This window comes from Pseudomonas sp. TE3-3-F2023 (genome assembly GCF_036784815.1).
GTDB classification, from domain to species: domain Bacteria; phylum Pseudomonadota; class Gammaproteobacteria; order Pseudomonadales; family Pseudomonadaceae; genus Aquipseudomonas; species Aquipseudomonas pudica.
The window spans coordinates 4,214,004-4,429,506 of the sequence record NZ_CP145113.1; the positions used below are offsets into that span (position 1 = coordinate 4,214,004).

Annotated in this window: 251 protein-coding genes, 2 tRNA genes and 9 pseudogenes (1 of these 262 running past the window's edge); 140 read left to right on the forward strand and 122 right to left on the reverse strand. The window is 58.6% G+C overall.

What is annotated here, in order from left to right:
- The 9 genes from V3314_RS19175 to V3314_RS19215 all read right to left on the reverse strand — a co-directional run.
- A protein-coding gene (locus V3314_RS19175; RefSeq protein WP_338459528.1) for a recombination protein NinG crosses the window boundary here: on the reverse strand, window positions 1–54 show its 5' end (the start). Its footprint begins 549 nt before the window's first position; 54 of the gene's 603 nt are visible here — the first part of the coding sequence; the start codon lies at window positions 52–54; its stop codon lies beyond the left edge, outside the window.
- Window positions 45–368, reverse strand: coding sequence for a hypothetical protein (locus tag V3314_RS19180; protein WP_338459529.1), 324 nt, complete (start codon window positions 366–368; stop codon window positions 45–47). Before V3314_RS19180 ends, V3314_RS19175 begins: the two co-directional genes overlap by 10 nt.
- Complete coding sequence (locus V3314_RS19185) at window positions 365–835, reverse strand: hypothetical protein (protein WP_338459530.1); 471 nt, start codon at window positions 833–835, stop codon at window positions 365–367. Before V3314_RS19185 ends, V3314_RS19180 begins: the two co-directional genes overlap by 4 nt.
- Before the next feature lie 204 nt (window positions 836–1,039).
- Window positions 1,040–1,846, reverse strand: a complete 807-nt coding sequence (locus V3314_RS19190) for a hypothetical protein (protein WP_338459531.1) — start codon at window positions 1,844–1,846, stop codon at window positions 1,040–1,042.
- Window positions 1,833–2,738, reverse strand: coding sequence for a helix-turn-helix domain-containing protein (locus tag V3314_RS19195; protein ID WP_338459532.1), 906 nt, complete (start codon window positions 2,736–2,738; stop codon window positions 1,833–1,835). The genes V3314_RS19190 and V3314_RS19195 overlap by 14 nt, the downstream gene beginning before the upstream one ends.
- Window positions 2,735–2,971 carry a hypothetical protein gene (locus V3314_RS19200; protein WP_236166639.1) on the reverse strand — a complete coding sequence of 79 codons (237 nt, stop codon included), beginning with the start codon at window positions 2,969–2,971 and terminating at the stop codon, window positions 2,735–2,737. The genes V3314_RS19195 and V3314_RS19200 overlap by 4 nt, the downstream gene beginning before the upstream one ends.
- Window positions 2,968–3,822: a Rha family transcriptional regulator gene (locus V3314_RS19205; RefSeq protein ID WP_338460324.1), complete on the reverse strand. Its 855-nt coding sequence runs from the start codon at window positions 3,820–3,822 to the stop codon at window positions 2,968–2,970. The genes V3314_RS19200 and V3314_RS19205 overlap by 4 nt, the downstream gene beginning before the upstream one ends.
- 372 nt (window positions 3,823–4,194) lie before the next feature.
- Window positions 4,195–4,389, reverse strand: a complete 195-nt coding sequence (locus tag V3314_RS19210; RefSeq protein ID WP_085598710.1) for a hypothetical protein — start codon at window positions 4,387–4,389, stop codon at window positions 4,195–4,197.
- 30 nt (window positions 4,390–4,419) lie between these two features.
- Window positions 4,420–4,668, reverse strand: a complete 249-nt coding sequence (locus V3314_RS19215; protein ID WP_085598708.1) for a Cro/CI family transcriptional regulator — start codon at window positions 4,666–4,668, stop codon at window positions 4,420–4,422.
- Between the two features lie 96 nt (window positions 4,669–4,764).
- On the opposite strand from V3314_RS19215, the gene V3314_RS19220 reads away from it, so the two are divergent.
- The 4 genes from V3314_RS19220 (at window position 4,765) to V3314_RS19235 (ending at window position 7,837) form a co-directional block, all read left to right on the forward strand.
- Window positions 4,765–5,607, forward strand: a complete 843-nt coding sequence (locus V3314_RS19220) for a S24 family peptidase (protein ID WP_338459533.1) — start codon at window positions 4,765–4,767, stop codon at window positions 5,605–5,607.
- Window positions 5,608–5,687: 80 nt separating this feature from the next.
- Window positions 5,688–6,020, forward strand: a complete 333-nt coding sequence (locus V3314_RS19225; protein ID WP_338459534.1) for a hypothetical protein — start codon at window positions 5,688–5,690, stop codon at window positions 6,018–6,020.
- A 283-nt stretch (window positions 6,021–6,303) separates the two neighbouring features.
- Entirely contained in the window at window positions 6,304–6,936 is a 633-nt protein-coding gene (locus V3314_RS19230) for a hypothetical protein (RefSeq protein ID WP_338459535.1), read from the forward strand.
- Between the two features lie 178 nt (window positions 6,937–7,114).
- On the forward strand, window positions 7,115–7,837 hold the full coding sequence (locus V3314_RS19235) for a hypothetical protein (RefSeq protein ID WP_338459536.1): 723 nt from the start codon (window positions 7,115–7,117) through the stop codon (window positions 7,835–7,837).
- 200 nt (window positions 7,838–8,037) lie between these two features.
- Here V3314_RS19235 and V3314_RS19240 read toward each other — a convergent pair whose 3' ends face one another.
- Together V3314_RS19240 and V3314_RS19245 are read right to left on the reverse strand one after the other, a co-directional pair.
- Window positions 8,038–8,295, reverse strand: coding sequence for a hypothetical protein (locus V3314_RS19240; RefSeq protein ID WP_338459537.1), 258 nt, complete (start codon window positions 8,293–8,295; stop codon window positions 8,038–8,040).
- Between the two features lie 152 nt (window positions 8,296–8,447).
- Entirely contained in the window at window positions 8,448–8,774 is a 327-nt protein-coding gene (locus tag V3314_RS19245) for a DUF1654 domain-containing protein (RefSeq protein WP_338459538.1), read from the reverse strand.
- A gap of 496 nt (window positions 8,775–9,270) precedes the next feature.
- Here V3314_RS19245 and V3314_RS19250 point away from each other — a divergent pair, with 496 nt between their 5' ends.
- From V3314_RS19250 to V3314_RS19310, 13 genes are all read left to right on the forward strand, one after another.
- The gene (locus V3314_RS19250; protein WP_338459539.1) at window positions 9,271–9,513 is read left to right on the forward strand and encodes a hypothetical protein; all 243 of its coding nucleotides are present in this window, start codon (window positions 9,271–9,273) and stop codon (window positions 9,511–9,513) included.
- Between the two features lie 491 nt (window positions 9,514–10,004).
- Window positions 10,005–10,325, forward strand: a complete 321-nt coding sequence (locus V3314_RS19255; protein WP_338459540.1) for a hypothetical protein — start codon at window positions 10,005–10,007, stop codon at window positions 10,323–10,325.
- Window positions 10,322–10,534, forward strand: coding sequence for a DUF551 domain-containing protein (locus V3314_RS19260; RefSeq protein ID WP_232889348.1), 213 nt, complete (start codon window positions 10,322–10,324; stop codon window positions 10,532–10,534). Before V3314_RS19255 ends, V3314_RS19260 begins: the two co-directional genes overlap by 4 nt.
- A gap of 20 nt (window positions 10,535–10,554) precedes the next feature.
- Window positions 10,555–10,974, forward strand: coding sequence for a hypothetical protein (locus tag V3314_RS19265; protein WP_338459541.1), 420 nt, complete (start codon window positions 10,555–10,557; stop codon window positions 10,972–10,974).
- Window positions 10,971–11,174, forward strand: coding sequence for a hypothetical protein (locus V3314_RS19270; RefSeq protein ID WP_135002539.1), 204 nt, complete (start codon window positions 10,971–10,973; stop codon window positions 11,172–11,174). Before V3314_RS19265 ends, V3314_RS19270 begins: the two co-directional genes overlap by 4 nt.
- On the forward strand, window positions 11,171–11,752 hold the full coding sequence (locus V3314_RS19275; RefSeq protein WP_135002540.1) for a hypothetical protein: 582 nt from the start codon (window positions 11,171–11,173) through the stop codon (window positions 11,750–11,752). The genes V3314_RS19270 and V3314_RS19275 overlap by 4 nt, the downstream gene beginning before the upstream one ends.
- Entirely contained in the window at window positions 11,749–11,964 is a 216-nt protein-coding gene (locus V3314_RS19280; RefSeq protein WP_016711314.1) for a hypothetical protein, read from the forward strand. The genes V3314_RS19275 and V3314_RS19280 overlap by 4 nt, the downstream gene beginning before the upstream one ends.
- A 281-nt stretch (window positions 11,965–12,245) precedes the next feature.
- Complete coding sequence (locus V3314_RS19285; RefSeq protein ID WP_338459542.1) at window positions 12,246–13,370, forward strand: hypothetical protein; 1,125 nt, start codon at window positions 12,246–12,248, stop codon at window positions 13,368–13,370.
- Between the two features lie 10 nt (window positions 13,371–13,380).
- On the forward strand, window positions 13,381–14,142 hold the full coding sequence (locus tag V3314_RS19290; RefSeq protein ID WP_061302624.1) for an ERF family protein: 762 nt from the start codon (window positions 13,381–13,383) through the stop codon (window positions 14,140–14,142).
- Window positions 14,126–14,743 carry a lambda exonuclease family protein gene (locus tag V3314_RS19295; protein WP_338459543.1) on the forward strand — a complete coding sequence of 206 codons (618 nt, stop codon included), beginning with the start codon at window positions 14,126–14,128 and terminating at the stop codon, window positions 14,741–14,743. Before V3314_RS19290 ends, V3314_RS19295 begins: the two co-directional genes overlap by 17 nt.
- 7 nt (window positions 14,744–14,750) lie before the next feature.
- Window positions 14,751–15,263 (forward strand): hypothetical protein, encoded by a 513-nt coding sequence (locus V3314_RS19300; RefSeq protein WP_338459544.1) that lies wholly within the window; start codon window positions 14,751–14,753, stop codon window positions 15,261–15,263.
- 3 nt (window positions 15,264–15,266) lie between these two features.
- Window positions 15,267–15,461 carry a hypothetical protein gene (locus tag V3314_RS19305; protein ID WP_338459545.1) on the forward strand — a complete coding sequence of 65 codons (195 nt, stop codon included), beginning with the start codon at window positions 15,267–15,269 and terminating at the stop codon, window positions 15,459–15,461.
- Between the two features lie 41 nt (window positions 15,462–15,502).
- Window positions 15,503–15,865 carry a hypothetical protein gene (locus V3314_RS19310; protein WP_338459546.1) on the forward strand — a complete coding sequence of 121 codons (363 nt, stop codon included), beginning with the start codon at window positions 15,503–15,505 and terminating at the stop codon, window positions 15,863–15,865.
- Window positions 15,866–15,890: 25 nt separating this feature from the next.
- Here the strand turns inward: V3314_RS19310 and V3314_RS19315 are convergent, their stop codons facing one another.
- Window positions 15,891–16,097, reverse strand: coding sequence for a hypothetical protein (locus tag V3314_RS19315; RefSeq protein WP_143516047.1), 207 nt, complete (start codon window positions 16,095–16,097; stop codon window positions 15,891–15,893).
- Between the two features lie 116 nt (window positions 16,098–16,213).
- On the opposite strand from V3314_RS19315, the gene V3314_RS19320 reads away from it, so the two are divergent.
- The gene (locus tag V3314_RS19320) at window positions 16,214–17,308 is read left to right on the forward strand and encodes a UvrB/UvrC motif-containing protein (protein ID WP_338459547.1); all 1,095 of its coding nucleotides are present in this window, start codon (window positions 16,214–16,216) and stop codon (window positions 17,306–17,308) included.
- Between the two features lie 87 nt (window positions 17,309–17,395).
- Here the strand turns inward: V3314_RS19320 and V3314_RS19325 are convergent, their stop codons facing one another.
- Entirely contained in the window at window positions 17,396–17,653 is a 258-nt protein-coding gene (locus V3314_RS19325) for a hypothetical protein (RefSeq protein WP_253168223.1), read from the reverse strand.
- A 57-nt stretch (window positions 17,654–17,710) separates the two neighbouring features.
- Between V3314_RS19325 and V3314_RS19330 the strand changes: the two genes are divergently transcribed.
- Window positions 17,711–18,634, forward strand: coding sequence for a DNA cytosine methyltransferase (locus tag V3314_RS19330; RefSeq protein WP_338459548.1), 924 nt, complete (start codon window positions 17,711–17,713; stop codon window positions 18,632–18,634).
- Window positions 18,635–18,644: 10 nt separating this feature from the next.
- Here the strand turns inward: V3314_RS19330 and V3314_RS19335 are convergent, their stop codons facing one another.
- Entirely contained in the window at window positions 18,645–19,259 is a 615-nt protein-coding gene (locus tag V3314_RS19335) for a hypothetical protein (protein ID WP_338459549.1), read from the reverse strand.
- Window positions 19,260–19,497: 238 nt separating this feature from the next.
- On the opposite strand from V3314_RS19335, the gene V3314_RS19340 reads away from it, so the two are divergent.
- Window positions 19,498–19,905: a hypothetical protein gene (locus tag V3314_RS19340; RefSeq protein ID WP_338459550.1), complete on the forward strand. Its 408-nt coding sequence runs from the start codon at window positions 19,498–19,500 to the stop codon at window positions 19,903–19,905.
- Between the two features lie 54 nt (window positions 19,906–19,959).
- Here V3314_RS19340 and V3314_RS19345 read toward each other — a convergent pair whose 3' ends face one another.
- Window positions 19,960–20,259: a hypothetical protein gene (locus V3314_RS19345; RefSeq protein ID WP_046615156.1), complete on the reverse strand. Its 300-nt coding sequence runs from the start codon at window positions 20,257–20,259 to the stop codon at window positions 19,960–19,962.
- Window positions 20,260–20,441: 182 nt separating this feature from the next.
- Between V3314_RS19345 and V3314_RS19350 the strand changes: the two genes are divergently transcribed.
- The 12 genes from V3314_RS19350 to pbpG all read left to right on the forward strand — a co-directional run bounded on the left by V3314_RS19350 (window position 20,442) and on the right by pbpG (window position 26,112).
- Window positions 20,442–20,768: a hypothetical protein gene (locus V3314_RS19350; RefSeq protein WP_196173770.1), complete on the forward strand. Its 327-nt coding sequence runs from the start codon at window positions 20,442–20,444 to the stop codon at window positions 20,766–20,768.
- Window positions 20,765–21,061 (forward strand): hypothetical protein, encoded by a 297-nt coding sequence (locus tag V3314_RS19355; RefSeq protein ID WP_338459551.1) that lies wholly within the window; start codon window positions 20,765–20,767, stop codon window positions 21,059–21,061. The genes V3314_RS19350 and V3314_RS19355 overlap by 4 nt, the downstream gene beginning before the upstream one ends.
- A complete protein-coding gene (locus V3314_RS19360; RefSeq protein WP_322493117.1) occupies window positions 21,058–21,414 on the forward strand; it encodes a hypothetical protein in 357 nt (118 codons plus the stop codon). Before V3314_RS19355 ends, V3314_RS19360 begins: the two co-directional genes overlap by 4 nt.
- A complete protein-coding gene (locus V3314_RS19365; protein ID WP_338459552.1) occupies window positions 21,411–21,719 on the forward strand; it encodes a hypothetical protein in 309 nt (102 codons plus the stop codon). The genes V3314_RS19360 and V3314_RS19365 overlap by 4 nt, the downstream gene beginning before the upstream one ends.
- Window positions 21,716–22,015, forward strand: a complete 300-nt coding sequence (locus V3314_RS19370; protein ID WP_338459553.1) for a hypothetical protein — start codon at window positions 21,716–21,718, stop codon at window positions 22,013–22,015. The genes V3314_RS19365 and V3314_RS19370 overlap by 4 nt, the downstream gene beginning before the upstream one ends.
- A complete protein-coding gene (locus tag V3314_RS19375; RefSeq protein ID WP_338459554.1) occupies window positions 22,012–22,407 on the forward strand; it encodes a phage protein NinX family protein in 396 nt (131 codons plus the stop codon). Before V3314_RS19370 ends, V3314_RS19375 begins: the two co-directional genes overlap by 4 nt.
- A complete protein-coding gene (locus tag V3314_RS19380) occupies window positions 22,397–22,714 on the forward strand; it encodes a hypothetical protein (protein WP_338459555.1) in 318 nt (105 codons plus the stop codon). Before V3314_RS19375 ends, V3314_RS19380 begins: the two co-directional genes overlap by 11 nt.
- A gap of 43 nt (window positions 22,715–22,757) precedes the next feature.
- Window positions 22,758–23,021: a hypothetical protein gene (locus V3314_RS19385; RefSeq protein ID WP_338459556.1), complete on the forward strand. Its 264-nt coding sequence runs from the start codon at window positions 22,758–22,760 to the stop codon at window positions 23,019–23,021.
- 66 nt (window positions 23,022–23,087) lie between these two features.
- Window positions 23,088–23,639 carry a hypothetical protein gene (locus tag V3314_RS19390; protein ID WP_338459557.1) on the forward strand — a complete coding sequence of 184 codons (552 nt, stop codon included), beginning with the start codon at window positions 23,088–23,090 and terminating at the stop codon, window positions 23,637–23,639.
- A gap of 36 nt (window positions 23,640–23,675) precedes the next feature.
- Entirely contained in the window at window positions 23,676–24,020 is a 345-nt protein-coding gene (locus V3314_RS19395) for a hypothetical protein (RefSeq protein ID WP_338459558.1), read from the forward strand.
- Entirely contained in the window at window positions 23,921–25,054 is a 1,134-nt protein-coding gene (locus tag V3314_RS19400) for a tyrosine-type recombinase/integrase (RefSeq protein ID WP_338460325.1), read from the forward strand. The genes V3314_RS19395 and V3314_RS19400 overlap by 100 nt, the downstream gene beginning before the upstream one ends.
- Window positions 25,055–25,185: 131 nt before the next feature.
- Window positions 25,186–26,112 carry a D-alanyl-D-alanine endopeptidase gene (gene pbpG, locus V3314_RS19405; protein WP_023662495.1) on the forward strand — a complete coding sequence of 309 codons (927 nt, stop codon included), beginning with the start codon at window positions 25,186–25,188 and terminating at the stop codon, window positions 26,110–26,112.
- A gap of 157 nt (window positions 26,113–26,269) precedes the next feature.
- On the opposite strand, the gene V3314_RS19410 is transcribed toward pbpG, so the two are convergent.
- A complete protein-coding gene (locus tag V3314_RS19410; protein ID WP_046615147.1) occupies window positions 26,270–26,704 on the reverse strand; it encodes a hypothetical protein in 435 nt (144 codons plus the stop codon).
- 202 nt (window positions 26,705–26,906) lie between these two features.
- On the opposite strand from V3314_RS19410, the gene V3314_RS19415 reads away from it, so the two are divergent.
- The 9 genes from V3314_RS19415 (at window position 26,907) to V3314_RS19455 (ending at window position 34,565) form a co-directional block, all read left to right on the forward strand.
- A complete protein-coding gene (locus tag V3314_RS19415; protein WP_046615146.1) occupies window positions 26,907–28,241 on the forward strand; it encodes a SidA/IucD/PvdA family monooxygenase in 1,335 nt (444 codons plus the stop codon).
- 290 nt (window positions 28,242–28,531) lie between these two features.
- On the forward strand, window positions 28,532–29,725 hold the full coding sequence (locus V3314_RS19420; protein WP_338459559.1) for a PepSY domain-containing protein: 1,194 nt from the start codon (window positions 28,532–28,534) through the stop codon (window positions 29,723–29,725).
- Window positions 29,722–30,261, forward strand: a complete 540-nt coding sequence (locus V3314_RS19425) for a hypothetical protein (protein WP_046615144.1) — start codon at window positions 29,722–29,724, stop codon at window positions 30,259–30,261. Before V3314_RS19420 ends, V3314_RS19425 begins: the two co-directional genes overlap by 4 nt.
- A complete protein-coding gene (locus V3314_RS19430; protein ID WP_046615143.1) occupies window positions 30,258–30,578 on the forward strand; it encodes a hypothetical protein in 321 nt (106 codons plus the stop codon). The genes V3314_RS19425 and V3314_RS19430 overlap by 4 nt, the downstream gene beginning before the upstream one ends.
- A complete protein-coding gene (locus V3314_RS19435) occupies window positions 30,575–31,144 on the forward strand; it encodes a DUF6162 family protein (protein WP_046615142.1) in 570 nt (189 codons plus the stop codon). The genes V3314_RS19430 and V3314_RS19435 overlap by 4 nt, the downstream gene beginning before the upstream one ends.
- A 16-nt stretch (window positions 31,145–31,160) precedes the next feature.
- On the forward strand, window positions 31,161–32,063 hold the full coding sequence (locus V3314_RS19440; protein WP_046615141.1) for a metal ABC transporter substrate-binding protein: 903 nt from the start codon (window positions 31,161–31,163) through the stop codon (window positions 32,061–32,063).
- Window positions 32,060–32,806, forward strand: a complete 747-nt coding sequence (locus tag V3314_RS19445; protein WP_046615140.1) for a metal ABC transporter ATP-binding protein — start codon at window positions 32,060–32,062, stop codon at window positions 32,804–32,806. The genes V3314_RS19440 and V3314_RS19445 overlap by 4 nt, the downstream gene beginning before the upstream one ends.
- Entirely contained in the window at window positions 32,806–33,705 is a 900-nt protein-coding gene (locus V3314_RS19450; protein WP_046615139.1) for a metal ABC transporter permease, read from the forward strand. The genes V3314_RS19445 and V3314_RS19450 overlap by 1 nt, the downstream gene beginning before the upstream one ends.
- Complete coding sequence (locus V3314_RS19455) at window positions 33,702–34,565, forward strand: zinc ABC transporter substrate-binding protein (RefSeq protein WP_046615138.1); 864 nt, start codon at window positions 33,702–33,704, stop codon at window positions 34,563–34,565. Before V3314_RS19450 ends, V3314_RS19455 begins: the two co-directional genes overlap by 4 nt.
- 161 nt (window positions 34,566–34,726) lie before the next feature.
- Here V3314_RS19455 and V3314_RS19460 read toward each other — a convergent pair whose 3' ends face one another.
- From V3314_RS19460 to V3314_RS19480, 5 genes are all read right to left on the reverse strand, one after another.
- Window positions 34,727–35,779, reverse strand: a complete 1,053-nt coding sequence (locus V3314_RS19460; protein ID WP_025338670.1) for a DUF1615 domain-containing protein — start codon at window positions 35,777–35,779, stop codon at window positions 34,727–34,729.
- A 26-nt stretch (window positions 35,780–35,805) separates the two neighbouring features.
- The gene (locus V3314_RS19465; protein WP_135002629.1) at window positions 35,806–36,357 is read right to left on the reverse strand and encodes a hydrolase; all 552 of its coding nucleotides are present in this window, start codon (window positions 36,355–36,357) and stop codon (window positions 35,806–35,808) included.
- Window positions 36,358–36,414: 57 nt separating this feature from the next.
- The gene (locus V3314_RS19470) at window positions 36,415–37,134 is read right to left on the reverse strand and encodes an alpha/beta fold hydrolase (RefSeq protein ID WP_322492650.1); all 720 of its coding nucleotides are present in this window, start codon (window positions 37,132–37,134) and stop codon (window positions 36,415–36,417) included.
- Window positions 37,131–37,352 (reverse strand): MbtH family protein, encoded by a 222-nt coding sequence (locus V3314_RS19475; protein WP_003256222.1) that lies wholly within the window; start codon window positions 37,350–37,352, stop codon window positions 37,131–37,133. The genes V3314_RS19470 and V3314_RS19475 overlap by 4 nt, the downstream gene beginning before the upstream one ends.
- Window positions 37,353–37,456: 104 nt before the next feature.
- Window positions 37,457–37,858 carry a hypothetical protein gene (locus V3314_RS19480; protein ID WP_046615134.1) on the reverse strand — a complete coding sequence of 134 codons (402 nt, stop codon included), beginning with the start codon at window positions 37,856–37,858 and terminating at the stop codon, window positions 37,457–37,459.
- Window positions 37,859–38,118: 260 nt separating this feature from the next.
- On the opposite strand from V3314_RS19480, the gene purU reads away from it, so the two are divergent.
- Genes purU through V3314_RS19510 form a run of 6 tightly spaced genes read left to right on the forward strand, consistent with a single transcriptional unit; the run spans window position 38,119 to window position 44,943 of the window.
- Window positions 38,119–38,985, forward strand: coding sequence for a formyltetrahydrofolate deformylase (purU, locus tag V3314_RS19485; protein WP_046615133.1), 867 nt, complete (start codon window positions 38,119–38,121; stop codon window positions 38,983–38,985).
- On the forward strand, window positions 38,982–39,893 hold the full coding sequence (gene folD / locus V3314_RS19490; RefSeq protein ID WP_046615132.1) for a bifunctional methylenetetrahydrofolate dehydrogenase/methenyltetrahydrofolate cyclohydrolase FolD: 912 nt from the start codon (window positions 38,982–38,984) through the stop codon (window positions 39,891–39,893). The genes purU and folD overlap by 4 nt, the downstream gene beginning before the upstream one ends.
- Window positions 39,875–41,116: an FAD-dependent oxidoreductase gene (locus V3314_RS19495; protein WP_046615131.1), complete on the forward strand. Its 1,242-nt coding sequence runs from the start codon at window positions 39,875–39,877 to the stop codon at window positions 41,114–41,116. The genes folD and V3314_RS19495 overlap by 19 nt, the downstream gene beginning before the upstream one ends.
- A 12-nt stretch (window positions 41,117–41,128) precedes the next feature.
- Window positions 41,129–41,434: a sarcosine oxidase subunit delta gene (locus tag V3314_RS19500; RefSeq protein ID WP_338459560.1), complete on the forward strand. Its 306-nt coding sequence runs from the start codon at window positions 41,129–41,131 to the stop codon at window positions 41,432–41,434.
- Window positions 41,431–44,334 carry a 2Fe-2S iron-sulfur cluster-binding protein gene (locus V3314_RS19505; RefSeq protein WP_338459561.1) on the forward strand — a complete coding sequence of 968 codons (2,904 nt, stop codon included), beginning with the start codon at window positions 41,431–41,433 and terminating at the stop codon, window positions 44,332–44,334. Before V3314_RS19500 ends, V3314_RS19505 begins: the two co-directional genes overlap by 4 nt.
- Before the next feature lie 3 nt (window positions 44,335–44,337).
- The gene (locus V3314_RS19510) at window positions 44,338–44,943 is read left to right on the forward strand and encodes a sarcosine oxidase (protein ID WP_046615128.1); all 606 of its coding nucleotides are present in this window, start codon (window positions 44,338–44,340) and stop codon (window positions 44,941–44,943) included.
- 117 nt (window positions 44,944–45,060) lie between these two features.
- Here V3314_RS19510 and V3314_RS19515 read toward each other — a convergent pair whose 3' ends face one another.
- Window positions 45,061–45,945 (reverse strand): LysR family transcriptional regulator, encoded by an 885-nt coding sequence (locus V3314_RS19515; protein ID WP_135003104.1) that lies wholly within the window; start codon window positions 45,943–45,945, stop codon window positions 45,061–45,063.
- A 145-nt stretch (window positions 45,946–46,090) separates the two neighbouring features.
- On the opposite strand from V3314_RS19515, the gene V3314_RS19520 reads away from it, so the two are divergent.
- Together V3314_RS19520 and V3314_RS19525 are read left to right on the forward strand one after the other, a co-directional pair.
- Window positions 46,091–47,110 (forward strand): alpha/beta hydrolase, encoded by a 1,020-nt coding sequence (locus tag V3314_RS19520; RefSeq protein WP_085599262.1) that lies wholly within the window; start codon window positions 46,091–46,093, stop codon window positions 47,108–47,110.
- Between the two features lie 54 nt (window positions 47,111–47,164).
- Entirely contained in the window at window positions 47,165–47,887 is a 723-nt protein-coding gene (locus V3314_RS19525) for a pirin family protein (protein WP_135003103.1), read from the forward strand.
- 114 nt (window positions 47,888–48,001) lie between these two features.
- Here V3314_RS19525 and V3314_RS19530 read toward each other — a convergent pair whose 3' ends face one another.
- Window positions 48,002–48,295 (reverse strand): DUF1330 domain-containing protein, encoded by a 294-nt coding sequence (locus tag V3314_RS19530; protein WP_085599266.1) that lies wholly within the window; start codon window positions 48,293–48,295, stop codon window positions 48,002–48,004.
- Window positions 48,296–48,373: 78 nt separating this feature from the next.
- Here V3314_RS19530 and ribBA point away from each other — a divergent pair, with 78 nt between their 5' ends.
- The 7 genes from ribBA to V3314_RS19565 all read left to right on the forward strand — a co-directional run bounded on the left by ribBA (window position 48,374) and on the right by V3314_RS19565 (window position 56,432).
- Window positions 48,374–49,492: a bifunctional 3,4-dihydroxy-2-butanone-4-phosphate synthase/GTP cyclohydrolase II gene (ribBA, locus tag V3314_RS19535; protein WP_085599268.1), complete on the forward strand. Its 1,119-nt coding sequence runs from the start codon at window positions 48,374–48,376 to the stop codon at window positions 49,490–49,492.
- Between the two features lie 222 nt (window positions 49,493–49,714).
- Window positions 49,715–50,740, forward strand: a complete 1,026-nt coding sequence (locus V3314_RS19540; protein ID WP_013973153.1) for an ABC transporter substrate-binding protein — start codon at window positions 49,715–49,717, stop codon at window positions 50,738–50,740.
- A complete protein-coding gene (locus V3314_RS19545) occupies window positions 50,737–51,654 on the forward strand; it encodes an ABC transporter permease (protein ID WP_046614999.1) in 918 nt (305 codons plus the stop codon). Before V3314_RS19540 ends, V3314_RS19545 begins: the two co-directional genes overlap by 4 nt.
- Before the next feature lie 6 nt (window positions 51,655–51,660).
- The gene (locus V3314_RS19550; protein WP_015270845.1) at window positions 51,661–52,470 is read left to right on the forward strand and encodes an ABC transporter permease; all 810 of its coding nucleotides are present in this window, start codon (window positions 51,661–51,663) and stop codon (window positions 52,468–52,470) included.
- Window positions 52,471–52,489: 19 nt separating this feature from the next.
- The gene (locus tag V3314_RS19555; protein WP_108481007.1) at window positions 52,490–53,638 is read left to right on the forward strand and encodes an ABC transporter ATP-binding protein; all 1,149 of its coding nucleotides are present in this window, start codon (window positions 52,490–52,492) and stop codon (window positions 53,636–53,638) included.
- Between the two features lie 238 nt (window positions 53,639–53,876).
- Window positions 53,877–55,184 (forward strand): phosphate ABC transporter substrate-binding/OmpA family protein, encoded by a 1,308-nt coding sequence (locus V3314_RS19560; protein ID WP_085599274.1) that lies wholly within the window; start codon window positions 53,877–53,879, stop codon window positions 55,182–55,184.
- Window positions 55,185–55,367: 183 nt separating this feature from the next.
- A complete protein-coding gene (locus V3314_RS19565) occupies window positions 55,368–56,432 on the forward strand; it encodes a TerC family protein (RefSeq protein WP_196182769.1) in 1,065 nt (354 codons plus the stop codon).
- Between the two features lie 133 nt (window positions 56,433–56,565).
- On the opposite strand, the gene V3314_RS19570 is transcribed toward V3314_RS19565, so the two are convergent.
- The gene (locus tag V3314_RS19570; RefSeq protein ID WP_338459562.1) at window positions 56,566–57,795 is read right to left on the reverse strand and encodes an acyl-CoA dehydrogenase; all 1,230 of its coding nucleotides are present in this window, start codon (window positions 57,793–57,795) and stop codon (window positions 56,566–56,568) included.
- Window positions 57,796–57,935: 140 nt separating this feature from the next.
- On the opposite strand from V3314_RS19570, the gene V3314_RS19575 reads away from it, so the two are divergent.
- Both V3314_RS19575 and V3314_RS19580 read left to right on the forward strand, forming a co-directional pair.
- Complete coding sequence (locus tag V3314_RS19575) at window positions 57,936–58,862, forward strand: LysR family transcriptional regulator (protein ID WP_025339647.1); 927 nt, start codon at window positions 57,936–57,938, stop codon at window positions 58,860–58,862.
- A 193-nt stretch (window positions 58,863–59,055) separates the two neighbouring features.
- Window positions 59,056–60,210 (forward strand): aminotransferase class V-fold PLP-dependent enzyme, encoded by a 1,155-nt coding sequence (locus tag V3314_RS19580; protein WP_196172517.1) that lies wholly within the window; start codon window positions 59,056–59,058, stop codon window positions 60,208–60,210.
- A 7-nt stretch (window positions 60,211–60,217) separates the two neighbouring features.
- On the opposite strand, the gene V3314_RS19585 is transcribed toward V3314_RS19580, so the two are convergent.
- The 3 genes from V3314_RS19585 to nfsB form a co-directional block, all read right to left on the reverse strand.
- Entirely contained in the window at window positions 60,218–60,655 is a 438-nt protein-coding gene (locus tag V3314_RS19585) for an RES family NAD+ phosphorylase (RefSeq protein ID WP_015270851.1), read from the reverse strand.
- Window positions 60,652–61,101 carry an antitoxin Xre/MbcA/ParS toxin-binding domain-containing protein gene (locus V3314_RS19590; protein ID WP_013973163.1) on the reverse strand — a complete coding sequence of 150 codons (450 nt, stop codon included), beginning with the start codon at window positions 61,099–61,101 and terminating at the stop codon, window positions 60,652–60,654. Before V3314_RS19590 ends, V3314_RS19585 begins: the two co-directional genes overlap by 4 nt.
- Before the next feature lie 150 nt (window positions 61,102–61,251).
- Entirely contained in the window at window positions 61,252–61,905 is a 654-nt protein-coding gene (gene nfsB, locus V3314_RS19595; protein WP_085599282.1) for an oxygen-insensitive NAD(P)H nitroreductase, read from the reverse strand.
- Window positions 61,906–62,008: 103 nt separating this feature from the next.
- Here nfsB and V3314_RS19600 point away from each other — a divergent pair, with 103 nt between their 5' ends.
- Genes V3314_RS19600 through V3314_RS19610 form a run of 3 tightly spaced genes read left to right on the forward strand, consistent with a single transcriptional unit; the run spans window position 62,009 to window position 64,445 of the window.
- A complete protein-coding gene (locus V3314_RS19600; RefSeq protein ID WP_085599284.1) occupies window positions 62,009–62,932 on the forward strand; it encodes a LysR family transcriptional regulator in 924 nt (307 codons plus the stop codon).
- A gap of 47 nt (window positions 62,933–62,979) precedes the next feature.
- Entirely contained in the window at window positions 62,980–63,810 is an 831-nt protein-coding gene (locus V3314_RS19605) for an AraC family transcriptional regulator (protein ID WP_108481623.1), read from the forward strand.
- A gap of 50 nt (window positions 63,811–63,860) precedes the next feature.
- Window positions 63,861–64,445, forward strand: a complete 585-nt coding sequence (locus V3314_RS19610; protein ID WP_135003017.1) for a LysE family translocator — start codon at window positions 63,861–63,863, stop codon at window positions 64,443–64,445.
- Between the two features lie 124 nt (window positions 64,446–64,569).
- Here V3314_RS19610 and V3314_RS19615 read toward each other — a convergent pair whose 3' ends face one another.
- Window positions 64,570–65,784 (reverse strand): sugar transporter, encoded by a 1,215-nt coding sequence (locus tag V3314_RS19615; RefSeq protein ID WP_135002906.1) that lies wholly within the window; start codon window positions 65,782–65,784, stop codon window positions 64,570–64,572.
- 204 nt (window positions 65,785–65,988) lie between these two features.
- On the opposite strand from V3314_RS19615, the gene V3314_RS19620 reads away from it, so the two are divergent.
- On the forward strand, window positions 65,989–67,305 hold the full coding sequence (locus tag V3314_RS19620) for a hypothetical protein (protein ID WP_046614989.1): 1,317 nt from the start codon (window positions 65,989–65,991) through the stop codon (window positions 67,303–67,305).
- A 137-nt stretch (window positions 67,306–67,442) separates the two neighbouring features.
- Here V3314_RS19620 and calA read toward each other — a convergent pair whose 3' ends face one another.
- On the reverse strand, window positions 67,443–68,495 hold the full coding sequence (calA, locus tag V3314_RS19625; RefSeq protein ID WP_135002907.1) for a vanillin reductase: 1,053 nt from the start codon (window positions 68,493–68,495) through the stop codon (window positions 67,443–67,445).
- Between the two features lie 180 nt (window positions 68,496–68,675).
- Between calA and V3314_RS19630 the strand changes: the two genes are divergently transcribed.
- On the forward strand, window positions 68,676–69,581 hold the full coding sequence (locus V3314_RS19630) for an AraC family transcriptional regulator (RefSeq protein WP_085599292.1): 906 nt from the start codon (window positions 68,676–68,678) through the stop codon (window positions 69,579–69,581).
- 27 nt (window positions 69,582–69,608) lie between these two features.
- Here the strand turns inward: V3314_RS19630 and thpR are convergent, their stop codons facing one another.
- A complete protein-coding gene (gene thpR / locus V3314_RS19635; protein ID WP_108481627.1) occupies window positions 69,609–70,154 on the reverse strand; it encodes an RNA 2',3'-cyclic phosphodiesterase in 546 nt (181 codons plus the stop codon).
- 158 nt (window positions 70,155–70,312) lie between these two features.
- Between thpR and lpxO the strand changes: the two genes are divergently transcribed.
- The 5 genes from lpxO to V3314_RS19660 all read left to right on the forward strand — a co-directional run bounded on the left by lpxO (window position 70,313) and on the right by V3314_RS19660 (window position 74,438).
- On the forward strand, window positions 70,313–71,212 hold the full coding sequence (gene lpxO, locus V3314_RS19640) for a lipid A hydroxylase LpxO (RefSeq protein WP_046614984.1): 900 nt from the start codon (window positions 70,313–70,315) through the stop codon (window positions 71,210–71,212).
- A 119-nt stretch (window positions 71,213–71,331) separates the two neighbouring features.
- Window positions 71,332–71,676: a carboxymuconolactone decarboxylase family protein gene (locus V3314_RS19645; protein WP_013973174.1), complete on the forward strand. Its 345-nt coding sequence runs from the start codon at window positions 71,332–71,334 to the stop codon at window positions 71,674–71,676.
- 78 nt (window positions 71,677–71,754) lie between these two features.
- A complete protein-coding gene (locus tag V3314_RS19650; protein WP_046614983.1) occupies window positions 71,755–72,324 on the forward strand; it encodes a GNAT family N-acetyltransferase in 570 nt (189 codons plus the stop codon).
- Between the two features lie 78 nt (window positions 72,325–72,402).
- A complete protein-coding gene (gene sstT, locus V3314_RS19655) occupies window positions 72,403–73,611 on the forward strand; it encodes a serine/threonine transporter SstT (protein ID WP_046614982.1) in 1,209 nt (402 codons plus the stop codon).
- Window positions 73,612–73,790: 179 nt separating this feature from the next.
- Window positions 73,791–74,438: a DUF480 domain-containing protein gene (locus tag V3314_RS19660; protein WP_046614981.1), complete on the forward strand. Its 648-nt coding sequence runs from the start codon at window positions 73,791–73,793 to the stop codon at window positions 74,436–74,438.
- Window positions 74,439–74,442: 4 nt separating this feature from the next.
- On the opposite strand, the gene V3314_RS19665 is transcribed toward V3314_RS19660, so the two are convergent.
- The 8 genes from V3314_RS19665 to V3314_RS19700 all read right to left on the reverse strand — a co-directional run bounded on the left by V3314_RS19665 (window position 74,443) and on the right by V3314_RS19700 (window position 82,045).
- Window positions 74,443–74,631, reverse strand: coding sequence for a hypothetical protein (locus tag V3314_RS19665; protein ID WP_013973178.1), 189 nt, complete (start codon window positions 74,629–74,631; stop codon window positions 74,443–74,445).
- A 171-nt stretch (window positions 74,632–74,802) separates the two neighbouring features.
- Window positions 74,803–76,365, reverse strand: coding sequence for an alkyl hydroperoxide reductase subunit F (ahpF, locus tag V3314_RS19670; RefSeq protein ID WP_338459563.1), 1,563 nt, complete (start codon window positions 76,363–76,365; stop codon window positions 74,803–74,805).
- Between the two features lie 267 nt (window positions 76,366–76,632).
- The gene (gene ahpC / locus V3314_RS19675; protein ID WP_004375926.1) at window positions 76,633–77,196 is read right to left on the reverse strand and encodes an alkyl hydroperoxide reductase subunit C; all 564 of its coding nucleotides are present in this window, start codon (window positions 77,194–77,196) and stop codon (window positions 76,633–76,635) included.
- Between the two features lie 269 nt (window positions 77,197–77,465).
- The gene (gene gorA / locus V3314_RS19680; protein WP_322492626.1) at window positions 77,466–78,821 is read right to left on the reverse strand and encodes a glutathione-disulfide reductase; all 1,356 of its coding nucleotides are present in this window, start codon (window positions 78,819–78,821) and stop codon (window positions 77,466–77,468) included.
- Between the two features lie 180 nt (window positions 78,822–79,001).
- Entirely contained in the window at window positions 79,002–79,841 is an 840-nt protein-coding gene (gene galU / locus V3314_RS19685; protein ID WP_013973181.1) for a UTP--glucose-1-phosphate uridylyltransferase GalU, read from the reverse strand.
- 205 nt (window positions 79,842–80,046) lie between these two features.
- Window positions 80,047–80,961, reverse strand: coding sequence for a c-type cytochrome (locus V3314_RS19690; RefSeq protein ID WP_046614978.1), 915 nt, complete (start codon window positions 80,959–80,961; stop codon window positions 80,047–80,049).
- Window positions 80,958–81,608, reverse strand: coding sequence for a c-type cytochrome (locus V3314_RS19695; protein WP_046614977.1), 651 nt, complete (start codon window positions 81,606–81,608; stop codon window positions 80,958–80,960). The genes V3314_RS19690 and V3314_RS19695 overlap by 4 nt, the downstream gene beginning before the upstream one ends.
- 77 nt (window positions 81,609–81,685) lie before the next feature.
- Window positions 81,686–82,045 (reverse strand): hypothetical protein, encoded by a 360-nt coding sequence (locus tag V3314_RS19700; protein WP_025339668.1) that lies wholly within the window; start codon window positions 82,043–82,045, stop codon window positions 81,686–81,688.
- A 160-nt stretch (window positions 82,046–82,205) separates the two neighbouring features.
- Here V3314_RS19700 and V3314_RS19705 point away from each other — a divergent pair, with 160 nt between their 5' ends.
- From V3314_RS19705 to csrA, 8 genes are all read left to right on the forward strand, one after another.
- The gene (locus tag V3314_RS19705; RefSeq protein WP_004375922.1) at window positions 82,206–82,508 is read left to right on the forward strand and encodes a DUF1883 domain-containing protein; all 303 of its coding nucleotides are present in this window, start codon (window positions 82,206–82,208) and stop codon (window positions 82,506–82,508) included.
- A 7-nt stretch (window positions 82,509–82,515) separates the two neighbouring features.
- Complete coding sequence (locus tag V3314_RS19710) at window positions 82,516–82,686, forward strand: hypothetical protein (protein WP_013973186.1); 171 nt, start codon at window positions 82,516–82,518, stop codon at window positions 82,684–82,686.
- Window positions 82,687–82,729: 43 nt separating this feature from the next.
- The gene (locus V3314_RS19715; RefSeq protein WP_046614976.1) at window positions 82,730–83,818 is read left to right on the forward strand and encodes a nitronate monooxygenase family protein; all 1,089 of its coding nucleotides are present in this window, start codon (window positions 82,730–82,732) and stop codon (window positions 83,816–83,818) included.
- Window positions 83,819–84,016: 198 nt separating this feature from the next.
- Window positions 84,017–84,775 (forward strand): molybdate ABC transporter substrate-binding protein, encoded by a 759-nt coding sequence (gene modA / locus V3314_RS19720; protein WP_046614975.1) that lies wholly within the window; start codon window positions 84,017–84,019, stop codon window positions 84,773–84,775.
- Complete coding sequence (modB, locus tag V3314_RS19725) at window positions 84,775–85,455, forward strand: molybdate ABC transporter permease subunit (protein ID WP_025339672.1); 681 nt, start codon at window positions 84,775–84,777, stop codon at window positions 85,453–85,455. The genes modA and modB overlap by 1 nt, the downstream gene beginning before the upstream one ends.
- 1 nt (window position 85,456) lies before the next feature.
- On the forward strand, window positions 85,457–86,548 hold the full coding sequence (gene modC / locus V3314_RS19730; RefSeq protein ID WP_338459564.1) for a molybdenum ABC transporter ATP-binding protein: 1,092 nt from the start codon (window positions 85,457–85,459) through the stop codon (window positions 86,546–86,548).
- A gap of 57 nt (window positions 86,549–86,605) precedes the next feature.
- On the forward strand, window positions 86,606–87,628 hold the full coding sequence (locus tag V3314_RS19735; RefSeq protein ID WP_046614973.1) for a DNA topoisomerase IB: 1,023 nt from the start codon (window positions 86,606–86,608) through the stop codon (window positions 87,626–87,628).
- A gap of 253 nt (window positions 87,629–87,881) precedes the next feature.
- Window positions 87,882–88,079, forward strand: a complete 198-nt coding sequence (gene csrA, locus V3314_RS19740; protein WP_004375914.1) for a carbon storage regulator CsrA — start codon at window positions 87,882–87,884, stop codon at window positions 88,077–88,079.
- Between the two features lie 45 nt (window positions 88,080–88,124).
- On the opposite strand, the gene V3314_RS19745 is transcribed toward csrA, so the two are convergent.
- From V3314_RS19745 to V3314_RS19765, 5 genes are all read right to left on the reverse strand, one after another.
- Window positions 88,125–88,478, reverse strand: a complete 354-nt coding sequence (locus V3314_RS19745; RefSeq protein WP_046614972.1) for a response regulator — start codon at window positions 88,476–88,478, stop codon at window positions 88,125–88,127.
- 11 nt (window positions 88,479–88,489) lie between these two features.
- Window positions 88,490–89,935 carry an ATPase domain-containing protein gene (locus tag V3314_RS19750; RefSeq protein ID WP_046614971.1) on the reverse strand — a complete coding sequence of 482 codons (1,446 nt, stop codon included), beginning with the start codon at window positions 89,933–89,935 and terminating at the stop codon, window positions 88,490–88,492.
- A gap of 6 nt (window positions 89,936–89,941) precedes the next feature.
- Complete coding sequence (locus tag V3314_RS19755) at window positions 89,942–91,099, reverse strand: ATP-binding protein (protein WP_046614970.1); 1,158 nt, start codon at window positions 91,097–91,099, stop codon at window positions 89,942–89,944.
- A 42-nt stretch (window positions 91,100–91,141) separates the two neighbouring features.
- Window positions 91,142–91,417: a hypothetical protein gene (locus tag V3314_RS19760; protein WP_046614969.1), complete on the reverse strand. Its 276-nt coding sequence runs from the start codon at window positions 91,415–91,417 to the stop codon at window positions 91,142–91,144.
- 616 nt (window positions 91,418–92,033) lie between these two features.
- Window positions 92,034–92,249, reverse strand: coding sequence for a helix-turn-helix domain-containing protein (locus V3314_RS19765; protein ID WP_088512355.1), 216 nt, complete (start codon window positions 92,247–92,249; stop codon window positions 92,034–92,036).
- A 1,175-nt stretch (window positions 92,250–93,424) separates the two neighbouring features.
- On the opposite strand from V3314_RS19765, the gene V3314_RS19770 reads away from it, so the two are divergent.
- Window positions 93,425–93,676 carry a hypothetical protein gene (locus tag V3314_RS19770; RefSeq protein ID WP_021784261.1) on the forward strand — a complete coding sequence of 84 codons (252 nt, stop codon included), beginning with the start codon at window positions 93,425–93,427 and terminating at the stop codon, window positions 93,674–93,676.
- Between the two features lie 1,514 nt (window positions 93,677–95,190).
- On the forward strand, window positions 95,191–95,949 hold the full coding sequence (locus V3314_RS19775) for an NAD-dependent deacylase (protein WP_088512543.1): 759 nt from the start codon (window positions 95,191–95,193) through the stop codon (window positions 95,947–95,949).
- Window positions 95,950–96,065: 116 nt separating this feature from the next.
- On the opposite strand, the gene V3314_RS19780 is transcribed toward V3314_RS19775, so the two are convergent.
- Window positions 96,066–96,392 (reverse strand): hypothetical protein, encoded by a 327-nt coding sequence (locus V3314_RS19780; RefSeq protein WP_088512544.1) that lies wholly within the window; start codon window positions 96,390–96,392, stop codon window positions 96,066–96,068.
- Window positions 96,393–96,519: 127 nt separating this feature from the next.
- Between V3314_RS19780 and V3314_RS19785 the strand changes: the two genes are divergently transcribed.
- The 4 genes from V3314_RS19785 (at window position 96,520) to V3314_RS19800 (ending at window position 99,062) form a co-directional block, all read left to right on the forward strand.
- Complete coding sequence (locus V3314_RS19785) at window positions 96,520–96,720, forward strand: hypothetical protein (RefSeq protein WP_158249198.1); 201 nt, start codon at window positions 96,520–96,522, stop codon at window positions 96,718–96,720.
- 134 nt (window positions 96,721–96,854) lie between these two features.
- Window positions 96,855–97,124, forward strand: coding sequence for a hypothetical protein (locus V3314_RS19790; protein WP_306299043.1), 270 nt, complete (start codon window positions 96,855–96,857; stop codon window positions 97,122–97,124).
- A 255-nt stretch (window positions 97,125–97,379) separates the two neighbouring features.
- Window positions 97,380–98,387, forward strand: a complete 1,008-nt coding sequence (locus V3314_RS19795; protein ID WP_088512358.1) for a metallophosphoesterase — start codon at window positions 97,380–97,382, stop codon at window positions 98,385–98,387.
- A gap of 30 nt (window positions 98,388–98,417) precedes the next feature.
- Window positions 98,418–99,062, forward strand: coding sequence for a 3'-5' exonuclease (locus tag V3314_RS19800; protein ID WP_088512359.1), 645 nt, complete (start codon window positions 98,418–98,420; stop codon window positions 99,060–99,062).
- 18 nt (window positions 99,063–99,080) lie between these two features.
- Here V3314_RS19800 and V3314_RS19805 read toward each other — a convergent pair whose 3' ends face one another.
- Complete coding sequence (locus V3314_RS19805; protein WP_088512547.1) at window positions 99,081–99,293, reverse strand: hypothetical protein; 213 nt, start codon at window positions 99,291–99,293, stop codon at window positions 99,081–99,083.
- A gap of 2 nt (window positions 99,294–99,295) precedes the next feature.
- Entirely contained in the window at window positions 99,296–99,544 is a 249-nt protein-coding gene (locus V3314_RS19810) for a hypothetical protein (protein ID WP_143516705.1), read from the reverse strand.
- A gap of 147 nt (window positions 99,545–99,691) precedes the next feature.
- Here V3314_RS19810 and V3314_RS19815 point away from each other — a divergent pair, with 147 nt between their 5' ends.
- The gene (locus V3314_RS19815) at window positions 99,692–100,108 is read left to right on the forward strand and encodes a helix-turn-helix transcriptional regulator (protein WP_088512361.1); all 417 of its coding nucleotides are present in this window, start codon (window positions 99,692–99,694) and stop codon (window positions 100,106–100,108) included.
- A gap of 683 nt (window positions 100,109–100,791) precedes the next feature.
- Window positions 100,792–102,441, forward strand: coding sequence for a hypothetical protein (locus V3314_RS19820; protein WP_088512362.1), 1,650 nt, complete (start codon window positions 100,792–100,794; stop codon window positions 102,439–102,441).
- A gap of 150 nt (window positions 102,442–102,591) precedes the next feature.
- Here the strand turns inward: V3314_RS19820 and V3314_RS19825 are convergent, their stop codons facing one another.
- From V3314_RS19825 to V3314_RS19840, 4 genes are all read right to left on the reverse strand, one after another.
- On the reverse strand, window positions 102,592–103,185 hold the full coding sequence (locus V3314_RS19825; protein WP_088512363.1) for a DUF4326 domain-containing protein: 594 nt from the start codon (window positions 103,183–103,185) through the stop codon (window positions 102,592–102,594).
- Entirely contained in the window at window positions 103,182–103,625 is a 444-nt protein-coding gene (locus V3314_RS19830) for a DUF488 domain-containing protein (protein WP_088512364.1), read from the reverse strand. Before V3314_RS19830 ends, V3314_RS19825 begins: the two co-directional genes overlap by 4 nt.
- A 10-nt stretch (window positions 103,626–103,635) precedes the next feature.
- Window positions 103,636–104,337, reverse strand: coding sequence for a hypothetical protein (locus tag V3314_RS19835; protein ID WP_143516706.1), 702 nt, complete (start codon window positions 104,335–104,337; stop codon window positions 103,636–103,638).
- A 73-nt stretch (window positions 104,338–104,410) separates the two neighbouring features.
- Window positions 104,411–104,776 (reverse strand): hypothetical protein, encoded by a 366-nt coding sequence (locus tag V3314_RS19840; RefSeq protein WP_088512366.1) that lies wholly within the window; start codon window positions 104,774–104,776, stop codon window positions 104,411–104,413.
- A gap of 18 nt (window positions 104,777–104,794) precedes the next feature.
- Here V3314_RS19840 and V3314_RS19845 point away from each other — a divergent pair.
- Window positions 104,795–105,237: pseudogene (locus tag V3314_RS19845) on the forward strand (hypothetical protein).
- A 407-nt stretch (window positions 105,238–105,644) separates the two neighbouring features.
- Here V3314_RS19845 and V3314_RS19850 read toward each other — a convergent pair.
- On the reverse strand, window positions 105,645–106,013 hold the full coding sequence (locus tag V3314_RS19850) for a DUF1413 domain-containing protein (protein ID WP_088512368.1): 369 nt from the start codon (window positions 106,011–106,013) through the stop codon (window positions 105,645–105,647).
- A 461-nt stretch (window positions 106,014–106,474) separates the two neighbouring features.
- Between V3314_RS19850 and V3314_RS19855 the strand changes: the two genes are divergently transcribed.
- The 3 genes from V3314_RS19855 to V3314_RS19865 are packed head-to-tail and all read left to right on the forward strand — an operon-like array spanning window position 106,475 to window position 109,865.
- Window positions 106,475–107,629 (forward strand): dsDNA nuclease domain-containing protein, encoded by a 1,155-nt coding sequence (locus V3314_RS19855; RefSeq protein WP_088512369.1) that lies wholly within the window; start codon window positions 106,475–106,477, stop codon window positions 107,627–107,629.
- On the forward strand, window positions 107,626–108,102 hold the full coding sequence (locus tag V3314_RS19860; RefSeq protein WP_088512370.1) for a hypothetical protein: 477 nt from the start codon (window positions 107,626–107,628) through the stop codon (window positions 108,100–108,102). Before V3314_RS19855 ends, V3314_RS19860 begins: the two co-directional genes overlap by 4 nt.
- On the forward strand, window positions 108,099–109,865 hold the full coding sequence (locus V3314_RS19865; RefSeq protein WP_256596041.1) for a hypothetical protein: 1,767 nt from the start codon (window positions 108,099–108,101) through the stop codon (window positions 109,863–109,865). The genes V3314_RS19860 and V3314_RS19865 overlap by 4 nt, the downstream gene beginning before the upstream one ends.
- Window positions 109,866–109,947: 82 nt before the next feature.
- Here V3314_RS19865 and V3314_RS19870 read toward each other — a convergent pair whose 3' ends face one another.
- The 3 genes and pseudogenes from V3314_RS19870 to V3314_RS19880 all read right to left on the reverse strand — a co-directional run bounded on the left by V3314_RS19870 (window position 109,948) and on the right by V3314_RS19880 (window position 113,738).
- The gene (locus V3314_RS19870) at window positions 109,948–110,313 is read right to left on the reverse strand and encodes a histone-like nucleoid-structuring protein, MvaT/MvaU family (protein WP_088512371.1); all 366 of its coding nucleotides are present in this window, start codon (window positions 110,311–110,313) and stop codon (window positions 109,948–109,950) included.
- Window positions 110,314–111,131: 818 nt separating this feature from the next.
- Window positions 111,132–111,833, reverse strand: a pseudogene (locus V3314_RS19875) (DUF4113 domain-containing protein); the annotation flags it as partial.
- Between the two features lie 243 nt (window positions 111,834–112,076).
- On the reverse strand, window positions 112,077–113,738 hold the full coding sequence (locus V3314_RS19880; protein ID WP_088512373.1) for a choline dehydrogenase: 1,662 nt from the start codon (window positions 113,736–113,738) through the stop codon (window positions 112,077–112,079).
- 708 nt (window positions 113,739–114,446) lie between these two features.
- Here V3314_RS19880 and V3314_RS19885 point away from each other — a divergent pair.
- The 5 genes from V3314_RS19885 (at window position 114,447) to V3314_RS19905 (ending at window position 119,969) form a co-directional block, all read left to right on the forward strand.
- Window positions 114,447–115,910 carry an APC family permease gene (locus tag V3314_RS19885; protein WP_233687878.1) on the forward strand — a complete coding sequence of 488 codons (1,464 nt, stop codon included), beginning with the start codon at window positions 114,447–114,449 and terminating at the stop codon, window positions 115,908–115,910.
- Window positions 115,911–115,977: 67 nt separating this feature from the next.
- Window positions 115,978–117,411 (forward strand): aldehyde dehydrogenase family protein, encoded by a 1,434-nt coding sequence (locus V3314_RS19890; protein WP_088512375.1) that lies wholly within the window; start codon window positions 115,978–115,980, stop codon window positions 117,409–117,411.
- A 122-nt stretch (window positions 117,412–117,533) separates the two neighbouring features.
- Window positions 117,534–118,322 carry a GntR family transcriptional regulator gene (locus tag V3314_RS19895; protein ID WP_088512376.1) on the forward strand — a complete coding sequence of 263 codons (789 nt, stop codon included), beginning with the start codon at window positions 117,534–117,536 and terminating at the stop codon, window positions 118,320–118,322.
- The gene (locus V3314_RS19900; RefSeq protein WP_178085885.1) at window positions 118,322–118,996 is read left to right on the forward strand and encodes a cache domain-containing protein; all 675 of its coding nucleotides are present in this window, start codon (window positions 118,322–118,324) and stop codon (window positions 118,994–118,996) included. Before V3314_RS19895 ends, V3314_RS19900 begins: the two co-directional genes overlap by 1 nt.
- A gap of 241 nt (window positions 118,997–119,237) precedes the next feature.
- Window positions 119,238–119,969, forward strand: coding sequence for a TorF family putative porin (locus V3314_RS19905; RefSeq protein ID WP_088512378.1), 732 nt, complete (start codon window positions 119,238–119,240; stop codon window positions 119,967–119,969).
- 64 nt (window positions 119,970–120,033) lie between these two features.
- Here the strand turns inward: V3314_RS19905 and V3314_RS19910 are convergent, their stop codons facing one another.
- Window positions 120,034–120,633 (reverse strand): dimethylsulfonioproprionate lyase family protein, encoded by a 600-nt coding sequence (locus V3314_RS19910; protein WP_088512379.1) that lies wholly within the window; start codon window positions 120,631–120,633, stop codon window positions 120,034–120,036.
- A 198-nt stretch (window positions 120,634–120,831) separates the two neighbouring features.
- Between V3314_RS19910 and V3314_RS19915 the strand changes: the two genes are divergently transcribed.
- Window positions 120,832–122,754, forward strand: a complete 1,923-nt coding sequence (locus V3314_RS19915; protein WP_088512380.1) for an ATP-binding cassette domain-containing protein — start codon at window positions 120,832–120,834, stop codon at window positions 122,752–122,754.
- 76 nt (window positions 122,755–122,830) lie between these two features.
- Window positions 122,831–124,999: a methyl-accepting chemotaxis protein gene (locus tag V3314_RS19920; RefSeq protein WP_088512381.1), complete on the forward strand. Its 2,169-nt coding sequence runs from the start codon at window positions 122,831–122,833 to the stop codon at window positions 124,997–124,999.
- Window positions 125,000–125,026: 27 nt separating this feature from the next.
- Here the strand turns inward: V3314_RS19920 and V3314_RS19925 are convergent, their stop codons facing one another.
- The 12 genes from V3314_RS19925 to V3314_RS19980 form a co-directional block, all read right to left on the reverse strand.
- Window positions 125,027–126,364: an MFS transporter gene (locus V3314_RS19925; RefSeq protein WP_088512382.1), complete on the reverse strand. Its 1,338-nt coding sequence runs from the start codon at window positions 126,362–126,364 to the stop codon at window positions 125,027–125,029.
- Window positions 126,365–126,376: 12 nt separating this feature from the next.
- Window positions 126,377–127,003 (reverse strand): TetR/AcrR family transcriptional regulator, encoded by a 627-nt coding sequence (locus V3314_RS19930; RefSeq protein ID WP_088512383.1) that lies wholly within the window; start codon window positions 127,001–127,003, stop codon window positions 126,377–126,379.
- A 222-nt stretch (window positions 127,004–127,225) separates the two neighbouring features.
- Entirely contained in the window at window positions 127,226–127,885 is a 660-nt protein-coding gene (locus V3314_RS19935) for an amino acid ABC transporter permease (protein ID WP_088512384.1), read from the reverse strand.
- Window positions 127,885–128,532: an amino acid ABC transporter permease gene (locus tag V3314_RS19940; RefSeq protein WP_088512385.1), complete on the reverse strand. Its 648-nt coding sequence runs from the start codon at window positions 128,530–128,532 to the stop codon at window positions 127,885–127,887. Before V3314_RS19940 ends, V3314_RS19935 begins: the two co-directional genes overlap by 1 nt.
- On the reverse strand, window positions 128,532–129,326 hold the full coding sequence (locus tag V3314_RS19945) for an amino acid ABC transporter ATP-binding protein (RefSeq protein WP_088512386.1): 795 nt from the start codon (window positions 129,324–129,326) through the stop codon (window positions 128,532–128,534). Before V3314_RS19945 ends, V3314_RS19940 begins: the two co-directional genes overlap by 1 nt.
- A 155-nt stretch (window positions 129,327–129,481) precedes the next feature.
- Window positions 129,482–130,378 (reverse strand): nitrilase-related carbon-nitrogen hydrolase, encoded by an 897-nt coding sequence (locus V3314_RS19950; protein ID WP_088512387.1) that lies wholly within the window; start codon window positions 130,376–130,378, stop codon window positions 129,482–129,484.
- A complete protein-coding gene (locus tag V3314_RS19955; RefSeq protein WP_088512388.1) occupies window positions 130,371–131,870 on the reverse strand; it encodes a class I adenylate-forming enzyme family protein in 1,500 nt (499 codons plus the stop codon). The genes V3314_RS19950 and V3314_RS19955 overlap by 8 nt, the downstream gene beginning before the upstream one ends.
- Window positions 131,871–131,915: 45 nt before the next feature.
- Window positions 131,916–132,398, reverse strand: coding sequence for a MaoC/PaaZ C-terminal domain-containing protein (locus tag V3314_RS19960; protein WP_042571930.1), 483 nt, complete (start codon window positions 132,396–132,398; stop codon window positions 131,916–131,918).
- A 15-nt stretch (window positions 132,399–132,413) separates the two neighbouring features.
- Window positions 132,414–133,226, reverse strand: a complete 813-nt coding sequence (locus V3314_RS19965; RefSeq protein WP_088512389.1) for a polysaccharide deacetylase — start codon at window positions 133,224–133,226, stop codon at window positions 132,414–132,416.
- Window positions 133,223–134,407, reverse strand: coding sequence for an acyl-CoA dehydrogenase family protein (locus V3314_RS19970; RefSeq protein ID WP_088512390.1), 1,185 nt, complete (start codon window positions 134,405–134,407; stop codon window positions 133,223–133,225). The genes V3314_RS19965 and V3314_RS19970 overlap by 4 nt, the downstream gene beginning before the upstream one ends.
- Complete coding sequence (locus V3314_RS19975; RefSeq protein WP_088512391.1) at window positions 134,404–135,192, reverse strand: SDR family NAD(P)-dependent oxidoreductase; 789 nt, start codon at window positions 135,190–135,192, stop codon at window positions 134,404–134,406. The genes V3314_RS19970 and V3314_RS19975 overlap by 4 nt, the downstream gene beginning before the upstream one ends.
- Before the next feature lie 53 nt (window positions 135,193–135,245).
- The gene (locus V3314_RS19980; RefSeq protein ID WP_088512392.1) at window positions 135,246–136,034 is read right to left on the reverse strand and encodes an aspartate/glutamate racemase family protein; all 789 of its coding nucleotides are present in this window, start codon (window positions 136,032–136,034) and stop codon (window positions 135,246–135,248) included.
- A 351-nt stretch (window positions 136,035–136,385) separates the two neighbouring features.
- On the opposite strand from V3314_RS19980, the gene V3314_RS19985 reads away from it, so the two are divergent.
- From V3314_RS19985 to V3314_RS20000, 4 genes are all read left to right on the forward strand, one after another.
- Window positions 136,386–136,784, forward strand: coding sequence for a RidA family protein (locus V3314_RS19985; protein ID WP_088512393.1), 399 nt, complete (start codon window positions 136,386–136,388; stop codon window positions 136,782–136,784).
- Window positions 136,785–136,801: 17 nt separating this feature from the next.
- Window positions 136,802–138,382, forward strand: a complete 1,581-nt coding sequence (locus V3314_RS19990; RefSeq protein ID WP_088512394.1) for an NAD(P)/FAD-dependent oxidoreductase — start codon at window positions 136,802–136,804, stop codon at window positions 138,380–138,382.
- 286 nt (window positions 138,383–138,668) lie between these two features.
- A complete protein-coding gene (locus V3314_RS19995; protein WP_088512395.1) occupies window positions 138,669–139,088 on the forward strand; it encodes an acyl-CoA thioesterase in 420 nt (139 codons plus the stop codon).
- 11 nt (window positions 139,089–139,099) lie between these two features.
- Window positions 139,100–139,717, forward strand: a complete 618-nt coding sequence (locus tag V3314_RS20000) for a TetR/AcrR family transcriptional regulator (RefSeq protein ID WP_233687872.1) — start codon at window positions 139,100–139,102, stop codon at window positions 139,715–139,717.
- A 40-nt stretch (window positions 139,718–139,757) separates the two neighbouring features.
- Here V3314_RS20000 and V3314_RS20005 read toward each other — a convergent pair whose 3' ends face one another.
- The 3 genes from V3314_RS20005 to V3314_RS20015 form a co-directional block, all read right to left on the reverse strand.
- Complete coding sequence (locus tag V3314_RS20005) at window positions 139,758–140,603, reverse strand: transporter substrate-binding domain-containing protein (RefSeq protein ID WP_088512397.1); 846 nt, start codon at window positions 140,601–140,603, stop codon at window positions 139,758–139,760.
- Between the two features lie 73 nt (window positions 140,604–140,676).
- Entirely contained in the window at window positions 140,677–141,333 is a 657-nt protein-coding gene (locus tag V3314_RS20010; protein WP_088512398.1) for a TetR/AcrR family transcriptional regulator, read from the reverse strand.
- Window positions 141,334–141,388: 55 nt separating this feature from the next.
- Window positions 141,389–142,189, reverse strand: a complete 801-nt coding sequence (locus V3314_RS20015) for a citryl-CoA lyase (protein WP_088512399.1) — start codon at window positions 142,187–142,189, stop codon at window positions 141,389–141,391.
- 544 nt (window positions 142,190–142,733) lie between these two features.
- On the opposite strand from V3314_RS20015, the gene V3314_RS20020 reads away from it, so the two are divergent.
- Complete coding sequence (locus tag V3314_RS20020; RefSeq protein WP_178085884.1) at window positions 142,734–144,047, forward strand: MFS transporter; 1,314 nt, start codon at window positions 142,734–142,736, stop codon at window positions 144,045–144,047.
- 35 nt (window positions 144,048–144,082) lie between these two features.
- Here V3314_RS20020 and V3314_RS20025 read toward each other — a convergent pair whose 3' ends face one another.
- The 3 genes from V3314_RS20025 to V3314_RS20035 all read right to left on the reverse strand — a co-directional run bounded on the left by V3314_RS20025 (window position 144,083) and on the right by V3314_RS20035 (window position 146,166).
- A complete protein-coding gene (locus V3314_RS20025; RefSeq protein WP_207238214.1) occupies window positions 144,083–144,874 on the reverse strand; it encodes an FAD-dependent oxidoreductase in 792 nt (263 codons plus the stop codon).
- Window positions 144,875–145,451: 577 nt separating this feature from the next.
- Window positions 145,452–145,673 (reverse strand): hypothetical protein, encoded by a 222-nt coding sequence (locus V3314_RS20030; RefSeq protein WP_143516707.1) that lies wholly within the window; start codon window positions 145,671–145,673, stop codon window positions 145,452–145,454.
- A gap of 43 nt (window positions 145,674–145,716) precedes the next feature.
- Window positions 145,717–146,166, reverse strand: a complete 450-nt coding sequence (locus V3314_RS20035; RefSeq protein WP_143516708.1) for a hypothetical protein — start codon at window positions 146,164–146,166, stop codon at window positions 145,717–145,719.
- Between the two features lie 295 nt (window positions 146,167–146,461).
- Here V3314_RS20035 and V3314_RS20040 point away from each other — a divergent pair, with 295 nt between their 5' ends.
- Window positions 146,462–147,064 carry a hypothetical protein gene (locus tag V3314_RS20040; RefSeq protein WP_088512401.1) on the forward strand — a complete coding sequence of 201 codons (603 nt, stop codon included), beginning with the start codon at window positions 146,462–146,464 and terminating at the stop codon, window positions 147,062–147,064.
- 148 nt (window positions 147,065–147,212) lie between these two features.
- Here V3314_RS20040 and V3314_RS20045 read toward each other — a convergent pair whose 3' ends face one another.
- The 6 genes from V3314_RS20045 to V3314_RS20070 form a co-directional block, all read right to left on the reverse strand.
- Window positions 147,213–147,398 (reverse strand): hypothetical protein, encoded by a 186-nt coding sequence (locus V3314_RS20045; protein WP_146224437.1) that lies wholly within the window; start codon window positions 147,396–147,398, stop codon window positions 147,213–147,215.
- Window positions 147,399–147,479: 81 nt separating this feature from the next.
- The gene (locus V3314_RS20050) at window positions 147,480–147,731 is read right to left on the reverse strand and encodes a hypothetical protein (RefSeq protein WP_110606646.1); all 252 of its coding nucleotides are present in this window, start codon (window positions 147,729–147,731) and stop codon (window positions 147,480–147,482) included.
- An 823-nt stretch (window positions 147,732–148,554) separates the two neighbouring features.
- The gene (locus V3314_RS20055; RefSeq protein ID WP_143516709.1) at window positions 148,555–149,178 is read right to left on the reverse strand and encodes a DUF5677 domain-containing protein; all 624 of its coding nucleotides are present in this window, start codon (window positions 149,176–149,178) and stop codon (window positions 148,555–148,557) included.
- Between the two features lie 43 nt (window positions 149,179–149,221).
- A complete protein-coding gene (locus V3314_RS20060; protein ID WP_088512405.1) occupies window positions 149,222–149,404 on the reverse strand; it encodes a hypothetical protein in 183 nt (60 codons plus the stop codon).
- Between the two features lie 49 nt (window positions 149,405–149,453).
- Complete coding sequence (locus V3314_RS20065) at window positions 149,454–150,491, reverse strand: hypothetical protein (RefSeq protein ID WP_088512406.1); 1,038 nt, start codon at window positions 150,489–150,491, stop codon at window positions 149,454–149,456.
- Window positions 150,492–150,539: 48 nt separating this feature from the next.
- The gene (locus V3314_RS20070) at window positions 150,540–151,670 is read right to left on the reverse strand and encodes a hypothetical protein (RefSeq protein ID WP_088512407.1); all 1,131 of its coding nucleotides are present in this window, start codon (window positions 151,668–151,670) and stop codon (window positions 150,540–150,542) included.
- A gap of 208 nt (window positions 151,671–151,878) precedes the next feature.
- Here V3314_RS20070 and V3314_RS20075 point away from each other — a divergent pair, with 208 nt between their 5' ends.
- Entirely contained in the window at window positions 151,879–152,070 is a 192-nt protein-coding gene (locus V3314_RS20075) for a hypothetical protein (protein WP_088512408.1), read from the forward strand.
- Window positions 152,071–152,223: 153 nt separating this feature from the next.
- Here V3314_RS20075 and V3314_RS20080 read toward each other — a convergent pair whose 3' ends face one another.
- The 4 genes from V3314_RS20080 to V3314_RS20095 form a co-directional block, all read right to left on the reverse strand.
- Window positions 152,224–152,778 (reverse strand): hypothetical protein, encoded by a 555-nt coding sequence (locus tag V3314_RS20080; protein WP_088512409.1) that lies wholly within the window; start codon window positions 152,776–152,778, stop codon window positions 152,224–152,226.
- Between the two features lie 95 nt (window positions 152,779–152,873).
- Window positions 152,874–153,263, reverse strand: a complete 390-nt coding sequence (locus V3314_RS20085; protein ID WP_088512410.1) for a hypothetical protein — start codon at window positions 153,261–153,263, stop codon at window positions 152,874–152,876.
- A 52-nt stretch (window positions 153,264–153,315) separates the two neighbouring features.
- Complete coding sequence (locus V3314_RS20090) at window positions 153,316–153,750, reverse strand: hypothetical protein (protein WP_088512411.1); 435 nt, start codon at window positions 153,748–153,750, stop codon at window positions 153,316–153,318.
- A 48-nt stretch (window positions 153,751–153,798) separates the two neighbouring features.
- Window positions 153,799–154,194, reverse strand: a complete 396-nt coding sequence (locus V3314_RS20095) for a hypothetical protein (protein ID WP_088512412.1) — start codon at window positions 154,192–154,194, stop codon at window positions 153,799–153,801.
- Between the two features lie 264 nt (window positions 154,195–154,458).
- On the opposite strand from V3314_RS20095, the gene V3314_RS20100 reads away from it, so the two are divergent.
- The 3 genes and pseudogenes from V3314_RS20100 (at window position 154,459) to V3314_RS20110 (ending at window position 155,867) form a co-directional block, all read left to right on the forward strand.
- The gene (locus V3314_RS20100) at window positions 154,459–154,785 is read left to right on the forward strand and encodes a helix-turn-helix domain-containing protein (RefSeq protein ID WP_256596040.1); all 327 of its coding nucleotides are present in this window, start codon (window positions 154,459–154,461) and stop codon (window positions 154,783–154,785) included.
- Between the two features lie 195 nt (window positions 154,786–154,980).
- Window positions 154,981–155,368: pseudogene (locus V3314_RS20105) on the forward strand (DUF1264 domain-containing protein); the annotation flags it as partial.
- 310 nt (window positions 155,369–155,678) lie between these two features.
- Window positions 155,679–155,867, forward strand: a pseudogene (locus V3314_RS20110) (general stress protein).
- Window positions 155,868–155,932: 65 nt separating this feature from the next.
- Here the strand turns inward: V3314_RS20110 and V3314_RS20115 are convergent.
- The 4 genes from V3314_RS20115 to V3314_RS20130 form a co-directional block, all read right to left on the reverse strand.
- On the reverse strand, window positions 155,933–156,952 hold the full coding sequence (locus tag V3314_RS20115) for a hypothetical protein (RefSeq protein WP_143516710.1): 1,020 nt from the start codon (window positions 156,950–156,952) through the stop codon (window positions 155,933–155,935).
- A gap of 13 nt (window positions 156,953–156,965) precedes the next feature.
- On the reverse strand, window positions 156,966–158,126 hold the full coding sequence (locus V3314_RS20120; RefSeq protein ID WP_088512414.1) for a relaxase/mobilization nuclease domain-containing protein: 1,161 nt from the start codon (window positions 158,124–158,126) through the stop codon (window positions 156,966–156,968).
- A complete protein-coding gene (locus tag V3314_RS20125; RefSeq protein WP_088512415.1) occupies window positions 158,123–158,416 on the reverse strand; it encodes a ribbon-helix-helix domain-containing protein in 294 nt (97 codons plus the stop codon). The genes V3314_RS20120 and V3314_RS20125 overlap by 4 nt, the downstream gene beginning before the upstream one ends.
- Window positions 158,417–158,754: 338 nt before the next feature.
- Window positions 158,755–160,137, reverse strand: a complete 1,383-nt coding sequence (locus V3314_RS20130; protein WP_178085883.1) for an integrase family protein — start codon at window positions 160,135–160,137, stop codon at window positions 158,755–158,757.
- Window positions 160,138–160,212: 75 nt separating this feature from the next.
- Here V3314_RS20130 and V3314_RS20135 point away from each other — a divergent pair.
- Window positions 160,213–160,297 (forward strand) — tRNA-Leu (locus V3314_RS20135).
- Between the two features lie 498 nt (window positions 160,298–160,795).
- Window positions 160,796–161,209, forward strand: a complete 414-nt coding sequence (locus V3314_RS20140; protein WP_046614921.1) for a DoxX family protein — start codon at window positions 160,796–160,798, stop codon at window positions 161,207–161,209.
- A gap of 1 nt (window position 161,210) precedes the next feature.
- Here V3314_RS20140 and V3314_RS20145 read toward each other — a convergent pair whose 3' ends face one another.
- Window positions 161,211–161,408, reverse strand: coding sequence for a hypothetical protein (locus tag V3314_RS20145; protein WP_046614920.1), 198 nt, complete (start codon window positions 161,406–161,408; stop codon window positions 161,211–161,213).
- A 261-nt stretch (window positions 161,409–161,669) separates the two neighbouring features.
- Here V3314_RS20145 and V3314_RS20150 point away from each other — a divergent pair, with 261 nt between their 5' ends.
- The 3 genes from V3314_RS20150 (at window position 161,670) to V3314_RS20160 (ending at window position 164,191) form a co-directional block, all read left to right on the forward strand.
- Complete coding sequence (locus tag V3314_RS20150) at window positions 161,670–162,344, forward strand: polysaccharide lyase family 7 protein (protein WP_046614919.1); 675 nt, start codon at window positions 161,670–161,672, stop codon at window positions 162,342–162,344.
- 382 nt (window positions 162,345–162,726) lie between these two features.
- Entirely contained in the window at window positions 162,727–163,737 is a 1,011-nt protein-coding gene (gene adhP, locus V3314_RS20155; protein ID WP_196172675.1) for an alcohol dehydrogenase AdhP, read from the forward strand.
- A gap of 217 nt (window positions 163,738–163,954) precedes the next feature.
- Window positions 163,955–164,191, forward strand: coding sequence for a hypothetical protein (locus V3314_RS20160; RefSeq protein ID WP_046614917.1), 237 nt, complete (start codon window positions 163,955–163,957; stop codon window positions 164,189–164,191).
- A gap of 65 nt (window positions 164,192–164,256) precedes the next feature.
- Here the strand turns inward: V3314_RS20160 and V3314_RS20165 are convergent, their stop codons facing one another.
- The 3 genes from V3314_RS20165 to V3314_RS20175 form a co-directional block, all read right to left on the reverse strand.
- Complete coding sequence (locus V3314_RS20165) at window positions 164,257–164,496, reverse strand: hypothetical protein (RefSeq protein WP_085599316.1); 240 nt, start codon at window positions 164,494–164,496, stop codon at window positions 164,257–164,259.
- 10 nt (window positions 164,497–164,506) lie between these two features.
- Window positions 164,507–165,007 (reverse strand): hypothetical protein, encoded by a 501-nt coding sequence (locus tag V3314_RS20170; RefSeq protein ID WP_046614915.1) that lies wholly within the window; start codon window positions 165,005–165,007, stop codon window positions 164,507–164,509.
- 213 nt (window positions 165,008–165,220) lie between these two features.
- Window positions 165,221–166,435: an aldose 1-epimerase family protein gene (locus tag V3314_RS20175; protein ID WP_196172678.1), complete on the reverse strand. Its 1,215-nt coding sequence runs from the start codon at window positions 166,433–166,435 to the stop codon at window positions 165,221–165,223.
- Window positions 166,436–166,653: 218 nt separating this feature from the next.
- Between V3314_RS20175 and V3314_RS20180 the strand changes: the two genes are divergently transcribed.
- A complete protein-coding gene (locus tag V3314_RS20180; RefSeq protein WP_196172680.1) occupies window positions 166,654–167,547 on the forward strand; it encodes a LysR substrate-binding domain-containing protein in 894 nt (297 codons plus the stop codon).
- 98 nt (window positions 167,548–167,645) lie between these two features.
- The gene (locus tag V3314_RS20185; RefSeq protein ID WP_085599320.1) at window positions 167,646–168,350 is read left to right on the forward strand and encodes an SDR family oxidoreductase; all 705 of its coding nucleotides are present in this window, start codon (window positions 167,646–167,648) and stop codon (window positions 168,348–168,350) included.
- Window positions 168,351–169,360: 1,010 nt separating this feature from the next.
- On the opposite strand, the gene V3314_RS20190 is transcribed toward V3314_RS20185, so the two are convergent.
- The 4 genes from V3314_RS20190 to V3314_RS20205 form a co-directional block, all read right to left on the reverse strand.
- Window positions 169,361–170,275 (reverse strand): AraC family transcriptional regulator, encoded by a 915-nt coding sequence (locus tag V3314_RS20190; protein WP_046614910.1) that lies wholly within the window; start codon window positions 170,273–170,275, stop codon window positions 169,361–169,363.
- 129 nt (window positions 170,276–170,404) lie between these two features.
- A complete protein-coding gene (locus tag V3314_RS20195; RefSeq protein WP_052970518.1) occupies window positions 170,405–170,923 on the reverse strand; it encodes a hypothetical protein in 519 nt (172 codons plus the stop codon).
- A gap of 248 nt (window positions 170,924–171,171) precedes the next feature.
- Window positions 171,172–172,095, reverse strand: a complete 924-nt coding sequence (locus tag V3314_RS20200) for an NADP-dependent oxidoreductase (protein ID WP_338459565.1) — start codon at window positions 172,093–172,095, stop codon at window positions 171,172–171,174.
- Between the two features lie 58 nt (window positions 172,096–172,153).
- Window positions 172,154–172,585 carry a DoxX family protein gene (locus V3314_RS20205; RefSeq protein ID WP_012314978.1) on the reverse strand — a complete coding sequence of 144 codons (432 nt, stop codon included), beginning with the start codon at window positions 172,583–172,585 and terminating at the stop codon, window positions 172,154–172,156.
- Between the two features lie 295 nt (window positions 172,586–172,880).
- Between V3314_RS20205 and V3314_RS20210 the strand changes: the two genes are divergently transcribed.
- The 3 genes from V3314_RS20210 to V3314_RS20220 all read left to right on the forward strand — a co-directional run bounded on the left by V3314_RS20210 (window position 172,881) and on the right by V3314_RS20220 (window position 175,008).
- Window positions 172,881–173,618 carry an SDR family oxidoreductase gene (locus tag V3314_RS20210; RefSeq protein ID WP_046614907.1) on the forward strand — a complete coding sequence of 246 codons (738 nt, stop codon included), beginning with the start codon at window positions 172,881–172,883 and terminating at the stop codon, window positions 173,616–173,618.
- Between the two features lie 27 nt (window positions 173,619–173,645).
- Entirely contained in the window at window positions 173,646–173,900 is a 255-nt protein-coding gene (locus tag V3314_RS20215) for an Atu4866 domain-containing protein (protein WP_046614906.1), read from the forward strand.
- A gap of 208 nt (window positions 173,901–174,108) precedes the next feature.
- The gene (locus V3314_RS20220; protein ID WP_338459566.1) at window positions 174,109–175,008 is read left to right on the forward strand and encodes an AraC family transcriptional regulator; all 900 of its coding nucleotides are present in this window, start codon (window positions 174,109–174,111) and stop codon (window positions 175,006–175,008) included.
- Window positions 175,009–175,025: 17 nt separating this feature from the next.
- Here the strand turns inward: V3314_RS20220 and V3314_RS20225 are convergent, their stop codons facing one another.
- From V3314_RS20225 to V3314_RS20240, 4 genes are all read right to left on the reverse strand, one after another.
- A complete protein-coding gene (locus V3314_RS20225) occupies window positions 175,026–175,583 on the reverse strand; it encodes a flavin reductase family protein (protein WP_135002295.1) in 558 nt (185 codons plus the stop codon).
- Between the two features lie 79 nt (window positions 175,584–175,662).
- On the reverse strand, window positions 175,663–176,424 hold the full coding sequence (locus V3314_RS20230) for an SDR family oxidoreductase (RefSeq protein ID WP_027609281.1): 762 nt from the start codon (window positions 176,422–176,424) through the stop codon (window positions 175,663–175,665).
- A 132-nt stretch (window positions 176,425–176,556) separates the two neighbouring features.
- Window positions 176,557–176,973 (reverse strand): nuclear transport factor 2 family protein, encoded by a 417-nt coding sequence (locus tag V3314_RS20235; protein WP_046614903.1) that lies wholly within the window; start codon window positions 176,971–176,973, stop codon window positions 176,557–176,559.
- 152 nt (window positions 176,974–177,125) lie between these two features.
- Entirely contained in the window at window positions 177,126–178,031 is a 906-nt protein-coding gene (locus V3314_RS20240) for a LysR family transcriptional regulator (RefSeq protein WP_196172683.1), read from the reverse strand.
- Between the two features lie 116 nt (window positions 178,032–178,147).
- Between V3314_RS20240 and V3314_RS20245 the strand changes: the two genes are divergently transcribed.
- The gene (locus tag V3314_RS20245; RefSeq protein ID WP_052970517.1) at window positions 178,148–178,639 is read left to right on the forward strand and encodes a hypothetical protein; all 492 of its coding nucleotides are present in this window, start codon (window positions 178,148–178,150) and stop codon (window positions 178,637–178,639) included.
- Window positions 178,640–178,673: 34 nt separating this feature from the next.
- On the opposite strand, the gene V3314_RS20250 is transcribed toward V3314_RS20245, so the two are convergent.
- The 4 genes and pseudogenes from V3314_RS20250 to V3314_RS20265 all read right to left on the reverse strand — a co-directional run.
- The gene (locus tag V3314_RS20250; protein WP_046614901.1) at window positions 178,674–178,979 is read right to left on the reverse strand and encodes an antibiotic biosynthesis monooxygenase; all 306 of its coding nucleotides are present in this window, start codon (window positions 178,977–178,979) and stop codon (window positions 178,674–178,676) included.
- The gene (locus tag V3314_RS20255) at window positions 178,976–179,947 is read right to left on the reverse strand and encodes a zinc-dependent alcohol dehydrogenase family protein (RefSeq protein ID WP_046614900.1); all 972 of its coding nucleotides are present in this window, start codon (window positions 179,945–179,947) and stop codon (window positions 178,976–178,978) included. The genes V3314_RS20250 and V3314_RS20255 overlap by 4 nt, the downstream gene beginning before the upstream one ends.
- 63 nt (window positions 179,948–180,010) lie before the next feature.
- Window positions 180,011–180,313: a metalloregulator ArsR/SmtB family transcription factor gene (locus tag V3314_RS20260; RefSeq protein WP_003256877.1), complete on the reverse strand. Its 303-nt coding sequence runs from the start codon at window positions 180,311–180,313 to the stop codon at window positions 180,011–180,013.
- Between the two features lie 71 nt (window positions 180,314–180,384).
- Window positions 180,385–180,747: pseudogene (locus V3314_RS20265) on the reverse strand (LysR substrate-binding domain-containing protein); the annotation flags it as partial.
- On the opposite strand from V3314_RS20265, the pseudogene V3314_RS20270 reads away from it, so the two are divergent.
- Window positions 180,743–181,099 (forward strand): annotated as a pseudogene (locus V3314_RS20270) (DMT family transporter); the annotation flags it as partial. The pseudogenes V3314_RS20265 and V3314_RS20270 sit on opposite strands and share 5 nt — an antisense overlap.
- 177 nt (window positions 181,100–181,276) lie before the next feature.
- Window positions 181,277–182,731, forward strand: coding sequence for an MFS transporter (locus V3314_RS20275; protein ID WP_046614899.1), 1,455 nt, complete (start codon window positions 181,277–181,279; stop codon window positions 182,729–182,731).
- A 14-nt stretch (window positions 182,732–182,745) separates the two neighbouring features.
- On the opposite strand, the gene V3314_RS20280 is transcribed toward V3314_RS20275, so the two are convergent.
- Complete coding sequence (locus V3314_RS20280; protein ID WP_046614898.1) at window positions 182,746–183,597, reverse strand: LysR family transcriptional regulator; 852 nt, start codon at window positions 183,595–183,597, stop codon at window positions 182,746–182,748.
- Between the two features lie 113 nt (window positions 183,598–183,710).
- On the opposite strand from V3314_RS20280, the gene V3314_RS20285 reads away from it, so the two are divergent.
- Entirely contained in the window at window positions 183,711–183,893 is a 183-nt protein-coding gene (locus tag V3314_RS20285; RefSeq protein ID WP_338460326.1) for a hypothetical protein, read from the forward strand.
- Between the two features lie 156 nt (window positions 183,894–184,049).
- Entirely contained in the window at window positions 184,050–184,298 is a 249-nt protein-coding gene (locus V3314_RS20290; RefSeq protein ID WP_338459567.1) for a hypothetical protein, read from the forward strand.
- A gap of 100 nt (window positions 184,299–184,398) precedes the next feature.
- On the opposite strand, the gene V3314_RS20295 is transcribed toward V3314_RS20290, so the two are convergent.
- On the reverse strand, window positions 184,399–185,346 hold the full coding sequence (locus tag V3314_RS20295; RefSeq protein WP_196172687.1) for an aromatic alcohol reductase: 948 nt from the start codon (window positions 185,344–185,346) through the stop codon (window positions 184,399–184,401).
- Between the two features lie 207 nt (window positions 185,347–185,553).
- Entirely contained in the window at window positions 185,554–186,468 is a 915-nt protein-coding gene (locus tag V3314_RS20300; RefSeq protein WP_135002301.1) for a LysR family transcriptional regulator, read from the reverse strand.
- A gap of 223 nt (window positions 186,469–186,691) precedes the next feature.
- Between V3314_RS20300 and V3314_RS20305 the strand changes: the two genes are divergently transcribed.
- The 3 genes from V3314_RS20305 to V3314_RS20315 are packed head-to-tail and all read left to right on the forward strand — an operon-like array spanning window position 186,692 to window position 188,299.
- Window positions 186,692–186,907, forward strand: a complete 216-nt coding sequence (locus V3314_RS20305; protein ID WP_196172689.1) for a 4-oxalocrotonate tautomerase family protein — start codon at window positions 186,692–186,694, stop codon at window positions 186,905–186,907.
- The gene (locus tag V3314_RS20310; RefSeq protein ID WP_196172691.1) at window positions 186,904–187,560 is read left to right on the forward strand and encodes a DsbA family oxidoreductase; all 657 of its coding nucleotides are present in this window, start codon (window positions 186,904–186,906) and stop codon (window positions 187,558–187,560) included. The genes V3314_RS20305 and V3314_RS20310 overlap by 4 nt, the downstream gene beginning before the upstream one ends.
- 28 nt (window positions 187,561–187,588) lie before the next feature.
- Window positions 187,589–188,299: an SDR family NAD(P)-dependent oxidoreductase gene (locus V3314_RS20315; protein ID WP_196172693.1), complete on the forward strand. Its 711-nt coding sequence runs from the start codon at window positions 187,589–187,591 to the stop codon at window positions 188,297–188,299.
- Between the two features lie 319 nt (window positions 188,300–188,618).
- Here V3314_RS20315 and V3314_RS20320 read toward each other — a convergent pair whose 3' ends face one another.
- Window positions 188,619–189,602, reverse strand: coding sequence for an MDR family oxidoreductase (locus V3314_RS20320; protein WP_046614891.1), 984 nt, complete (start codon window positions 189,600–189,602; stop codon window positions 188,619–188,621).
- A 45-nt stretch (window positions 189,603–189,647) separates the two neighbouring features.
- On the reverse strand, window positions 189,648–190,268 hold the full coding sequence (locus tag V3314_RS20325; RefSeq protein ID WP_161797626.1) for a TetR/AcrR family transcriptional regulator: 621 nt from the start codon (window positions 190,266–190,268) through the stop codon (window positions 189,648–189,650).
- A 128-nt stretch (window positions 190,269–190,396) separates the two neighbouring features.
- On the opposite strand from V3314_RS20325, the gene V3314_RS20330 reads away from it, so the two are divergent.
- Entirely contained in the window at window positions 190,397–191,320 is a 924-nt protein-coding gene (locus tag V3314_RS20330) for a LysR family transcriptional regulator (RefSeq protein WP_046614889.1), read from the forward strand.
- Window positions 191,321–191,541: 221 nt separating this feature from the next.
- Here V3314_RS20330 and V3314_RS20335 read toward each other — a convergent pair whose 3' ends face one another.
- Both V3314_RS20335 and V3314_RS20340 read right to left on the reverse strand, forming a co-directional pair.
- The gene (locus tag V3314_RS20335) at window positions 191,542–192,750 is read right to left on the reverse strand and encodes an MFS transporter (RefSeq protein WP_046614888.1); all 1,209 of its coding nucleotides are present in this window, start codon (window positions 192,748–192,750) and stop codon (window positions 191,542–191,544) included.
- 15 nt (window positions 192,751–192,765) lie between these two features.
- Window positions 192,766–193,389 (reverse strand): isochorismatase family cysteine hydrolase, encoded by a 624-nt coding sequence (locus tag V3314_RS20340; protein ID WP_046614887.1) that lies wholly within the window; start codon window positions 193,387–193,389, stop codon window positions 192,766–192,768.
- Window positions 193,390–193,596: 207 nt separating this feature from the next.
- Between V3314_RS20340 and V3314_RS20345 the strand changes: the two genes are divergently transcribed.
- Window positions 193,597–194,094, forward strand: coding sequence for a helix-turn-helix domain-containing protein (locus tag V3314_RS20345; RefSeq protein WP_046614886.1), 498 nt, complete (start codon window positions 193,597–193,599; stop codon window positions 194,092–194,094).
- Window positions 194,095–194,191: 97 nt separating this feature from the next.
- Here the strand turns inward: V3314_RS20345 and V3314_RS20350 are convergent, their stop codons facing one another.
- The 3 genes from V3314_RS20350 to V3314_RS20360 form a co-directional block, all read right to left on the reverse strand.
- A complete protein-coding gene (locus V3314_RS20350) occupies window positions 194,192–194,569 on the reverse strand; it encodes a hypothetical protein (RefSeq protein WP_135002305.1) in 378 nt (125 codons plus the stop codon).
- 174 nt (window positions 194,570–194,743) lie between these two features.
- Window positions 194,744–195,376, reverse strand: coding sequence for a glutathione transferase (yfcF, locus tag V3314_RS20355; RefSeq protein ID WP_338459568.1), 633 nt, complete (start codon window positions 195,374–195,376; stop codon window positions 194,744–194,746).
- A gap of 13 nt (window positions 195,377–195,389) precedes the next feature.
- Window positions 195,390–196,445 carry a nitronate monooxygenase gene (locus V3314_RS20360; protein ID WP_322492617.1) on the reverse strand — a complete coding sequence of 352 codons (1,056 nt, stop codon included), beginning with the start codon at window positions 196,443–196,445 and terminating at the stop codon, window positions 195,390–195,392.
- Between the two features lie 108 nt (window positions 196,446–196,553).
- Here V3314_RS20360 and V3314_RS20365 point away from each other — a divergent pair, with 108 nt between their 5' ends.
- On the forward strand, window positions 196,554–197,438 hold the full coding sequence (locus V3314_RS20365) for a LysR family transcriptional regulator (RefSeq protein ID WP_046614883.1): 885 nt from the start codon (window positions 196,554–196,556) through the stop codon (window positions 197,436–197,438).
- Window position 197,439: 1 nt separating this feature from the next.
- Here V3314_RS20365 and V3314_RS20370 read toward each other — a convergent pair whose 3' ends face one another.
- On the reverse strand, window positions 197,440–198,027 hold the full coding sequence (locus V3314_RS20370) for an ABATE domain-containing protein (protein WP_135002307.1): 588 nt from the start codon (window positions 198,025–198,027) through the stop codon (window positions 197,440–197,442).
- A gap of 126 nt (window positions 198,028–198,153) precedes the next feature.
- On the opposite strand from V3314_RS20370, the gene V3314_RS20375 reads away from it, so the two are divergent.
- Both V3314_RS20375 and V3314_RS20380 read left to right on the forward strand, forming a co-directional pair.
- Window positions 198,154–199,035: an alpha/beta hydrolase gene (locus V3314_RS20375; protein WP_003290584.1), complete on the forward strand. Its 882-nt coding sequence runs from the start codon at window positions 198,154–198,156 to the stop codon at window positions 199,033–199,035.
- A 64-nt stretch (window positions 199,036–199,099) separates the two neighbouring features.
- On the forward strand, window positions 199,100–199,720 hold the full coding sequence (locus tag V3314_RS20380; RefSeq protein WP_338459569.1) for a LysE family translocator: 621 nt from the start codon (window positions 199,100–199,102) through the stop codon (window positions 199,718–199,720).
- Between the two features lie 61 nt (window positions 199,721–199,781).
- Here the strand turns inward: V3314_RS20380 and V3314_RS20385 are convergent, their stop codons facing one another.
- Window positions 199,782–200,423: an HD domain-containing protein gene (locus V3314_RS20385; protein ID WP_064303491.1), complete on the reverse strand. Its 642-nt coding sequence runs from the start codon at window positions 200,421–200,423 to the stop codon at window positions 199,782–199,784.
- 175 nt (window positions 200,424–200,598) lie between these two features.
- Here V3314_RS20385 and V3314_RS20390 point away from each other — a divergent pair, with 175 nt between their 5' ends.
- Window positions 200,599–201,534 carry a helix-turn-helix domain-containing protein gene (locus tag V3314_RS20390; RefSeq protein ID WP_230386289.1) on the forward strand — a complete coding sequence of 312 codons (936 nt, stop codon included), beginning with the start codon at window positions 200,599–200,601 and terminating at the stop codon, window positions 201,532–201,534.
- Between the two features lie 376 nt (window positions 201,535–201,910).
- Here V3314_RS20390 and V3314_RS20395 read toward each other — a convergent pair.
- Window positions 201,911–202,118, reverse strand: a pseudogene (locus tag V3314_RS20395) (hypothetical protein).
- Window positions 202,112–202,310 (reverse strand): annotated as a pseudogene (locus V3314_RS20400) (DUF4113 domain-containing protein); the annotation flags it as partial. The pseudogenes V3314_RS20400 and V3314_RS20395, both read right to left, overlap by 7 nt.
- Here V3314_RS20400 and V3314_RS20405 point away from each other — a divergent pair.
- Window positions 202,303–202,413: pseudogene (locus V3314_RS20405) on the forward strand (integrase); the annotation flags it as partial. The pseudogenes V3314_RS20400 and V3314_RS20405 overlap by 8 nt on opposite strands.
- A gap of 103 nt (window positions 202,414–202,516) precedes the next feature.
- On the opposite strand, the gene V3314_RS20410 reads toward V3314_RS20405, so the two are convergent.
- Window positions 202,517–202,590 (reverse strand) — tRNA-Cys (locus V3314_RS20410).
- Between the two features lie 154 nt (window positions 202,591–202,744).
- A complete protein-coding gene (sohB, locus tag V3314_RS20415) occupies window positions 202,745–203,764 on the reverse strand; it encodes a protease SohB (RefSeq protein WP_023662815.1) in 1,020 nt (339 codons plus the stop codon).
- Between the two features lie 197 nt (window positions 203,765–203,961).
- On the opposite strand from sohB, the gene V3314_RS20420 reads away from it, so the two are divergent.
- The 4 genes from V3314_RS20420 (at window position 203,962) to V3314_RS20435 (ending at window position 207,137) form a co-directional block, all read left to right on the forward strand.
- The gene (locus V3314_RS20420; RefSeq protein ID WP_046614880.1) at window positions 203,962–204,672 is read left to right on the forward strand and encodes a histidine phosphatase family protein; all 711 of its coding nucleotides are present in this window, start codon (window positions 203,962–203,964) and stop codon (window positions 204,670–204,672) included.
- A 56-nt stretch (window positions 204,673–204,728) separates the two neighbouring features.
- Window positions 204,729–205,046, forward strand: coding sequence for an SCP2 sterol-binding domain-containing protein (locus V3314_RS20425; protein ID WP_046614879.1), 318 nt, complete (start codon window positions 204,729–204,731; stop codon window positions 205,044–205,046).
- 219 nt (window positions 205,047–205,265) lie between these two features.
- Window positions 205,266–206,333, forward strand: a complete 1,068-nt coding sequence (locus V3314_RS20430; RefSeq protein ID WP_046614878.1) for a phosphotransferase family protein — start codon at window positions 205,266–205,268, stop codon at window positions 206,331–206,333.
- 36 nt (window positions 206,334–206,369) lie between these two features.
- Window positions 206,370–207,137 (forward strand): SDR family oxidoreductase, encoded by a 768-nt coding sequence (locus tag V3314_RS20435; protein ID WP_338459570.1) that lies wholly within the window; start codon window positions 206,370–206,372, stop codon window positions 207,135–207,137.
- On the opposite strand, the gene V3314_RS20440 is transcribed toward V3314_RS20435, so the two are convergent.
- Both V3314_RS20440 and V3314_RS20445 read right to left on the reverse strand, forming a co-directional pair.
- Window positions 207,138–207,959 (reverse strand): class I SAM-dependent methyltransferase, encoded by an 822-nt coding sequence (locus V3314_RS20440; RefSeq protein ID WP_196188008.1) that lies wholly within the window; start codon window positions 207,957–207,959, stop codon window positions 207,138–207,140.
- Window positions 207,960–208,144: 185 nt separating this feature from the next.
- Window positions 208,145–208,495, reverse strand: coding sequence for a hypothetical protein (locus V3314_RS20445; protein WP_085599328.1), 351 nt, complete (start codon window positions 208,493–208,495; stop codon window positions 208,145–208,147).
- A gap of 114 nt (window positions 208,496–208,609) precedes the next feature.
- On the opposite strand from V3314_RS20445, the gene V3314_RS20450 reads away from it, so the two are divergent.
- From V3314_RS20450 to V3314_RS20470, 5 genes are all read left to right on the forward strand, one after another.
- Window positions 208,610–208,900 (forward strand): RcnB family protein, encoded by a 291-nt coding sequence (locus V3314_RS20450; RefSeq protein ID WP_046614874.1) that lies wholly within the window; start codon window positions 208,610–208,612, stop codon window positions 208,898–208,900.
- A 126-nt stretch (window positions 208,901–209,026) separates the two neighbouring features.
- On the forward strand, window positions 209,027–209,218 hold the full coding sequence (locus V3314_RS20455; protein WP_003257401.1) for a hypothetical protein: 192 nt from the start codon (window positions 209,027–209,029) through the stop codon (window positions 209,216–209,218).
- Window positions 209,219–209,292: 74 nt separating this feature from the next.
- Complete coding sequence (locus V3314_RS20460) at window positions 209,293–209,679, forward strand: glycine zipper domain-containing protein (RefSeq protein WP_046614872.1); 387 nt, start codon at window positions 209,293–209,295, stop codon at window positions 209,677–209,679.
- A 126-nt stretch (window positions 209,680–209,805) separates the two neighbouring features.
- Window positions 209,806–211,635, forward strand: coding sequence for an SLC13 family permease (locus tag V3314_RS20465; protein WP_085599332.1), 1,830 nt, complete (start codon window positions 209,806–209,808; stop codon window positions 211,633–211,635).
- Between the two features lie 139 nt (window positions 211,636–211,774).
- Window positions 211,775–213,199, forward strand: coding sequence for a diguanylate cyclase (locus V3314_RS20470; RefSeq protein ID WP_322493462.1), 1,425 nt, complete (start codon window positions 211,775–211,777; stop codon window positions 213,197–213,199).
- A gap of 1 nt (window position 213,200) precedes the next feature.
- On the opposite strand, the gene V3314_RS20475 is transcribed toward V3314_RS20470, so the two are convergent.
- Entirely contained in the window at window positions 213,201–213,962 is a 762-nt protein-coding gene (locus V3314_RS20475) for a TSUP family transporter (RefSeq protein ID WP_338459571.1), read from the reverse strand.
- Window positions 213,963–214,060: 98 nt separating this feature from the next.
- On the opposite strand from V3314_RS20475, the gene V3314_RS20480 reads away from it, so the two are divergent.
- Window positions 214,061–214,966: a LysR substrate-binding domain-containing protein gene (locus V3314_RS20480; protein WP_338459572.1), complete on the forward strand. Its 906-nt coding sequence runs from the start codon at window positions 214,061–214,063 to the stop codon at window positions 214,964–214,966.
- Window positions 214,967–215,503: the final 537 nt, after the last annotated feature.

Here is a 215,503-nt window from a genome sequence, read left to right on the forward strand (position 1 = left end):
CTTGCCGCAACCTGGCGCCTTGCACTTCTTGGGCTTGATCTCGGCTACGCGCATGGCTCGGCCTCCTTGGACTTCTGCTGCTCGGGCTCGAAGTCGCCGCGCAGGGGCATCAGGTAGATCTCCATGCACAACGCGAATCCGCCTATATCCACGATTCCGCCATTGCTGAGCTGTGCGGCGGCCCCGTCTGCGTAGATCACCCAGCACAGCGGTCCGCGGTTAAAAATGGTGCGGCCATCTGGCATGACGAACCCTGCATCCGTTTCGAGCTGTTGAACCAGCTCCACTGCCATGCCGATGTTTGGGGAAGTGCCTTGGCTCGATCCTATAACCAGCGCCAGGTCACCCGGCTTGAATTCATGACTCATGCCGCCTCCTCGCTCAGAAGGTCGCTGAACACCACGCCCTGCGGCGCGAACTCGGCCACGATGCGGTCGGTGTACTGGCAGCCCTGGGCCCGGTCGAACAGCCGGGTGACCGGGAAGCCATCCGGCCCGAACATTGCGCACGGCCCCATCAGGCGCAGCTTCACCTCATACGACAAGTGGATGAACGACTCGGCCCAGCCGGTGCGGAACTCGGCACAGCCGGCACGCATGATCGGCACGCCGAAGTGCAGCTTGCAGTACCGGCGGACATCCTCGATGTCGCCCATCTCAGTGCTCTTGGCGATTCGGTCGTACATCGCAAACCACAATGCGTTCTGGTTCAGGGTGCGGTCTTTGCCAGGGCGCATGGTGACCACGACGAACTTCTTGTCGCGGAACAGGCGGGTGAGCATGGTCACGGCCTCGGAGAGCTTTGCCTGGCTGTTTACGCTGATTTTTTCAGCCATGTACGCGGCCCTCAAAACGATCCATCGACTTGCTCAGCGCGCGGTCATGTTCAACAAGGCCTCTGGCCTTCGAGTAGAGCGCGTGAGCGCGCAGAGCTGGGTACGCACTGCTGGAGTAGAATTCCCAACTCAGGTACCAGCCTCCGAGGACCAAAAGAGCGTTATCCACCTGCCTGCGAATCAGGAGATCTTTTTGGAGTAGGCTCACACCCCCTCCCCAGCCGGCTGCCCGGCGCGCTTGATGTTCAACTGAGCTATGGCGACGCGTGTCTGCCGCTTGCGCAGATAGGTTTCGATGCGGCGCCGTTGGTCTTCCTTGGCGCGCTCGCGGTCTTTCTTGGCCTTGGCGGCCTTGAGGATGCAGCGCACCTCGGCGAGCTTTTCCCGAGTCTTGGCGCTGGCCTGAGGGCGCACCTCCCCGGTGAGCAGGCCGGCAATGGCCTGGCCGTCCTGGGTGATTGGTGCAATACGCAGGTCGGCCAGGTACTTGGTCCCCGTCTCGTGGCTGATGAGCTGGGCGCGGACTGCGGATTCGATCGCCACTACCCGGCGGCCAGCGTCGTAACCCAGCGACACCTCCCACTTAACGGGCTGGTCCTCGGCTCGGGCAAAGCTGACCAGGCGCTCGTAGGCGCTCATGAAGGCCATCCGGGCGCCGACCTTGTCGCCAGCCTCAAGAATCGGCTCGGAGGCGATCATTGCTTGGCGGATTTCAGTGGTGAGCACGACCGTTTCATGCTCGTCACTGGCCGCCAGGGCAATCGACCACGCCTCATCCTTGCCGGGTCGGGTGTCGGCCGCGTGGATGTGCTTGAGGACCATGCCGAGCGAAAGGCGCCCGGCTGGCTCTCTACGGCACGCTCGCAGTGCAACAATAATCACGCCAGGCTCATAGGCCGAAAGGTCCTCAGCGATGAGCTGAGCGCCTCCAGAGCTGATTGCCTGCCCCATCGCCTCAGCGGTGGCGCAGATGGCCACGGCCAATTCGGCTTGCTGGTCAGAGGAAAGCATTGCGCTTACCCCGCTGGCCGTTGCGGATCGCGTCAGCCGCTTCCTGTGCCGCGTTCATGTTCGCCTGGGTCTGCTCCTGCTGGCGAGCAGTGGTGGCGTTCATCTGGCGGTTGGTTACCCACTGGGTGTGGTAGGCCTCAGCCTTAGCCAGCAGGTCGCCCAGGTTGTGGCAGCCGTTGATCAAGCGTGCGTCGTTGATTGTCAGGAAGTACGCAGCCACATGGTGGGCAACGTCGATGCCGAGCCGGCTGATCAGTTGCCCAACCTGCCCGCCTGCCTTGGCGTTCCATACCGGCCATGCGTGGTAGCGCTTGCGGTAGGCCATGGCGTAGTTCGCCCAGGCCTTGAACGTTTTGCAGGACTGGTCCTTGGGCCCTGGCATATCTTCCGGAATCTCGCAGCGCGGTTGCTGAGCCGTAAACGGAACCACGATACCCTCCGCGACCACGGCTTCAGCCTGGGTCGCAACTGGTTCAGTGACTGGTTCCTTTACTGATTCAAAAGAGTGACTGGTTCTGGGTGCAGCTCCTGCACTACCCCCTAGTGAATCTGCTGCACTAGGGGGTGAACCTGCTGCACTACCCTGGTGAATCTCCTGCACTACCCCTAGTGAATCTGCTGCACCACTCAAGGTCAGGTAGTAGACGTTCGAGGAGTTACCCTTAGGGCCACCCTTGCGGATCTCTTTGCGCAACAGGCCGGCATCGCACAGGGTGTTGATGTGGTTCATGACCGAGCGCTTGCTGATCTCGCACTGATCGGCGATGTGCTGGTACGACGGCCAGCACTCGCCCTGGTCGCTCGCGTTGTCGGCCAGCTTGATGAGCACCAGCTTGCGCAGCGGATTGCCGACCTTGGTCTTCATGGCCTTGACCATCAGTTCCATGCTCATGGCGTCACCTTCTGCGGCGCGAGCTGCCAGAGCGTGTTGTTGCTCATCGCCTTATCGGAAACGACCAGGCCCATCTTTTCCATGCGATCGAGCTCCTGCCGGATGCGACGAGTGCCGATGGCGCCATGCTGGATGTGGTGGCGGAACCACCAGGTGCAGTACCAGCCTCGGGAGGACAATTCAGGCTTGCTCATGTACGCGATGATGTCGTCGCGCAGTTCTTGCCTGGTCATGCTGCACCCCGCACGGCCTTGTCGTGGGTGTGCAGGCCGTCCCAGTTCTTCTTCATGGGCAGCTCGCCGGCCAGGTACAGCTCGTACAGGCGCACGGCGCCCTTGCGCAGAAGGATCGGCGTGTAGCTGATGAACGCCTCTTTGCCGTGCGGGGTGATTTCCTGCTGATGCTCGGTCATGTACTTGTCGCGGGCGTAGGCGGCGACGCGGTACCGGGTACCGGACTTGCTCTCGTTGTAGAGCCAGTTGCGGCGCTCGAGGAAGTGGCCCACCTGCATAACATTGACCCCATTGAGGCCCTTGCAGTACTGAACATGGCTCATGCCTTCCTTAAACAGGTTCTCCAGGCGGTCGATCTTCTTGGCCTGGGCCTCGACCTGAACAGTGAGCAGGACGCGGGCTTTCTCCGACTCCAGGGCCATCTGAAGGATCTCCAGCTTGCTCAGGTCGGCGGACTGGGCCGGGGCGGCTTTCGCCAAGTGCCAGAACTCCTTGACCAAGCGCTTCTTGAAGTCGCGGACGATCGAGGTGTTGCGCATGTAGGTGAGCAAGAGGGTCGCTTGCTGCTCGTTAAGCAGCGCGATCTCGCGGGACTGGGCGCCGCCAGCGGTTTCAAAGGGTTCGATTTGAAATCTGATCCCTCCAAACTCTCCGAAATCGGCCTGATACTTGCGAACCAGCGCGATCACGCTGGCGTGCTCGTTGTCAGTTTCGCGGGCGACGGTGACGGTGCTGGTGACAGCTTCGCCATCGAACACCGTGACAATTTCCGTGCGCGCCACGAAATCGTGGTTCGCGTTTTGTGGCGCGGCCCTGGACAGGGCCTGTACATGAGGGAAGGAGGTATGCATAATCGTCCTCGAAGCAGTATTAGAAGAAACCGCCCCGCCAGGCGGTTTTTTTTGTGCCCGGGGTTCGTACTTTGATAGTGCGAAACCCATGGGCACCGATCCGCGCATGCGCGGAAAAATGACGCCATTCCGGTTGCGCTGCCTGTAGCCAGGCCTTCCCTTTTCAGGGCCTTTTAAGGCCGAGGCATATGCCGGAGCTTCCCGGCGCCTTTAGGCCTCGTTTTCTCGAGGAGGCTTTCCCGTACTAACTGGACGGCGTATTGCTCGGGGGTCATCCCGGCTTTCATCGCCATCTCTTCAAGCTTTCGGTAGAAGCGCTCCTCGAGGCCGTGACAAATCAACGTTTCGGCCATGAGTCCCCCTTGCGGGCCTTCAGGCCGTGTGCGCAGTCTCGTTATCATCCTGAGCAATTAGCAGAGCGAGCTTCTCCTCTACACACATGCGCACGAACACCGCTGGTTGAAGGCGGTGAAGCTTTGCAACCGCCCTCACAGCCTCATAGGTGTCCTCGTCGTAACGGGACTTAATCTCCCGGTCTTTCAGATGGCGGCTATCGTCGTAGCTCATTGAGTGGTGGCTCCTTGCTTGGGAAAGTGGTTAAGCGGCGGAAAGCGCGTGGCTCGGATTGCTGTCGATCTGGTTCCACGGGAACGACGGACACAGGTCGGCACGATTCACGGCGCCATTCGTAAGCACCTCAATCTGCAGCGCGCGCTTGGCTGGGACTGCGCGCTCCCCGGAACACCATTGGTTGACGGTCGGCGCCGCCACATTCAGCCGGCGCGCCATTTCCGCCTGGCTGCCCAGCAAGCGGGATGCTTCTTTGGCTGCTTCTGCTGATTTCATGAGTTCTCTCCTGGAGATTTACCGATGAATATAAGGCATTACCTTATTCTGTACAAGCCATTGCCTAATCGGCGCCACGATAGGCCTAATTAGGCAATGCTTACCGGACCGGAATTAGGCGCAGCCATTGAGGCAGCGCGGATCGCCAAGGGCGTATCGAAGAAACAACTCGCAGACGACTTCCAGGTGAAGCCTCCGTCGGTACAGGGCTGGGTGAAAAACGGCCGGATCGACAAGTCGAAGCTGATGGACGTCATCGCCTACTTCGCTGACGTTGTAGGCCCTGAGCATTGGGGGCTGCGCCCAGGCTTTACCTACGAGAGCCTGCCGGACGTCGCCTCAGCAACGGTTGAAGAACCGGTGCCCACCTCGGCTGCGGATATGGTTCGCAACATGCTCGCCAAGCAGGGGAAGAACCTGCCGGAAAGTGCTCGCGCGCAGCTAATGGCAGCTGCCGAAGCTTCGGACCAGGGTAACGTTATCACCGTCGACTTTTCCCGCCCGGGGCTCGTCGGGGATGAGGTTCGGATTGCTCACTACGATGTGCGCGCGGCCATGGGCAACGGCCAGGCCACGCATGACTACCCGGAAATGCTCAAGGACATTCGCGTCAGCCCGAGCCATCTACGTGAGCTGGGCGTTGAATTCGAAGAGCACTTTCACCTAAAGGTGGTCACCGGCTGGGGCCAGTCGATGGAGCCCACCATCAAGCACCGCGACCCGCTGATCGTGAACATCAACGTCCGCGAGTTCGTGGGCGACGGGATCTACCTCTTCGTCTGGGATGACCTGCTCTACATCAAGCGCCTGCAGGTGGCTGATGAAGAGCACTACGAGATGATTTCCGATAACCCTCGACACAAGGATCGGCTGATCCGTAGGGATATGACCTACATTCAGGCACGGGTTCTACTGGTGTGGAATGCGCACCTAGTGTGAACCGTCCGTGAGCCGCGACCATCGGTAAAGAGTTAGCGAGCAGGCAGCTTTATTACAAGCGCCATTAGAAAGGAAATTATATGTCGCGGATGATTTTGGCGGTATTTGGCTTTGCTTTGATTCCTGCGGTTTCGGCTGCGGCATCACTGTACGTGCCATCCGACTCCAAGGCCACCTACACGGTCTTGGACCGCGATACTACGGGCAATGAGCGTACGATCACCACGAAGCGCGTTGGATCAAGCGGAACCTCCTATTCTCGCCGTCTCTACAACTGCGCAGATCGCACAGTGAAGTACCTCGGTAGCGGCGAAACCCTAGAGCAGATGAAGGCCTCCCAGCCTGATCTGCGAATGGGCCCCATTGTGACCGGATCGATCGCCGATTACGTCGGCGCAGAAGCTTGCCGGTAACCTGTATTTTTTCATGCTTTTCTCCAAACCCAACCAGAGGCTGCGCCGTGGTCTCTGCCAGGTGATGCTGGCTGGTAAGGATCGTTTGGTGGGGTATGGGGATGAGGTGAAAGATGGGTTGGTTGTGCGAGTCAAAGCCAGAAGCGGCAGCAGGGAAGAATAAATGAGCGCAGGGGTTTCCAAGGTTCGAGTGGGTCGACTGCTTCCTGGTGGGGCAGAGGTCGGCGAAGGCGCAAACAGACCGATTAGAGGCATTGCGGCAACTCAAGCCGGAGAGGTCGCAGTGATTGCCAAGCAGGTATCTAGCAGGGAGATCGCTGTTGAAGTGATCTGCGCTGTGCTGGGTAGGGCTGCCGGCCTTCCCATACCAGAGCCGTTGCTCCTTATTGACTCCAATAACGTATGGCATTACGCGAGTGCTGATATCGGCCACCCCAACCTTGCCCAGTACGTAAGCACCCAGGACTCATCTGTTCTGGATGAACTGGAGAAATGGCCAGGGCTTCTTTCTGCCGCATGCTTTGATGAACTGATCGCCAATCCTGATCGACACGATGGGAACCTGCTTTACGACGGAGCTGGATTCTTCTTGATCGATCACGGCCTGTGCATCCCGCACGGAATGCCAGCCGCTGAGCTTTCTGATGACTACCATTCCAATCAGTTGCTTGATCTCCATATCAACACGTGCCGAGATGAGGTCGCCAAGCAGCGGTCCGTCAATTCTTCTAGAGCCTGGGTAATGGAAAACGGAGAACGGTCGATTGGTGAAGCTGCACAGGCGGCAGCTGAAGGGCTAGATGGTGCCTCACAACAGCAGCTGTTATCCTTCCTGAAAGGAAGGGTCGCCATCTTGGGCGATCTACTGCACGACAGGATCAAGCCCAGCCAGCAAAGGAGACTGAGTTTTGATTAGCTTCGACTCACTACTCAGCTCGCTGCCACCCACCCCGACCTACCCTGGCCAATGGGCTCCGATTTATTTAGAGCCAATGATGGCATCCGGCGAGAGCTTGACCATTGCCGTAGCGGCTCGCGGCCGAAATAGCGAGTGCAGGGTCTGCCCAGCGATAAGGCCGCATGTGCTTGACGCAATGTTTGGTCAAAAGTCAGCTGGAGTTGGGAAAATTATTGCGCTTGCATGCTCAAGCCTTCAAAGGCATCTGCAGGCCAATGGAAGCTTCGAAGGGTGGGTCCCTCCTGTTTCCGGAATGCGCGTCGGCCGTGTTCGCGAGACAGTGTCATCCGACATTTTGGGGCTTTTGAGGCAAGCCGTGGCGTTGACCGCAAGCCTTGCAGCTATGGATCTAGATGTGGATGACGAAGAATCGGATGAGATATCTGAAATCGTCATGGGTGACGCGGGCTCAAAGAAGGATCCTTGGCCTAAGCAATTCGAGTCAGCTGTTCTTGGAAAGAACCCACGCCTTTCCGGATATTTCAACGCGACGTTTCATGTCTCGGAGCGAGCTAGGCCCTCAAAGATTTTCTATCTGAGTGAGCGGGTTGCGCTTAACACAGGAAAGCTGATCCCTGGCTCCAATCTGTCCAGCATGCTTGAAAGAAACAAGGCCAGGCTGCTTGATCTACTTACCGTTCGCGATCGCGATGACCGAATGCTTCCTAGGGCTCACTACGAATTAGTGGTTTTCCGACCTGGATTCGAAGACCCCACCTACAGCGAGAGGCAAGTTGATTCGCTCAAGCGATCTATTGAGGCGCTTGAAGAAGCGGGCGACAAGCACTCTCTTCGGGTACAGACTGTCGAATCCGCTGAGCAGGCAGCTGAACGCTTATTTGCTGCGGAAGCCGCTTAACCTTAGGATCACTACCCCTCGCAGATAGCCCGCCTCGGCGGGCTTTTTCATGCCTTCACGCTTTTTTCACGCCCTACTCTGCACAGTGAAGCCTCATCCGCTTCCCTACGTTAGCCCGCATAGCAGTGCGGGCTTTTCTTTGCCTGTATTTGCAAATGGCCGCAGGAGCTGTCTGCGGCCGTTGCCCGGCTGGCCTATAGTCAGGGGCGGAGTACCTCAAGGCGATCCCGACCAGCCGGTGTGATGGCGTTCTCCCCTTCATCGCTAATGCGATACCGTCCGGACGCCATCTTGGTGATTGTGAACCGGACCAGCCCGCTTTGGGATAAGGCTTCGCCCGCTTCGAAGCTGATTGCCCGCTCCAAGTCGAAGATTTTGATTTCTCCGATTTTGTAGCGAGCGAAGGCTACCAGGGCGTTATCCAATTCTTGTTGGCTGATCTTTCGAGCGACTTCCATTCGACCTCCCAGGTCATGAGAGTCCCGGTCCGTGGGATTGGAGGCAACGAACCGGGCGGTTTGTTGAAGGCGGACCGTACTACGCCACCATAGAAGTCGCTACTGGCTTTCCATCCATGCTGGATGGGTGGGCAGGCTATAGATTCCGGCCGCTAGAAAGGCGCCTCCTCCTCCACCCTCTCCTCCTCCCAATCTCGCTCCACGACCAGGTCGTCTCGATCATCTGCGCTCTGCGGCTCCCACCGAACCGTCACGCTCTCGTCGTCATTGAACGTCAAATCCAGCTCCGGCGTTTCGGCCAGCAGCCCCATTACCTCGTCCCACTCCATGTCTCCATCCGTGTCCAGGCGATGGATCGTCACCCAGCGCTGAGCCTGCGCGATCGGGTGATTAATCATCGACGAAACCCGCAGCCCAAGGCGCTCCAGTCCGGTCATTTCCTGGCGCGCCTGCGGCGCAGACTTCTTCTGCTTGGCCATTCCTTCCTCGCTAACTGTACATCCATCCAGTGTCAGGCAGAGCTTACCTGAGTCATCGAGCGATGCAAGCCCGGCACGAGATTAGGCGCCCACGAAAAAATTAGGCATTACCTATTTACAAGAATTAGGCAATGGCTTATCGTTCATTCCGTCAGCAGTCACTCACCAGGGACTGCAGAGGCCCTCACAGGCCGCCGCTCTTTCACATTGATGGGAACCTCGCGGATCGATCCCGGCAACGGCACAGCGCGAGCAATAAATTCGATCCCCATGCCAGCTCTGGAACTGGCCAGCTCGAAATCAGGCGGAACGTCAGCGCGGCAGGAACACAGGCCGGGCCACGGAAAGCGGATGGAGGGTTGCGCTGCAAACGCTCCCTGCCGGGATGCCCTTAGAACGGGCGTCGGTACCTGGCACAGCGCGAGCAGTGAGGAAACACCACGAGATTCACTGAAGCACCTGGGCGACCGGGTGCTTTGGGAATCCACTGGAGATCATGGAAATGGGACGAGCAATAACCGTAGACCTTCAGCCGCTGCTCAACGCCGGCTGCTTGCTTAGGCTTGAGGGCGCAGGGCAGCCGCGGGCCTGGCTGAAGGTGACCATCCCAGACGGTCGCTTCATCGGCAGTAACTTCGGCGACTGCCTCAACTTCGACTGCCGGAGCATCGAGAATTCAGCAAACGGCTGGATGGAGGAATGGCTGATTGAGAACAGCGTGCCATATGCGCATGGCTGAGCGATTTCACTGGCTGGCCTTGGCGACAGGGCCAGACGGGAAATCGATTGCTCAGCCGGCGTCGCGAAGGCGAGTGAGCCAAAAATATTGAATCAGACACTTGCCTACTGGGTCAGGATTTATGAACGCAGTAAATCTGACGAGGTAACAGCAATGACTATCGAAGCAGAGACACTCGCTCAACTTACCGAAGCGCTCCAGGAGCGCGGTATGTACCTAGTTTCAGACATCGCATTTACCAGAGCGCCTTACCGGCATAACCACCGCTGGATCTGCATCGTGGAGTGACCATTCTCACTGCCGGCGGCTCAGAGTAGGCCTCTACCGCCGGCTCCTCTGCTACTTCACCCCAGATCCAGCCCCCCCGTTTCTTTCCTACCCCAATCCCAACATATCGACCGCATTGGCAGGCGCCAGGCCACCTTTCACGGTGGGTTTGGTCACCCGCGCCTGGCTCCTGGCCAATGCGGTTGGCTACCGAGGTTCACACGATGAGCAAAGATACAGGCGGCCCTGCCTTTCCAGCGCAAATCAACAACGGCGGCAACGCAGCGATCAAAGGGTTCAATGGCGAAGAGATCAAGCCGTACACCTTCAGCGCTTATCCGGGCATGACCCTGCGCGACTACTTCGCGGCTCAGGTCGATGTTTCGGACGAAGTCGGCGTCCGCTACGCAGAAGCAATTGTCGGTCGCGCAATGCCTGACTTCGCATCGGCGCCGCTGGACAACATCGCTTTTTGGGCAGATTACCGTGCGATCAGTCGCTACATCGAAGCGGATGCCATGCTCGCCGCCCGGGTGAAGCCATGAGCGGCTGGATCAAGTGCAGCGATGCTCTGCCTGGTGATCAGTACGACGGTGTCGCAGTGATCGTTGCTGCGCTCAATCACGCAGGACAGCTCATCTCGGAAACAGATGTTTGGCACAAGGGCCGCGGCCAACATCGTCAGGGGCACTTCGAGTTTTGGACGAATACGGCCACCCATTGGCAACCCCTTCCTTCCCCACCCACCGAGTAACCCACCACCTGGAGGCGACCATGGGCGCACTTCGAGCAGCACAGTTTGAGTACGACAACCGGATGCCGCCGGCGGTGAGCGAGAGCGCGGCTAAGGAAGCTGAGGCGCGCTGGATAGACGACGGCATTGCCGAGTTGATGGCGCGCCGCGACGTAGTGTTCCAGCGCAACTTCCGCCAGCGTGGCGTGACCTACGAACGCTTCGCTCAGGCGGTGGATGAGTTCGTTATGGGGCAGCTTGGGCTGTCTGGCATCAGCAATTCGGTGCTGGGCCGTCTGGTCCTGTCCGCGCGCTGCAAGGTCACCAGCGATGCCGCGGCAGCTGCCGACGAAATCATGAGCGTGGCGAGCCCTGAGGCAGCACTACAGGAGATCGCCCGCCAGCTGCTCACGCCCTTCGCCAAGGAAGCAGTCCTGGCCCAGGCCGAGGACGCGGAATGAATCCTCACAGCGTGGCGGTTCGCGCCATCGAGGCCGCAATCGAGACGATGCTTCTGCCGGGCTCTGGCCCGGTGGAGGATGGGAAGGCCGAATCCATGGTCGTCGCCTACTTCTCTCTCCTCGCTATCGACGCCGAGGAGTTCAAACACTACTGCGAGCGCGTTCGGCGGATTGCTGAGCGGCGCAAGGAGGCTGCGTGATCAAGATTGACTGGAGCATGGCCCCGGAATGGGCGGATGGGCACGGACTGATCGCCCATCAAGGCATCACCGAGGTCTGGGTCAGCATGGATCAGTACGCCGTGGTTGGGCGACCTGGCGGTCCTTACCCATGGGGTGGCGGCACTGGCGATACCCGGCACAACCACACTCGCGGGCAGGTCCAATACATCACTCGGCGCCCGGATCGCTGGGATGGTGAAGGCCTGCCGCCAGTTGGAACCCTGGTAGAAGCATCGTTTGCCTGCGAAGACTTCGAAAACTGGCACGACGGGGTTTGCGTTGCCGTAGGCGAAGACCCTGAAGGCCGCGAGGACTTTTGCGTGGTTCAGTGCGGCAAGAAGATCGCCATGTACCGAGACGAGGCAAAGCGTGTTCGCCCTCGGCGCACGCCTGAGCAGATCGCAGCCGATGAGCGCCTGCACAAGATCAGGAATGCTCATTCCCGCATCGCAAGAACGCTCGACCAGTTCAAGCAGGATATCCCCGGCCAATCGGCGGCCAGGACTGTAATCGAAGCCATGATTGACGCCGGATACGAAAAGCGGGAGGCATCATGACCACACCGATCTTCCCGTCGATCATCGACGACCAGGTGGCCGAGGTCGCTCAGGCCGTGCCAGACGATCGAATCCTGCTGGTGTTCAAGGGCCTGACCATGGAGGACGCCATGAATCAGGCGCGCCTCGCTCACATCGAGAACCCGGCGGCCTGGTCGGGCCGGGCCTACCTCTGCGGAATGTGCACCCTGGCCTACGAGGTCCGCACGTGAGCCGCCAGCAGGCCAGACGCTGGGCGTTCTGGCGCGGCTCCTTCTGCATGCTCTTCGCCTGCACCTTCTTCATGCTTGCCAGCGCACTGGCCGGCAGCATCACTTCCTGAATTCACACCCGGCGCACGGCGGGCCTTCGGGATAACCGTACCCCTTCGGGAGCGTAAGCGGCGAGAGCGCGCAACCATCCACCGCAGCCAGGGCCTGGTGGCACCTCCAATCCGGGTGACCTGGCATTTCCCCTTTCAACTAACGGCGCCGGCCTGGCGCGAGGTTTTCTAATGTCCGCAGAACAGAAACTGATCGCGATCGAAGAGATCAGCGAGGAGAACGCCCCGGCCATCTACGTGGCCGGCGGCCTGAAGCAATTTATCGACCTGGTGAAGGCCGAGGTCGAAGGCGAAGTGCCCGACCTGACCACCCGCAAGGGCCGCGAACGCATCGCCAGCCTGGCCGCCAAGGTGAGCAAGTCGAAAACCGCCGTCGAGAAGCCGGGCCGCGACTACCTGCGCCGGCTCAAGGAAATGCCGAAGGTGGTCGAGGCCGAGCTGCGTGAGTTCGTGACCACGATGGACGCGCTGCGAGACGAGACGCGCCGGCCGCTCACCGAGTGGGAGCAGGCAGAAGCCGCCCGTGTCGGCCGGCATGAGCAAGGCATTGCAGCCATCAAAGCGGAAGGCGCCGAACTCGGCCTGCTGACCGCCGAGGACCTTCTGGCCAGGATCGGAAGGGTTGAAGGCGTTGCCCTGGACGACGCCTGGGAGGAATTCACCGCCGAGGCCGGACAGGTGAAAGACCAAGTGCTAGCCGTGCTTCGTGAAGCGCTGGCGGCCCGGCAGAAGTACGACGCAGAGCAGGCCGAGCTGGCCCGGCTGCGCCGCGAAGCCGAAGAGCGCGCCGAGCAGGACCGGATTCGAGCGGCACAAGAGGCCGCTGTCGAGGCCGAGCGCCAGCGCGCGGCCCAGCAGCAGCAAGCAGAACGCGAAGCCGCAGCCCGCCGAGAGCAGGAACTGCTGGACCAGGCCGCTGCGCAAGAGCGCGAAGCCGAGAACCAGCGTCTCCAGCTCAAGTTGCAGGCGGAGCAAGCCGAACGTGCCCGGGTTCAGGCTGAAGCCGACCGCGTTGCCGCCGAGCAGCGGATGGAGCAGGAGCGTCAGGCGGCCGCCCGCCGGCAAGAGGAAGCAGCCGAGCAGGCCCGCCAGGACGAGCGCCGCCGCGCTGATGCCGCTGCCGCGGAGATTCTTCGCCAGCAAGAAGCTCGAGAGGCCCACAAGGCGCACCGGGCGAGCATCAACCGCGCCGCCCTGGAAGCCTTCATGGCCGAGGGCATGCCTGAAGCCTGCGCCAAGCAAGCGGTCACCCTGATCGCGCAGCGCAAGATCCCGAACATCGCCATTTCCTACTGAGGCACCGACCATGAGCAGCACGATCATTGTGCCGGAGCAGCGCCGCCAGGTGGCCGCGCCTCCGCAGGCCGACAGCAGCATCCTGGCCGTCATCAGCCGGGCCGCTACCGACCCAACCTGCGACATCGACAAGCTTGAGCGCCTGATGGCGATGCACGAGCGTATGCAGGCCCGCGACGCTGAGGCCGAGTTCAACGCAGCAATGGCGGCCATGCAGAGCGATATACCGAGCATCGCCGAGCGCGGCGCCATCGTCGTGAATGGCCAAAAGCGCAGCGACTACGCCACCTTTGAAGACATCAACGATGTGATCAAGCCGATCATGCAGACGCACGGCTTCGCGATCACCTTCAAGGTCGAGAACGTGCCGGCTGGCCTAAGCGTCACCGGCATCCTGATGCACCGGGCCGGACACCGCGAGAGCACAACCATGCTGCTCCCGCTCGACACCAGCGGCAGCAAGAACGCTGTGCAGGCGGTCGGCTCGTCCACCAGTTACGGCAAGCGCTACGTCATGAGCGCCCTGCTCAACCTCACCACCCGCGGCGAGGATGACGACGGCCACGCTGCCGTGCCAACGGCGAACGTAACTAGCGTGCAGGCGGCCGGCATCAGCGCCCTGCTCGATCGCTGCACCCAGAAGACCCGCGACTGGTTCACCGGCGAATACGGTTCGGCCGAATGCGTGCCGAAGGGTCGCCACGACATCCTGGTCGCGCAACTGAACAAGGCCATCAGGGCCGCGGAGGCCGCAAATGCAGATCATCAGTGATGTGGAGCAAGGCACTCAGGCCTGGCTGGACCTGCGCCTGGGCATCATCACCTGCAGCGAGCTGGATTGCCTGTTGGTGAACGGCAAGGGCGAGGCAGGTTTCGGCGCCGGCGCCTTCACCTACATGAACACCCTGATCGGTGAGCGCATCACCGGTGAGGCAGCTGATCCCTTCACCGGAAACCGCCACACAGAGCGCGGGCACGAACTGGAAGGTACTGCCCGGGCCCTGTATTGCGACCGCGAGGACGTCCAGACCCACCAGGTGGGGATCATCCTGAATCATGGCATTGGCTACTCACCAGACGCCCTGGTCGGCGACAACGGCCTGACCGAGATCAAGACCAAGCTACCAAAGCTGCAGGTCGACGTGATCCTGGGTGGCGAGATCCCGAAAGAGCATGTCGCTCAGTGCCAGGGTGGCCTTTGGGTGTCCGAGCGCGAATGGATCGACTTCATCTGCTACTGGCCGGGCATGCCGCTGTTCGCGAAGCGTGCCTACCGGGACGAGGCGATGATCCGCAAGCTCTCGGAGCGCGTAAAAACCTTCTACGAAATCCTCGACGAGCGCATGAATCGCGTGCTCGGAATCGCAGCATGAGGTGAGCATGAACCAATCAATCGACCTGGAGGCCGCCAAAGCGGCCTTCTTCGCGTCTGGCGGCCAGCTGATCGTGCTGGAGGGTTTCACCTACCGGCCGCTGCCGCAGCGCAAGCACCCTAAGCCCAAGCCGAAGCGGGCCAAGCCCACCGCGCACAAGTCGGAACACCCACAGCAAAGCCGTGCCAGGACTCGCGCGGCACAGATCGCCGAACTCGCCAAGACCATGACCTGTGGCGAGGTCGCGAAGCTCCTCGGCGAAACCAAGGGAGCGCTTTGGGGTGTAGCCGCTCGCGAAGGATTCAGGTTCTGCAAGCCCCCGCGCCAGGTGCAGCCTGTGAAGGACGCCGCCGCTCAAGAGGCCGCTGATCGGGAATTGGCAGACCGGATCATTGCCTTACGCGATGAGGGTATGTCCCGCTGCCGGGCAACTGCAGTACTCGGAATCGGAAATCGCAAGCTGGAGCGAATCCTGGCTGCCTACGAGATCAACTTCCCGCTTCAGCGGCATAGGGGTTAGGCCATGAACGACCACGGCGAGCACCCCAGCGTCTACTACCTTGGCCGGGAATGCCGCCGCAACGGTGGCGGCAAGATGGCCAACCCATTCGCCTCTCACACGTTCCACGGCTCCTGGTTCTTGGCCGGCTGGAACGACATGGATCTTGAGATTGAACAGAAAAATCCGAAGCGCGCTGCAGAGAACAAGGCGGCGTGAGCAGTTCAACCTACCGCCCAGCGGATTGAAGGAGGTGCCGTATGGCGATGACGCCGCAAGAGCGCGACGAGAAGCGCAAAAAGAAAGAGGCCAAGGCCGGGGTTGAAGAGCTGCGCATGAAAACCCGCGCCGGCACCCGCCAGGCCCTAGCCGAGATCATGCAGTGGGCCGAAGTCGAGGAAAACGGCGAGGCCATGACCCTGCTGATCCACCGCATCCATGAATTAGGCCCTGAAGCGGCCCGCCACTTCCTAAGTGCGCCGCGCCACGAAATCACGATATCGAGTTCTGTGGTGCGCAAGCTGGACCAGTTCAGGCTGAGCCGAGAGCTGCGCGCTCCCGGCCTGGAACTCGGCGACGACCCGGACGATACAGGACTGCTGCTTTGCTGTGAGGCACGCTGATCACTCGAGGTTGTCTTAGCTCCTATCAGTCAAATGGCACAGCTTCGAGGGTGTATTTCTGAAGATCTTTGATCTGATGGAACCAGTAAAACACGGCCTCGGCAGCCTCTTTGGTGTCAAATTTTTCGCCGTATGCTGGCTCATAGGCTGCATACCGTAGCCCTTCGTAATCAGGTGCTGATCCCCACATCACGTTTCCTGATGAATCGGTCATTTTAACAACCCAAGACATATAGAGCTCCCTGTGCCCGGCCCCATGCCGGTCACCCGTAAATACCCCATCCAACACCAAATTGCCACCATGCCGCATCCGGCCACGGAGGGCGGCGCATGCATGGAGAAACACCAATGCCACAGATCGACCGTACCGGCGTTATCTCTTTCGGCGATGCAAGCATCGTAGTTCGTACCGAAGGCTACCCTCATCGCACGGCCTGGGCTGACCAGAAGGCCTGGGAAGGCAAGTTCAAGCGCGAAGTCTTCGCCCGTGTGGTGCAGCAGCTGAACCGTATGGGCTGGAAATGCCAGCTTCCAGCCTTCAATCAGCGCGAGAAGGATCAATACCCGACCATCTACGAGGACTGCCGGCGCAGCGAGCGCGAGTGCCGGCGCGGCGATCTTCAGGGAAATCTGAAGATGGACTTCGGCACGCTGAAATTTGAAATGTGGCAGGACGTTGCCAACGTACAGAACCGAAACGGCGGCCGCTACGACTTCGACAAGGAGAAGCGCATGCCGTACATGTTGCGCTTGCTCATGGAGCACACTCGCCGACGCCTGCGCGAGTACCTCATGAATGTTTTCACCGGTTACACCTTTGATCCTGGCCGTGACCTGAAGGTCGGACCAGGCCGCAACTGCGTCACAGCCATGGAAGCAGTGCTTGAAGACCGAAAGCACACCGGGCATTACGTCAAGGCTTTGGGCCGCGCCCCGTACACCAACGATGCGCAGCAGTCGGGGGATGGGCTGGTTATCGAGGACGGCATGCGTGTGTACGCGCTGGACTGGCACGGGCGCGTCGTGACGGGCATTGCCCTGTACGACCTCGGCGGTAAATGGAAGATCGTCACAGGCAAGTACTCAACGATCAGCAACGTTTGGCACAACAAGGTGTTCGTGAACAACCCTGGCGACCTCCGCCGTAAGCGCAACGACGACAAGGGTCGAAGCAGGCTTGAAAGGGAGTTGTCGACGGCAGTGGCCGCCATGAACTTCGAGCGCGCCGCCAAGCTGCGGGACATCCTGTTCCCGAAGGCCGAGCCTCTATTCATGATCTGGAGCGACAAGCACGGCGGCGGCTACTTCGGCCCGAACTACAGCGGCTACACCAGCGATACCACCCAGGCTGGCAAGTACACCCGGGCAGAGCTGAAGCCATACCTGGGCGATGCCGACGAGAAAGGCCACCTCCGCGCCGTACCGGTCCGCAAAGCCGCCTGACCCTCCGGCGCTGCCCGCCAGCGCCTTCCCCTATTCAACGATAACGCCTCCCCGGCGAGGGCGGCGCCATCGTCCAGTTACGGCTTGCTACCGAACTTGCATCCATGACGGATTGTTTTGAAGTGCCTCGTTGCAATCATCCCAGAATTGAAGCAACGCTGCTTTGGCATCTTCCGCGGTATCGAAAAGAGCAGATGGTATGGCTACTCCTCTCACCACATCGTCAACTTCGATTCCGTACTGCTCAGCATCGTGAAGGCGGACCACTCGAGCACGGGTTCCCCGCCCCACATTGATGAATCCGTCAGCTTTGAACTCCGCGACTACTTCAACTACCTGGACCATCTCTAACCCTCCGTTGGTGAAAGTGATGGCACTTTAGCATGCACTTGAGATTTTCCCATGCCCACAGCAATTGACCTATTCGCCGGCCTCGGCGGATGGAGCACCGGCGCGCGCGCCGCCGGCGTCCAGGTTCTCTGGGCGGCAAACCACTGGCCAGAGGCAGTGAAGTGGCACGCGGCCAACCACAAAGACACCGAACACGTCTGCCAGGACCTTCAGCAAGCGAACTGGGCGAAAGTGCCGCGCTCGGACATCGGCATCGCCTCTCCATGCTGCCAAGGCTTCACCAACGCCCGTGGCAAGAAGAGCGGAAACCCGGAGCATGATGCATCGCGCTCGACAGCCTGGGCCGTTCCCTCTGCTGCCGAAGTATTGGATCAGGATGCTTGGGTGGTCGAGAACGTCCCTGAGTTCGTGAACTGGGTGCTCTACCCCAGTTGGGTGGATGCGATGAGGCGCCTGGGCTACCAGGTGGCGCCGCACATTGTCGATTGCGCCGACCTCGGCGTGCCGCAGCACCGGGTGCGCCTCTTCTTGATCTGCACAAAGAGCAAGGCTCCGATTCAGCTGCAGCTGCAACACTGCGAGCACGTGCCGGCCAGCAGCTTCCTCGACTTCGACGCCGGGCGCTGGTCACAGATCGAGAAACCAGGCCGGGCCCAGGCCACACTCAACCGAGTTCGCAACGGGCGCCAGCGCTTCGGCGACCGCTTTATCATGCCCTATTACGGCAAGGGCTCCGGCACCACTGGCCGCGACATCAACCGGCCGATCGGAACCATCACTACCTTGGACCGCTGGGCCCTGGTCGACGGTGACCGGATGCGGATGCTCAGCGCCAGCGAGGCCCTAGCTGCCATGTCGTTCCCGGATGACACTCTGCGGCCGGACAACCACCGGTTGACCATGCATATGGCAGGCAATGCGGTACCGACACTGGCGGGTCAGCGGGTGATTGAAGCGCTGTTAAGTACGGTGTGAACTCTCAAGCCTATCTAATCATTTTCTGAATCGAGACATACCACTCACCTGGCTCGGAGCTTGCCGTAGGGACCACTTCAAAATACTGGCTGCCATACTGCCCATCAGACTTCATGTACCTGATCATGAACTCCCATTTCTCTTCCTCTCCGATGATATCGACCACATTAAAACTGGATGCACTATTCCTTTCCATAATAGCGAAGTTGAACACAGCCGAGGGCATAGAACTCGCCCCAATCACGTAAACAACGACCTGCTCACAGATCGCTCCAACGTTAGATAGCGTAAAGCTACAGATTTCGCATCGACCACTTTCATCGAACTCCTCGCTGAGCCCTCCGAATTTAAGGTGAAAAACGGGCTCCAGCGACAACTGTTGATACATCAGGGACTTCTTGGTTGCGATCGCAAGTTCAGTTTGCTGCTCGACAGAGGCCTTTAGTTCTTTAGCCTGAAGGATCAGAGCATCTGAACTAATTCGAAGCTCGAACCCCTGCTGCACGAAGCCAAGCACTAGCCAAAGAAAGGCTAATGGACTGAACACGCCCGCCATGAAGTCTCCAACAGCGTTCAATTCCATACCTTTTAAGGTTGCAATTTTATCCCCAACGGACCAGTACATAAAAACTGCGTAGAACACACTTAGAGCAACCCCAAACCAAAATAGCGACCTTCGCATTACAGCCTCATAAATGCCTGTTAAACCAACATATTGGCATAACCCTGATTAGCAGAGGTATCCCCATGCCCCAGAAAACCGATCCAGCAACACAGAGATGGTCAGCGTGCCTCGCGAGCCTACGCGGGAAATGCTGGCAGCAGCTCGAGATGTAAACGGCATATTCCCCACATGGCGTGCAATGGTTGCCGCAGCGCCAGCCCAGCAGCCCCACGCCGAGCCCATAGCCTGGATGGTTGGTACTGCCTTCTGGTGGACCAAAGAAGAGGCAGAGAGGGACGCGGCGGCGACTGGACTGCCTATTGTCCCCGTTGGGCCGTTGGTATCCATCCCCGACGAGTACTGCCTGATGCCCAAGCGGCTCACGGCGGAGAACGGAGCCAAGGCACTGCTGCTCGGCGAGTTCAAGCTGGAGGTCACCCAGGAATGCCCGGAATGCCGCGAACTGGATGAGCCAGTTGAAGGCTGCGAGATATGCGATGGCGAGGATGAGTACGCACAGCGCCACACAATTCCGTGGGATCAGATCAAGTTCATTTACAGCGAGGCCGTGAAGGGTCTCGCTCTTCAGCCGAACACCGCCCGGTAAGCTAAATGCAGTGCAGAGCACATTTGTACTCCGCCCAGCTGCCACCCCTTTCCCCTATCCCGAGCAGGCGACCTGGTCGAATTTTGGGAGAGTGTCTGTAGCAATGCGGCGGGCCCGTCCAACACCCCAGGCTAAAGCCCTGGTCATGGATTCACCGGGACGGGAATCGAACGCCTCTTCGTGAAGGGCCATGCCACTCGCGGCATACACCCCAATGAACATCTGCGTGTTACCCGTTCGCGACAGGCGCACCTGAACATCAATGTGCGTTCCATCGCTGAGGGTTTCGTCGTGAGCACGATGGTGAAGCGTTGGATCAGCCCACCCCCAGAAAACTTCACCGCGAATCCTCATGTCGGCCTCCTACGACTTTAGTTGTATGCCACAGGTGAACCCTCACCATAGCCAAAGCGAGGCGAGACGCAATCTCGGTATCGCAGCTTGAGAACTGAATCGGACCACCGGCCGATTTTCTTGTACCGAACCAAACCCCTTGTACAACTCACTGCCGCGATATGGCGGCCAAGGACGAAGTCATGTCTGAAGAAAAGCAACTGATCCAGCCGCTGCAGGTTGAGCGCGACGAATACGGCTTCTGGACTCACCCGGCCTGGCCGGACGACGGCGACGAATGCGCGCTGCCCAAGACCTGGTTTGCCGAGCACGGGCTGGAGCTGTGCCTGGTTGAAATGGAGAGCGACGGGCCGGAAGAGATGATCGAGGCCTGGATGGATGACGGCGACTACGACTGCAATCAGTGGCAGCCAAGCAAGCCGTCCGGCGACGGCTGGTTCATCTTCTCCATCCACGACACCGAGGACGGCCCACTCTGCGTTTGGGTCCGCCAAAAGGTGGCGGCATGAGGCTGAAACAGTATCCGCTGGACGTGCAAAGCGTTGGCAGCGACACCTACATCGCAATGAGCAAGGGTCACCACGACCTCGATGTATTCATGGCTGAAGCCGTGAAGGAATACCCTGGTTGGTTCCTGGGAGGCCCGCAGCACAAATGGTGCAAGACGGTGCCGGATCGCTCTGGCGAGTTCGCGCACCGATACGTGTTCGTCGAGGAAGGCACGCCAGGCGCATGGCCGGCGACCTACTGCTGGGAGTTCGGCGAGGACTACAAGCGCTACAACGCCGAGGTGCAGCCATGAAGCTCACTGAGCGCCAGCAAGATGTTCTCGAAACACTGCGAGATATCGGCCGGGACAACGCTGTCCGTTACCGCAGCAAGACGTCCCACCTCTACCAGCAGGACTGCGAGAAGCTTCTGAAAGGGGACGAGGCGTGTGTGTTTGGCCTTGGCGGCCTGACTTGGCAGGTAGGCGAGCGGCTGGGGCTTGCCGCGGCGGCGGTGCTCAGCACCTTCAAAGCCCTAGAGAAGAAGGGGCTGATCATTCGCGAGACTTACAACCCGCGATACCAGCGTCCGCTCTACTGGTGGCCCGTAGGCCTGGCCAAGGCGCTGGCAGACGAGCACACGCCTAGTGTGGAGGTGAACCGATGACCCGCCTCGCCCTCTGCCTCCTGCTGCTGGCCACCGGCGCCAGCGCTGCAACTCCCGATGCAGAAATACGCCGGATTGAGCGTGAAGACATGAGCTTTGGCGATGGCGTGACCATCATTCACGACGATCGCCGCGAGGTTACATGCTGGGTAGCAAGTAGCTGGTACGGGAAAGGCATCAGCTGCATCCCCGACAGCCAGCTGCAGGCCGGCAACGAGCGCCAGCTCTCCCCGCACGAAACCCAACCCGAACCTACACCCGCTATGGCGCCTGGGCGCTGGATTGATGAGAGATATCAGCTGTGAGCGAAGAGATGCGTGAGCAGTTCGAGGCGTGGCACCTCGACCGTTACTGCGGCGGCGTCGAGCGCCTGAGGAAGTGCGTGAATGCCGAAGACGTTTACTACTACGCCGAAACCCAAACCCGATGGGTGTCATGGCGCGCCTCCCGCGAGGCCGTGGTCATTCAAATGCCCGACATGAAAAGCGAGCAGTACTGGGAGCAGTTCGAGGATGTGGAAGGTGAGTCGTTCCTCTTCCCGAAGTACCTCGGCCACCTCACTGCTGCGATCAAGGCTCAAGGCCTGAAGGTACTGCCATGACCGACCTGATCGAAGTGAGGGTATCCAACCTGGTCGGCGAGGCCTTGGGCTGGGCAGTAGGAAAGGCGGAAAGCTTGGACCTGCAGTTGGCCCCGCCCGGCTACAACGGCGTGCCGTGGCGTGTGTTCGCGCGGTACCAGGGTCAGGCGATCGAGCACACCAGGCGCTACAACCCGTGGGAAGACTGGGCGCTGGGCGGGCCGCTGATCGATAAGTACGAGGCTGACTTTCAATGGGTGCGCCCTGGAATGCTGAGGGCAGTTGTTTCGGTTGGTCAGTCTGTCGGGGCGGCTCGCGCAGAAACCCACTTGCTTGCCGCCGGACGCGCGATCGTCTCCGCCGCCCTCGGCGATACCGTCCAGGTGCCGACGGAGCTGATCAATGACCACTGAAGCAACCGACGTTCAGGGCCTGATGAAAGCCTGCCAGCGCGGCGTGGCCGGCAAAGGCCAGGCCATCGAAGCTGCCAACAACCTGCTGGCCGAGTGCTACGGCCTGCTGGGCAAGCTCGCCGCCGAGAACGAGGCGCTGCGCAAGGACGCCGAGCGGTACCGCGTCCTCCGCCAAGCAGACCTCGACACAATCCATAACGGCGGCCTATTCGCCGGACTGACGCCCGACAACATCGTGATCAACGGCCACGATCTTGATAGGCGCGCCGACGCCGTGATCGCAGCAAACAAGGAGGTACAGCCATGATCGCCCTCGCCTACATGGCCTACCTGATCTACAGGGGGCCGCGATGAGCGAAATGAGCAAGATCTATCCGCACATGACGGAGAAGGAAGAGCGAGAGCACTTCCGGAAACTGCTCGAAGAGGAAGAGCGTCAGCGCATCGCCCAGTTCTCGATGCTCAAGGCCGAGGACCATCACACCCACTGCCGCGACTGTGGCCGGTTCGTCGACAAGAGCCGCTGGCTGCTAAAGGCCTCGGCATGGGCTCAGCGCGGACAACGCCCGCTATGCACGCCCTGCTTCGCTGAGTACGACTTCGACTACGGCTGATTCCAGCCTAACCCTTCCCCCACTACTCAAGCCCGCCGACATGCGCGGGCATGGAGAGCTATTGCCATGATCATCGACGATGTGATGACCGACAAGATCACGCTCCACGGCCTAGGCTTCGTCCAGGTGCAGCTGCAGGGCGACCAACGCCTGCACGTGTGGCACCCCGAACTGCCGCGGCGCAGCTGCTTCGAGCACTCGGCCATTCACGATCACCGCTTCAGCTTCGTGTCCCGTGTGCTTGTCGGCGAACAGATCAACCATCGATACGAGCCTGTGCGGCACGCCGAGGGCGAGTTCGTGTTGTACCTGCATGAAGGGAAGCGCCAAGCCGGTGGCGGGCGCCCCTGGACGCCGGATGGCCGTGCCGATATGGCCCACCAAGGAACCGACCTGATCTATGCAGGCGGTGAATACCTTACCTACGCCTACGACTACCACAGAACCGAGCCAGGTGGTGACGGCCGAGTAGCGACCATCATGCGTAAGGATGCCGAGTTCCCGGAAGGTGCCCACTCCACCTGCCGCTACGGTGTCCAGCCGGATACGGATTTCGACCGCTACCAATGGCCCGCCGCTCGACTCTGGGAAGTCGTGCGCGAAGTGCTGCTGGCCTGACCACAACCTGCCGCCACCGGCGGCGTGGAGACCATCATGCAAGACGAAGAACGCCAGCCGGTGGCCTATGTGTCCGACAAGGTCCCGGAGGAGAGAATGGCTGAGCTGGTCGGTACGACCAAGCGGGCCCTGGAAGGCAAACGAAGCCGCGGCGTGATACCCGAGGGGGTCTGGAAGAAGATCGACGGCCGAATTTTTTACAGCATCAGGAGATACGAAGCGTGGCTGGAAGGAAGCTGGGGCTACCCACTGGAGTCGAATTCATCGGCAAGTCAATCCGGATCCGTTTTACTTGGAACGGTGAGCGTCGGTCCGAAACTCTCGCGTACCCCCAGACCGCCAAGGGGATCAAAGCGGCAGCCGATCTACGCGCTCAAGTAATCAGCCTGGCCAAGCACGGCGTATTGGATGAAAAACGATACGCCGAGCTCTTCCCTAACTCGAGCTACACGGCGCTAGCCAGCGAACTGATGTTTGGCGAATACGCTCAGAGCTGGCTGGACCGCCTGGAGGTGGTGCACGACACGCGGGTCAACTACAAAGGCTTGATGAACAACTACTGGATGCCCCATCTGGCAACGCTGCCTATCAAAGCGGTCACGCCGATGGTGCTGAGAGAGGTGGTCGCGAAGACCGAGTGGAAGAGTTCGACAGTCAAGCGCGCCGCTATCGCCCGGGTCAAGGCGATGTTCCGCGCGGCTGTGTTTGACGAGGTGGTGGACAGGAACCCGGCGGCATCGATTCAGTTGCCGCAGAAGAACAGGAAGCAGGTCGACCCCTTCACGGTGGAAGAAGCGGAGGCCCTGATCGAATGGATGTACGAAAACTTTTCCCGGTGCAACCAGGTGTTCGCAGCGTTCTACGAGTTCGCCTTTTACACCGGGATGCGTACCGGCGAGATCATGGCGCTGCGCTGGGACGAGATCGATTTCGAGAAAAAGACGGCTCACATCTGCCGGATCGTGGTCGAGAAGCAGGTGGTCGAGCGGACCAAGACCAAGTACACCCGCACCGTGATGCTTAACAGCCGGGCCCTAGGCGCGCTGGCCAGGGCCAAGGACATCGCGCATTACCGCTCCAAGCAAAAACGCCGGGTGTCGACCGAGTCGCCGTTCATCTTCCAGCCAGCAGGCTCGTCGCCACACATCACCGTACCCGAGACCGCCGGTAAGCACTTCAACCAAGCAGTGGAAGCGAAGGGCTTCAGGCATCGCCCCCAGTACAACTGCCGGCACACTTATGCCACGATGTGCCTCATGTCAGGGATGAATCCGGCATTCATTGCAGGGCAGCTTGGACACTCGGTGCAGGTCCTCCTCTCGACCTACGCCAAATGGCTGAATTCCGCCAACGACTGGGCCGAACTGGCGAAGCTGGAAGCGAACGTAATTGGTACAGAATTGGTACAGGATTAAATTTCGTTCACGTTGCGCCCTTTAGTCATAAGGCATTCGACAGCAATTCAGCCATACTCCAGAATGCAGCGGTTTTTTGGGGGAAAACCCTTGCACAGCCAACGACATACCAACTTTTAGTGAGCCTCAACGTGAAAACATCCCTGTCCATCCTCAGCCTGCTGCTGTTGCTCACAGGTACTGCGACCCTTCCGTCGACCGCTGCTGCACAACCCCCGGCCCAGGTTCAACGCGACCCGTCCAAGCTGCACCTTGCCTCGGGCAGCGCCCTGCTGATCGACCTGAACACCAACCAGGAGCTGTATTCAAGCCACGCTGACCGCGTGGTGCCGATTGCCTCGGTGACCAAGCTGATGACGGCGATGGTAGTGCTGGATGCCAAGCAGCCCATGGATGAGATGCTCACCATGACCATTGCCAACAACCCGGAAATGAAAGGCGTGTATTCGCGTGTGCGGCTGGGCAGCCAACTCGACCGCCGCGAAACCTTGCTGATTACCCTGATGTCGTCGGAAAACCGCGCGGCCAACACCCTGGCCAACCATTACCCCGGCGGTTACCCGGCGTTCATCAAGGCGATGAACGCCAAGGCCCGCAGCCTGGGCATGGCGCACACCCGCTACGTCGAGCCGACCGGCCTTTCGACGCAGAACGTGTCCACGGCCCGTGACCTGGCCAAGCTGCTGATGGCTTCGCGCAAGTACCCGATGCTGAGCGAGCTGTCGACCACCCGCGAGAAGACCGTGGCCTTCCGCAAGCCCAACTACACCTTGGGCTTTCGCAACACCGACCACCTGGTGAACAAGAGCAACTGGGACATCAAGCTGACCAAGACCGGCTTTACCAATGAAGCCGGGCACTGCCTGGTGTTGCTGACCCGCATGGACAACCGCCCGGTGGCGATGGTGATCCTCGACGCCTTTGGCAAGTACACCCACTTCGCCGATGCCAGCCGCATGCGTCAGTGGCTGGAAACCGGCGCTGCCAAACCGGCGCCGGCAGTGGCCATGCAGTACAAGGCGGAGCGGCAGAACAAGGGCCGCCTGGCGGCCGAATGACCGCCACCTGATGCTACCCGGCCCCTGCAGGAGCGGCCTTGTGTCGCGATGGGCTGCAACGCAGCCCCGACGATTTGTGCATTGATGCCAACATCCCGGGGCCGCGTCGCAGCCCATCGCGACACAAGGCCGCTCCTACAGGGGACCGTATCCGCTGTCAGGCCGTGGTGCTGACCATCCCGCCCGCGCTGCTGCCACCTGTTTTCTGTAGCGCTTCAAGCAACTGCGCGGTGGCCTGCAGGATTTCACCATTGATGGTGGCGATGCTCGCCTGCTTGGCGGACACAGCTGCCAGCTTGGTGGTTTCGTCCATCTTCTGCGCCATCAACTGGGCCAGTTGCTTCTGTTCCTCGGCCAGTTGCTTTTGCAGCTTCTTGATCATTTCGCGCAATTGCCTGATGTGCGCAGGCTCGGAACTCTCACTGCTGCCCTGGGCACCCTGAGCCTGGGCGCCACCGTTCAATTTCGACGTGTCGGCCTGAGTGCCGGCCCCACTCTCTTCAGTCTTCTGCGCATCCTGGCTGTCGGCAGCCTGGGTTGCAATCACCGCCTGGGGCGTGGTGCTGATGCTGACTGCTGCAATACCTGTCATGTCTTTCTCCCTGCGTTGCAAATGGGTCCTTGGGTTGTTCTGCCTATCGGCCGGCAGGCGCAAGCCTTTAGCCCCCCGTTGCAAGCGGCCAGTCGCCCGCCAGTAAATTCCCCATCGTTTGGCTCGTTCCACCCAATGTACAAGCGCAGGCGCCGGCCTCTCCCGGCGTGCGTCAACATTCGACCATTATGGAACCGCAGCCATGAGCCAGTCTGCAAAACCGGAAACCATCAAGGACCTGATCGGCGTGGGCTTCGGCCCTTCCAACCTGGCCCTGGCCATCGCCCTGGAAGAACTCGCCGAGTCTCAGGGCCATGCCCTCGACGCGCTGTTCATCGACAAACAACAGGACTATCGCTGGCACGGCGAAACCCTGGCCACCCAGAGCGAGTTGCAGATCTCGTTCCTCAAGGACCTGGTGTCGCTGCGCAACCCCACCAGCCCCTACAGCTTCGTCAACTACCTGCACCAGAAACAGCGCCTGGCCGACTTCATCAACCTCGGCACCTTCTACCCCTGCCGCCTCGAGTACAACGACTACCTGCGCTGGGCCGCCGAGCACTTCGCCACCCAGGCGGTATATGGCGAGGAAGTGCTGCGCATCGAACCGGACGTACAGGCGGGTCGGGTCGAGCACCTGCGCCTGGTCTCGCGCGACGCCCAGGGCCGCGAATACAGCCGTCGCACCCGTTCGGTGGTGGTCGCCAGCGGCGGCACGCCGAAAATTCCGGAAAAGTTCGGCGCCTTCAAGGACGACCCGCGAGTATTCCACCACTCCCAGTACCTGAGCAGCCTGAACAAGCTGCCATGCACCGTGGGCAGGCCGATGCGCATTGCCGTGATCGGTTCGGGCCAGAGCGCCGCCGAGGCGTTCATCGACCTCAATGACAGCTACCCGTCGGTCAAGGTCGACATAATCCTGCGCGGTTCGGCCCTCAAGCCTGCCGATGACAGCCCGTTCGTCAACGAGATCTTCTCGCCGGACTACACCGACCTGGTCTACAACGAACCGGCCGACCAACGCAGCAAGCTGCTGGGCGAATACCACAACACCAACTATTCAGTGGTCGATCTAAACCTCATCGAACGCATCTACGGCATCCTTTACCGGCAGAAGGTTGCCCACCAGTACCGCCACAACGTGCTGTGCCGGCGCCAGGTCGAAGCCGTCGTGGCCACCCGCGAAGGCCTGGAGCTGACCCTGCGCGACCTTGCCACCGGCCAGCAGCAGACCCACCGCTACGACGCAGTGATACTCGCCACCGGCTACGAGCGCCGCTCACACCGTGACCTGCTGGCGCCCCTGGCCGGCTACGTGGAAGATTTCAGCGTCGACCGCAACTACCGCATGCTGGCCAGCCCCGACCTGCAGGCCTCGGTGTACCTCCAGGGCTTCTGCGAAAACAGCCACGGCCTGAGTGACACCCTGCTCTCGGTGCTGCCGGCGCGCGCTGCAGAAATTGGCCGCGCGCTGTACCAGGACCTGGCGCATCTGCACGACAAGCCGCAACCGGCATTGGCCCTGACCCACGCCTGATCCCCTGCCCTCAAGGCATGCACAGGTCCTGTAGGAGCGGCCTTGTGTCGCGAAAGGGCTGCAAAGCAGCCCCGGCAATTTGTGCATCTGCGCTGAAACCCTGGGGCTGCTGCGCAGCCCTTTCGCGACACAAGGCCGCTCCTACAGGGTCGCGCCAGCTTTCAGGTTTCTTTGCCTGAAACATTTGCTTGCATTTAAAACGGCAGGTTTTCGATTCTCATTCGTCCTTATCAATACAGCCCCTCTTTGGCTGGGCACACGCTCGACTCCCCATTGCAGAAGACCGTCAGATGGCCAAATCACCGAAAAAATCCAAATCCAGGCTGTGGTTCCTGGTCCACAGCTGGCTCGCCTTGCCGATCTGGTTCTTTGTGCTGATCGTCTGCTTCACCGGCATGCTGGCGGTGGTCAGCCAGGAAATCGTCTGGCTGGCCAACCCGGATGTTCGCGCCAACAAGCCCGACGCCGACGCCGAGCGCCTGAGCTTCCAGCAGGTGCTGGACGCCCTGCACAAGGCCGAGCCGGACATGGTGGTGGAGCGGCTGATCCAGCCCGACGGTTCGCACTTCGCGGTCAAAGCCAATGTCACTCTGCCTGACGGCACCAGCCCGACGTTGTATGTAAACCCCTACACCGGGGCCATCCAGGGCAAGACCCCGGACTTCAACTTCGAAGCCTTCACCCGCGCCCTGCACGGCTGGTGGCTGGTGCCGTTCACCAACGGTTTCAGCTGGGGCTGGTACCTGGTATCGCTGCTCGGCCTGCCCATGCTGGTTTCGCTGGTCACGGGCCTGGTGGTGTACAAGAAGTTCTGGAAGGGCTTCTTCAAGCCGGTGCGCACCGGCCATGGTTCTCGGATTTTCTGGGGCGACCTGCACCGCCTGGCCGGGGTCTGGTCGATCTGGTTCATTGCCGTCATTTCCATCACCGGCACCTGGTTCCTGATCCAGGCGATCCTTGCCGACAACCACATCACCATTTCCAGCCGGCCCATCGTGCCGGTCATCGCCCGTGAGGACGTGCCGCAAACCCCCAATGGCAGCCCGGCAGCGCGTATCGACCTGGATGAAGCGGCACGCATCGCCGGCCTGGCGGTCCCGGGGCTGGAGATCAGCTTTATCTCGCTGCCGGCCACCGCCTACAGCCACGTCACCCTGGCGGGGCCAGGCTGGTACCCGCTGATGTTCCAGAGCGCCTCGGTGAACCCGTACACGCGTAATGTCGACAGCCGGTTCCTGATCAGCGACCGCTCGGCCTTGGAGTTCGTCACCGAGTCCATGCGCCCGCTGCACACCGGCGATTTCGGCGGCCTGCCGATCAAGCTGGTGTGGTTCTTCTTCGGCCTGATCCTCACCCTGATGGTGTTCAGCGGTTTGCTGATCTGGACCAAACGCACCGCCCAGGCCACCGCCGCCGCCCTCAAGCGCAGCGAACGCGCACCGCGCATGGCGCGCCATGAACCCACCGTGGAGATCCGCCCATGAGCCAGGCCCAAGCCGTGCCCGTCAGCCCGCTGAAGCAACTGTGGCTGAAGTGGCGTTTTCACCTGAACATCCTGCTGATCCTCATCCCGCTGGGCTTCATGCCCAAGTACTTCGCCGACGCCAAGCTGTTCCGCGGCGAAGCGGGGCTCGGCGCCAATGTGATCAACGACATCCAGGTCGGCCCCTATACCCTGGACCTGGCCGAGATGCGTGACGAGCCCCCCCGCGCCGACGGCCCGGCGGGCCATTTCAAGGTCTTCAATGCATCGCTGTGCAAGGCCTGCGTCAACGGCGTCAAGGCAGCCTACCTGCGCATCGGCAAACCGCGCAGCCTGCGCGCCGCCGGCACGATTTTCTTCGGTGCGCCGTACAACATGGGCACCTCGCTGCCGATCCCGCCACGCACCAAGCCCGACGCGCAGATCTGGATCACCCTGGAGGGCTGGGACGGCAGCATGCACCAGGCGTCGGTCCCCCTGGCCAAGGCATCGCCAGCCACCGTGGCCTGGCTCGAGAAACAAGGAGGCAATAAATGAAACACCTGATGCGCACCCTCGCCCTGCCCTTGCTGGCGCTGGCCGCCGGCCCGGCACTGGCGCACAACCCGATGTGCGAATGCGAAGAACTGCCTGGCGGCCAGGTCAAGTGTACCGGTGGCTTCTCGGATGGTAGTGGTGCCCCAGGGGTCACCCTGGATGTGATCGGCTACGACGAACAGGTGCTGGTAGGCGGCAAGCTCGGTGACGATTCGACCCTGACCTTCAAGCGCCCGGACGGCGAGTTCTACGTGCTGTTCGATGCCGGCCCCGGGCACGTGGTGGAAGTCGACCACGCCGATATCGGCCAGCCATGAGCCGCGTCCAAGTGATTCGCCCGGCCGGTGCCGGGCACGAAACCCTTTACGTGCTGCTGGTCAGCCTGATGATCGTGGTACTCGCCGCCAGCGTGGTGCTGCTGCGCGGCGAGCGCGAGGACGAACAAGCCATCGCCAGCCACCAGATCGACGCGCGTCGCGACCTCACCGCCGCCGAGCAAGGCCTGTATACCGACCTGCGGGTGGCCTTCGACGAAATCCAGCTGCTGCGTGAAGAAAACGCCGCCGCGCCCAGCGTGCAGGCGCTGGCCGAGGAAGGCCTGCCGCCGTTCGTGGTCGATGCCGGCAGCCAGAGCCGCGGCAGCCACCAATGGTCGTGGCTGCAGCCCGGGGCCTACCTTGGCCGCAGCCAGGCCCCGGAAGTGGCCGGCAGCCTGCTGCTGATCCTGCCGGCCGACAGCACCGGCCAGGCCGATGTCTGGCTGCGCCGCGACAGCGCCGCAGTGGCCCCGGACGACCTTGGCCAGGCCGCCCTGATCGCCGCCGGCTGGCAGCAGGTGGTCAGCCATTACGACGCCGGGGTCACCCGCGAACACCGTCACTGAACCCAAGGACTCCCCCATGCTCCGCTCCGCCCTCGCCCTGCTCCTGGCCCTTGCCCTGCCGGCACAGGCCCTGGCCGATAACGGCAAGCCCCTGCGTATCGGCATTACCCTGCACCCCTACTACAGCTATGTGAGCAACATCGTCGGCGACAAGGCCGAAGTGGTGCCGCTGATTCCGGCAGGGTTCAACCCCCATGCCTACGAGCCACGGGCCGAGGACATCAAGCGTATCGGCACCCTGGACGTGGTGGTGCTCAACGGCGTCGGCCATGACGATTTCGCCGACCGCATGATCGCCGCCAGCGAAAAGCCCGGCATCACCACCATCGAGGCCAACCAGAACGTACCGTTGCTGGCCGCAACCGGCATTGCCGCCCGCGGCGCCGGCAAGGTGGTCAACCCGCACACCTTCCTGTCGATCAGCACCACCATCGCCCAGGTCAACAATATCGCCCGCGAACTGGGCAAGCTCGACCCGGACAACGCCAAGCTGTACACGCAAAACGCCCGCGCCTATGCCAAGCGCCTGCGCACATTGCGTGCCGATGCCCTGGCCAAGGTCACCGAGGCGCCCAGCGCCACCTTCCGGGTCGCCACCATCCATGCCGCCTACGACTACCTGGTACGTGACTTCGGCCTGGAGGTGACTGCGGTGGTCGAGCCAGCCCATGGCATCGAACCCAGCCCGGCCCAGCTGAAGAAGACCATCGACCAGCTCAAGGCGCTGGACGTGCGGGTGATCTTCTCGGAAATGGACTTCCCGTCGGCCTATGTCGAAACCATCCAGCGTGAATCCGGCGTGCGCCTGTACCCGCTGACGCACATTTCCTACGGCGAATACACCAAGGACAAGTACGAAGTGGAGATGAAGCGCAACCTCGACACCGTGGTCCGCGCCATCCAGGAGAACCGCGCATGACCGCCGCCGCCAACCTGGTGACAGCCTGCGGGCCGCGCATCGAGTTCGCTGGCATCGACCTGACCCTGGGCCGCACCCGCATCCTCGAACAGGTCAGCTTCAACGTCGCCGCCGGCAGCGTGCATGCCATCGTCGGCCCCAACGGCGGCGGCAAGAGTTCACTGATCAAGACCCTGCTCGGGCAGATGCCGCACCAGGGCCAGCTGACCCTTGACTGGCCCGGCGAACGCGAAGTGATCGGCTATGTGCCGCAGGCGCTGGAGTTCGACCGTGGCCTGCCGATGACCGTGGACGATTTCATGGCTGCCATGTGTCAGCGTCGCCCCGCCTTCCTGGGCCTGTCGCGCCGCGTGCAGCCAGCCATCGACGCGGCCCTCGTGCGGGTCGGCATGCTCGACAAGCGCAAACGGCGCATGGGCGCGCTTTCCGGTGGCGAACGCCAACGCGTGCTGCTGGCCCAGGGCCTGATCCCCGAGCCGCAACTGCTGGTGCTGGACGAACCGATGTCGGCCCTGGATGAAGCCGGCATCCAGGTGTTCGAGCAACTGCTGCAGGGCTGGCGTCAGGCAGGCACCACCGTGCTGTGGATCGAACACGACCTGGAGGCTGTGATGCGCCTGGCTGATCGGGTTACCGGCCTGAGCCGCCAGGTACTGTTCGACGCCCCACCCGCCCAGGCCCTTACCCCGCAGCGCCTGCTCGGCCTGTTCTCCGTTCACCCGCGTAGCGAGAGCCTTGCCTGATGAGTTTTGAAATCTTTCGGCAAACGGTCCAGGACTGGGCCGCTGCCGGCTACCTGCCCGAGGCGCTGGCCTACGGCTTCGTGGTCAATGCTTTGCTGGCCGGTTTGATGATAGGCCCGGTGCTGGGCGGCCTGGGTACCCTGGTGGTGGTCAAGCGCTTTGCCTTCTTCTCCGAGGCGGTCGGCCATGCCGCGTTGACCGGCGTGGCCATCGGCATCCTGCTGGGCGAACCCTACACTGGCCCCTACGGCAGCCTGTTCGGCTACTGCCTGCTGTTCGGCATCCTGCTCAACTTCCTGCGCAACCGCACCGGGCTGTCGCCGGATACGCTGATCGGCGTGTTTCTGTCGGTGTCGCTGGCGCTGGGCGCCAGCCTGCTGCTGATGCTGGCGGGCAAGATCAACGTGCACATCCTCGAGAACGTGCTGTTCGGCTCGGTGCTGACCGTCAGCGGTCAGGATCTGGTGGTGCTGGGTATCGTCGCGGTGCTGGTGCTGGCATTGGCCGTGCCGCTGTACAACCGCATCATGCTGGCCAGTTTCAACCCGCAGCTGGCGGCCGTGCGCGGGGTGGCGGTGAAAACCCTGGACTACCTGTTCGTGGTGCTGGTGACCCTGGTCACCGTGGCCTCGGTGAAGGTGATCGGGGCGATCCTGGTCGGGGCGCTGCTGGTGATTCCCGCTGCCGCCGCCCGCCTGGTCAGCCAGTCGCTGAAGGGCTTTTTCTTCCTGTCGCTGCTGATCGCCACGTTGAGCACGCTGCTCGGCATCCTGCTGCCGATCGTGTTCGACCTGCCGGTGCCGTCCGGCGCCGCGATCATCCTGGTCGCCGGCATCTGCTTCGCTCTGGCGGCGCTGGCCCGCGCCCTCGTTCCCCGCCTGCAAGGAAACCCGGCATGAACCTGAAACGCCTGACCCTGGCGCTGGCCCTGGCCGGCCTACCGTCGCTGTCCAACGCCACGCAAGTGCTGGCCACCCTGCCCGTCACCCACAGCCTGGCCAGCGCCCTGCTCGACGGCACCACGGTGCAGCTCACGCGTGCAGCCCCCGCCAACCTGCCTGCCAGCCGCCAACCTTCCTATTTCAGCGGGCGCGGTAGCGCCAGCCTGCACAAGGCCGCGCAGCAAGCCGACGCGGTGATCGGCGTGCGCTCGATCTGGCGTGACGACCCGCTGTACCCGATGGCCAGGCGCAGCAATATCCGGATCGTCGAGATCGACGCCGCACGGCCGGTGGATGGTGCGCTGCCGGGTATTGCGGTGAGCGGCGAGGAGGCCTATGGCGCCTACCCCTGGCTCAACCCGACCAACTTCGGGCGCATGGCCGACGTGGTAGCCAATGACCTGGAGCGGTTGGCGCCAGGCGACAAGGCGAAGATCCAGGGCAACCTGGCCGGGCTCAAACGCCAGTTGCTGGAGCTTTCGGCCAGCAGCCAGACACGCTTGGCCAAGGTCGACAACCTGACGGTGGTGAGCCTGTCGGAGCGGCTGGGTTATCTGGCCAGCGGGTTGAACCTGGACGTGGTCGAGCAGCCGCTGCCAGCCGAGTGGGATGCGGCTGCGCTGAAGGCGCTGGGGGACAACCTGAAGGCTCAGGATGTGGCGCTGGTGCTGGACCATCGGCAGCCGGGGGCGGCTGTGGCCGAGGTGATCAAGGCATCCGGGGCCAAGTTGGTGGTGGTGGAAAGTGACCCTGAGGATGCGTTTGCCGGGTTGAAGGCCAGTGTGGATCAGGTGGTTGGAGCACTGGGCGAAAGCTGATCAGGCAGGCTGGCACGGTCAATGTGGGAGCGGCCTTGCGTCGCGAAAGGGCCGCATCGCGGCCCCAGGATTTCAGCACAGATGCACAAATTTCTGGGGCTGCTGCGCAGCCCTTTCGCGACGCAAGGCCGCTCCCACAGTTGACCGCGTTGGATGACAGGCTAGCGCTTCATGCACCGCTGATAACGCTCATCCACCCGCCCGGCAAACCACGCCGTGGTCAGCTTGCGGGTGATCTTCGGGCTTTTCAGCTGGATCCCCGGCAGCACCGCCCGTGGCACCGGCTTGCCGGCTGCGGCATCGGCCAGGGCAAACACCCCGCTGTACAGCTTGCTGTCCTCGAAGGCCAAGCTATCGCCCTCCTCCAGCTGGCTGCGAATCTGCGGGTTGCGCAGGCCCAGTTTCCCTCCCAGTTTGCGTGCGGCCTTTTCCGTGGTCCCGGGCATGATCGAGCCCGGCGCCACCAGGTCGCCATCGAGCGCCAGCGTCACCCCTGTCACCTTGCTCAGTGCTGCCTGGAATGCCGCATTACGGCTGGCGTACCAGCCCGCATTGAAATCGGCGAAGCGGTACAGCTGGCGATCGTAGTTGGCCGAATAGCCCAGCAAGTGGGCGATGCCGAAATACATGCCGCCGCGCCGGGTGAACACTTCCTGGCGAATGCTACCGTCGTGGCTGTAGGGGTAATCCCGCGCATGCTTTTCCGCAAAATCGATGCTGACCTGCATCGGCCCACCTGTATGCACCGGGTTCAGCCCACCCAGCAAGGTCTTGCCCAGTGGCACGCGAGCGATGACTTCGTCATACAGCTCGCTCAACTGCTTCTCGCTGCGCACCGCCTGCAAACGCTGCTGGTAGCTCTTGCCATTACCCGACGGCGTCTTCAGTGCACCATCGACCAGCAGCTTGGGGATATGCAGGCGCGCGGCGCGGCGGTCGATTTCCTCCCGGGCGATACGCCCCAGGTTGGGCACCTGCGGGTCGGCATTGAAGGTCGATTCCTGCTCGGTCACCGCCAGCACCGCACACAGGTTGCTCTTGCTGGGGGCAATTCGCTGGGCCTCGAACGCCACCTGAATGTCCCGGGCCCAGCCCTCGCGGTCCTTGGCCTGGGCGGGCAACAGCCGCAGCAGTTGGGCACGGACCTTGGCCGGGTCCGCCTCGGGCGCTTCCTCACGGCGCCCGGCACAGCCTTGCAGCAGCGCCAGGGCCATCAACCCGGCGGCCAGTAACCGGCCGTTCAGGGCTGTTCACCGATCAGGTAGGTCTTGCTGATGTGCCGGAACAGCGGGTGGCTGGCACTGCCCATGAGCTCGAACAAAACCATTTCGCGGGTCACCACCTGCGCCCCTGCAGCCCGCATGCGGGCCAGCCCTGCGGCCTTGCTCGCCGGGGTACGGCTGTCACAGGCATCCTCGACCACGAACACCTGCTTGCCCAGCGCCAGCAGGCCGAGCACGGTCTGCAGCACACAGACGTGGGTTTCCATGCCACACACAATCACTTGCTCACGCGCCATCAAACTCGCTGGCAGGCACTCGGCGGCCACGCAGGAAAAATGGCTTTTCTCCACCACCTCGGCAGCCGGCGCTGCAGCCAGCAGCTCGGCCAGGGTATGGCCCAGGCCCTTGGGGTACTGCTCGGAAATCACCGTCGGCAGCTCCAGCTCGTTCGTAGCTGCCAGCAACCAGCGGGCCCGCGCGCGGGTGCCTTCAGGGTCACTCATGGCGCCGATGAGTTTTTCCTGGATGTCGACGACCAGCAGCGTGGCCTTGTGAGGATGGATCAGCATTGTCTGCCTCTTGCCTGGGAAAAGACCTAGCCTCCCCCAGGCAAGCGGTGACGTCAATCAGGCGGACAGCCGAAGCGGTTGCAGCGACGCGGTGAGCGCAGCGAGCACCCGGTCCTCATGCTCATGGATGAAGAAGTGGCCGCCAGGGAACATCTGCAGCGAGAACGCCCCGTGGGTTTCCTTGCGCCAGGCCTGCAACTGCTCGTCACTGGCGCGGTCCTGCATGCCGCCCAACACGTGCAGCGGGCACTGCAAGGCTGGCCGCTGGCGGTAGGCGTAGGTACCACACAACAGGAAGTCGGCGCGCAGGGTGGGCAAGGTCAGGCTCATCAGCTCGGCGTTGGCCAGCACTTCCTCGGGCGTGCCCTGAAGCTCGCGCAACTCGCCGATCAACTCGGCGTCGCTCTTGGGCTCACGCCAGTTCTTGCCGTCGTAGTCCTCACGGCGGGTCGGCGCTGCGGTACCGCAGGCGAACAGGGCCAGTGGTGCCGGGCAACCCAGCGCTTGCAGCTCATGGGCCAGCTCGAAGGCCAGCAAGGCGCCCAGGCTATGGCCGAGCAGCGCGTAGGGGGTGCTGGCCGCCAGGCGCTGTTCGGCGGCCAGTTGCCGGGCCAGGGCCTGCATGTCGGTGTGCAGTGGCTCGGCAATGCGCGCACCACGCCCGGGCAGTTCCACCGGGCGTACCTGCAGCCACGTCGGCAGCTTGCGCCGCCAACGGCTGTAGACCATGGCGCTGGCCCCCGAATACGGCAGGCACAGCAGGTTCAACGCAGTCACTGGGCGGCGGCTTCGGCCATTTTCTGGCGCAGGCTCAGCGGGCGCATGTCGGTCCAGACTTCATCGATGTAGGCCAGGCAGTCCTTCTTCAGGCCGCTCTTGCCTACGGCACGCCAACCGTTGGGGATCGCTTTGTAGTCGGGCCAGATCGAGTATTGCTCTTCGTGGTTGACCACTACCTGGAACTGAATATCGTCGCGGTCGAAAACGGAAGTCATTGCCTGTCTCCTTGAGTGATGAATGCCGCTGTGCGCTTGGCGCAGGGGGGGCTTTCAAGTAGACGTAGCGTGCGGCGGAAAAATTAGTAGGCCTGACGCGGTCCTCAGGTATCCCGCAACAGGTCGTGGGTATCGAGCAAGCGGAAGGCGACCTGCGGGTTGCGCTCCAGCCCGCGGCGGATCGCCGCCGGGATCGACTGCCGGGTCTTGCGGCACAGCCCGGGCTGGTCGTCCAGTTCGATGACGATGCCGCGCATGGTGCGCACCTCGTTGAAACCGGGGGCGATATGCACGCGGATGCCGAGGTTTTCGTACATCCGCTGCTGCAGGCGTTGCAGGTCTTCCAGGTCCTTGAGGTTTTCCAGGCGGTCGAGCAGGCGCTTTTCTTCCTGGCGGGTCAGCAGGAGGATGCGCTGGGCTGTCTGCGGGTGGTCGGCCAGGTGTTCGCGACCACAAATGCAGGCGCCAGGGGGGCAAGGTTGGCGCAGGGAAGGAGAATGGGTCATGGGGCAAGCATAGCCAGTTTTCATGCCGCCTGTGGGGGCCCTATCGCCGGCAAGCCGGCTCCTACAGAAGCCGCGATGGCTGATAAGAACTTTCCTGTCAGGATAAAAAATTTCACAAACCTCTAGACCGCCACCCCTCACTTCGCCTATAAATCGCCAAAAGGAAATTTATATTCCTGACAAGAAAACAATTTCGCATCGCGAAGCCTCTTTTGCCCTTGTGCCCGACCTGCCCCACTCCATCACGAGGCGTATCCGACATGCATTCCGCTCCCGATCACTTCATCCTGCGCGTCAGCTGCCCGGCCGTGTCGGGCATCGTCGCCGCGGTGACCACCTACCTGGCCGAGCACGGTTGCTACATCAGCGAGATGGCGCAGTTCGACGACGAGGACAACGGGCGCTTCTTCATGCGCGCGGTGTTCCGCTACAACACCGGTGTCGTGGGCGACACACCGCAGCTGGAAGCCGGCTTTGCCGATGTCGCCCAGCGCTTCGACATGCAATGGAGCCTGCACAGCAGTGCCCGGCCGATGCGCGTGCTGCTGATGGTGAGCAAGTTCGACCACTGCCTGTCCGACCTGCTGTACCGCCATGCCAAGGGCGAGCTGGACATGCAGATCACCGCCGTGGTCTCCAACCACCTGGACCTGCGTCCGATGGCCGAGCGCCAGGGCATCCGTTTCGTCTACCTGCCGGTCAGCAAGGACACCAAGGCCGAACAGGAAGCCGCGCTGCTGCGCATCGTCGAAGACACAGGTACCGAACTGGTGGTGCTGGCGCGCTACATGCAGATCCTCTCTGACGACCTGTGCCGCCAGCTGTCGGGCCGGGCGATCAACATTCACCATTCCTTCCTGCCCGGTTTCAAAGGCGCCAAACCCTATCACCAGGCTTACCAGCGCGGTGTGAAGCTGATCGGCGCCACCGCCCACTACGTCACCAGCGACCTGGACGAAGGCCCGATCATCGAGCAGGAAGTGCAGCGCGTGGACCACGCCTACGCACCGGACGACCTGGTGGCCATCGGCCGCGACACCGAGACCATCGCCCTCTCTCGCGCCGTGAAATACCACCTGGAGCATCGGGTGTTCCTGAACCACGACCGCACGGTGATCTTCAAATGAACGCCATTCCCAGTGTCAAGCTGATCGACGGCAAGGCGACTGCGACGCGGGTGCTGGCCGAGGTACGCGAGCAGGTGCAGAAACTGCGCCAGGGCGGTGTGCAGCCGGGCCTGGCGGTGGTGCTGGTAGGCGCCGACGCAGCCAGCCAGGTGTACGTGCGCAACAAGGTACTGCGTGCTGAAGAAGTGGGCATCCGCTCGCTGGAGCATCGCCTGCCCGCCGACACCAGCCAGGCCGAGCTGCTGGCCCTGATCGGGCGCCTCAACCGCGCCCCGGAGGTCAACGGCATCCTCGTGCAACTGCCGTTGCCGGCCCATATCGACGAGCACCGCATTCTCCAGGCGATCAGCCCACTGAAGGATGTGGACGGTTTCCACAGCGAGAACGTCGGCGGCCTGGCCCAGGGCCGCGATGTGCTCACCCCGTGCACGCCCAGCGGCTGCATGCGCCTGCTGCGCGATGCCTGTGGCGAGCTGCGTGGCAAGCATGCGGTGGTGGTCGGCCGCTCGAACATCGTCGGCAAGCCCATGGCCGCCCTGCTGCTGCAGGCCGACTGCACGGTGACCGTGGTGCACTCGCGCAGCCGCGACCTGCCGGCGTTGTGTCGCCAGGCCGACATCCTGGTGGCCGCAGTGGGCAAGCCACGGCTGATCGGTGCCAACTGGCTCAAGCCCGGCGCGGTGGTGATCGATGTCGGTATCAACCGCATCGACGAAGGCGGCCACAGCCGCCTGGTCGGCGATGTCGACTTCGCCGCAGCCCTGCCCCAGGTGGCCGGCATCACCCCGGTGCCCGGCGGGGTCGGCCCGATGACCATCGCCTACCTGATGAAAAACACCCTGCTCGCCCTCGACCTGCAACAACAGGCCGCCCACCAGGAGCGCACCTCATGCCTTTCGCCCTGCTGAAATACGGCCTGAGCGCCGACTACCCGGTGGAGGTCGACCTGCCACCACCGTGCGAACTCAAGCCACGCTATGACGTGGTGATCATCGGCGGTGGCGGCCACGGCCTGGCCATCGCCTACTACCTGGCCAAGTACCACGGCATCACCAATGTCGCCGTGCTGGAAAAGGCCTACCTCGGCGGCGGCAACACTGCGCGCAACACTGCGGTGATCCGCTCCAACTACCTCACCAGTGAGGGTGTGCGCTTTTACGCAGAATCGGTGCGCATGTTCCAGAACCTGTCGAACGAGTTCGACTTCAACATCATGTATTCCGAGCGCGGCCAACTCACCCTCGCGCACACCGACGCCACCGTGCGCGCTTTCCGCCAGCGCGCCGAGGTCAACAAGCACTTCGGTGGCCGCACGGAAATGATCGACCGCCAGCAGATCCGCGAACTGGTGCCCAGCCTGAACCTGGACCCGGGTCACCTGCCGGTGCTCGCCGGCCTGTGGCATATCGACGGCGCCACCGCGCGCCACGATGCAGTGGCCTGGGGCTACGCCAGGCAGGCGGCCAAGCGCGGCGTCGAGATCCACCAGCTGACCGAAGTGCAGGACCTGCTTATCCGTAACGGGCGCATCGAAGCGGTGAAGACCAACCGTGGCACCGTGCAGTGCGGTTGCGTGGTGCAGGCGGTGGCCGGGGCCAGTTCGCTGCTGATGGCCAAGGCCGGCATCCGTGCGCCGATCCATACCTACCCGCTGCAGGCGATGGTCACCCAGCCGTTCAAGCCGTTCCTCGATCCGCTGGTCAGCTCGTCGGCGCTGCACTGCTACGTGCAGCAGACCAGCCGTGGCGAGATCGTCTTTGGCGGCGGCTCCGACCCCTACCCGCTGTACAACACCCGCTCCACCCTCGACCTCAAGGAAAGCCTGCTGGCCCACGCCATCGAGATGTTCCCGTTCATGGCCAACGCCAAGCTGATGCGCCAGTGGGCCGGGATCACCGACATGACACCGGACTACAGCCCGATCATGGGCCTGTCGCCGGTGCGCAACTATTACCTGGACGCCGGCTGGGGCACCTGGGGTTTCAAGGCCACGCCGATCTGCGGCAAGACCATGGCCGAGCTGGTCGCCAGTGGCGGCAAGGTGCCGGAGCTGATCGCACCCTTTGCCCTGGAGCGCTTCAGCCGCTTCCAGCAAGTCAACGAAATGGGCGCTACTGCGGCCAGCCACTAAGGAGCGACGACGATGAAGATCCTGACCTGCCCCTTGAACGGCCCGCGCAATATCAGCGAGTTCACCTACGGAGGCGAATTCAAGGCGATGCCCGACCCTGCCACATGCAGCGACAGCGAATGGGCCGACTACGTGTTCAACAGCGACAACCTGGCCGGTGTGGTCACTGAATGGTGGCTGCACAACGCCTCCAGCTACTGGTTCCTGGCCGAACGCCACACCGTGAGCGACCAGGTACTGCGCACCTTCGACCCGAAAGAACTGTTCGACCGCCGCGTCGATTTCATCCCTGCCGCCACCCCGGAGATCGCCGGATGAACAGCCACAATCGCCTCCCCGCGCCCATGGGCCTGCTGATCGATCGCGAGCGGCCCCTGCATTTTCAGTTCGACGGCCAGGCCTGCCAGGGCTTTGCTGGTGACAGCATCGCCAGCGCCCTGCTCGGCAGCGGCCGCTGGCTGCTGTCGCGCTCGTTCAAGTACCACCGCCCGCGCGGCCCGCTGAGCATGGCCGGGCAGGATGCCAACACCCTGGTGCAGCTACCGGACGAGCCCAATGTACTCGCCGACCTGGAAGCCGCCCGCGATGGCCAGATCGTCGCGGGGCAGAACTTCAACGGTAGCCTGATGCACGACCGCGATGCCTACCTGGGCAAGTTTTCGCGTTTCATGCCGGTGGGCTTCTATTACCGCTCCTTCTACAAGCCCAAGGGCATGTGGAAGGTGTGGGAGCCGCTGATCCGCAAGAAGGCCGGCCTGGGTGTACTCGACCCAGGCTTCAGGCCGCGGTATCACGACAAGGCCTATCTGTTCGTCGACCTGGCCGTCATCGGCGCTGGCCCGGCGGGCCTGCGTGCGGCACTGGACGCGGCCAATGCCGGGGCCAAGGTGTTGCTTGTCGAGCAACAGCCGGTACTTGGCGGCTCGCTCACCTACGCCCGCTTCGACATCGCCGGCACCCGCGCGACCAGCCTGCGCCAGGAACTGCTGGCTGCCGTCGAGGGCCACTCGAATATCCAGGTGCTGCTGGAAGCCACCTGCAACGGCTGGTTCACCGACAACTACCTGCCGGTGATCCAGCACAACCGCCTTTACAAGGTGCGTGCCAGTCGTTGCCTGGTGGCGGCCGGTTCGTTCGACCAGCCGGTGGTGTTCCGCAACAACGACCTGCCGGGGGTCATGCTGACCAGTGCCGCACAGCGGCTGATGAAGCTGTACGCGGTCAAGCCGGGCCAGCGCGCGGTAATCCTCACCGGCCACGATGACGGCTACCTCGCCGCCCTCGACCTGCAGGAGCAAGGCGTGGCGGTGGCTGCGGTGGTCGACATGCGCGCCGCGCCAGCCGATGCTGCACTGGCCGCCGAACTGAAGCACCGCGATATACCCGTGCACCTGGGCAGCACCGTGTACGAAGCCCTGCACGAAGCGGGCATGCGCCACGTGAGTGGCGTGGATATTCGCCCGATCACCGGTCAGGGCAAGGTCGGCCCGCATGGCCTGCGCCTGGCCTGCGACCTGCTGTGCATGTCGGCAGGCTACATGCCGGTGTACCAGTTGCTGTGCCAGGCTGGCGGCAAGCTGGCGTACGATGTGAACCGCGACGAATTCGTCATCAGCGACCTGCCGGCCGGGCTGGATATCGCCGGCTCGGTGAATGGCCGTCACGCACTGGGCAATGTGCTGGCCGACGCCACTCGCGGGGCTGCCGATGCGCTGGCAGCGCTGGGCCTGGAAGCGCCGGTGCAGCCCGTGTTCAGTGCCGAAGCCAAGGTCAACTTCCCCTGGCCGATCTTCCCCCACCCCAAGGGCAAGGATTTCGTCGACTTCGATGAAGACCTGCAAGTGCGCGACATCGTCAACGCCACCCGCAGCGGCTACCGCGACGTGCAACTGGTCAAGCGCTTTTCCACGGTCGGCATGGGCCCGTCCCAGGGCCGCCACTCGGCGCTGCCGACCGCACGCCTGGTGGCCCACGCCACCGGGCGCAGCATCAGCGAAACCGGGGTGACCACCGCCCGGCCACCGTTCCAGGCGGAAAGACTGGCCCACGTTGCCGGCCGCGCCTTCGACCCGTACCGGCAAACACCGATGCACCGCCGCCACCTGGAAGCCGGGGCGAAGATGATGCCGGCCGGCATCTGGCAGCGCCCGGCCTATTATGGCAAGCCCGAGGAACGCGAGCGCTGCATGCAGGAAGAAGCCCGCCATGTGCGCGAGAAGGTCGGCCTGATCGACGTTTCCACCCTCGGTGGCCTGGATGTACGCGGCCCCGACGCCGCCGAACTGCTGGAGCGCCTTTACACCTTCGGCTTCGCCAAGCTGGCCGTCGGCCGCACCCGTTACGCCCTGATGACCAACGAGCACGGCGTGGTGATCGATGACGGCGTTTGCGCCCGGCTGGGCGAGCAGCATTTCTACGTCACCGCCACCACCAGCGGCGTCGACCGCATCTACCAGCAGATGCTGAAGTGGAACGCGCAATGGCGCCTGGATGTGGACGTCACCAACGTCACCGCCGCCCTGGCCGCTGTGAACCTGGCCGGGCCGCTGGCACGCCAGGTGCTGGCCAAGGTGTGTGACGATGTGGACCTGTCGGCCGAGGCCTTCCCTTATCTCGGCGTACGCCTGGGCACTGTGGCCGGCATTGCCGCGCGCATCCTGCGGGTCGGCTTTGTGGGTGAACTGGGCTACGAAGTGCATGTGCCGGCGCGACACGCCGAGCGCCTGTGGGATGCCTTGATGCAGGCCGGCGCAGGGTTGGGCATTCGCCCGTTCGGTGTCGAGACCCAGCGCCTGCTGCGCCTGGAAAAGGGCCATGTGATCATCAGCCAGGACACTGATGGCATGACCCACCCGGCGGAGATCGACATGCAGTGGGCCATCGGGCGCAAGAAGCCATTTTTCGTCGGCAAGCGCTCGATCGAGATCCTCGAAGCGCAGCCGCTCAAGCGCAAGCTGGTCGGCTTCACACTACCCAAGGGCAGCCCGCAGCCGCTGGAGGGGCACCTGGTGCTGGATGGGCCGGACATCAGCGGCAACGTCACATCCTGCGAATACTCGCAAACCCTGGGGCAGATCATCGGCCTGGCTTACGCCGGTGCCCACCAGGCCACGCCAGGCATGCACATCCCGATCCGCGTGGAGGGCGGCGTGATGGTCAATGCCAAGGTGGTGCCTCTGCCTTTCCACGATCCCGACAACCTGCGCCAGGAGCTCTGAGCCATGACCAGTTTGCAAGCTGAAGCTTTTATTCCACGCAGCCCGCAGGCCGAGCTGTTGCACAACTGCGCGTTGACTGACCTGACCGATCTGGCGAGGGTCGGGTTTCGTGGTGGCGACAGTGCCGCTTGCCTGCAGGCGCGTGGCTACCGCTTGCCGTCGCTACCCAACCAGGCCGTGCGCCAGCAAGACGGTGGCTGGGTAGCGCGCTTGTCGCAGACCGAGTACCTGCTGCTGGGCAGCCTGGCCGACGGCGGTGCACGGGTGGCTGCCGAAGAGGCCGGGTGGGTGCAGGATACCCGCCGCCATTACCTGCTGCCGCGCCAGGACAGCCATGCCTGGCTGCAGCTGTCGGGGGTGCAATGCAGCGCGGTGATGGCCAAGTTGTGCGGGGTGGACTTGCGTGCCCAGGCGTTTCCCGTTGGGGCGGTGGCGCAGACATCGGCGGCGCGGATCAACGTGATCGTGCTGAATGTGGGGAATGATGAGAGGCCGGCGTTGCAGTTGCTGTTTGATCGGGCGTCGCTGGCGTATTTCCGTGAAGCAGTGCTGGATGCCATGGACGAGTTCGATGGTGGGTGGGCCGGGGTGGAGGAATTGATGCAATAACCTGTACCGGCCTCTTCGCGGGTAAACCCGCTCCCACAGGGTCATCACTGGGCTCGGGGCTGTGGAGTAGCTGTGGGAGCGGGTTCACCCGCGAAGAAGTTCACCCGGTGCCGAAGGTCAGAGCTGTACCAACCGCTCGCGCAGGAAGTTCACAAAACCCTGCACCGGCCGCGCCACCTGCCGGTGCTGCGGGTACACCGCAGACAGCTGCAGCGCCGGCGGCCGCCACTCATCCAGCACCGTCACCAGCTGCCCATCCGCCAGTGCCTGGCCCACGATGAAGGTTGGCAGATACGTCACCCCCATCCCGGCAATCGCGGCATCCCTGAGCAGCTCGCCATTGTTCGCCCGCATCCGCCCGGCCACCTGAATCACCTGTGCCTTGCCACCCTGGCTGAACTGCCACTGCACCTGCCGCGAATGCCCATATGGCAGGCAATCATGCCCCGCCAACTGCTCCGGCCTGGCCGGTACACCCCGTGCTTCCAGGTACGCCGGGCTCGCGCAATACACCCGCTCGACACTGGCGATGCGCCGCGCGATCAGGCTGGAGTCCTCCAGCGCGCCAATCCGTAGCGCCAGGTCATAGCCCTCGCCGATCAGGTCAACGGCGCGGTCGCTCAGATCCACTTCCACATCCACCTGCGGGTGCAACTGCAGGAACTCGGTCAGCAGGCAGCCCAGGTGCGCCATGGCGAACGACAGCGGCGCACTCAGGCGCAAGGTGCCACGCAAGGCCTGAGCCTGGCCGCTGATGTCGTGCTCCACCTGCTGCACTTCGCCCAGCAGGCGCAGCGCCGACTGGTAGTAGTGCTGGCCCAGCGGCGTAGCGTCCAGGCGCCGGGTGGAGCGATTGAGCAGGCGAACGCCCAGGCGCTCCTCCAACTGCATCAGGCGCCGGCTGACCGATTGCTTGGACATGCCCAGGCGGTCGGCCGCAGCAGTGAAACTGCCGGCCTCCATTACCTGGGCAAAGATCCGCATGTCTTCGTAAGGGTTCATTGTCTCGCTCTTGGTGACAGTCAAACGCTTTATAGCGGCTTTTTCCCATCAGCGCATCTCCCTAATCTACGCACAAGTCGCAGCGATGGCCCTGAAGGCCAGGCAAGACGCCCACTACCAACATTCAACAGATAAGGATTCGCTCATGAACATTGTCCACAAAACCCTTACCGCTTCCCTTCTGGCCCTGTCCGTCTCCAGCGCCTTCGCTGCTGGCAGCCCGGGTATAGAACAGCACACCCAGGCCTTCCTCGAAGCCCTGGAGCAAGGCGGCGGCAAGCCACTGGAGCAGCTCAGCCCGAAAGACGCCCGCGCAGTGCTGACCGGTGCCCAGGCCTCGGTCAAGGTCGATCTCTCGGGTATCGAGGTGCAGGAGCGCACCATCCAGGCCAACGGCGAGTCGATCAAACTGCAAGTGGTGCGCCCGGCCAACGTGAAGGGCGAGTTGCCGGTGTTCATGTTCTTCCACGGTGGCGGCTGGGTACTCGGCGATTTCCCGACCCACCAGCGGCTGATCCGCGACCTGGTGGTTGGCTCTGGGGCAGTGGCGGTCTACGTCGACTACACCCCATCGCCGGAAGCGCACTACCCGACGGCGATCAACCAGGCCTACGCCGCCACCCGCTGGGTAGCCGAGCATGGCAAGGAAATCGGCGTGGACGGCAAGCGCCTGGCCGTGGCCGGCAACAGCGTCGGCGGCAACATGGCGGCAGTAGTGGCCTTGAAAGCCAAAGAGGCCGGCACCCCGGCCCTGCGCTTCCAGCTGCTGCTGTGGCCGGTGACCGATGCCAGCTTCGAAACTGCGTCGTACAAGCAATTTGCCGAGGGGCATTTCCTTACCACCGGGATGATGAAGTGGTTCTGGGACAACTACACCACCGACGCCAAGGCACGGGCGCAGATCTACGCCTCGCCGTTGCGGGCCAGCAGTGAACAGTTGAAAGGCTTGCCGCCAGCGCTGGTGCAAACGGCGGAGTTCGATGTGCTGCGTGACGAGGGTGAGGCTTATGCCCGCAAGCTGAACGCTGCTGGGGTGACCGTTACCTCGGTACGCTACAACGGCATGATTCATGACTACGGGCTGCTCAACCCCTTACATCAGGTGCCTGCCGTGCAAGCGGCCATGCGCCAGGCCGCTGGCGAGCTGAAAGTGCACCTGCAATAACCTCATCCACCCATGCGGCAGGGCCTGGTGCCCTGCCGGCTCAGGAGACCCGTCATGCTCACCGTCCGCAACGCCAAAGACCGCGGCCTGGCCTTCCATGGCTGGCTGAAATCGTTCCACACCTTCTCCTTCGGCCACTACCGCAACCCGGACGAGCAAGGTTTCTCCGACCTGCTGGTGATCAACGACGACCGCGTCATCCCCGGCAAGGGCTTTGGCCAGCACCCGCACCGCGACATGGAGATTTTCTCCTACGTGCTGGAAGGCGCGCTGGAGCACAAGGACACGCTGGGCACCGGCTCGGTAATCCGCCCGGGCGATGTGCAGCTGATGAGCGCTGGCCACGGCGTGGCCCATAGCGAGTTCAACCACAGCCAGGTGCAGCCGGTGCACTTCCTGCAGATCTGGATCGTGCCGAACGTGCAAGGGGCAACACCGCGTTACCAGCAACAGCATTTCAGTACTGAAGAAAAGCGCGGCAAGCTGCGCCTGATCATCTCGCCGGATGGCGCCGAGGGGTCACTGCAGGTACGGCAGAACGCGCGGGTGTATGCCGGTCTGTTCGATGGTGACGAGCGTGCCACCCTGACCTTGCCGGAAAACCGCCATGCCTACGTGCACGTGGCCCGGGGCAGCATCGAGCTGAATGGGCAAGTGCTGAGCGAAGGGGATGGGGTGCGGGTGAGGCAGGAACAGGTGCTGGAACTGGGCAATGGGGTGGATGCCGAGGTGCTGGTGTTCGACCTGCGGCCGCATGAGTTGCCTGGCATGCCATAAGGCAGGTCCGGCCCTTTCGCGGGTAAACCCGCTCCCACAGGAACGCCACAGACTTCGAAATCTGTGGCGTACCTGTGGGAGCGGGTTTACCCGCGAAGGGGCCGCAAATCCAACTCAGGGCTCGAACCCTTCGACGATGATCACTTCAGCCTTCGCCACCCCCTGACGATGGCTGCAAGCCTCCTGGTACAGCTCGGACCGGTAGCACGCCAGCGCCTGTTCGTACGAATCGAACTCGATCACCACGCTACGCTGAGGGGTAAGCCGCCCTTCCATTGCCTCGCTACGCCCGCCACGGGCCAGGAAACGGCCACCGAATGCCTTGAAGGCAGCCGGGGCGCGTTGGGTGTACTGCTGGTATTGCTCGTGATCGGTCACGTCCACATGGGCGATCCAATAGGCCTTCATGCGCTGCTCTCCTGTTACGGCGATATTTGTGTATGATGGTATACCATAATAATCACCCCACCACAGTGAGCGTGCAACATGGCTTTCAACACCATCGACGAACTTCTCGAGGACTACCGGCAAGGCAAGATGGTCCTGCTGGTGGATGACGAGGACCGGGAAAACGAAGGCGACCTGCTGATCGCCGCCGAGCGTTGCGACGCCCACGCCATCAACTTCATGGCCCGTGAAGCGCGCGGGCTGATCTGCCTGACCCTGACCGACGAACACTGCCAACGCCTGGGCCTGGAGCAGATGGTGCCGGCCAACGGCAGCGTGTTCAGTACCGCCTTCACCGTATCGATCGAGGCGGCCACGGGCGTTACCACCGGTATTTCCGCCGCCGACCGAGCGCGTACCGTGGCGGCGGCCATGGCCCCCAACGCCCGCCCCGAAGACCTGGTGCAACCCGGCCACATCTTCCCCCTGCGCGCCCGCGAAGGCGGTGTGCTGACCCGCGCCGGCCACACCGAAGCCGGCTGCGACCTCGCACGCCTGGCCGGCTTCACCCCGGCGTCGGTAATCGTCGAAGTGCTCAACGACGACGGCACCATGGCCCGGCGCCCGGACCTGGAAGTGTTCGCTGCCCGGCACGGCATCAAGATCGGCACCATCGCCGACCTCATCCACTATCGCTTGAGCACCGAGCAGACCATCAAGCGTATCGGCGAACGCGAACTGCCGACGGTGCATGGCACCTTCCGCCTGGTCACCTACGAAGACCGCATCGAAGGTGGCGTACACATGGCCATGGTCATGGGCGATATCCGCCGCGAGCAGCCGACACTGGTGCGGGTGCACGTGATCGACCCGCTGCGCGACCTGGTCGGCGCCGAATACGCCGGCCCCGCCAACTGGACGCTTTGGGCGGCGCTGCAGAAGGTGGCCGAGGAAGGCGCCGGCGTGGTGGTGATCCTGGCCAACCATGAGTCCTCGCAGGCGCTGCTGGAGCGCGTGCCACAGCTGACCCAGCCGGTGCGGCCTTACCAGCGCGGGCAATCGAAGGTGTACTCGGAGGTGGGTACAGGCGCGCAGATCCTGCAGGACCTGGGCGTCGGCAAGCTGCGCCACCTGGGCCCGCCGCTGAAATACGCGGGGCTGGCGGGGTATGAGCTGGAGGTGGTGCAAAGCATCCCCTTCGAGCCCGGCCCCCTGTAGGAGCGGCAAATTGCAGAGGACGGAGTGATGGCCGGTAGCCTCATGCCTCTTGCCAAAAGTTTGGAATACCATAATATGATATCCCGTAGACCTTGAATCTGCAGGCCGGCACCTACAATCAAAAACGGCCACAAGACACTTTGTTTTAGCTGCTCCCCGAACACTGTTGGCGGGCGCACCACAAGCCCCGCCTCGAATAACAAAAGCAACGAGGGCGTAACCATGCTGTTGAGCAAACGTGTAACCGCAGTGCTGTCCGCCAGCCTGCTGACCCTGGCATGTCAGGCCGCCCAGGCCGCCGACAGCCTGAACTTCGTCAGCTGGGGCGGTACCACCCAGGACGCCCAGAAAGAAGCGTGGGCCGTACCCTTCACCAAAGCCACCGATATCAAGGTCGTCCAGGACGGCCCTACCGACTACGGCAAGCTCAAGGCCATGGTCGAGAGCGGCAACGTGCAGTGGGACGTGGTCGACGTCGAAGCCGACTTCGCCCTGCGTGCCGCCAGCGAAGGCCTGCTCGAACCCCTCGATTTCACCCAGATCAAGCGCGACAAGATCGACCCGCGCTTCGTCTCCGACCATGGCGTCGGCTCGTTCTTCTTCTCCTTCGTGCTCGGCTACAACGAAGGCAAGCTCGGTGCCAACAAACCGGTGGACTGGACCGCACTGTTCGATACCAAGACCTACCCCGGCAAGCGCGCCCTGTACAAATGGCCCAGCCCGGGTGTACTGGAACTGGCCCTGCTGGCCGACGGCGTAGCCCCCGACAAGCTGTACCCTCTGGACCTGGACCGCGCCTTCAAGAAGCTCGACACCATCAAGAAAGACATCGTCTGGTGGGGCGGTGGCGCCCAGTCGCAGCAACTGCTGGCCTCGGGTGAAGCCTCGCTCGGCCAGTTCTGGAACGGCCGCGTCTATGCCCTGCAGCAAGACGGTGCACCGGTGGGTGTGAGCTGGAAGCAGAACCTGGTCATGGCCGACTTCCTGGTCATCCCCAAAGGTGCCAAGAACAAGGACGCGGCCATGAAGTTCCTGGCCAATGCCAGCAGCGCCGAAGGCCAGGCCGAGTTCGCCAACAAGACCGCCTACGCGCCGGTGAACGTCGACAGCGTGGCCAAGCTGGACAAAGACCTCGCGCAGAACCTGCCGACCGCCTACGCCCAGGACCAGGTCACCCTCGACTTCGCCTACTGGGCCAAGAACGGCCAGGCCATCGCAGCCCGCTGGAATGAGTGGTTGGTCAAATGAAAGTCGCCATCAACGCCCTGCATGACGCGCAAGGTGCCCCCACGGGCACCGGCGCTCCGGGAACTGCCCCGCGCCGCGTCAGCCTGAGCCAGCGCTGGAAAGGCAGCCGCAATTTACTGCCGGCCCTGCTGTTCCTTGGCCTGTTCTTCTTCGCCCCGCTGGCCGGCCTGTTGCTGCGCGGGGTGCTGGAGCCGACGCCGGGCCTGGGCAACTACGAGCAGTTGTTCGCCAACTCGGCTTATGCACGGGTGCTGTTCAACACCTTCTCGGTGGCCGGCGTGGTCACCCTGATCAGCGTGCTGCTGGGCTTCCCGCTGGCCTGGGCAATTACCCTGGTGCCCAAGGGCTGGGGCCGCTGGTTGCTGAACATCGTGCTGCTGTCGATGTGGACGAGCCTGCTGGCGCGCACCTACTCGTGGCTGGTGCTGCTGCAGAGTTCGGGGGTGATCAACAAGGCGTTGATGGCCATGGGTATCATCGATGCCCCGCTGGAAATGGTGCACAACCTGACCGGCGTGGTGATCGGCATGAGCTACATCATGATCCCGTTCATCGTGCTGCCGCTGCAGGCGACCATGCACGCCATCGACCCGATGGTGCTGCAGGCCGGCTCGATCTGCGGCGCCAGCCCGTGGACCAATTTCTGGAAGGTGTTCCTGCCGCTGTGCCGCTCGGGGCTGTTCTCCGGGGCGCTGATGGTGTTCGTGATGTCGCTCGGTTACTACGTCACCCCGGCCCTGCTGGGCGGTGCGCAAAACATGATGCTGCCCGAATTCATCATCCAGCAGGTGCAGTCGTTCCTCAACTGGGGCCTGGCCAGCGCCGCCGCCGCACTGCTGGTGGTGATCACCCTGGTGCTCTTCTACCTGTACCTGAAGCTGCAGCCGGAATCCCCGGTCGGCAACGCGAGGTAAACCGCCATGCTCCTGTCTCCCAACGCCATGGGTCGCCCGCTGCGCACGGGCCTGTACCTGACCACCGGGGTCATCGCGGCCTTCCTGCTGCTGCCGGTGGTGTTCATCGTGTTGCTGTCGTTCGGCTCGTCGCAGTGGCTGGTGTTTCCGCCACCGGGCTGGACCTTCAAGTGGTACGGCCAGTTCTTCTCCAACCCGGAGTGGATGGACGCCGCGCTGGCCAGCCTGAAGGTGGCCGTGCTGACCACCATCGCCGCCGTGCTGCTCGGCCTGCCCACCGCGTTTGCCCTGGTGCGTGGCCGCTTCCCCGGCCGCGAGCTGCTGTATGGGCTGTTCACCATGCCGATGATCGTGCCGCTGGTGATCATTGCCGTAGCGGTGTACGCGCTGTTCCTCAAGCTCGGCTACACCGGCACACTGTTCGCCTTCGTGGTCAGCCACGTGATCGTCGCCCTGCCCTTCACCATCATCTCGATCATCAACTCGCTGAAGCTGTTCGACCAGTCGATCGAGGATGCCGCGGTGATCTGCGGCGCCTCGCGCCTGCAGGCAATCTTCAAGGTGACCTTCCCGGCGATTCGCCCGGGGATGATCGCTGGCGGCCTGTTTGCCTTCCTGGTGTCGTGGGATGAAGTGGTGCTGAGCGTGATGATGGCCAGCCCCGACCTGCAGACTCTGCCGGTGAAGATGTGGACCACCCTGCGCCAGGACCTCAGCCCGGTCATCGCCGTGGCCTCGACCCTGCTGATCGGCCTGTCGCTGCTTGTCATGTTCATTGCCGCCGCCTTGCGCCGGCGCACCGAAGCCAACGCCTGAGCGCGCGGAGAAAACAACAATGAGTGCAGTGATCAAAGACAACGCGCACGGCAAGACCCTGGTCAGCCTGCGCGGCCTGAACAAGCACTACGGCGACTTCACCGCCGTGGACAACCTCGACCTGGAAATCCAGGACGGCGAGTTCCTGACCTTCCTCGGTTCCAGCGGGTCGGGCAAGTCCACCACCCTGTCGATGCTGGCTGGCTTCGAAACACCGAGCAGCGGCGAGATCCTGGTCGATGGCCAGTCGCTGGTCAACGTGCCGCCGCACAAGCGTGACATCGGCATGGTGTTCCAGCGCTATTCGCTGTTCCCGCACCTGAACGTGCGCGACAACATCGGCTTCCCGCTGGCCATTCGCAAGCTCGGCGCCAGCGAAACCAGCAAGCGCGTCGACGCCATGCTCAAGCTGGTACAGCTGGAGAAGTTCGCCCACCGCAAGCCATCGCAGATGTCCGGTGGCCAGCAGCAGCGCGTGGCGATTGCCCGGGCCCTGGTGTACGAACCGCGCATCCTGCTGATGGACGAACCGCTCGGCGCGCTGGACAAAAAGCTGCGCGAAGACCTGCAGGATGAACTGCGCCAGTTGCACCGGCGCCTGGGCATCACCATCGTCTACGTCACCCACGACCAGGAAGAAGCCATGCGCCTGTCCCAGCGCATCGCCATCTTCAGCCATGGCAAGATCGTCGGCCTGGGCACCGGTTACGACCTGTACCAGAACCCGCCAAATGCCTTCGTCGCCTCGTTCCTGGGCAACTCCAACTTCCTGCGGATCAAGGCCAGCAGCAATGGCGCGGGCAGCTTCGAGGGCCAGCCGGTGGCTATCCGCCTGACCCCGGGCCTGGCCGCCTCGCAGGATGCGCTGATCATGGTGCGCCCGGAAAAGGCCCTGGCCCTGACCACCGAACAGGCCGCGCGCGAGCCGCTGCCGGCGGGCTGGAACGAGGTCAGCGCCAAGGTTGGCGAAGTGCTGTTCCTGGGCGAGAGCCAGACCTGCCATGTGGTGACTGCGGGCGGTACCGAGCTGACGGTCAAGGCGCTGTCGGCGGCTGGCATGCCGATGCAGCCGGGGGATACCGTGAAGGTGCGCTGGGCAGTGGCGGATGCGTGCATCTATACCGAGTGGGCAGAAAGTGACCTGAGCAAGTCTGCCGGGGCGCATTGATACCGCTGGGGCCGCTTTGCGGCCCGTTCGCCGGCAAGCCAGCTCCCACAGGTACAGCGCAGGTTTCAGGATTGGAAGGCCCCTGTGGGAGCTGGCTTGCCGGCGATGGGCTGCACAGCAGCCCCATTGACGCGAACATACAGGCATCAGGCAAAGCCCACTGCCCTATGGACTGTCACATCATCATCACGCCACTGTCGTAATCTGCCGGCCAACCCTATGCCACAGGCCTCCCGGCATGCACCGCCTGCTTGTCTTGCTGCTCTCCCTGCTACCGCTGGCGTCCCTGGCCGAGCCCGCTCACCTGCGCGTGCAAGGTTCCAACACCATCGGCGCGGCCTTGCTGCCGGCGCTGGTGCAAGGGCAATTGCGCGCACAGCAAGCTACCGCCATCGAACAATACCCGGGCAATCTGGCCAACGAGACTGTCATCACTGCGCGCGATACGCGTGGCCAGCCTTTGCGCATCGAAATCGCCGCACACGGTTCCAGCACCGGTTTCGTCGCCCTCGGCCATGGCGAGGCCGACCTGGCCGCCGCGTCACGGCCGATCAACGACAACGAAGCAAGCCAACTTCAGGCCTTGGGCGACCTGCGCGCCGCTGCCGCCGAACAAGTCATCGGCCTCGATGGCGTCGCCGTCATCGTTCACCCCGACAACCCGCTGCCACAGCTCACCACAGGGCAACTGGCACAAATTTTTGCCGGGCAGATCCAGCGCTGGGAGCAGTTGGGTGTTTCCGGCGGGGCCATCCACCTGTACGCCCGCGACGACCGCTCCGGTACCTTTGAGACTTTCAAGGCCCTGGTGCTGGAACCCCAGCACACCGAGCTTTCCCCCCAGGCCCAACGCTTCGAGTCCAGCGACGAACTGGCCGCGCGGGTAAGCACCGACCGCCAGGCCATCGGTTTCAGCAGCCTGGCGGCGGTGCATGGTGCCAAGGTGCTGGCGGTGGCCGAGGGTGACGCGCCGGCCATGCTGCCGGAGCGTGCACTGGTGGCCAGCGAGGACTACCCGCTATCGCGGCGCCTGTACTTCTACCTTCCGGCCAACCCCAAGCCCCAGGCCAAGGCCCTGGCCGATTTCGCCCAGAGCCCGGCGGGCCAGGTGATCGTCGCTGAGCAGGGTTTCGTTTCGCAGCAGATCAAGGCCCAACCTGTAGCTCCCCAGGCCGACATGCCGCCGCGCTATCGCACCTTGGTCCAGCAGGCACAGCGGTTGAGCGTTAACTTCCGCTTTCAGGAAGGCAGTGCCAGCCTCGACAACAAGGCCCTGCGCGATGTGCAGCGGGTGGCCGACTACCTGCGCCAAGCAGGCAAGTTGCAGCGCAAGGCGGTGCTGGTAGGCTTTGGCGACCCCAAGGAGACACCAGGCCGCGCCGCGCTGCTCTCCCGCCTGCGGGCCCAGGCGGTGCGCCGCGAGCTGGCGCGCGATGGCGTGGAGGTGCTGGAGGTGACGGGGATGGGGGATGACCTGCCAGTGGCAGGGAACGAGTTGGAGCAAGGGCGGCTGCGCAATCGCCGGGTGGAAGTGTGGGTGTATTGATCCGAAAGCGGCCCATATCCCTGCAGGCCTTGCCTGGCAAAGAAATGTAACAGCTCCCCATTCGGCATCACCGGCAAACGGGTCTAGGCTCAAGCCCATGTGATACCGGGCCCCTCTGACGGCTGCCAGGCCGCCATGTCGGATCACTGTTGCCATGCAACGTCGACATTGAAGGAGGGGCTCATGACAGCTCTGCAGACATTCCTCACCACCCCGTTCCTCGGTACCAGCGCCTGGTTGTGGCTGGTGTTCATGGCCATCGTCATCGGTTTGCTGGTACTCGACCTCGGCGTGCTGCACCGCCACGAGCGGGAAATCGAAATGCGCGAGAGCCTGCTGCTGTATTCGGGCTATTTCAGCGTCGGCGTGCTGTTCGGCGTCGGGGTCTGGTACCAGTTGGGCGCGCAGTCTGCGCTTGAGTTCTACACCGGGTTCCTGGTCGAGCAGTCGCTGTCGATGGACAACGTGTTCGTCATGGCGATGATCTTCAGCTATTTCGCCATCCCCCGCCGCTACCAGCACCGCGTGCTGTTCTGGGGCATCCTCGGGGTGGTTTTCCTGCGGGCGATCATGATCGGCGTGGGCGCGGCGCTGGTGCAGAACTTCGCCTGGGTACTGTATATCTTCGGTGCCTTCCTGCTGTTTACCGGGGTCAAGATGGCGCTGTCGAAGGAGGACAGCCGCCCGGACCTGGCGAACAACCCGGTCCTGAAATTCGTGCGTCGGCACATGCGGGTCACCGAGCAGATCCACGGCTCGCACTTTTTCGTGCAGCACACCCCGCCTGGGCAGCACAAGGCGCTACGCCATGCCACCCCGCTGTTCATGGCGCTGGTACTGATCGAACTGGCCGACCTGGTGTTCGCAGTCGACAGCGTCCCGGCAATCTTCGCCATCACCCAGGACCCGTTCATCGTCTACACCTCGAACATCTTCGCCATCCTCGGCTTGCGCTCGCTGTACTTTGCGCTGGCGGCACTGATGCACCGGTTCGTTTACCTCAAGTACGCGCTGGCACTGGTGCTGATCTTCATTGGCTGCAAGATCTTCTACCACGGCATGGTGGGCAAGGTGCCGGCGTTGTTGTCGTTGGGGGTGACGTTCGGGTTGTTGCTGGGTGGGGTGGTTGTTTCGCTGGTCAAGACGCGGGGGGAGAAGCCGGAAATCGAGGGTGCTCAATCCAGACAGCCTTCAAATGCCGATCGCACAGTAAGCGAGAAGGAGGAAGACCCGCAGATGCGGGTCTGACCATCCAGAGTGAGCCTTCAAGGGCCTCTTCGCGGGCTTGCCCGCTCCCACAGGTATTGCGCACAGCTTGGAGGCGGCACAGTTCCTGTGGGAGCGGGCAAGCCCGCGAAGAGGCCGGAACAGGCGGGCAAAATCACCGCCCGCTACGCATCATCTCCGCCGGCACATACTTGCCGATCTCATACTTGCCGATCGCTGCCCGATGCACTTCATCCGGCCCGTCGGCCAGGCGCAAGGTACGCTGCATGGCGTACATGTAAGCCAGCGGGAAATCGCCACTCACCCCTGCCCCGCCATGAATCTGGATAGCCCGGTCGATCACCTTCAGTGCCACGTTCGGCGCCACTACCTTGATCTGTGCAATCTCGCTGCGGGCGACCTTGTTGCCGACCGTGTCCATCATGTATGCCGCTTTCAACGTCAGCAGCCGGGCCATGTCGATCTCCATGCGCGAGTCGGCGATCTTGTCGACGTTGCCGCCCAGACGCGCCAGTGGCCGGCCGAAGGCGGTACGCTCCAACGAGCGCTTGCACATCAGCTCCAGCGCGCGCTCGGCCATGCCGATCGAGCGCATGCAGTGGTGGATGCGGCCGGGGCCAAGGCGCCCCTGGGCAATCTCGAAGCCACGGCCCTCACCCAGGATCACGTTCTCATACGGCACCCGCACGTTCTCGAAGAGCACCTCGGCGTGGCCATGGGGAGCATCGTCATAGCCGAACACCGGCAGTGGGCGCACGATTTTCACACCAGGCGCATCGGTGGGCACCAGCACCATCGAGTGCTGCTGGTGGCGTGGCCCTTCAGGGTTGGACAGGCCCATGAAGATCATTACCTTGCAGCGCGGGTCGCAAGCGCCGGAGGTCCACCACTTGCGGCCGTTGATTACCCATTGGTCACCGTCACGCACTGCAGTGGCGGCCATGTTGGTGGCATCCGAGGACGCCACGTCCGGTTCGGTCATGGCGAATGCCGAACGGATCTCGCCACGCAGCAGCGGCTCCAGCCACTGGCGCTTCTGCGCTTCGCTGCCATAACGCACCAGCACTTCCATGTTGCCGGTGTCCGGCGCCGAGCAGTTGAACGGCTCCGGGCCGAGCAACGAACGGCCCATGATTTCCGCCAGCGGGGCATATTCCAGGTTGCTCAGGCCGGCACCGTATTCCGATTCGGGCAGAAACAGGTTCCACAGCCCTTCGGCGCGCGCCTTGGCCTTGAGTTCTTCCATGATCGCGGTGGGCTGCCAGCGGTCACCCTCGGCGACCTGGCGCTCGAACACCGCCTCGGCGGGGTAGACATAGGCGTCCATGAACGCGCTGACGCGCTCACGCAGTGCCTGGACCTTGGGCGAATAGGCGAAATCCATCGGGGCTACCTTCACGGTTCGGAGTACATGGGCCAGAGCCTAGAGCAGCATGGCCCCATCCACCTAGTCTATTTTCCGCGTGTATAAACATTCATAACCGATATATGATCGGCCAATAATTCCAACAAAGAGCGGCGCCCATGAACCTCAGCAAGGTCGACCTCAACCTGTTCATCGTGTTCGATGCGATCTATACCGAAGCCAACCTGACCCGCGCCGGGCAGATCGTCGGCATCACCCAGCCGGCAGTGTCCAACGCCCTTTCGCGGCTGCGCGAAACCTTCAACGACCCGCTGTTCGTGCGTACCGCGCAAGGCATGGTGCCCACGCCCATGGCGCAGAACATCATCGGCCCGGTGCGCAATGCCCTGGCACTGCTGCGCACCTCGGTGCAGGAAAGCCGCATCTTCAACCCGCAACAGGCCAACAAGACCTTCCGCATCAGCATGACCGACCTTACCGAAGCGGTGATCCTGCCACCGCTGTTCCAGCGCTTGCGCCGCCTGGCGCCGGCGGTGCTGATCGAAAGCTTTTTGTGCAAGCGCCGCGAGACCACCAAGGAACTTGCCGCCGGCCGCCTGGACTTCGCCATCGACGCACCGTTGAACACCGACCCGCAGGTACGCCACGTCAAACTGATGCAAGACCGCTATGTCTGCGCCCTGCGCCAGGGCCACCCGCTGGCCGACAGCAAGCTGACCCTCGACAACTACCTGGGCATGACCCACATCCATATTTCCAGCCGTCGCAACGGCCTGGGCTATGTCGACCTGGCCTTGGGCAAGATGGGCGTACAGCGCAAGGTTGCCTTGCGCTCGCAGCATTACCTGATGGCCTCGCAGGTATTGCAGCAGACCGACATGGCGATGACCGTCCCCGAGCGCTTCGCCCGTCGCCATCAGTTGCGTTACCAGCCACTGCCGGTGGAGGTGCCTGCGCTGGAAACGCACCTGTACTGGCATGAAAGCACCGATCAGGACCCAGCCAACCGCTGGATGCGCGAGCAGATCACCGAGTTGTGCGAACGTGTGGTGGCCGAGGAAGAAAGGGCCTTGGCACCCGCCTGAAGAGGCTGACGAGGGCCTTTTGCTGAGCCCTCGTAACGGGGAGAAAAAATTTCCAAGAAAACCTCAGGAGATAGAAATTTTTCTTGAGCATCTTGAGAATAGAGCCGCTGGAAGCGAAAAATATCTCTCAAGCAGCGGGTACGCTTGCTCCAACGATCGTCGATTTCACGGCGACAGACACGGACCCGCCCCAATGCCCAGCGCCCCGCTCTACTTCGATTACGCCGCCACCACTCCGGTCGACGACCGGGTCATCGAAACCATGCTTGCCTGCCTTGGCAGCCAGGCCAACTTCGGCAACCCGGCATCCAGTGGCCATGCCTTTGGCCAGGCCGCCCGCCACGCCGTGGAGCAGGCCCGCCAGCAAGTGGCCGAACGCGTCGGCGCACAGGCCGCTGCACTGGTCTGGACATCAGGTGCGACCGAGTCCAACAACCTGGCGCTCAAGGGCATTGCCCAGGGCCTCGGCCAGCCCGGGCACCTGATCACCAGCCAACTGGAACACAAGGCCGTGCTCGACACGGTGGCCGAACTGGAGCGCCAGGGCTGGGCCGTTACCCGCCTGGCACCGGATGCCGCCGGCCTGATTCAGCCTGCGGCGGTGCAGGCAGCGTTGCGCGGCGACACACGCCTGGTGTCGCTGATGGCGGTCAACAATGAACTGGGTACGATCACTGACTTTGCCGCGATTGGCGAACAGGTACGTGCCCATGGTGCCCTGCTGCACGTGGATGCGGCGCAGGCGGTGGGCAAACTGGCCATCGACCTGAACGCGATGGCCGTGGACCTGATGTCGTTCTCGGCGCACAAGGTGTATGGGCCCAAGGGCATCGGTGCGCTCTACGTGGGGCCACGCGCCCGCATGCTGATGCGTGCGCAGATGCACGGCGGTGGCCATGAGCAGGGCCTGCGTTCCGGCACCCTGGCGACCCATCAGATTGCCGGCATGGGCAGCGCCTTTGCCTTGGCCGGCCAACCCGGCGACAGCGAAAACCTGCGCCTTGAGCAACTGGCAAGGCGTCTGCGCGAAGGCTTGCTGGCCCTGCCCGGCGTCACCCTCAACGGCTGCGCCAACCAGCGCATTCCCCATACCCTGAACCTGTGTATCGACAGCAAGGGCTTCAACAGCGCGGCGCTGGCCAGCGAGCTGGCGTTGTCGACCACCTCGGCCTGCAACTCTGCGAGCAATGCGGCCTCGCATGTGCTGCTCGCGCTGGGGCTGGATGAGCGCCAGGCACGCAACAGCGTGCGCCTGAGCATCGGGCGTTTCAGCAACGAGGCTGAAGTGGACAAGGCGCTCGAAGTGTTTGGCCGGGTGCTGACAGCGGCGTCAGCGGCACTTTGGTGAGCCTTCCCTAGAACAGCCGGCTGTCCGGGGTGAAGTCCTCGACCTCGAGCCTGGCACTGTTTGCCTGCGGATGGCGCGGGTTGAACAGGTAATTGGTGGTGCTGGGCATGATCGCGCTCGGCACCGGCAGCAGCAATGCCGAGCACTCGTCCAGAAAGCGGTTGCCCAGGCCCCGGGTCAGTTCGGTCTGGCTCGACCAGCCAGGCTGCAAGGCGGGCAACTGCGCTTGCGAAACGGTGTCGGGCAACTCGATACGCAGCAGCCGCATGGTGGTGGGGAAATCCTCAGGGTCGATCTCCAGGTGCACCAGCACCTCCAGCATCGCCCCGGCCGGGCTGGTGGCGGCGTACACCACTGGCCGGCCGGCCTGGTGCCAGCGGCCGCTGACACGCAAGCCGCCCGTTCCGCTCAAGTCTGCATAGGCGCTGATACGCCACAGAATCACAGGCCGAAGCCCTCGGCGATCTGCAGCAACATTTCTTCGACCTGGGTGGTGCCCTGCTGGGTGGTGAGCATCTGCATCGGTGTCAACCCCGAGAAGCGCTCTTTGGGCTTGGACAGCCAGCGCTTGGCCTTGCCCGCCTCACCGAACACGGCTTCGGCCATGGCGGTAATATGAGCCGAACGGAACAGCCGGTCGCTTTCTTCCACGGTCAGTGGCTGGTCACGTTCGATTCGGGTTTTCAGCGTGCGCAGGGGAATGATCTGGTCACGCTCCACGGGGGTGAACACGCCGAGCTCGGTCAGTTTCACCAGCCAGGTGGCGGCGAAGCCATGGGTGATGCGGGTGTGGATTTCGAAGTCACTGGCGAGTTCGGGGATTTCCAGCAGTGCATGCAGGCGCGCCCGGTACTCGTGGTAACCGTTGTCGCGAAGCACTTCGGCAAGCATGGCTCTCTCCTTTCCGGCGTTTGCCGACAAGTATGCGGCATATGCCGGACATATGCCAGTTCATGAGGCCTGTGAAAGCCTTGAAGGCGATGCCATCCTGTGGGAACGGCCCTGCTTCGCGAACGGGGCCGCAGGGCGGCCCCGGCAACCTCACAGGAAGGTGAACACCTGCGAAGCCGGCAAGCGCGACTTGTTCAAGCCAGCGTTGAAGTCCGTCTCGCTGCGATAGCCCAGGCTGAGAATGACCACACTGGTGAACCCACGCTCGCGCAAGCCCAGCTCGGCATCGAGAACCTTGCTGTCGAAGCCTTCGATCGGCGTAGCATCCAGCCCATGTGCCGCAGCCCCCAGCAAGGCAGTACCCAACGCCAGGTAAGTCTGCTTTTCCATCCAGTGCTGCACGTCCTTCTGGTCAAAGCGATGCAGGTCGACGTAGTGCCGGCGGCTCTGGTTCTGGCCGGCACGCGCCTGCTCATCACGGAAGCGGCCATCGGCAGCTTCCTGGTCGAGCACGGCATTGAGGTGCGCTTCAGTCATTTCGGTGCGGGTGCAGAACACGATCACATGCGAGGCATCGAGGATCTTCGACGAATTGTAGGCATAGCGCTCTGCGGTGCTCTTGGCCAGGCGGGCCTTGCCCTCGGCGCTGTCGGCAACGATGAAATGCCAAGGTTGCGAGTTGACAGAAGACGGGCTGTGGCGCAGTTGCTCGAGCAGCGCATCGACAGTGGCCTGGGGAATTCGGCGCGAGACATCGTAGGCTTTGGTGGTGTAACGGCGCTTGGCCAGCGAGACGGTATCCATGCAACAACTCCGGGATGAACAGGGGATTTGCCGAGCATATTATCTTTCCTGCAGAAAAGAAAAACCGGCATAATTCACCAACACTTTCACCCTAGGAGTGAAAATGCTGCGCATCGCAGACCTCGAACTGTTCGTCCGCAGCAGCGTGCTGGGCAGCTTCACCGCCGCCGCCCACGAGGCCGAACTGCTGCCAGGGCAGGTTGCCGCCGCGATCAAGCGCCTGGAGCGCGACCTGGACGTGCGCCTGTTCGCCCGCACCACCCGCAGCCTGCGCCTGACCGCCGAAGGCGAGTTGTACCTGCCGACTGCCCTGAATGTGCTGGAGAGCCTGCGCCAGGGGCGTGAAGACCTGCATGGCAACGCCAACACCCTGCGCGGCAACCTGCAGGTTTCGGCACCGTCCGACCTTGGCCGCAACATGCTGTTGCCGTGGCTGAGCGCCTTCCGCCGCGAGCACCCGGCCCTGCACCTGCGCTTCCTCCTGTCCGACCAGATCGCCGACCTCAACCGCGACCCGGTAGATGTGGCGATCCGCTATGGCCTCAACCTGGACGCCAACTACATTGCCCTGCCGCTGGCCGATTGGAACCGCCGGGTGCTGGTGGCTGCGCCCGAGTACCTGGCCCGCCACGGCCGCCCGCTCACGCCCGACGCCCTGCAGCAGCATGCCTGCCTGCTGTACATGCAGTACAACCGGGTCTACGACAAGTGGCGGGTGGGCAACCGCACCGTGCAGGTGAGTGGGCCGCTGGTCAGCGACGATGCCGACGTGATCCGCCGCCTGGCCTTGCAGGGCGAAGGCATCGTCTACAAGTCGTGGCTGGACGTAAGCGCCAACATCGCGGCCGGCGAGCTGGAAATCATCCTCCCCGAACACCATGGTGAGCCCGCCCCGGTCACTCTGGTGTGCCCGCACCGCAAGCAACTCAGCCCAGCGGTGGCACAACTGCACCTGTGGCTGCGCGAACGCTTCGAGGCCTTGCGTAACCGGGCGCTGACCAACGGCTGCACAATCGTTCCAGACTGAGCCTGGCCATTGCGCTAAGGTAGCGATTTGCGCCACGGCACGCCCCCATGAGCAACTGGATCGACCTCAAGCAAGACGCCGACACCGGCATCGAGTCGGTCCGCGCGCATTTCGTCGGGCATGCCTACGACCCGCACTGGCACGACAGCTTCCTGGTTGGCGTTACCGAGCAGGGTGTGCAGCAGTTCGATTGCCGGCGAGTACGCCATCGCAGCACGCCGGGGCACGTATTCCTGCTGGAACCCGGTGAAATCCATGACGGCCATGCGCCCACCGAGGACGGCTTCACCTATTCGACCCTGTACCTGGAACCCACCTGGGTGGACAGCCAACTGCGGGCACTTTTCGAACACGCGCCGGGCGACAGCCTGCCCAGCTTCGCCGATACCTTGTGCCACGATGAGCGCCTGGCGCGTGCCACTGCCCTCGCCTTCCAGGCCGTGCATACCCAGGACTTGCGCATTGTCCGGCAGACGGCCATGGACGACCTGCTGGCCTGCCTGACCCGCCACCTGCACTGGCGCCGGCGCCTGAACCCGGACCCGCGCCTGCCGCTGACCGCGCAGCGCGCGCGGGATTACCTGCACGCCAACCTGGAGCGCGACATCGGCCTGGAAGACCTGGCCCAGGCCTGTGGCATCGACCGCTTCCGCCTCACCCGCGCATTCAAGGCTGCATTCGGCCTGGCGCCGCATGCCTATCTGATCCAGCTGCGCCTGGCCCGGGCGCGGCGCCTGCTCGCCCAGGGCCAGACTCCCACCGAAGTGGCCATGGCCCTGGGCTTTGCCGACCAGAGCCACCTGGGGCGCTGGTTCCGCCGTGCCTACCAGCTGACCCCGGCCGACTACCGCAGGCGCTGCTCAAACCTTCCAGACTGAAAGGCGGCGGGCAGCGAGCATGGTGCTTCGTTTATCCGGAGCCCTTGATCATGTCGCAGTCGTTGTTGCCCTTCATCCTGTTTGCCCTGGTATCCAGCATCAGCCCGGGGCCGACCAACCTGTTGATTCTTGCGCATGGGGCCCGCTTTGGCCTGTGCGCGAGCCTGGCGCCGGTCGTTGCGGCCTGCGGTGCCGCAGCGGCGATCGTGCTGATGGTGGGCCTGGGGCTGGGTGAACTGCTGCTGCGCCACCCGCTGGCCCAGCAGTTGATGAGCTGGGCCGGGGTTTTGTGGTTGAGTTGGCTGGCGTGGAAGATGTTGCGCAGTGCCACCGCCCCGCTACAGGCAGCCACGGTGCAAGGCCTCAGTGCACTCAGCGCGGCCGCTCTGCAGGTGGTCAATCCGAAGGTTTGGTTGATGGCCGTGGCGGTGGTCGGGGTGTTTGCCGCGCCGTCGGTGCCAGTATGGCAACTGGCGCTGGTGTTCTTGCTGATCGCCCTGCCAAGCATGGCGGCTTGGGCGCTGCTGGGAGTGGGCAGCGCGCGCTGGTTGCAGGCACCGCGGCGGTTGCGGGTGTTCAACCAGGTGTTGGCGGGGATGTTGTTGATTTCTGCGTGGGCTGCCGTACTGGCTTGAGCCCGCTATTGCCAGTACCGGCCTCTTCGCGGGCACGCCCGCTCCCACAGGTACTGCATCGTGCCTGAAGTTGATGCAGTACCTGTGGGAGCGGGCGTGCCCGCGAAAAAAACAGCGCGGTCATTCAGGAATGCCCTGCCCCCCCGCCCATCGCCTCGCGGAATCGCCGGGTGCTGGCCACAGCCAGCAGCAACCCGGCCACCGCCACGCTACCGCCCACCAGGCCGATATCCGCCACATCCAGCTGGCTGCTGACGATACTGCCCAGCAAAGCACCACCGCCGATGCCGATATTGTAGATACCCGAGAACAGCGCCATGGCCACATCGGTGGCATCGGACGCCAGCTTCAGGGTCTTGGACTGCAGCGACAGGCTGAAGCTGAGGATCGCCACACCCCAGAACATGCTCAACGCGGCAAACACGTAGAAGTTGCCCGACAGCGGCAACAGCAGCAACAGGCACGCCGCCAACAGGCCGATCGAGCCCACCAGGAAGCCATGCGGGAAGCGGTCGCTGTAACGGCTGAACAGCAACGAGCCGAATACCCCGGCACCGCCGAACAGCAGCAACACCAGTGTGGTGCGCTCACCGCCTATCTGCGCCACGTGCAGGGCGAACGGTTCGATGTAGCTGTAAGCGGTGAACTGCGCGGTAATCACCAGCGTCACCAGCACATAGGTGATCACCAGCGCCGGGCGCTTGAACAGGATCGGCAGGCTGCGCAGCGAACCCGAGTTCTGGCTGGGCAGCAGCGGCAGCGACTTCATCAGGCACAGCATGGTCGCCAGCGCCACCCCGGCAATGCTCAGGAAGGTGATGCGCCAGCCCAGCGCTTCGCCCACCACGCGGCCCAGCGGGATACCCAGGACCATGGCCAGGGTGGTGCCAGTGGCCAATAGGCCCAGCGCCTTGGCCTGCTGGCCGGGCGGCGCTACACGCACCGCCAGGGAAGCGGTGATGGCCCAGAACACCGCATGCGCCAAAGCAATACCGATGCGGCTGACCAGCAACATGGCAAAGCTCTGCGACAACCACGACAGCAAGTGGCTGACGATGAACACCAGGAACACGAACAGCAACAGGCGCCGTCGCTCGATGTTGCGGGTCAGCAGCATCATCGGCAGCGAGGCCAGCGCCACCACCCAGGCGTAGATGGTCAGCATCAGGCCGACCTGCGCGGTACTCATGTCGAAGCTGCGGCCGATGTCGCTGAGCAGCGCCACCGGGACGAACTCGGTGGTGTTGAAGATGAAGGCCGCCAGGGCCAGCGCAATGACGCTCAGCCAGCTGCCGCTACCCGCCGTGGGTGGCATGTTGGTGGGTATGGGTCCATTCATGGGTGCAAACCGCTTCTCCGCAGGCAAGGCAACAGGACGCACGCCAGTCACCCGCTTGCCGGGGTGTGGACGCACGCTTTGTTATTGGAAGGAATGCCCGGCATGGTACGCGTCAAGCCGGGGGCTCACAACCGCGAAGCGGGCAGAAGGAGTAACATGCGCGCTTTGTACGAACGCGTATGCAACAAGGAGCCCGATCCGCTAATGGACCAGCAGCACACCCAGCAGCAGTGGCAGCAGGCGGTCATCGCCTATGCGCAGGCCGTCAACGACTATGTCGCGCAGGGCCGCGCGCAAGGTTGGGATGACCTGGAAGAGCCCCTGCCGCAAGCCACCGAGCATTTGCTCGATGCCTGGCTGCAAGCCCTGCAAGCAGCCAACCGGCCTGGCGTCGAAGCCTCCGAACAGCAAGCCTTCCGCGAAGCCTGGCCGCCCGCCCACCACCCATTGCTACCGCTGATCAAGGAGCACGGGCAAGGCATCGGCAACGTCCTGCTGCTGGAGGATGGCAGCCTGCTGGCACGCATCGGCATGCCGCATGACAAAGGCCAGGTGGTGCGCATTGACAATCTCGGGGTGACCCCGGTGATCGGCGTCGATCACTTCGGCCGCTGTCCGGCCCGGCGCTATTTCGCCCTGGCCAATGCAGAGGGCATACGCGTGACCGATGGCTGGGGGGGCCCGCAGGTGCTGCGCCTGAGCTGGCCCACGGGGCTGGAGGGGTTGCCGCCGGGTTACCCGTTCGAGCCATTCGAACTGCCGCCCACGCCGTCCGCACTGATCCCCTTCCCGGATGGCCAGCGGGTGCTGCTGGTGAGTGCCGAGGGTATCTTCCTGCTGGCCCGCCACGGCGCGACCCGCTTGCTGCCGCAACAGGCGCGGGTGCTCGACGAACTGGACGAAGGCACCGACCCGGACGACATCAGCCTCGGGCTGAGCATGGAGCATGGTGCGGTGTCGGTGGATGGCCGGTTGATCGTGGTCGGCGAACAAGGCAGCCGTCATCTGGTACTGGACGACCAGCTCAGGCCCGTAGCAGCAATCGGCCCGGCCAGCGAGTATCCGCACTTTGCGCTGTTCAACCACGCGGGTGACCAGTTGATAGTCAATGCCTGCCATTTCTACAGCGGTGCCACACTTGCCGTCAGGGTGGCCGACTTGCCGGGGTTGGACACCGACTACTACAGCCAGGACCCACGTACCCCGCTGGTACAGGATGGTGCACGGGTGTATGCCGGCGTGGCGCGCGACGGTGAGTACATCGTGGGGGATGCCTATGGTTACCTGCGGGCGTTTGGCGAAGATGGCGTGGAGCATTGGCAGCATTACCTGGGGTCGACCATCAGTGCGCTGGATATCAGTGCTGACGGGCGTACGCTGGTGGCAGCGAGCCATGCCGGGTTTGTTTCGGTGGTTGCCCTGGATAGCGGGCGGCCTGCCTGGCAGATCGGTACCGGGGCGCATGGCGAGGTACGGCGGTGGTTGTTCTGGAAAGGCTGGGACAGGGCATTGGCCTGGTAACAGATCCAGCGTCTTCATTGCCTGTGCCGGCCTCTTCGCGGGTAAACCCGCTGCCACAGGCAAATCACAGCTCACGAAGCCTGTGCTGTACCTGAGGGAGCGGACGAGCCTGCGAAGAGGCCGGGACAGGCAACCAATCAGCCCTGCAAAGTGGCCATGTCGATCACGAACCGGTACTTCACGTCCCCGGCAATCATCCGCTCATACGCCTGGTTGATATTGCGGATATCCAGCAACTCGATATCACAACGAATCGCGTGCTCGGCACAGAAATCCAGCACTTCCTGTGTCTCGGCAATTCCGCCGATCAATGACCCCGCCAGCACCCGACGCTTCATCACCAGATTGGCCGCGTGCACCGCCGGGGCGATCGGCTCGATCAGGCCGACCAGGATGTGTACACCATCGAATTTCAGGGTTTCCAGGTACGGGTTGAGGTCGTGCTGCACCGGGATGGTGTCGAGCAGGAAGTCGAAACGGCCCGCCGCGGCGTGCATCTGCTCGGCATCGGTGGACACGATCACATGGTCGGCACCCTGGCGACGGGCTTCCTCGGCCTTGCCCTGGGAACGGGTGAACAGGGTCACTTCGGCGCCAAGGGCTTTGGCCAGCTTGATAGCCATGTGGCCCAGGCCGCCCATGCCGAGGATGCCGATCTTGTGACCAGGGCCGACGCCGTGGTGCTTGAGCGGCGAATAAGTGGTGATGCCGGCGCAGAGAATTGGCGCGGCGCTGGGCAGGTCCATGCCGGCCGGGATGCGCACCACGAAGTGCTCGCTGACCACGATGCTGCTGGAGTAACCGCCCATGGTGTTGCTACCGTCGACCCGGTCCGGGGTGGCGTAGGTCATGGTCGGGCCTTCCAGGCAATATTGCTCCAGGTCCTTGGCACAGGCTTCGCAGTGGCGGCATGAGTCGACCATGCAGCCAACGCCGACCAGGTCGCCGACCTTGTGCGCGGTCACTTTGTCGCCCACCGCAGTGACGCGGCCGATGATCTCGTGGCCAGGCATCAGCGGGTACACGGCGATGCCCCATTCGTTGCGCGCCTGGTGAATGTCGGAGTGGCACACGCCGCAGTACAGGATATCGATGGCGACGTCGTCAGGGCGCGGGCTGCGACGTTCGAAGGTCATGGGAGCCAGAGGGCTGGTGGGGGTCTGGGCGGCGTAACCGATGGCGGTGTACATGCAGGGCCTCGCTATGAAGTGAAACGATTCAGGCTGCGCATTCTGCGCGCCATGCGTGGCTCCGCCCACGGCTGATTCTCCGGTATCGATGCCTGATTCTCCGAAGATGCCATGCAACATCTGGCGCCGAGCGTTCATTCTGCGATGATCAAACTGTCTGATCCTCTGCCCAGGTCCATCATGCAATTGACCCGACACGTCGACGCCAATGCGCCGCTTTGCACACTGATCCGCAGCCTCGCCACGCGCCCGGGCTTCGTGCCTACGCACCTGCCCCAGGTGCAGGTGCTGAGTTGGGATCACTATGTGGCCAGCAGCCCGCAGATCTACGAACCCAGCCTGATGATTCTGGCCCAGGGCAGCAAGCTGGCACGCCTGGGGCCGCGTACCCTGGAGTACGGCGCCGGGCATTACCTGGTGCAGGCATTGTCGGTACCGTTCATGTGCGAAACCTTCGCCACTCCCCAAGCACCGTTGCTGGGCGTGGCGGTGGATATCGACCGCAGCGTGCTGGGTGAACTGGTGCAAAGCATGGCCCTGGCGCCGGATGCCGCAGTGCAGGCGCAAACCCCGCAGTCGATGACCTCGGCGGCACTGGATGCGCCGATGCGCGAATGCGTGGAACGGCTGCTGCGCTGCCTGCAGGACCCAGTGGACGCCAGGGTACTGGGCCCGGCGCGGGTACGCGAGGTGCTGTACACCGCCTTGCGCGGCCCACAGGCGGGCGTGTTGCGGGCGCTGGTGGAGCAACAAGGGCACTTCGCCCGCATCGGCGCCGCCCTTGCCTACCTGCGCGAACACTACACCGAGCCGCTGAGCGTGGAAGCGCTGGCCGCGCGCGCCAACATGAGCGTTTCGACCTTCCACGAGCACTTCAAGCGCTGCACCGACATGGCACCGATGCAGTACCTCAAGCGCCTGCGGCTGCTGAAGGCGCAGCAGATGCTGATCGGCGAAGGCCTGGGGGTGGCACAGACCGCGCACCGGGTGGGGTACCAGAGCACCTCGCAGTTCAGCCGCGAATACAAGCGCCAGTTCGACCGCAGCCCCGGGGATGAATTGCCGTACCAGAGCCTGCCGGTGTAATCGCCTGCCCTGGCGCCATGGCCTGAATCAGCTCGACAGCGGCCATTGCGCCAATGGCCAATAAGCGCCCTTGCGCGACTCGTACAGTGTGAAATGGCGGGCGGCGAGGTAAAAATCCGGCGCGCTGCTGGCTTCTGGCGGCTGGCCGCGGTAATCCCTGGCCAGCGTCAGGTGCGGGCGATACTCACGGTCGGCCGCTTCCACTCCCAACGGCAGCAGCGCCTGCTGCAAGCTGTACACCAGCTGCAACAGGGCCGGCGGCGTCTGCTGTGCCTCCAGCACCAAGGCGCTGGCCCGCTGCCACACCTGCAAGCGGTCCAGTACCAGCCGCGGTGCTGCGGACGACAGCGAAAGCTGGTCGACCGCCGCGCAAATTGCAGGCACCTGGGCGGTATCCACATCGCCCAGAAACAGCAATGTCACGTGGAAGTTGGCGGCCGGCACCGGCTTGCCGCTGCGCAGGTTCAAGCCACGTCGCCACTGAGCCAGGGCGCGACGCTGAGCCTCGCTGACCGGCAAGGCGAAAAACAACCGCTTGAAGGGGGTTCCGCCGGGGCGTACGTCCTGAATCATACGAACTCCTCAACATGAAACGTTTGCGCAAGGCTGTAGGGCATTACACCTAAGTCGCCCCGTCGTTTCGCAACAATAAGTACAAACTACCCCCATGATTGTTTATGCTGGCGGGCTTATGCCATGGCGCATGGCCATTTTTCGACAAGTAAACGTCCATGAAAATTGCACTCGTACTCCTCTTCGCCCTCTCGATCGCCTATGTTCACCTGCGCGGTCGGGTTCGTCACAAGCTGACCCGTCAGCTGGGCGATCACTCCAGCTTCCTGGCTCCGGTCAACAGCTTCCTGTACCTGTTTTCCAGGCACCCGGCCAAGCCTTACCTGCCGGTGGAGGCCTTCCCCGAACTGCAGACGCTGCAGGACCACTGGCAGGAGATCCGCGAGGAAGCCCAACAGCTGCTGCATGTGGGCGAAATCAAGAAGTCCGACAATTATGATGATGTCGGTTTCAACTCATTCTTCAAGACCGGCTGGAAGCGCTTCTACCTGAAGTGGTACGGCGAAAGCCACCCATCGGCGATGACCCTGTGCCCACGCACCACCGAGTTGCTAAAAGGTATCGGCACGGTCAAGGCCGCCATGTTCGCCACCCTGCCGCCGGGCGCCAAGCTGGTGCGCCACCGCGACCCGTATGCCGGTTCGTACCGCTACCACCTGGGCCTGGACACGCCGAACGACGACGGTTGCTACATCGATGTGGATGGTGAGAAGTATTCCTGGCGCGACGGCGAGGGCGTGGTCTTTGACGAGACCTACATCCACTATGCGGCCAATACCACCGAGCACAACCGCATAATCCTGTTCTGCGACGTGGAACGCCCGCTCAAGTACCGCTGGGCAACCGCGTTCAATCGCTGGTTCAGCCGCAACGTCATGGCCGCTGCCGCCGCACCCAACGATGCCGGGGACAAGACCGGTGGCATCAACCGGCTGTTCACCCGTATCTACAAGATCCGCGAACGTGGCAAGGCACTGAAGAAGCGCAACCGCACGCGCTACTATCTGGAGAAGTGGGCGTTCGTCGCGGCGTTGGTGCTGGTGTTCATCTACATCTGATCGCTGTGGTTGCGCGCAGCCCAAGGGCCTGCGCGCAACCAACCAAAGTACAAGTCTCACCCTTCCCACTCTTCGACTAGCCTGAAAGCTCCACTCGCAACCTCTCCAAGGTGAAGACGATGAGCATGATGGACTGGGACGCCTACCGTAAGCAGTTGATGGCCGGCATCGGCGATCTCAAGCAGCTTTCCCCTGACACCGTGGCCGGCTACATGACCGCCAGCGGCGCAGGGGCCAAGACCAACCACCTGGACGCCAAGACCCGCGAGCTGATTTCCCTTGCCGTGGCCGTGACCACCCGCTGCGACGGCTGCATCGCCGTGCACTCGCAACAGGCCGTCAAGCACGGCGCCAGCCGCGAGGAAATCGCCGAAGCCCTCGGCGTGGCCGTGGCGATGAACGCCGGTGCCGCGCTGGTCTACTCGGCACGTGCCATGGATGCGGTAGGCAAGGCCAACGGCTGAACGCAAATGGCGTCGCCGCCCTTGCGCGACGGCGCCGCGCCACCCAGACTGGGCGGCCCAGCCCTTGCAGGAACCCGCATGATCCACATCCGCCCGATGACGCCGGAAGACTTCGAACGCTTCTGGCCCACCTTTCAGGCCGTAGTACAGGCTCGTGAAACCTACGCATTCGACCCCGACCTCGGTTTCGATCAGGCCCGCCAGCTATGGCTGGAGTTACCCGTGCGCACATTCGTGGCCGAGGAAGACGGCGAGCTGCTGGGTTCGTATTACCTCAAGGCCAATACCGCAGGGCCTGGTGGGCACGTGGGCAATTGCGGCTACATGGTCTGTGAACCGGCACGCGGCCGCGGCGTTGCGCGGTTGATGTGCGAGCACTCACAGAAACAGGCGCGCCAGGAGGGTTTTCTGGCCCTGCAATTCAATTCGGTGGTGGCCACCAATGAGGTGGCAGTGGCGCTTTGGCACAAGCTGGGCTTCGAAACCGTTGGCCGTTTGCCCAAGGCCTACCGCCATGCCCGACTTGGGCTGGTGGACTGCCTGGTGATGTACAAGTGGCTGGCAGACGAGCCGGTAGTGGAGAAGCCGCCACTGCTGATCGGGCGCAAGAACATCGAAGCGCGGGTGTCGCGTCGGCGCGGGCGCTGAGTTCTTCAGGCCGCCCTGCTCGACGAAGGTCTATGGTAAAGTCGCGCCCTTTTTGAACATGCTGGGATATCGCTGCACATGACCCCCATCCTCCGCTTCCTCAACCGCACCAGCCTGGTGACGCAGATCGTCATCGGCCTGATTGCCGGCATAGCCCTGGCCATGCTTGCGCCCGCCATCGCCCGCGACATGGCATTCCTCGGGAAAGTGTTCGTCAGCGCCCTCAAGGCGGTGGCACCCGTGCTGGTGTTCATCCTGGTCATGGCCTCGATTGCCAACCACCGCCACGGCCAGGAAACCCACATCCGCCCGATCCTCTGGCTGTACCTGCTGGGCACCTTCGGCGCCGCGGTAGTCGCCGTGGCCGCCAGCATGCTGTTCCCGTCGAACCTGGTGCTGAGCACCAGCGACGCTACGCTGAGCGCGCCGGGCGGCATCACCGAGGTGCTGCAGAACCTGCTGCTGAGTGCGGTCGACAACCCGATCAACGCCCTGCTCAACGCCAACTTCATCGGGATACTGACCTGGGCCATCGGCCTGGGCGTGGCCCTGCGCCATGCCGGCGAAACCACCCGCACCGTGGTCGAGGACCTGTCCAACGGCGTAACCCTGATCGTGCGCGTGGTCATCCGCTTCGCCCCGCTGGGCATCTTCGGCCTGGTCAGCGCCACGCTGGCCCAGTCGGGCCTGGATGCCCTGCTCGGCTATCTGCACCTGCTGGCAGTACTGATCGGCTGCATGCTGTTCGTGGCGCTGGTGATGAACCCGCTGATCGTGTACTGGAAAATCCGCCGCAACCCCTACCCGCTGACCCTGCTCTGTCTGCGCGAAAGCGGTATCACCGCGTTCTTCACCCGCAGTTCGGCGGCCAACATCCCGGTCAACCTGGCCCTGTCGGAGCGCCTTGGCCTGCATGAAGACACCTACTCGGTGTCGATCCCGCTGGGCGCGACCATCAACATGGCCGGTGCCGCCATCACCATTACCGTGCTGACCCTGGCGGCAGTGCATACTCTGGGTATCCCGGTGGACATGCCGACCGCCGTGCTGCTCAGCGTGGTGGCGGCGGTCTGTGCCTGCGGCGCCTCGGGCGTGGCCGGTGGCTCGCTGCTGCTGATTCCGCTGGCGTGCAGCCTGTTCGGCATCCCGAGCGAAATTGCCATGCAGGTGGTGGCGGTTGGCTTCATCATCGGCGTGCTGCAGGATTCGGCGGAAACGGCGCTGAATTCCTCGACCGATGTGCTGTTTACCGCGGCGGCGTGCCAGGCTGAAGAGCGTAAAGCCTGAGTTTGCCGGGGCCGCTTTGCGGCCCTTTCGCCGGCAAGCCAGCTCCCACAGGGATAGTGCCGGCCTTACGGCTTGTGCTGTACCTGTGGGAGCTGGCTTGCCGGCGATGATCCCAGTGATTGCTTAAGCCTGGCGCTTTACCTAGGCTAGTGGCCTTTCCCCAGCAATGAGACAGGGCCATGTCAGAACACGAAACCGTCGGCGAAGGCCGCTTCAACAGCATCGAGATCCGTGTTCTCGGCTCGCTGATCGAGAAGCAGGCCACCAGCCCTGAAAGTTACCCGCTGACCCTCAACGCCCTGGTCCTGGCCTGCAACCAGAAGACCAGCCGCGAACCGGTGATGAACCTCACCCAAGGCCAGGTCGGCCAGGCCCTGCGCGCCCTCGAAGGGCAAGACATGACCCGCCTGCAGATGGGCAGCCGCGCCGACCGCTGGGAACAGAGGGTGGACAAAGCACTGGAGCTGGTACCGGCGCAACTGGTGCTGATGGGCCTGATGTTCCTGCGCGGGCCGCAAACCCTCAACGAACTGCTGACCCGCAGCAACCGCCTGCACGACTTCGACGACACCGAGCAGATCCAGCACCAGCTGGAACGCCTGATCTCGCGCGGCCTGGCCTTGCACCTGCCACGCCAGCCCGGCCAGCGCGAAGACCGCTACACCCATGCCTTGGGCGACCCGGCGGAAATCGAGGCGATCCTGGCTGCACGGCAGCAGGAAGGCGGGGCACGCAGCAGCGGCGGCAATGTGTCGGAAGAACGCATCGAAGCCCTCGAAGCCCGCATCGCGGCGCTGGAGGCACGCCTGGCCGAGCTGGAAGGCTGAGCCGTCACGGCTCGGGGTCTGGGAAGTTGCGGCAACTCTTGCGCTCGGCCAGCTCTCGGTCACTCGGGCGCTGGTCGACGAACACGGTGCGGCCGTCGGCGTAGATTTCCAGGTAGCCCCAGTGCAGGTCCTGCTCTTGCTGCCCGGGTTTCGGGGGGACTAGCCACCAGGGTTCGCGGCTGATCAGGGTCATGGGTGTGATTCCTGAGGGTGTCTGCAGTAATCATAGACATCCTCATGTACTGCTTTGTTTGTACTGGCCTCTTCGCAGCAGAAGGCTGCTCCTACAGATTCCGCACAGTTTTTGAATACTGTGGAATTCCCTGTAGGAGCAGCCTTGCGCTGCGAAGAGGCCGGTACGGGCTTACGCCGGTGCCGAAGTGCGAATCAGGTGGTCAAAGGCCGCCAGCGATGCCTTGGCCCCCTCACCCACCGCGATCACGATCTGCTTGTACGGCACGGTCGTCACGTCACCCGCCGCAAACACACCCGGGATGCTGGTCTGGCCCTTGGCGTTGACGATGATCTCGCCACGCGGCGAGAGCTCGAGGGTGCCTTTCAGCCAGTCGGTATTCGGCAGCAGGCCGATCTGCACGAAGATGCCTTCCAGCGCCACTTCATGCTGCTGGTCGTTGGTGCGGTCCTTGTAACGCAGGCCGGTCACCTTTTCGCCATTGCCCAGCACTTCGGTGGTCAGCGCACTGGTGATCACCTTCACGTTCGGCAGGCTGTGCAACTTGCGCTGCAGCACGGCATCGGCACGCAGCTGGCTGTCGAACTCGATCAGTGTTACCTGGGCAACGATACCCGCCAGGTCGATGGCCGCTTCCACGCCGGAGTTGCCACCACCGATCACCGCCACGCGTTTGCCCTTGAACAGCGGGCCGTCGCAGTGCGGGCAGTAGGCTACGCCACGGGCGCGGTATTCCTGCTCGCCCGGCACGTTCATTTCGCGCCAGCGTGCACCGGTGGCCAGGATTACGGTCTTGGCCTTGAGCGATGCGCCGCCGGCCAGGCGCACTTCGTGCAGGCCGCCATCGGTGGCCGGGATCAAGGCTTCACCGCGCTGCAGGTTCATGATGTCCACGTCGTACTGCTTGACGTGCTCTTCCAGCGCCGTGGCCAGCTTCGGCCCTTCGGTTTCCTGTACCGAGATGAAGTTCTCGATGGCCAGGGTATCGAGCACCTGGCCGCCGAAACGCTCGGCCGCAATACCGGTGCGGATGCCTTTACGGGCGGCATAGATGGCTGCCGAAGCACCGGCTGGGCCACCACCTACCACCAGCACGTCGAAGGCGTCCTTGGCATTGATCTTCTCGGCCTGGCGGCTGCCTGCGTTGGTGTCGATCTTGCCAAGGATTTCTTCCAGGCCCATGCGGCCCTGGCCGAACACTTCGCCGTTCAGGTAGATGCTCGGCACCGCCATGATCTTGCGCGATTCCACTTCCGCCTGGAAAAGCGCGCCGTCGATGGCCACGTGGCGTACGTTGGGGTTGAGCACCGCCATCAGGTTGAGCGCCTGGACCACATCCGGGCAGTTCTGGCACGACAGCGAGAAGTAGGTTTCGAAGGTGAACTCGCCTTCCAGTGCCTGGATCTGCTCGATCACTTCGGCACTGGCCTTCGAGGGGTGGCCGCCGACTTGCAGCAGTGCCAGCACCAGCGAGGTGAATTCGTGGCCCATGGGGATGCCGGCGAAGCGCAGGCTTATGTCGGCCCCCGGGCGGTTCAGCGAGAACGATGGACGACGGGCATCGCTGCCGTCCGCACTGAAGGTAATAAGATTCGACAGGCTGGCAATTTCCGCCAGCAGGTCGTGCAATTCGCGGGATTTCGCGCCGTCGTCGAGGGAGGCAACGATCTCGATCGGCTGGGTGACCCGCTCCAGGTAGGTTTTCAGTTGCGATTTAAGCGTGGCGTCCAACATACGGGCGATTCCTTTTTCAAAACTCGAATACAAAAACGCCCAGGCGAGGTCGCCCGGGCGTTTGACGGGGCGGTAAGTACTTCAGCTTTGGCGGCTGCTCACCGCCCGCGTCAAGCGCATGATCGGATTTTCGTTCGAGAAGTGCCTGCGCGGCGATCAGGCAAGGCGAAAACAGGCGAGGAAGCGGAGTTGACAGGTTGTCAATGAGCATTCCGAGCCTGTTTTCAACGCAGCATGGTCGTCGCGCAGGCGCTTATCGGGCGAAAATTAGATCTTGCCGACCAGGTCCAGCGATGGCGCCAGGGTGGCTTCGCCTTCTTTCCACTTGGCCGGGCAAACTTCGCCTGGGTGAGCGGCAACGTACTGGGCAGCTTTCACTTTGCGCAGCAGTTCGGCAGCATCGCGGCCTACACCACCGTCGTTCAGTTCGACGATCTTGATCTGGCCTTCCGGGTTGATCACGAAGGTACCGCGATCGGCCAGGCCGGCTTCTTCGATCAGCACGTCGAAGTTGCGCGAGATGACGTGGGTCGGGTCACCGATCAGCGGGTACTGGATCTTGCCGATGGTGTCCGAAGTGTCGTGCCAGGCTTTGTGGGTGAAGTGGGTGTCGGTGGACACGCCGTAGATTTCCACGCCCAGCTTCTGGAACTCGGCGTAGTTGTCAGCAAGGTCACCCAGCTCGGTCGGGCAGACGAAGGTGAAGTCGGCCGGGTAGAAGAACACGACAGACCACTTGCCTTTCAGGTCGGCTTCGCTGACCTGGACGAATTCGCCCTTGTGGTAGGCGGTGGCGTTGAACGGTTTGACCTGGCTGTTGATGATTGGCATGAGAGACGCTCCTTCATGGGGTTGGAAACATTTGATGGAGAGAATCCTAACCGCTGATCCCGCGAAAGGCTCATTGGCAAAGCTCATGCTTTTGATTGGTTTTGGCTATAACCGAGGATAATTAATAGAAGGGAATGGGCTGAGCAAAGGATTGCGGGGGGCATTCAAGGGCCCCATTGCCGGCAAGCCAGCTCCCTCAGGTACAGCGCAGGTCTCTGGACTTGTGCGATAGCTGTGGAGCTGGCTTGCCGGCGATGGGGCCAGTGGCGTCAGCGGGTGACCGTGCGCATGGTCACGAACTCTTCGGCCGCGGTCGGGTGCACGCCAATGGTTTCGTCGAACTGTTGCTTGGTCGCACCGGCCTTCAGGGCAATGCCCAGGCCCTGGATGATCTCGCCGGCGTCGGGGCCAACCATGTGGCAACCCAGTACCTTGTCAGTCTCGGCATCGACCACCAGCTTCATCAGGGTCTTTTCCTGGATGTCGGTCAGGGTCAGTTTCATCGCACGGAAGCGGCTCTCGAATACCTGTACCTTGTGCCCGGCCTCCAGCGCCTGCTCCTCGGTCAGGCCCACGGTGCCGATCGGCGGCTGGCTGAATACTGCGGTGGGGATGTTCTGGTAGTCCACAGGGCGGTATTGCTCGGGCTTGAACAGGCGCCGGGCCACGGCCATGCCTTCGGCCAGAGCCACCGGAGTGAGTTGCACGCGGCCAATCACGTCGCCAATGGCCAGGATCGACGGCGCGGTGGTCTGGTACTGCTGGTCAACACGAATGTAACCCCGTGCGTCCAGCTCGACGCCGGTGTTTTCCAGGCCCAGGTTGTCCAGCATCGGGCGCCGGCCGGTGGCATAGAACACGCAATCGGTGACCAGCTCGCGCCCATCCTTGAGGGTGGCCTTGAGGCTGCCGTCCTCGAGCTTGTCGATGCGCTGGATGTCGGCGTTGAACTGCAGGTCGAGCCCGCGCTTTTCCAGTTCTTCCTTCAGGTGCGTGCGTACCGAACCGTCGAAGCCACGCAGGAACAGGTCGCCACGGTACAGCAGCGTGGTAGCCGCCCCCAGGCCCTGGAAGATGCCAGCGAACTCGACCGCGATATAGCCACCGCCCACCACCAGCACTCGGCGTGGCAGCTCCTTGAGGTAGAAGGCTTCGTTGGAGGTGATGGCCAGTTCCTTGCCCGGAATATCCGGCACCTGTGGCCAGCCACCGGTGGCGATTAGGATGTGCTCGGCGGTGTAGCGCTGGCCGTCCACTTCCACTTCGTTGGCACCGGTCAGACGCGCATGCCCCTGCAGCAAGGTGACCCCGCTGTTGACCAGCAGGTTGCGGTAGATGCCGTTGAGGCGCTCGATTTCCCGGTTCTTGTTGGCAATCAGGGTGCCCCAGTCGAAATGCCCTTCTTCCAGGGTCCAGCCGAAGCCTGCGGCCTGCTCCAGTTCGTCGGCGACATGTGCCCCGTACACCAGCAGTTTTTTCGGCACGCAGCCGACGTTGACACAGGTACCGCCCAGGTAGCGGCTCTCGGCCACTGCCACCTTTGCCCCGAAGCCGGCGGCAAACCGCGCCGCGCGTACACCGCCGGACCCGGCACCAATCACGAACAGATCAAAATCGTAGGCCATGTATTCACTCCCCTAGGCAGGCGCCCAGCATAACGCACTGGGGCCGCTTTGCGCCCCTTCGCGGGCCCGCCCGCTCCCACAGTACCGGCGCAACCTTGAAGGTCTGCACAATACCTGTAGGAGCGGGCGAGCTTGCGAAGGGGTGCAAAGCGGCCCCAGTCTCAAGCAACTAGCGGCTTATCAGTAAGCCTTGCCAGTCTTGTAGTAGTTCTCGAAGCAGAAGTTGGTCGCGTCGATGTAGCCTTCGGCACCACCGCAGTCGAAACGCTTGCCTTTGAACTTGTAGGCGATCACGCAGCCGTTCTGCGCCTGTTGCATCAGGGCGTCGGTGATCTGGATCTCGCCGCCTTTGCCCGGCTCGGTGTTGGCGATGATGTCGAAGATGTCCGGGGTCAGGATGTAGCGACCGATGATCGCCAGGTTCGACGGGGCATCTTCCGGCTTTGGCTTCTCGACCATGTTGGTGACGCGGAAAATGTCGTCACGGATCATGTCGCCGGCGATCACGCCGTACTTGTTGGTTTCCTGCGGATCGACTTCCTGGATGGCGACGATCGAGCAACGGAACTGGTTATACAGCTTGACCATCTGGGTCAGTACGCCGTCACCTTCCGGGTTCACGCACAGGTCGTCCGCCAGCACCACGGCGAAAGGCTCGTCACCGATCAGCGGGCGGCCGGTCAGGATGGCGTGGCCCAGGCCTTTCATTTCGGTCTGGCGGGTGTAGGAGAACGAGCACTCGTCGAGCAGGCGACGGATACCAACCAGGTATTTTTCCTTGTCGGTGCCCTTGATCTGGTTTTCCAGCTCATAGCTGATGTCGAAGTGGTCTTCCAGAGCACGCTTGCCGCGCCCGGTGACGATGGAGATCTCGTTCAGACCGGCATCCAGTGCCTCTTCAACGCCATACTGGATCAGTGGCTTGTTGACCACCGGCAGCATTTCCTTGGGCATGGCTTTGGTAGCGGGCAGGAAGCGGGTGCCGTAACCGGCTGCCGGGAACAAGCATTTCTTGATCATATACGTCCTTAAAAAAGGCTAGGCCTGTGGAATTCGGCGCAGTCTAATCAGGCGGCAGTCACCTTACAATGCCCCACCTGTGGCCGATCGATGGGAAGATAGAGATAACCCAGTGTAGATAGTTCCGGGGGATCGTAAATATTGCTGTCATCCACGACAGCTGGATGACAGCAAATGGGGGTGCCTGTATTGGCCTGGCAGGCAATCAGCTACCGGTGCCCTGCCCGATCAGCACCCCATCGACCTTCTGCCCATACAGGTTCACCCCATCGTTGGCATGGAACTTCACCCGCGTTTTCTCGATGGAGCCTTCCACCAGACGCGGATCCTGCGGCCTTTCATGGCGGTTGACCCAGGCCGCCACGTCCCAGGCCTGCTGGTCACTCAGGCTGCCCGGCTTGCCCAGCGGCATGTTGTACTTGATGAACGACGCCGCAGTATTGATGCGGTGCATGCCGGCGCCCCAGTTGTAGGAGTCCTTGCCCCACAGCGGCGGCATCACATACTCGCCCGCCACCTTCTGCCCCTCGCCGTTGTCGCCGTGGCAAATCGCACACTGCTCACGATAAACCTGCTGGCCGCGCTTGAAGTCGTATCCGCCCTTGGGCTGCGGCACCTCCGGGTAGCCACGCCCGGCAATCTCCACGCCGGTCGGCGCCTTGGTCGACAGCCAGTATGAATACACCGCCAACGCCGTCATCTGCGGGCTGTCGGCCGCAGGCGGCTTGCCGTTCATGCTGAACTGGAAGCAGCCCTGGATACGCTCGGCGTAGGTGTTGACCTTGTCGTTTTTCTTGCGGTAGGCGGGGTACATCGGGTACGCCCCCCACATCGGCGCGGAATGCGCCAGCCGCCCCTGGTCAAGGTGGCAGTTGCTGCAGTTCATGCCATTGCCCACGGCCTCGGGCATCAACCTGCGGGTGTCGACGAACAAGGCATGCCCCTCACGCACCATCTTGCCAAAGGCATTGTCAGGCAACTCGCTTTCCGCTGGCGGCACGAACTGCGGCGCGGCCTGCACGCCAGGCACTTTCAACTGCGACTGGTCTTCCATGGCGATCTGGGCGGCCTGGGCGCTGCCCATGGCCAGCAGCAACAGGGCTGGAATCATCGGTTTCATGGCTTGACCTCCTGGCTGGCGGGGCGGGCGAAGAACTCGGCAACAGCCTTGATCTCGTCATCGGTCATGGCCTTTGCCACACCGACCATCAGCTGGTTGGGGTCATTGCTGCGGGTGCCGTCACGCCAGGCATTGAGCTGCGCCACCAGGTAACTGGCGGGCTGGCCGGCCAGGGGCGGAAAGTGTTCGCCAACCCCGCCACCACCCGGGCCATGGCATTGCACGCAACCAGGAATCTGCCGGCTCCAGTCACCGTACAGGGCCATGCGGGTGGTCGGGTCATCGGCAATCTGCTGGCGACGCAGGTCGCTTGCAGGGTCTGCCGGCAGGCTGGCCAGATAGGTGCTGACAGCCTTGATCTCATCCTCGCTCAGGGCCTTGGCAAGCGGCTCCATCACCGGCTGCTTGCGGCTGCCGCTGCGCAAATCATGCAATTGCTTGCTGAGGTAAGCGGCCGGCAGCCCGGCCAGGCGTGGGAAGCCGGCAGCGGCAATGCCCTTGCCGTCCGGGCCATGGCAACCCAGGCAAGCCATGGCGGCGGGGTTGGCCCCGCCCTGGGTGAAGACTTTCTGGCCATCGGCGGCATGCGCCGCGGGCCAGGCCAGGATCAGCAGGCTGCCGATCACGACGCGTCTCAACGGTGTCATCACGAATCTCCTTTTCTATTGTTATATGCTTAGGCCTAAAACATATAAGCAAAAGGAGCGTGATCAGTTGCGCTGGATCAACTCCCGGAGATGCATTGGGTGGCTGCGGTGCGCACGTCGCCCAGGCGCAGCGGGAAGTTGTTCAGCCGCTCGTGCAGCTTGATGCTGCTGCCGCTGCCACGCTTGTCTATATCCACCAGCGCCGCCGGGCCCACGCCCGAGCTGATCTTCTGTGGCACGATCAGCCGCAGGCCATCGCCGCGCTGCTCTTCCACCAGCGGGTCGCGGGTATCGGCCAGCTTCTGCTTGACGCAATCGGCATACGCGCGCGGGGACTTGCCGGAGATCACATCCAGCGTTTCACGCGACTGTTCCAGTTCGGTAACACTCACACAGCCACCCAGCGTCACCGCCAACGCCGCCACCATCCACTTCATTTGCAGCACCTCTGCCTTCAAGAATCCGCTTCGACCACAGCCAGGCCGTTTTGCTCCCTGCTTTGGCAGATTTATCTACGCCTGGCGGAACAGCGCGGCAGTGTAACTCGACATCGTGGTATCTTTCGCGTTTGCAGAACCAATCCTTGCGGAGCATCACATGAAATTCGTACACCAGCGCGAGCATCTGAACGAGGACGACATTGTCGTCATCGAGTGCTCCCAGCGCTGCAATATCCGCCTGATGAACGACGCCAACTTCCGCAGCTTCAAGAACGGCGGCCGTCACACCTACCACGGTGGCCATTTCGACAAGTTCCCGGCGAAGATCACCGTGCCCAGCACCGGTTTCTGGAACATCACCATCGATACCGTGACAACCCGCCCGATCTCGGTCACCCGCAAGCCAACCTTGACCCACAAGATCAAGATCGTCCGTCGTTCATCATCGAAACTCAGATAAGACCACCATGACCCAGACCACCAAGTACGTCATCAAGTACAAACTCGACGGCCAGCGCCGCTGGGACTTCGCGCTGATGCCCGACGCTTCCCTCGAACAAGCCCTGGAAGCCCTGCGCAAGATTCACGGCGAAGACGCCGAGAAGATCAGCGACATCCAGGTCAGCAAAGCCTTGTAAGCCCCCGCTTCGCCTTACCGCTCGCCCGCGCAAGGAGAATCGCATGAGCCACTGGCCCGACCGCCGCATCCTCGACTTTCTTGGCATCGAGTTGCCAATTCTGCAGGCCCCCATGGCCGGTGCGACGGGCTCGGGTATGGCCATTGCCGTCGGCCTGGCGGGCGGTTTGGGCGCCCTGCCCTGCGCCATGCTCACGGGCGACCAGGTGCGCGCCGAGATCGCCGCCTTCCGCGCCGGCTGCCCGGGCCGCCCGTTGAACCTGAACTTCTTCTGCCACCAGCCGCCTGCGCCCGATGCCGAGCGCGATGCACGCTGGAAGCAGGCGCTCGAGCCCTATTACAACGAAGTGGGTGCCGACTTCGCGGCGCCCACGCCGGTGTCCAACCGCGCGCCTTTCGACGAACAGAGCTGCCAGCTGGTCGAGCAACTGCGCCCGGAGGTGGTGAGCTTCCACTTCGGCCTGCCTCAGGCCGACCTGCTGCAACGGGTGAAGGCCAGTGGTGCCAAGGTGCTGTCCAGCGCCACCACCGTAGAAGAAGCAGAGTGGCTGGAGCTCCACGGCTGTGATGCGATCATTGCCATGGGCTATGAAGCGGGCGGCCATCGCGGCATGTTCCTCAGCGACGATATCACCAGCCAGATCGGTACCTTCGCCCTGGTGCCGCAGGTGGCCGATGCGGTCAGCGTGCCGGTGATTGCCGCCGGCGGCATTGCTGACCACCGCGGCCTGTTGGCGGCACTGGCCTTGGGGGCTTCGGCCGTGCAGATCGGCACGGCTTACCTGTTCTGCCCCGAGGCCAAGGTCTCGCCGGCGCATCGCCTGGCCCTGGACAGCGCGTCTGCCAGCGACACGGCGCTGACCAACCTGTTCACCGGCCGACCGGCGCGTGGCATCAACAACCGCATCATGCGTGAGCTGGGGCCAATGAGCGACCTGGCACCGCGCTTCCCGCTGGCCGGTGGGGCATTGATGCCTTTGCGGGCGATTACGGATCCGCAAGGCAACAGCGATTTCAGCAACCTGTGGTCGGGGCAGGCGTTGCGGCTGGGCAGGCATATGCCGGCGGGCGAGTTGACCCGGGAGATTGCCGAAAAGGCGCTGGCCGTGATCGGCCGCCAGGCGTCTGCATAAGCAGGCTCGGCCGCCTCTTCGCGGGCTTGCCCGCTCCCACAGGTTCACCACTGGTTTTGAATGCTGCGCAGTACTGTGGGAGCGGGCAAGCCCGCGAAGGGGCCGGACCTGCCCATGCATCATCCTGCCCCCTTTCCGGCCCATGGCCTATCGCTATATAGTTCAGGCTATAACGATAACTCCCAAGGAACTGTCTTCATGCGTATCCGCCCGTCCCACCTGGCTGCCACCGCCCTGGCCAGCCTGCTCGCCTTCAACAATGCCTGGGCCGATGAAGTCCAGGTCGCGGTCGCAGCGAACTTCACAGCGCCGATCCAGGCCATTGCCAAGAACTTCGAAAAAGACACCGGCCACAAGCTGGTCGCCGCCTATGGCGCCACCGGCCAGTTCTACACGCAAATCAAGAACGGGGCGCCGTTCGAGGTATTCCTGGCTGCCGACGACAGCACCCCGGCCAAGCTCGAGCAGGAAAAGGCCATTGTTCCGGGCTCGCGCTTCACCTACGCCATCGGCACCCTGGCCCTGTGGTCGGCCACGCCCGGCTATGTCGACGCCAACGGCGAAGTGCTGAAGAAGAACCAGTTCAAGCACCTGTCCATCGCCAACCCGAAAACCGCTCCCTACGGCCTGGCCGCCACCCAGGTGCTGGACAAGCTGAAACTGACCGAAACCACCAAGCCCAAGCTGGTCGAAGGGCAGAACATCACCCAGGCGTTCCAGTTCGTCTCCACCGGCAATGCCGAGCTGGGCTTTGTCGCCCTGTCGCAAATCTACAAGGATGGCAAGGTCGAAAGCGGGTCGGCCTGGATCGTGCCCTCGTCCCTGCACGAGCCCATCCGCCAGGACGCGGTAATCCTCGAAAAAGGCAAGGACAACCCCGCCGCCAAGACCCTGGTCGACTACCTGAAGGGCCCGAAAGCCGCGGCAGTGATCAAATCCTACGGTTATGAAATCTGATGCCGCTGGACGCCAGCGACCTGGGTGCCATCTGGCTGACCGTGAAACTGGCCAGCCTGACTACCCTGATCCTGCTGATCGTCGGCACGCCCATCGCCTGGTGGCTGGCGCGCACGCGCTCGTGGCTGCGCGGGCCGGTGGGCGCGGTGGTGGCCTTGCCGCTGGTACTGCCACCCACGGTGATCGGCTTCTACCTGCTGATCGCCCTCGGCCCGCATGGCTGGCTGGGCCAGGCGACCCAGGCGCTGGGCCTGGGCAGCGTGGTTTTCAGTTTCACAGGCCTGGTGATCGGCTCGGTGATCTACTCCATGCCGTTCGTGGTCCAGCCGCTGCAGAATGCCTTTGGCGCAATTGGCCAGCGGCCGCTGGAAGTGGCTGCCACATTGCGCGCCAGCCCCTGGGACACCTTTGTCCACGTGGTGCTGCCGTTGGCCCGCCCGGGCTTCATCACCGCCAGCATCCTCGGTTTCGCCCACACGGTGGGCGAGTTCGGCGTGGTGTTGATGATCGGCGGCAACATCCCCGACAAGACACGCGTGGTCTCGGTGCAGATCTTCGACCATGTCGAAGCCATGGCCTATTCGCAAGCGCACTGGCTGGCCGGTGCCATGCTGGTATTCTCGTTCCTGGTGCTGCTCCTGCTGTACGCTGGACGCCGCGGCAAGGCTGGCTGGAGCTGATATGAGCGCATCGATTGTGGCGCGCCTGAAACTGGCGCGCGACGACTTCACCCTGGACGTCGACCTGCACCTGCCCGGCCGCGGCATCAGTGCGTTGTTCGGCCACTCCGGTTCTGGCAAGACCAGCTGCCTGCGTTGCCTGGCCGGGCTGGAGCGGGCCGCCAGCGCCTACATCGAAGTCAACGGCGAAATCTGGGAAGACAGCGCCCGGGGCTTCTTCCAGGCACCGCACCAGCGCCCGGTGGGCTATGTGTTCCAGGAGGCCAGCCTGTTCCCGCACCTGTCGGTACGCGGCAACCTGGAGTTCGGCTGGCGGCGGGTGGCCGCCGCCGAGCGCAAGGTCAGCCTCGACCAGGCCTGCCAGTTGCTGGGTATCGGCCACTTGCTGGCACGTCGGCCGGCGACCTTGTCCGGTGGCGAGGCGCAGCGGGTGGGCATTGCCCGCGCCCTGCTCAGCAGCCCGCGCCTGCTGTTGATGGACGAGCCGCTGGCTGCCCTCGACGGGCCGCGCAAGCGCGAGATCCTGCCCTACCTGGAACGCCTGCACGACGAACTGGACATCCCGCTGGTGTATGTCAGCCATGCCCAAGAGGAAGTGGTGCGGCTGGCCGACTACCTGGTGTTGCTGGAGCAAGGCCAGGCAGTGGCCAGCGGCCCGATCGGCGAAACCCTGGCCCGTCTCGACCTGTCGCTGGCCGAGGGCGAGGATGCCGGCGTGGTGTTCGAGGGCCTGGTGGTGGGGTATGACCCGCACTACGAACTACTCGACCTGCGCCTGTCCGGCAATAACGGGCCGCTATTGCGCATCGCCCACCCGGCCCAGGTGGTGGGCAGCACCTTGCGCGTCAAGGTACAGGCACGTGACGTCAGCCTGGCCCTGGCAGCCGACAGCACTTCAAGCATCCTCAACCGCCTGCCGGTGCGCGTGCGCGAAAGCCGCCCGGCCGCCAACCGGGCCCATGTACTGGTCAGCCTGGATGCCGGCGGCAACGCCCTGCTAGCGCGCATCACCCGCTTTTCGGCAGACCAGCTCGGCCTGCACCCGGGCCAGGTGCTGTTTGCGCAGATCAAATCGGTGGCGTTGCTAGGCTGAGCATCGGCCCCGTCGCTGGTGTCCATTGATCAGTGACCTGATCGAGGCCTGCCAGCCATGCTTGACTGCCCCCTTCCACGCACCCTGCACTACGTCGACGATAGCCAGCCAGGCCTGACCCGGCGGCGCTGGCGGGGCCGCTTCATCTACCTGGATGCCGACGGCCAGCGGGTGCGCGACAGCGATACTCTCGCCCGCATCGCTGCACTGGTAATCCCACCGGCCTATACCGAAGTGTGGATCTGCGCCGACCCGCAAGGCCACCTGCAGGCGACAGGTCGCGATGCCCGTGGCCGAAAGCAGTACCGCTACCATGCGCAGTGGCGCGAAGTACGCGACCAGCACAAGTACGGGCGCATGCTGGCGTTTGCCCAGGCCCTGCCGAAACTGCGTGCACAGCTGCACGCCCACCTTGCCCGGCCGGGCCTGGACCGGGAAAAGGTGATGGCGCTGGTGGTCAGCCTGCTGGACCACACCCTGATCCGGATCGGTAACCAGCGCTACCTGCGTGACAACCAGTCCTATGGACTGACCACCCTGCGCAACCGTCATGTCGAGGTGAAAGGCAGCAGCATCCGCTTCCAGTTCCGCGGCAAGCGTGGCGTCGAGCACAGCGTCAGCCTCAACGATCGGCGCCTGGCCAACCTGCTCAAGCGCTGCATGGAGCTGCCCGGGCAAGCGCTGTTTCAGTACCTGGACGACGACGGCCAGCGTCACAGTGTCGGCTCCAGCGAGGTCAACCAGTTTCTGCAGCAGCTGACCGGTGCCGACTTCACCGCCAAGGACTACCGCACCTGGGCCGGAAGCAGCCTGGCCCTGGCCCTGCTCAGGCCCTTGGCCTGGGAGCCCGAGAGCGAAGCCAAACGCCAGGTTGCCGCCATCGTCCGCCAGGTCGCATCACGCCTGGGCAATACACCGGCAGTTTGCAGGCGCTGCTACATTCACCCGGCGGTACTTGAACACTATGCCCTTGGGCGCCTGGCCAACTTGCCGAAGAACCGTGTACGCAAAGGTCTGGACCGTGAAGAGGTGGCCTTGCTGTTGTTTCTTCAGGCACTCGAGGAACAGGATGACCATTAACCCGGTCTATTCAGACCATGATGCGAAGAAATTTCCCATTGGCCGCCAAGCACCCTATTCTTGCCACCGAGCACCTTGGCCGACAAACCGCTGGCGGTTTGCTTCGGCACCTGCGACCGAAGACACGCAACAGAATTTGTCTGTCGGGGAATTACTATCCGCCGAAAGCGTCTTTAATGAGAAGGAAGAGGGACAAGCTCCCGCCGCCGTGGCAACTAGCCCGACGGACTTTTACATCACCAAGGAGAACTACATGCTGATACTCACCCGCAAGGTTGGCGAAAGCATCGTCATCAACGATGACATCAAAGTCACCATTCTGGGCGTCAAAGGGATGCAGGTGAGGATCGGGATCGATGCACCGAAAGATGTCCAGGTCCATCGCGAAGAGATCTTCAAGCGTATCCAGGCCGGCAGCCCCGCGCCGGAAAAGCACGACGACTCGCACTGAGCGACCTGCCTCAAGCCGCACGGACGCGCTTGATCGCCCCACGCCTCAGGTGCCCAGCAGTTCGTGCACCTTGGCGATCATACAGTCCATGTCGAACGGTTTGTCGAACACCGCGGCGAACAGTTGCGGGCATCCCTGGTTGGCCTGCGCGCCACTCATGAGGATGACCGGCAACTTGCTCAAGGCAGGGTCTTCACGCATCGAGCGCACCAATTCCTCACCGTTGAGCACCGGCATCATGTAGTCGGTGATGACCAGCTGAACGCGCTTTTCCTTCAGTGCCTCCAGCGCCTTGCGGCCGTTGCTCGCCTTTTCCACCAGAAAACCTTCGTCCTCCAGGGCGTAACCGAGGATGTCGGCAATCAGGTACTCGTCATCGACGATCAGGATGGTGTTCATCGCCCGCCCCGTCACCCGCCCCCCTGCGGCACCGGCGTTCCCGAGAGCACACCGCAGGCGCCTTCGAACGCCTTGCGCAGGGTAATGCCCTGCGGCCCGATCAGCAGCTCGTGCAAGGCAGGGTCATGGTGGCTGTCACGCACCTTCAGGATCGACAGCATGCGCCGCAGCTGCGAATCCAACTCGACGAAGCGCATCAGCATCAGGTTGTCGACGATACTCGACAGGTCCGGGGCCGGAGCGCTGATTTCCGCTCCGAAGATGTCGCGCATTTCCCAGGTCAGCATCACGCTGACATTGCGCGCGCGCAGCTCGCCAACCAGGGCGCGGAAAAACGCATTGAGCCGCGCCGGGTCGGTGGCCAGGCGGCTGAACGCCCCCAGGCTGTCGATCAGCACACGCTTGCTGCCTTGCGCCGCGACCCGCTCGAGCAGACGTGCACCGACCTGGTCCAGCAGGCCCTCGGTGGTCGGCTGCCAGCACAGCTGCAGGCTGCCACCCTGCTCCATGGCTGCAAAATCGTAACCCAGCGACGAAGCCTTGATTCGCAGGCGTTCCGGCGTTTCGTAGAAGCCGAAATGCAGCCCCGGCGCCTGTGGGCTACTGGCGCCGAGAAAGGCAAGGCCCAATGACGTCTTGCCAATACCCGAAGGCCCGATAAGCAAGCTGACCGAGCCCGTGGCCAGCCCGCCACCGAGCATCTCATCCAGGGTCTCCACCCCGCTACCGACGCGCTCCAGTGTGGCGCTGCCCATATGGCTGGGGTGGCTGAACAGCGACTCCAGGCGCGGGTATACGTGCATGCCATCTCCATCGATGAGACATTCATGGCGCCCCGACAACGCCGCACTGCCCCGCGTCTTGCGCAGCTGGATATGGCGCACGGCGCGGCTACCGAACAGTTGCTCGCCCAGTTCGATAACACCGTCGACCATGGTGTGCTCCGGGCTGCCTTCTTCCAGCCGGGCGCTGGTCAGCAGCAGCACGGTACAACCGGCAAAGGCCGCATGGCCCTGTAGTTCGGAGACGAACTTCTTGGTGTCCAGCGCGGTTTCCGCACGCACCCGGGCATTGAGCACGCCATCGACAATCAGCAGGCTGGCCTGCTGACGGGCGATTTCCTGGCGCAGCAGCCGTACCACGGCGTCCAGGCCTTCCTGCTCCAGAGCATCGAAGGCACTGACGAACTGGATCGGGTCGCCGACCAGCGCCGGGTCGAAGAACTCCAGAGTCGCCAGGTACTGGAACAGCCGCTCGTGCGACTCGCTCAGCAAGGTCGCCACCAGCACCCTGCCACCGCCGCGCACATGCCCGCAGGCCAGCTGGTTGGCGAGGATGGTCTTGCCCGCCCCCGGCGGACCCTGGATGATGTAGGACGCGCCAGCCACCAGGCCACCCTGGAGCAACGCATCGAGCCCATCGATCCCCGTCACCAGCCGCCTGAGTGCCTGTGCCATGGTGTTCTACCTGTCGAGTTGGCTTTCCGTCCGCTGATAGATTGGCAAGTAAAGCTGCATGCAAGTTCCCCGGCCGGGCTCACTGTCGACGCAAATGGCACCACCGCTCTGCCTGGCAAAACCATACACCTGGCTAAGGCCCAGGCCAGTCCCCTTGCCAAAGGGCTTTGTAGTGAAAAACGGTTCGAAGATCCGCGGCAGCACCGCTGGCGCGATGCCCTCACCGCTGTCTTCCACCTCGAAACGCACAAACCCGCCGTGCAGGCCTTCCACCTCGCCTGCCAGTTCGACCACATCGACGGTCAACCCGATCCGGCCCTGCCCCGGGATGGCATCGCGAGCATTGAACAACAGATTGAGCAGCACCATCTGCAATTGACCGGCATCTACCTCGATCAGGGGCAGGTCCGGTTGCAACACCACCTCCAGGTCAATCGAACCAGGCAGCGCATGCTCCAGTAGACCACGGGTGGCGGCAATAAGGTTCGCCGGGGCGACGCAAGCCACATCAAGCTTGCGGTGGCGGGCAAAGCTGAGCAACTGCTGGGTCAGTTCGGTGCCCCGCTGCCCTGCATCCAGAATATGCTGCAGCATGCGCTGGGCGCGTACCGGGTCCTGGGTGGTCAGCGCCAGGCGCGCCGAGCTGATGATGATGGTCAGCAGGTTGTTGAAGTCATGTGCCAGGCCACCGGTCAACTGGCCGAGGGCCTCCAGCTTCTGCGCCTGGAACAGCTGAGCGCGCACCGCATCCAGTTGCAGCGCCGACTCGCGCCGGTCGGTGATGTCCCGGGTCACCTTGGCCAGGCCGACGACCTGGCCCTGGTCATCGCGGATCACATCCAGCGCGGCCAGCGCCCAGAACTGCGTGCCATCCTTACGTACACGCCAGCCTTCATCCTGCGCCACGCCCTGCTCCAGCGCCTGGCGCAGCAAGCGCTCCGGGCGGCCTTCGGTGCAATCCTGCGGGGTGAAGAACAACGAGAAATGCTTGCCGATCACTTCATCGGCACGATACCCCTTGATGCGTTGCGCACCTGCGTTCCACGACACCACATGGCCGGACGGGTCGAGCATGTAGATGGCGTAATCCACTACCGACTGAACCAGCTGTTCATAGCGGTGTGCAGGCATGACGGGGTGGTCGAGACAATCAGCTGAAACCATGCGAGCTCCACCGGTACGGCAGGACGGAAGATAGGGCGAGGTTCAACGCTGTGGCTCAACCAGCACCGGGCTGATGCGCCGCGGCATCGCCACTTTCAGCAGCCACAGGCCAACAAGCAGGATAAACCCGCCACCGGCCAGGGCCATCAGCCGCTGCGATTGAGGGTGTTCTGCATCGAGCCCCAGCAGCAGCAGGTAACCGCCAAGACTGATCAGGCTGAGGTAGAGAAACGCCCCCAACACGACTACCAGCACGAACAACAGTCGCCAGAACAGCCGCGGGCGCACGATACGCTCGGAAGCACTGGACTGAATCATCACCACACTCTTGGATCCAATAGAGGGCAACAGTGGCGTAATGACAGCAAGGTGTCAATTGCCCATTCGATCGACCCTTCATTCTGTTGATCATAGGCGCTGTGGTTGACTCAACTATAACAATGGGTTATAAAGCGCGCTTGATTGCGAAGCCCTTCTGCTTAGAAGCGAGCTGGTCGTTACGACCCCTTCATGCGTGCGAGTGTGGTGGAATTGGTATACACAGCAGACTTAAAATCTGCTGACTGTCAACACCTTTTCTGTCATTCCATCACACCTTCATAAGCAGCTGTAGGCCACGTCCCACGAAGCTTCTAGCGTTTGCCCTTATTCCCTAAATCCTTCAGTATCTTTGGTCTTTTTGAGAGCTTGGTAGCGATTTGGTAGCCGGTACTCAAAATTAAGCTCAGCTCTCGCAAGCTTTCCTCAGCTCTCGTAAGCCCAAAGCGCCTCCTCTTTGAAAAACATCATATTTTTTTAAAATATTTTGCATCATCCTATCGGCTACCAAACCCGCTTTGCAGGCACAAAAAAACCCAGATCGATCTGGGCTTCTTGCTAGCCAGGGCATCGTGCCAAGGCCTTTATGAGCATCATGCTCGCAGCTCGGCAGCGGTCAGCAACTGGAAGGACAATACATAGTTTTGGAAAATGCCACGACATCTTGGGTACGATAATAAATACGACGAGACACATGCTTTAACGCAGGAATTTCTGTCGCGTGCTTATTAGTATATCGCCAGAACCTCAAGGTTTCCTTTGACACACCAAGGGCGTCCGCAGTCTCGTGCACGTCGAGAAACTCTTTAGCCAACTTATCAGCCGCAATCATAAAAACCTCTCAAAATATTCGCTTCCATTGGAGCACCCCTCCCTAGGTGTCAATTAAAGCTAAATGTTTGAGCATCTAAACGTCAAGGCACGAGAGACACATTTTCAAAGGGTGTCTCAGCAGCATACTCACTTATAGGCCTGAAACCCCAGCAAACACAGATGGGTATGCCAGACGCATACCTTAATGCAGCTAATAGACAACCTGCCGAAAGGTGGAAGAGACCGGCGCGAGCTGGGTGCTCAAGGATTGATCATCACCGCAATGGAACACCCCGCACCAACTCTACGACTACAAAATTGCAACCGCACACCATCCGCTTCAAGTAAATACAGCGACGCCGCCTTTACCAGCATTAGCTACCACTCGGTTGTTAGCGACCTGTACGGGTATGCGCCAAGCACTGGAAACTCAACAATTTAACGGTATATCTTCCGCGTACTTTTTTTTAAAAAATGAGTACCTTTTTTTGAGGTCAAAATCAAGCCAGCGCCTACGGCGCTGAAAAAAGCGATGCGCCTACGGCGCTCAAAAGCAAGCCACGCTCACGCGCATGCGCGTGAGGTGAAGTAGCGAGCAAAGGGGCGAGGCAAGGGAGGCATTCAGATCTGAGCTATCAGCATCTATCTCAAACAGCAGAATTCACGATCTCAAAATGGCATCAAAAAATTTGCAAAATAAGAGATCCCTGCTTTTTTTTGCTAACAAAATAATAGAGCTCCGTTTTTGAAAAATGATTTCAAGGGGGGGGATGAAAAAAAATTTCATGAGGGCTTCAGAACGAGCGGATCAAAGCAAATCCATTCACCGTCCAAAAATATACTAACGGTTGATGCCAAACTATACTGATGGTTTATTTACGACGCGAAATCCGGCTCATTTGCCAAAAAACCAATATCGACGCGCGTTTTTCCGGATTTACTGTGCTAAAGTCACACCATCGTGAAACCATATCAACGTATCGTTAACTCAACGACAAAGTAACTTCCGTGCAATCTAAAAATTCTTCTCAGCCTCGAGACCCAGAAATCAGATCAGCCTTTCAAATTGGTATGCCGATCAATGTGCTCGCTGTGCACCTGCAACCGCTTCGATACTACCCGGTTCCCTGACTCAAACTGGCTTTAGCCACCCTAGGTCTTATGCCATAAGCCCTCTTCTGGTAAGTGATTGGTATGAGTATGCTGAAAATTCTTGATCGACTCTGGAACTGGGCTTTCCCGGACAACAGATCTGAAACTGAGAAAGCCAAGGAGCGGGAGTTCATTCAAGCTGTCAATCAACTCAAGACGCTCCGCACTACGGCCCGAGGTGGGATGGCTATCGATCCGGAGGAAATTCGCGATCAGGTACTGCAGAGTCGCGAAGCCTATCAAGATTTCGTCTCACCGCTGCATCGCAAAAATTTGCCAAAATCCGACGCCTAGACCAGCCTAATCTGACCTGTCCCCGTAAGGGTATACGGATAATATGGGCCGCCTCCCCTTATTGAATCGGGGTAAGGCGCCCTATCGATCACAGGCTGCTCTGTGGCGTTCAAGGTGAGTCATTTCCTGGTGCCATTCTGAAAGAAATTTCAACCAATCACTCAGATAAGCGCCTTCAGCTACTCGGGTCGAACCTCGGCTCGCGCACTCGAATCGCTCCCGCCACGGCTGGGGGATGTTTTCATCTCGGACTATGGCTATGCCAATAGGATGCGGCTCCGAGGGTACAAGATTTAAAACCTCATCAGCGTCCAGGGCCTGCCGGTAGATGGGCGAGGATTGCTCTTGGTGCTCAATGTCGTCCAGGACTTGGATTACAGCCTCAGCCCGTGGATCGCCAGGTATCAAGTGAGCGAGTGCCCAGAGTGCCTTCCGCCTTGCAACCTCAAGAAGATGGAGGTCGCCATCAGCAGCACTGCTGTGAAGCGTTTCTTGGACATCTCGGCTCATGAATTCTCGGACTCGTTTCCACTCTGCACTCTGAGCGCGCCCCTCTCGTGTACAGCTGTCGTGAACCAAGCCGCTCACCTACGGTGGCGTCATGGCCCGCTGGGCTTCCATCTTCGCGCCTGCGCGCTCCGCTTGCCGAAGGTGTGCAGTTCGAACTGCTGAAGCCTACCTTTACACCTCACAATAGCTCGGTGGCCAGAACATCCGGGCGAGGTACTCGTGGTTGTATGCTCCCACATGCGCCAGATTGCCTAGAAATAGTCGTTGTAACGTACTTTTGGGAATGTAACAGCGACGACGTTACATTCCAAAAAACGCGTTACATACGCTAGGTTCACGAGAGGGATGATCATGACCTTACGTTGTTTCCGGAGGCTCACCTACCAAGCTGTGAGCTGATGCTTTCTCAAAGAACCGGCAGATCATCGCTATTCATAATGATCCCATTTGGGGACATTAACCCATCAAACCGCCATTAATGCTCTATTTTGGGAACATTACGCGAGACGTTGCGTCTTTGCTCAAACGCGGCAGAGCTTTGCAGAAAGCTTGCCGGCAAGCAGACTAGAAATTTGATAGTCGACTGTTCTTTGGGGGATTGAATGGAGCTGGTCATGAGCAAGAGCCAAGCTCGGCGCCGCTGGCGTAGGATCATGAAGCTCGTCCAGCAAGGCGAGTCGTTCGTGATCACCAGGCTCGGCAAGCCAGTATGTAAGGTTTGTCCACCTGATTAAGCATTGGAGTACATTTGCACTCCTTCGGAGAACGGGCCGCCCAGGCCTTTCGGTAGCTACGACCTAGCCGAGGTTGATACGAAGTCGTTTTACCGATAGGGTTGCTGCGTATGTGTCTGGCACCAACGCCTACACCCTGAGGAAAAGAACTCTTCACTGGCACGCCGAAAGCCCGCCAGGAAGAGTCAGAGACCCCGAGCGACACCCCTGAACCGCCGTTTGGCGGTTTTTTTCTGCCTCACGCTACGTTCCCGGAGGGATGTCATGACAATGGACGCTGCTGCACTCCACCTTCGAGGCGCGCAAAGCGTAGTAGTGTTTACCGGGGCGGGCGCGTCAGCTGAGAGCGGGATCCCGACCTTCAGGGATGCTTTGACTGGACTTTGGGAACGATTCGATCCTGCTCAGTTAGCGACCCCTGATGCTTATCGTGCAGACCCTTCACTCTGTTGGGGCTGGTACGAGTGGCGCCGTCGAAAAGTAGCTCTAGCGCAGCCAAATGCTGCACACCATGCGATAGCTGAGCTCGCCAGGCGTGTGCCTAAGCTGACAGTCGTCACGCAAAACGTCGATGATTTACATGAGCGTGGTGGAAGTCTTCAGGTGATCCATTTGCACGGCAGCCTGAACTCTCCCAGGTGTATCGACTGTGGGCTACCGCATACGCTTGCCCTCCCCTTGGATACCCTTCCCGAAGGTGGGGTTCGCCTGGAGCCGCCGCGATGCAGCGGGTGCAATGGGTGTATTCGTCCGGGGGTCGTCTGGTTTGGAGAGATGTTGCCTGAGCAAGCTTGGAGCGAAGCCCTGGAGGCAGTAGAGGATTGCGATTTCTTTCTATCGGTGGGGACTTCAGGGATCGTCTACCCAGCAGCCGAGCTTCCGCTTCGCGCCCTAGGGAATGGCGCAACGGTCGTCCACGTCAACCCGGTGCTTTTCGATGTCAGCAGCCAAGAGCATTTCTTGAAAGGGCCAGCATCACAAATGGTGCCAACCCTGCTCCGCTGCGCGTTCCCTGGCGTGGGGCAATAGCTCCAGTTTTCTTCTCGGATGATGGTCATCAGAAGCTCCCAGGCTGTTCGATATGTCCCCAGACGGTAGCTCAGCTTCGCGCCGTTTTAATACGACGCGGCTCGCTAAGCCTTGCTCTACCCAGAGGTGGTCAGCAAGGCGAACCATTCAGCGTAGGGGGTGTTGGTGACCTTGCGGCGGTTGTAGTCCGGACTGCCATCAGTCCACCAGACCTCACCGCGCTCACCCAAGGCAACCTTAGCGGCATGGACACTTGCCCTGGCCCGTTGCAGTGCTGACGCGTCGTCTTCTGCTTTGGCTTGCTTAACGGCGCGACGAGCTCGCATGAGGTCGCCGACCAGGGCTCGTCTGGTGGCCTCAGAGAGACCTGGGTTAGCGCAGCGCCACAGCGTCTCTTTGACGACGAAATATCGACCGTCCTGGGTCTGGGGATGCTTCGGCATGGTGGCCTCGTCGGGTATACCCATGCAGATACGACCGTGGCCTTCCCTGGCCGGTTCTCTAATGAAGATGTGCTGGCACCTATAGGTCAAACCTGCCCGATGCTCCGTTTGAAAGCGGGTGGGATTCTTGCGTCTGCTCGACCAGAATGAGGAGCTCCTCCCTTCGGGCTTCATCTATAACTCCAGCATGGAGGATGGCGGCGATGTATCCAGTCGCGAGGCCAAATCGATACGTCACTTCATCCGCGCTTCTCGAGGAGCTGATGTCCTTGATGCGTGTGAGCGCCTTTTCTATAAGGCGAGCCTCATTCAACCGGTCGTCAACTGATGCCATGGCGTCTTCCCTGTGCATGGAGGCTGGTATCCTCGGGTGAATGACCGAGGGAGTTGGATCCTCATATGACACTAGACCAAAGCGGTAACGAGCCCCTTGGAGCGCTTACGGCACGCGAGGTTTGCCAGGTGCTCCGTGAAGTCGTCCTTGGGCGTCGGCATATGACAAAGGTGGGCGTACAGGCGTGGGATGAAGTCTATGCGTACCACTTCGTAGTAGACATCGAGGGATGGCGTATCACGATTTACAACGACTGCGATGAGCTCGACTACTGCGAGCAAGTGGTGAGCCCCAATGGCCAGCGCTGGGACTTTGATCCAGGTGCTCGTACAGATCCGATTGCGCTGCTGTCGACCTGGGAGCATCAGAGCCTGGAGCGAATGTTAAAAGCACTCTAGCAGCTCTATGGCGCGCCCCGTTGGGGACGGCTGTCGTAAACCAAGCCACTGTGTGGCTCGGCTCTTCGGGCTTCCATCCTCGCACCTCCGACCCTCCTGGTCTGCGCGCTCCGCTTGCCGCTCGCGGGTCATGGGCATCAGCTCGTTTGAGGTCGCTTCCTCCCCATCTACACCTACATCAATAGCCCATACGCGCATCATCATCAGGTAAAATATTGAGGTCTTCCAGCCCGATTTTTGGAGCGTTCGTAGCTCATGCCCCATCTGCTTAAGCTCCCGCATAATCACGCTGGCCGCGACTTTGTCGTGGGTGACATTCACTTCAAAACCCGAGAGCTTCATAAGGGCCTGCAAGCTCTCGGTTTTGATAAGTCTGTCGACAGGCTGATTGCCGTGGGAGATCTCATCGACCGTGGCCCAGGGATGCTGGATGGGCTGAAGCTGCTGGGCGAACCCTGGTTCTTCACGGTGAAGGGCAACCATGAACAGATGCTAATCGACGCCTATCGAGCTAACCCACACCTGCCCTATTCAGCCCATGGAGCGCGGTGGTGGCTCACGATAGATGACGAGTCCAAGCCCATGGTCATCGACAAGCTGGATAGCTTGCCGCTGGCTATTGAGGTGGAGACGGCTCAGGGCGTGGTCGGGGTATTGCACGCAGATGTGCCCGTGGGATTATCCTGGAATGACTTCACCCAGAACCTCGATAACCCACAGATTCAGGATGTCGCGTTGTGGGGGCGCGAGAGGATCAAGAAGCATCATCGTGGCGGTATTCCAGGTGCCTGGCGTGTCTGTGTCGGGCACACCTGGATCCCGCATTCTCTGCGCCTCGGGAATGTCCTTGCCTTAGATGCCACTGGCGGCGGGGATGGCCCATTGGCGATCTACTCGCTGCATGACGACGTCGTGTACGTGGATGGTAAAGCCTCGGGGCTCGACCAGGCAGAGCGCCTCGGCGAGCAGTTGGAAGAGCTTGAGCAGTCGCTCACCTCGCTCAAAACCTTGGCGCACGCCAACAAGCTCATTGAAACCCAGATCGCGAGCCGTGAGGCAGAGGCTCGTGCTCAGCAGATCACTTCCACTTGGCTGAATCTGGCTGAGGATATAGCTGGCATGCAGCAGTTGATGAATGCCCTTCACGGGTTGAGTCTGCTGTCCGGGGAGCGGCGCTCTGCCAAGCTTGAAGAGCTGCAGGGGCGGTATGCTGGCACTCCTACAGGCGAGTTGCTCATTCGGCTCTTCGACTCCCCTTCGTAACGAACGAGGGCCCTCCGAGAAGGAAGAAGCATGCAGATCAAAAAACCAAAGCACCTCCAGGCGCTCCGCGAGCTACTGGCAGGCTCTCGATATCTCCTTTGCGTAGATCTCGAAGCCACGTGCGACGAGTATCCTGCAGACCTGACAGACGAGCAAAAGCAGGAACACGATCTGGCTGTGCGTCGTGACGACATGGAAACCATCGAAGTCGGAGCAGTGGCTCTGGATCTGCATCAGGATTGCAAGATCGTCAGCGAGTACACCAGCTTCGTGCGACCGGTGCTAAATCCAAGTCTCACCAATTTTTGTAGGGGGCTGACCACCATTGAACAGGTCAACGTCGACGACGCCGGTACATATGACGAGGTACGCCAGAAGCTGGATGACTACCTGGCTGCGTTCAAGGCCGAAGGGCTGATGTGGTGCTCCTGGGGTGATTACGATGCCAAGCAGTTGGCAAGGGATGCAGTGCGGAATCGCTGCGAACCCATGCTGTCCGACCTCAGCCACACCAATGCTAAGAAATGGCACTGGAAAATCCTGAACTGCCCTGCAATGGCTCTCCGGCCCGCCGTTGAGGACTGGGGCCTTGAATGGTCTGGTCGGTACCACAGAGGGATCGACGACGCTCGCAACCTAGGCGCGCTGATGGGTGAGATCCTGCGTGCGGGCTGATCAGGCTGGCCGCTGACGCTAATGCCTACTAGGTGTGAAGCCACCGAGGGCGCCGAGCTGATAATCTGTCACCGCCTGAAACTGACTTTCAGCAATCTTCCGCAAGCGCTCCAATTCCGCACCCTTGATCCCAGCTGCTTCAGCTTCGTGATACCGCCTCAAGGCATTCACGGCCTCGACGTACATCTGGTCATCCGGCATTAAGACATCGCTGAGATTCTTACGCTTCATAGTCATTTCGCTGCCATCGGGAATTGCTGGCTGAAGTCGATAACAATGACTTGAAGCTTTTCAGTGGCAGGGTCATCGGGTTCCCAGGGGAACCAACTGAGCGACTCGTAGCCCATGATCTGGCCTTCCCGCACGACGTCTGGGTAACACGCAACGGCGTCTTCTAAGGCTGAGCAGTCAGATCTCGGCAGGAGAACAGGTAGGTCAGGGTCGTACTTGCGCAGCTCTTCAATTAGCTCGACCACGTTCACATTCTTGTCCTCGAGTAGCGGCCTCATGGGGGCCGATAGTGACGTCCTTCAAGGTATACGCATGGGAGTGCTCTTTTGCCAGTCGTGGTAGGCTGATGGACGAATGGATAGCCTCCTATCGAAACAGCCTATACCCGGGACTGCAGCATGACGCTCAAAGCCTCTTTCGCCAGCGTGCTTCGTGCACTGCGTAGCAAGCGCAATATCACCCAGCGAGATTTCGCCGACACGACGAGCCGTACCTACCTCTCAAAACTTGAATTGGGTAAATCGAGTATCACCCTGGACAAGCTTGAGCAGGTGAGTGAGCGCCTTGGGCTAAGTCCATTGACAATCATGACTCTCACATTGAGTGAAGATACCGGTGAGTCGGCAGTCGACTTGATCTCGAAGCTAAGCGCAGAGCTTGCAGACCTGCAGCGAGATGGAGGTCTAGCAGGCCTGAAACTTACGGTGAATGTTGCACAAGAAGTCCGTGCGCCAGCGGCTCAACGAAGGCCACGAGCCTCCAGGGGAGCCGTATTGCCAACATCGCTGCAAACCGAGTTGGCATTTACAAACTGAGCAGCGGCTTGGCCAGCTTCCACAAGATGGTGCCAGCTCTTCCAGGCTCTCGCCCTCACTGTTCTCGAAAACGCCAGCCTCCCAGAACAGAACTTGGATGTTGGCTTAGGCGAAGAATTCGACTGCCGCAAAATCGGATGCAGTGCTCGCCGGTAGCACCAGGAATAGGCGCATGGTGGGTGAGATCCTGAGTGCTGATCTCTTTATCAACCTCGTTGACGATATCGCGGTCATGCAAATATATTAATTCGTTATGAGTTAGCCTTCCGCCTGGATAGCGATGCGCATACAAGTTCGTTACTCCAGAGGCGCATGCAGCCCCCCCCAACAGGTTATCCGCCCACCCACCTGTTCCGCCCAGCGATTGATTGAGCTTAGAATTGATGCTGCTAGGCCTCTGACGATAAATCCTCACCAGGCGCCTAAGCGCTCGATTCTCGCCCATTATTGAACAGCCAGGGCGCGGAAAATGATGACGATGACCTCCTGGAAGATTTAGACGGTCGGCCAGGGTTATCGAAGTATCCGTAGCGGATGATTTATAATAAAATAGGTCGCATCTCGAGTTGACGCCAAGCACTAACGTATACTTTCGTCAATGGCAAAGGCGATATCGACACACTCTAAAGCGAAGCAAATAATTCTCAGAATTCGATGCAAAGTACCACCTCAAAGGACAGTTAATGAAAATTTTAGAACCACAAGTAGACACTCTATTTGATACAAACCCAATTCTAGAGCTGCCATTTCCTCACATTTATAATCATTTTTGCCAGATCGTGATGCGCGACATGCTGGACAACATGGAATTACCTTACAGCACGCTCATCCCATACACCTTCATTTTTGAGAAAGCAAAGGACTTTAGCAACCAAAGCTTGGAGTCCTGTACCGAATCGGGTTACCACATTAAACAAGAAGATTTCAAAAATCTTTTTGCATGTGCAAACCTTAATATTGTATTCCCTTTTATTCATAACAAAATTTACAGCTTCACACGAAAAAGCGAAAACGAGTCATTTATCGACTACTTCGACCAAGCGGCAGAAGATCACGAACTGACTGATATTATACTCACTAATCTTTCGCTGCCGGCAGTGACTCGACTTGAGAGAAGCCCAAAGACCTTACTTGATAAAATAGTTTACAGGCTGAAGTCCAAAAGATCGATAGACCCAACCGCCTATTATGACTACATTTCAAAAATGTACTCCAGCTCCCAGAGCGCTTTCGTTGAAGCCGACATAATACCCGACTCATTCTACAACCACATTGGCTTCTCTTCCTCGGAAGAGTTTAAAAAAATCCGAACTGCCTATATGTGTCTCGGCCAGACCTACATAGATGTATCTGTTGTTGTCGACAAATACCTGACCGCAAATGCCCTGCACGACACACCTCTTGGCAAAAAGCTTTGGCAAGGCTTAGCCATGGCTAAAATGAAACATTCTGAACTTAAAAAGTTTATTCAGAAGATGACAAGTGCATCGGATGCAGATTTTGATAAATTTTCAGAGTTCTTCTTCTGCTCCCAAGGTGAGCACACAAACATTTCAAATAAATTTCTTCCACCATTTTGGCGAATCGAAGAGTACGTATACTTTTTACCTGCAGCCGTGCCGACCTTGCTCGGCGCAAGAAATCTCCTAATTGCTATTCAGAACGACAAATCCAAAAACAAGAAATACAAATATGACAGCATGATCTCAAACCTTTTCGAGCCTGAGCTATTAAAGCGAGCCGAAAAACATTTTAAAAGCAATGGATTTAGCACATGCCTGGAAAGAAATTTTGAGGGCGGTGAGATTGACCTTTTGGTTTATTGCAAAAATTCTCACACCATCATCACTATTCAAGCTAAGGCCACTCTTTATCCTGAGTCTGCCAGAATGGCCAGAAGGCTTGATGGCCGGATTGAAGAGGCCGTAGACCAAACTCTTCGCTTTGACAATTTGAGCATAGACGCCAAAAGCAAAATTTACAAAAAAGCATTTCCCGAAATTCAAGCCCCGGACAAAGTAAATCACCTACGCGGGATACTCACAAACTCTGGCTTCGGAACAACGCACAGCTGGCAGCTGCTTTCCAAAAACAACATCACACCGATTAACTGCAACATTCTCAAGAACGTACTTCCAGAATGTAGTTCCCTTTTAGAGCTCCCGAAAAAAACTCAAGAACTTATCGACAAACTCAAAAGTGAATGCGAGGTCGTTGAAGCCCCAAAAATCTTTGAGCTCCCTGACCATACCATTCGTCAAAGACACGTCGAAACACGAAACATGAAAAGCCTATATGAAGCCCAATACTGGGGCGAGGCGATTGACCTGTAGCACTTTGCTAATTATGCGGCGCCGAGGTGATCTCTCGGCGAAGCATTTTAACTTCCCAGCACTATAAAACTCCATACCAGAAGCACCGAGAACCGCAGAGAAACTTAAATTAATCTCATAACCCCCTCAAGTTGAGCCAGGTTTATATCTTTATAGTCCATCATCTTGAGCATTTAGATGAGCTGCTAGGACGTCCCCATGACAAGCTGCAGGCTTACAGTGGCACGCAATAACCTTGCCCCTGATGATGCCCAGGTTGTGCTCAAAGTTTTCAGATGCCTTCAGGAAGCCACGACCGAAGTCGTAAGCGAACTTGCGGATGACCTCGTCTCGGTCACCGTCCTGGCCCATCTGGTATGGGTTGCCCCAGATAGTGCCTCGACCGATATAGACGTCGTAAAGGTCTCCTCGATCCTTGTTCACCACCAAGGTGAGCTGCAGCGGGACTACCCGGGTTGGTATGGCAGCTAGGCCCAAAGTGTTTCTCAATCCAGCAAAACACTCGCGATCCTCAAAGAGAATCGCGTGCGTTGCTTTTTCTACGGCGCCGGCCTGGTCTTCTACCAGCTCGAACGGAATGCCCTGCTCTTCCGCGTAAGCGCTCACGTAGCCGTTGGGATCGACCATGGCCACGAGTTGAACCTCGGGTGATTGGCTGGTGTAGAACTGCACCTTCCTCTGCAGCTTCGAGTAGCAGAGGAATTCCTTCGGATAGGCGATGAGGATGGTCTTGGTATCACTCATACAAGATGCTTGACGTCGATGGACTCGTCGCTCCAATGCTCTTTCAGGTACTCGGTCACAAGCCGGCGATGGCACTGATGAGGTTGGTGCTCACTGCACAGGAGGCAGCCACCCTCCATGAGATCCCGGCGCACATGCTTTTCGATATTGCGCTTCGCCATCAGATTCATGAACTTTTCCTCGTACTGCTGCCAGGTAATGTCCTTCTTCTGGTAGGGCGAGAGGATTTCCTTGGTAGGAGCCAGGTCAGGTAGATGGACGTAGTCGACGTCACAGATCTCCGCCAGGAAATATTTCAAATCGTCTCGCTTGGCGAAGCCGGAAAGCTGCGAGATGTTGTTCAGGCGAACGTCCACGACACGCTTGGCACCTGAGAGCTTTATCAGAGAGAAGAACCGCTCGGCCTTCTTCTCGGTGAAGCCAATAGTCAGAATTTTCATGGTCATCCGTTCAGAGAATCCCTGCTACGAGCTTATATGCATATCCGGTATTCGGATCTATATCCCCGAGACTCACCGTGAAATAGGTAATGCCTTGGGGATGATGCGTGCCAGAGCCAAGCCGCAAGAAATGCCCTTCGGCCACGTCATCGGTGACCTTGAAAGCATAGGGCTGTCCGCCGTAGGTGAACGAGGCCCGTACCTTGAGCCTTGGATCGCCCCAATCGGCACTTTCGGCGGATACCGTAACAGATATCCTTTCTGGGCGAATCAGGAAAAGCGTTTGACGCTGAGCATTCAGTAGGTCTGGAGGTACTCGATCATTTACTCCGCAGCGGCTGTGATGAGTGAGATCCCAGAGCTGCTCAGGTCGATCTTCAAACTCAGCTATTTCGTCCAAGAGCAAGCGCCGTGCAGATGACCACTGCGGGGGGTGGCAGATAACGTGATTCTCAATCTGATAGCGGTGATTCTGGGCGCCGGAGAACGTGGAAGTGGTCAAATCTAACAGGCAAGCGTAATTGCCGTTTGCATACCTGCGCTCCAGATCTGAAACTGAGTCGTGGTCGCGGTTGCTGACCGGTCGGATCCAGTTACCATGGTTTTGTCCGCCCCATGTTTTACCTGCGATACACCGACCTCCCGGCTTCTTAGATGTGGCCAAGCAAACGAACTGATGCTGATACGGCGGCATAACGAAAATCCCTTTCATGATGGCGATGAGCCATCCTGACCGTATCTCGCTTGCCCTTCAATGACCGTTCATCGCCGCTCCGCTTGGCCCATTAGACGCCCAGATCATTGGACACGCGAGCCGTCCGCATTTGCCGCGTCAGCATGTTGGCAGGCATCCTTTCCAGCAGGCCATCAACCAGGTGCTGGGCGTGTCGACTGTACAGCGTTACGCGGTTTGATGAGTCCTCTCTGAAAGGCACGACACCGTCCACTTCCACCTGGGCAATTTTCAGCAAATTAATCACGACTGGGCCCACCTCATCTTCGTCGAGGTATTCGACAGTTGGTCTTGCAGGAGGCCCTGCCCCTTGCCACAGTTCGACGACGATCTGGTACAGCTCAGATTCCCCGAAATGATCCAGAGCCGCCCTCCAGAGAAGGGCCTCTTGTGAAATGTCGATGCGGTTGCCACTCATGCGAAAGGAGTCACTATCTTGAAGCTCTACCTTGATTGCGAATTCACCCAGCTGTCGCCGGCAGCCAAACTGATCTCGCTTGCCTTGGTCGCTGAAACGGTAAGGAATTCTACGTGGAATTGTTGGACACGTGGGTCACTCAAGACTGCAGCGATTTCGTGATCGAGATTGTACTCCCACAGCTCTGGCATGGGAGCTATGCGATGCCCGTTTTGGCTGCACGTGACGCGCTCCAGAGCTTCCTCGAAGGCTTCGCGGAGACGCTAGAGATTGTGACCGACGCACCACAGTACGATTGGGAGCTTTTTTGCGAGCTGGCTTATGCCAACGGACGCTGGCCGAGCAACGTGCTGAACAGCCCCACTGACGCTACGACTCTGGAAGCTTGCAACGATGGAGCCCCGTTGCCGCATCATGCTCTCTTGGACGCTCGAATCATCGCAGGCATGTTCACTCGTTAAATGGCAAACCTGTGCCACTAGATGTGCCCACTGACCAGCACCCTGAAAGCATGGAACAGTCGATGATATGTAATCCCTGATCACGTCATCCGCTCCACTCGGCTCTCAGGTGACCCGTGCCCACTACGCTGCAATTCCTCGCTGTTTCATGCGTTCCAGGAGAGCCTCAGGGTGAACACGGTAAACCCCAGGGCTAACGCGGAGTGTCATTTTGCGATAGGTCGGACTATGTGTAGCACTGGAGATTTCCGAGTTCGACAGAAAACACCCGGTGGTAGTCTCGGGATCTTCAGGGAAAAAGCTAATCAGTTCTTGGCGGGTGATAACCAGGCCGCTTCCCAGATGACCATCAATTACCGCATCAAGGAATCGATCAGCAAACGCGAGGTCTGTCATTGTGCACTTCCTTACTTGAGAGAACGACGGTATACGGCTTTATTGCCGCTGTTACGTGAGACCCATTCTGCTAGACCAGCTAGGTCGACCTGCTTTCGAAACGCCTTTCCAAACGACTTCCTGTCACCAGTGGTCATCAAATGCCAAAGGTCATTTGGGATCACATCCTCAACGAGGAAGGTGTCTCCAAAAGGCACCTTCTCCACCGCTTTCAGGGTCACCTGAACGGCGTGCACCAAATCAACAGCCTCTGCCTCAGGTTGATCCAAAGCAACCGCTAGAAGGTTGTTAAGAACCTCATCTGCAGTGCTTCCCGAGCTACTGCTGAGACCCAGGACAGCAGCCATCAGGTCATCGCGAATCTCAACCAAAACCTTCATGAGCCTACTCCTTTTCTCTCCTTTCCTGGCCAAGCATAGCGATGCCTAACGAAAACCTCAAACCTTTTTACAGGAGTGGAAAGGTTTCTCGCTATCAACCATCATTAACACTGAAACCTGAGGCCTAGAGCGTAGGTTTCGACTTCCGCCCTTAGGTTGGAAAAGGTTAAGCTAAGCTGGCTATGTGCCAGCCAGCAGCAGGGACAAAGGAAAAGTTGGGTGATCAGGGACAGATATGAATGGATCTTCGTCTACAACCTTTCAGTTCGACTAGCATGGGTCACGGATCTCAGAAAAGAGATAGTGGGTACTCGCGCCTTTACATACCACTCTCGCAGCTAAAGCATGGCTCATGCCTTATTTATTTGCTGGCGATGTCTCGCTATTCATGCAAAAAACTATCTCTGACTCAGACCAAACTTGGCAGCAAGTATGTGTTTCACCTGGAGCAATGAAACGACATGAAACTAAATGAAGTTGACCTCCGGGAGCAGGCAGGCAGGGATACGATAAACCGATTTCGTGCTCAGTTCCGAGCGGCACTAATCGAAAGCCTAGCGATCCTAGAAGAAAGCGAAATTGAGCGCATATATTGCGATTACCATGAAGACTACGTCGTAAAATATGTTATTGATGGTGAAACTCGATATCGCTTTGTCCAAGTTAAAACCAAGACGAAGCTTAACGACCAGTACACGATACTTGATATCTTCGGGATCAAAAAACGCCGTAACACGGAGCACAATTTACCCGACAGCTTTGCCGGAAAGCTGTTACCCCACATCAAGAATTTTGGAAAATCATGTCACTCGGTAGAAATCCGAACCAACATTAACTTTGAAGACGAAGTGGAGCAAATCCTCGAGGAAGTAAGAGGAAAGCGCCCAGTAGGTGCGCACACAAAGACATTGATAGCAGAAACTCAAAAACTGATACCTAGCCTAGCCTTTGAATCCGAAGATGTGCATCTTCATTTTCTTTCGCACCTCTGCCTGGAACCAAGGCAACAGATTCTGAGTGAGCAAGACGATCTTTTCGTCTCAATGGCGTCCAATCAAATATATAAATTTAGCGAAGTCCACTTAAAGCCTGACGAAGTTCAAAAAATAATAGTCCGACTTCTTTCAACAATTGAATCTAAATCCGCCGAAATCTTAATTAAAGATATTTCCGCAGCCGAGTTAGATCGAAAGGCCAGTATTGGCATGAAAGATGTCTTGGATGTGCTCTCCATCTCTACATCAACTTATGAGATTTTACGAGACGGCGGTGATGAAAAAGCCATCAAGTCGGCATCAATTCTTCAGCGAACCTTGAAACGCTCGGGATTCTCTTCCAACACCATTGACGCGTTTGCGGGCTATAAGTGCCAATGGGAAGCTTGGCACAGAAAGTATCGCCATGACATACCAGACTTCCTGATGACCATAGCCATTGAGCTCGTAGTTGAAAGCGCTAGAAAACTGGCTTTAGGTGCCATTAAGACAGCAGAAATCACTACCGAAGTAACTACACTACAAACCAAGCTTTGCAACCAATTGATGCGAACTGACATAACCCTTGAACTGACCTTTGGCGCAGTCCTCTCGGAACTGGTAAGAGGCGAAGCAACATGAAACTCGTTGAAGCTATAGAAATCGCCTCCACTGAAGCCCCCTTGATCATTACTCGAAGCGCTCCGCGCTCTCGAAGGGATGCACTTCAGAACGAAAGCTTGTTCCATATGCCACTTATTGCACTTTCGATATTGAGCCTAGCCAAAGGTAGATCGAAACCTAAAGCCGATGAAATTGGCAAGCTCATAGGCCAATGCTTTGAACATAGTCTCGCAACATTCAGCGGCTCGAGCCAAGAACTAGGCTGGTCGGCCAACCTTCGAATCCGAACGGTGAAGGCCCTAACCTTTTTAGAGTCGACTAATTTAATCACCATAAATAAAAATACTTCCAGACTTGAGGCAACCTCGACTGGCAAAAAAATCGTCGATGGAGCAATCGAGTCGGAAGGTGAGCTTTGCGTTTTCCTCCTAACCATCCAACGGGAATACAGGAACATTTGCAAGGAACGCGCAGTAGAGGAAAAACTATGAGATTCGAATCCTTAGAGATTGTCGCCAATGGCCCTAATGGCTGGGGATCAGGCCTGCTTGAGTTCGGCAGTGATATAACTCAACTATTTGCAGAGAATGAAAGCGGAAAAACACCGCTCATAATGTCCACCCTATTCTGCTTGGGAATGGATGTAAAATTTCGTGCAGACATCACTAGAAATTGCAAGTCAGCAATATTACAAATCGCGATAAATGATAAAAAGATAACTCTCGAGCGCTCCATCGGAGAAAAGTTTGACCTAACTGTCCACGAAAGCTCGAAAACCATCAATCGCTTTTATAATGACGAGGATTTTTCGCGATTCTTTTTAAACCTCATAAATATCAAAACCAATAAACTAATCACCACTAGCGGCACACCTACCCTCCCATATTTTTCAAGCTTAATACCGCTTTTTTACTTAGATCAAGATCATGGATATTTGGAGTTTTACGCAGCACGTCAGTCTTTCGTCAAAGACCAATACTCCGAAATGGTTAGATTGTTGGTAGGCCTCCCACCTTTCAATTTATATGACAAGAAACGCACTGGTATAGAACTAAAAAAAGAGGCTGACTATCTCGATACATCTATCGTCTCGAGCCGAAAACTTTTGGAACGTCTACAGCAAGACTTGACAGCTCCTATCCGCACAATTGATACGCTAGAGAAAAAACTAGAACGTTCCAAAACACGACTGGAAGAGCTGAAAAACACTAAAAATGTTAAGAGCGAAGCTCTGTCTGGTCTTGACGATTTGATAGCAGAGCAACGAGTACGATACCGCGAACTTAGCAATGAATCCATACAGCTCGAGTCAAAGATATCCAGTGCCAAGCTAATTCGAGACGAAATAGAAAGCGAAATTCAAACACTAAACTTGAATGAGGACGCTCGAAGAGCCTTCATATCTTTCTCCGAGCTATGCACCACGCCGAACTGCGGCATGTTCATGGCCAGCGCCGAGTCATATGGCAAGAGCCTTCTCTATTTGAGAGACCAGATAAAGGATTTAGAGATTTCTACTGCCGCAAACATTCAAGCCGCAGAAAGATTGGAGATCGCGAAATCGCTAACCAATCGCCATATCGAATCCTTTATACACAAGCGTTCAATCGCCGAGCGCGAGGCTGGAATAGATGCATTCATTGAGGCAATTAGCACCACGACATCAGATATCTTCGAGCTTCAACTTGAGCTGGGCAAGCTAAAAAAGGTAGAAGCTCAGAAAACCAACCACGCCAATTTGCTGGCTCGTCGCGACAAGACGCTGTCACTCTTAGAGGCGGCCCAAAAACCAAGCGAACAATCTGCTGAGGTAATTACATTCCGTCTACGGCTGTCGCAGGCCATGACCAAATGGCTGGATACTTTGCATGCGCGCAATGTATCGAATCAAATCAAAATCGACTCCAACCTAAAACCAATGATGGGAGATGAGAAGCTTGAAATATTCAAAGGCAGCTCAAAGACCCGTACAGTTCTTGCATTCCACGCCGCACTATTCGAAATATGTCTAGAAGACAAAAACTCTCCTTTCAGGATATTAATCCTGGACACCCCAAAGCAGCAGGACATTCCCGACATTCATCTGTCTGATTACATAGAAGAACTTAAGTCGCTCGCCTCGAAAAATAATGCCCAAGTTATATTCTCAACCTCGAGCTATAGATATCAAATCGACCCAGCAACTGACAAAGAATGGCTTCCAAAATTTGGCAATGGAGAGGATGCTATGTACCTAGGCATTCCAAACCAATAGTACCTTAGCAATTGCCAGATGTATACTGGCAACCATCATGGCGTGGTCGCAATACCTGCGTACCACGCCGATAGCTTAGCAATTAGGCAAGCCAAGACTCGACTTCATCAGCACCATATTGAGCTTTCCACTCCTTCAGCAGCTTGTGATTGCCGCCTTTGGTTTCGATGATTTCACCGTTATGCGGGTTCTTGTACTGCTTCAATTGACGGGCGCGGCGCGGGGCCTTTTCAGCCGCTGCAGGAGCAGAGGCACGTCGGTTAGCTTGAGGATCCAGAATGCTAATCACATCACGAAGGCTGTAGCCATACGAGGCAAGGAGGTCACGCAGCTTGGTTTCAAACGCAATTTCTTTTTGGAGCTCAGAGCTGCCCTTGAGGGCTTCAAGCTCTGCAAGCTGGGCGGCTAGTTGCTTTTCAAGTTCACGGAATTCGGCAAGACGAGACATAGGCAATCCTTGATACGATTTGTAAGAAACAGGATCACATCGTAAACCATCGAGGCGTACTTTGTTGCCAAACGATAGCCTTGGCTTGGCAAAAGATATGTCAGCTTGGGAAGCGCCCTCAGCTTTCACCTCCCTCCCCGCCCCCATCCTGGCACGAGCTCGAGTGAGTCACGTGTTTGCCACCTACACTTCGGTCTTCCTCCCGAGAACAGGAGCGCAACGATGCTGATCCTCCCGGCTGCAGATGCCAGTGATGATGAATGGTTCGAATTTGCCCAAACAAGAGCGGAGGATCTCCTGCCCCACTTGAGGGAGTTCATCCTCGAGCGATTCACTTACAAGCCTAGATACGTTCAACAGAAGGTCTGGAGATCATTCGCAACAGCTTCGGGCACGGAGCAAGCTACTTTCGCCTTTTCGCAAGGCCAGACCCTAACTGCCCACGGGAATCACCGGTGATCGCTCGGCTGATGTTCGAGCAACAGCGCGTTGGACATGGCCGGGCCTTAGTTGGACGCCTGGTAGAACTGGCACCTACCCTTGGCTACCGGCACCTGCTCATCGAATGTGCTAATGCCAAGGCATCTGCATTTGCGGAGCGCTTGGGCTTCACGACCTACGACAGCCGCCGAAACTGGGTGGCATCAGTGAATACTTTACGAGAGTCCCTTCTGCCGCAGACGGCCTGACCGCCCAGCGAACACATCCTCCTTGTCACCTGGCCACACTTCATGGGTGGCTCAGAGTCGTCACGGTACCGTCCAAGCCATACGCTGCCAGTTAAACTGGTTCGGGTCTGCTCTGGACTTTTGCTGAGATCACTTGCAGTACACCGTCCAAAGTTCGTCCATCCGAGTGGTGTAGCTCTGGCTCATCATCTCCCGGCGCATACCCCAGCTGGGATCGATAGGCACGCTGGCCAGCCGCATGGTACCCCTACCCCATCTACCATTTACGGCATCGAGCACGCCCATCAGCTTTTCACTCGCTATTGGCTGAGCCGCCGCGAGCAGGTCACCGGTGATCTCGTTCGGCTGGCTGAGGTCGAGCAGCAGCACCTCTGCCTTGCTGTACCGGAAGCCCTCCCGGTACACCCGCTCCACGCCCTCCTGCGCCGCTTTTGTCAGCAAACGCGTGTCGTCCGTTGGATAAGGCAATTTGATCAAGACACCGTTGGCGTACTTGGCCTCATCCGGATTGAACATCCCCGTGCGGATACTCACCCGTAGGCGCTTGCAAAGCGACCGCTGGGAGCGGAGCTTTTCAGCGGCACGCGATGTGTAGGTGGCCACGGCCTCTTTGATCGGAGCCAGCTCGGTCAGCCGGGTACCGAACATGCGGCTAGAGCAAATCTCCTGTTTCGGCGGATCGGGCTCGTCGAGTTCGAGGCAGGTGGTACCACCAAGCTCGCGGACTGTCTTTTCCAGCACCACGCTGAACTGCTTTCTGAGCGACCAGGCGTCGGCATGGGCCAGCTCCCAGGCGGTGCGAATATCCATATCCGCCAGATGGGCGGAAATGGCGCGATGCAAAGGAGTGCCCGAGCTCAGCTTCATTGGAGCAAGAAAAAGCCACTCGTGCCTTATGGCTGCCGAGTGGCTTGTAAGTCAGAGCTACAATCCGACCCAAGGACGAGTGGCCTCAATGTTACTCGGCGGCGTAACCGCCATCGATACGAGCTCGCTGCCCATCATGAACTTTGAATCTTCCGATTCCAGGGAGAGAATGGCAAACACGATGTCGTCCGGCTCCCCCCTCTCCAGTTACGCGTACTCCGGTTCCGCCTTGAAGAATTTCGCGCTGGATGGCGGTAGCTGGCGACCGAGAATCATGTCCGCTGCCTTCTCAGCGATCATGATCGTCGGCGCGTTAGTGTTCCCATTGGTCACCTCAGGCATCACAGAGGCGTCGACAACTCGTAAGCCACGCACCCCTTTGACCCGCAGCTGGCCATCGACGACAGCATCAGCACCACTGCCCATTTTGCAGGTTCCGCAGAAGTGGTAGCCACTTTCAGCATGGTCACGAATAAAGTCGTTCAGGCCCTCATCGTGCATGGCGGTTTGCAACGGCTTGAGCATCTTCCCGCGATACGGTTTGAAGGCATCCTGCTCCATAATCTCGATGGTCGAGCGAATGGCATTTCTTGAGTCAATCCAATCCTGCTCCTTTGTGAGCCAGTTGGGCTGAATCAGCGGCGCATCCTCAGGATTAGAGGACGCCAAGTTGATCCACCCACGGCTCAGAGGGCGCTGCGGGCCGAGATGAACCTGATAGCTATGGCCTTCGGCTGCCATTCGCCCGCTGTATTCCGCCGCGACTCCAACGAAGTGGCATTGTACGTCTGGCCAGGGTTTATCAGGAGACGAGCGCAGGAAACCACCAGCTTCAAAGAAATTGGATGCTCCCAACCCGGTGTGGGTCGCATACCACTCCGCACCAATCGCAGCCTGGCGATGCAGCTTCAACTCCTTGTAGTACGAAACCGGCTTGAGACAGTCATAGGCCACGATATATTCGATGTGATCACCGAGGTTCCTGCCCACGCCTGGGGAGTTACATACCACCGGAATCCCATGCTTCTTCAGCTCGTTTTCCGGGCCCACACCAGACAACATCAACAACTGAGGCGACTGGATCGCACCCGCTGACAAGATGACCTCACCATCACAGCGGATGACCTGTTCGCGGTTCTCGCTGCGCAGTGCGATACCGACCGCTTTGTCGCCCTCGAAAACGACACGACGAACCAGAGCCCCGGTGATCACCGTGAGATTCGGGCGCGACATCACAGGGTGAAGGTATGCGCGGGCAGCACTTTCCCTGACCCCTTTGTGAATGGTCATATCCATCCGCCCGAAGCCTTCTTGCCGGTAGCCGTTCTGGTCGGAAACGTGCGCGTGGCCGGCTTCTTGGGCCGCTTCAACGAAGACTTGGTACAGCGGACTCGCACCGAAACCTTTGGTCACATGCAATGGGCCCGCCCCACCGCGATACTCGTTCTCGCCCTGGTCATAGCTTTCCGATTTCTTGAAATACGGTAAGCAGTGTGCGTAAGACCAATGGGCCAGCTCTGGATCCGTCGCCCAGTTGTCGAAATCCATCGGGTTACCACGGATGTAAACCATCCCGTTAATGGTCGACGAGCCACCCAATACCTTTCCTCTGAAGTACGGAACCCTGCGGTTGCGCAACTCCGGAACGGGCTCGGTCAGGAACTGCCAATTGTAGGTTTTTCCGACCAAAGGGTACGTAAGGGCAGCAGGCATCTGGATGCGAAAATCCCATTTCCGATCAGGCCCACCTGCCTCGATGACCAGCACGTTGATGTTGGGATCCTCACTTAGACGGTTAGCCATCACACACCCCGCCGAGCCGGCGCCTACGATGATGTAGTCGTACCCGCCACCCTTCACTGCACTCATTTCGCTCACCTTCTTGTTCGATTTTTCACTGCCAGATCGGCAACTCACGTCAGTCATGCGCTCCTTGGAGCAGTCCCGGCTTCAGCACGATTTCAACTGGAAAAGCCATAGGCCTCTCGGTTGACGACAGCACCTGGCCCTACTGAGCCATGCAAATTTCGCCTCAAAAAGATGCGAAATAGCATGAAATTGCCCAATTTTGGCCAGGATATCGCCAGACCTAGCTGACTTAAGATTCGCCTGACCACCCCTTCAAGCTACCAAGCAAAAAAGCACTTGTCTAAAAATATTTGTGGACGTAGATTTAAAGCCGGCACAGGTTTTCCTGCGCTTCACAAAAATAAGAGGCATGAAAATGACAACGATCAACGTCATCGGACGTGACGCAGTGACGGCATTCCTAACCCCGCCATCAGGGGGCGAATTGGAGCCGGGCCTTAACAGCTGTGGCATGCGCGAAGAGTCGGTCAGGGATGTCCAACAGTGTGTTCGAACAATAAAAACAGGTTCCGCCGGCAGCTTGGCCTGGACGGCAGAGTCCCGCTCCTCTAATGATTTCCTTCCCCTACTGCCAGGGCGGCCCGTGCGGCTGATCTCACCCACGCAGACAAACGCTCGGACGGGCTAATACCAGTCCTGAGACGCCTGCATTCGCATCAAGCACCAACTCACCTTGGCGGCACCTCTGCATAGACGGGGATAGAATCTATGAGTTATTCGGAACCTGCAGGGCTCACAATGACGGCCCGACAACAGCACCAATCATCACAGCGTCTGCGTGGCAATCTCGGCACCTTCGACATCGTTTTCACTGTGCTGGCCTATAACGCTCCACTGACCATCATCATTGGTTTGATTCCAGTGATCATTGGCATGGGAAACGGCCTGGGCGCTCCTCTCACCTATCTGGCGGCAGGCGGATTGATGCTTCTTTTTGCCGTCGGCTTTACCACGATGGCTCGGCACGTTCCCAACGCTGGGGCGTACTACGCGTACATCACTGCCGGCCTGGGCCGCTCTTTGGGGCTGGGCAGTGCATTCATGGCCATCTTGGCCTACACGTTCATGTTGATCGGGGCGTATCTCTACGTGGGGGTGACCTTCTCGACGATTTCGCTGTCATGGCTCGGTCTGGAGAAGCTGCCCTGGTGGCAGTGGTCGCTAGGATTCGCGGCCATTGTCGCAGTGCTCGGCCACTTCCGAATTTCGCTTTCAGCAAAGCTGCTTTCCCTGGCACTCGTGTGCGAAGTCATCATCACCTTCGTCTGGGAAGCCGCTGTGTTTCAAGATGGGGGAGCTAACGGGCTGTCACTGTCGTGGATGACCCCTGAAGTCCTCACCTCCGGCTCGATTGGCCTGGCGGTTCTTTTCGGTGTCACGTGTTTCGCAGGTTTCGAAGCCACCGCTGTCTTCCGTGAGGAGGCGCGCGATCCGGAAATCACTGTCCCCCGGGCAACCTACATCTCGATTATTGCCATGTCGGTGATGTTCGCCTCGGCCACGCTTTGCTTTATCTGGGGATGGGGGCCGGACGTAGCTCTAGATAAGTCGATCAACGACCCTTCGAATGCCGGCATGGCTGTCATTGAGGCCTACCTGGGTAATGTGGGGGTCAGCATCGTCCACACCCTGGTATGCAGCAGCATTTTCGCGTGTGTACTTGCCATCCATAACATCCTGGCTCGGTACATCTACTCACTGAGTGTTGACGGCGTCTTGTTCAAAGCACTGAGCACGGTGCATCCCACTCATGAGTCGCCGTACCGCGCCTCTGGACTGGTCGCCGTCATTACTGTGGCCAGCCTGCTCGCCGCCATTTACTCAGCAGTGGAGCCCTACTCGGGATACGCCTCACTCATCGGCATCGCCGGTTACACGTTGCTGATCCTCCAGATCCTGACCACGGTGGCGGTCATCGTGTTCTTCATCAAAACGCCCAACAGCGTGAGTGCCATGAAGACGAAGCTAGCCCCTGCCCTCGCGCTCATCGGCCTGTCCGTGACCGCGTGGTTGGCAACCGAGAACATCGGGCTGCTTACAGGTAGCGAGAGTGTTGCCATGATCCTGCTCGCATTCCTTTTCGGCTCGCTGTTCTTCGGCTGCGTCTATGCCCTGTGGCTAAAACGCTCATCGCCTCTGGTTTACAGAGCGATCGGACGTCAAGAGATCTGACTCCTTACAACGGGTTGCTATCACTTGCGGCCCAACAACGCCACCTTAGGAATGGAAGTTAAGCGACATGCAGAAGTATTCGAAGTTCTTCATCGATGGACAGTGGGTAGCACCTGCATTGTCCACACCCTCGCTGCTTGCTGTGATTGATCCAGCGACCGAGGAAGCGTTTGCCGAAATCGCGATGGGTACAAAAGAAGACGTTGATCTCGCCGTCAAAGCAGCCTCGAAAGCGTTCGAAACCTTCTCGAAAAGCACGGTCGAAAATCGTATCTTCTTGCTGGACGCCATTCGACGTGGACTGGAGGAGCGACGTGAAGAGATTGCTCAGATCATCAGCCGCGAAATGGGCGCACCGATCACGTTCGCCCGAGAGGCACAAACCTTCACCTGTATCGCTCACGTCGAAGCGATGATCGACATCCTCCGGACTTACAAATTCGAAGAGTCGCTGGGTACCACACAAGTCCTCAAAGAGCCTATCGGGGTGGTGGGCCTGATCACGCCCTGGAACTGGCCACTCAACCAAGTCATCTGCAAAGTCATTCCAGCGATTGCCGCTGGTTGTACAGTCGTGCTCAAGCCGAGTGAGATTGCCCCACTCGACGCCATCATCTTCGCAGAAATTCTTGAGCAGGCTGGCGTACCCGCAGGTGTGTTCAACCTGGTGAACGGTGATGGGCCAACAGTGGGGGACGCGATCTCGCGGCACCCCGACATCCATATGGTTTCCTTCACTGGATCAACGCGAGCAGGCATTCAGGTGGCCAAGTCCGCTGCAGACACGGTCAAACGCGTTACCCAGGAACTGGGCGGCAAGTCTGCCAACATCATTTTGCGAGATGCCGATCTGGAGCAAGCAGTCGCGACTGGCGTAACGGTATGCCTCAGCAACAGCGGGCAGTCCTGTGATGCCCCTACTCACATGCTCGTTCCAGCAGAGCACTACGAGCAAGCACTGGAAATCGCGGCGAAAATCGCAAACGAAGCCGTGGTGGACAAGCCAAGCAACGCCTCAACGGAATATGGCCCACTCGCCAGCCGGATGCAGTTCGACAAGGTGCAAACCCTCATCGAGTCCGGCATTCAGGACGGCGCTCGCTTGGTCGCAGGCGGTCTGGGACGACCTGATCACTTGGCTGTAGGTTTCTACGCCAAGCCGACCATCTTCGCTGATGCACATGAGAACATGGCCATTGTGAAGGAGGAGATCTTCGGCCCTGTGCTTGTGATCTCCCCTTACGATACCGAAGAACAGGCAATCGACTATGCAAACTCCAGCCATTACGGCCTGGCCGCATACGTTCAGTCGGGTGACAAAGCGAAAGCAAACGCGGTTGCCAGGAAGCTCCGCGCCGGATCGGTCTTCGTCAATTACCCGCACTGGGATGTGATGGCCCCATTCGGCGGCTATAAGCATTCTGGAAATGGGCGAGAAGGTGGGCCACACGCCCTCACTGAATACCTGGAGATCAAAGCGATCGTTGGATACGGCGCTTAACCGCCACAACCCTAGCCGGCGCTCACTGCAAGGCCGGCCAGGGTTCCAAGCGCTAGCCTCGACCCGGAGCTTTAGTTAGGTAGAATAGGAAACCGGCTCGAATGCACTCCCATGAGGACTCAATGATCAGTGGTGTAAACCATCCCCAGCGCCTGACCATGTTTGCTTTGCGAGCAGAGCAAACATTTGGCGTTGACTCCGTGATAGCAAGATTGCGCACGGCCATCGATCTTGGGTTTCTTCAGCATGGCGAGATGCTGCCCAAAGAAGCGCTGCTTGCCAAAGAGCTTCACGTGACAGCGTTCACGTTAAGGGAGGCACTAGCTCAACTCCGAGCGGAGGGCATGGTAGATACAAAGCCTGGTCGAGGCGGAGGAACGTTTGTAAACCACGCCTCAAAGCTCGTGAGAGAGAAAGCCATGAGTCGGCTACAGGAGCTCTCGGCAGTAACACTGAGAGATTTGGCGGACTGGAAAGCCATGTTGCTTGGCGAGTCTGCAGAGCTTGCGGCTACTAGAGCTTCACCGGCCAATATTGCTCGGCTGGTTTTGTATAAAATCAGGATTGCTGAGGCCAAGGATGCGTTGACAGCCTGTCGTGCCCATGCGCGCTTTGACGTCGAGCTAGCGTCCGTTGCGCAATCAGTCCGGCTGAGCGCTGCGGCACTGCAGGTATACGAAGATTTTGGTTGGTTATTGGCCCTGGCCCATGAAGAACAAGAATATACCGACCTGTGCGCTGCCACCGTCGGTGAGATTCTTGAGAAAATCACTCTAGGTGAAGGCATCGAAGCCGGGAATGTGGCGCGGTCACGGACTCGTGTGTCTTTTGACAATCTTGTACGCTTAAGATTGAAACTGATTGCTCAGAGCTCAGAGTCTACTTTAGGCGAAAAGTTAGAGACCGCATAATGTTGCAGCCGTTGGTAGAATCAGCCAGTGCTGTTTTCGAGTCGACTTTCGTCGAGTTGGAAAAGCTTGCAAATCGCTTTGAGTTGCTGGTTTCGAATTCAAAGAAAACCAAGAAAGGCATTTCGGAATCTGGTTTGTCAAAAATCCGCCCAGACTTGGTTCGCTCCCTGACAAACCTGGGAAGCTACGCTTATGCCTTGGGCATAGTGCTGGATGAGGGCGTAATTGAAAACTCCCCCTTCTGGCTCAACTGGATCGAGATCGATGCAGACGGAATCATTCAAGATGATTCGAACATAAGATACCCATGGCGCGGCAATTTTTATGAGTACCCAAATGCTGACTGGATGGTAATCCCGAAGACGCAACGGCGCCCGGCAATTGTAGGGCCCTATGTTGACTTCGACAAACACATCATCACGTTAGCAACACCTATCATTGTCCAAGAGCAATTCTTGGGGGTGAGTGCCGCAGATATTCGACTCAGTGACTTTGAGCGAATCGTGGCCACGCCTCTGTCACGTATAACTCGGGAGTGCCTACTCTGCAATCACGAGGGGCGGGTTGTTGTGTCTAACACAGCGAGTGCTCCAGTCGGCTCTCTCAATCACACATATCTTGAATCAGGCCAACCTGTTTCATCCACCGGCTGGAGAGCAATACTTCTTGAGTAACGGGCTGATTCAGCCCTTTCAGATACACATCAATAGCCGGCTTTCAGCCAGAGACTGGGCAACTCAATTTCCATAAGAAACCATTAAAGGTTCTCTGAACGAGCACCACATGTTTGCTCGCCAAAAATACTGACTACCGAGTATGACCTTAACATACCCAGTGGTTTATTTTCAGTTAACAACCTAGCTGCGCAAACAACAATCCACCGAAATCTGCATACACGACAATAGGAAAAAAAACGTGAATAAAAGATTCAGCATCTTGGCAGCTTCGCTTATTGGTGCTTCATCGAGTCTCGCCAGTGCCGCCCAACTTAGCGATGATTTTTCGATTGCACTGACGGCTGGAGTGTTCAGCGACTACTGGTCACGAGGTATGTCGCAAACCAAGGGAGACCCTGCTTTACAAGCGTCAGCCACGCTAATCCACTCAAGCGGCCTGTACGCCGGCGTGTGGTCGTCCAACGTCGACTTCGGAAACGGCAGCAAGACACGCCAGGAAATAGATTACTACGCGGGATATTTCTGGCAGATCTCGGACGATGTCTCTCTTGACCTCGCCTACTACCAATACGAGTACCCAAAGCAATCTTTTTCCAACTACTCTGAATACTATGCCAAGCTGTCCGCATACGGCTTCAACATCGGTGGATATTACTCAGACGATCTCTTTGATGATCAAAGCTATCTCTACAGCTTTGCGGGCTATACAGCCAATCTTCCACACGAGATTAAGCTAGACCTCACTTATGGCAAGGTGGATTACAAAGATCCAGTTTTTGTCAATGGCAGTGGGCAGACCCGAGACAGCTACAATTTATGGCTGGCCAAAGTTAGCAAGCCGCTCTTTGGCTTCGTTTGGTCTGCAGCGTATGGCGATACAAATCTCTCGCGACAAGAGTGCATGAGCTTCAATGGTTACGACGACATTTGTTCAAGCACTGTTATTTTCGGCGTCGAGAAGTCGTTTTGAGGTAAGTGGGAGGGCAATTTTGCCCTCCCCTACACACGCGCCAAGACGCTCCACTCGCACACCTCTACAAATCGTGACCTAACGCCCAGAAAGCCAACAATGGCTTCGGCCCCGAGCGCATGGCATGGACAACCTCGGCCTCGGTGTAAAGCGAACCTCTGTATCCAGGCGCCGCCCAATCGCTTCCATCCTTGCGGAACTCACCTTCAGAGACGACCAAGTACATTTTGGCAGGTGCATGGCTGTGGTCTGGGTGACGAACGTCTGGGGCGAGCAAGCTCATCCCAATTCTCAACCTATCACTGCTCACCAGGCTGCCAGGGCCATAAAGGGTGGCGTTTGCGTGCCCAATCCAGAAGTTCGCTGATGCCGACTTTGGATGGGACGGTGAGTGGGTCTGGTACCAGTCCAGATCGCTCGCGATGAGTTTGCAGGCCTCAGAAATTCCCCAAAGGCCCAGTTCCCGCGATGCCGAGGTCAGGGCGGCACCGAGATGGGAGCATGCAGGCAAGGTTTGCCTGAGCCGCTGAACCTTCGAGGGGCTCGTTTGGTAACCAGTGAACGCCTGGGTCACCACCGCCAGAGCACGGTCATCACCTGCAGCATTTTCAAAAGCGAGATGGAGCGCTCGAATGAGCCTATGTGCATCACTGTCCCTTGTCATGTACCCAGCTCCTTTCAAGGCTTAGAGCTGCACGTGGCAATCACAGCGACGTCCGCCCCACACACGTCAGGCTCAAGTCATGAACCCATCATGCATATTTTAAAACCTAATGGTATCATTTTCTGACCCGTCGGTATTTTCGAGCAAACAACTCGACCGTAGCGCCCGTCGAACCTCACACCGCAGTCAGGCACTCAAATGATTTCTCTGAAGAAAATTGAACTGAGATTAGGCACAAAGGTGCTACTGCAGGACGCAACCACGACGATCAATGCGGGTGAGAAGGCCTCTCTGGTCGGGAGGAACGGAGCGGGCAAATCAACGCTGTTCGCCCTTATCTGCGGCATCCTTCAAGAAGAGGCTGGCGAGCTCGACCTCCCCCGTCAATGGCGTATTGCTCAGGTTGACCAGCACATGCCAGAGACGGCGGACGCCGCGACAGACTTCGTCCTACAGGGAGATGTCGTACTCATGCGCGTCAGGGAGGAGCTTGAGCGTGCGACCGCAAGCGACGATGGAATGGCAATCGCACAGGCCTACAGTGACTTGGCTGATGCCGGCGACCATGATGCAACAGCCCGAGCTCAATCCCTCATCCTCGGTCTTGGCTTCAAACCAAGCGACCTCGAAAAACCAGTGAATAGCTTTTCCGGTGGCTGGCGGATGAGGCTACAGCTGGCCCGGGCTCTCATGAGTCCATCCGATCTGCTGCTCCTGGACGAACCCACCAACCACCTGGATCTTGATGCCCTGGTTTGGCTTGAGGCTTGGTTGAAGAAGTATGAAGGCACGCTGCTGGTCATCAGCCACGATCGTGAATTCCTGGATGCCGTCACCGATGTCACCATTCACCTTGAGCATGCCCAACTCAACCGATATAGCGGTAACTACAGCGCATTCGAACTCCTGCGTGCTCAGAAGCTTGAACAGCAGCAAGCCGCCCACGAAAAGCAGCAGGAGAAGATGCAGCACCTGCAGAAGTACATTGATCGGTTCCGCTACAAGGCAACCAAAGCACGGCAAGCTCAGAGCCGTATCAAAGCGTTGGATCGCATCGAGAAGATCACTGCGGTAGTCGCCGACGCCGAATTTTCCTTCACCTTCAAAGAGCCCGACCATCTCCCAAACACCATGATCGCGATCGACGATGCCGATTTCGGTTATCGGACAGCAAATGGCGGCCCTGGCCATAAAGTCCTCACCCGCGTGCGCAAAGCCGTACTGGCTGGACAGAGGATTGGTGTGTTGGGTGCAAATGGCCAAGGCAAGTCGACTTTCATTAAATCCATCGCGCGTGACCTAGAACCACTTGCTGGATCTATCACCGAGGGAAAAGGGCTGACGGTTGGCTATTTTGCCCAACAGGAATTGGACGTCTTGGATCCTGAGCAGACCGCTCTCCACCATATGCTGGAGCTGGCACGCAAATCAGGACAAGCCGGCTATAGCGTCCGGGAGCAGGAGCTACGGAATTTCCTTGGCACATTCAACATCAACGGAAACATGGTCACTCAGACCGTTGGGACACTGAGTGGTGGCGAGAAAGCACGCCTGGTGCTTTGCATGATCGTCTGGCAGAAGCCAAACCTGTTGTTACTCGATGAGCCTACCAATCACCTGGATCTTGCCACTCGCGAAGCCCTCTCCCTCGCACTCAACCAATTCGAGGGAAGCGTGATGCTTGTAAGCCACGATCGGGCTCTGCTTCGCGCGGTCTGCGATGAATTCTGGCTAGTAGGTCAAGGAGATGTAACTCCCTTCGAGGGTGACCTCGAAGACTATCAACGCTACCTCATTGATGAGTCCAAACGGAACACTGAGGCTAGACGGGCTGAGCACTCCGTTGCCGAGACGCAAGGCCAACCGAAAAGCCAGCCTCACGGCGTAGGCTCGAAGCGCCTAAAAAGCATCGAACGTGAATTGGAAGAAATAGAGCAGATCCTGACACAAGCACAAAAGGATAAAGCTCTGGCTGAAGGTCGGCTGCGCCCCATGTTGCCCTATACAGAAGTCCAGACAATTGCCCTGGAGCTGGAGAGCATTGGCCAGCTCATTAGCAATCTTGAAGAGCAATGGTTAACCCTTCAAGACCAAGCTGAAGAGTTAAGCGCCACAGGTTAGTTCAACGTATACGAACAGGCCGAAGCACATAAATAAATTAGAAGTGCCCCATGCGTGCGAGGTTCGCCTAGCACGCATGATCGTTGCAACCATTAGAAGAATCACACTGCCGTTCCAGAACAACAAACACAGGGGCCAGAATCAGATGCTTCACAACCTTGCAATCAAAACAAAGATCACCCTAGCATCACTAACTATCATATTAGCAATAATCATCTTGATCACATCGATAGGGATATCAAGGAACTTTGAGAACAACGAACAGACTTACCGCAGCAGCAACCAAACAATCTCTCAGAATATTCAGCAAGTCTTAGATTCGAAATCAGCTGAACAGACAGAAAAAATTAGAGGCACTTTCAACAGCCAGATCAATCTCGTTGAGTTTCTGGCTCATCAGACGTCCTCCATGCACGCCCTCATCAGCATCGGAGCTGATGTAAGAAAAATCCGCATGGAACAGAACATTTTATTGAAAAAGCTGTTCGAAGCCCACCCCAGTATTTTGGGGCTTTGGATCATCATGTACCCGAACCAGCTGGGAGACGACAGCAGTTTCATTAATTCCATGGCTGCAGGCTCCAATGAGGCAGGCAGGTTTTCTAGCTATTGGGTGAGGCCTGATGGCCGATCAGTGAACATAGCCACTAAAGAAGAAAGCCTGAAGAACGCAACTGTCGGCGAGTCCGGCTTTCCTGCCAACTACTACATGTCCTGCCCACACAAAAACAAGAGTACCTGTGTCTTGGAGCCGTTCTATGGTTCGGATTCCGGCACCAATATTTTGATGACCAGTATTTCAACGCCGATCATGGCCGACGGAGAGGTCATTGGTGTAGCAGGCATTGATGTTTCGCTTTCGTCGCTGCAGACGATCGCCGAAGACGCGAAACGCCAGCTCTATGATGGAAAAGGTGACCTGCTCATCACTACCGGGCAGGGATTGATTGCTGCCAACAGCGCCGATGCTGCATCTATTGGCAAGAAAACTCAGTTGCTCGATGAGTCGACTTCCAACCTCCCCTCCTCTGCACAGCCCCACTCACTTAAGGTCATCAAAAATCTGGAGTTGAGCAGCTCCGCACCCTGGAAGATCAGTGTGGCGCTTCCCAATGAGGTAGCCAGCGCTGACTCACTAGCCCTGAAGAAAGCCCAGTCAGACCTGCAACAAGACTCCACCGTGTTTTCGACCATCATTGCCGTGATTGCTGCCCTGATCGGGGCCGTGGCCATGTGGTTCATAGCAGCTGGGCTGACTAAGCCCATGAGCGGCGTGGCGGCCATGCTGAAGGACATCGCTGAAGGCGAGGGAGACCTCACCAAGCGGCTGCATTACACCAGTAAAAACGAGCTCGGTGAATTGGTGCGCTGGTTCAACCTCTTCCTGGACAAGTTGCAGCCCACCATTCAGAAGATCCGATCAGCAACAGTCGAAACCCGCTCTACTGCAAGCCGGTCAAACCAGATAGCCAAAGAAACCAGCATCGGTATGCAGTCGCAGCTTCGAGAAATCGAGCAGGTCGCTACAGCCTCACACGAAATGAGTGCCACTGCGCATGAGGTAGCAGCAAGTGCAGCCAGGGCAGCAAACGCAGCCCAAGGTGCCGATGAGTCTGCAAAGAATGGTTTGCAAGCAATCGCACGAAGCACTGAGGACATCACCGCGCTGGTGGAGAACCTGTCTGCCGCGATGTCAGAAGCCCGGTCACTGTCAGACAACAGCGAAGAAATTGGAAGCGTGCTGGAAGTGATTCGGAGCATCGCTCAGCAAACCAACCTTCTCGCTCTCAATGCCGCGATCGAGGCCGCCCGTGCAGGCGAAAGCGGGAGAGGTTTCGCCGTCGTGGCGGATGAGGTGCGGAACCTGGCCATGCGCACACAGGAATCAATTGAACAGATTCGGGAGGTGATAGAGCGCCTGCAATCCGGTACCGAGGGCGTGGTCAACTCAATGCAGAGCAGCTACAGCAAGGCCGAGGTCAGCCATGAGACGATCCAAGCCACAGCCCGTTCGTTCAGAACCATTAGCGATGCTGTCTCTGTCATCAGCGAGATGAACCTCCAGATTGCCGCTGCCGCTGAGGAACAAAGCGCTGTCGCGGAGGATGTGAATCGCAACATCACGAACATCCGGCAGGTCACTGACGATCTGAGTGTCAGCGCCACTGAGACGGCGGCCATCAGCGACCACCTGAGCTCCCAGGCAGATCTTCAGTTCAGCCTGGCCGAGCAATTCAAATCCTGAAACCTCAAGGGCCCTCACGGGCCCTTTTTATGCTGTTTGCTCTCGCCTCAGAGAGTTCACCAAGCATGTCACTCCTACCGCCGTAATCACCAACAGGATCGTGAGCCAAAGCAAGGGGATCAACCCCGCTGAGCCCCCTGCGCCGTGTGCGGTGAAGAAAATCGCGATGCCGAGACAGATGCCGAACTGCCGACACGTATTGAAGATCCCGTTGGCCATCCCGACCACCTTTGAAGTCGCCAGAGTAAGCACGAGCCCCGTGACAATAGGAGTGATCAGCGCCAATCCAAACGACACTAATGCAAGGCCTGCCATGAGGAAGCCAAAGCCACTGCCGAGGTCGAACATCGCGAAGATCATCAGCCCCAAGGTGGTGATCAATCCGCCGGCACTCAGGAAGAGATTGAACCTGTGCGGTGATGCATACCTGCCTGCAATCATGTAGCCCACGACAAGTACGCCCGTGCCCGGCAACAACGCCAGGGCGGTGGAGATTGGGGTTACCCTGACATCACGTGCCAAGCTCAAGCTGAAGTAGAAGAGGACGCCATAGAAGCTGAAGTTGATTACTGCTCCAGCGAAATAGCAGGCCATTAGGGAAGGTTTGAAGACCAGTGGACGATGGAAAACCTTGACTGGGCCTCGGCTTTCTCTGATCACGATTATGAGAAAAGCCATTAAGACTGCGGCCCACAACCAGTATGAATGCGAACCTCGCTCGGTCAGCATTACAACGAAGCCGGCTGAAAAAGCGACACACAAGGAATGCGTTACAGAATCGAAGCAAGCAAAATCCCTACAAAGCTTGGCTGCTGGTAATGGGGCCAGCAGAATCAAGATGACGGCGGATAACACGACGTTCAAGTAGAATAGATTCGCCCAACCCAATTGGCTCAGCAAGAGCCCGGCGCACAATGGAGAGAGCGCCATCGCTATACTGCCGAATCCTCCCCACCATCCGATTGCCTTCATCTTTTCGCGTGGGCTTTCGAAAATGTAACTCAACAGCGCCAGTGATCCAGGAATCAACAAGGACGCCCCTACTCCCTGACCTGCGCGGGCCGCAAGAAGCAGCGTGAGGTCGTCAGATAGGGAAAACATGATGGAGCCAGCAGAATAAACCGCGACGCCCAGGACGAGCGCCCCCCTCGAGCCTATGAAATCGCAGAGTGCCCCCGCCAAGATCAAGCACGAGGCCAGCGCTACGTTGTACATGCTGACCAGGTGCCGGAGATCTGTACCCCTTAGAGCAAGGTCGCGCTCGATAGCGCCCAACGACACACTGATGAGCCCTGGATCCATGAGCACCAGACCATAGGCCAGCGAGCATGCAATGAGTGCTGAAACCTTCTGATCAGAGCGCATCGATCTTCCTTTTTACGCTGCGCCTGCCAGCCTAAGCGCCATGCTTTGCAAATCCTCTATCGAGTCTTGAAGCTTATCGCCGCTGATGGTTGAGTTATTTATCAGCTCATCGAGCATTGCCACGATAGCCTTTGCCGCAAAACGAGCATCTTGGACAGCAAAGATTTGCTTGGCTTGGCCTACCGCCAAGACTTCCCATAAGCGGGTCACTTTCTGATCCCGGAGCTCATTGAGCGTCGAGCGAACATCACCGCTCAAGAGATGACCCTCACGCCTGAACAGCATATGGTGCAGTCTGTACTGCAGCCCACACCGCACATACGACTCTACGTAACTTGAGATGGCCTTTGGCACGGACATATTCCTTGGGTTCGCAGCGCTGACCTCTTCGAGCAAGCTTGTGGCCGCGTCCATGAACAAGCCGACAAAAACCTGCTCTTTTCCCCCGCTAACCTTATGAATCGATCCCTGCCTGATATTGGCAAGATCTGCAATCTGGCGAAGGCTGACCGAGGCATATCCGAATTCCAAGAACAACGACAGTGCTGCTTGCGATACCTCACTCTTGCCGTCCGACTCACGTTCAGGTTCACCGCGATCTACCAAGTAGTGAAGGTATGCCTTCGGAAGATAATGCATCAGAAACCCCGTTCAAAAAAAACGGGCTGCCTACGCTAACAAACATTAGCGAAGGAGCCCAAAAACGAAGATAGAGACTAGCAGCGACAAGCAAAAGCCCAGTCTGTATGCTGGTACATAAGACAGGTGAAAAGCCGCAAACTAATACGCCAGCGCAGTGGTGACGCAAACTAACAATATCAATTAATATTTTTATTAGTCAACCTCGCCAACCACTATTTATCAGGCACTTTCGTACCGAGACAAATGTTTCTCATAACGTCCAACAAAAATAGTTGCCGGTATGCACACCGCCGCATACATCATCCCGGTCAACAGCAACACGGACATATATTCAAAGGTTGCAGAACCAATGTCATTCGCCACACCCACGAGCTCCGGTAGCGCGATGGTGAAGCAAAGCGAGGTGGTTTGCAGGATCACCAGGGAGAAGCCAAGCAAGGGCGGGAGCGCAATCCTCAACCCTTGAGGCAGGATGATGATCCGCAATGCGTCCCAGCTACTGAGCCCCAGCGTCCGAGCCGCCTCTCTTTGCCCCTGAGGCACCGCCCCAAGTCCCCCGCGAATAATTTCACTGGTGTACGAACCGGTACTCCAGGCCAAAGCCAGAATCGAGGCGGTGAATGACGACAAGGTGAGTCCAGTCGTTGGCAGTCCGAAGTAGAAGAACTGCAGCAGGATCAGCACCGGCCCACCTCGCCCCACCTCGATGAAGATGAGAGCGAGGGCACGGTTCACGCGTTTCTTCGACCCAACCCACAACGCAAACAGCAGTCCCAGGGGAATCCCGATCAGCAAGCTGACGGCGGTGACCTGCAGGCTCAGCCAGTAGCCATCCATCAGCTGAGGGAACCACTCAATCCAGCGGTCAATGATCTCCATTACCGTTCAACCTTTGCACGAAGGTGGATATCAAGCTGTCGCGACAACAGAGCCATAACAACACTGACAGCGAAGTACAGTAGGCCAGCGATGGCGTACACACTCAGGCCTCGGAACGTCTCCTGAGAGATATGGTTTGCCACCTGGGCCAGTTCAGAGACGCCAATCGTGGAAGCAATGGCGGTGTCTTTAAGCAAACCGATGCAATAGGTACTAGCCGCTGGAACCGAGATCCTGACTACCTGTGGAACAATCACGTGGACGTATTTCTGCCAGGTGCTCAAACCCAGCACCTTGGTCGCTTCGTACTGCCCTTTCGGCACTGCACTCAACGCTCCGCGATAGATCTCGGCCATGTTTGCAGAGGTGATCAGTGCCAGGCCGATGATTGCCGCCACGAAGGGGCTCAGCTGAATCACATACTGGCTGAACGCGAAGAAGATGAAGAACAGCCAGACAATGGGCGGAATCGAGCGCAAGGTCAGAATGAGCGCGATCGCGATATTCCGCAGGATCTTGTGTTTGGAAATCCTCATGGCACAGATCGGGATCCCGATGATTGCTCCACCGATGAACGACCCGAATGTGAGAGCGATCGTCCAAGGTAAGGCGGCCAGCATCGCCGCCAGAATTTGGCTCGTCTCCATCACCGATCCCTCACAGCGGTCAGGAACTGTTGCACCCGTGGATGCTGAGGATTACGCATGACATCGGCGCTACGCCCCTGCTCGATGATGCCGCCATCAGCCATCACCACCACGCGATCAGAGACGTTCTCGGCAAAACGCATTTCATGCGTCACGACGATCATCGTCATACCCTCGTTAGCCAGCTCACGCATTACCGCAAGCACCTCCAGGCCTACTTCCGGGTCGAGTGCTGAAGTAGGCTCGTCGAAGAGCATGACTTCAGGATCCAGGGCCAAGGCACGCGAGATCGCGATACGCTGCTGTTGGCCACCGGAGCACCGCGATGGATACATATTCGCTTTGGAGGCCAGGCCTACACGAGTTAGCAGCTGCATGGAGCGCTCGTCAGCCTCCTTGGCACTGCGCTTCAGCACTCGGCGCTGGGCCAGACTCACGTTCTCCAGAACGGTGAGGTGAGGAAATAGATTGAAAGACTGGAAGACCATGCCGAGCTTGCGATTCAGGAATGCCAGTTGCTGCTTCGTAGCCCCTTTGCTCGCATCGATCGTCTGCCCACCGATGCAGATGGTGCCTTCGGTTGGAGGCTCAAGCTGATTGATGCATCGCAGGAATGTACTTTTACCGGAACCGCTTGGGCCGATGATGGCAACCACTTCACCCGAAGCCATTGAGAAATCGACATTGTTTAATACACGAACGGAACCAAAGGATTTACCGAGACCTTCAACAGTCAGGATTGGCGAGACGTTTTCTCGACGGCCCACATCTTTTATCTGCGCGACTTTAGTCATTTTGTTCTCTATCTTATTAACTGAATCTAAACGCCTGGCCGCTAGGCCAGCACACATCACGGCAGCACTGTAAAAGTAAAATCCCTATTCGATATTATAGCGCAGCTACTATCGTATCTTTGATGCGGGGCATACCTGCTCCGCGCTACCAAAAGTTATTCAGCAGCCAACTTCTTATAAAATTCAGGCCTGCGGTCTTTCAGGTGTCGAACCTCTCCACGCTCCCGGGATAGCCGCAGGGTGGCGAGATTGAGGTCTGCATGGATCAGCCCCTCCTCACCCTCGCTGAAATCGGAGACCGCGTAGGTGCCATCCACAACATTCATTCGGTTGTCGATCGGACACGCGATGAATGCTTCACCCGTACCGCTAACCGGGTAGTCGTTTGGAATGCCCAGGTTGCCTACGAGTGGCGACACGCAAACGAAAATCTGGTTTTCCAGGGCCCTGGCGTGTGCGCTGTACCAGCTACGCCATGCTCCGCGCTTTTCCGTCAGGGTCGGCACGAACAGGACTTCGATTCCTTCGGCCACCAATGCCTGGGTGAGCTCTGGGTACTGGACGTCGTAGCAGACGAACAGGCCGCACTTGACGCCATCGATCTCGAACGCCGACAGAGTTTCTCCGCCCGAGCTCTTGATGGCCCGCTCACCACGGGTCAAGTGGATTTTGTCCTGACGCAACTGGGAGCCATCCGGGCTGAAAACGAAGGCACTGTTGAGGCCCTTACCGTCTTCTTCATGCCAGAAGGTACCGCCTACCAGATAGATGTCGTGTTTCTTCGCCAGGCCAGCCAACAGGCTTTGGAAGTCCGGAAGCATCGGGCTGAACACTTCGCGGTAGAAATCCGACACCTTCGCATTGTCGATCTCAGCAGCGCTGGAATGAGTCCACAGCAAGCCCATTGCCAGGAACTCAGGCAACACCAGCACGCGGCTGCCTGCCGCCTTGGCGTCCACGACAAAGCGCTCAACGTGCTCAGCGAATTGAGCAAACTGCTGGTAGTGCTGAATGCGGAATACCGAAACAGATACTTTCAAGTTCTCAGACATTTGCTTTCTCCTTCCACATCTTCAGCAGCACTTTCTTGTCAATTTTCCCGGTATTCCCAAGGGGCATTTCTGCAAGCGCGATGAATTCGCTCGGTACTTTGAATTCAGCCAGCATCAGACGGCAGTAGTCAGCCAGGTCTTCTGGCTTGGGTTGAGCACCTTGCGCCGGCACAAAGTAGGCAACCGGCAGCTCACCAAACTTCTGGTCAGGAACGCCGATGACAGAAGCCTGTACGACTTGAGGGTGAGACAGCAGCGCCTCCTCCACCTCAGCCGGGGCGATGTTGGCTCCGCCTTTGATGATGATGTCCTTGATCCGACCAGTCAGGTAATAGAAACCTTGAGCATCGACATGACCAAGGTCGCCGGTGCGGAAGAATCCATCGACAAAGGCTGCAGCGCTAACCTCAGGCGCTTTGTAGTAACCCGAGGTGGTAGCTGGAGCACGCACCAGAATTTCGCCTGTCACGCCTGGCCCAACCTCATGGCCATCACCGTCGACAATCTTGATCACAACGCAAGGGCTTGCTTTGCCAATCGCACCTGCAGGTACTGCAGTGCTATCCCCGGCAAATTTGCCAAAGACCGGACGCACCTCAGTGAGAGCGTAATAATCCTGGATCTCGACGCCGAATTTGCTCTTGAAACGGGTGCGGAGGTCGCTTGCCAGTGGAGCGCCCGCAGAGATGACAGCACGCATGGAGGACAAGTCGAAGTCCAAGCCGTTCTGCTCTGCGTACTCCAGCATCATGGAGAACATGGTAGGCACACCCTGGAATACGGTGACACCATGTTCAACAAAGGCCTCCAGGGCCTCACGCGGGTGGAATCGACGCTGGATGATGGTCTCGCACCCGGCCTGCAGTGCCATGGAGGCAGCGGTCGAGAGCCCGTAGAGGAAGCCCAGCGGCAGCGCGACCAGGAGCTTGTCACTTGGCGTGACATCCCACATATCGATGAGGGAAGCGTTGCCTGCCACCTCAGCCGGCTGGCTGTAGAGCACCGCTTTAGGTACTCCAGTGGAGCCCGAGGTGTAGATGATCAAGAAGTCGTTCTTGATCGCCTCAGCCTGCTCGACCTCTTCAGTGCCGGCCAGGGTATTGCTGAAAAATTCACTGACTTCAACCAGGCTGCATGCTGTATCACCGACCGCCGCAACGGCGTTCTCATGCAGCTTCTTGTCGGTGAACAAGAATTTTACATCTGCGTGGCCCAGGATATAGCTGACTTCAGCTGCACTGAGCACCGCATTGATCGGAACGAATGTCCCGCCCATCTTCGACATGGCGTAGTACAACACCATGATCTCAATATTGTTCTCGCAGTAAACCGCGATGGTGGTATCTGCGCTGACGCCTGCTTTTTTCAACAGGACAACAGCTCGATCAATTTCGCGCGCCAACGCACTATAACTGAGCACTTTGTTATCAAACCGCAAAGCAACACTATCGCTTCGCTCAGTAGCGTGCTCTTCGACAAAACCTACGATCATCTTGCAAAACCTCAAAAATAGTACGTTAGCGGGCGGGCAAATCAATTACTCAGGCTTGCAGTGCATCATGACCTTCCACTCGCCTTCTTGAACCGACTCGCCGCGCTGGTTCACCAGAGCCACCTGGAAGTTGACGATACCCACGCCTGGCTTCTTGGTCTCACGCTTGGAGCCGACCTTCTGGTTGACATGGATAGTGTCGCCGATCTTGATCGGGCCACGCAGATCCCAAGTCATGCCAAGGAATGCAATTGCAGTGCCTTCCTTGATGCCCAGGCGGCTTTCCAGACCGGTTGCGATTGCGAAACCAGCTGGGCCATGGAGGATACGACCGCCGAATACGGTGTTCTTGGCGAACTCCTCGTCAGTGTGCACCGGGTTATGGTCACCGGTGAGTGCTGCAAACATCACGATGTCTGCTTCGGTGATAGTGCGACGTGGGGAGTTCCACTCTTGACCTTCATACAGCTCATCGAAGTAGAGAGCGTTTTGGCCGATACCAGCTTCTTGTTTAACAGCAGCAGTCATGATTATCTCCAGCCTTTATTTATTAATCAGGGGTACAGCGTTGATCATGGTCGAGAACACAACATCATCGAAGCTCTGCATGTACTCGATCAATTCTTCCAACATCTTGATACGTGGGCCGCGTCCAATAATTTCCGGATGGCAAGTCAGAGTGAACACACCGTTTTGAGCGCGTGCGGCATCAAACTCGGCAGCCCAATACTTGTAAACATCCGAAGGCAGGCGATTGCCGGTGTTCATCGGTTTCACCATGAACTGGAAGTACGGATAGTCATCAAGCTCCCAAGCAACAGGGAACTCGACCACCGAACTTTCGGGGCCTTTTGTGAAACCTTCTTCGGTAAGGACATCACCAGTACGCGCATAGAACAGTGCAAAGTCGTTCGACATCATGCTGCTGTCGTAGCGAAGCTCGAACTCTTCCAGCAAAGGGATGGTGTTCGGGCTCAAGTCCCAAGCCGGCGAACGGTAACCCTGGGGCCGCACGCCTGTGACGTCCTGCAGAACCTTGATGCTCTTGGCCAGCAGCTCACGCTCCTCGGCCAGTTCCAGGTTCACAGGAGACTCATGCAAGAATCCGTGGCACGCGACCTCGTGACCGTCCGTTACGACCTGCTTCACCAGGTCTGGATAGGAGGTCGCCGTGTGCGCTGGCACGAAGAAGGTGGCTGGCACCCCACGACGTTTCAGAACATCCAGGAGCCTCGGCATACCCACGTTAGCGCCGTACTCACCCCGCGAAAGCGGAGTGGGCGAAACCTGGTTGAAGGTGCTGAGCCAGATGGCCACACCATCGAAGTCGAAAGTCAAGCAGACGGTCGTGGTCATGCTGGCAGCCCCAGGGCGTCCACTTCGCTACCGTCGATGATGCGACGAGCGATGACGATCTTCTGAATATCGTTGGTGCCTTCACCCACGATGTAGAGAGGCGCTTCGCGGTACAGGCGCTCTACCGGAAACTCGTTGATGTAGCCGTAGCCGCCGTGGATACGCAGCGCGTCTTCACAGATTTCCTTGGCCGATTCGCTAGCGAGGAGCTTGGCCATACCAGACAGCATGTCTGCGCGATGACCCGCTTCCTTCGCACGAGCCGCTTCTGCGGTCATCAGGCGAGCAGCGACCAGCTTGGTGGCCATGTCGGCCATACGCAGCTGAACGGCCTGGTGCTTGTCGATGGTCACGCCGAAGGAGCTACGCTCGCTTGCATAGCGCTTGGCTTCTGCAAGGGCATTCGCGGCCAAGCCAACAGCACTAGCAGCGATAGCGATACGACCGACTTCGAGCGAGTCCAGCAGGTGGCGCATGCCCAGACCAGTTTTGCCACCGACGACAGCAGTCGCAGGCACTTTGACCTTGGAAAGCAGGATCTCGACAGTGTCGACTTGGGTGTAGGCCATCTTGTGGAATTCGCTTTCCACAGTGACGCCTGGGAAAGTTTTTTCGACCAGGAACAGACTCAGACGTGGACGACCAGTTTCGGCATCGACGCTAGTACGAGCCAACGTCAGCAGCAGCGTGGCACGCTCACCATTGGTTACGAAGATCTTGGTGCCGTTGATCACGAAGTCCGATTCGTCAGACGACGCAACGGTGGTGATCGACTGCAGGTCAGAGCCAGCTGCTGGCTCGGTCAGGCAGAGTGCGCCACGGTGCTCACCGGTCGCCATCAAAGGCAGGTATTGACGCTTTTGCTCTTCGGTACCGTGCTTGCTGATCGCATACGCCACGGTGCAGTGGCTGTTGATGAAGGCAGCCAAGGTTGTCCAGCCGGCGGCAATGGTTTCCATCACGGCAGCGAACACCGGCAAACGCAATTGGTATCCGCCGTACTCTTCCGGGATGGCCAGACCGAACAGGCCCATTTCCTTCATCGCAGCGAGCATCTCTGCCGGGAACGTCTTGCTCAGTTCAAGCTGCTGGACGTTGGGCCGCACTTCTTTGGCGATGTACTTACGAACGGTTTCGAGAATCTCTTTCTCGACGTCGTTGAAGTCGTTGAATTGGCTCATGCAGTCCACCCTCCGTCCGCAGCAATAGCTTGGCCAGTGATGTAGCTCGCCTCTTCAGTGGCCAGGAAATAAATGAGGTTCGCGATCTCCTGCGCAGTACCTTTGCGCTGAGCTGGGATGATTCGGGTGATCCATTCAGGATTCGCACCGACACCACGGTTCATGAACTCTGCAGCAGAGCTAACGATCGCAGCCGAGTTGCCGCGAACATCAGTGTCGATCGCACCAGGGCAGACTGCGTTGACGGTGATGTTGTGCTTCGCATGCGTCTTGCTGATTTGACGGGTCAGGCCAACCACACCAAATTTCGAAGCGGTGTAGGAAGCGCCGTCGGCACCACCGATCAGGCCACCAATGGACGAGGTGTTGATGATCCGACCATAGTTCTGCTTGACCATGTGCTTGATCGCGGCCTGGCAGCCGAAGAAGGTGCCTTTGAGGTTGATATCAACCATGTGATCCCACAGGTTCTCGGTGGTCTCCTCGATATCAGCCATACCGTCGAAGACGCCGGCATTGTTGACCAGAATGTCGACGCGGCCATATTGGTCGACAGCGCCCTGCACCAGCGCTTCCACTTCTGCCTGGTTGCGTACATCTACCTTGACGAACCGAACTTCAGCGCCGGTTTCTGCCAGCTCACGAGCAACGGCCTCACCGCGCTCAGCGAGAATCCCGCCAATGACAGTTTTCACGCCTGCAGCTGCGAACGTCTTGGAAAGCGCTAAGCCGATACCGGACTCACCGCCGGTGATGACCGCTACGCGGCCTTTGAGGTCAAACATGGTTATCTCCACATCACGGGGCCGGGTCGAAGGACGCAGCCCCTCAAACAGACTTATTTAGTGAAGCGCTGACGACGTCCGAAACGCTCACGAACCTCAGCAAATTCTTCTGGACGTTTCTGGGTCATTTGCTCGTAGTACCCGATGCGGCTGATGCCGTATGCGCCCATCTGCTTCAGAAGACCCAGCGACTCCGCCATCTTCAGTGCGAAGGTGTTGGGATTGAGGATAGTGGGGTCGCGGTACTGGCCGTTGCTGAGCAGCCATTTCTCTGTTGCTGCAGAAATGATGGTGCAGGACAGAATGACGGCTTCTACGCCGCCGACCTCGCGGGCCTTTTCAGACGCCGAAAGCGCATCACGTGCGACGCCTTCCAGGTCTTTGATCATGTCGGTGATGTGCCAGTCGATGTAACGCACGTCGCGGCACTGCTGCTCAGCCCCATACAGACGTACCAGGTCTTTCATGTACGCGGCAGATTTGCGGTGGTCGGTGACCAGCAGGTAGTCGTAGCCGAAATAGCTGACGTGCTGCATCGCGGCTTCAAGCGGGCCGATGACTGGAATGTCAACCAACTCACGGGCCGCACGAACGCCTGGATCATTGCAGCAACCAATGATCACGGCATCGAAGCCATCTTTCTCAGCCTGGATCACGCACTCGAAAAGCTCCTCTTCGACCAGGTGCTTTGGGTACCACCAGTCGCAGTTTTCAGGAACGTTTTCGGTATTGGTGACCACCAGCTCGTTCCCCTGGTTGAGGTACGGCGTCAGGGTTTCAGAGATCAAACCGTTGTAGGCCGGCGTACCGAAGGGGTTGATGAAATTGACACGAACACCCATGAGAAAAGCTCCGCGATTGTTATGTGCCCCGCTTCGAACGGAGCTTTCGGAAAAACCAACCGGTCGTATTAAAAATTAGACCGTTGAGTCAGTATGATTGAATCTTGCGTCGTGTCAATAGGTCGCAGCGGTGTTGGTACGCCGTCAATCAGACGCTTTGAGGTACGCCCCAGGCCGCACCAGATAGCGGCATAGCGCTCCATGAAGGTGCGACGGAATCTGCTCACGCGCCCCTTGCACGCTGAAGGTCTGTTGTATAGATTATACCCGCTGGTCAGTTTTTTAGTATGGCGAGAACAATCAGAGGTGACTCACACCTCCAACTCCAAGAAACGATGTGAGGAGCAACGGATGATCAAGGCAGTAAACGTGGGCGCGGGCTTCCCTGGCGTATCCACTGCCACCCTTTCGGGGGAAGGCGAGATTCTTTTCTTGAGCGGCCATTGCCCAACGGATAGCAATGGCGACGTGGTCAAGGGTGATTTCGAAGCTCAGGTTCGAGCAGTATTTGAAAATTTGAAGGCCACTCTGGCCGAGGCCGGGGTAGGCTTCGAAGCAGTCGCCAAGCTCACCACCTACGTCGCGCACTTCGAGCCGTCGATGCTCCCTATCTTCAAGAAGGTGCGAAACTCATATGTGAACGAGGCGTGCCCGCCAGCGAGCGCCTTGGTCACCGTACCGATGCTCTACGACCCAGCCGTACTGATCGAAATCGATGGCTTCGCAGTAGTACCACGTCAACCGAAGTAAATAAGCGAGTTGCCAGAATGTCTCAATTCGATGCTGTAATTGTCGGCGCCGGCCACAACGGCCTGGTATGCGCTGCGTACCTGGCCAAGGCTGGGAAAAAGGTCTGCGTGGTCGAAAGGCGTAACATCGTAGGCGGAGCAGCTCTCACCGAGGAGCTTTGGCCCGGTTTCCACCTTTCGGTTGCATCCTATTGGATGTCGTTGATGCAGCCCAAGATCATGCTTGACCTTGACCTGCTCAAATATGGCGTCGAAGTGATTCCGACCCCGCCGGGCATCCATCCATTCCAAGATGGCTCGGTCGTCACTCACTGGTCGGACGTCGACCGCATGTGTGCTGAGATCCGCCGGTACTCCGAGAAAGATGCGGATGCCTACCCGGGCTATGTCGAGCACATGAAGAAACTCGTGGGCCACCTTCGCAAGCTGCTGTTCGAAGTACCGGTCGACATCTCGACCGGTAAGGTGAAAGATCTCACCAAGTCAGCTGCCCTTCTGTGGCGCATGAAATCGGCAGGCCCAATGTTCTACGACATTTGGGATTTGCTGACGCTGAGCTGCCACGACTTCCTGCGCCGCTGGTTCGAGAGCCCTCAGGTGCTCACCATGTTCGGCTGCTACACCTCCGGCAGCGGTGGCAACATTGGCCCTATGGTTCCTGGAACCGCGTATGTGCTCGCGCGCCCATACTTGCGAGACGGCACCACTAAAGCCGGCCCAGGAGGCCTGGTTAAAGGGGGTATGGGCGCCCTGGCGAACGCCATCAAGCAATCGTGCTTGGATCAAGGTGTCACCATCCGCTGCAGCGCTCCCGTGAAAGAGATCGTTGTCAAAGACAAACGGGCAGTTGGGGTGCGCCTGGAAAGTGGTGAGATCATCCACGCCAAGTCTGTCGTCAGCAACGCGAACGCGAAGACCTTGTTCTTGCGACTGCTTAAACCTCAGGATCTGCCGCCGGCAGTCATTGATGCCGTGAAGCGCATTCGCACCAAGGCGAGCACCTTCAAGATCAACATGGCACTGTCCGGTCTGCCCAAATGGCAAGGCCTGAAGGCTTCGGACAATCAGACTCCTGGCTCGATCACGATCGCCGAGAACCTGGAAGAGCTGCAGACCGCGTATGAATCGGCTCAGCACGGTGAGATGGCGAAGCATCCCTATATGTGGATTCTGACCCCAAGCGTGTTCGATCCGACTGCAGCCCCTGAAGGCAAACACACGCTGAGCCTGCTGGGCGGTCACGTGCCTTACGCCCTTCGGGATGGCCGGCCATGGGACGAGACCACGAAGGAGGAGCTCTTCAACATCGTGGTCAATCAGATCGAGCGCTACGCACCTGGTTTCCGTGAGCTGGTACTGCATAAACAGGTGTTGGTACCGTCTGACCTCGAGGCGATGTTCGACCTCCCAGACGGCCATGTTCACCACGGTGAACTGAGCATCGACCAGATCTTCTTCCGTCGCCCTATTGCCCACTACGCCGACTATCGGTCGCCGATCGCCGGTCTGTATCAGTGCGGTGCATCGACTCACCCTGGCGGTGGTGTAACGGGTGTTCCTGGCCACAATGCTGCCCAGGTCATCCTCAGCGAAATCTAGTTCTTGTTGTGTCAGCTTCCCCCTCTGCTCGTCAGAGGGGGCCTTTTTCTTCCCCCGTCCCCCTCCCCGCTCAACCTCTACCTCCTCCCTCTCTCTCGGTTTCTCTGGCCACTTACATACGATCCTGCATGCTCTCATAGGCACCTAAATGCCACTAAACCGAGACAGACTAACAAGATAAAAAAATTGACGTATCGGTCTATAAAACTGACAATGGACATTCAAGGAGCGTGAAGAACCACTTCATTCGCTCTCAATTGCATGCCAGTATCGAGTGGATGACTGAATGGAAATCACGTACCGAGGTGTTGTTTACCCTGCGCAAACGGATGCAATGGGGCACATGACTGTGCAGTATTATGTGGCAGCCTTCGACCAGGCCTTCTGGCATCTGATCCACTCGCTGGGCTATAACGCTGATTGGCGCTTCGAGCGCAAGGAAGGCTGGGCAGATGTTCGCTACGAAATCGACTACAGGGCCGAACTGAAGGTCGGTGACCTGTTCAAAGTGGCGAGCACGGTTAAGAAAGTGGGTAATGCCTCTATTGTCACTCACCATCAGATGTTCAGCGCCAACGATGAGCTCTGCGCAGAAATCCAAATGACCTCTGTCTATTTCGATCTCGAGCAGCGGACTTCCAAGGCCATACCGAACGCCATCAAAGAAGCAGCCATGAGCAGAATTCAACTGCCTAGCGATCTTTAACCTTAATCCAGGTGGTTACCTTGAATACTGTCGATATGCGCGACCAACTCAAACAAAAAAAACAAGCCTACGTCCAGGACGAGATCCTCTCTTCCGCCGCTACCCTTTTCGCTGACAAAGGGTTCCGTGCCATCACCATCAATGATGTTGCGGCCAGCCTGGGCTACACGAAATCGGTCGTTTACTACTACTTCAAGAACAAGAACGAGATCTTGTGGCAAATCTTCAATCGCATGCACCAGTGCTACGAAGACACGATCGTAGGGATCCTGCAGGAAGACCTGCCGACTGATGAGACCCTTAAGAAGATCCTGTGCCAGCACGCCCTCAACGTGATGCAGCGCAAGGACTGGACGGCGATCTACTTCCGGGACGAAAGCGAGCTTGAAGAAGCGCAGCGCCTGCTGATTCGCAAGCGTAAGCGTGAGTACGACAAGATGATCGAAGGCGTTTACCAGCGTGGCGTGGACGAAGGCTTCTTTAAGCCAGTGCCCACACACATCGCGGTAAGCGGCTTCATGGGAATGTGTAACTGGCTCCACACCTGGTTCGACGAGAACGGCAAGATGACAGCAGAGCAGATCGCCGAAACCTACGTGGACATGATGGCCGGCGGTTACCGGAAATAAAAAAAGCGCCTCACAGGAGGCGCTTTTTGTTTCAGCTCAATTACTGGTCAGCGTAACGAGGCTCGCCGACGTCCGCGCCATCAGCACGCAGGCCCTGGTCGGTGAGCAGGCTGCCCAGCTTGCCCGACTCACGCATGCCTTTGATGGTAGCGTTGATGGCCGCGCCCAGCTCGGGGTTGCCCTTGCTGTAAATAAACGCCGTTTGGGCTGGATAGACCGAGGACTTCACCTTCTCGTCCGGCTTGGCGACCTTGATCTGGATGTCGTTGCCGATACCGCCTTTCTTCTGGCTTTCAGCGCCGATTGCATAGGTGTTGACCGCAGCGTCGATACGCCCGCTGTTCAGATCCTGAGAAAGCGCCACAGCGTTCGGATACAGCGACAGCTTGCCACCGTAGAGTTTTTTCAGCTCCGGTACCCAGAGGTAGCCAGTTACGGTACCGACCTTGCGATCTTTAAGCTGATCGAAGGTGTCGGCGCCGTCACGCGAGTAGATGGCGGTCTGCTCCAGGTAGACAGGATCGGAGATGCCCATAACCTTCGAGCGCTCGAAGGTGCGGTACCAGGCGCCCACGGAGATGTCCGAACGGGATGCCACGACGTACTGAATCGAAGCTGCGGAGTCGGTGACGATGTGATTGACCTTCAGGCAGTTGTCCTTGGCAATCTGCTGAATGATTTCCCCGTCCACGCCGCTGAAGCGACGAGCCTGGTCATCATATGCAAACGGTGGCAACACTACAGAAGTAACAGTCAGTTCGCCTGGTTGGATGGTCTTGAAGGTGTGCAGAGGCTTGCAATCCTCCGCCACCGCAGAAGCCGAAATGGCCAGAGCCAAAACCGAAGCGCCCATGCCCAGCAGACCTTTAATGCTATTTTTTTTCATCGTCTCACCTAGCTTTTTGGATTAACCGAGGGAACGCGAGCTTCGGCAAATGAAGCGTAGCTCGCGCCAACTACTACTTACTCGTCACAGCTTGAAGCACGAATTTCTGGATCTGCCTCACCAGAGAGTCGACACAAAGGTCGCTTCCCCACTCCTTGGTGAGCGCGCCATCCAAGGTGGCGCAAATCGTCCCTGCAGTCAGACGGTCATCCTGGATATGAAAGACGCCCTTTTTTCGACCTGAAGCGATAACACCAGACAACACCTCTTCAACTCGAACTCGGATTCTGTTGATATCCGCCTGCTGATCAACCATCAGGTTGCAGGTTTCACGTCGCGACAGGACATAAAGCGAGCGGTTTTCAAGCGCTATGCTCATGTAGGTTTTGACGAAGGCACCGAGCGCATCAATCGCATTACTGCGACCTTTGAGTTCCTTCATGACCGCATGCAATAACAGCGAGTCAAGCTCCTCAATGAAGTCAAACAAAAGCGTTTGTTTGCTCTCAATGTGGTTGTACAAAGAGCCAGCCTGAATTCCCACAGCATCGGCCAATTGCCGAAGGCTGACTGACTGAAACCCCTTGGTAACGAATAATTCCAACGCAGTGCGACGCACAACAAGCGACTTGCATGAGCCGCTTTCAATATTGGCATTGGTGGCAAACGAACTGGCAAGACTTCCCATATTGATACCACCAATCTCGTACAACATGATGCCGTTGTACATAACGAAAGAGTTTCAATGAAAATGCTGCCGCCTCAAGGAGCGGCAGCAGTACCGCTTAAAGGCCGCTTTTCGCCAGATCTTCAGCAAAGTTACGACGGTCGCGAGCGTAGTCGACCTCACTGTCGCTGATTGCGCGGATGCGCACCTTGCTCTGCAGCTCCTCAGAAATGTGTGCGACCACACCTGGCATGGTGGAGATGACAGCCAGGCCAGTCATCTCTGCAGGGGTAAAGCCCATCTGGGCCAGGATCGCCCCCATCATGCCGACCTCGTTGATCACGATCTCGGGCTTGTTGGCCTGGGTGGTGAAGGCCTTATGCACCGCCTCATACCACTCACAGATATCACCCCATACGCCCGTATCGACTGCCAGGGCCTTCAGTTGCTGAGCACGCGGGTCGGTGTAACGGAAGACTGGGTGACCCAGGCCTGGCACGCGTTCCTTGCGAGCACGCATCCCTTCCACCAAGGCGTTGGCAGAAGCTTCGAAGTCGCTTGTGTCTGCCGAGAAGGTGGCGTTCAGGAAGTTGCCAGTCTGATCAGGGGCCAGCGAATACTCACCAGCGGACAGCACAGCAGTGGCCAGGCCAGCGACCATGGATGGGTTGCTGGAAACGCAGAAACGGGCAGCTGCAGTGCCTGGCTTCTTCAACGCGTAATCCAAAACCGAGCACAGGATGCCGTCGATCATCTTGGACTCGCCGGCATTCGGCAGGCGCCCACGGATCACCAAGTAGGTGGCCGAAGCGAAGCTCAGCTTGCCGATCAAGTCGCCCAGGTCGTAACCCCGGATGTAGACAGCGGACTCCTCAACATCGCTTACCGAGGTGCTCCAATACCGCTTTTCTGTAGTCATTGCTGGTTCCTATCGAGAGTGCCTGCATCGCCCACTTGGACGATCGCATGGTTCGACTGTATTCCAGGTATATTTTTTTGTCCAGCGGGTACGTAAAAATGATTCATGGGTCTTGATCGCATCCGGAAGGCCATCCAGGTGGTGCCCAAAAGGTGGTGAATGCAGTAGGAGCGAAGCTGCCGTAGGTGGGTCAGGAAGGGGGGCGTCGAGGATCAGTGGAAGCCAGCAAAATGAACGTACCCGATATTCAGAATGTTTGACCAATGGGTTTTTTCAGGTATCGTGCCTCTCCTCAGGACGAGCTCGAAACCCGCGAGCAACCATCGAAAAAATGGTGGTGCCGTAGCTTGGCTACCTGAGCCTTTGATACATCTGCCCAAATAAATCTAAAGGTACAGCGGATGAATTACGCCCCCTCTCCCAGTCAGAATCGATGCACAGTTGACTCCATCCGTTGCAGGCCAACGGAACGCTCTCTCTTACAAGACTAAAAATTTCTACCGCTGTCGCTGCAGCAGTACATAGAGACAATTCGGATATTTTCATGGCTCGTTCACACTCGCTTGATGACGCGGTGCTCACGCGTACCCACAAACGTATTTTCCTTTCAGCCCTAGGTAGTCCTTTCATTGCCGGCTACGTCCTGAGCTTGATTGGTGTCGTTATTGCTCAGATCACAGGCGAGCTGCAGCTCTCGACAATGTGGGAAGGCCTGATCGCTGCGGCTGCACTTCTGGGAGTGTTCTTTGGCGGCACGCTCGGGGGATGGATTACCGACAATTTCGGCAGAAAGTTTCTGTACCTTCTTAATCCGGTGCTGATTTTCGTCTTCTCGGTAGCGCACATGTTCGCCGAGACAGCGCTGACGCTGTGTCTGCTGCGTTTCATCATCGGGGTAGCAGTAGGCGCGGATTACCCAGTGGCCTCCACAATTCTCTCTGAGTTCATGCCCAAGAAACATCGCGCCCCCATGATCGGCGGGCTCGTGATCATGTGGTTTGCGGGCTCGGCTACTGCCTACATCAGCGGTGAGCTGATCATGAGCACCTGGGGTGATGAGAGCTGGAGGATAGTGCTAGCGGCGGCAGGAATCCCATGCGCCCTGTTCTTCTTCATGCGCCTGGGCAGTCCAGAATCCCCTCGCTGGATGGCAGATCGCGGAAACCTGGCGGCAGCAGATCACATCGTTAAAAGCGTCTACGGCCAGCAATACTCAATCAGCGACATGCCTGAGGAAGAAGAGAAAAAACTGTCACTTCGCTCCCTTTTCAGCGCTGGCCATGGCCGCAACATGCTGTTCGTGACGCTCTTCTGGACTTGCTCGATCATCCCTCTGTACGCGGTCAACATCTTTGCGCCTAAAGTCATGCAGGCCCTGGCACTCTCCGGGCGCTGGGCGAGCCTTGGCTCAATCATGATCATGCTGCTCTTCGTTGTCGGATCGATGCTGGCATCCAAGATGCTCAACATGATGGGCAGGCGCCAATTGCTGACCCAGAGCTTCATAGGCTCGACAATCCCCCTGCTGCTGCTTGGGGCCTTCCCAGAGGCCTCCCCCGTCGCCGTTTTGATTCTGTTCAGCGTGTACGCCATCTGCATTGGTGGCACCCAGGTTCTGCTCTTCGTTTACCCGACGGAATTGTTCCCGACCTCTATCAGGGCCTCTGCCCTGGGCGTCGGAACTTCATTTTCCAAACTGGGTGCCGCTATCGGGATTTACCTGGTGCCAATGTCCGTAGCGTCGTTCGGCATTTCTCCAACGATGTATGCCGCTGCGGCAATATCGCTGATCGGCCTGATAGCTACCGTGCTCATGGCACCTGAGACAAGATCCAACGGACTCATGAAAACGGCATAACAAAAAAGGGCGCTCAGCGCCCTTTTTGTTGGGAATCAAACACCAGCCCAGGGTATTTCCTGTGCTGGCATCTTTTGCCGCAGCTCGTAGCCAACTCCAGCACCAGGCGTGGATACCAGTTCCGCGACGACCTGCCCCACACCTACAGCGCAGATCGCGTTCACGTCATGCCCTACGGCCACGATTGCGCCGAGTACCCCCTCAGGCCGCCCCACGTAGGGTTTACCAAAAGGTGTAACGGGAACATCAACCAGATCATCACCTGCAGCCACACGCTCCTCCTTGAGCCCCAAATCAAGGTTCAAACAGCCCTCGAATCTGCAGCTGAGCGCACCAGCAGCTACGACGGTCTCATCTGCCAGGAACTGCCCAGCGGAGGTCGACACACCGACCACCCTATCGCCAGTCACGAGAAGCTCCGTTACTTCGAGGTCTTCAAAAATCCGCCCGCCTCGATCGTTCACGATACTCCTCAAGTCCATAAGCATCTCATGCATGGATAGCTCATCACCCAAGGTTCCTCGACGCACACTGTTGGCAGTGATCGTGGACTGGGAGGTGAAGCAGAACCGGCTCACCAGGCGCATGTTGTAACCAAGATCCTCGAAGAGGGGGAACAGTAGCTCTTTCCCGCGCTTGGCCAGCTCTGAGCTCTTATCACCGCTGCCGATGCAATCAACGAAGGGGGTACGCGGCCCTTTAGTGCCTACCTTCGATTGCTCAATCAGGGTGACCCTCATTCCGGCCTTTTGCAGGAAGTAGGCGGAGCAAATCCCAACGGCTCCCCCTCCGATGATGATCACATCCAGTCCAACGTACTTATCCACAGCGCGTACCTCGTGGTTGCCAGTGCTGGTATGTCCCGCAATCGGCTTCGCGGAGCTCCAAAACGGAACATACCCGAAAGACTGTTTTGCATACCCCTCGGTCAGTATTTGGATTTGAGCCCGCTCTGTCAACCAATTCAAGCCTGGCGTGAATACCCGAGCAGACCAATGGTGAGCTCCCAATCCATGGCCAGAACGCTTTCACCGCGCATCATTCCTATAGGACATTCGCGGTTTGTAGAACCTGTTCAACGGATGCCGTCTGTGTCAGTTTCCGCCACGCCCACACCTCAAACTTGAGCCTTGCTGTCTCAGCTCCTAACACCTACCTAAGCGAGCGGAGCTCGCAGGCCCTTTAGGGCGGCAGGCGAAAAGGATGGAAGCCCGGAGGGGCGAGACTGGGCGGAGCCAAGGCTCGATTTGCGACAGCCTGGCCAATTTCTGCGGTGAGCCAACGCCACTCCAGTCACCGGCAAAAGGAAAAAAGGGCCATTGTCGTACTGCTGGCAATGGCCCTGATGAGGCAGCCCTTTTCTCCCTTAGGATCAAGACCACGACTGAGAGCGGTGAAGAGTGACTACAGCTTGAAAAATGCGAGCAGCAAGTAGCCGAACTTCACTATGACCTTGGCCCATTCGAGCAACCGATCACCCCAGGCGCGAGAAACATTCGGCGGTTTACCAGGCGATTGATTACGTTCAATCGCCAGCTTGTAGTATGACTCGATAGACGCGACATCCTGACCCGGCTTCATTTCCCTGGAGCAGGTAGCGCAAATGCAACGATGGTTGGTGCTCATGATGGTCATCCCGTTCGAAATTGGAGAAATTTTTCGAAAGGAATCAACGAAGGCGGTGTTTGTACCCGCTGAGCTCAGGGCCGTCCGCGAGAAGGGGGGCGCGGAGGAACGCTCGTTGCGAACGAGCAAGAAGGGAGTTGAGTTTTGCCAAGGCGCTGAGGCAGTAGGCGAGAACAGCTGACCAGTAGCGGGAGTGGCGATTGAACAAGCTGCCAGAAGTAAGCCCCTCTACCTCACTGAGAGCGGTTAGGGCGAGCATTGCTCGATCAATTGCGCCGGTGAGAGTGCAGCGTGCACTGCGGCCCGAAAGATGGGAAACGTCCAGCATATCCAAGGCTGACTTGGCCCGGCGCACGGCCTCGCTATCTTCCTCCTGCGCTGCTAGCTCCAGCCTGGCAAATTCGGCTTTGAGCTCAGCCGTCATCGCATCTAGCGACATAGGCTCATCCATCAAATCGACGGCGTCTTGAGGTACTGATGATTGATCGTCCATAGGGAGTCTCGGTTGTTGTCACCACTTCACCATAGCGATTTCGATGCACCAGTACAATCATCCGCTCGTTGCGGAACGTAAATCAGGTTGTGCCCTCATCTCCCCCGAGCCAGGTCATTCCCAAGACCTATGTCTGGACGAGCTCAGGCATTGAGACTCGATAGCTGAATCACGGGGCAGGCCCACCCTAACCTTCGGAATCTAGCAACGCTCAGTACCTTTTGAGCTACGTTTTAGCATTGTAAGGTCATTCGTTGCGCTCTCTTGCGCCGACGTTTTCTCATGGGAGGGGATAATGCCAAGGCTGACACTAGGTGATGTGGTTGAGGTTGTTTCCAGAGCCGGAGCGCCAAAAGCCAACAAGGTTTCAGAGATCAAGAACAGGCCGCCCTACAGCCCGGTTACTGATTTCTACAAGGCTCTTCGAGAGGGCATTGTTGCTGTCCATGAGAAGGGAGGAGATAAAGGGGAGCTCAAGTCGATCCTCACTCGGATCAGCGACCAGAAGAAGCTAAGCAATTATCCTCGAGCGATTAAAGGGTATGAGAGATGGTGGGGGCGAAAGCAGATCGAATGGCACGCACCTTACGCTGTGACCTACCAGGTAGGTGACATCGACATTTCGGTTAAACCAGAGCTTGGCCTGATGGTCGACGGGGTGCCTCACTTCGTCAAGCTGTACCTTAAAGACGAAAAACTGCAGAAGCTCAGGATTGATGTAGTGCTCGCCCTGATGGAGCACTCTCTGAGACCAGACGCTCCAGATGGCTGCTGCATGGCCATACTGGACGTAAAAAATAGCAAGCTATTCGCGGGCCCGGGCCACGCAGATCCGAAACTGCTTTCAATGGTCAATGCAGAGATGGCATACGTGTCAGCGTACTGGGGCCAGCTGTGAGCAACGTTGGTAAAGCTCAGTAATTACAGGTTCGTGCCGTCTACCTAATGCGTTCCGGAGCGGATCGCCCTTCTCCGGATCGCATGGATAATCCAAATCAGCTGACACCTTCAGCTTGCTTTGCTGCCAAAAACGCCGCAGTCCATAGCTAATCGGCCAGCCACTCAGCTTCAGAGGGATAAAGCATCCACGCAACCCAGCCGAACTTCATTATAACCACTCCGTCTTCGAGCATAATTGCCAAATCGAAGACAGCGTCTTTGGCACCCTCGAATTCGAATAGCGGATCAGGGTCATGGAAGGTTCCATACCCGATAATTTTTTCTCCAGACATGTCCGAATACATTTCATCAACACCTGGTTTGGGCATTGGCAGGTAGAATGCTATAAGACCATTCCAGCATGCGATTCGATGTTAAAGCTTGCGCTCAGCGTCGACAGAATGCCGCTGATCAGCCAGATGAACCAGTGAATAGCTCAAGTCTGTAGCCACCTGTACAGCTTGAGGGAGTGTATACCCCACTCTGAAATCATGTAACCATGTATTGATGAGGCCTGAGGCTTCCAGTTTCACAGCCGCTTCGTATTCTTCAAGCCCGCCAGTGAAAGTGAAAAACTTCTCAGCCTTGAACGAAAAACTGGATTTGCGAGGCTTGCTGGAAGTCATAATACTCTCGAAATTTTCTCACAACTGTATAAACGGATAATTTTCGAGAAACCTTGAGTGCAATTTTGATTTATTTGCTGCTCGTCTCTAACAGCCTTCAATGAATAGCAAATCTTACCGCCAGCTAGCGGCATGCCAATCAGACACTGAGCGGCGACGTATGGATACGACAGATGCCTGATTTATAAGTACGCTCTGGGGAGACTGTTCTAATCGTGCCTTGACGAATCATCCAAATAACCCAAAAATATTCGAAATTTCCGGGTAAGCGTAGGGCACCATGAGATATTTCGTGACATACATCTGCTTCGATACTTCGGTCGATTATAAATTGCTTGGCACTACTGATACCATTGGGTATCCCGAGTACCAAATCGTATCGCCTTTAGAGAATCCTGCGTATGCAGACTGCGCAACCATCAGTGACATCGAAGCACGATTTGAGCGCCTGAGAAATTACCAGACCAACCATAACGAGGTAACGTTCCCATGCGCCACTGTTAAAGTGCTTAGGGTCGAACCCTTAGAGGAGAGTTGGTTCGTGAAAGGCTGGGATCAACCGCAGACCGTCGCACACGCTCAGGGATAGAAGCTTTCGGCTTAGGCGATTAACCGCACCAAGTAGCCCCCAGAAATCGCATCAAGACCTATTCGAAGAGAGCGACTCGGTACGCCTTGAACGGCTTACTTAGGCAAGCGGAGCGCGCAGGCCAGGAGGGGCGAAGGCATGAAGGATGTCAGCCCGAAAGGGCCGAGACGATGCGGAACGCAGAGGCTCGGTTTACGACAGCCTGGCCGCGAAGCGGCATGCCCTCACCTCCTGTCACTCGTCAAAAAGGTGATCCATATCTTCACTCGTGAAGCCCCAGAAATAGGCCACCTTCTGAGCCTCTGCCGGCGCCGATTCCAAGACAGCCCGGCCTCTTGGGAACAGCTCCGCATAGAACGCCACCGTTCTCGCCATGACGTGCACGGAGGTCTGCAAAGCTACCAGGGCCAGCATGCGCTGATCCTCCATCGACTGAGCCTCCCCCATCTGCATAGAGCTGATGTAGGAGCTATGGGCATACCCGCAAAAATGTGAGTAGACGTTCTGGAAATACTTCTTATTGAAGCCCGCCCTCACCGCCTCGTCCGTCCACGACCACCCTACCCTCCACTCCCCCTTGAGCAGCCGCTTTGCTTGTTCAGCGTTGTAGTCTCCAAGGTAAGGTGCCCCCTCGATCTCAGCGACTTGCTGTGCAACCTGTAGTCGTGTGGCATCGATCGTTTTCCTGGCCTGCTCAGTGGACGGGTGCAGCCTGAGCCGATCTCTGAGACCACCCAACCGCCAGACCCCGTGCCTAAATTTTCTCAGGCCAGGATCCTGACTCCGGAAAATCCAATGGAACACGATGAAGGTTTCGAGGCAGGCCCGGGCAAGGATCGTAGCGGAGGAATGATCCACGAAGACGATCTCTTTACCGTCCTGGAAACTCAGTTGAGTCGTGTTAATGAGCACACGCCTGCTTGAACAGCTTCACCGCCAAGATCTGGGCATGGTTGATCCAAGCATCATCTGGCGTCAGGGGTTGGCCGCGCTGTGATTCGATCATCGCTGCGAACAGCTCAGTAAGGGTGGCGAAGTCTTGTTCTGAATCGCGCTGTGAACGTGATTGTGGTGTCGGTGACATCGTGACTCCTCAGAAGAGTCAAGCAAGGTCGCTCAATAGGGAAAGTTGCTCATTGCGGATCTGAGCCGGCTAAGCGCCTGCCTAGCGCTTCCTGAGTATCAGGAAAACGATATTCCCAGTACACCTCCCCTTTCCTCTCAAACCGATTCAACTCTGACTTTTTTACCCACATTTTGCGCTTCTCAAAGTGCAGCATCATCGTCCCCATTTCAAATTTCGTATCTATGGGCTCGTGATAAATTTTTTTCTTTCCAACCCAAGTCCAACCCCTCATTGGTTTGCTGCATGCAGAAATGAAGAGCTGGGAACCAACCAAATCAGGAATGGACACGACTTTCCCACTTACGTCCTCCCAGTCCCGAAACTCGATCATCCCCCCGAGAGAAAAGCTTCCATCACTTAAGTCCTTAATCAGCGCGAGCGGTTTTGGCATGAACGCGTCCGCCCGAAGGTCGCCCAACCCATCACCGTAATGATGCATTGGCTGATACTTAGAAGGATCAATAGGCTCTCTAAAGAACACAAATTTGTAGCAAATAGGGGACAAAAGCCCTATGTCTTTATCATCCTTATGGCTAGGATAGTATTTCCCGTCAGGCCTGATTTGAAGGGCGGTCGGTTTTATTCCCCCTCCACTCATATAGCCTGTAATCGTGGAAATATCTTTATCGATCATTCGCTCCCGCTCGCTCTTCTTGAGATGGGTGAAAACGAGCTTATCTAGACGCTTCTTATAACTATCAAAACGGGGATCTTCTAGAGAAACATTGGCACGATATACAAAAACACTAAATTTACCAAGCGGCTGAAGAGTTCTGTTTAGATCCAACATAATCTGTTGTAGCTTTCGCGTCGACTCCAAACTTTCCGCCTGCGAGGCTGCCTGTGACTGACGTTGAATATACGTCTCCAGGATTTGCGAAATCAGAGCAATACACAAGCCAGCCACACTACCAGCAATAAAGACCTTACCTTTAACCGTAAACTGCCCAGAGGCATCCCTGATTTTCAAAACACTACTCAAGACGCCGAGAACCCCAGACATCAGGATCCCGACAATTTTGAAAACTACCAGCAGCATTTCCACAGTTTATTTCCCGACCCGCGCCAAGCAACTTTACTAAATCTGTATTCTTTAGAACGACTGACCCATCGCTAATGCGGCGTCCGCCTCAATCATCCACTCCCTCGTGCGGTGCTCGAGATCGTAGGCCTCATACTCACGAACAGGGATTTCCTGGAGCACCTTAAGCGCCGCCCAAGCGTCGTAATCATGGAATGGATTGAGCCCCATGACATTGCCCAGATTTTGGTCGACATCGCCTCGGTAACTGGCGATTCGAGCAAAAAGCGAAGCCGCTTTATTCAGATCCCAGTCGCTCAAGAAAAGGAGAAGCGCGGTAAACGCCATTAGCGGCTTACTCGCCTTGACATCGACGTAGCCCCTGCCAAGTGCCTTCTGAACCGGATGATAGTGGTGGGACATAAAGCGAGCGAGCTCAAAGGTGGCGTCGTACTCTACCTTCAGGATGGTTGGGTCGAACACGAGCCTTGAGCTATTGGCATTCAGGAGCTTTTCAATTCGACCCACCAGAGGCCTCAGCATCACTGTCCGGTCGCTCAGGAAAGTCAGCAGCGATTCGTGACGACGGGCTAGCATCACCTCCATCGCCGTCTTCATCTGGAAACCAGGTACTCCCAGAAGCTCCCTGTTGATAGTCAGCCACTGCGGCTGATATCTCACAGGCCAAGCTGCCGCTTGCACGGCTGCTACCCACTGAAAAACTCGGTGATCTAGAGTCACCTGAAATACGGCGCTGACTTTCTTATTGTGGAACCATTCACGCATGCTCCTGATCCTGGCCTGGTCGAGAAGTCCGAGGTGGATACCTTTGCATACCAGATCCCGAACTGCCCGAGACAAACCATCACGAGCAGTTGAGCTGAACTGCACCAAGCCTTCCGGAGCCTCCCCAGGTGGCAGAGCGGCAAAGTCGCAGAAGTCATGATGACCACCTGGAAACCGGAAGTAGGCTTGCTTGATGGCCTCCCCAGTGACCTTGGAACTGGTGGCACGAACCACCTCGGCCCCCTTCGCAAAGCACGCAGGGCACTCGACATCAGCGTGAATGACCTGCTTCCAGATTTCTGGAATGGGCTCAGAGCGCTTCAGCTTAGGTCGCTGGTGTTGGTCAGCAAAAAGCTGGAGCAGTTGATCTACATCCAGCTCCTGCTGGCGGGAAACGGAGAAAGCGGTCAACGGCATTTCAAAGCTCCATTTGAATGCTGAAGCCCTATGCGCCTCGAACCGTATAATGGCAGGACGACACTAGGCTGTGTTTGTCCGCTAAGCTATCGCTTTCGCTCCCCGACTACCAGCTCACTGCGTCAGATGCAAAGCCGGCGTCCTGGTCAAGCAGGTACGTGCCAGGCATGCGATACTTCGATCCGACAACGTTTACCTTGAACAGATCATGACGCTTACAGATGCGATCATTGTCCTCCTGGCCGAAAAAATTCACGGCACAGAAGAGGCCATACGTAGGGCGGCAAAGAATATGGCCAAGCGACTCCCCCGCAGCAAGCGTGGCCTCATGCAAGACATAGCCGAGAGCAAAAACCCGCGAGACTTGATGCGGCATATCGCGCTGGGCCTAGACGACTAACAGTCCGAGAAAGCGTGGCTCTGAACGCGCCTGTACCGCGCTCACAGGCAAGCGGAGCGCGCAGGCGGGAGGATGAAAGCCCGCAGGGCCAAAACCCGCCACAGGGCGGGGTTTGGTTTACGCCAGCCGTCCGCGCAGCGGCCCGCTAATGGTTTACCGGTGGAGCTTACTGAACCGCTCAACCACAACACTCGGAGCAACGCTTGGCCAGGCTTCCAAATCCGCCGACTTGCGCCAGAAATCAATAGCGCGCCAAAGGAAGTACATTCCAGGAATTGCCCCACCCATCATCGAATAGCTGTGCAGAACGGGTATAGCTCCCGACGTAGGGTGGTCTGCGAGGACTGGAAGAAGCGCAAGGAGGAACACAGCCACGTAAGCCACAGCAAACCAAATCGCTCCATGGAACATCATGTATACAGGCGTAGCCAGCCGAAGCTTGGTCAGGCTGCGAATCCGCCCGCCCTCCTCCTTATACGCATATACCGCCCCGTGATTTTTGAGTTTATTTTTCGACCTCTTGTAAACACAATAAAAGTCGTAGTGCTTACCAGCTTCAATCTCTTCATAGAGTTGAGTGGGAATGACAGTGTTTGGAACCAGCACACCATCAATTTTCATGATGACCTGGACACTTCCCTCTCGATGCTCAAAAACACGAATATCTTCAAGCTTGCCAGAGACCTTGATGTAATCAGTGCCTGCCACAGTACAACTCCTGTCAAAAATATCCGATACCTAGCGATAGGCAAAGGGAAACCGCAGGCAGCTCTAAGTAGAGCTACCTAGTTAAAAACCAGGGCTTAGTGGAGCCGGTTCGGGATTGTGAAAAAGGTTTTAGCCCCGCCCTTTAAAAACTCCCGCAGTCCCGCACGCCCACCGTCCTTCCGGAAAGTAGCAATCACGTAACGGGAATGTTGAGTAGTCGCTACCCAGAAGCGCCCCTCCTTACGCAACGACTGGATGTCAGAGCTGCGTAGGTAGTGCCCGTCAGCAAATCGCCCATCCGGGCTAGCATTTACATGGCCGAAAACAACACCAACAGCACTAGCAGCAATGATCTGCGCGTTCACCAGGTATGCGGTGACAGGCTCTCCATAACCTTGGCCTGCGGCGCGCGCAATGCGCAGAAGATCAAAATCCGTGTACCGCCTGCTGTGCAAATCGATGGAGTAGGTATTTGATGCTGCCACGTAAAGCTCCTTGGATGGCTGAGCCCAGCCAAATACTGATCACGAAATGGAATTACACCGGAGCCCGGTACAGCTCTCTCACCTGTCGCAGAGAGTCATGATCAAACCCACCCTCATGGGAGTCGTTGTAGATCTGACCACTCTCGACCTCGAGCAGGCACACCGGGCAGTCGTTCCTGTCAAACCCCATAGACACTGACTTCAGTCGCTCCATACGCCACGTCGCAGTGCCATTCAGCCGCGCAGGCGTAACGACCTGAACATCATCAATCTGCAAATCATCGCCTTGGGCACTGACAAGCTCATGTAACTTGGGCTCGTCATTCAACATTTCTTGACTTGAAACGAAACGGCCATCTATCCGCCGCTTCACACTTACGTGATACCAGTGGGTAGCAAGCGCTCGGGAAACGCCATGCCAATGCATGAGCCCGTCGCCAAACATGCCGGGGATGCCAGCCATGTCGGCTTGGTGGGAACGAAACATATCTTGATCTCTAAAACAGTCGAGTCGTCACGAGCGATGCCGTGAGACCTAGAAAATTGAGAAGATGCCTTGCAGGGTTGAGGACTTACGGTACCCAGGGCCCTTCAACACGTAGACCGTGTTCCTTGTCTCGAAGAGGTACCCATCCTTGAATGCTCGAGCAATGGTTGACCTGACCCAATTGCCTGGCTCGAAGCGCCGCTGCTCGTCGTGAACAACCTTGTGGGCAAACAGGAACATGGGCTGACATCCAGCTGCAGCCACCTTGGCCAGTTCATCCTCCGTGAGAATGGCATCCATGACCACCCACTCTTCTACAACGCAAAGAGGCATCCGCTTGTAGTGCCCCCGCGCGGCGAGAAGCACACCCTCAAGGGTCAGGTCAGAGCCGACCAAGTCAACGCCTCCCTCCCCCAATAACACGTGGCTGAGTGGGCCTTCCATCAAGCATGTCCCCGCATTTCATCAACCATAAATTGCCAGCTTGGCCAGCGAATCGCCAAAAGAACAACTATAGACGTTTGTTTGGCGGCGGGCAATCGGGGCATACCTCTTGGTTTTTGGGGATTCGTAATGTCGCTCCGGTACTCCTTCGCTGCAGTGCTTCAGTTGTTGCGCCTGCGTAAAGGGATAACTCAGCCTGCCATGACCAAGCATGTGAATCAGCAGACAGTGAGTAAGTTGGAGCTGGCTAGGAGTTCCGTTTCCTTGGAAACCAGCTATAAACTCGCTGCCGGGCTCGAGATTGAGACTGTGACCCTTGTCGCCCTGACCATTGCTTCTCACGACCGTCGCACGGTTAGAGATATTCTTCTTGCATCGCTAGCTGAGGTTGAGGGCCTGGATCTAGCTGATGTCGCTGTCCCTGCCGAGCCAGAACGGCTGACTCCCATGAACATCTCAGGAGCAAGGGAAAAGCTGGAAGCAGTCCAAAAGCTAAAAGCAAAAGGACTCACTCAGGTTGAGGCTGCAAGGCAGCTGGGGATGCCAGAGTCGACGTTGCGTCGGTTGTGGCATCATGTATTGGACGACTAACCTTAAACGTCGCGCAGGGCTAGTCACTGTCCTTGTCGCCTGATGCCGCATATTCACGTCCTTTTCACATGCGGTGTGGGAACTTTAGCTATCCCTACGTGTGATAGACCTCGCCCGCCTAGCAGCGGGCTTTCTTTTGCCGGCAATCCTCATCGACTCGACCCACTCGTTCGTTGGGCTGTCAGCTTCATTGGCCATGGCTATGAGGCCTCCTCTGGGTAGTTGATCGCCCTAGGCATTCCTGCACCTGCTGAGCATGCCCTGATGGAACGCCTGGCGCATACCTATGGGAAAACCTGGCATACCTGACACACCGATCAAGACAAAGCGCTACTTTTAGTTCTGCCGAAGTTGATGATCGGCTTTACCGCAGATGGGCAATCTGACCCGGCGATGGTAGAACAGCGCAATCGGCGCCTGGGTGTAGATGCTGCAAAAGGCTGAAATTCAAATCCCTGCAACTGATCAGGCGGATGGCTGGCGGCACCGCAAAGCGATTCATATCACCGTTCCAACCTGCGCGCATCTGCCCGGCCCTGCTACATCGCCTCCGGTGAATTCCAACAGCCGTTTCAGCCAATAGCATTTGGGGCAAAGGCAGGTACCTATGCTCTAGGGACGGCTGTCGTAAACCGCAAGGTTACGGCCCTATCCGGCTTCCATCCTCACGCCTCTGGCCCATCCGTAGGCCGGCGCGCTCCGCTTGCAATGGTGCAGATCCCTGCATCATCGGTATTCATTCAGATTGTCACGACCTTTATCACGCGATAGGTCGCGCGTTACGATCTTTCGCGCACCTGGTTGGCTAGTACGAAGTTAAGAAAGCGCCCGTCCTTATCCGGCATCCGAAGAAAAACACAGGCTCTCTGTGTGAACAGACGAGGTGCGGAATCATGGCAAACGATCAAGACAAGGCTGGCCAGCGAAGCGGCACCGCACAAAACAAACCTGGTAATTTCGTAAACGACCGGGAGAAGGCTTCGGAGGCGGGCCATTAAGGTGGCCAAGTGTCGGGCGGCAATTTTTCCAATGATCCACAGCGGGCATCGGAAGCCGGCCAAAAAAGTAGCGGAGAACCATAAATCGCTCAGCTTGATAAGCTGTAGATTGAGAGCGATAACATAAAGTATCGCCCGCCCACTTAAAATCAGGATACAACATAACCGACGGTTGTTTTTCGCAGTCTACCCTCAGCAACTGCGGCCTTAAAAACAGCCCCAGCTCTAACATTTCCGATCCTGTTATTTTTTGCGAACTCCTTCAACGGAACCGGCGTGCCAGTTTCCATTACGCTCAAATCCTTAAGCAGAGAAACCAAAAAATCATCATTGGTCAACGGTGCAGTTCCTACAGTTTTTTGCGTTTCTCGAAGGTCGTCCGACTGCGGAAAGGCTGGCGTTTCCATAGATTGCTCTGGCTGTGAACTTTGCATAAATTGAGCTGGTGGGAAACTGTCAGAAACTCTGGATTTCGAGAGGTCACGAAGAGAAATCAAAATCAAAGCAGGCACAATTTCCAATGCCAGGGAGAAACCCAAGCATAGCAACGTAGAAAACTCAGGGCTAATAGATGATGCTTTGCCATTAACAGATTGGATTCGCGCAATTTCTGATGAATCCTGATTCATTCTCTCAATAGCGCTATCTCGCTCCTTGGAAATTCGAGCATGGGAAGACTCTTCATAAAACAGCGCTTTGGAGACAACCCCTGTAGACCTAAGTCCAGCGGCTTGCTTGCGGACGCTTTCGGCTTCTGAGTCTAAGCGAGTGATAAGTGCTGTATCACTTGCCACCCTACCCTCCAAAAAACTGGCTCGTTGTATAGACAACGCCTTAACCTGACTCTGACTATCCAGAATCGATGACATCAGACGGTCGTATGTAGCCCACCCACTAACCACGCTCAAGATGACCGCTGAGATCGCGATTCCGCCCTTCGTCAAGATGCTGCGAAGTCTGGGAAGAACTGACCACGCAAGACACTTAAATAAGTCAAGCAACACAGCAGCGAACGCAAACAACAATGCAAACCCTTTATTCTCAACTAACGTATACAACCCAATACTTACCGACACAGCCGTGATACAAGCAAGCAATGACGCAACACAACAAAGCAATACATTCAACCTCATGCAACTGACCACATCAAAACCTAAGTTCATCTTCATATACAGCTCGACCTTATAAGTGAGACGAAAAACTCGACATTAGCCCTTCATAATATTGCTTGCCACGCCCAGGGGAATACTCAACGAAATAGCTAGCAGGCTGTCTCAACCTCGCCTTAAAATCCTCACCGAAGAACAAATTAAGCAGCCGAAGCATATCCTCAATCAGCTTGAAGATTTCGACCTGCTTAGCGGTGTATCTAATGTAGAGCCTTTTACCTCTCCCTCTACTTGAGAACTCGTAGTAGTAGAATCGAGCTGTTTCTTGCTTTTCTCTATCTCTTTTTGCAATTTCAACCTGAAGTTCGCGAATTGTTTTTGGGTCATAATGTATTCCTTCCTGTGTCGTTAGCTTGTGCCATGTAAGTCTTGAGCGCTTGAGCTGCCTGCCACTAATGTGTTTGCCATCAAATTCAAACGAGATGCCTTTGGGCTGTCCTTCATCGTTGAGCGTGAGGTGGATGTAGACTTTTTGCTTTCTCAGGGCTCTCACGAAGTGGAAAATGTCGCCGTCCTGGGCGTTGGTTGCTTCGATTGCTCCGGCGATCTTGGCGATCATCTTGTGCTTCAGCGGTAGATCATCGTCGCGGATTGATGCCTGCAGTTCTGCATGGGTAATCGATACGCCCCATGTGTCCTTTGGCTTTGGCGCTTTCTGCAGGTTGAATCGATCTTCGATCCTAGATACAGAGTCAAGGCTCGTTGAGCGCTCATTGCTGTCCTTTACCATGGAGAACTCATCGTTGAGCCTGATCCTGTTGGCGACGATGTGGACATGCTGGTGATCCTTGTCCTGATGCATTACTGCGACGTACTGACAGCACTCATCAAACCCAAGATCTGACAGGTAGGTCTGGACTGCTGTGCGCCACTGAGCGGTTGTTAGGGACTCACCGGGGCGCAGAGACAGCATCGCGTGAAATACCGGTTTAATGAGCTTGCCCGAGTCTATCGAGAGGCGCCTCAAGGTCTCGACCTGATCGAACTCCCTGATCATCTCTGACAACTCCGACTCGTTGCCTTGGAGGACGCCTGGCAGAGGGTCTTTGCTCATTGTGTTAAAGCTGATCGTTCGGATGCCGCTGATCTCGTGGTCGTGCTTTGTGCATCCGAATATGTACCTTATGCGCCCCTTAAATGAGCCAGCAGACTTGGGAAATATCTTGCCAATCATTGCATACCCCCAAGATTTATCTGGGCTATGTACTTCACCTTCATTAAAAGTTCGCAGCTTGGGCGGTCGGCGTTGATCATGGATGCAAGGTTCATCAGCTCGCGGGCGATCTGCACAACGTCTTGGGTGACTTTTGGCTTAACCTGGCCACTGGCAACGAAGTCTCTTATAAACGCGCTTGCAGACTTGTAGCCAGCTTCAGCCATCTTTGCATTCAGAGTTTCGAGCTCAGACTTATTAAGCCTAAATGTGATTCTGGTCTCTTTGCTCTGCTTCTCAATGCTCTTCATCTTGACTCACCTTTATTATTCTAGTTATCAAGCCTTTTACGCAACACCCGGAGGGATGTGAGTATCCAGTCGCCTATTGTCTGACATAGACACAACTGGCTAAAAAAAGCTCTAGACTTATTGTGCAATTGGAGATTTTGGTGTCTCAACAATTAACTCAAGAAAGCTTCATGTATAACCAAACCTTCGCAAGGTGTGAATGCGAAATCGCAGTGCAAGAGTGCAAAACTGCAAGAGCACAAAGCGGAATCACAGCAACCAAGTGCGAAATCACAAGACAATACTGCGGCGTCGCAAGCAACTATTGCGATTTCGCTTACAGGTAGTGCGAACCGGCGCTAGAGCGATACTGACTTTGCGTCAAGTATTTTAGTGTCGAGTGGTCTCAAGGTTTGCAGAAGGCCACGACAAACGTATTCTTTATTAACTTTGGCGTTGGAATAAATCTCATCCTCGACCCTACTTGTAGCTCGCCGAATCTCTGAGAGATATGCAGTTTTATAGCCGTCGGTAACGTCCACGGACTGTCCCTTACCATCATGATTGCAGAGGACTTTGATGTAAAACGCTCCAACCTCAGCACGCTCAGCAATAGAAATGAAACTGGCACGAAGAATTTTCCGTGGGAGATGCTTCCTATCGATAAGACTTTTAGAAACTTTAGACAAAAAATCCCTGACATTCGACTCACTAATCTTAGGCTGGTCGACTCCAGCAAATACGTAATCACCGCTAGCTTGCCTCATCGCATATAGCAATTGGCAATATGCAGAGTCATTAAGTACCAAGTGGAATTCCTCGGAGTTTTTTAGCGCATCAGATTCATCAGCTTTGTCGCGAGGAGGGAATACAATAGACCTGGTTTTATGACAAACGTAGTCCTTCCTAATCTTCTCGATTTCACCAGGGCGAACACCCGAAAAAAGCATAAAGAGAACAGCTGCTGATGCAGTTTTAAATGAGGTTGGGACTTCGCGCTGTGGCTGAGCATCACCAATCTCGATTGTATTTGAGATAACAGCTCCAAGCTCGTTTGGATTTACCCGAATCTTGTCACGCTTGTTGTCATGCCAATTGCCAAGAGCAGTCATGATATCCACTGGATTGTAAGTGTAAATACGCGCCCCTGCTTCATCCTTATAAAAAACGATTGCATATGAGAAAACTGCGCCCAATAACGAAACCGCCTTATTAGCCGAACGGTTGCGCGGCGGACTCATTTTCCCACTGGCCCTGATAACCGGGGCAGTTGTTTTAGCATGTAATTCAAGGACAACGTCATTCGTCACTGCGATCAACGCTAGATCACCATACATGGGTCTGATGTAGTTATCGTAGGTTTTCGTATAATCGCCAATTGTGCTTTTAGCAAGCTTAGCCTTATTAGCAATCATCGATTCAAACGCCTCATTAACAGTAATGCTTTCCCTCAGACATTTTTTATGTTCCTCAACCAAAATCACATCGAGGTTAGCGTAGGTCTTTTCCGCAACCTCCCTGATAACTGGAAGTTTCGTAGACTTGTAGTCGAAGACGTCAATCTTGCGCCGCTGATCTTTGCCATTAACCTTTCGGATGACATAAAACGTTTTCCCACCGGCTTTAGTGACGCGTACAGCTAGGCCCTTTGTATGAGTGTCATACACATAAATCTCAGACTTACCCTCCGGGCAAGCCAGGTCTCTAAGCGCATCCTTAGTAAAATTGATCTTCAATGCCACGCCCACACTCCTTTCCAGCGTCTAAACCGTTGATTTCCGCATGATTTTCGTGTCTAATCGCCTGCTTCACATCGCGCCCCGATGGTGAAATTGGTAGACACATCGCACTTAAAATGCGCCGCCGAAAGGTGTGCCGGTTCGAGTCCGGCTCGGGGCACCACGAAACACCCCTTCCCTCGCAATACCAAGCCGTCAGCGCCGCTTTCCCACTGATCTGTCTCTCGTGCCTAAGCTATGTGGGCCTTCACATGCCTTGAGGCTGCCTAAATAACGATCAATGCATCCGACTCGATAGCTTGGTAGCTCTTGGTAGCTGGCTTGGTAGCTGCGCCAGCAGCTCAACTCAGCTCTCAACAGCTCTGCTCAGCTCTCACAAGCCCTCGGCAGCGGTGCAATACTCACCTCAAAGCCTTGAATCTCAAAGCTTTTAAGCTCAAGTAAGCCAAGCTCAGCTCTCGTAAGCTCTCAACAGCTCTCCTAAGCGGAATGAGGGGCAGAATGACTTAAAATCTGTCGGCGTGAGCCTTGCGGGTTCGAGTCCCGCCACTCGCACCAAATTCCTTGCGAAGGCGCCCTTGCGGCGCCTTTTTGCTGCCCGCCGGCAATCCTTTGCGCAGCTGCTAGAGTGGTGCTTGTACCCGCCCACTGGAACGCCGCCATGCGCTACTCCCTTTTCGATAGTCAACGCGACATCCTTATCCTGATTGCCCGCGTGCTGCTGGTGATCCTGTTCGTCTTGTCTGGCTGGGGCAAGCTGACCGGGTTCGAAGGCACGGTCGGCTACATGACTTCACTGGGCGCCCCTGCCCCCATGCTGGCAGCGGCAGTTGCCGTGCTCATGGAGTTCGTCGTCGGCATCCTGCTGATCCTCGGTTTCTACACCCGACCGCTGGCCTTCCTGCTTGCGCTTTTCGTACTGGGTACGGCGCTGCTGGGCCACCCGTTCTGGAACATGGTCGACCCTGAGCGCAGCGCCAACATGACGCAGTTCCTGAAAAACCTCAGCATCATGGGTGGCCTGCTGATGCTGGCAGTGAGCGGCCCAGGGCGTTTTTCGGTAGACGGGCGCTGAGTCAGTCGTCTTCGCAGTCGTCGAACCAGGCTGGGTGATCGCGCTCCTCGTCATCGAGGTCATCCAGCGTTTCCTCGTCCTCCTCGACCTCATCCTCGGCGCCCTGGGCATCCGCTTCTGGCTCCGAATCGTCGTAGAGGAATTCGTGGTCAAGCAGGTGATCGTGCTCGGGTTCGTGCAAGTCGTCTTCGTCGTGCATGCTGGCTCCTGGGCTGGTGGCAGGCTTGTATAGGCTGATCGGCTGCGCAGGTCAATGCGTTACCACTTAATGCTCGGTTAACCGGCCGGGTCCACTCTGCTGGCTCTCCCTTCAAACGTTGCTTGCCCGCCTCCCATGGCGGGCTTTTTTATCCCCTTGGGTTTTCCCTTCGTCCAGCCTTGGCAAATCACAGTGAACTGCGCCCATGCTGGCCAGGCTCGCAAATGATGCAGGACCTGTCGTTTTTCAAGGAGAAAGACCATGGCTGTATATATCGACAACCTCATCATCACCACCCCCGTGCCTAAGTCCGCGACCAACCCGGTAGCCCTGGAGTTGACCGGTGCCCAGGCGCTGGCGACCCTGCCTGAAGTCATCGCCCGCCTGAGTGACGGCTCGATCCGCATGACCGCCCCCACCAAGGGCGCATCCAGCAAGAGTACCCACCGTACCCGCTGCGAGTGGAAGGAGCCGGCGTACTGGGCGCTGAACAGCGGCGCCCGGCACCGCAATTACCAGACCATGACACTGAAGAAAGTGAACTTTGCGCAAAAGGTGGTGATTGCCCAGATGCACGTCAAAGACGACGACAACCCGCCCATCAAGGTGTTCTGGAACAAGGGCAAGATCACCGTGGGCTTCCGGACCGACTTCAACCAGACGGCCACGAGCAGCAGCACGGTGCTGGCCGACGTACCGCTCGGCGCCCGTTTCGATGTGAGCATCGACGTGACGAACAACGGCGCCTGCACGGTCAGTGCAAGCTGCAACGGCCGTATTGGCAGCACATCGCCCCTGCAATTGGGTGCGACCTGGGCAACGCGCACGCTCAACTTCCATGGTGGGGTATACAACCAGGTGGACTACACCGCCGACACGCCTGCCGAGGACGGTTCGGTGTGCGTCATCAGCCAACTGGAACTGAGCCATGCATGACAAGCTCATGACCTGACCTTCACGAAATACTGACATCCGGGTGGGCACACTGACCCTGCTCCGTATGTTCTTGCAGCCCGCCGCATTATTGCCGCGGGCTTTTCTTTTTGTGGCGAGCCTTACGCAGAACCCTGTAGGAGCGGCCTTGTGTCGCGAAAGGGCTGCAAAGCAGCCCCAACAACTTATGCGCCACCGCTGAAATCCCGGGGCCGCTCTGCGGCCCTTTCGCGATACAAGGCCGCTGCTGCAAGTGCCCGCGCAGGGCAGGTACCTGCTGCGTCCAAGCCTCCCATCCAAGACCATGACCTGAAGCAGCTTTACCCCACCAGGCGAGGGCTATGCTAACCCCGCCGATATCATTCAGATAGACACGGAGGCTCCTATGAAAGCTGCTGTTGTTGCACCAGGCCGTCGCGTGGATGTGGTGGAGAAAACCCTGCGCCCCCTCGAGCACGGTGAAGCGCTGCTGAAGATGCAATGCTGCGGTGTCTGCCACACCGACCTGCACGTGAAAAATGGCGACTTCGGTGACAAGACCGGTGTGGTGCTAGGCCACGAAGGCATCGGTGTGGTCCAGGAAATTGGACCAGGCGTCACCTCGCTCAAGCCGGGCGACCGCGCCAGCGTGGCCTGGTTCTACCAGGGCTGCGGGCATTGCGAGTATTGCACCAGCGGCAACGAAACCCTGTGCCGCGAGGTGAAGAACTCCGGCTACACCGTGGACGGCGGCATGGCCGAAGCCTGCATCGTCAAGGCCGACTACTCGGTAAAAGTGCCCGACGGTCTCGACTCCGCTGCCGCCAGCAGCATTACCTGCGCTGGCGTGACCACCTACAAGGCGGTGAAGATCTCCAACATCCGCCCCGGCCAATGGATCGCCATCTACGGCCTCGGCGGCCTGGGCAACCTTGCCCTGCAATATGCCAAGAACGTCTTCAACGCCAAAGTGATCGCCATCGACGTCAACGAAGAGCAACTGCGCTTCGCCAGCGAGATGGGCGCTGACCTGGTCATAAACTCACGCACCGAGGATGCCGCCAAGGTCATCCAGGCCAAGACCGGTGGCGCCCATGCCGCCGTGGTTACCGCCGTTGCCAAGGCTGCCTTCAACTCGGCGGTTGATGCCCTGCGTGCGGGGGGCCGCCTGGTTGCGGTCGGCCTGCCGTCGGAAGCGATGAACCTGAACATTCCTCGCCTGGTGCTGGACGGTATCGAAGTGATCGGCTCGCTGGTCGGTACCCGGCAGGACCTGCAGGAAGCTTTCCAGTTTGCGGCGGAAGGGAAAGTGGTGCCGAAGGTGACCCTGCGGCCGATCGAGGATATCAACCAGATCTTCGAAGAAATGCTGGAGGGCAAGATCAAAGGGCGGATGGTGATTCAGTTCGAAGGGTGATGGCTCAAGTGCGCTGGCTGTTGGCGCAGCGCACGCTACCCTGTTGCATTCAAGCGCAGGCGGTCAGAATGGCTTCCGGCCCCTTGTAAAGCGAACCAATGGGCATGTCTTGGGCTCTGGTTTCGGGTAAGCGCTATGCTTCATATACGGTTTTATCCAAGTCGTGGCTTGCAGTTGCTTCGCAAGCAGAAACCGGCTAGCACATCGGGGTCAACATATGAGCATCCGCAGCTTGGCGAAAAACCTCCCGCCCGACCCGGGCAATGACGGCTGGGTACTTGGCTGGGGTGTGCTGAGAGACCGGCATCCTTGGCATTTCGTCGATGTGTTTGCCGACCAGAACACGGCCAGGGCCGAGGCGGAGCGCCGCGGGGTTGGCTATGTTGTGGAGTTCGGCTCGCACCGCCTGGGATCGGATGAATTCGTTTGCGGGATATCCCCGCCTGAAGGCTAGCGTGTACCGGGTTCATTTCCGGTCTGAACACTGGCCAGCCGGCACACTACAGCACCTCCTTGTCTTCACATGTCCGTGAACCGCCGCCGCGTCAGGAACAGTACTACGCCCAACGGCACAGCTAGCAACATCAGCAGCTCCAAGTCAAAACCCAGGAACTGCTGCTGGCCGACGTTGAAGATCCCGATCAAGCCTGCTGCAAGTAGTACCAAACCCAGCCACTTGCGCAGCAGGTATGGTTTTAGAAACTGAACGAGGATCGCGCCCAGAATCATCAAGGCGACCGTTTGCAGGATGTAGGGCATGTGCAATTCCTCAGACCTTGATGACCAGCGTCACGCCGGAGTGCTGTGGGCCAATCCCGCCATGGACCTCTCCCTCGATACTGATCAGCACATCACCTGCATGCAAGCTAGGCAACGCCCCTTTCAAGTACCAGTTCATACCTGCGGTCACGACTGCACCCGAAGCCCAGCCAATGACCGGGCCTCCCAACCCACCCACCTTCCCGGCAACACCACCTGAGGCCGCAGCGACCCCCTTTGCGACGTTGCCTCGCACGGTGTTGATGGCGTCAGCCTGCTGCCGGGTCAGGGGATTGGAAATGCGGACTGTCAGCAGACATGGCAAATTTCGGGCCTGCATCCGGTCGTACATATCGACGACCATGCTGTTGACTTGATAATGGGCGCGTTTCGCTTCACCAAAGTGCAGCTCACGCAGGCGGCCTCGATCGCTTTCCATGAGTGTGATTTTCGAGAGGCTGAAGACGATCCCTTCATCCGTTTTGTACTGCGTGGTCGTCTCCACCTTCATGCGCGTATCCATTCGTGCAAAAGAGGGGGATTTTCTACAAGCGATGGGCGGGATGCAAATGGTCTTTTGGTGGGTTCTTTCTGCTACGGATCGAAAGCAGCCTTCGAGCTAAGCTATGAAGTCAACAACTTGATAGATCTGCGAAATCGATGTGACCAGACATGAACATCTGGCCGATGCTTAGCAACATCGGCCGACATGCCCAAGTCGGCGTTACCCCTCGGTCAGATCAACCAATGGCGTCTGCCGCACCTCGGTTTCGCGCCCTCCTTGTATCTCGCCAACCTGCTTCAAGGCCTTGTCCACTGCAACCTTGTCCGCCAACAAGCTGTAGCTGATGTGGAACTGCCTGTGTTCCTTCGGTCCGATTGTCGGCACCAGCTTCAGTGGCCGCTGGTAACGGCGGTTGTAGGAAAAACTCGTTCCCGGCTCGAGCCCGGTCACATAGCCCTGACCTTGGGTATCGGTATTTTTCCACAGCGAGAATACAGGCAGCGTCCGAGTATTGAAGCCGACCGAAACGCCCAGATTGCCAGCTTTGTCATGTAACACGGCCAATGTATTGCCCTGGTCATCGGCATACGGCACCACGTTATAAACCGTTTCGTCATAGTCCTTGGTGGGCGCTCGGTAGGTTTGCCAATCGGCCAGATCTTCCCTTGCCTTGTCGTTGAACGGCGACACCTGTTTCACTGGCGCGGCAAACCGAGCGCCCTGGTCCAGAAACGGGGTACTGAAGTTACTGTGATACAGCGCCTGGTATTCCTTCGGATAATCGCCGTTGTTGGTCAGGGTGTCGTTGAGGGCGAACATCACGCTGCCCGGTTCGGTGACCAATTCGGTCACGACGGAGAAGTCGACCTTCTTGAACGCCTGCTCTTTCAGTTCGCCACGCAGGCTGATGGCGTACGGTGGTTTCTCATCGATGTGTAGGGTGACTTTGTTCGCAGGTATGTTGGCAGCCCTACCATGCAGGGTCAGCAGTTCCCCATTGTCGACGCCTGGGTGGCCGACCCATTCGTAACCGCAGCGGGCGACCAGTTCGTTGAAGCCCTCCAGCCAGCCAAGGCCATTGCGCCCATTGAGCTCGATGAAGGACGGGTTGACCACTTCCTTGACCGGCGAATCCCAGCCCATGCGCACATTACCGACCGACGCCTGCAAGACGTTCATTCCACGGGTCGGCACTACCGAAAGTTTCATCGTGCCGTTATCGATGTCGACGATGCTGACACCCTCTTGCCGGCCTCCGTGCAAAGTGCGCAAGGTAACGCTGAAGGGCTTGTCGGTTTTTACGCCAAGTTGCTGGCTGCTGATCTGCCAGTTCTGGGCGGCTTTGTCGGTGTCGAGCAGAACGTAATCCCAGGCCATGGTGTGGGAGGTTGCGGACAGGGCGGCGAGAGCAACGAAGAATTTGAGAAGGGGCATGACAGGGGGCCTTTCTTGGAGTTGTTCCCCTTTATAGACACGAAGAAACGTTTCAGCAAGCTAACCAAAGAGATGCTTTCGATTGGCACGGGTTTCTTTAGCTATTTTCAGGGAGTAGCCTCGGCACAGTGAATCCTTCGGGCCCGATCAGGTTATCAACCGTGTGAAGGCATCAGAGAAACAGAAAAATTGCCAAACTCGATAGAATCTTCATTGCCATGCCAGACGGTTTCCCTGACTTGCCCTCGCTGAACGCGTTGCGTGTTTTTGAAGTGGTGGCTCGCCGCTTGAACTTCCGTGTGGCTGCCGAGGAACTGGGCGTGACCCAGGCAGCAGTTGCCCAGCAGATACGCGGATTGGAGGCGAGCCTGGATCTGCGTTTGTTTGAACGCCTGCCCCGTGGCTTGGCGTTGACCGATGCGGGCCTGAGCTATAGCGGAAGCATTCGCAGTGCGCTGGCCATGATCGACGAGGCAACACGCCTGCTTCGGCCACAGACTTCTCACCTGACAGTCAGCGTTACACCTACCTTCGCCTCGAAATGGCTGATTCCCAGGCTCGGCAATTTTGCGCAGAGTCATCCAGACATCGATTTGCGTGTGCTGGCAACCGATCGGCTGTCGCACTTCAGCAACGATGGTGTGGATATCGCTGTCCGCTATGGCAACCCCGAGTTCGGAGCGGGTTTGAATAGCGAGCTGCTGATGGAGCAGCGTATCGTTGCGGTGGCCAGCCCAAGGCTGTTCGAAGGCAACGAAATACCTGCCAGCTTTGCGCAGTTGCAGGACTTCGTCATGTTGCACGATGCCCATAATTTCTGGCCTCAGTTCCTTGCAGAGCTGTTCCCGCATCACCTGCAACCCACAGCCAGAAATCTGCGCTTCAATCAAACCTCATTGGCCATTGAAGCGGCAATCAGTGGCCAGGGCATTGCCTTGGCCAGCCCTGCGTTCGTCGGTGATGACATTGCCGCAGGTCGACTGATGCAGGTTTTTACCCAACAACTCAGGGTCGACAAGTCGTTTTATCTGGTCTGGCCACGCAAGATGAAACAGCCGGACTCATTGAGCGTGGTCCAACACTGGCTCAAGCAGCAAGCTGTCGATAGTTAATCTATCGCAATAGTAAAGTTTAGCTGTCTCCCTCACCAATGGGGCTGCTGCTAAGGTGAATGCACCTGAAAAATCAGCATTGAAAGATTGGAGGCAGCATGTCAGTAGAAAAAGTTGCGATTATAACGGCAGGTGGCAGCGGCATGGGCGCAGCTGCAGCACGACGCCTGGCCGCCGACGGCTTCAAGGTTGGGATTCTCTCCTCTTCGGGCAAGGGCGAGGCGTTGGCTGCCGAACTCGGCGGTATTGGTGTAACGGGTAGCAACCAGTCGGTTGAAGACCTGCAACGCCTGGTCGACGCTGTCGTGGAGAAGTGGGGCCGTATCGATGTGCTGGTCAATAGCGCCGGCCATGGTCCACGCGCGCCAATCCTGGAAATCAGCGACGAGGATTGGCACAAGGGTATGGATACTTACCTGCTCAATGTCATTCGCCCGACTCGCCTGGTGACGCCTTACATGCAGCGTCAGAAGAACGGAGTGATCATCAACATCTCCACCGCCTGGGCGTTCGAACCCAGCGAGCTGTTCCCGACTTCTGCGGTATTCCGCTCGGGCCTTGCCGCGTTCACCAAGATCTTCGCCGACAATTTCGCCGGCGATAACGTGCGCATAAACAACGTCCTACCTGGGTGGATCGACAGCTTGCCGAGCACCGAGCAACGCCGCGACAGCGTGCCGCTCAAGCGCTACGGCACCAGCGAAGAAATCGCTGCGACCATTGCGTTCCTTGCTAGCGAAGGCGCGGCCTACATCACCGGGCAGAACATCAGGGTCGATGGCGGCGTAACACGCAGCATTTGATAGTCCGTGGTCGCAGCGCTGCTGCGGCCTGCACCTGTGGCGAATGGACTGTGGGCAACGAGATCCGGGCGTGCATGGGGCCGGCGCCCCCTGCTTCTGCCCTCTTCGAAAGGGAGGGTTGTCGTCACGGTCTCTTAAAGTACCAGTAAGGCTTTGGTATAGCTCTCCGGGCATTGCGAAGACCTGCGCCCTTGGTGTTCGCAATGGTCCAACCGAGCAGTGCATTTGGACGCGCTATCGCTTGTAGGTGGGCTTGGCCGTGTGAGGACTGGTCCAAACGACCTTCGGCTTGCTCGCTAGCACTCCGCTGACGCCAGAAGGAACGCTTTCAATCTGGCCGCCCAGCTTGATGAACAACTCGGTCTGTTCATTCAAACGCTCATGGGCACGCTGCGTCTCGGGGGATATGGCCTGGTGCATAAAGCTACCTCAAAGTGAGAAGCCGCAGAGCACGGCTACGTGGTCACTATACAAGGATTTGGCTGTATCCGTTTGAATTGCGACAAGGTGCTCGGAAATGCCAGCATAATGAACACTAATTTCCGCATGTTTGGCTTAGAAAGCCACGAACCTAACGATCCGCCGATGGCAACACAAACGAAAGTTCGGCAGTTCCAGTTCCGCGGTAATCGACCGAAGGCAGCGTCGGAGATTAGGACATCAGCCTCGTCAGCTGGCCGCTCGGGCACTCCAAGGAGGAAATCTGTATTTTTACGTAAGGTGCTGACCGCGCTAGTTTTACCGGAACTTGCTTTCTTTGCCTGGTTGTTTGGCCATCCGTAAGAGACGATAACGATGCGGGCCCACCAGCGCTTTGGCGAGCTGCAAAACCTCTCCCCGGCGTTTTGCCAACCTAATCAAAACCCCTCTCAGATTCAGACTCATCAAGCGCCCATAGCCTAGCCGCGTCAGCAATTTCGAGCATGTCGATAGCGGCCGAAAAGGTGCTGCAGCGCCTTATGCTCGGCGTCCGCCATCAGGGTTATTTTAGCCAAGCCTTCAGTAGCACCTTACCCGAGAGAGCGAAGCTTCGCGATATCTCGGCTCGGTGGGGCCCCAAACATCCGGCTGTATTCACGGCTGAACTGTGAGAGACTTTCATAGCCCACCTTGAATCCGGCTGTAGATACATCCAGACCCTCTGAGATCATCAACCTGCGTGCATGCTGCAGGCGAAGTTGTTTTTGATACTGCAAAGGACTCATGGCGGTGACAGCCTTGAATCGATGGTGAAGCGTCGAGTTACTCAGATTGACATAGCTCGCTAGCTCATCAATGTGCAACGGCTGTGCATAATTGTTGTTCAGCCATTCAATGGCCCGAGTGACGCGATGGGTCTGGCTATCGGTTATGGCTATCTCATGTAAACGCTGACCCTGCTGGCCTTTGAGCAGTCGGTAGAAAATTTCTCTTAGTGCTAGCGGCGCCAACGCTGGGATATCCGATGGCACATCCAACAGACGTACCAATCGCAGCATTGCATCGAGCAAGGAGCTATCGATCTTATCCAGATATAGCCCTCGGTGGGGGTGTTGGCTCGGCACGCCGACAGGGCTGACGTCTGCGATCAGCTGAGCGATTTCTGCCGGATCGATATCCAGGCGGATGCAGAAATAGGGCTGTTCTGAGGATGCCTCTGTCACTTGACCCGCTAGAGGCAGGGTTACCGAGACGACCAGATAGTTCAAAGGGTCGTAGACATAGCTTTCTTCCCACAACTGCACCTGTTTACGGCCCTGCACAACGATGCATAGCCCCGGCTTATGGACAGTATGGATCACGTCGGTTGGAGTATCACTGCGTATGAAATGCAGCGGAGCAATTCCCGTCTGAAACACGCCATAGGTGGGAGCATAACGAAGCATGGTTGATGCCAGCTCGGCCCTCAGACGCGTCAGCTCTTCGTCCCTATCATCCACTGCCATTACCTCCCATTAGGCTGGTTCTATTGCAAAGAATAAATTGGCCCGCTGCTTTTTGGGTAGATGCTAATGGTCTCCCTTCAAATGCAAGAGCCCGGCGGGCCGGGCTCTCGATAGGAAGGGCTATATGCGTCAGGCATTGGTGGTACGATCCACATCGACTTTAGCCACTCTACGGGCATTAAGACGTTCCGCACCATCTTCAGCCACACGGCGGTCATTCAGGCGATCAGCACCACCCTCAGCCTGACGGCGGTCATTCAGGCGATCCGAACCATCCTCGGCCATGCGTCGGTCATTCAGGCGATCAGCACCACCCTCAGCCACACGGCGGTCATTCAGGCGATCAGCACCGTCCTCAGCCACACGGCGGTCATTCAGGCGATCGGCACCACCCTCAGCCATGCGGCGGTCATTCAGGCGATCCGAACCATCCTCGGCCGTGCGCCGGTCATTCAGGCGATCAGCACCACCCTCAGCCACACGGCGGTCATTGAGACGATCCGCTCCACCCTCCACCACAAGGGGAGCCATCACTTCTTTGCAGGTCTGATTGGTCCAACGGCCAATTTCTTTGGCCGGCAGTGCCATCGAACTTGCACTGAGAGCAGATAAGGCAATTCCAATCATCATTGAATGTACAGTTTTCATGACAGCGACTCCGTAATTTGCGATGGATTCGTTGCCGGTTTTTCAGTGCAAAGCGTGACGTGGATTCCTGTTTGTTGCAGGCTAGGTCGCTCTGATGGCCGGCGGCAGAAGCGGGCTCGCTTTCTGCTTGGGCTCAGATTACGGCGGCGATAAGCAGGCCGTTATTTGGTTCCTGCGAGGCTTTTGCATATTCCTGCGCAGGGCTGCTTTCTGGCGGATTCACTCGAGCGCAGGGCCTTCGAGGTTAATCACCGATTCACATCGAACACCAGTTTGCCGCGAGTATGTCCTCCCCGGCTTAGCATCAAAGCCTCAGCCGCGTTGGAAAGCGGAACGACCTCAACCTCGACGTGGAGCTTCTTCTCAGCAAACAATTTCGCTATCTCCGCTAACTGGCGCCCGTCCGACCGGGTTGCGAAGTTTTTGCCCACTACGCCGTACTCAAGAGCTTTCTGCACGTTGGGCGTGCTGACAGGCGAGACTAATACCCCACCGCGTTTGATCACCGCCCAGGAGCGATCCTGAGTTTCTCCGCCGATCAGATCAATGACGGTATCGACATCGCTGACGAGGTTCTCGAACTGTTGTGCGGTGTAATCCATGAACTGATGGGCGCCGAGTGATCGGAGGTAGTCTCGGTTTCTGGTCGAGCCCGTTGCCACTACATGAGCGCCGACCAGCCGTGCTAACTGGACCGCGAAACTACCCACCCCGCCTGCGGCACCGTGAATCAAAACAGTCTGGCCTGGCTGGATTTCGGCTTGTTCGTGCAGCGCCTGCCAAGCAGTAAGCGCTGCGGCAGGAATTCCACCGGCGTGAACAAGTGATAGCCCATCGGGTTTGTGCGCAAGCCTGTCGGGCGTTGCAAGAGCCTGAGTGGCGTAACCACCGACTATTCCAATGAATCCGAACACCTCATCACCCACAGCGTATTCATGAATATTCTTTCCAACTGCTGCAATGGTGCCAGCAACCTCGACACCCGGTGTGTAGGGGAAGGACATTGGGATGAACTGCTTCATGGCCCCCGAGAGAATCTTCCAGTCGATCGGATTGATTCCGCTCCCGGCAACGTCAATCAGAACCTGGTCATCGTTGGGCACCAGCTCTTCAAGCTCTATCAGCTCAAGCCGCTCAACCTGACCGTACTCTGCCACTTGTATAGCTTTCATGAACTTCCCCGTCTGTAGGTAATGGTTTATCTAGTCGATAGTTGCCAGCGCGCGTCAGTTACTGGCGACGCGCGTCCAAGCTGAAGCGGCCTGCGCCGTAGGCCACGATCTGCAACAAACCGCCGGCCATCGCGATGTTCTTGAAGAAGTGAATGAATTGATTTTGATCGGCCAGAGCGCTGTGGAAGATCACCGCAGTGAGGACACTGAAAAGCGCCAAAACTGCTGCGACAACACGGGTTTTATAGCCGGCGATCAGAGCAACACCGCCGGCTATTTCCACAAGGATGGCAAGCGTCAGCGCTAAGGAAGGAAACGGCAGACCAACTGAACTGATGTAGCCGATCATCATGGCCGGCGCGCTTACCTTGGATACGCCTGAGAGGATGAAGATCGCGCTCAGAAAAACGCGTCCTACTAGTGCGGCGGCACCAGCTGTTGCAGCCGAAGGATGAGAGACTGAGCTTGAAATGGTGGCGGCGTGAGGCATGGCATACGTTCCTTGATATAAGCATTCCGGAATGGAACGCTGGTATGAGTAAGTTTGGAACAGCCTCACATAGCTGAATAGACGCCTAATTTCGTTGTTTACGTTCGATGAAATCGACAAGCATGTTTGCTTTTTGCCCGCTGTCATTGCATGGCCTCAAACGCCGACCGCTTACGCAGGATCGTGCATGTTGACCGGAGGAATCGGATAACCCAGCCCAGCCAAGGCTTCTTACTCTTGCTTCACCACCTGCCTGCCGGCGGTGGCCCCTTAAGCCAGAAACAGGAGTACGAAAATGCACGGCATCGAACAAAAAGTCATCGTCATCACCGGCGCCAGCAGTGGTATCGGCGAAGCGACAGCCCGCCTGCTTGCCAGCAAAGGCGCTCGCGTGGTCCTGGGCGCCCGCCGCACCGATCGCCTGGAAACTCTGGCCAGGGAGATTCGTTCAGCAGGCGGTGTCGCTGATGTCCTGGCGCTGGATGTCACCAACCTGGATGACATGCAGTCCTTTATCGACTTCGCTATCGAACTGCACGGACGCGTCGACGTGCTGATCAACAATGCCGGCGTCATGCCGCTTTCGAAACTCGAAGCGCTCAAGGTAGATGAGTGGAATCGGATGATCGATGTGAACATTCGCGGCGTCCTGCACGGCATTGCCGCAACTCTGCCGCTCATGCAAGAACAGCGTGCCGGTCAGATCATCAATATTGCCTCGATTGGAGCCTACGCCGTGAGCCCGACCGCTGCGGTGTACTGCGCTACCAAATATGCCGTACGGGCCATTTCCGAAGGTTTGCGCCAGGAGGTGGGGGGGGACATCCGGGTCACCGTCATTGCCCCAGGCGTCACCGAGTCCGAACTGGCCGACAGCATTTCCGATGAGGGCGGGCGAACCGAGATGCGCGAGTTCCGCAAGATCGCGATTCCAGCCTCGGCGATTGCCCGGGCGATCGCCTACGCCGTAGAACAGCCTGCAGATGTCGATGTCAGCGAACTGATCGTGCGTCCAACCGCAAGTCCATTCTGAATGTTTGGTCGACAGCGAGGAAATGCCATGGGTGAACCACTTGGAGAGCAGGATAAATACGTTGGCATGTGGGTGACGGCTGACGGTCGCATTCGCCATGAGCTCCTGCCTGGCGGCCGCTATGACGAAGCCCGCGGAGAGCAACAAAGCGCGTACCAAGGTCGATACTGGCTAGAGGGTGATCACATCGAGTATGTGGATGACAGCGGATTTACTGCCGACGGGGAGTTTCGTAGCAACGTGCTGTATCACGCAGGGATGATTCTATATCCCGAGCGTTGAAGGCCCGGCCGGAATGGAGACATTCCGGCTTTTTTTCGACCTTTACCTTTCAGAACACGCATCCAGAGCGGGTTCTTTACATCCCCAAACGGGTCCGCGATGGGCCTTCACCATTGAAAGCCTAGGCTTGAACTTCAAGTCCACCCTGTGAGACCAATGCCCGAGGTGGCTCGTTTGAGCACGCGTACTGACTGAGGTGACAATTCCCATGGATGTCATAGAGCGGACTTCAGCCCATGGTTTGGAGGCTTACATTCGGGGTGAGCGGCTTGCCGCCTCGGACGTCCTGGCCGATAGGGATATGTTGGTGCAGATCTTCAACCGGGAGCGTAACGAAGAGAGCTTTATCGTGCCCGCCGTAGCTGAGCCCTTGCTCGTGTGGATCATCTCCGGGAATGCTGCCGTTCAGGAGCGTGAGCTTGATGGCGACTGGCAATGTAGCCAGGTGTCCAAAGGTGATTTCTTCCTGACTACCTCGTCACAGCCTTACGAGATGCGCTGGCACGTAGACGGTGTAGAACCATTTGAAGTCATGCATATCTACCTCGGCATCCCGCTTTTGGAAAAAGCCATCCATGAGGTCTTGGGCGGGTCTGTGGAAGCGGTTCGACTACGTGAAGTCTCAGGCGGGCGTGACGATGGGTTGTCCGTTCTATTGGAGCAAGTTCGCCTGGAGCTGACGGGGCACAGGGCCAGTCCACTTTATCTGCAGGGTCTGGCCCAGTGCATCGCCATTCACCTTGCCCGCAGCTACCTAGACAGCTCAGCGGACGATATCGTGCGCCGCAACGCATTGCCTGCTTACAAGCTGCGCCGCGTGCTGTCGGCGATGGAGGCGAATCTGGCTGAGGAATTCAATCTCGGGCACTTGGCCGAAATAGCTGGGATGAGCGAGTACCACTTCAGCCGGCTGTTCAAAAAAGCCGCTGGTTATTCTCCGTCGCAGTTCTTTATCAGACTGAGGATGGCAAGAGCCCGGCAGCTCCTGGTCGAAACGGATCGGAGCGTGATCGATATAGGCTTGGAGATCGGATACAGCAGCCCAAGCCATTTTTCGCAGGTGTTCAAACGTGAGGTTGGCATCACGCCCACTCAATACCGTAAATAGTGAGTGGGCTATGCCAGTCAGAGGTTCTGGGGACGGAATAGCTGGCGAAAGTCCAAGGTTTCTCCAGCCACCATGAATTGACCGCCTCCCCTGTAGTGCAGCGTTCTAGGCTGCTCCACGGAGCGATCTACGTGCGCTTTGACGACTTCCCAGATGAACAAACCGTAATCGCCAATCAGCTTCGAATCGTACAGCTGGCATTCGAAGCTGGCATAACATTCGGCTATCAGCGGCGCTGCAACCCGCGTCGCCGCTGTCGCGGTAAGTCCGAATTTACCAAACTTGTCCACGTCAGTGCCCGTACTGTTTCCCACCGCGACCACCTGGTCCGCCAGCTCCAGAGTGGGTACGTTGATCACGCATTGCTGGCTGTTGCGAATCAGTTCATAGCTATGGTTCCCCGACCAGATGTAGCAGCCAAAAAGGGCTGGATCGAATTGCATCATCATGTGCCAGCCCATGGTCATGATGTTGCTTTCGCCGTTCCAGGCTGAGGTCACGAGCACGATGGGCCCGGTTTCCAGATGCTGGCGAACGTCGATGAGGGGAAAGTCGGATTTTCGAAGTGCGGTCATGACGCCTCCGCTGAAAAGGTCTGCTAGCAAGGAAACGCGTTGTGCTGCCAATTCAGCACAACGCGGACGAGGCGAAGGATTAACCTACCGGGACACTCATGCCGCCATCGGCCATGACCACCGAACCGACAATGAAGCTGGCGCGCTCGGAAGCCAGGAAAGAGACAATCTCGGCAATCTCTTCCGGTGCTGCAGCTCGACCGATCGGCGCGGACTTGCCATGCTCTTGCAGGAACCCACGACCGTCTTCCATGAAATGGTTCAAAAGGTTGGTAACCACATCTCCCACGCCAATGGCATTGACCCGAATGCCATGCTCAATTGCTTCCAGTGCCTGGGTACGAGTCAACTGTGCTAATGCGCCTTTGGACGCGGTATAGGCCGCGATACCGGGAAATGCGAAGTAGGACGCGTACGAGGCGATGTTCACGATCGCGCCGCTCTTGTTCTTCATCATCTCCTTCATCGCCTCTCGGGAATGAAGAAACGCCCCCGTCACGTTGGTTTGCATCTGCCATTCCCAATCTTCACGGGTCATTTCGACGAGGGGCTTGTATAGGATGCGACCGGCGTTATTGACCAGGACGTCCAGCTTGCCAAACTTCTCTACCGCCAACGCCACCGCTTGCTCGGCAGAACCGTCAACGGTGATATCGGCGACGAAAGGAACCAGGCCGGGACGCTCAAGGGCGTTGACTTTCGGGTCGATATCCTCGGCAATGACTTTCGCTCCACGGCTGTGAAGGAGCTCGGCGATGGCCTTCCCGATGCCGCTAGCCGCGCCGGTTACCAGCACCACTTTGCCTGCCACTTCGTTTGGGGTTGGGATGAAGTCAGTCATTTTGATGTCTCCAAGTCAGGAATTGGTTGTCGCTTTCGACGGTGCCAATTTCTCTCTTTTTGACATGCGACTCCTTGGCGACCTTGCTTTGCCTGTCGGAGTTTTGCTTCTTTCGTGCACTCGGCTGCGCCGCTAGCCTGGCATCACCACGGGGGAGTCCAAGGCGTAAGCCGCCTGGACAGGATCGAAGTACTCACGAATATGCGTCAGCTTACCCTCACGAACGCTAACGAAAACGACATATTCTTGCGAGTAGGGTTTACCCGTCTCAGTGATGATCCCCTGTGCCTTGACTTGCGCGACGGCGGTTAGTGGATCAGTGAATTGTTGAATACGTAGATTGTGGAATTGAAACGACTCCACCGCTCCGACAAACCATCCGACATGATTGAGCACTTGCTCGCGGCCGACCAGCTTCTCCGGGTGACCGAGACTCGGGGCAAAAGGCAGCTCCCAGACGATGTCCGGAGCGAGTAGGGATTTCCACTTTTCATGGTCATCAACAAACATTTCGAAATGGTGGTGGAGAAGCTCGGCTGCTGAACACATAAGTTCACCTTTGTAGCACCGGAGTCTTGCGATTATTGAGGCCCAGGCACCGAAGGTGCGCGTGTCTGGTCTATGAGCAACACCCTAACAGGGGCTTAGCTGGCTAAAAACCAGAAGAATATCGAACGGTTAATACGACTTATTCGACAAGTCTAGAGAGCTTCGGCTTGCTGGCCGAAGCGTTTGATGAGCCATAGCCCAGCCGGCCCAGGCGGCGAATCAGTCCGGTAGATAGCGTCAAACGCGTAAGAGCCGCCTTTGCAATCAGGAAGATCGAGATGGATAAGGTGTCCCGCATTGAGGTCCGCTTGGACCATAGGTAAGGGCATGTTGCCCCAGCCAATGCCCTCCTTGAGGAGCATGTGTTTTGCGCCTAAGTCAGCGAGCCGCCATGTACGGGGGCTCACTACGGCAAAATCTCTGTCCCCGGTAAGCGGTGAGCGGTCTGACAAAACCAATTGGATGTGATTTCTTGCCGCACCAGGCTCGTTGCGGCTGGCGAGGGCAAGTGGGTGCGCCGGGGCTGCAACGGGTACTAACTCAACACTCCCTACACCGACACGCTCAAGGCCATCCCTTCCCGGGTCCAGGGGGCCACTGATCCCAATGCCGGCTTTTTTCTCAAGTACTAATTGCGTGACCGCACCGAGCGCTTCCATGTGTAGATGCAAAGCCACGGTGGGAAACACCTGTCTAAAAGTCCTGAGCGCATCGACCACCCGCTCCGCTGGCAGCATTACATCCAAAGCAAGATGCACCTCTGCTTCGAGACCGTGCAGCAGTCCAGACACCTTCGATCGCAGTCCGTTGACTCCGTTGATGATGGTTCGTGCTTCGGCCAACACTGTACGGCCAGCCTCTGTCAGCTGTGGTTTACGTGTCGTCTTGCGGTCAAAAAGTGATACGCCGAGCTGCATCTCCAGATTGGAAATGGCATAGCTCACCACTGACGTTGCACGATGCAATTTCCTTGCAGCGCCAGCGAAGCTTCCCACTTCTACGACCGTCAGGAGAACTTTCAGCTGGTCTAGAGTTGGTGTGCCAGGATCTGAGATCATTTTACCAGCTCGGGCATATTGGATTGAGGCATGCTATTTGGGGCGCGTCACTATGTCGACAGGTGAGTCGATCCTCGGCCGATTATGTTTGAAGCGCCTGTCGTTCTACTGAAGCCATGAGCGACAGCTATGGGGCGAAAGCGGACAGTCGCAAAGGCCAGCAATTCTACGGCTTCGCTATCCATTGCCGGCTAATTGCCGCAGCCTACCTCCAGACGCTGAACAACCTGCCCCAGGAGCTGTGGCAAATGGAAGAAATGGAAACAATCCTCGCCCCAGGCGGCAGATTCGCGGTCAAGGTCGCCGCCTGGGAAGCGCGCAACAGCCAATGGGTGTATGTGCCCTCACTCCTTGATAGGCAAACCCAGGCGGTCATTTTTGCATTCGCCGACCCTCGTTGGTCCATGGATCAGGCCACCTGGCGCAGTCATGCGACGGTTCATTTCGTGCTCCGGAAATTTCCGGGCGATCACCATCCGGCGACACTGGAGCTATTGGTGAATTGCGCCAATCAGACTGCGGTCGTGGTGGCAGGCACCGAACACAAGCTGGCCGAGATCGAGCAAGTACTGGAGGCCGCATTCGAGAAAAAACCAAGTGCGTCCTGACCCGACGGCCTTGCTCGCCCCCCCTGTAAGTCGATCAAACACCCGTGGGAAAGCCGGCACCGTCCACATGATAAACCTGCGGTTCTTCCGACAAGTACGGCGCCAGCCCCAGCATGAACAGGCGATGGTCTTCACTGGCTTCGAAACCAGGCGTGTGGTCTGCAAGTGACGCCCAATGCACGATCAGGTTGAATACGTGTGGCGTCTCTACCCCCTGCGCCAGCATGTGCCCGCCGTAGCCCTTGGCGCGAGTGAGCAAAGGCGCGACCTCGGCAAATGCCTCCCTGAACGCTTCGATGTGTTGCGAATGAACGGGAAGCAGAGCGATTTCATAGATCATGGCAATTCCTCGACAACGGCGATGGCGATCTTTCCCTGGATACCGTTATTGGGGCTCTCCAGACGGGCATGGGCCAGCGCTATGTCGCGAAGGGAGTAGACGGCGCCGATATGCGGCCGCAGTTGCCCACGCGCCACCAACGCACTCAACTCATCGAGCTTGCCGCGGTTCTGGCGGGTGAACACGAAGTGGTAACTGGCGTTCTTGCCCCAGGCCTGGATGAGGTTCTGTGGTTGTGCCGTATCCACGATCGACACGACGCGGCCCAGTTGTGCAAGCACATCAGGGCTACCTGCCAAGGTGTTGCCTCCGATGCTGTCGAACACCACATCGACACCTTGTCCGTTAGTCTCCCGCATCACGGCAGCAACGTAGTCTTCTTTTTCGTAATCGATGACCACGTCGGCGCCCAGCCCACGTACGAATTCAGCGTTGGTCTCGCGCACCGTGGTGAACACCCGTGCGCCCATGGCTTTGGCCAGCTGGATCGCCACATGACCGACGCCCCCTGCACCGCCGTGTATGAGGATGCTTTCCCCCACTCGAAGCGCCGCACGCACGACCAGTGCTTCCCACACCGTGCCACCGACCAGGCTCAGGCTAGCCGCCTGCAGATGGCTCAGTGACGCAGGCTTCCGGGCGATAATGCTTTCGGCTGCCACGTGGTACTCGGCATAACTCCCCGGCCCGCCGAATATCTGCGGCGTGTACCAGACTTCGTCTCCTGGAGCGAAGGCCGTCACGCCCGCACCAACGGCTTCTACAACCCCCGACACATCATGCCCGGTAATTGCGGGCAGCTGCACCAGGTCGTAGTAGTCACCACGGCGGACTTGATAATCCAACGGGTTGATGGATGTTGCGTGTACCCGGACCAGCACCTGTCCCGCCAGCGGTACAGGCTTCGGCACCTCGCAGAGCTCGAAGGCATCTGCCCCGCCGTAGGATTTGAGCAACATCGCCTTCACGGTAAACCTCCATATCTGGAATAAGGGATATCGAGATATTTCGATATGATGAAGCAAAAAAAGTTACAGGTCTTTCCCGATGATCTCGGCAAGCGCGCTGATGGCGGCTTCATTGCGTTTGTAATATGTCCACTGGCCTATGCGCCGGACCTCAACCAAACCCACCCGTTGCAGCGTTGCGAGGTAACTCGACACCGTAGACTGCGAAAGCCCTATGCCTTCCTGGATACTGCTGACGCACACGCCCACCGTCAGAACGTCCCCTTCGTCTTGAGGAGGGAAGTTCTTTGCGGGATCCTTCAACCCCTTCAGTATCTGAAGGCGTATCGGGTTCGACAGGGCTTTGAAGACTTCTAGCAATTCCATGACGCGAGGATATCGAGATTCTTCGATAAGTCAATACCCGCTGGCGGCGCATCGAAGCGTCCGCCCCTTGCTTACAACCGAAACGATTGCCGCATCGCCCGCGCCAGCAAAGTCACGGCGCCGTCCCCGCCCGATGCCGGGCTGCGCACGAACAGGATGTCGTGGTCGGGAATGGCCGGCAGCCCCTCGAGGATCTGCATGCGCTCGGTGACCTTGGCCCGGTCGATCACACTGATGGCCAAGCCGGCTTCCACACAGGCCTTGACGGCCTGGTTGGAGTGGCTTTCAAGGATAATGCGCGATCGGCGTCCCGAGGCCTTGAGTGATTCGACCATGGCCTCACGGTAGGGGCATTGCAAGGCATGGGCAGCCAGCGGCAACGGGTCGCGCAGGACCGCCGCCGCGTTCATCGGCCCGACCCAGACCGGTTTCGTCTCCAGTTTCGCCTTCGCGGCCATCGAAGGCAGCCAACGCAGCCTGGCACCGGTTGCCAGCGCAGGCTTTGCACTGAGCGTGTCGTGGACCGTGGCCCTGTCGACGCTTGGCGGCTATGGGCTGTACTGGGCCTGCCTGCGCAGGTCCTCAGCCACCCGCGTCGCCAGCGTGCTGTACCTCAGCCCACCGATCACCCTGCTCTGGGCCTGGGCGATGTTCGATGAGCCGTTGTCCTGGCAGATGGCAGCGGGAATGGCGCTGTCGGCGGTCGGTATCTGGCTGGTGGTACGCGCCGAGGCCCGGCAAGCCGGCCGCGATGACCGCAAGCCCAACCACCCTACCCCACGCTGAGGTGCCAGCGAGACTGACAGCAATGAACGTTGCCCGTGCAGTTTCGTAAGGCGCGCGCCGGGATGTGATTCCCTAGAGTGTGGCCCATCGGCCAGGCACGAGCGGGTCGACAACCCTGCTCCAGGAAACCTGGCCTGCACGCGTATCGAACCTGAGTTGCCACACAGGATGCCTGTCATGTCTCGAATCGAAAACGAAGCCAGCGAACCCCGGCGCTGGTTGATGTTCGCCATCTTGCTGGTCGGTGCGTTTCTGCCTCCGCTGGATTTCTTCATCGTCAACGTCGCGCTGCCCTCGATACAGGCCGACCTGGGCACAGGTGCCTCTGCCGAGCAGCTGGTGATCGCATCCTACGCGACGCTCTATGCCGTGACGCTGATCACCGGCGGACGACTCGGCGACCTGTACGGTCGCGGGCGGATGTTCTTCATGGGCCTGCTGGGCTTTGCCGCTGCTTCGCTGCTGTGCGGCGTGGCGGCTGCACCATGGGTACTGGTGCTCGGGCGCGCCTTGCAGGGCGTAAGCGCCGCCGTGATGGCGCCGCAGGCACTCGCCTCGGTGCAGGCGATTTTCCCGGCAGCGGAAAGGTCATTGGCCCTGAGCCTGTACGGGGCCGTGTTTGGCCTGGCGTCTGTGCTCGGCCAGGCGCTGGGCGGCGTGCTGATTGCGCTCGACCTGTTCGGCATGGGCTGGCGCGCGATATTCCTGGTCAACCTGCCGATTGCATTGCTAGTGATTGCATTCGGTATCCCCGTGCTCAAGGACACCCGTGCGCTGCAGGCGAGCAAGCTGGACCTGGTGGGCACGGCGTTGTCGATGCTGGCCCTCGGCGCCCTGGTCGTGCCGTTGATCGAGGGCCGCGAAGCGGGATGGCCTTGGTGGGCGGTACTGTCGCTCGCCGCAGCGCCTGTACTGGGGGCGTTGTTCTGGCGCTACGAGGCGCGCCTGCACCGCACCGGCGGAACCCCTTTGCTGGCCCCGGCCGCGCTGCAAGCCCACGGGCTGGGCCGGGCGTTATTGGTAGCGCTGTGCTTCTACGCCATTGGCGTGTTCTTCCTGCTGTTTTCGATCTACCTGCAAGGCGCACTGCATATGACCGCACTGCATGCCGGCCTGGTCTTCCTGCCGTTCGGCGCCGGCTTCCTGATCGGCCCGCTCTCGGTTCCCCTGCTCAGGCGCGTCCTCGGCGGTTACCTGAACCCCGTAGGCATGGGGCTGGAGGTGATCGGGTTGCTATGGCTGGGTTGGCTGATGTCGGTGACTGCGCCTGGCCTTGCCCCGCCCTTCACGTCCGTGACGGCCACTCTGTTCCTGATCGGGCTGGGACAAGGGCTGGCCTTGCCGACCTTGATGCGCCTGGTCACGGGCCGGGTCGCACCGGCATATGCCGGAATGATCGCAGGCATCACCAGTGCGACCTTGCAGATCAGCACCTCGCTGAGCGTAGCCCTCATCGGCGGCGTTTTCTACAGCCTGCTTGGTGAGCAGGCAACGGCCGCCCGCATCACCCACGCCTTCATGATCGCCGTGCTGTGCATGGCCGCCTGCCTGGCCGTGGGAGTTGCGCTGAGCCTGACGTTGGCGCGACAGCCGGCACCACTGGCGGAGGCAGCGGCGATGCGCCCGAGCTGAGCGTCGGCAACCTGCTACCCCGTGCCAATCATGCTGGAGGCAAGGTCGGCCAGGGCGCGCAGCCGGTCCAGCTGGCGCATGTCGCGGTGATAGCCCATCCAGATGTCCCGCCCCGGGGGTGGCTGGTGCTCATCCAGCAGCCGCAGGCCCGGCACCGCGTCGCCGAGCACGCGTGGCAACACGGCGACCCCAAGCCCTTGCGCGCACATCTGCGCCTGGACCGTCCGGCTGCTGCTCGTGAACACGGTGCGGGCCAGCGGGTAGCGCTGCTGTAGCCAGTGCACATCCGGGTAATGGGCCTGGGCAACGTTCATCAGGATCAACCCCAGCCCCTCGCCGCCCGGTTGTGGCGCCGGAGCATGCAACGCGGTGTAGAGCCCGTACGGCAAGGTCGTCAGCTTGCGCTGGACGATGTCGGGTTCGGTGAAGGGCACGATGCGAAAAGCGATGTCGGCATCGCGGCGGGCAAGGTCGAACAGCCGATGCCCGGCGATGACTTCGGGCACGATCAACGGATACCGCCGTGCCAGTTCGGCCAGCACCGGCGACAGCACATGGCAGGCGAACCAGTCGGCCGAGGAGATGCGCAACAGCCCCTCCGGCTGATCGCCATGCCCCGCCAGGCGACGTTCGATGGCCAGGGCACTGTGCTCCATGGCGAGGGCCAGGTCGAGAATCCGCTCGCCATTGTCGGTGAGCACCAGCCCTTGGGCAGTGCGCAGGAAAAACGCTTGCCCACTGGCCTGTTCGAGCACCTGCAAGCGTCGCCCGACCGTCGGGTGACTGACCTCCAGCGCCCTGGCGGCCCCTCCCAACGAGCCACTGCGAGCAATCGCCAGGAAGATCCGCATGTCACTCCAGTCCATGCTGCCCTCCCGTGCCAGAATGAGTGATGAGGGTGCAACAATGACGGCGTGGCTGCAATCCCCTGAGCGGCTGCCATTCCTGTGCGGTACCGGTGGCAAGAAGCACCATGGCTGTGAAACGCACATTAAAGGGAAGGGTCGAAGCAGGCGAGCCGCTGATGCGGCAAGCGCTTCGAGCTATCCGCGATGCTCAAGCAGCGGAGGCCTTCGGGTTGGCAAAGCATGAGGTAGAGCGCCTTCAGCTACTGGCGGACTGGCTTTATGAGGCTCAAGCTTCGGCTCGACCCGGGGGATGAAATCGAGCGGCTACGTCAAATAGCGGAGTCGCAATTTCGAGCTGTAAACGAGTACCAGCTCAGAGCTATGGGTCGTCATTCTTCAGGCTTCATCAACTGAATATTCGAAGATTGTTTCTCGATGACAGAAGTTAGGAACAAAGGAAAGCTGACTCAATGAGCATACTGGGCGACAGGCAGATCACGATTCCATCTCCTTACGTGGATAGCGTTTTAGCGATGATTGAGCAGCATTTAGTCGAGCTGAGTGCCACCATTGAGGATGACAACGAAAGCAATCCAGCGCGACGTGAAATGGCCGCATTTCGACATATGGCACAGCAGCTCGGTTACGATTTTAAATTTGTTACTAATGCGAATGGTTTCTTCTCCGTATCACGGATCGCTCTGCAGTCCAAACGCTAAAGCTAGAAAAAAGCGGGTATAGAATTCGGCGACTGCTACCGCTTTAAGCAAAAAAGCTTTAACTGCTGTATTTGGCAAGCGATAGCAGTCATAAGTTGAGCTATACCGCTGCGTTGGATTTAAGCCAATCTGCTATAGTAGAAACTTTTACATTTTCCATATAGTTATAAGATACCTCTTTTTTCCACGCTACACCAGCGCCGTTGTCGTTGCCTTGCGCGAATACCAGTCGATATCTTTTCAAAACATTGGCGGGATCCTTTTTGAGCTCGTCCTGCAAGAAAGGAATCGTCCAAACATTCCTTGCAACGGAACAATCCAGCGCCTCATCTACGAGATCTGCCAGCTGACGATAGGAAACGGTATCGCCCGCAGTGTAGATTACTTTGCTGGTAATTTCAGGCTCGGAAAGTACTGCTTTCGCTGTCAACTTACCAATGTCTTGAGGCGTGGTGACAGTAACGGACGTATCCCAGTCGCCAAGTGCATTAACTGTTTTGCTTTCGAGATCTACGACACCAAAGGATGGCTCGAAGAGAAAGCTTGTGAACATACCAGTAGAAATAATCGTCCAGTCGATCCTGCTTTGTGAGCGCAATAGATCACGAACATCAAGTTGCTCGTCGAAGAGTGGCTGAGCGCTACCGCGCCCGATCACGTCGTAGTCAACACCAAACTGCCAAGGATAGTATTTTCTGATACCTGACTCGATAGCTGCCAAGGCCAGCTTTAGCTGAGTGCCTGGACCAGCAGCAAAGCCTACGCAACTAACCACTACCTCAAATTTGGCAAAAGTTTCGGCGATGGTTTCCAGGTTGTCACCCACCACATCCCCCGCAATCACGCTAACCCCAAGAGCATCCAGTTCAGTGAGCAGTTGACTCCGTTGGCTTGAAGAACTGCTGGATGATGTCCTCAGCATTACCGAAACATCTGCCTTTCCGATGGCCACCCCTTGTGCAGATAACTCTCTCAGAACCTCTAGCCCCAATTCACCTGCGCCGAGCACGAGTATCTTGCGCTTGTTAAAAGTAGTCTCATTAGTCATAAAGCCACCTCGTTAGAACTGAAAACCCTCAGTATGAGCAGTCGGCGACTCTTGCAGTCGCTAGTCAGTTAAGGATTTTGGCCAAAAGCATTCATTATGTCTGTGCCGAAACTCGATTTCACAATTGCAAAAAGTCGAATTATGACCGTCGACCACTACCCCCATTTGGCTTTCAACGCTTGGTATGCAGTGAGGAGGTGTGATGGGTTAATTGCCTAGCCCTAATTTTGAGTTTTTAAACAGCTCAATGACCCAGTCTACAAACGACCTCAGCGTCGGTGAATGGTAGCTACTGTGGTGATACATCACTGAGATCGGCACGGGCGGCGCGGTATAACCCTCAAGCACCGAAACTAATCTGCCGGAATTCAAATGGGGCCAAGCCATGTAGCTGCCCACCCGTATCAGGCCAAGGCCTTCCAGCCCGCATGTCACATAGCCGTCTGTGTCATTTACGGTTAGCTTTTCAGGAACTCGAACAAAGACAGGAGCGTCGTTGATCACATAGTGCCATTCGATGGATCGCCCAGTCCTACTAGACAGGTAACCCACTGACTGATGCTTCTGCAAATCGTCCAAGGACCTGGGTACGCCATACGCTTCAAGGTACTGTGGAGAGGCGCACGTTACCCAGTCGAAACTGCCAATTTGCCGAGCTACCAGGCTTGCAGAGTCGAGCGGCACTCCGGTTCGGATCACGCAATCAATGCCTTCCTGCACCAGATCTACGGTCCTGTCACTCAGGCCGATAACCAATTCGACCTCAGGAAATCGCTGCTGATACTCGCGCACTGCAGGTAGAACGAAAAGACGACCTAAAGAATTCGAGATATCCACACGCAATCTGCCTCGCGGGGTGGCGTTCCCGCCCGGAAAGGTGGATTCCGCACGATCAATGTCCGCCAGCACCTGCCGACAATGACGGTAGTAATGCTCACCATCCGCTGTCAGGCTCAGCTGCCGTGTCGTCCGATTGAGCAAGCGGACCCCCAGGTAATCCTCAAGATTCTTGATCATGCGGGTGGCCGATGACGGCATGATCCCCAAGGCCTCAGCTGCTCTATTGAAGCTATTGGTCTCCACTACTCGGGCAAAAACCTGCATTGCTTGCAAACGATCCATCCCAACCCCTTCTTCTGTGCGAAGCACGACTGGCAGCTATAGCCTGCCATAGCTGGGCCCAGGCAGGTACCAGGCCAGAAAATCCTACCCAGTGCCCCGTGATTCGATACACGAGGTCACAAATGAAGTACCTCAGGGCATATTTATCAGTTTGCTCTGAATTCTTAAAGTTTCTCCATCAACTGCTCATCACCCAAATGCACACTTGATAGAGGAACTTCCCATGCCATTCATCAGCGTCCGCATCACTCGTGATGGTGTTACCCGAGAGCAAAAGGCTCAGGTAATAAAGGAAATTACTGAAACTATGGAGCGCGTGCTTCATAAAGACCCTAAGTTGACCCACATCGTGATCGAAGAAGTCGACACTGATAACTGGGGCTACTCCGGCATTACGACTACCGAGTACAGAAAGCAATTGTCGGAGTCAAAGTCATGAAGCACACGGTAAAAATCGACTTCGTTTCTGATGTCGTCTGCCCCTGGTGCGCACTGGGCTCGACTGCCTTGGACCAAGCCATCGCCAACGTAGCCGCCGAAATCGACGTCAAGTTGACGTTTAAACCGTTTGAGCTCAATCCCGATATGCCTGCCGAAGGTGAGGACGCCATCCAGCACATGATTCGCAAGTACGGAAGAACTGCGGAGCAGGTGGCGGCGCGTAATCAGATGATTGTTGAAAGAGGACGGGAGCTCGGCTTTGAGTTCAATCTCCAAAGTCGAACTCACTTTTTCAATACCCATGATGCACATCGCCTGCTGTTCTGGGCAGCGAACGAAGGGCTCCAAAGCGAGCTACACCGAGCGCTTATTGAGGCTTACTTCGTGAACGGGCAAAACCCTAGCAGTCATCAGACGTTGGTGGCGTTGGCTCAGAAAGTCGGTTTGAACGCCCAGCAAGCGCAGGTAGTACTTGAAAGCGGGCAATTCACCGATGAAGTCCGAGCGCTCGAAAATTTTTACTTGGACCGCGGCATAAACTCTGTACCCGCAATGGTACTGAACAATCGGCAAGTCGTCGCAGGCTCACAGTCTGTTGAGTATTACGAGCAAGTGTTAAGGCAGGCGGCACAAGCCGCTTCGTCTAACTGAAAACTTAATCCATCGTAGAGGAAATATCATGAGCAATAATCAAAAAGTCATCATCGTAACTGGCGCATCTCAAGGCATTGGTGCAGGTGTAGTGAAAGGGTTCCGAGCCCTCGGCCACAAAGTGGTAGCGACTTCGCGCTCCATTCAACCATCGACCGATACAGATATCCTGACTGTTGCCGGTGATATTGCGGATCCGGCCACAGCGGAACGAGTTGTGCGCGAAGCCGTGGCCCGCTTCGGGCGCATCGATACGCTCGTCAACAACGCCGGGATTTTCGTCGCCAAACCATTCACCAGCTACACCAAAGAAGACTATGCGCAGGTCGTTGCGACCAATATGAGCGGCTTCTTCTACATTTCCCAGCTCGCCATAGCGGAAATGGAAAAGAATGGTAGCGGGCATGTGGTCAGCGTCACCACCAGCCTGGTTGACCACGCAATCGACGGCGTTCCGTCGGTAATGGCATCCCTCACCAAAGGTGGCATCAACGCTGCCACCAAATCGATCGCGATTGAGTATGCCAAGCGAGGCATCCGCGCTAACGCCGTGTCGCCTGGCATCATCAAGACCCCAATGCATGGCGCCGAAACTCACGATGCCCTGGGCAAGCTGCATCCCGTCGGTCACATGGGCGAGATCAACGACATCGTTCAAGCGATTCTCTACTTGGACAGCGCTTCGTTTGTCACTGGCGAGATCCTGCACGTCGACGGCGGTCAGAGCGCAGGCCATTGATTGACAGAATGCTCATCACCGGCACATTCCGGTGATGAGCAGTTTCTCTGTGAACACTGGTTTCTTAGAAATCGAATGCGCTGCGATAGGCATAAACGCCTGGTCCGCCGCCTGTGAACAGGAATAGTAGGTTAGCCCCCTCGACGAAATCTCCCGCAGCGATGTCATGAAGCATGCCGGCAAAGGCTTTTGCAGAGTAAACCGGATTAAGCAAGATACCTTCGGCCTTAGCTAGAGATGCAATTGCCTCAAGAGTGATCCAGCCCCCAACACGGAGGGCTGGCCTCTTTGAAAGCATCGAGCGTGTTTGGGCTATGGATTAAACGCTGGTATCAACAACGAGGCGTCCGCGAATCTTTCCAGCCAAAAGGTCATCTGCAACAGGGATGACTTCTGAAAGCGGTACTTCCCGTGTTAACTGCCCCAGAACCGACAGATCCAGTTCCGCGTTCAATCGAGCCCATGCCTCGACTCGTTCGGCGTATGGACGTGTCACGCTGTTGATCCCCAAGAGGCTCACCCCCCTCAGAATGAAGGGTGCTACTGTCGCCGGGAAATCCATACCCTGTGCCAGGCCACAGGCGGCAACCCAGCCGTCGGCTTTGGTCTGAGCACATACGTTCGCAAGGGTGTGACTTCCAACCGAGTCAATCGCCGCTGTCCAGCGCTCTTTGCCCAAAGGCTTACCAGGTGTAGATAACGTGTTTCGATCAATCACTTCCGTCGCGCCCAGCCGGACCAAGTGGTCTGCCTCATCTAACCGGCCGGTCGAGGCAATGACCTGATACCCTCGGGCGGCCAGCAGCGCTACGGCAATGCTGCCGACGCCACCATTCGCCCCGGTTACCAAAACAGGCCCTGCATCAGGCTTTAGCCCGGCGCGCTCCAGGGCTATCAGGCTAAGCATGGATGTGTAACCCGCGGTGCCTATCGCCATGGCGTTATGGGGTGTCATCCCCTGCGGAAGAGGAATCAGCCAATCTGCGCTCACCCGGGCCTTCTGGGACAGGCCGCCCCAATGACTTTCCCCAACACCCCAGCCGTTGAGTAAAACAGAATCGCCTTCGCGATAGCGGCTGTCTTCGCTGCGCTCCACCACCCCTACAAGATCAATCCCCGGAATCATGGGAAAGTGCCGGGCGATCGGGCTCCGGCTTGTGATGCAAAGGGCATCTTTGTAGTTCAGCGTACTGTGAGAAACCGCAACGGTGACACTGCCGGCTGGCAATTGGTCATCGGATAGCTCTCTGTAATGGGCCTGCTTAGCGCCTTCCTGGTTCTCCACAACGACTGCATTGAACATAGCGACTCCTTTTAGACCGGCTGTCTAGTAATCGACGATAAAAACTCACCGGGCAATGCCGGCGAGAAATCCCCTGACGAAGATCGACAGTGGGTGGCCACTTTCGCAGAGACGTGCGCGCGTGATTGCGCCCTCCCAGCCAATCCAGAAGAAAGCCGCCAGTTGTTCACACTCCACGGACTGGGCTATTGATAGGTTGGCCTGCGCTTCCTGAAGGCATTGGCTGAGCAGTGCCTCCCAGTCTCGAAAAATCTTCTCTATCTGATCGCGAAAATCATCGGGCAGCAAAGTCACTTCCTGGCCGAGATTGCCTACCAGGCAGCCGCGACGCCAGTTGTACTTTTCCATGCCGATGAGCGACTCCTGCAGCAAATCTTGAATGCGCTCCAACGGCTCTCGATGGGGGTTGAGCAGGATTCGGCGCAGGCGGCGCTCAAAGAACTTTCCGTATTCAGCGAGGACCTCACGCCCGAAGGCATCCTTGCTGTCGAAATAGTGGTAGAAGGACCCTTTCGGTACGGAAACCCGTTTGAGTACCTGTTCAATACCCGTAGTGTTGAACCCTTGCTCGGTCAGCAATTCCACGCCACAACGGATCAATGCACGCCGGGTATCGGGATCGCTACGCGAGATTTTTGGGGGGCGCCCGCGCCTGGGGGCTTTCATTGGAATGTCCATCCAAGGATAATTAGACCGAGCAGTCTAAATGTCAAGCAGCGCTCTCAGGTCAGTGTATCTGCCTACTGCAGAGTCCGGCACCCAGACTCCTACCAGCCCCCGTAAGGATAAATCCTATGAAGCGGCATTTTGACGATTTGCAGTTGGGAAGTATTGAGCTGTTTTGCCTGTCCGCAGAAGCGGGCAGCTTTACTGCCGCAGCTCAGCTCGCTGGCGTTACTCCGGCCGCAGTGAGTAGGTCGATCCTTCGCCTGGAAAAAAGGCTTGGCTCTCGGCTGTTTGCAAGGACTACCCGAAGCATCCGATTGACCGATGCGGGAAAGGATTTTTTCGAGCAGTGCAGCCAGGCGCTCACGCAACTGGTGGAGGCCCAGCAGGCAGTTATGGGCGCTCAAGCAACACCTTCAGGCCGCCTTCGTATCAGCCTGCCTACGACCTATGGGCACCACCGCATCCTGCCGTTGCTGCCAAAATTTCGAGAGCTTTATCCTGAGGTAACCGTTGATATCCACCTCGGTAATCGAAATATCGACTTCGTTGCAGAAGGGTACGATCTGGCGATTCGAGTACGAGCTCAGCCTGACTCCACGATGATTGCGAGGTTGCTGGAGGATGCCAAGTTGGTTGTCGTAGCGTCTCCGGCCTACCTGGAGAAAGTCGGGACACCGCATACCTTGCAGGACCTGGACCAGCATGAATGCATTCAATTTGAGCTTCCGAGTAGCGGGCGGCGTATCTCTTGGCTGTTCCAAGAGGACGGTCGAGAGCGTGAGGTATTTACTGCTGGAAGCTATTCCTGTTCCGACGACGTGCTGGGCGGAGTGACACTTGCCAGGAACGGTGCCGGATTATTCCAAACCTACAAATTCATCGTGGAACAAGAGCTCGCTGATGGGCGACTCGTCGAAGTCTTGAAACCGTTTAGTGGGCGATCAAGGCCGTACACGTTGTTGTACCCTCAAGGTCGTCACATCCCGCAGAGGGTGCGCGCTTTTGTGGATTTCCTGGTTCAGTATCGCGAAAAGTGGGCTTCGCTCTAGCACGAAAGTTGGTCCCCGTTCCGTGTTCGAGTTGGGGCGAACGAAACACGACGCAGGATCCCCATCCAGTTTTGAGAGCTTAATGGGGAGCCAAGCGGATTGGATGCCTCGATTCTTGGATGAGTGTTGCCCCAGCCTGGGAGTTGAATGCCAGCTTACGGCATGGCTGGAAGCCTAAGCAAACCAGCAAAAGATGCGCTGTCCAGTCGTCTTTTAATCGCTCAGAGGCGAACCTCGCCCATCGTCGAGCTCAATTCACGGGGTGCAAGCGCATTGATAACTGTGGCCGCTAAAGACAGCAGAATGCCAACCGCGGCAAGGCCGATCCAGCCGGCCTCGTGCACGCCATAATTCCCCAATGCGGCGCCGATCGCTCCCCCCAGAAAATACGACCCCATGAATACGGTATTTAGCCGACTTCTGGCCTCGGTCCCCAGGGTGAATACGCGTGCCTGGTTGGCAACCAGCCCAGCACGATTGCCCAGGTCCAGCAGCACCATGCCGAGGATCAGCCAGCCAAGATGTTGCCCGCCCGCTGCAATGCATGCGAAGCCCAGGACGAGGGTCATCGCGCCGGCTAGAACCATGGTGTGTCTGCCCAGGCGATCGGTCAGCGTGCCAATACAAGGTGACGCAACGATGCCCAACAACGCGACCAGGCCAAAGAGACCAATGGTAGCAGAGTCGAGTCCGTATGGAGGTTGTGCCAATAGCGCGGCAAGCGAAGCCCACAGCGCACTGAATGCAGCGAACATAAATAGGCCGCTCGCCGCGCAGTAACGCAGCACGCTTTCCTGTTTGACCAGGCTGCCTAACGAACCCAAGAGCCGCCCGTAGCTTATCGTCTGCAGACTCGCGGTGGCGGGCAGGCGCTTGGCAACGATGAACAGCAGTAGGACATCGCTGAGCGAGGCCAGCACGAAGACGACTCTCCACCCCACATGTGCACCGGCGAAGCCCCCGAGCATGCGGGCCAGTAACAGGCCTGCCGAGAGGCCGCTGAGCAGGCTCCCTACGATTCGACCTCGCTCAGCCGGAGTGGCCAACCCCGACAGACAGGGAATGATGAGCTGCGCAGTAATCGCCGTCACCCCGACCAGAAGGCTGCTTATGTACAGCATCATGAAAGTCGGTGATACCGCGCAAAGAAGTAAGGCAACGGCATTTCCCGCGATAGCCAGCAGCGCGAGTTGGCGTGGTTGTCGGCAATCGGCGAGTGGCACGATGAACAGCAGGCCTAGCGCATAGCCAAGCTGCGTCAGCGTGGCGACCAGGCCGGCCTGTGTCGGCGCCATGCCAAACGACGCTGCCATCTGCGGCAGAAGCGGCTGATGGTAGTAGATGGTCGAGACCGCCAGCGCGCAGCACAGAGCCATAAGCGTGACAAGGCGGCTGGAAACTCCCATTGGTGATGCGCAAGAGGCAGACATGACGCAGCTCCTTCACTACTGTTGCAAAGTCTGCACGAGCCCGCAGGTGTCGACGATGCTGTGCGCAAACGTCGGCCCGTTCAGTTCGTGCGCCGCGTGCATCATTTCCTTGCTGAAAGCGGCAGTCGCATCGCGGACCAGCGTGACGTGATAACCCAACTCCATGGCGAAGCGTGCGGTCGATTCGATGCAGGTGTTCGCCAGCAGGCCTACGACGATTACATGTGTTATGCCTCGTTGCTTCAGCTGGAAATCGAGGTCGGTATTGGCGAACCCGCTTTGTCCCCAGTGTTCCTGGATGATGATGTCGCCCTCCTGTGGCACGAAGTCGGGATGCCATTCGCCGCCCCAGGACCCCTTGGCAAAGGTGTGACGTTCCTGGATCAGGCGCTGGGTGGGATTGGGGTGATCCCAGCGGGTGTAGTCGCCGGGCTGCCAGCGCCTATGAGGCACGTAGTACACCTGAATTGCTTGTGCTCGCGCGGCGGCAACGGTCATGCGCAGGTTGTCGAGCAGTCGCACTTCATCCGCAACGCCTCTGAGCATGGAATAAAGCTTGCCGCCATCGGACAGGAAGTCGTTGTAGGGGTCGACCAGCAGCAGAGCGGTCCGCTCCGAGGCATACACAGGATGGGTCATAATGGTGCTCCAGGTGAGAGAGGCGTTCTGGGACGTTTGCTTTACCGGCAAATGCCGCGCTGCGACAGCGCATGCCGCAGAGGCTTCATATTAACTATGAAAATCATAGTGTCAACGAGGATGAGGCTTTGAGCGTTAATCCATGCAACATGGTTAATCTCGCTGCGTTACTATGAAAACAATAGTTTCTACGGAGAAAGCAGCGTGATGTCGATGCTGGACGTGACAAGCGATACGGTGTGCCCGGTGGCACGCTCGATGGATTTGGTGGGCGACAAATGGACCATTTTGGTCCTGCGTGAGCTGTACATGGGCGCGACACGCTTCGAGGAAATGCAGATCCAGACCACGGCTACGCCCCAGATGCTGACTTCGCGCCTGAAAGCGCTGGAGGCGAACGGTCTGGTCGAACGCCGGCCCTATAGCGAAAAGCCTCTGCGCTACGAATATCATCTGACCGACAAGGGCTGGGACTTCTATCCCGTGATCTACGCGCTACGCGCTTGGGGCGAGAAGTGGTGCAAGAACCCGGATGAGGGGTTGGCCGTGCATTTCGTGCACCGCGCCTGCGGCCTTGATGTGGGGGTGGCCAGCGTTTGTCCTCACTGCGGCGACGCTGTGGAACGCAAGGACTTGGAAGCGCTGATCAGCGATCGTTTTCTCGACGAACGCGAGTCTCGTCGTGAAGCCTTCAAGCGGAAGTAGCTGAGGCTAAGAGGCTTTCCTGTACTGACATGTTTGAATTGGAAGTGGACGCTATGAAGGGAAGCGAATAGCTGGGGTCTCGCTCAGTGCCTGAAAACTAAGCGTCCTGAGCCTGAATGGTACCGGCAGGCTCCCTCTCTTCTTTCAATAGGATGATCAAAGCTGCTGCCAGGCCGGCAAGCATGATGGAGACGTACCATAAGGTAACGTACTCACCCGTGTGATCGAATATCCACCCTCTGAAAAATGCGCCGGATGCATCGCCGATCGCGTGCCCGGCAGAGAGTAGAACAAGCGATAGCCCTAAATTCCGTAGACCCAACCGGCTACCCATTAGGCTCGCCGTGACCGGAACCGTGGAGTAGTCAAAAATGCCAAACAAGACGGCGAATGCCAGCAACAGTTCATAGCTGTCACCAATAACCAGCAAAAGCCCGAAGCAGCCGTTGCGCTGGGTACGGGTGCGAACCCACACATCGCTGCGTAGGGTAGTAAATGGGTCTCAATGACCCCACTGGTGATGAAACCTAGGCCGACTACCATCCATGCCGTCAGGGAAATGTTCTGTCTGGGCGGTGCATGGGGCGTCTCCGAATGTTGCCTCATGAATGCCTCTGCGGGCACTCATGAAGGCTAGGCCCAGGCGGGCTCAGTCAATATCAGGCCGAGCTTGAGCCGTCCATTGGACTACCGATGGCCGTTTCCACTGATTTTTCGCATAGGCGGCTAGCTTCGGTGGTACATCGTCACTGTTCATGACCATCCGATTCAGAAGAAGAGCCAGGTCAACATCGACGATGCTCCACTCCTCAAAGAGATTGGCCTCTGGATCTTCTATCAGCGGATCGATCGCTTCGAATAGCCGATGCGCGGCCTGTTGGGCGTTTTCGGATAGCGGATTGTTGGTTGGTCGGTAGAAGATCACAGCAGTGGAGCGCTCTTCACGAATGGGCATGAAATCACTGCGTATCCATGCCTGAAGTTGCCGAGCACGTGCTTTAGCACGGGGAGCACGAGGATACAAAGGCCCGTCGGGGTAAACATAATCCAAGTACTCGGTAATGGCTGAAGATTCAGTCAATGCAAAACCGTCATCAATGATCATGGGCACACGGCGCGTGATCGATAGCTTGGCGTATTCAGCGCTGTTCTGCTTACCAGCGTCGATGTCGATGTTTATGATGTCAAAATCCAGACCTTTCTCCACCAAGGCGACAAATACCGACATGGAGTAGGGGCTGGCGAACAAATGATCGACGTACAACTGAATCTTGGATGACATACCCGCTCCTCGTTCAATGCTCACAGTTGATTTCAGCCGCTAGCAACTTGATCAAAGCTGCTGCTGGCATTTCCCTAGCAAGCGGAGCCCCCTGCCCCGCCCATTGCACCGCGAAATCAAAATTACCTTGCGCGTTTGCTGCGGCATTCAGAGCTTTATTAGCATCGTAGGTGACGGGATATGCCGGTATAGAGGCGTGCTCCGAAGGTAGATCCGTGAAGTTCCGATTGACCATGCCCCGGGCAGGTCGCCCAGAAATCACACTGGTAACCTGGGTGTGATACGCGCGATGGCTTTTCATTGCTTCCCGGTAGGCAGCGTTTGCGGATGTCTCAGGGCAGAGGATAAAGGCTGTGCCAAGCTGCGCACCGCAAGCGCCGAGCGCCATTGCAGCTTTGATCCCTGCCCCATCCATAATTCCGCCGGCCGCTATCACTGGTAATTTGCATCGCGATGTCAGCAACCGAACCAATGCCATGACACCGATCGCATCATCGTTCGCCGGCTCGAAGACTCCTCTGTGGCCCCCGGCCTCGATACCTTGGGCTACGAGCACATGCACGCCAGCGCGCTCAGCCAACTGCGCCTCATCGAGGTTTGTGACGGAGCACATCGTCACGATTCCGGCTGCATTGAGTGCATTGATCATCGACTGGGGAGGAAGACCGAAATGGAAGCTGACTACATCAGGCCGCTCTTCCAAGAGCATCTGCAGCATCGGTACATCTTCTACGAAGGAGGTGTAGATTTCTCTCAGCGAGCTTGGCGGATCAGCGTTGTATTCGGCAAAAAGAGGTGCAAGACCGCGAAGCCAGCCTTGTTCCGAATCCTCATCGCGCTCAGCGGGGCGATGACAAAAAACGTTCACGTTGAACGGTTTGTCCGTCAGCCTAAAGGTCTCGCGGATCATTTCCCTAGCTTGCTCTACCGAACTGGCTCCAATGCCGATTGACCCCAGTCCGCCTGCGTTGGAAACCGCTGCGGCCAATTTGGGCGTTGAGACCCCGACCATGGGGGCCTGGATGACAGGGATTTCGATCTCAAGAAGCGACTGCAGCGGGTTTGGCATCGCGTTTACCTCTGTTATCTCGTCAGGCCCTACCATGAGCTTGACTTACTATCTCCCATGGAGAATATTTCTTGCAATACGTTCTCCGCAAGAGATTTGAGGTGATTGATGGATCTGGCGGTATTGGAAATTTTTCGTGCTGTAGCGGAAGCGCAAAGCGTGACGCGAGCGGCCGCGGCCCTTAATCGCGTGCAGTCGAACGTCACGACCAGGATCCGGCAGCTTGAGGACGAACTGGGTGTTGAGCTTTTCCTGCGTGATGGAAAACGCATGAAACTGTCCGAGCGGGGCCAGGAGTTCCTTGTCTACGCTCAGCAGATTCTTGCGCTCACAGAACAAGCGAAGCAGTCCATGCATCCCGATCGCCCGGCTGGCCTACTGCGCCTGGGGACAATGGAAAGTACTGCTGCCAGTCGCCTGCCACAGAAACTGGCTCGCTTTCACCGCGAGCATCCAGAGGTGGAGTTGACCGTTACAACCGGACCGACGGGGCGAATGCTTGATGCTGTGATGGAGCGGCGTGTGGATTGTGCGTTGGTCGCACAACCCTCTTCCCTCAAGGATGGGCGTTGGGAAGCAGAGCCGTTCCCGCCTGAAATTGAGAGCCTCCCAGTCTTCACCGAAGAACTCGTATTGGTGTTGCCTGAAGGTCATCCGGTAGTGAATGGGCCCGATGATGTGTCGTTGACGACACTAGGCGGTTTCGCCTCCAGCTGTTCATACCGCCAAATCGCCGAGCAGTGGTTCAACAGCGGGAATGGGCGGCCTTTTCGAACTTTGAAGGTGCAGGAACTAGGGTCGTATCACGGGATATTGGCATGTGTGACGGCCGGGTCGTGCTTTGGCATCGTGCCGCGTTCTGTACTAGAACTGATTGGCGGCACGACGAACCTGACGCTGCATCCGATTATGCAGATTGATACCCAGTTGGTTTGCCGTGCTGGCTACAACACCCCGGCCTTCAAATCGTTGCGAGACCTGCTGCTGAGCTGATTCATCCCGCTTGGCCTTGGCGGCGTTTTCGGAACTCAGCCACCTTATGACGGTTCCCGCACAAGGCCATGCTGCACCAGCGTCGCTTATGAGATTTGGTTCGGTCATAGAACATGAGTGAACAGTCCGGGCTCTCGCATTTCCTGACAAGACTGAAATCACCTTCTGCCAGCAGCTCTGCTGCTGAGTACGCCAACCTGGCGAGCTGGCGGCTGGATTCATCTTTGTGATGAAAACGGTCCAGCTCTGGTTGGTGAGCACCCCATATCAACTGCGGTACGGCATCACGCAAGAAACTGTTGAGCACCGAAGGGTCGGCGTCGCGTTCTTCGCGCCGTGCATGAACAAGGACTTCAACCGCATCCCGCAGAGTGCGGAGGTTCGATAGGAGCACTCCGCCTTTCGCTGACGGTAAAGATGCAGGACCAAATCCAGCTTGAGCCAGCCATGTAAAGGCTTGCTCATCACTGTTCAAAAGGTCCGTCTTTTGTCCGTCCACCATCATCACAGTATTGAGAAGGTCGAGCGCCGGGTGGTCTGCCAGCACGTAGGGCGCCGGAAGGTTAGCTGCAGGATTAGGGGGGGTCATAAGGCCTCCTTTGGGTGTCTTCAGTGATTGTAACCTATAAAAAAGATTTGACTAGTTACAAAAGCTGTGCAAAATGAAGCCACGTAACCGCTAAAACCAACCAAACCAGTTACAGGAGCTAAAGCAATGACCCAGTCCAAGCACACCAATGTCGCTTTCAAATTCGCCGAAGCTGATGGCGTCCGTGTCTTCTATCGAGAGGCCGGTGCTCCTGACGCTCCTGTCCTCCTTCTTTTGCACGGCTTCCCGAGCTCATCGCACCAGTTCCGTGATCTGATCCCTCTGCTGGCATCCCGTTATCGGATCATTGCTCCCGATCTGCCTGGCTTCGGCTTCACCGAAGTCCCAGCCGAGCGGGAGTACGTATACACCTTCGATGCGATCGGTAAGACGATCGGCGATTTCGTCGAGAAGCTGGGCCTCAAGCGCTACGCGATGTACTTCTTCGACTACGGTGCGCCGACTGGCTTGCGCTTGGCTCTTGCACATCCGGAACGTGTCAGTGCGATCATTTCCCAGAACGGCAATGCTTACCTGGAGGGTCTTGGAGAGGCTTGGGCACCGATCCGTAAGTACTGGGAAGATGGCCTGCCGGAAAGCCGCCAAGTCATCAACGATGCAATTCTGCATCTGGAGGGGACCCGCTGGCAGTATGTGGAGGGGGTAAGTGATCCTAGCCAAATTGCCCCTGAGTCTTACTACCTCGATGCCCTTCTGCTTGAGCGGCCGGGCAACAAAGAGATTCAGCTCGACTTGTTCTATGACTATCAGAACAACCTGAAGCTGTATCCTGAATTCCAGCAGTTCTTCCGAACCACGAAGGTGCCGACCCTGGCGATCTGGGGCAAGGGTGATCCTTTCTTCATCCCACCAGGAGCCGAAGCCTTCAAGCGGGACAACCCGAATGCCGTCGTCGAGCTGTTGGATACCGGGCATTTCGCACTGGAGACGCACGTCCAGTACATCGCTGACCGGATCGTCGAAGTGCTGGGCGACTCGATCAACTGATTGATCCCTAAAACGCCACGAACCTTGTTCGTGGCGTTTTCATTTGTGAATAAAGCTATCGCCCATGGACATCATCAATTTTCCCTTTTTTGCCGCCGCTGTCATCGCACTCCATGCCACCCCAGGGCCCGACACAGCCTATGTTGTCGGACGCACCCTTGCCCATGGTAGGGGGGCTGGCCTCATCTCGGCGTTAGGTATAACGGCGGGTTGTCTGGTTCACACGCTTGCTAGCACTTTAGGATTCAGTGCACTGATCGCGGCGGTTCCAGCCGCATTTGATTCTGTGCGTATTCTCGGTGCCTTGTACCTCGCTTATCAGGGCGTCAGGCTGATACTCAGCAAGCCGTCGGTTTCAGCGGAGGGCGGTGGGTTACACGCTTCGCTTTCATATCGCAGGTTGTTCACACAGGCCTTCCTCACAAACGTCCTGAATCCGAAAGTGATCCTGTTCTACCTCGCATTCTTTCCTCAATTTGTCGATCCTGAGGGTGTTCATAAGCCCGCGGCATATCTAGTGCTTGGAATTTATTTCGCAGTTACTGCAGGTATCTGGGCGAGTGGTGTCGTGTGGTTTGCTGGTGCCTTGGGACGGAAACTGAAGACAAGCCAGACCAAGGCACTGCTGCTTAATCGCGCTATAGGGGCATTGTTCGTTGGGCTAGGAGCTAAGCTACTCGCCTGATCGTTGTTGCCAAGATTTCGCCTTAGTCAAACGAAGGGGCCGCAAATGCGGCCCCTTTCATTTAGCTTGGCCAGCAGGACTGGCGAATGATGCTGCAGAAGTTACCAGGCTGGAAGCCAGGCTCCTTGTCGGCGATCACATCAGCCTTGACGTTGCCGAATGTCGTATGCGGCTTGTGGCGGATGCCGTTGTAGAACGTCTGGATAATCGCTTCTTTGAATTGATCGCCACGAGGATGTGCAAGAACGACGGCGTCCCGGTCGTCAGCGCTGAGTCCTTCATGGTGCAACCCGAGAACATCGGTCTCCACTCCAGCAGTGACCAATGCAATGAGCGGGTGCATATGTTCCGGAATGCCTGGAGTGGTGTGAAGTGCAATTGCAGTCCATACGCGCTCTATGTCGCGCTCGTTGACGCCATGACCTTCCAGGAAATCACGCGCAGCATTCGCTCCATCGACCTCGAAACGGCAGCAATCGCTGCTGTGCTGGTGGGTAAGGCCCATGTCATGGAACATGCAGCCAGCGTAGAGAAGCTCGTCGTCGTACTTCAGGCCCAGTCGCTTACCGGCGAGCGATGCGAAATAAAAGACCCGGCTCGAATGATGGAAAAGGAGGGGCGAAGCGGTGTCCCGAACCAGCTCGGTGATTTCTCGGGCCATCGAACTGTCAGGCACGTGAATGCCAGCAATAGCGTTAGTCATCTTGAGATCCTAGGAGGGTGAGTGAGGACTCCAGTCTGAGTGCCACACTAAATGTCATCAATTGACTTGTTACGTCATATTCTGCCATTGTCAGCCGGTATCGGACCTGGGCGCCCTGCCCACGCTTTTAGGAGCCGTCATGCCTCGCCCCCAAATAACTCTCGCCATCCTGGGCATGCCAGGGGTTCAGCTTCTCGACGCTTGCGGCCCGTTGGACGTCTTCGCGGAAGCCAACCGGCAAGCTGGGTATCAAGCCTATCGATTGCTTCTGCTCGCTTGTGAACCTGGACCGTTGGTGAGCTCTTCGGGGACCCGGTTAATTCCTGATGCTTGGATCGGAGAGGAGATTGATGCAATTGATACCTTGCTGATAGCCGGAACCCCTCAAGCCGCCGATCAGTACCTTCGATCAGGGATTCTGGATTGGCTCCGTCAGCGTGCTCCGATGAGCAGGCGCTTCGGTTCTGTGTGCACTGGCGCATTTGCGCTTGCAGCTGCGGGGTTACTTGATGGCCGCCGGGTCACTACCCACTGGGCTGTGGCGCAGCCTCTCTCTGAGAGATACCCCCAAGTCACCGTGGAGGCGGATGCCATCCAGGTTCATGATGGAAACTTGAGGACAGCTGCGGGTGTAACGGCTGGGCTGGACCTTGCGCTTACGTTGGTACAGGAGGATTTGGGCGATGAGATTGCGAAGGACGTAGCAGGCCACCTGGTCATGTACTTCAAAAGAACCGGTGGGCAGATGCAGTTCAGTCGCCAAGGATCTACCTCACCCACAGGGCGCTCTGCTCTACAGGCGTTGCAGCGGTATGTCGCTGCCAATCCGGCTCTGGATCATGGGGTTGCGAATCTGGCAGAGCGTATGGGCGTAAGCCCTAGGCATTTCGCCCGGATCTTTCGAAATGATGTGGGCATGACGCCGGCAGCGTGGGTGGAACAGACGAGGGTGAATGCTGCTCGCGAACGGCTGGAGGCTGGAAATGACGCGCCTAAGCAGGTAGCTGCCATGTGTGGATTTGCTAACGCAGACACATTGCGCCGAGCTTTCGTCCGTCATATGGGCGTTACCCCTGCGGAATACCGCAAACGCTATACGCGACCTTGTTGAGAACAGGGAACCGTTTGATAAAAGGCTCAAAGTCAGTTGCTGCCAAAGGAATACTGCCAAAGCCTAGCGATGTTGAATGGACGTCTGCCCACTGCTGAGCGGCCGCTATGGGTCGATAGCGGCCTGTCACGTAAGGCAGCTTTCGACCCGGAGCGAACACTGATCCAGAGCTCTTTTGTCAGTGCAGGCCTCATCGCCGGCAAGCCAGCTCCCACAGGAACATCACCAGCCTTCAGGCATGCGCTGTACCTGTGGGAGCCGCGCTTGCCGGCGATGGTCGCGAAGCGGCCCCGGCTACAGATGTTCGCTCTGGGTCGAAATCAGCCATTCACGACCGGCAACTAACGCTCCCTAGCCGCTGGGAGCATCGAGCGGCTCAAGCTGCCCCTTCATCCTCAATCAGCGGCCACAGCCTAGCCGCCTCGGCAAACTCCAGCATGTCGGCCAACTGCCCCGCATCAACGTCCCCGCGTCGGTGCGGAAATCGCGAGCTCGGTAAGCATCCCGGCTCGGCCATCCGGATCGGCTATCAGAGCGGGCTGATCATTGAGTTGGGCCAGACAGGCCGATGGCAGGCTTAACATTTGACGGTCCACGTTGATTGTTCCGCGTTGCATAGGATTGGCTCATCGTTTCCCTCCCCATCCCCCAGTCCGGTGTCGCCGGCACGATGGCGGCTCGCATCGTCCCCCTCCCCAGCGCACATTTATGTCGTCCACCATCTGCATCAGCCGGTCATAGGCAGCCGATTGCTTGAGCGCGAACAAATCCTCTGAAACTCACGATCTGAGCGATGCGAGCGTGCTGCTGGGACACTCGAAAGAGGGAATCACCGAGCGCCTTTACCGCCGCGTCGGCGCTATCGCCAAGCGCTCGAAAGGTTTAAGTTTCGGAACTCCATGCCTTTTATTTCGAAACACTTGGATTTTTTTACCCACAAAGAAAAACCCCGCAGACGTCAATCTGCGGGGCTTTCGAATGGTGGAGGCCGAGGTCGGAATCGAACCGGCGTAGACGGATTTGCAATCCGGAGCATAACCACTTTGCTACTCGGCCTCAAAGGTCGGATCTAGCAGCTTGCGCTTCGCTATCTCCTTGAAACGCTGAACCTTTTTCAAAGTTTGCTGCGTTTCGATGGGCGCCATTATGTCTTCATTCCTTTAACCTTGCAACCCCCTGAACGAAAAAAAATTTCAACGGGTTCAAGGTGTTAGCGCAGGCGGCCGAGTTTACTCCACAAGCCCACCACTGTGTTCTCCACGGTGCCACTGGCAGCCATGCCGATTCGCTCCTGCAGGCTCTTGCGTTCGGCGTAGTGCAAATGGAACAGGTTGGCGTTGCGCGCGCGTTCGCTGAGGTACTCGTCGCTGGTCTGCAGCTCGTCCACCAGCTTGCGGTTGAGTGCCGCAACGCCCAGCCAGACTTCGCCGGTGGCCACTTCGTCGATATGCAGCTGCGGGCGATAGCGGGCAACGAAGTCCTTGAACAGCTGGTGGGTGATGTCCAGGTCTTCCTGGAACTTCTCCCGGCCCTTCTCGGTGTTCTCGCCGAACACCGTCAGGGTGCGCTTGTATTCACCGGCGGTCAGCACTTCGAAATCGATGTCGTGCTTCTTCAGCAGGCGGTTCACGTTGGGCAGTTGCGCCACCACGCCGATGGAACCCAGTACGGCGAACGGTGCGCTGACGATCTTCTCGCCGATGCAGGCCATCATGTAGCCGCCGCTGGCGGCCACCTTGTCGATGCACACGGTCAACGGGATGCCGGCCTGACGAATGCGCGCCAGCTGCGATGCGGCCAGGCCGTAGCTGTGCACCAGGCCGCCACCGCTTTCCAGGCGCAGCACAACTTCGTCACGCGGGGTGGCGAGGGTCAGCAGCGCGGTGATTTCGTTGCGCAGGCTTTCGGTGGCAGAAGCTTTGATGTCGCCATCGAAGTCCAGCACGAAGACCCGGCCCTTTTCCTCGGCCTTGCCCTTCTTCTGCCGCTTTTCCGCCTTGGCCTGCTGCTTGCGCAAGGCCTTGAGCTGGGCCTTGTCGAGCAGGCCGGATTCCAGGCGCTCGCGCAGGTCCTTGTAGAACTCGTTCAGGCGAGTGACCTGCAATTGCCCACCCGATTTGCGCCGCCCCTTGCCGCGCAGCCCGGCGATAGCCGACAGCACTATCAGGATGGCGATGACCAGGGTGGCGGTTTTGGCGAGAAAGCTTGCGTATTCAGCAAGAAACTCCACATTGACTCCTTAAAGACATGCGCCACTACGGCGCGTAACTGTAGCAAGCATACCGTTGCGCCTGAGGTGCTGCCAGCCGTGGCAAACGCTGGCAACACCTTTCAAACAACCTTTTCAAACGCTTGTATGTTTTTTCGTTGACAGCCCGTGTGCCGCATCCTAACCTCGCAGCAACCTCCAACAGGCCGGAACCTTTCGTGGGCAATCTCTACCTGATACGACATGGCCAAGCCTCCTTCGGCGCCGATGACTACGATGTCCTCTCGCCCGTGGGCGTGCGCCAGAGCCAGGCCCTGGGTGAGCACCTGGCCCAGCTCGGTTTGCGGCTGGACCGCTGCGTGGCAGGCGATCTGCGCCGACAGCAGGATACCGCGCGCCTGGCCCTGGAAGCGTTGCGCGCCAATGGCTGCCCGGTGCCGGCTGTTGAGACCGATACAGCATTCAATGAGTTCGATGCCGATGGGGTGATCCGTGCGCTGTTACCAGGGCTGCTGCCGCAGGAGCCCGACGCCCTGCACATCCTGCGCAATGGCGCGCAGCACCGCAGCGAGTTCCAGCGCCTTTTCGCACTGATGGTGCAGCGCTGGCACGATGGCGAACATGCCGACGATGGCCTGGAGACCTGGCAGGCGTTCACCGCTCGGGTGCAAGGCGGCCTGCAGCGTGTACTGGATGCCGCCGGTAGCGGCGACAATATCGCCATCTTCACCTCGGGCGGCACCATTGCCGCCCTGCTCCACCTGGTTACCCGTATTACCCCCGGCCAGGCGTTCGCGCTGAACTGGCAGATCATCAACACGTCGCTCAGCCAGCTGAAGTTCCGCGGCCGCGACGTGGCACTGGCCTCCTTCAACAGCCAGGCCCATGTGCAGCTGTTGAGGGCGCCGGAGCTTGTCACCTATCGATGAGCCCGGCTTGTTGTGTCCCTGCGGGGACGTGTAAATCACTCTATAAGGAATGCGCCATGACCTCCGTAGCTGATGCCGTTAAAAAGATGCAAGAGAAGTTCAACCCATCCGCTGCCGCCGGCCTGGACCTGGTGTTCGGCTTCAACATCACCGACGAAGGCAAGCACTACGCACTGATCGTGAAGGATGGCACCTGCGACCTGCAGGAAGGCGAAAACCCGGATGCCAACTGCACCCTGGTGATGGACAGCGAAACCCTGAAGGGTATCGTCAGCGGCGAAACCGATGGCATGCAGGCATTCATGGGCGGCAAGCTGCGCGTCGAAGGTGACATGATGCTGTCGATGAAGCTCAGCGAGCTGTTCCCGTCCTGAGGGCTGGAAATAGCGGATGATCGAAAAACCGAAGCCTGACCGGCTTCGGTTTTTTTTTGCCCGCCTGTTCGGGCCCTATGCCGGCAAGCCAGTCGCCTTATCAAGGCAGTTGATCAGGCAGCAACACCCTCACCTATATGCCATCTGGCACGCTTGTCCCATCACCGGCCGACCATTAGATTAGCCAATAGTCCTTGCGATCGAGAATAAGGAAAACGCATGACGCTCACCGACCAGTCCACCCAGGTACGCCCCGGCGAAGAACTCGACGCGGCTGTCATCGACCCTTACCTAAAGGCCAATATCCCCGGCCTGGATGGCCTGCCGAGCATCAGCCAGTTCCCTGGCGGCGCCTCCAACCTCACCTACCTGGTCAGCTACCCAGGCCGCGACTTCGTGCTGCGCCGTCCGCCGTTCGGGCAGAAGGCCAAGTCGGCCCATGACATGGGCCGCGAGTTTCGCATCCTGAACCAACTGAACAGCGGCTTCCCCTACTGCCCCAAGGCCTATGTGCATTGCACCGACAGCAGCCTTATCGGCGGCGAGTTCTATGTGATGGAGCGGGTCAAGGGCATCATCCTGCGCTCCGACATCCCAGCCGAACTGGACCTTGACGCCAACCGCACCGAAGCCCTGTGCAAGAGCTTCATCGACCGGCTGGTGGAACTGCACCAGGTGGACTACAACGCCTGCGGCCTGGCCGACCTGGGCAAACCGGAAGGCTATGTGCAGCGCCAGATCGAGGGCTGGACCAGCCGCTATGAAAAGGCCCTGACCCCCGACGCCCCGCGCTGGGAACAGGTGACCGCCTGGCTGCACGAGAAAATGCCCGCCGACCACCCGCGGCCCGGCATCGTGCACAACGACTACCGTTTCGACAATGTGATCCTCGATGCCGGCAACCCCATGCGCATCATCGGTGTGCTGGACTGGGAAATGGCCACCCTCGGCGACCCGCTGATGGACCTGGGCAACAGCCTGGCCTACTGGATCGAGGCCGACGACCCGGCGCCGGTGCAGCTGATGCGTCGCCAGCCGAGCAACGCGCCGGGCATGCTCACCCGCCGCCAGTTCGTCGATTACTACGCCGAGCGCGCCGGCATCCGCCTGGACAACTTCGATTACTACTATTGCTATGGCCTGTTCCGCCTGGCCGGCATCGTCCAGCAGATCTACTACCGCTATTACCACGGCCAGACCCAGGACAAGCGCTTCGCCCAGTTCATCCACATGAACCGCTTGCTGGAACAGATGACCTTGCAGGTCATTGCCAAGTCCAGCCTCTGAGCCCCGACCTCGACGACGGATAACAAGGAAAAAAACATGTCCAAGACCCACCTGTTCGACCTCGACGGCAAGATTGCCTTCGTTTCCGGCGCCAGCCGTGGCATCGGCGAGGCCATCGCCCACCTGTTGGCCCAGCAAGGCGCCCACGTGATCGTGTCCAGCCGCAAGCTCGACGGTTGCCAGCAGGTGGCCGAAGCCATCATCGCCGCCGGCGGCAAGGCAACGGCAGTGGCTTGCCACATTGGTGAACTGGAGCAGATCCAGCATGTGTTTGCCGTCATCCGCGAACAGTTCGGGCGGCTCGACATCCTGGTCAACAATGCAGCTACCAACCCACAGTTCTGCAACGTGCTGGATACCGACCCGGGTGCTTTCCAGAAGACCGTGGACGTGAACATCCGTGGCTACTTCTTCATGTCAGTCGAGGCCGGCAAGCTGATGCGCGAACAAGGCGGCGGCAGCATCATCAACGTGGCGTCGATCAACGGGGTTTCACCCGGCCTGTTCCAGGGCATCTATTCGGTGACCAAGGCGGCGGTCATCAACATGACCAAGGTCTTCGCCAAGGAGTGCGCGCCGTTCGGTATTCGCTGCAACGCCCTGCTGCCGGGCCTGACCGACACCAAGTTCGCTTCGGCACTGGTGAAGAACGACGCCATTCTCAATGCCGCGCTGCAGCATATCCCGCTCAAGCGCGTGGCCGACCCCAAGGAAATGGCCGGTGCCGTGTTGTACCTGGCCAGCGATGCTTCCAGCTACACCACCGGTACCGCGCTCAATGTCGACGGTGGCTACCTGTCCTGATCAGACTTTTACTGCCACCAGGGTGTAGCTCAGGGGCAGGCGTGCGGGCTGCTCGCGCAGGCGATATTCACCGTCATCGCCCTTGACCATCTGCCCCGGCAGCGCCTCCCAGGGGATGCTCTGGTGCTCGACCAGGGCGGTCAGCTGCAGGCCGTGGGCCAGCAAGGCGCTGATCACCTCGCCCAGGCCGTGGTTCCACTCATGGGTTTCGGTGTGGGAAAGGCGTTGCTCGGTTTCGACGTAGGTCTGGTCGTTGTGCCACACCGTCGGTTCTTCGTGCTCGAAATACGGGTATTCGAGTTGCAGGCGGTCCTGGTGGTCTTCGTTGACCGCCATCAGCATCGGGTGCCCATCGCGCAGGAACAACCGCCCGCCGGGCTTCAGCAGGGCTGCGACCGTACGCGCCCACGGCTCGATGCGAGGCAGCCAGCAGAGCGCGCCAATACCGGTGTAGACCAGGTCGAACGTGTCAGCCGGCAGCACCTTGTCGGCGGCGTAGACATCGGACTCGACATACGCGATGGGTGCCGCACAGCGCTGGGCCAACGCACGCGCCTCGGCCAGCGAAGCCGCGGAATAGTCCAGGCCACAGACCTTGGCGCCAAGGCGCGCCAGCGAGAGGGTATCGGTGCCGATATGGCACTGCAGGTGGACGACGTTGAGCCCGTCGATATTGCCGAGCAATGGCAGGTCGAAGCGTACGGTGTCGGAAAGGTGCTCGGGATGCTGGACGAGCCGTTCGACTTCATAGTCGTTGGAAGCAGCGTGCAGCGGGGCACGTTCATCCCAGCTGGCGCGGTTGAGTTGCAATGAGCGGTCCATGGTGTCTTCCTTGATTCGTGGGGGCTCATGCTAGCCCCCACCAATCTCCCTGCGACAGGACTGCATTGCTAAAAATTGTAAAGCTGGTGCGTTCACTGTGGGAGCGGGTTTACCCGCGAATGCGGTGTTGATGTACCGACGCATTTGCGGGTGAACCCGCTCCCACAGGGGAATGTGTTTTGACGTTACAGGCAGGTCGCCGCCGCCGCCCGGCGCTGCAGGGCCACACCGTCGTTCTTCTGCGCGTAGTAATCCACCCGCGCCCCACCCGCCTGCGGGTACACATCCACGAATGCCTCCGCCTCACGGGTATATACCGTGAAGCCCCCCTGCTTGCGTGGTTCCAGATAACCACTGGCGTCGTCTCCGAACACCTTCTCTTCCTGCCAGCTGAACTGGATGCACTGGGCCACCAGTTCCGGCGCCTTGTGCGAGTCGAGCTGCGCGGTCGGCTTGCCGCCGCGGGCCGTTTCCATGGTCGCAGAAGCACAACCGACCAGCATCAGCGCCACGGCCATCGGCAGAATCGCACGCATGTTCCATCCTCAGGGTAAAAAAGAAGGCGACTCTAGCACTGGCAAGCATCGAGAGTGAATTGTCGCGCGCAGGAGGCTGTCGCAGATAAGGCATTCCGTCACAAGGAGATCGTCATGAAATTGCACTACCTGCTGTTCGCCGCCCTTACCTGCCTGCCTCTCGCTGCTACCGCAGCTCCCTCCAGCGAAGAAAGCATCACCGCGCCAGAAACCCACAACCGCGAACTCAAGGTCGGCGACAAGGCACCGGACCAATACAAACGGGATGACCAGGCAATCAAGGACTGGAAAGCCAAGGGCCTGCCCGCACCGGAAAAGGAAAGCCACTGGGTAAACATGGGGGGGCGCTACGTGCTGGTGCAGATCACCAACGGCGTGGTTCTGGCGATTCAGCCAACCCACTGATTCCAAACTCTGCCCGCCGCTCATCGCTGGCACGACAAATTTTTGCCTGCCAGCGAAACCAAATGGATCCTTTCCAGTCTCAGAAGGTGTGCCGTAAACCTTTGCGGATCAAGGACCTATATCGTGATGACCCGTCTTGCAAGCCTTTCGCTGATTGCCGTTGTCCTGCTGACCGCAGGGTGCCATAGCCATCGCTATCATGACGACGACGATGGCTGGCGTGACCGTGATCGTGACCATCGCCACCACCATCGGCATGACCGTGACGACGATGATGATGACTATCGTCGCTATCGTGGTGACCGCTATTACCGCTGAAGCGTCTTTTTCAACCCTGGCCAGCCGCCCGTTGCGCGGCACCTTAACCTGATGATTCCTTTGAGGTTCGTATCATGCGTCTGACTCTGCCTTCCCTTGCCCTCGGCCTGCTGCTGTGCCAGGGCGCTTTCGCCGGTGACGGTACCGCCGCCATTGGCGGTGGCCTGGGTGGTGTTCTGGGTAACGTTGTCGGTCAACAGATCGGCGGCAAGACGGGGGCGGCCATCGGCGCCGGCCTCGGCGGCGCAGCCGGCAGTGCGGTAGGTGCACGCAAGGGCAACCGTACCGAAGCAGCCATCGGCGGTGGCCTGGGTTCGGCCGGCGGTTCGCTGCTGGGCGGCGCGGTAGGCGGCAGGACCGGCTCCACCGTGGGTGCCGGCCTGGGTGGCGCAGCCGGTGGTGCCATCGGCAACCACCTGGGCGACAACAATGGCAAGCACCGTCACCGCCACCGTCACTGATCGGGTGACTCCGGGGCTGCTGTGCAGCCCCTTTTCTTGCAGCACATCAACACCTCCTTCAGCACAATCCGGCACACTGGCTGCTACTGTCTATCGTGCCCCCGTGTGAAGGAACACCCCCTCCCCATGAACCAAGAGCTGCTCTGGGTCCTCGGCCTGCTGGCCATCGTCATCACCCTGTTCGTCATCAACCGTCCACGCATGGACGTGGTCGCGCTGCTGGTGATCCTCGCCCTGCCGCTATCGGGCATCCTCACCGTGGAGCAGGCGCTGGCCGGTTTCAGTGATCCCAATGTGGTATTGATCGCCGCCCTGTTCGTGATCGGTGAAGGCCTGGTGCGCACCGGCATTGCCTACCGTATCGGCGAATGGATGAGCGAGCGGGCCGGCAACAGCGAGGCGCGCCTGCTGGTGCTGCTGATGGTGGCCGTGGCGGGGCTGGGGTCAATGATGAGCTCCACCGGCGTGGTGGCCATTTTCATTCCGGTGGTGCTGAGCATCGCCGCACGCCTGCAGCTTTCGCCCGCCCGCCTGATGATGCCGCTGGCTTTCGCCGGCCTGATCAGCGGCATGCTCAGCCTGGTGGCCACACCGCCCAACGTGGTGGTGCACAGCGAGCTGGTGCGCCATGGCGAAGTGGGCTTCAGCTTCTTCAGTTTCACCCCGTTCGGCCTGGTGGTGCTGGTGCTGGGCATCGGCTACATGCTGTTGACCCGACACTGGCTGAATGGCGAAGTGCGCAAGGACGGCCGCGTGGAAAGCCGCCGCACCCTGTTGGACCTGGTGCTGGACTACAAGCTCAACGGCCGTGAACGGCGCCTGCGCATCCGTCCCCACTCACCGCTGATCGGTCATACCCTGGGTGAGCTGGAGCTGCGCACCCGACATGGCGCCAACGTGATCGGCATCGAGCGCCAGCACAAGTTCACCACGAGGGTGATCGCCGCCGACTCCAGCACCGTGCTGCACCAGGGCGATGTACTGCTGCTCGACCTGTTCGCCAACCGCGACGACCTGCGCAGCCTGTGCCAGACCATGCAACTGGAGCCGCTGCACTTCAAGGCCGCCTACTTCATCGACCAGTCCCAGGAGCTGGGCATGGCCGAGGTCATGCTGCCACCAGGTTCGAAACTGCTCGGCAAGAGTATCCTCGACCTGGCCTTCCGCACTCGCTTCGACCTCAACGTGGTCGGCTTGCGCCGCGAGCAGGTGGCGATCGAAGAACAGCTGGTAGAGGAAAAGCTGCGCCTGGGCGACACCCTGCTGGTAGTTGGCCCGTGGAAAGCCGTGCGCCAGTTGCAAAGCAAGCCCAAGGACTTCCTGGTCCTGAGCCTGCCTGCGGAAATAGACCTGGTCGCGCCGGCCCGCACCCGCGCACCACAGGCGTTGCTGAGCCTGGCGGTGATGGTCGGGCTGATGGTCAGCGGCGCGGTACCCAATGTGATTGCCGCGCTGATCGGCTGCCTGCTGATGGGCGCAGGCCGCTGCATCGACATGAACAGCGCCTACCGGGCCATCCACTGGCAAAGCCTGGTGCTGATCGTCGGTATGCTGCCTTTTGCACAGGCACTGCAGAAGACCGGTGGCATCGACCTGGCAGTGGGCGGCCTGGTCAGCGTGCTGGGCGGTGCCGGCCCCAGCGCCATCCTTGCCTGCCTGTTCGCAGTCACGGCGGTGATCGGCCTGTTCATCTCCAACACGGCCACTGCAGTATTGATGGCACCCGTGGCCGTCAGCACCGCCACGCAGCTGGGCATGTCACCCTACCCGTTTGCCATGACCGTAGCGCTGGCCGCCTCGGCGGCGTTCATGACCCCGGTGTCATCGCCGGTGAACACCCTGGTATTGGGCCCAGGGCAATACCGCTTCGCCGATTTCGTCAAAGTTGGCGTGCCGTTCACCGTACTGGTGATGCTGGTGACCGTGTTGATGGTGCCGTGGTTCTTCGGGCTGTGAGGTGACCCGTCTCGAATGAAGGCAATTTGGCATTATCTCGACCGATCGCGGCAGATTGACATCAAGTCCCTTGACGAAACACACTTATGCGCAGTCGCCCCAGGTGCTTCAAGCCGTTGTCCTGGATTTCGTTTCCGCTTTGCCGGTCGAGCCCATGGTTTTTCCAGCCCATTCGCGCTTGTTGCACTACGTCGTTCTACTTGGCCTGACCTTCGCCCTGACGCTGGGCGGCATCCTGGCCCGCCCGATCGAATCTCTGTCGCTGTTCTGGCCGGTCAATGCGGTACTGGCCGGCGTGCTGCTGCGCTACCCCCGCCAAGCCACGCCGACAGGCTTTACCCTGGTCTGGCTGGCCATGGTCGGCGCCGACTTGTTGTGTGGCAGCACCTGGTTACCGGCCCTGTGGTTCAACCTGTGCAACCTGGGCGTGGTGGTCACCCTCTGGCTACTGCTCTCGCGTTTGCCGCGCTTGCACCGGCGCATGCGTACCCCCCACGGCGTGCTGAGCGTGTTCGGTGCCTGTGCCGCCGCGGCGATAGTGGCGGCCAGCATGGCGGCGGTAATGGCCACGCCGTGGTTCGAACAGTCCCTGCGCGCCACCTGGCTGGCCTGGTTCAGTGAACAATTTTCCACCAGCGTGCTGGTGCTGCCAGTGCTGCTGACGGCTCCCTCGGCACGCGCCCTGGTACGCGGTGGTGCCCAGGCCATCCGACTGGCGCCGTTGTTGGTGCTGCTGGCCTCGCTGGCGTTCAGCATTGCCTTCGGTGGCCCCGGGGCCATTGCCTTCCCGATTGCCGCGCTGCTGTGGTGTGCCTGGACGTACTCGCCGTTCCTGGTCTCGCTGCTGACACTCACCGCCGGCAGCACGCTGATCGTGGCGGTGGCGCAAAACCTCATGCATTTCAGCGTTCCGCAAAGCGAGCCCGGGGTGACCACGCTGCTGTCGGCGCGCCTGGGCATCGCCATGCTGGTGCTCGGGCCGCTGGTGGTGGCCTGCGTCAGCCAGGCCAACCGCAGCCTCATGGCCCGCCTGGCGCATCAGGCCACCATCGACCACCTCACCGGCGTGCTCACCCGCAGTGCTTTCACCCGCCGCGCAAACACGCTGCTGGAAAGCCGCCAGCAACACGCCCAGGCGCTGCCGCTGACCCTGATGATGCTGGATATCGACCACTTCAAGTCGATCAATGATGCCCACGGCCATGCGGTCGGTGACCAGGTGCTGCGCCAGTTCGCCGGCACCCTGCAGGACCAGCTACACGATGGCGAACTGATCGCCCGCCTGGGCGGCGAGGAATTTGTCGTTGTACTCCCGGGCATGGCGCCAGACCGGGCCAGGTTCACTGCCGAACGCCTGCGTCGCGCCGTGCAGGACCTGCATGTGATGCAAGCCGAGCAGCACCTGCGGATTACTGTCAGCATCGGCCTGGCCGGCTGCGCCGCCGACATGCCGGCCCCCACCCTCGACGAACTGCTTGCGCGCGCCGACCAGGCGCTGTACCGGGCAAAGGCCCATGGCCGCAACCGTGTCGAGCAGGCTGAACTGCAACGCCAGGTGATGTGATCTAGGCGGCCAGCAAGTCCCACGTCAACTTGGCGATCAGCACGCACAACAGCACCAGGAACAGCCCGCGCACAAAGCCCGCGCCCTTGCGCACTGCCAGCCAGGTACCAGTCAGCGCACCGAGGATGTTGCACAGCGCCATGGGCAAGGCGATGGCGTACAGCACGTTGCCTGATGGCACGAAGAACACCAGTGCCGCCAGGTTTGTGGCGATGTTCACCACCTTTGCCGACGCCGAGGCGTGCAGGAAATCCAACGCAAAGAAGCGGATGAACAGGAAGATCAGGAAGCTGCCAGTGCCCGGGCCGAACAGGCCATCGTAAAAACCGATCGCGCCACCGATCAGTAGCGCCAGGCACTGCTCCTTGCGGCCGATACTTGCGGGTTTGTGCAGTGTGCCGAAGTCCTTCTTGCAAAATGTGTAGATGGCCATCAGCACGATCAGCACCAGCACCGCCGGGCGCATCACGCTGGGCGGCACCAGCGACACTGTGGCGGCACCAGCGAACGACATGATGAAGGCACTGAGCGCCGCCGGCACGATCACCCCCCAGTCCAGCGTCACCCTGCGGATGAATGAACGCGCAGCGAAGGCCGTGCCACACACCGACGCCAGCTTGTTGCTACCGAGCAATGCCGCAGGTTGCGCGGTGGGCAGTACGTTGAACAAGGCGGGGATCTGGATCAAACCACCGCCACCCACGGCGGCGTCGATCAACCCAGCGGCGAAAGCGAACACGGAAAGCACAGCGATATCCATCATGACGCGGTTCCAGGCAGTGAAGACGCCTGCAAGGCTAATCAAAGCGCCGCGCTTGTGTTGAAATGCCGTATTGCGAAAACTGCAATAAGGAGCAGGCAATGGCTTTGGACATGTTGCGGGAAATTCAGGCGTTCGTCAGCGTGGCGCACAAGCGCAGCTTTGTCGCCGCCGCCCGCGCCCTGGGGCGCTCCCCCAGCGCGGTAACCCGCGCGGTACAAACCCTGGAAGACAACGCCGGGAACAAACTGCTCAACCGCAACGCCAATGCCGTGACCCTGACCGAAGCCGGCGAGCGCCTGCTGCCACACGCTGAACGCTTGCTGGATGTGCAACGTGATGCCGCCGACGAACTGGCCGCGCTCAGTGGCAGCGCACAAGGCTGGATCCGCTTCGCCGTGCCGCAGGTACTGGGTGAACATATTCTGCCGCAGGTACTTGCCGAGTTTTCCCGCTGCCACCCCCAGGTAACCCTGGATGTGCAGTACAGCGACGGGGCCTTGGACCCGTTGCAAGGCAAATTCGATTTCGTTGTGCGCGGTGCATTCCCACAGTCGAGCGAACTGATCGGCTACCCGCTGTGGGATTACCGGCGCCACCTGTATGCGAGCCCTGAATACCTGGCCCTGGCCGGCACACCACAACACCCGCAGGACCTCGAAGGCCACGCGCTGATCCTGCACACTGCCCCGCGCATCCTCAAGGCCTGGCACTTCTGCCGCGACGGCCAGATTACCAGCCTGCGCCCCAGGCCCAGGCTGCGCCTGGACTCTGGCAACGCGGTGTATCACAGTACCCTGGCCGGTGCCGGCATCGCCCGCCTGGCCGCCTGGGTCGGCGAAGCACAAGTCAAGGCCGGGCGACTGGTGCGGGTATGCCCGCAGTACCGCCTGACCTCAAGCAACGGCCAGAACCCGCAAATGCATGCTGTGTACCCAGCCGGCGAACTGCCGGCACGGGTACGCGACCTGCTGGCGGCCCTGCGCCGCGCCGGCCTGGCCTGCTGAAACACCCTCTGAAATCACTGTTCAAATTCTGCTCAATTTAACAGAGCCCGCCACAGGCTTGGCTTGCAGCACTTTATCCACAGACCTACCCACGTTTTTTGTGGACAGTTTTCCTAGTGCAAAGAACGACTTATCGTACAAACGGGTAGGGTGAATCGGCCAACAAGAAAGAGGAAAGGGCCCGCCCGGAGGACAGGCAGGCCGCGAGGGATGGGGGTGGTGAACGTCAGCTTGGCGGAATGGTGCCAAGAATACCGATCAGAATGGTCAGCAGCAAAAAACCACCCAGGAATAGCGCGAGCTTGCCCATTGGAACCTCTACAAGTGTGATACGGGAATGGGCTTATTGTCGGGCCAGCGCTGATACCGTTACAGATTCAGGTTTGTGGAAAAAAAGCGGATCAGATGTAATGACTGGCGCGCTGCGATCCCCACCAACCCGGCCACGGCACCGCCCAGTGCCATGGACTGGCAGGGCGTTGCTGCAATTTTTTTTTACGGTCATCCACGCTACGCTGTGCCAAAGGCAATCGCTCG

Excerpts from the sequence above, each read along its gene's own strand:
- V3314_RS19180 (WP_338459529.1), bottom strand. The coding sequence starts at position 368 with ATGAGTCATGAATTCAAGCCGGGTGACCTGGCGCTGGTTATAGGATCG.
- V3314_RS19185 (WP_338459530.1), bottom strand. The coding sequence starts at position 835 with ATGGCTGAAAAAATCAGCGTAAACAGCCAGGCAAAGCTCTCCGAGGCC.
- V3314_RS19190 (WP_338459531.1), bottom strand. The coding sequence starts at position 1,846 with ATGCTTTCCTCTGACCAGCAAGCCGAATTGGCCGTGGCCATCTGCGCC.
- V3314_RS19195 (WP_338459532.1), bottom strand. The coding sequence starts at position 2,738 with ATGAGCATGGAACTGATGGTCAAGGCCATGAAGACCAAGGTCGGCAAT.
- V3314_RS19200 (WP_236166639.1), bottom strand. The coding sequence starts at position 2,971 with ATGACCAGGCAAGAACTGCGCGACGACATCATCGCGTACATGAGCAAG.
- V3314_RS19205 (WP_338460324.1), bottom strand. The coding sequence starts at position 3,822 with ATGCATACCTCCTTCCCTCATGTACAGGCCCTGTCCAGGGCCGCGCCA.
- V3314_RS19210 (WP_085598710.1), bottom strand. The coding sequence starts at position 4,389 with ATGAGCTACGACGATAGCCGCCATCTGAAAGACCGGGAGATTAAGTCC.
- V3314_RS19215 (WP_085598708.1), bottom strand. The coding sequence starts at position 4,668 with ATGAAATCAGCAGAAGCAGCCAAAGAAGCATCCCGCTTGCTGGGCAGC.
- V3314_RS19220 (WP_338459533.1), top strand. The coding sequence starts at position 4,765 with ATGCTTACCGGACCGGAATTAGGCGCAGCCATTGAGGCAGCGCGGATC.
- V3314_RS19225 (WP_338459534.1), top strand. The coding sequence starts at position 5,688 with ATGTCGCGGATGATTTTGGCGGTATTTGGCTTTGCTTTGATTCCTGCG.
- V3314_RS19235 (WP_338459536.1), top strand. The coding sequence starts at position 7,115 with ATGTTTGGTCAAAAGTCAGCTGGAGTTGGGAAAATTATTGCGCTTGCA.
- V3314_RS19240 (WP_338459537.1), bottom strand. The coding sequence starts at position 8,295 with ATGGAAGTCGCTCGAAAGATCAGCCAACAAGAATTGGATAACGCCCTG.
- V3314_RS19245 (WP_338459538.1), bottom strand. The coding sequence starts at position 8,774 with ATGGCCAAGCAGAAGAAGTCTGCGCCGCAGGCGCGCCAGGAAATGACC.
- V3314_RS19250 (WP_338459539.1), top strand. The coding sequence starts at position 9,271 with ATGGAAATGGGACGAGCAATAACCGTAGACCTTCAGCCGCTGCTCAAC.
- V3314_RS19255 (WP_338459540.1), top strand. The coding sequence starts at position 10,005 with ATGAGCAAAGATACAGGCGGCCCTGCCTTTCCAGCGCAAATCAACAAC.
- V3314_RS19260 (WP_232889348.1), top strand. The coding sequence starts at position 10,322 with ATGAGCGGCTGGATCAAGTGCAGCGATGCTCTGCCTGGTGATCAGTAC.
- V3314_RS19265 (WP_338459541.1), top strand. The coding sequence starts at position 10,555 with ATGGGCGCACTTCGAGCAGCACAGTTTGAGTACGACAACCGGATGCCG.
- V3314_RS19270 (WP_135002539.1), top strand. The coding sequence starts at position 10,971 with ATGAATCCTCACAGCGTGGCGGTTCGCGCCATCGAGGCCGCAATCGAG.
- V3314_RS19280 (WP_016711314.1), top strand. The coding sequence starts at position 11,749 with ATGACCACACCGATCTTCCCGTCGATCATCGACGACCAGGTGGCCGAG.
- V3314_RS19285 (WP_338459542.1), top strand. The coding sequence starts at position 12,246 with ATGTCCGCAGAACAGAAACTGATCGCGATCGAAGAGATCAGCGAGGAG.
- V3314_RS19290 (WP_061302624.1), top strand. The coding sequence starts at position 13,381 with ATGAGCAGCACGATCATTGTGCCGGAGCAGCGCCGCCAGGTGGCCGCG.
- V3314_RS19295 (WP_338459543.1), top strand. The coding sequence starts at position 14,126 with ATGCAGATCATCAGTGATGTGGAGCAAGGCACTCAGGCCTGGCTGGAC.
- V3314_RS19300 (WP_338459544.1), top strand. The coding sequence starts at position 14,751 with ATGAACCAATCAATCGACCTGGAGGCCGCCAAAGCGGCCTTCTTCGCG.
- V3314_RS19305 (WP_338459545.1), top strand. The coding sequence starts at position 15,267 with ATGAACGACCACGGCGAGCACCCCAGCGTCTACTACCTTGGCCGGGAA.
- V3314_RS19310 (WP_338459546.1), top strand. The coding sequence starts at position 15,503 with ATGGCGATGACGCCGCAAGAGCGCGACGAGAAGCGCAAAAAGAAAGAG.
- V3314_RS19315 (WP_143516047.1), bottom strand. The coding sequence starts at position 16,097 with ATGTCTTGGGTTGTTAAAATGACCGATTCATCAGGAAACGTGATGTGG.
- V3314_RS19320 (WP_338459547.1), top strand. The coding sequence starts at position 16,214 with ATGCCACAGATCGACCGTACCGGCGTTATCTCTTTCGGCGATGCAAGC.
- V3314_RS19325 (WP_253168223.1), bottom strand. The coding sequence starts at position 17,653 with ATGGTCCAGGTAGTTGAAGTAGTCGCGGAGTTCAAAGCTGACGGATTC.
- V3314_RS19330 (WP_338459548.1), top strand. The coding sequence starts at position 17,711 with ATGCCCACAGCAATTGACCTATTCGCCGGCCTCGGCGGATGGAGCACC.
- V3314_RS19335 (WP_338459549.1), bottom strand. The coding sequence starts at position 19,259 with ATGTACTGGTCCGTTGGGGATAAAATTGCAACCTTAAAAGGTATGGAA.
- V3314_RS19340 (WP_338459550.1), top strand. The coding sequence starts at position 19,498 with ATGGTTGCCGCAGCGCCAGCCCAGCAGCCCCACGCCGAGCCCATAGCC.
- V3314_RS19345 (WP_046615156.1), bottom strand. The coding sequence starts at position 20,259 with ATGAGGATTCGCGGTGAAGTTTTCTGGGGGTGGGCTGATCCAACGCTT.
- V3314_RS19350 (WP_196173770.1), top strand. The coding sequence starts at position 20,442 with ATGTCTGAAGAAAAGCAACTGATCCAGCCGCTGCAGGTTGAGCGCGAC.
- V3314_RS19355 (WP_338459551.1), top strand. The coding sequence starts at position 20,765 with ATGAGGCTGAAACAGTATCCGCTGGACGTGCAAAGCGTTGGCAGCGAC.
- V3314_RS19360 (WP_322493117.1), top strand. The coding sequence starts at position 21,058 with ATGAAGCTCACTGAGCGCCAGCAAGATGTTCTCGAAACACTGCGAGAT.
- V3314_RS19365 (WP_338459552.1), top strand. The coding sequence starts at position 21,411 with ATGACCCGCCTCGCCCTCTGCCTCCTGCTGCTGGCCACCGGCGCCAGC.
- V3314_RS19375 (WP_338459554.1), top strand. The coding sequence starts at position 22,012 with ATGACCGACCTGATCGAAGTGAGGGTATCCAACCTGGTCGGCGAGGCC.
- V3314_RS19380 (WP_338459555.1), top strand. The coding sequence starts at position 22,397 with ATGACCACTGAAGCAACCGACGTTCAGGGCCTGATGAAAGCCTGCCAG.
- V3314_RS19385 (WP_338459556.1), top strand. The coding sequence starts at position 22,758 with ATGAGCGAAATGAGCAAGATCTATCCGCACATGACGGAGAAGGAAGAG.
- V3314_RS19390 (WP_338459557.1), top strand. The coding sequence starts at position 23,088 with ATGATCATCGACGATGTGATGACCGACAAGATCACGCTCCACGGCCTA.
- V3314_RS19395 (WP_338459558.1), top strand. The coding sequence starts at position 23,676 with ATGCAAGACGAAGAACGCCAGCCGGTGGCCTATGTGTCCGACAAGGTC.
- V3314_RS19410 (WP_046615147.1), bottom strand. The coding sequence starts at position 26,704 with ATGACAGGTATTGCAGCAGTCAGCATCAGCACCACGCCCCAGGCGGTG.
- V3314_RS19415 (WP_046615146.1), top strand. The coding sequence starts at position 26,907 with ATGAGCCAGTCTGCAAAACCGGAAACCATCAAGGACCTGATCGGCGTG.
- V3314_RS19420 (WP_338459559.1), top strand. The coding sequence starts at position 28,532 with ATGGCCAAATCACCGAAAAAATCCAAATCCAGGCTGTGGTTCCTGGTC.
- V3314_RS19425 (WP_046615144.1), top strand. The coding sequence starts at position 29,722 with ATGAGCCAGGCCCAAGCCGTGCCCGTCAGCCCGCTGAAGCAACTGTGG.
- V3314_RS19430 (WP_046615143.1), top strand. The coding sequence starts at position 30,258 with ATGAAACACCTGATGCGCACCCTCGCCCTGCCCTTGCTGGCGCTGGCC.
- V3314_RS19435 (WP_046615142.1), top strand. The coding sequence starts at position 30,575 with ATGAGCCGCGTCCAAGTGATTCGCCCGGCCGGTGCCGGGCACGAAACC.
- V3314_RS19440 (WP_046615141.1), top strand. The coding sequence starts at position 31,161 with ATGCTCCGCTCCGCCCTCGCCCTGCTCCTGGCCCTTGCCCTGCCGGCA.
- V3314_RS19445 (WP_046615140.1), top strand. The coding sequence starts at position 32,060 with ATGACCGCCGCCGCCAACCTGGTGACAGCCTGCGGGCCGCGCATCGAG.
- V3314_RS19450 (WP_046615139.1), top strand. The coding sequence starts at position 32,806 with ATGAGTTTTGAAATCTTTCGGCAAACGGTCCAGGACTGGGCCGCTGCC.
- V3314_RS19455 (WP_046615138.1), top strand. The coding sequence starts at position 33,702 with ATGAACCTGAAACGCCTGACCCTGGCGCTGGCCCTGGCCGGCCTACCG.
- V3314_RS19460 (WP_025338670.1), bottom strand. The coding sequence starts at position 35,779 with ATGGCCCTGGCGCTGCTGCAAGGCTGTGCCGGGCGCCGTGAGGAAGCG.
- V3314_RS19465 (WP_135002629.1), bottom strand. The coding sequence starts at position 36,357 with ATGCTGATCCATCCTCACAAGGCCACGCTGCTGGTCGTCGACATCCAG.
- V3314_RS19475 (WP_003256222.1), bottom strand. The coding sequence starts at position 37,352 with ATGACTTCCGTTTTCGACCGCGACGATATTCAGTTCCAGGTAGTGGTC.
- V3314_RS19480 (WP_046615134.1), bottom strand. The coding sequence starts at position 37,858 with ATGACCCATTCTCCTTCCCTGCGCCAACCTTGCCCCCCTGGCGCCTGC.
- purU (WP_046615133.1), top strand. The coding sequence starts at position 38,119 with ATGCATTCCGCTCCCGATCACTTCATCCTGCGCGTCAGCTGCCCGGCC.
- folD (WP_046615132.1), top strand. The coding sequence starts at position 38,982 with ATGAACGCCATTCCCAGTGTCAAGCTGATCGACGGCAAGGCGACTGCG.
- V3314_RS19495 (WP_046615131.1), top strand. The coding sequence starts at position 39,875 with ATGCCTTTCGCCCTGCTGAAATACGGCCTGAGCGCCGACTACCCGGTG.
- V3314_RS19500 (WP_338459560.1), top strand. The coding sequence starts at position 41,129 with ATGAAGATCCTGACCTGCCCCTTGAACGGCCCGCGCAATATCAGCGAG.
- V3314_RS19505 (WP_338459561.1), top strand. The coding sequence starts at position 41,431 with ATGAACAGCCACAATCGCCTCCCCGCGCCCATGGGCCTGCTGATCGAT.
- V3314_RS19510 (WP_046615128.1), top strand. The coding sequence starts at position 44,338 with ATGACCAGTTTGCAAGCTGAAGCTTTTATTCCACGCAGCCCGCAGGCC.
- V3314_RS19515 (WP_135003104.1), bottom strand. The coding sequence starts at position 45,945 with ATGAACCCTTACGAAGACATGCGGATCTTTGCCCAGGTAATGGAGGCC.
- V3314_RS19520 (WP_085599262.1), top strand. The coding sequence starts at position 46,091 with ATGAACATTGTCCACAAAACCCTTACCGCTTCCCTTCTGGCCCTGTCC.
- V3314_RS19525 (WP_135003103.1), top strand. The coding sequence starts at position 47,165 with ATGCTCACCGTCCGCAACGCCAAAGACCGCGGCCTGGCCTTCCATGGC.
- V3314_RS19530 (WP_085599266.1), bottom strand. The coding sequence starts at position 48,295 with ATGAAGGCCTATTGGATCGCCCATGTGGACGTGACCGATCACGAGCAA.
- ribBA (WP_085599268.1), top strand. The coding sequence starts at position 48,374 with ATGGCTTTCAACACCATCGACGAACTTCTCGAGGACTACCGGCAAGGC.
- V3314_RS19540 (WP_013973153.1), top strand. The coding sequence starts at position 49,715 with ATGCTGTTGAGCAAACGTGTAACCGCAGTGCTGTCCGCCAGCCTGCTG.
- V3314_RS19545 (WP_046614999.1), top strand. The coding sequence starts at position 50,737 with ATGAAAGTCGCCATCAACGCCCTGCATGACGCGCAAGGTGCCCCCACG.
- V3314_RS19550 (WP_015270845.1), top strand. The coding sequence starts at position 51,661 with ATGCTCCTGTCTCCCAACGCCATGGGTCGCCCGCTGCGCACGGGCCTG.
- V3314_RS19555 (WP_108481007.1), top strand. The coding sequence starts at position 52,490 with ATGAGTGCAGTGATCAAAGACAACGCGCACGGCAAGACCCTGGTCAGC.
- V3314_RS19560 (WP_085599274.1), top strand. The coding sequence starts at position 53,877 with ATGCACCGCCTGCTTGTCTTGCTGCTCTCCCTGCTACCGCTGGCGTCC.
- V3314_RS19565 (WP_196182769.1), top strand. The coding sequence starts at position 55,368 with ATGACAGCTCTGCAGACATTCCTCACCACCCCGTTCCTCGGTACCAGC.
- V3314_RS19570 (WP_338459562.1), bottom strand. The coding sequence starts at position 57,795 with ATGGATTTCGCCTATTCGCCCAAGGTCCAGGCACTGCGTGAGCGCGTC.
- V3314_RS19575 (WP_025339647.1), top strand. The coding sequence starts at position 57,936 with ATGAACCTCAGCAAGGTCGACCTCAACCTGTTCATCGTGTTCGATGCG.
- V3314_RS19580 (WP_196172517.1), top strand. The coding sequence starts at position 59,056 with ATGCCCAGCGCCCCGCTCTACTTCGATTACGCCGCCACCACTCCGGTC.
- V3314_RS19590 (WP_013973163.1), bottom strand. The coding sequence starts at position 61,101 with ATGCTTGCCGAAGTGCTTCGCGACAACGGTTACCACGAGTACCGGGCG.
- nfsB (WP_085599282.1), bottom strand. The coding sequence starts at position 61,905 with ATGGATACCGTCTCGCTGGCCAAGCGCCGTTACACCACCAAAGCCTAC.
- V3314_RS19600 (WP_085599284.1), top strand. The coding sequence starts at position 62,009 with ATGCTGCGCATCGCAGACCTCGAACTGTTCGTCCGCAGCAGCGTGCTG.
- V3314_RS19605 (WP_108481623.1), top strand. The coding sequence starts at position 62,980 with ATGAGCAACTGGATCGACCTCAAGCAAGACGCCGACACCGGCATCGAG.
- V3314_RS19610 (WP_135003017.1), top strand. The coding sequence starts at position 63,861 with ATGTCGCAGTCGTTGTTGCCCTTCATCCTGTTTGCCCTGGTATCCAGC.
- V3314_RS19615 (WP_135002906.1), bottom strand. The coding sequence starts at position 65,784 with ATGAATGGACCCATACCCACCAACATGCCACCCACGGCGGGTAGCGGC.
- V3314_RS19620 (WP_046614989.1), top strand. The coding sequence starts at position 65,989 with ATGGACCAGCAGCACACCCAGCAGCAGTGGCAGCAGGCGGTCATCGCC.
- calA (WP_135002907.1), bottom strand. The coding sequence starts at position 68,495 with ATGTACACCGCCATCGGTTACGCCGCCCAGACCCCCACCAGCCCTCTG.
- V3314_RS19630 (WP_085599292.1), top strand. The coding sequence starts at position 68,676 with ATGCAATTGACCCGACACGTCGACGCCAATGCGCCGCTTTGCACACTG.
- thpR (WP_108481627.1), bottom strand. The coding sequence starts at position 70,154 with ATGATTCAGGACGTACGCCCCGGCGGAACCCCCTTCAAGCGGTTGTTT.
- lpxO (WP_046614984.1), top strand. The coding sequence starts at position 70,313 with ATGAAAATTGCACTCGTACTCCTCTTCGCCCTCTCGATCGCCTATGTT.
- V3314_RS19645 (WP_013973174.1), top strand. The coding sequence starts at position 71,332 with ATGAGCATGATGGACTGGGACGCCTACCGTAAGCAGTTGATGGCCGGC.
- V3314_RS19650 (WP_046614983.1), top strand. The coding sequence starts at position 71,755 with ATGATCCACATCCGCCCGATGACGCCGGAAGACTTCGAACGCTTCTGG.
- sstT (WP_046614982.1), top strand. The coding sequence starts at position 72,403 with ATGACCCCCATCCTCCGCTTCCTCAACCGCACCAGCCTGGTGACGCAG.
- V3314_RS19660 (WP_046614981.1), top strand. The coding sequence starts at position 73,791 with ATGTCAGAACACGAAACCGTCGGCGAAGGCCGCTTCAACAGCATCGAG.
- V3314_RS19665 (WP_013973178.1), bottom strand. The coding sequence starts at position 74,631 with ATGACCCTGATCAGCCGCGAACCCTGGTGGCTAGTCCCCCCGAAACCC.
- ahpF (WP_338459563.1), bottom strand. The coding sequence starts at position 76,365 with ATGTTGGACGCCACGCTTAAATCGCAACTGAAAACCTACCTGGAGCGG.
- ahpC (WP_004375926.1), bottom strand. The coding sequence starts at position 77,196 with ATGCCAATCATCAACAGCCAGGTCAAACCGTTCAACGCCACCGCCTAC.
- gorA (WP_322492626.1), bottom strand. The coding sequence starts at position 78,821 with ATGGCCTACGATTTTGATCTGTTCGTGATTGGTGCCGGGTCCGGCGGT.
- galU (WP_013973181.1), bottom strand. The coding sequence starts at position 79,841 with ATGATCAAGAAATGCTTGTTCCCGGCAGCCGGTTACGGCACCCGCTTC.
- V3314_RS19690 (WP_046614978.1), bottom strand. The coding sequence starts at position 80,961 with ATGAAACCGATGATTCCAGCCCTGTTGCTGCTGGCCATGGGCAGCGCC.
- V3314_RS19695 (WP_046614977.1), bottom strand. The coding sequence starts at position 81,608 with ATGACACCGTTGAGACGCGTCGTGATCGGCAGCCTGCTGATCCTGGCC.
- V3314_RS19700 (WP_025339668.1), bottom strand. The coding sequence starts at position 82,045 with ATGAAGTGGATGGTGGCGGCGTTGGCGGTGACGCTGGGTGGCTGTGTG.
- V3314_RS19705 (WP_004375922.1), top strand. The coding sequence starts at position 82,206 with ATGAAATTCGTACACCAGCGCGAGCATCTGAACGAGGACGACATTGTC.
- V3314_RS19710 (WP_013973186.1), top strand. The coding sequence starts at position 82,516 with ATGACCCAGACCACCAAGTACGTCATCAAGTACAAACTCGACGGCCAG.
- V3314_RS19715 (WP_046614976.1), top strand. The coding sequence starts at position 82,730 with ATGAGCCACTGGCCCGACCGCCGCATCCTCGACTTTCTTGGCATCGAG.
- modA (WP_046614975.1), top strand. The coding sequence starts at position 84,017 with ATGCGTATCCGCCCGTCCCACCTGGCTGCCACCGCCCTGGCCAGCCTG.
- modB (WP_025339672.1), top strand. The coding sequence starts at position 84,775 with ATGCCGCTGGACGCCAGCGACCTGGGTGCCATCTGGCTGACCGTGAAA.
- modC (WP_338459564.1), top strand. The coding sequence starts at position 85,457 with ATGAGCGCATCGATTGTGGCGCGCCTGAAACTGGCGCGCGACGACTTC.
- V3314_RS19735 (WP_046614973.1), top strand. The coding sequence starts at position 86,606 with ATGCTTGACTGCCCCCTTCCACGCACCCTGCACTACGTCGACGATAGC.
- csrA (WP_004375914.1), top strand. The coding sequence starts at position 87,882 with ATGCTGATACTCACCCGCAAGGTTGGCGAAAGCATCGTCATCAACGAT.
- V3314_RS19745 (WP_046614972.1), bottom strand. The coding sequence starts at position 88,478 with ATGAACACCATCCTGATCGTCGATGACGAGTACCTGATTGCCGACATC.
- V3314_RS19750 (WP_046614971.1), bottom strand. The coding sequence starts at position 89,935 with ATGGCACAGGCACTCAGGCGGCTGGTGACGGGGATCGATGGGCTCGAT.
- V3314_RS19755 (WP_046614970.1), bottom strand. The coding sequence starts at position 91,099 with ATGGTTTCAGCTGATTGTCTCGACCACCCCGTCATGCCTGCACACCGC.
- V3314_RS19760 (WP_046614969.1), bottom strand. The coding sequence starts at position 91,417 with ATGATTCAGTCCAGTGCTTCCGAGCGTATCGTGCGCCCGCGGCTGTTC.
- V3314_RS19765 (WP_088512355.1), bottom strand. The coding sequence starts at position 92,249 with ATGATTGCGGCTGATAAGTTGGCTAAAGAGTTTCTCGACGTGCACGAG.
- V3314_RS19770 (WP_021784261.1), top strand. The coding sequence starts at position 93,425 with ATGAGTATGCTGAAAATTCTTGATCGACTCTGGAACTGGGCTTTCCCG.
- V3314_RS19775 (WP_088512543.1), top strand. The coding sequence starts at position 95,191 with ATGGACGCTGCTGCACTCCACCTTCGAGGCGCGCAAAGCGTAGTAGTG.
- V3314_RS19780 (WP_088512544.1), bottom strand. The coding sequence starts at position 96,392 with ATGCCGAAGCATCCCCAGACCCAGGACGGTCGATATTTCGTCGTCAAA.
- V3314_RS19795 (WP_088512358.1), top strand. The coding sequence starts at position 97,380 with ATGCCCCATCTGCTTAAGCTCCCGCATAATCACGCTGGCCGCGACTTT.
- V3314_RS19800 (WP_088512359.1), top strand. The coding sequence starts at position 98,418 with ATGCAGATCAAAAAACCAAAGCACCTCCAGGCGCTCCGCGAGCTACTG.
- V3314_RS19805 (WP_088512547.1), bottom strand. The coding sequence starts at position 99,293 with ATGAAGCGTAAGAATCTCAGCGATGTCTTAATGCCGGATGACCAGATG.
- V3314_RS19815 (WP_088512361.1), top strand. The coding sequence starts at position 99,692 with ATGACGCTCAAAGCCTCTTTCGCCAGCGTGCTTCGTGCACTGCGTAGC.
- V3314_RS19820 (WP_088512362.1), top strand. The coding sequence starts at position 100,792 with ATGAAAATTTTAGAACCACAAGTAGACACTCTATTTGATACAAACCCA.
- V3314_RS19825 (WP_088512363.1), bottom strand. The coding sequence starts at position 103,185 with ATGAGTGATACCAAGACCATCCTCATCGCCTATCCGAAGGAATTCCTC.
- V3314_RS19830 (WP_088512364.1), bottom strand. The coding sequence starts at position 103,625 with ATGAAAATTCTGACTATTGGCTTCACCGAGAAGAAGGCCGAGCGGTTC.
- V3314_RS19835 (WP_143516706.1), bottom strand. The coding sequence starts at position 104,337 with ATGAAAGGGATTTTCGTTATGCCGCCGTATCAGCATCAGTTCGTTTGC.
- V3314_RS19840 (WP_088512366.1), bottom strand. The coding sequence starts at position 104,776 with ATGAGTGGCAACCGCATCGACATTTCACAAGAGGCCCTTCTCTGGAGG.
- V3314_RS19850 (WP_088512368.1), bottom strand. The coding sequence starts at position 106,013 with ATGAAGGTTTTGGTTGAGATTCGCGATGACCTGATGGCTGCTGTCCTG.
- V3314_RS19855 (WP_088512369.1), top strand. The coding sequence starts at position 106,475 with ATGAAACTAAATGAAGTTGACCTCCGGGAGCAGGCAGGCAGGGATACG.
- V3314_RS19860 (WP_088512370.1), top strand. The coding sequence starts at position 107,626 with ATGAAACTCGTTGAAGCTATAGAAATCGCCTCCACTGAAGCCCCCTTG.
- V3314_RS19865 (WP_256596041.1), top strand. The coding sequence starts at position 108,099 with ATGAGATTCGAATCCTTAGAGATTGTCGCCAATGGCCCTAATGGCTGG.
- V3314_RS19870 (WP_088512371.1), bottom strand. The coding sequence starts at position 110,313 with ATGTCTCGTCTTGCCGAATTCCGTGAACTTGAAAAGCAACTAGCCGCC.
- V3314_RS19880 (WP_088512373.1), bottom strand. The coding sequence starts at position 113,738 with ATGAGTGCAGTGAAGGGTGGCGGGTACGACTACATCATCGTAGGCGCC.
- V3314_RS19885 (WP_233687878.1), top strand. The coding sequence starts at position 114,447 with ATGAGTTATTCGGAACCTGCAGGGCTCACAATGACGGCCCGACAACAG.
- V3314_RS19890 (WP_088512375.1), top strand. The coding sequence starts at position 115,978 with ATGCAGAAGTATTCGAAGTTCTTCATCGATGGACAGTGGGTAGCACCT.
- V3314_RS19895 (WP_088512376.1), top strand. The coding sequence starts at position 117,534 with ATGATCAGTGGTGTAAACCATCCCCAGCGCCTGACCATGTTTGCTTTG.
- V3314_RS19900 (WP_178085885.1), top strand. The coding sequence starts at position 118,322 with ATGTTGCAGCCGTTGGTAGAATCAGCCAGTGCTGTTTTCGAGTCGACT.
- V3314_RS19910 (WP_088512379.1), bottom strand. The coding sequence starts at position 120,633 with ATGACAAGGGACAGTGATGCACATAGGCTCATTCGAGCGCTCCATCTC.
- V3314_RS19915 (WP_088512380.1), top strand. The coding sequence starts at position 120,832 with ATGATTTCTCTGAAGAAAATTGAACTGAGATTAGGCACAAAGGTGCTA.
- V3314_RS19920 (WP_088512381.1), top strand. The coding sequence starts at position 122,831 with ATGATCGTTGCAACCATTAGAAGAATCACACTGCCGTTCCAGAACAAC.
- V3314_RS19925 (WP_088512382.1), bottom strand. The coding sequence starts at position 126,364 with ATGCGCTCTGATCAGAAGGTTTCAGCACTCATTGCATGCTCGCTGGCC.
- V3314_RS19930 (WP_088512383.1), bottom strand. The coding sequence starts at position 127,003 with ATGCATTATCTTCCGAAGGCATACCTTCACTACTTGGTAGATCGCGGT.
- V3314_RS19935 (WP_088512384.1), bottom strand. The coding sequence starts at position 127,885 with ATGGAGATCATTGACCGCTGGATTGAGTGGTTCCCTCAGCTGATGGAT.
- V3314_RS19940 (WP_088512385.1), bottom strand. The coding sequence starts at position 128,532 with ATGGAGACGAGCCAAATTCTGGCGGCGATGCTGGCCGCCTTACCTTGG.
- V3314_RS19945 (WP_088512386.1), bottom strand. The coding sequence starts at position 129,326 with ATGACTAAAGTCGCGCAGATAAAAGATGTGGGCCGTCGAGAAAACGTC.
- V3314_RS19950 (WP_088512387.1), bottom strand. The coding sequence starts at position 130,378 with ATGTCTGAGAACTTGAAAGTATCTGTTTCGGTATTCCGCATTCAGCAC.
- V3314_RS19955 (WP_088512388.1), bottom strand. The coding sequence starts at position 131,870 with ATGATCGTAGGTTTTGTCGAAGAGCACGCTACTGAGCGAAGCGATAGT.
- V3314_RS19960 (WP_042571930.1), bottom strand. The coding sequence starts at position 132,398 with ATGACTGCTGCTGTTAAACAAGAAGCTGGTATCGGCCAAAACGCTCTC.
- V3314_RS19965 (WP_088512389.1), bottom strand. The coding sequence starts at position 133,226 with ATGACCACGACCGTCTGCTTGACTTTCGACTTCGATGGTGTGGCCATC.
- V3314_RS19970 (WP_088512390.1), bottom strand. The coding sequence starts at position 134,407 with ATGAGCCAATTCAACGACTTCAACGACGTCGAGAAAGAGATTCTCGAA.
- V3314_RS19975 (WP_088512391.1), bottom strand. The coding sequence starts at position 135,192 with ATGTTTGACCTCAAAGGCCGCGTAGCGGTCATCACCGGCGGTGAGTCC.
- V3314_RS19980 (WP_088512392.1), bottom strand. The coding sequence starts at position 136,034 with ATGGGTGTTCGTGTCAATTTCATCAACCCCTTCGGTACGCCGGCCTAC.
- V3314_RS19985 (WP_088512393.1), top strand. The coding sequence starts at position 136,386 with ATGATCAAGGCAGTAAACGTGGGCGCGGGCTTCCCTGGCGTATCCACT.
- V3314_RS19990 (WP_088512394.1), top strand. The coding sequence starts at position 136,802 with ATGTCTCAATTCGATGCTGTAATTGTCGGCGCCGGCCACAACGGCCTG.
- V3314_RS19995 (WP_088512395.1), top strand. The coding sequence starts at position 138,669 with ATGGAAATCACGTACCGAGGTGTTGTTTACCCTGCGCAAACGGATGCA.
- V3314_RS20005 (WP_088512397.1), bottom strand. The coding sequence starts at position 140,603 with ATGAAAAAAAATAGCATTAAAGGTCTGCTGGGCATGGGCGCTTCGGTT.
- V3314_RS20010 (WP_088512398.1), bottom strand. The coding sequence starts at position 141,333 with ATGTACAACGGCATCATGTTGTACGAGATTGGTGGTATCAATATGGGA.
- V3314_RS20015 (WP_088512399.1), bottom strand. The coding sequence starts at position 142,189 with ATGACTACAGAAAAGCGGTATTGGAGCACCTCGGTAAGCGATGTTGAG.
- V3314_RS20020 (WP_178085884.1), top strand. The coding sequence starts at position 142,734 with ATGGCTCGTTCACACTCGCTTGATGACGCGGTGCTCACGCGTACCCAC.
- V3314_RS20030 (WP_143516707.1), bottom strand. The coding sequence starts at position 145,673 with ATGAGCACCAACCATCGTTGCATTTGCGCTACCTGCTCCAGGGAAATG.
- V3314_RS20035 (WP_143516708.1), bottom strand. The coding sequence starts at position 146,166 with ATGGACGATCAATCATCAGTACCTCAAGACGCCGTCGATTTGATGGAT.
- V3314_RS20040 (WP_088512401.1), top strand. The coding sequence starts at position 146,462 with ATGCCAAGGCTGACACTAGGTGATGTGGTTGAGGTTGTTTCCAGAGCC.
- V3314_RS20045 (WP_146224437.1), bottom strand. The coding sequence starts at position 147,398 with ATGTCTGGAGAAAAAATTATCGGGTATGGAACCTTCCATGACCCTGAT.
- V3314_RS20050 (WP_110606646.1), bottom strand. The coding sequence starts at position 147,731 with ATGACTTCCAGCAAGCCTCGCAAATCCAGTTTTTCGTTCAAGGCTGAG.
- V3314_RS20060 (WP_088512405.1), bottom strand. The coding sequence starts at position 149,404 with ATGTCACCGACACCACAATCACGTTCACAGCGCGATTCAGAACAAGAC.
- V3314_RS20070 (WP_088512407.1), bottom strand. The coding sequence starts at position 151,670 with ATGCCGTTGACCGCTTTCTCCGTTTCCCGCCAGCAGGAGCTGGATGTA.
- V3314_RS20075 (WP_088512408.1), top strand. The coding sequence starts at position 151,879 with ATGACGCTTACAGATGCGATCATTGTCCTCCTGGCCGAAAAAATTCAC.
- V3314_RS20090 (WP_088512411.1), bottom strand. The coding sequence starts at position 153,750 with ATGTTTCGTTCCCACCAAGCCGACATGGCTGGCATCCCCGGCATGTTT.
- V3314_RS20095 (WP_088512412.1), bottom strand. The coding sequence starts at position 154,194 with ATGGAAGGCCCACTCAGCCACGTGTTATTGGGGGAGGGAGGCGTTGAC.
- V3314_RS20115 (WP_143516710.1), bottom strand. The coding sequence starts at position 156,952 with ATGAAGATGAACTTAGGTTTTGATGTGGTCAGTTGCATGAGGTTGAAT.
- V3314_RS20120 (WP_088512414.1), bottom strand. The coding sequence starts at position 158,126 with ATGATTGGCAAGATATTTCCCAAGTCTGCTGGCTCATTTAAGGGGCGC.
- V3314_RS20125 (WP_088512415.1), bottom strand. The coding sequence starts at position 158,416 with ATGAAGAGCATTGAGAAGCAGAGCAAAGAGACCAGAATCACATTTAGG.
- V3314_RS20140 (WP_046614921.1), top strand. The coding sequence starts at position 160,796 with ATGCGCTACTCCCTTTTCGATAGTCAACGCGACATCCTTATCCTGATT.
- V3314_RS20145 (WP_046614920.1), bottom strand. The coding sequence starts at position 161,408 with ATGCACGACGAAGACGACTTGCACGAACCCGAGCACGATCACCTGCTT.
- V3314_RS20150 (WP_046614919.1), top strand. The coding sequence starts at position 161,670 with ATGGCTGTATATATCGACAACCTCATCATCACCACCCCCGTGCCTAAG.
- adhP (WP_196172675.1), top strand. The coding sequence starts at position 162,727 with ATGAAAGCTGCTGTTGTTGCACCAGGCCGTCGCGTGGATGTGGTGGAG.
- V3314_RS20160 (WP_046614917.1), top strand. The coding sequence starts at position 163,955 with ATGAGCATCCGCAGCTTGGCGAAAAACCTCCCGCCCGACCCGGGCAAT.
- V3314_RS20165 (WP_085599316.1), bottom strand. The coding sequence starts at position 164,496 with ATGCCCTACATCCTGCAAACGGTCGCCTTGATGATTCTGGGCGCGATC.
- V3314_RS20170 (WP_046614915.1), bottom strand. The coding sequence starts at position 165,007 with ATGAAGGTGGAGACGACCACGCAGTACAAAACGGATGAAGGGATCGTC.
- V3314_RS20175 (WP_196172678.1), bottom strand. The coding sequence starts at position 166,435 with ATGCCCCTTCTCAAATTCTTCGTTGCTCTCGCCGCCCTGTCCGCAACC.
- V3314_RS20180 (WP_196172680.1), top strand. The coding sequence starts at position 166,654 with ATGCCAGACGGTTTCCCTGACTTGCCCTCGCTGAACGCGTTGCGTGTT.
- V3314_RS20185 (WP_085599320.1), top strand. The coding sequence starts at position 167,646 with ATGTCAGTAGAAAAAGTTGCGATTATAACGGCAGGTGGCAGCGGCATG.
- V3314_RS20190 (WP_046614910.1), bottom strand. The coding sequence starts at position 170,275 with ATGGCAGTGGATGATAGGGACGAAGAGCTGACGCGTCTGAGGGCCGAG.
- V3314_RS20195 (WP_052970518.1), bottom strand. The coding sequence starts at position 170,923 with ATGAAAACTGTACATTCAATGATGATTGGAATTGCCTTATCTGCTCTC.
- V3314_RS20200 (WP_338459565.1), bottom strand. The coding sequence starts at position 172,095 with ATGAAAGCTATACAAGTGGCAGAGTACGGTCAGGTTGAGCGGCTTGAG.
- V3314_RS20205 (WP_012314978.1), bottom strand. The coding sequence starts at position 172,585 with ATGCCTCACGCCGCCACCATTTCAAGCTCAGTCTCTCATCCTTCGGCT.
- V3314_RS20210 (WP_046614907.1), top strand. The coding sequence starts at position 172,881 with ATGCACGGCATCGAACAAAAAGTCATCGTCATCACCGGCGCCAGCAGT.
- V3314_RS20215 (WP_046614906.1), top strand. The coding sequence starts at position 173,646 with ATGGGTGAACCACTTGGAGAGCAGGATAAATACGTTGGCATGTGGGTG.
- V3314_RS20220 (WP_338459566.1), top strand. The coding sequence starts at position 174,109 with ATGGATGTCATAGAGCGGACTTCAGCCCATGGTTTGGAGGCTTACATT.
- V3314_RS20225 (WP_135002295.1), bottom strand. The coding sequence starts at position 175,583 with ATGACCGCACTTCGAAAATCCGACTTTCCCCTCATCGACGTTCGCCAG.
- V3314_RS20230 (WP_027609281.1), bottom strand. The coding sequence starts at position 176,424 with ATGACTGACTTCATCCCAACCCCAAACGAAGTGGCAGGCAAAGTGGTG.
- V3314_RS20235 (WP_046614903.1), bottom strand. The coding sequence starts at position 176,973 with ATGTGTTCAGCAGCCGAGCTTCTCCACCACCATTTCGAAATGTTTGTT.
- V3314_RS20240 (WP_196172683.1), bottom strand. The coding sequence starts at position 178,031 with ATGATCTCAGATCCTGGCACACCAACTCTAGACCAGCTGAAAGTTCTC.
- V3314_RS20245 (WP_052970517.1), top strand. The coding sequence starts at position 178,148 with ATGAGCGACAGCTATGGGGCGAAAGCGGACAGTCGCAAAGGCCAGCAA.
- V3314_RS20250 (WP_046614901.1), bottom strand. The coding sequence starts at position 178,979 with ATGATCTATGAAATCGCTCTGCTTCCCGTTCATTCGCAACACATCGAA.
- V3314_RS20260 (WP_003256877.1), bottom strand. The coding sequence starts at position 180,313 with ATGGAATTGCTAGAAGTCTTCAAAGCCCTGTCGAACCCGATACGCCTT.
- V3314_RS20275 (WP_046614899.1), top strand. The coding sequence starts at position 181,277 with ATGTCTCGAATCGAAAACGAAGCCAGCGAACCCCGGCGCTGGTTGATG.
- V3314_RS20280 (WP_046614898.1), bottom strand. The coding sequence starts at position 183,597 with ATGGACTGGAGTGACATGCGGATCTTCCTGGCGATTGCTCGCAGTGGC.
- V3314_RS20290 (WP_338459567.1), top strand. The coding sequence starts at position 184,050 with ATGAGCATACTGGGCGACAGGCAGATCACGATTCCATCTCCTTACGTG.
- V3314_RS20295 (WP_196172687.1), bottom strand. The coding sequence starts at position 185,346 with ATGACTAATGAGACTACTTTTAACAAGCGCAAGATACTCGTGCTCGGC.
- V3314_RS20300 (WP_135002301.1), bottom strand. The coding sequence starts at position 186,468 with ATGGATCGTTTGCAAGCAATGCAGGTTTTTGCCCGAGTAGTGGAGACC.
- V3314_RS20305 (WP_196172689.1), top strand. The coding sequence starts at position 186,692 with ATGCCATTCATCAGCGTCCGCATCACTCGTGATGGTGTTACCCGAGAG.
- V3314_RS20310 (WP_196172691.1), top strand. The coding sequence starts at position 186,904 with ATGAAGCACACGGTAAAAATCGACTTCGTTTCTGATGTCGTCTGCCCC.
- V3314_RS20315 (WP_196172693.1), top strand. The coding sequence starts at position 187,589 with ATGAGCAATAATCAAAAAGTCATCATCGTAACTGGCGCATCTCAAGGC.
- V3314_RS20320 (WP_046614891.1), bottom strand. The coding sequence starts at position 189,602 with ATGTTCAATGCAGTCGTTGTGGAGAACCAGGAAGGCGCTAAGCAGGCC.
- V3314_RS20325 (WP_161797626.1), bottom strand. The coding sequence starts at position 190,268 with ATGAAAGCCCCCAGGCGCGGGCGCCCCCCAAAAATCTCGCGTAGCGAT.
- V3314_RS20330 (WP_046614889.1), top strand. The coding sequence starts at position 190,397 with ATGAAGCGGCATTTTGACGATTTGCAGTTGGGAAGTATTGAGCTGTTT.
- V3314_RS20335 (WP_046614888.1), bottom strand. The coding sequence starts at position 192,750 with ATGTCTGCCTCTTGCGCATCACCAATGGGAGTTTCCAGCCGCCTTGTC.
- V3314_RS20340 (WP_046614887.1), bottom strand. The coding sequence starts at position 193,389 with ATGACCCATCCTGTGTATGCCTCGGAGCGGACCGCTCTGCTGCTGGTC.
- V3314_RS20345 (WP_046614886.1), top strand. The coding sequence starts at position 193,597 with ATGTCGATGCTGGACGTGACAAGCGATACGGTGTGCCCGGTGGCACGC.
- yfcF (WP_338459568.1), bottom strand. The coding sequence starts at position 195,376 with ATGTCATCCAAGATTCAGTTGTACGTCGATCATTTGTTCGCCAGCCCC.
- V3314_RS20360 (WP_322492617.1), bottom strand. The coding sequence starts at position 196,445 with ATGCCAAACCCGCTGCAGTCGCTTCTTGAGATCGAAATCCCTGTCATC.
- V3314_RS20365 (WP_046614883.1), top strand. The coding sequence starts at position 196,554 with ATGGATCTGGCGGTATTGGAAATTTTTCGTGCTGTAGCGGAAGCGCAA.
- V3314_RS20370 (WP_135002307.1), bottom strand. The coding sequence starts at position 198,027 with ATGACCCCCCCTAATCCTGCAGCTAACCTTCCGGCGCCCTACGTGCTG.
- V3314_RS20375 (WP_003290584.1), top strand. The coding sequence starts at position 198,154 with ATGACCCAGTCCAAGCACACCAATGTCGCTTTCAAATTCGCCGAAGCT.
- V3314_RS20380 (WP_338459569.1), top strand. The coding sequence starts at position 199,100 with ATGGACATCATCAATTTTCCCTTTTTTGCCGCCGCTGTCATCGCACTC.
- V3314_RS20385 (WP_064303491.1), bottom strand. The coding sequence starts at position 200,423 with ATGACTAACGCTATTGCTGGCATTCACGTGCCTGACAGTTCGATGGCC.
- V3314_RS20390 (WP_230386289.1), top strand. The coding sequence starts at position 200,599 with ATGCCAGGGGTTCAGCTTCTCGACGCTTGCGGCCCGTTGGACGTCTTC.
- V3314_RS20425 (WP_046614879.1), top strand. The coding sequence starts at position 204,729 with ATGACCTCCGTAGCTGATGCCGTTAAAAAGATGCAAGAGAAGTTCAAC.
- V3314_RS20430 (WP_046614878.1), top strand. The coding sequence starts at position 205,266 with ATGACGCTCACCGACCAGTCCACCCAGGTACGCCCCGGCGAAGAACTC.
- V3314_RS20435 (WP_338459570.1), top strand. The coding sequence starts at position 206,370 with ATGTCCAAGACCCACCTGTTCGACCTCGACGGCAAGATTGCCTTCGTT.
- V3314_RS20440 (WP_196188008.1), bottom strand. The coding sequence starts at position 207,959 with ATGGACCGCTCATTGCAACTCAACCGCGCCAGCTGGGATGAACGTGCC.
- V3314_RS20445 (WP_085599328.1), bottom strand. The coding sequence starts at position 208,495 with ATGCGTGCGATTCTGCCGATGGCCGTGGCGCTGATGCTGGTCGGTTGT.
- V3314_RS20450 (WP_046614874.1), top strand. The coding sequence starts at position 208,610 with ATGAAATTGCACTACCTGCTGTTCGCCGCCCTTACCTGCCTGCCTCTC.
- V3314_RS20455 (WP_003257401.1), top strand. The coding sequence starts at position 209,027 with ATGACCCGTCTTGCAAGCCTTTCGCTGATTGCCGTTGTCCTGCTGACC.
- V3314_RS20460 (WP_046614872.1), top strand. The coding sequence starts at position 209,293 with ATGCGTCTGACTCTGCCTTCCCTTGCCCTCGGCCTGCTGCTGTGCCAG.
- V3314_RS20465 (WP_085599332.1), top strand. The coding sequence starts at position 209,806 with ATGAACCAAGAGCTGCTCTGGGTCCTCGGCCTGCTGGCCATCGTCATC.
- V3314_RS20475 (WP_338459571.1), bottom strand. The coding sequence starts at position 213,962 with ATGATGGATATCGCTGTGCTTTCCGTGTTCGCTTTCGCCGCTGGGTTG.
- V3314_RS20480 (WP_338459572.1), top strand. The coding sequence starts at position 214,061 with ATGGCTTTGGACATGTTGCGGGAAATTCAGGCGTTCGTCAGCGTGGCG.